The sequence below is a fragment of the Acinetobacter pittii genome, from assembly GCF_034064985.1.
GTDB classification, from domain to species: domain Bacteria; phylum Pseudomonadota; class Gammaproteobacteria; order Pseudomonadales; family Moraxellaceae; genus Acinetobacter; species Acinetobacter pittii_H.
The window spans coordinates 2817023-3047708 of sequence record NZ_CP139249.1 but is presented as its reverse complement, the minus strand read 5'-3'; the positions used below and the strand labels follow the sequence as shown (position 1 = coordinate 3047708).

205 protein-coding genes, 6 tRNA genes, 2 other RNA genes, 1 pseudogene and 1 riboswitch (2 of these 215 cut by a window edge) are annotated in these 230686 nt (G+C 39.3%); of the genes and pseudogenes, 127 read left to right on the top strand and 87 right to left on the bottom strand.

All coding sequences use genetic code 11. The features are described from left to right. From SOI76_RS14605 to SOI76_RS14590, 4 genes are all read left to right on the top strand, one after another. Positions 1-1681: the 3' portion of a hypothetical protein gene (locus SOI76_RS14605; protein ID WP_104080140.1), read on the top strand. The gene continues 356 nt to the left of window position 1, outside the view; 1681 of the gene's 2037 nt are visible here — the last part of the coding sequence; its start codon lies beyond the left edge, outside the window; it ends in the stop codon at positions 1679-1681. A gap of 15 nt (positions 1682-1696) precedes the next feature. Next, positions 1697-2422, top strand: coding sequence for a DUF6160 family protein (locus tag SOI76_RS14600; protein ID WP_104080141.1), 726 nt, complete (start codon positions 1697-1699; stop codon positions 2420-2422). A gap of 32 nt (positions 2423-2454) precedes the next feature. Beyond that, positions 2455-4866, top strand: coding sequence for a DUF6160 family protein (locus SOI76_RS14595; RefSeq protein ID WP_205668450.1), 2412 nt, complete (start codon positions 2455-2457; stop codon positions 4864-4866). Between the two features lie 161 nt (positions 4867-5027). Beyond that, a complete protein-coding gene (locus tag SOI76_RS14590; protein ID WP_104080143.1) occupies positions 5028-5981 on the top strand; it encodes a DUF6160 family protein in 954 nt (317 codons plus the stop codon). Positions 5982-6059: 78 nt separating this feature from the next. Here the strand turns inward: SOI76_RS14590 and dusC are convergent, their stop codons facing one another. Together dusC and SOI76_RS14580 are read right to left on the bottom strand one after the other, a co-directional pair. Then, positions 6060-7004: a tRNA dihydrouridine synthase gene (gene dusC, locus SOI76_RS14585; RefSeq protein ID WP_205668451.1), complete on the bottom strand. Its 945-nt coding sequence runs from the start codon at positions 7002-7004 to the stop codon at positions 6060-6062. An 84-nt stretch (positions 7005-7088) separates the two neighbouring features. After that, positions 7089-7898, bottom strand: a complete 810-nt coding sequence (locus SOI76_RS14580; protein ID WP_016142065.1) for an inner membrane protein YpjD — start codon at positions 7896-7898, stop codon at positions 7089-7091. Positions 7899-8038: 140 nt separating this feature from the next. Here SOI76_RS14580 and ffh point away from each other — a divergent pair, with 140 nt between their 5' ends. Next, positions 8039-9451 carry a signal recognition particle protein gene (gene ffh, locus SOI76_RS14575; RefSeq protein ID WP_002120334.1) on the top strand — a complete coding sequence of 471 codons (1413 nt, stop codon included), beginning with the start codon at positions 8039-8041 and terminating at the stop codon, positions 9449-9451. 49 nt (positions 9452-9500) lie between these two features. On the opposite strand, the gene coaX is transcribed toward ffh, so the two are convergent. Both coaX and birA read right to left on the bottom strand, forming a co-directional pair. After that, positions 9501-10235, bottom strand: coding sequence for a pantothenate kinase (coaX, locus tag SOI76_RS14570; protein ID WP_104080145.1), 735 nt, complete (start codon positions 10233-10235; stop codon positions 9501-9503). Between the two features lie 15 nt (positions 10236-10250). Next, the gene (gene birA, locus SOI76_RS14565) at positions 10251-11003 is read right to left on the bottom strand and encodes a biotin--[acetyl-CoA-carboxylase] ligase (RefSeq protein ID WP_104080146.1); all 753 of its coding nucleotides are present in this window, start codon (positions 11001-11003) and stop codon (positions 10251-10253) included. A gap of 30 nt (positions 11004-11033) precedes the next feature. Between birA and SOI76_RS14560 the strand changes: the two genes are divergently transcribed. The 7 genes from SOI76_RS14560 (at position 11034) to SOI76_RS14530 (ending at position 21629) form a co-directional block, all read left to right on the top strand. After that, complete coding sequence (locus tag SOI76_RS14560; RefSeq protein ID WP_104080147.1) at positions 11034-11837, top strand: sulfite exporter TauE/SafE family protein; 804 nt, start codon at positions 11034-11036, stop codon at positions 11835-11837. A 254-nt stretch (positions 11838-12091) separates the two neighbouring features. Next, entirely contained in the window at positions 12092-12787 is a 696-nt protein-coding gene (locus SOI76_RS14555) for a GntR family transcriptional regulator (RefSeq protein ID WP_016142060.1), read from the top strand. A 10-nt stretch (positions 12788-12797) separates the two neighbouring features. Further along, on the top strand, positions 12798-16247 hold the full coding sequence (gene smc / locus SOI76_RS14550) for a chromosome segregation protein SMC (RefSeq protein WP_104080148.1): 3450 nt from the start codon (positions 12798-12800) through the stop codon (positions 16245-16247). 1 nt (position 16248) lies between these two features. Then, entirely contained in the window at positions 16249-17295 is a 1047-nt protein-coding gene (zipA, locus tag SOI76_RS14545) for a cell division protein ZipA C-terminal FtsZ-binding domain-containing protein (protein WP_104080149.1), read from the top strand. A 94-nt stretch (positions 17296-17389) separates the two neighbouring features. Continuing rightward, positions 17390-19429 carry an NAD-dependent DNA ligase LigA gene (gene ligA, locus SOI76_RS14540; protein ID WP_104080150.1) on the top strand — a complete coding sequence of 680 codons (2040 nt, stop codon included), beginning with the start codon at positions 17390-17392 and terminating at the stop codon, positions 19427-19429. Positions 19430-19681: 252 nt separating this feature from the next. Then, on the top strand, positions 19682-20146 hold the full coding sequence (gene ftn / locus SOI76_RS14535) for a heteropolymeric bacterioferritin subunit Ftn (RefSeq protein ID WP_001214863.1): 465 nt from the start codon (positions 19682-19684) through the stop codon (positions 20144-20146). 289 nt (positions 20147-20435) lie between these two features. After that, positions 20436-21629 (top strand): MFS transporter, encoded by a 1194-nt coding sequence (locus tag SOI76_RS14530; protein ID WP_081039148.1) that lies wholly within the window; start codon positions 20436-20438, stop codon positions 21627-21629. A gap of 68 nt (positions 21630-21697) precedes the next feature. Here SOI76_RS14530 and otsA read toward each other — a convergent pair whose 3' ends face one another. Both otsA and otsB read right to left on the bottom strand, forming a co-directional pair. After that, positions 21698-23131 (bottom strand): alpha,alpha-trehalose-phosphate synthase (UDP-forming), encoded by a 1434-nt coding sequence (gene otsA / locus SOI76_RS14525; protein ID WP_205668452.1) that lies wholly within the window; start codon positions 23129-23131, stop codon positions 21698-21700. Beyond that, on the bottom strand, positions 23119-23970 hold the full coding sequence (otsB, locus tag SOI76_RS14520; RefSeq protein WP_104080151.1) for a trehalose-phosphatase: 852 nt from the start codon (positions 23968-23970) through the stop codon (positions 23119-23121). Before otsB ends, otsA begins: the two co-directional genes overlap by 13 nt. A 356-nt stretch (positions 23971-24326) precedes the next feature. On the opposite strand from otsB, the gene SOI76_RS14515 reads away from it, so the two are divergent. The 5 genes from SOI76_RS14515 (at position 24327) to bioD (ending at position 28982) form a co-directional block, all read left to right on the top strand. Further along, positions 24327-25058, top strand: coding sequence for a hydrolase (locus tag SOI76_RS14515; RefSeq protein ID WP_104080152.1), 732 nt, complete (start codon positions 24327-24329; stop codon positions 25056-25058). Between the two features lie 93 nt (positions 25059-25151). Then, positions 25152-26432 (top strand): adenosylmethionine--8-amino-7-oxononanoate transaminase, encoded by a 1281-nt coding sequence (gene bioA, locus SOI76_RS14510; protein WP_104080153.1) that lies wholly within the window; start codon positions 25152-25154, stop codon positions 26430-26432. A gap of 1 nt (position 26433) precedes the next feature. After that, positions 26434-27591 (top strand): 8-amino-7-oxononanoate synthase, encoded by a 1158-nt coding sequence (gene bioF, locus SOI76_RS14505; RefSeq protein WP_104080154.1) that lies wholly within the window; start codon positions 26434-26436, stop codon positions 27589-27591. Then, positions 27588-28337, top strand: a complete 750-nt coding sequence (gene bioC / locus SOI76_RS14500) for a malonyl-ACP O-methyltransferase BioC (protein ID WP_104080155.1) — start codon at positions 27588-27590, stop codon at positions 28335-28337. The genes bioF and bioC overlap by 4 nt, the downstream gene beginning before the upstream one ends. Next, entirely contained in the window at positions 28338-28982 is a 645-nt protein-coding gene (gene bioD, locus SOI76_RS14495) for a dethiobiotin synthase (protein ID WP_032055841.1), read from the top strand. 60 nt (positions 28983-29042) lie between these two features. On the opposite strand, the gene rluB is transcribed toward bioD, so the two are convergent. The 5 genes from rluB to SOI76_RS14470 form a co-directional block, all read right to left on the bottom strand. Continuing rightward, positions 29043-29966: a 23S rRNA pseudouridine(2605) synthase RluB gene (gene rluB / locus SOI76_RS14490; RefSeq protein ID WP_032036759.1), complete on the bottom strand. Its 924-nt coding sequence runs from the start codon at positions 29964-29966 to the stop codon at positions 29043-29045. A 41-nt stretch (positions 29967-30007) separates the two neighbouring features. Continuing rightward, entirely contained in the window at positions 30008-30604 is a 597-nt protein-coding gene (gene scpB, locus SOI76_RS14485) for an SMC-Scp complex subunit ScpB (protein WP_016142047.1), read from the bottom strand. Further along, a complete protein-coding gene (locus tag SOI76_RS14480) occupies positions 30601-31392 on the bottom strand; it encodes a segregation and condensation protein A (protein WP_031945544.1) in 792 nt (263 codons plus the stop codon). Before SOI76_RS14480 ends, scpB begins: the two co-directional genes overlap by 4 nt. Before the next feature lie 224 nt (positions 31393-31616). After that, on the bottom strand, positions 31617-32234 hold the full coding sequence (locus tag SOI76_RS14475; RefSeq protein WP_002120255.1) for an L-threonylcarbamoyladenylate synthase: 618 nt from the start codon (positions 32232-32234) through the stop codon (positions 31617-31619). A gap of 90 nt (positions 32235-32324) precedes the next feature. After that, complete coding sequence (locus SOI76_RS14470; protein ID WP_032055846.1) at positions 32325-32987, bottom strand: elongation factor P hydroxylase; 663 nt, start codon at positions 32985-32987, stop codon at positions 32325-32327. Positions 32988-33083: 96 nt separating this feature from the next. On the opposite strand from SOI76_RS14470, the gene SOI76_RS14465 reads away from it, so the two are divergent. From SOI76_RS14465 to lysM, 6 genes are all read left to right on the top strand, one after another. Beyond that, complete coding sequence (locus SOI76_RS14465; RefSeq protein WP_104080156.1) at positions 33084-33644, top strand: YceD family protein; 561 nt, start codon at positions 33084-33086, stop codon at positions 33642-33644. A gap of 74 nt (positions 33645-33718) precedes the next feature. Further along, complete coding sequence (rpmF, locus tag SOI76_RS14460; RefSeq protein ID WP_000290730.1) at positions 33719-33904, top strand: 50S ribosomal protein L32; 186 nt, start codon at positions 33719-33721, stop codon at positions 33902-33904. 151 nt (positions 33905-34055) lie between these two features. Then, positions 34056-35042: an ACP S-malonyltransferase gene (gene fabD / locus SOI76_RS14455; protein ID WP_104080157.1), complete on the top strand. Its 987-nt coding sequence runs from the start codon at positions 34056-34058 to the stop codon at positions 35040-35042. Beyond that, a complete protein-coding gene (fabG, locus tag SOI76_RS14450) occupies positions 35039-35773 on the top strand; it encodes a 3-oxoacyl-ACP reductase FabG (protein WP_002120395.1) in 735 nt (244 codons plus the stop codon). The genes fabD and fabG overlap by 4 nt, the downstream gene beginning before the upstream one ends. Positions 35774-35857: 84 nt before the next feature. Further along, on the top strand, positions 35858-36094 hold the full coding sequence (gene acpP / locus SOI76_RS14445) for an acyl carrier protein (protein ID WP_001279871.1): 237 nt from the start codon (positions 35858-35860) through the stop codon (positions 36092-36094). A 186-nt stretch (positions 36095-36280) separates the two neighbouring features. Next, positions 36281-36754, top strand: coding sequence for a peptidoglycan-binding protein LysM (gene lysM, locus SOI76_RS14440; protein ID WP_016142041.1), 474 nt, complete (start codon positions 36281-36283; stop codon positions 36752-36754). A 46-nt stretch (positions 36755-36800) separates the two neighbouring features. Here the strand turns inward: lysM and thiED are convergent, their stop codons facing one another. Then, positions 36801-37568 (bottom strand): hydroxymethylpyrimidine/phosphomethylpyrimidine kinase, encoded by a 768-nt coding sequence (gene thiED / locus SOI76_RS14435; protein ID WP_104080158.1) that lies wholly within the window; start codon positions 37566-37568, stop codon positions 36801-36803. A 97-nt stretch (positions 37569-37665) separates the two neighbouring features. Here thiED and SOI76_RS14430 point away from each other — a divergent pair, with 97 nt between their 5' ends. Next, the gene (locus SOI76_RS14430) at positions 37666-38340 is read left to right on the top strand and encodes an HAD-IA family hydrolase (RefSeq protein WP_104080159.1); all 675 of its coding nucleotides are present in this window, start codon (positions 37666-37668) and stop codon (positions 38338-38340) included. A 58-nt stretch (positions 38341-38398) separates the two neighbouring features. On the opposite strand, the gene ribB is transcribed toward SOI76_RS14430, so the two are convergent. Beyond that, positions 38399-39058, bottom strand: coding sequence for a 3,4-dihydroxy-2-butanone-4-phosphate synthase (gene ribB, locus SOI76_RS14425; RefSeq protein WP_075383844.1), 660 nt, complete (start codon positions 39056-39058; stop codon positions 38399-38401). Positions 39059-39148: 90 nt separating this feature from the next. Then, positions 39149-39299: riboswitch (FMN riboswitch) on the bottom strand. 176 nt (positions 39300-39475) lie between these two features. Between ribB and SOI76_RS14420 the strand changes: the two are divergent. Together SOI76_RS14420 and SOI76_RS14415 are read left to right on the top strand one after the other, a co-directional pair. Further along, positions 39476-41261: pseudogene (locus SOI76_RS14420) on the top strand (DUF2157 domain-containing protein). Further along, positions 41258-41818 (top strand): GDYXXLXY domain-containing protein, encoded by a 561-nt coding sequence (locus tag SOI76_RS14415; protein WP_104080160.1) that lies wholly within the window; start codon positions 41258-41260, stop codon positions 41816-41818. The pseudogene SOI76_RS14420 and the gene SOI76_RS14415 overlap by 4 nt, the downstream one beginning before the upstream one ends. A gap of 45 nt (positions 41819-41863) precedes the next feature. On the opposite strand, the gene panD is transcribed toward SOI76_RS14415, so the two are convergent. The 11 genes from panD to SOI76_RS14360 all read right to left on the bottom strand — a co-directional run bounded on the left by panD (position 41864) and on the right by SOI76_RS14360 (position 47937). After that, positions 41864-42244, bottom strand: coding sequence for an aspartate 1-decarboxylase (panD, locus tag SOI76_RS14410; protein ID WP_002120296.1), 381 nt, complete (start codon positions 42242-42244; stop codon positions 41864-41866). Positions 42245-42375: 131 nt separating this feature from the next. Next, positions 42376-42957: an aminoacyl-tRNA hydrolase gene (pth, locus tag SOI76_RS14405; protein WP_016142034.1), complete on the bottom strand. Its 582-nt coding sequence runs from the start codon at positions 42955-42957 to the stop codon at positions 42376-42378. A gap of 20 nt (positions 42958-42977) precedes the next feature. Then, complete coding sequence (rplY, locus tag SOI76_RS14400; RefSeq protein ID WP_002120443.1) at positions 42978-43274, bottom strand: 50S ribosomal protein L25; 297 nt, start codon at positions 43272-43274, stop codon at positions 42978-42980. Between the two features lie 96 nt (positions 43275-43370). Then, complete coding sequence (gene prs, locus SOI76_RS14395) at positions 43371-44321, bottom strand: ribose-phosphate pyrophosphokinase (RefSeq protein ID WP_002120445.1); 951 nt, start codon at positions 44319-44321, stop codon at positions 43371-43373. 36 nt (positions 44322-44357) lie between these two features. Further along, a tRNA-Gln gene (locus SOI76_RS14390) sits at positions 44358-44432 on the bottom strand. Positions 44433-44523: 91 nt separating this feature from the next. Further along, positions 44524-44598: transfer RNA gene (locus SOI76_RS14385), tRNA-Gln, on the bottom strand. 20 nt (positions 44599-44618) lie between these two features. Continuing rightward, positions 44619-44693: transfer RNA gene (locus SOI76_RS14380), tRNA-Gln, on the bottom strand. A gap of 26 nt (positions 44694-44719) precedes the next feature. Then, positions 44720-44794 (bottom strand) — tRNA-Gln (locus SOI76_RS14375). Further along, positions 44793-45626: a 4-(cytidine 5'-diphospho)-2-C-methyl-D-erythritol kinase gene (gene ispE / locus SOI76_RS14370; RefSeq protein ID WP_104080161.1), complete on the bottom strand. Its 834-nt coding sequence runs from the start codon at positions 45624-45626 to the stop codon at positions 44793-44795. The genes SOI76_RS14375 and ispE overlap by 2 nt, the downstream gene beginning before the upstream one ends. Positions 45627-45644: 18 nt before the next feature. Then, a complete protein-coding gene (gene lolB / locus SOI76_RS14365) occupies positions 45645-46223 on the bottom strand; it encodes a lipoprotein insertase outer membrane protein LolB (RefSeq protein ID WP_104080162.1) in 579 nt (192 codons plus the stop codon). Positions 46224-46227: 4 nt separating this feature from the next. Further along, positions 46228-47937, bottom strand: coding sequence for a tetratricopeptide repeat protein (locus SOI76_RS14360; protein WP_199937171.1), 1710 nt, complete (start codon positions 47935-47937; stop codon positions 46228-46230). An 88-nt stretch (positions 47938-48025) separates the two neighbouring features. On the opposite strand from SOI76_RS14360, the gene hemA reads away from it, so the two are divergent. Beyond that, positions 48026-49309: a glutamyl-tRNA reductase gene (hemA, locus tag SOI76_RS14355; protein WP_104080163.1), complete on the top strand. Its 1284-nt coding sequence runs from the start codon at positions 48026-48028 to the stop codon at positions 49307-49309. Here the strand turns inward: hemA and dnaG are convergent. Together dnaG and comL are read right to left on the bottom strand one after the other, a co-directional pair. Beyond that, complete coding sequence (dnaG, locus tag SOI76_RS14350; RefSeq protein ID WP_104080164.1) at positions 49306-51174, bottom strand: DNA primase; 1869 nt, start codon at positions 51172-51174, stop codon at positions 49306-49308. The two genes, hemA and dnaG, sit on opposite strands and share 4 nt — an antisense overlap. A gap of 157 nt (positions 51175-51331) precedes the next feature. Continuing rightward, positions 51332-52495 (bottom strand): outer membrane protein assembly factor BamD, encoded by a 1164-nt coding sequence (gene comL / locus SOI76_RS14345; protein ID WP_104080165.1) that lies wholly within the window; start codon positions 52493-52495, stop codon positions 51332-51334. Between the two features lie 71 nt (positions 52496-52566). Between comL and rluD the strand changes: the two genes are divergently transcribed. The 3 genes from rluD (at position 52567) to SOI76_RS14330 (ending at position 55108) form a co-directional block, all read left to right on the top strand. Further along, positions 52567-53619: a 23S rRNA pseudouridine(1911/1915/1917) synthase RluD gene (gene rluD, locus SOI76_RS14340; protein ID WP_016142026.1), complete on the top strand. Its 1053-nt coding sequence runs from the start codon at positions 52567-52569 to the stop codon at positions 53617-53619. Between the two features lie 10 nt (positions 53620-53629). After that, complete coding sequence (gene pgeF, locus SOI76_RS14335) at positions 53630-54367, top strand: peptidoglycan editing factor PgeF (RefSeq protein WP_104080166.1); 738 nt, start codon at positions 53630-53632, stop codon at positions 54365-54367. A gap of 189 nt (positions 54368-54556) precedes the next feature. Next, complete coding sequence (locus SOI76_RS14330; protein ID WP_057074928.1) at positions 54557-55108, top strand: flavodoxin family protein; 552 nt, start codon at positions 54557-54559, stop codon at positions 55106-55108. A 48-nt stretch (positions 55109-55156) separates the two neighbouring features. Here SOI76_RS14330 and smpB read toward each other — a convergent pair whose 3' ends face one another. After that, complete coding sequence (gene smpB, locus SOI76_RS14325; RefSeq protein WP_002120348.1) at positions 55157-55633, bottom strand: SsrA-binding protein SmpB; 477 nt, start codon at positions 55631-55633, stop codon at positions 55157-55159. A 134-nt stretch (positions 55634-55767) separates the two neighbouring features. Between smpB and coaD the strand changes: the two genes are divergently transcribed. From coaD to SOI76_RS14300, 5 genes are all read left to right on the top strand, one after another. Beyond that, complete coding sequence (coaD, locus tag SOI76_RS14320; protein WP_005070938.1) at positions 55768-56259, top strand: pantetheine-phosphate adenylyltransferase; 492 nt, start codon at positions 55768-55770, stop codon at positions 56257-56259. A 1-nt stretch (position 56260) separates the two neighbouring features. Further along, complete coding sequence (locus SOI76_RS14315) at positions 56261-56524, top strand: YfhL family 4Fe-4S dicluster ferredoxin (RefSeq protein ID WP_034679161.1); 264 nt, start codon at positions 56261-56263, stop codon at positions 56522-56524. Between the two features lie 27 nt (positions 56525-56551). Next, positions 56552-56907, top strand: an RNA gene (rnpB, locus tag SOI76_RS14310) — RNase P RNA component class A. Positions 56908-56971: 64 nt separating this feature from the next. Further along, positions 56972-57048, top strand: a tRNA-Met gene (locus SOI76_RS14305). Between the two features lie 149 nt (positions 57049-57197). Further along, the gene (locus SOI76_RS14300; protein ID WP_104080167.1) at positions 57198-58382 is read left to right on the top strand and encodes a porin; all 1185 of its coding nucleotides are present in this window, start codon (positions 57198-57200) and stop codon (positions 58380-58382) included. A 54-nt stretch (positions 58383-58436) separates the two neighbouring features. On the opposite strand, the gene yeaT is transcribed toward SOI76_RS14300, so the two are convergent. Beyond that, positions 58437-59417, bottom strand: coding sequence for a LysR family transcriptional regulator (yeaT, locus tag SOI76_RS14295; RefSeq protein ID WP_104080168.1), 981 nt, complete (start codon positions 59415-59417; stop codon positions 58437-58439). A gap of 103 nt (positions 59418-59520) precedes the next feature. Between yeaT and yeaU the strand changes: the two genes are divergently transcribed. The 7 genes from yeaU to SOI76_RS14260 all read left to right on the top strand — a co-directional run bounded on the left by yeaU (position 59521) and on the right by SOI76_RS14260 (position 67203). Continuing rightward, positions 59521-60633 (top strand): tartrate dehydrogenase, encoded by a 1113-nt coding sequence (gene yeaU / locus SOI76_RS14290; RefSeq protein ID WP_016142021.1) that lies wholly within the window; start codon positions 59521-59523, stop codon positions 60631-60633. 26 nt (positions 60634-60659) lie between these two features. Beyond that, entirely contained in the window at positions 60660-62306 is a 1647-nt protein-coding gene (gene yeaV / locus SOI76_RS14285) for a BCCT family carnitine transporter (protein WP_104080169.1), read from the top strand. An 11-nt stretch (positions 62307-62317) separates the two neighbouring features. Then, entirely contained in the window at positions 62318-63292 is a 975-nt protein-coding gene (locus SOI76_RS14280; protein WP_104080170.1) for an alpha/beta hydrolase, read from the top strand. A 42-nt stretch (positions 63293-63334) separates the two neighbouring features. Continuing rightward, positions 63335-64450: a carnitine monooxygenase subunit alpha gene (gene cntA, locus SOI76_RS14275; protein ID WP_002120432.1), complete on the top strand. Its 1116-nt coding sequence runs from the start codon at positions 63335-63337 to the stop codon at positions 64448-64450. A gap of 63 nt (positions 64451-64513) precedes the next feature. Further along, positions 64514-65965 carry an NAD-dependent succinate-semialdehyde dehydrogenase gene (locus SOI76_RS14270; RefSeq protein ID WP_104080171.1) on the top strand — a complete coding sequence of 484 codons (1452 nt, stop codon included), beginning with the start codon at positions 64514-64516 and terminating at the stop codon, positions 65963-65965. A 47-nt stretch (positions 65966-66012) separates the two neighbouring features. Beyond that, positions 66013-66969, top strand: coding sequence for a carnitine monooxygenase, reductase subunit CntB (cntB, locus tag SOI76_RS14265; RefSeq protein ID WP_069141591.1), 957 nt, complete (start codon positions 66013-66015; stop codon positions 66967-66969). A gap of 157 nt (positions 66970-67126) precedes the next feature. Beyond that, positions 67127-67203: transfer RNA gene (locus SOI76_RS14260), tRNA-Met, on the top strand. A 43-nt stretch (positions 67204-67246) separates the two neighbouring features. Here SOI76_RS14260 and SOI76_RS14255 read toward each other — a convergent pair. The 5 genes from SOI76_RS14255 to fabB form a co-directional block, all read right to left on the bottom strand. After that, positions 67247-68275: a hypothetical protein gene (locus SOI76_RS14255; protein WP_002120422.1), complete on the bottom strand. Its 1029-nt coding sequence runs from the start codon at positions 68273-68275 to the stop codon at positions 67247-67249. Further along, positions 68268-69893, bottom strand: coding sequence for an NAD+ synthase (locus SOI76_RS14250; protein ID WP_104080172.1), 1626 nt, complete (start codon positions 69891-69893; stop codon positions 68268-68270). The genes SOI76_RS14255 and SOI76_RS14250 overlap by 8 nt, the downstream gene beginning before the upstream one ends. A 385-nt stretch (positions 69894-70278) precedes the next feature. Further along, a complete protein-coding gene (locus SOI76_RS14245; protein ID WP_104080173.1) occupies positions 70279-70839 on the bottom strand; it encodes a hypothetical protein in 561 nt (186 codons plus the stop codon). A gap of 161 nt (positions 70840-71000) precedes the next feature. After that, positions 71001-71453 carry a protoporphyrinogen oxidase HemJ gene (gene hemJ, locus SOI76_RS14240; RefSeq protein ID WP_016142013.1) on the bottom strand — a complete coding sequence of 151 codons (453 nt, stop codon included), beginning with the start codon at positions 71451-71453 and terminating at the stop codon, positions 71001-71003. A gap of 18 nt (positions 71454-71471) precedes the next feature. After that, positions 71472-72701 (bottom strand): beta-ketoacyl synthase N-terminal-like domain-containing protein, encoded by a 1230-nt coding sequence (gene fabB / locus SOI76_RS14235; RefSeq protein WP_032054245.1) that lies wholly within the window; start codon positions 72699-72701, stop codon positions 71472-71474. A 299-nt stretch (positions 72702-73000) separates the two neighbouring features. Between fabB and SOI76_RS14230 the strand changes: the two genes are divergently transcribed. From SOI76_RS14230 to rimI, 8 genes are all read left to right on the top strand, one after another. Continuing rightward, a complete protein-coding gene (locus tag SOI76_RS14230; protein ID WP_205668453.1) occupies positions 73001-74320 on the top strand; it encodes an EcsC family protein in 1320 nt (439 codons plus the stop codon). Between the two features lie 201 nt (positions 74321-74521). Further along, the gene (gene rpsL, locus SOI76_RS14225; protein ID WP_002050319.1) at positions 74522-74896 is read left to right on the top strand and encodes a 30S ribosomal protein S12; all 375 of its coding nucleotides are present in this window, start codon (positions 74522-74524) and stop codon (positions 74894-74896) included. A 160-nt stretch (positions 74897-75056) separates the two neighbouring features. After that, the gene (rpsG, locus tag SOI76_RS14220; RefSeq protein ID WP_001138055.1) at positions 75057-75527 is read left to right on the top strand and encodes a 30S ribosomal protein S7; all 471 of its coding nucleotides are present in this window, start codon (positions 75057-75059) and stop codon (positions 75525-75527) included. Between the two features lie 177 nt (positions 75528-75704). Beyond that, positions 75705-77843 (top strand): elongation factor G, encoded by a 2139-nt coding sequence (fusA, locus tag SOI76_RS14215; RefSeq protein ID WP_016142010.1) that lies wholly within the window; start codon positions 75705-75707, stop codon positions 77841-77843. 95 nt (positions 77844-77938) lie between these two features. After that, positions 77939-79129 (top strand): elongation factor Tu, encoded by a 1191-nt coding sequence (gene tuf, locus SOI76_RS14210; protein ID WP_016142009.1) that lies wholly within the window; start codon positions 77939-77941, stop codon positions 79127-79129. 204 nt (positions 79130-79333) lie between these two features. Continuing rightward, entirely contained in the window at positions 79334-80215 is an 882-nt protein-coding gene (locus tag SOI76_RS14205) for a metal-dependent hydrolase (protein WP_104079267.1), read from the top strand. 234 nt (positions 80216-80449) lie between these two features. Next, the gene (locus tag SOI76_RS14200; protein ID WP_104079268.1) at positions 80450-81325 is read left to right on the top strand and encodes a metal-dependent hydrolase; all 876 of its coding nucleotides are present in this window, start codon (positions 80450-80452) and stop codon (positions 81323-81325) included. A 108-nt stretch (positions 81326-81433) separates the two neighbouring features. Next, a complete protein-coding gene (rimI, locus tag SOI76_RS14195; RefSeq protein ID WP_104079269.1) occupies positions 81434-81895 on the top strand; it encodes a ribosomal protein S18-alanine N-acetyltransferase in 462 nt (153 codons plus the stop codon). Here rimI and SOI76_RS14190 read toward each other — a convergent pair. The 3 genes from SOI76_RS14190 to trxB all read right to left on the bottom strand — a co-directional run bounded on the left by SOI76_RS14190 (position 81881) and on the right by trxB (position 84517). Continuing rightward, a complete protein-coding gene (locus tag SOI76_RS14190; protein WP_004703325.1) occupies positions 81881-82696 on the bottom strand; it encodes an arginyltransferase in 816 nt (271 codons plus the stop codon). The two genes, rimI and SOI76_RS14190, sit on opposite strands and share 15 nt — an antisense overlap. Before the next feature lie 18 nt (positions 82697-82714). Continuing rightward, positions 82715-83446 carry a leucyl/phenylalanyl-tRNA--protein transferase gene (gene aat, locus SOI76_RS14185; RefSeq protein WP_104079270.1) on the bottom strand — a complete coding sequence of 244 codons (732 nt, stop codon included), beginning with the start codon at positions 83444-83446 and terminating at the stop codon, positions 82715-82717. A gap of 123 nt (positions 83447-83569) precedes the next feature. Next, the gene (gene trxB / locus SOI76_RS14180) at positions 83570-84517 is read right to left on the bottom strand and encodes a thioredoxin-disulfide reductase (protein WP_104079271.1); all 948 of its coding nucleotides are present in this window, start codon (positions 84515-84517) and stop codon (positions 83570-83572) included. A 269-nt stretch (positions 84518-84786) separates the two neighbouring features. Between trxB and ftsK the strand changes: the two genes are divergently transcribed. Together ftsK and rhtC are read left to right on the top strand one after the other, a co-directional pair. Then, complete coding sequence (gene ftsK, locus SOI76_RS14175; RefSeq protein ID WP_104079272.1) at positions 84787-87831, top strand: DNA translocase FtsK; 3045 nt, start codon at positions 84787-84789, stop codon at positions 87829-87831. Between the two features lie 149 nt (positions 87832-87980). After that, positions 87981-88601 carry a threonine export protein RhtC gene (rhtC, locus tag SOI76_RS14170; protein ID WP_104079273.1) on the top strand — a complete coding sequence of 207 codons (621 nt, stop codon included), beginning with the start codon at positions 87981-87983 and terminating at the stop codon, positions 88599-88601. A 41-nt stretch (positions 88602-88642) separates the two neighbouring features. Here the strand turns inward: rhtC and SOI76_RS14165 are convergent, their stop codons facing one another. The 6 genes from SOI76_RS14165 to yihG form a co-directional block, all read right to left on the bottom strand. After that, positions 88643-88930, bottom strand: coding sequence for a PA4642 family protein (locus SOI76_RS14165; RefSeq protein WP_104079274.1), 288 nt, complete (start codon positions 88928-88930; stop codon positions 88643-88645). 83 nt (positions 88931-89013) lie between these two features. Next, a complete protein-coding gene (minE, locus tag SOI76_RS14160; RefSeq protein WP_000896934.1) occupies positions 89014-89286 on the bottom strand; it encodes a cell division topological specificity factor MinE in 273 nt (90 codons plus the stop codon). A 2-nt stretch (positions 89287-89288) separates the two neighbouring features. Beyond that, positions 89289-90101, bottom strand: a complete 813-nt coding sequence (minD, locus tag SOI76_RS14155) for a septum site-determining protein MinD (protein ID WP_016142001.1) — start codon at positions 90099-90101, stop codon at positions 89289-89291. A gap of 66 nt (positions 90102-90167) precedes the next feature. Continuing rightward, positions 90168-90896, bottom strand: coding sequence for a septum site-determining protein MinC (gene minC, locus SOI76_RS14150; protein ID WP_005075304.1), 729 nt, complete (start codon positions 90894-90896; stop codon positions 90168-90170). Between the two features lie 120 nt (positions 90897-91016). Beyond that, a complete protein-coding gene (locus SOI76_RS14145) occupies positions 91017-92063 on the bottom strand; it encodes a hypothetical protein (RefSeq protein WP_104079275.1) in 1047 nt (348 codons plus the stop codon). Between the two features lie 16 nt (positions 92064-92079). Next, positions 92080-93006 (bottom strand): acyltransferase, encoded by a 927-nt coding sequence (gene yihG / locus SOI76_RS14140; RefSeq protein ID WP_104079276.1) that lies wholly within the window; start codon positions 93004-93006, stop codon positions 92080-92082. A gap of 246 nt (positions 93007-93252) precedes the next feature. On the opposite strand from yihG, the gene yiaD reads away from it, so the two are divergent. The 10 genes from yiaD to SOI76_RS14090 all read left to right on the top strand — a co-directional run bounded on the left by yiaD (position 93253) and on the right by SOI76_RS14090 (position 103257). After that, positions 93253-93906: an OmpA family lipoprotein gene (gene yiaD / locus SOI76_RS14135; protein ID WP_005070886.1), complete on the top strand. Its 654-nt coding sequence runs from the start codon at positions 93253-93255 to the stop codon at positions 93904-93906. Positions 93907-94099: 193 nt separating this feature from the next. Further along, positions 94100-96139 (top strand): UvrD-helicase domain-containing protein, encoded by a 2040-nt coding sequence (rep, locus tag SOI76_RS14130; protein ID WP_005070868.1) that lies wholly within the window; start codon positions 94100-94102, stop codon positions 96137-96139. Positions 96140-96162: 23 nt separating this feature from the next. After that, entirely contained in the window at positions 96163-96615 is a 453-nt protein-coding gene (dut, locus tag SOI76_RS14125) for a dUTP diphosphatase (RefSeq protein ID WP_002121799.1), read from the top strand. Between the two features lie 199 nt (positions 96616-96814). Further along, on the top strand, positions 96815-98233 hold the full coding sequence (gene algC / locus SOI76_RS14120; protein ID WP_104079277.1) for a phosphomannomutase/phosphoglucomutase: 1419 nt from the start codon (positions 96815-96817) through the stop codon (positions 98231-98233). A 15-nt stretch (positions 98234-98248) separates the two neighbouring features. Further along, the gene (argB, locus tag SOI76_RS14115; RefSeq protein ID WP_032055153.1) at positions 98249-99154 is read left to right on the top strand and encodes an acetylglutamate kinase; all 906 of its coding nucleotides are present in this window, start codon (positions 98249-98251) and stop codon (positions 99152-99154) included. Between the two features lie 122 nt (positions 99155-99276). Further along, entirely contained in the window at positions 99277-100059 is a 783-nt protein-coding gene (locus tag SOI76_RS14110) for a GNAT family N-acetyltransferase (protein ID WP_016144532.1), read from the top strand. 107 nt (positions 100060-100166) lie between these two features. Next, on the top strand, positions 100167-101015 hold the full coding sequence (locus tag SOI76_RS14105) for a class II glutamine amidotransferase (protein ID WP_104079278.1): 849 nt from the start codon (positions 100167-100169) through the stop codon (positions 101013-101015). 251 nt (positions 101016-101266) lie between these two features. Then, on the top strand, positions 101267-101722 hold the full coding sequence (locus SOI76_RS14100; protein ID WP_002121698.1) for a bacteriohemerythrin: 456 nt from the start codon (positions 101267-101269) through the stop codon (positions 101720-101722). Positions 101723-101875: 153 nt separating this feature from the next. Next, on the top strand, positions 101876-102943 hold the full coding sequence (locus SOI76_RS14095) for a hypothetical protein (RefSeq protein ID WP_104079279.1): 1068 nt from the start codon (positions 101876-101878) through the stop codon (positions 102941-102943). Beyond that, complete coding sequence (locus SOI76_RS14090) at positions 102943-103257, top strand: RnfH family protein (protein ID WP_017481335.1); 315 nt, start codon at positions 102943-102945, stop codon at positions 103255-103257. The genes SOI76_RS14095 and SOI76_RS14090 overlap by 1 nt, the downstream gene beginning before the upstream one ends. A gap of 64 nt (positions 103258-103321) precedes the next feature. Here SOI76_RS14090 and omlA read toward each other — a convergent pair whose 3' ends face one another. Next, positions 103322-103720: an outer membrane protein assembly factor BamE gene (gene omlA, locus SOI76_RS14085; RefSeq protein ID WP_002121740.1), complete on the bottom strand. Its 399-nt coding sequence runs from the start codon at positions 103718-103720 to the stop codon at positions 103322-103324. Positions 103721-103831: 111 nt separating this feature from the next. On the opposite strand from omlA, the gene fur reads away from it, so the two are divergent. After that, a complete protein-coding gene (gene fur, locus SOI76_RS14080) occupies positions 103832-104269 on the top strand; it encodes a ferric iron uptake transcriptional regulator (RefSeq protein WP_002121758.1) in 438 nt (145 codons plus the stop codon). 69 nt (positions 104270-104338) lie between these two features. Here fur and pilU read toward each other — a convergent pair whose 3' ends face one another. Together pilU and pilT are read right to left on the bottom strand one after the other, a co-directional pair. After that, positions 104339-105457, bottom strand: a complete 1119-nt coding sequence (pilU, locus tag SOI76_RS14075) for a PilT/PilU family type 4a pilus ATPase (RefSeq protein ID WP_005070855.1) — start codon at positions 105455-105457, stop codon at positions 104339-104341. 19 nt (positions 105458-105476) lie between these two features. Next, entirely contained in the window at positions 105477-106514 is a 1038-nt protein-coding gene (gene pilT / locus SOI76_RS14070) for a type IV pilus twitching motility protein PilT (protein WP_002121749.1), read from the bottom strand. A gap of 126 nt (positions 106515-106640) precedes the next feature. Between pilT and yggS the strand changes: the two genes are divergently transcribed. Next, positions 106641-107333 (top strand): YggS family pyridoxal phosphate-dependent enzyme, encoded by a 693-nt coding sequence (yggS, locus tag SOI76_RS14065; RefSeq protein WP_104079280.1) that lies wholly within the window; start codon positions 106641-106643, stop codon positions 107331-107333. Between the two features lie 200 nt (positions 107334-107533). On the opposite strand, the gene sbcC is transcribed toward yggS, so the two are convergent. Beyond that, on the bottom strand, positions 107534-111130 hold the full coding sequence (sbcC, locus tag SOI76_RS14060) for an SbcC/MukB-like Walker B domain-containing protein (RefSeq protein WP_104079281.1): 3597 nt from the start codon (positions 111128-111130) through the stop codon (positions 107534-107536). A 9-nt stretch (positions 111131-111139) separates the two neighbouring features. Next, on the bottom strand, positions 111140-112408 hold the full coding sequence (gene sbcD / locus SOI76_RS14055; protein WP_104079282.1) for an exonuclease SbcCD subunit D: 1269 nt from the start codon (positions 112406-112408) through the stop codon (positions 111140-111142). Between the two features lie 163 nt (positions 112409-112571). On the opposite strand from sbcD, the gene SOI76_RS14050 reads away from it, so the two are divergent. Next, positions 112572-113045, top strand: a complete 474-nt coding sequence (locus SOI76_RS14050; RefSeq protein WP_057074047.1) for an OsmC family protein — start codon at positions 112572-112574, stop codon at positions 113043-113045. Positions 113046-113112: 67 nt separating this feature from the next. Here SOI76_RS14050 and SOI76_RS14045 read toward each other — a convergent pair whose 3' ends face one another. Then, complete coding sequence (locus SOI76_RS14045; RefSeq protein WP_104079283.1) at positions 113113-113490, bottom strand: VOC family protein; 378 nt, start codon at positions 113488-113490, stop codon at positions 113113-113115. Positions 113491-113870: 380 nt separating this feature from the next. Here SOI76_RS14045 and SOI76_RS14040 point away from each other — a divergent pair, with 380 nt between their 5' ends. Continuing rightward, the gene (locus SOI76_RS14040; protein WP_104079284.1) at positions 113871-114323 is read left to right on the top strand and encodes an ABZJ_00895 family protein; all 453 of its coding nucleotides are present in this window, start codon (positions 113871-113873) and stop codon (positions 114321-114323) included. 83 nt (positions 114324-114406) lie between these two features. Then, positions 114407-115312, top strand: a complete 906-nt coding sequence (yfcH, locus tag SOI76_RS14035; RefSeq protein WP_104079285.1) for a TIGR01777 family oxidoreductase — start codon at positions 114407-114409, stop codon at positions 115310-115312. Here yfcH and SOI76_RS14030 read toward each other — a convergent pair. Together SOI76_RS14030 and hemB are read right to left on the bottom strand one after the other, a co-directional pair. After that, the gene (locus SOI76_RS14030; RefSeq protein WP_104079286.1) at positions 115304-116419 is read right to left on the bottom strand and encodes an NAD(P)/FAD-dependent oxidoreductase; all 1116 of its coding nucleotides are present in this window, start codon (positions 116417-116419) and stop codon (positions 115304-115306) included. The two genes, yfcH and SOI76_RS14030, sit on opposite strands and share 9 nt — an antisense overlap. Positions 116420-116444: 25 nt before the next feature. Then, a complete protein-coding gene (hemB, locus tag SOI76_RS14025; RefSeq protein ID WP_104079465.1) occupies positions 116445-117458 on the bottom strand; it encodes a porphobilinogen synthase in 1014 nt (337 codons plus the stop codon). Positions 117459-117600: 142 nt separating this feature from the next. On the opposite strand from hemB, the gene SOI76_RS14020 reads away from it, so the two are divergent. From SOI76_RS14020 to ssb, 15 genes are all read left to right on the top strand, one after another. Next, positions 117601-118098: a thioesterase family protein gene (locus SOI76_RS14020; RefSeq protein ID WP_002121786.1), complete on the top strand. Its 498-nt coding sequence runs from the start codon at positions 117601-117603 to the stop codon at positions 118096-118098. A 267-nt stretch (positions 118099-118365) separates the two neighbouring features. Next, entirely contained in the window at positions 118366-119517 is a 1152-nt protein-coding gene (locus SOI76_RS14015) for an EmrA/EmrK family multidrug efflux transporter periplasmic adaptor subunit (RefSeq protein ID WP_002121732.1), read from the top strand. Positions 119518-119523: 6 nt separating this feature from the next. Further along, complete coding sequence (locus SOI76_RS14010) at positions 119524-121047, top strand: DHA2 family efflux MFS transporter permease subunit (RefSeq protein ID WP_104079287.1); 1524 nt, start codon at positions 119524-119526, stop codon at positions 121045-121047. Between the two features lie 303 nt (positions 121048-121350). Further along, a complete protein-coding gene (ggt, locus tag SOI76_RS14005; RefSeq protein ID WP_104079288.1) occupies positions 121351-123336 on the top strand; it encodes a gamma-glutamyltransferase family protein in 1986 nt (661 codons plus the stop codon). 160 nt (positions 123337-123496) lie between these two features. Then, positions 123497-123856: a transfer-messenger RNA gene (ssrA, locus tag SOI76_RS14000) on the top strand. 179 nt (positions 123857-124035) lie between these two features. Next, positions 124036-125265 carry a tyrosine-type recombinase/integrase gene (locus tag SOI76_RS13995; protein ID WP_031999186.1) on the top strand — a complete coding sequence of 410 codons (1230 nt, stop codon included), beginning with the start codon at positions 124036-124038 and terminating at the stop codon, positions 125263-125265. A gap of 147 nt (positions 125266-125412) precedes the next feature. Next, positions 125413-126180, top strand: a complete 768-nt coding sequence (locus SOI76_RS13990; RefSeq protein WP_000578618.1) for a hypothetical protein — start codon at positions 125413-125415, stop codon at positions 126178-126180. A gap of 209 nt (positions 126181-126389) precedes the next feature. Continuing rightward, entirely contained in the window at positions 126390-126605 is a 216-nt protein-coding gene (locus tag SOI76_RS13985) for a hypothetical protein (RefSeq protein WP_000153154.1), read from the top strand. A 2-nt stretch (positions 126606-126607) separates the two neighbouring features. Then, positions 126608-126817 (top strand): helix-turn-helix domain-containing protein, encoded by a 210-nt coding sequence (locus SOI76_RS13980; RefSeq protein WP_001016479.1) that lies wholly within the window; start codon positions 126608-126610, stop codon positions 126815-126817. Next, on the top strand, positions 126814-127368 hold the full coding sequence (locus SOI76_RS13975; protein ID WP_001988245.1) for a Bro-N domain-containing protein: 555 nt from the start codon (positions 126814-126816) through the stop codon (positions 127366-127368). The genes SOI76_RS13980 and SOI76_RS13975 overlap by 4 nt, the downstream gene beginning before the upstream one ends. Then, positions 127361-127729: a hypothetical protein gene (locus tag SOI76_RS13970; RefSeq protein ID WP_001046481.1), complete on the top strand. Its 369-nt coding sequence runs from the start codon at positions 127361-127363 to the stop codon at positions 127727-127729. The genes SOI76_RS13975 and SOI76_RS13970 overlap by 8 nt, the downstream gene beginning before the upstream one ends. A gap of 9 nt (positions 127730-127738) precedes the next feature. Then, a complete protein-coding gene (locus SOI76_RS13965; RefSeq protein ID WP_000787149.1) occupies positions 127739-128044 on the top strand; it encodes a hypothetical protein in 306 nt (101 codons plus the stop codon). 124 nt (positions 128045-128168) lie between these two features. Next, complete coding sequence (locus tag SOI76_RS13960) at positions 128169-128447, top strand: hypothetical protein (protein ID WP_001064707.1); 279 nt, start codon at positions 128169-128171, stop codon at positions 128445-128447. A 12-nt stretch (positions 128448-128459) separates the two neighbouring features. Continuing rightward, complete coding sequence (locus tag SOI76_RS13955; RefSeq protein ID WP_086377480.1) at positions 128460-130925, top strand: DUF927 domain-containing protein; 2466 nt, start codon at positions 128460-128462, stop codon at positions 130923-130925. A 332-nt stretch (positions 130926-131257) separates the two neighbouring features. Continuing rightward, entirely contained in the window at positions 131258-131584 is a 327-nt protein-coding gene (ssb, locus tag SOI76_RS13950; RefSeq protein WP_058222113.1) for a single-stranded DNA-binding protein, read from the top strand. Between the two features lie 78 nt (positions 131585-131662). On the opposite strand, the gene SOI76_RS13945 is transcribed toward ssb, so the two are convergent. From SOI76_RS13945 to SOI76_RS13935, 3 genes are read right to left on the bottom strand one after another with little or no spacing between them, the layout of a single operon-like run. Next, positions 131663-132325 carry a hypothetical protein gene (locus SOI76_RS13945; protein ID WP_223154297.1) on the bottom strand — a complete coding sequence of 221 codons (663 nt, stop codon included), beginning with the start codon at positions 132323-132325 and terminating at the stop codon, positions 131663-131665. A gap of 34 nt (positions 132326-132359) precedes the next feature. Next, a complete protein-coding gene (locus tag SOI76_RS13940; protein ID WP_032023364.1) occupies positions 132360-132809 on the bottom strand; it encodes a hypothetical protein in 450 nt (149 codons plus the stop codon). Between the two features lie 7 nt (positions 132810-132816). Next, the gene (locus SOI76_RS13935; RefSeq protein WP_032023363.1) at positions 132817-133923 is read right to left on the bottom strand and encodes a hypothetical protein; all 1107 of its coding nucleotides are present in this window, start codon (positions 133921-133923) and stop codon (positions 132817-132819) included. A 646-nt stretch (positions 133924-134569) separates the two neighbouring features. Between SOI76_RS13935 and SOI76_RS13930 the strand changes: the two genes are divergently transcribed. From SOI76_RS13930 to SOI76_RS13920, 3 genes are all read left to right on the top strand, one after another. Then, on the top strand, positions 134570-135259 hold the full coding sequence (locus SOI76_RS13930) for a hypothetical protein (protein ID WP_068523863.1): 690 nt from the start codon (positions 134570-134572) through the stop codon (positions 135257-135259). A 1860-nt stretch (positions 135260-137119) separates the two neighbouring features. Next, positions 137120-139252 (top strand): McrB family protein, encoded by a 2133-nt coding sequence (locus SOI76_RS13925; protein ID WP_205668387.1) that lies wholly within the window; start codon positions 137120-137122, stop codon positions 139250-139252. A gap of 5 nt (positions 139253-139257) precedes the next feature. Beyond that, entirely contained in the window at positions 139258-140337 is a 1080-nt protein-coding gene (locus SOI76_RS13920; RefSeq protein WP_104079289.1) for a 5-methylcytosine restriction system specificity protein McrC, read from the top strand. Positions 140338-140346: 9 nt separating this feature from the next. Here SOI76_RS13920 and SOI76_RS13915 read toward each other — a convergent pair whose 3' ends face one another. The 5 genes from SOI76_RS13915 to SOI76_RS13895 are packed head-to-tail and all read right to left on the bottom strand — an operon-like array spanning position 140347 to position 149023. Then, positions 140347-141804: a type I restriction-modification system subunit M gene (locus tag SOI76_RS13915; protein WP_104079290.1), complete on the bottom strand. Its 1458-nt coding sequence runs from the start codon at positions 141802-141804 to the stop codon at positions 140347-140349. Between the two features lie 58 nt (positions 141805-141862). Next, complete coding sequence (locus tag SOI76_RS13910; protein WP_104079291.1) at positions 141863-142741, bottom strand: hypothetical protein; 879 nt, start codon at positions 142739-142741, stop codon at positions 141863-141865. After that, positions 142738-144441: an AAA family ATPase gene (locus SOI76_RS13905; RefSeq protein ID WP_104079292.1), complete on the bottom strand. Its 1704-nt coding sequence runs from the start codon at positions 144439-144441 to the stop codon at positions 142738-142740. Before SOI76_RS13905 ends, SOI76_RS13910 begins: the two co-directional genes overlap by 4 nt. Then, positions 144431-146221, bottom strand: a complete 1791-nt coding sequence (locus SOI76_RS13900; RefSeq protein WP_104079293.1) for a restriction endonuclease subunit S — start codon at positions 146219-146221, stop codon at positions 144431-144433. Before SOI76_RS13900 ends, SOI76_RS13905 begins: the two co-directional genes overlap by 11 nt. A gap of 15 nt (positions 146222-146236) precedes the next feature. Continuing rightward, positions 146237-149023, bottom strand: coding sequence for a DEAD/DEAH box helicase family protein (locus tag SOI76_RS13895; protein WP_104079294.1), 2787 nt, complete (start codon positions 149021-149023; stop codon positions 146237-146239). Between the two features lie 513 nt (positions 149024-149536). Here SOI76_RS13895 and SOI76_RS13890 point away from each other — a divergent pair. Then, positions 149537-150487, top strand: coding sequence for a hypothetical protein (locus tag SOI76_RS13890; protein ID WP_104079295.1), 951 nt, complete (start codon positions 149537-149539; stop codon positions 150485-150487). A gap of 5 nt (positions 150488-150492) precedes the next feature. On the opposite strand, the gene SOI76_RS13885 is transcribed toward SOI76_RS13890, so the two are convergent. The 5 genes from SOI76_RS13885 to SOI76_RS13865 all read right to left on the bottom strand — a co-directional run bounded on the left by SOI76_RS13885 (position 150493) and on the right by SOI76_RS13865 (position 155923). Next, positions 150493-150795 (bottom strand): hypothetical protein, encoded by a 303-nt coding sequence (locus SOI76_RS13885; RefSeq protein ID WP_032050869.1) that lies wholly within the window; start codon positions 150793-150795, stop codon positions 150493-150495. Positions 150796-151074: 279 nt separating this feature from the next. After that, positions 151075-151359, bottom strand: coding sequence for a hypothetical protein (locus SOI76_RS13880; protein WP_004842151.1), 285 nt, complete (start codon positions 151357-151359; stop codon positions 151075-151077). 637 nt (positions 151360-151996) lie between these two features. Further along, positions 151997-153343 (bottom strand): OprD family outer membrane porin, encoded by a 1347-nt coding sequence (locus SOI76_RS13875; protein WP_104079296.1) that lies wholly within the window; start codon positions 153341-153343, stop codon positions 151997-151999. Positions 153344-153420: 77 nt separating this feature from the next. Then, a complete protein-coding gene (locus tag SOI76_RS13870; RefSeq protein ID WP_032015169.1) occupies positions 153421-154806 on the bottom strand; it encodes an MFS transporter in 1386 nt (461 codons plus the stop codon). A 172-nt stretch (positions 154807-154978) separates the two neighbouring features. After that, positions 154979-155923, bottom strand: coding sequence for a dihydrodipicolinate synthase family protein (locus SOI76_RS13865; protein WP_000050876.1), 945 nt, complete (start codon positions 155921-155923; stop codon positions 154979-154981). Positions 155924-156110: 187 nt separating this feature from the next. Here SOI76_RS13865 and cynR point away from each other — a divergent pair, with 187 nt between their 5' ends. Then, on the top strand, positions 156111-157001 hold the full coding sequence (gene cynR, locus SOI76_RS13860; protein WP_104079297.1) for a LysR family transcriptional regulator: 891 nt from the start codon (positions 156111-156113) through the stop codon (positions 156999-157001). Positions 157002-157014: 13 nt separating this feature from the next. On the opposite strand, the gene SOI76_RS13855 is transcribed toward cynR, so the two are convergent. Next, entirely contained in the window at positions 157015-157290 is a 276-nt protein-coding gene (locus SOI76_RS13855; RefSeq protein ID WP_104079298.1) for a hypothetical protein, read from the bottom strand. Positions 157291-157611: 321 nt separating this feature from the next. Here SOI76_RS13855 and SOI76_RS13850 point away from each other — a divergent pair, with 321 nt between their 5' ends. Together SOI76_RS13850 and SOI76_RS13845 are read left to right on the top strand one after the other, a co-directional pair. Next, the gene (locus SOI76_RS13850) at positions 157612-158319 is read left to right on the top strand and encodes a YoaK family protein (RefSeq protein ID WP_104079299.1); all 708 of its coding nucleotides are present in this window, start codon (positions 157612-157614) and stop codon (positions 158317-158319) included. Positions 158320-158467: 148 nt separating this feature from the next. Beyond that, on the top strand, positions 158468-160381 hold the full coding sequence (locus SOI76_RS13845; protein ID WP_205668388.1) for an esterase/lipase family protein: 1914 nt from the start codon (positions 158468-158470) through the stop codon (positions 160379-160381). Between the two features lie 55 nt (positions 160382-160436). Here SOI76_RS13845 and arcD read toward each other — a convergent pair whose 3' ends face one another. From arcD to betI, 7 genes are all read right to left on the bottom strand, one after another. Then, a complete protein-coding gene (arcD, locus tag SOI76_RS13840; protein WP_104079300.1) occupies positions 160437-161771 on the bottom strand; it encodes a basic amino acid/polyamine antiporter in 1335 nt (444 codons plus the stop codon). Between the two features lie 5 nt (positions 161772-161776). Then, positions 161777-162655 carry a homocysteine S-methyltransferase family protein gene (locus SOI76_RS13835; protein WP_104079301.1) on the bottom strand — a complete coding sequence of 293 codons (879 nt, stop codon included), beginning with the start codon at positions 162653-162655 and terminating at the stop codon, positions 161777-161779. A gap of 216 nt (positions 162656-162871) precedes the next feature. Continuing rightward, positions 162872-163342, bottom strand: coding sequence for a hypothetical protein (locus tag SOI76_RS13830; RefSeq protein WP_104079302.1), 471 nt, complete (start codon positions 163340-163342; stop codon positions 162872-162874). 91 nt (positions 163343-163433) lie between these two features. Further along, a complete protein-coding gene (mqo, locus tag SOI76_RS13825) occupies positions 163434-165074 on the bottom strand; it encodes a malate dehydrogenase (quinone) (RefSeq protein WP_104079303.1) in 1641 nt (546 codons plus the stop codon). A 510-nt stretch (positions 165075-165584) separates the two neighbouring features. After that, positions 165585-167243, bottom strand: coding sequence for a choline dehydrogenase (gene betA / locus SOI76_RS13820; protein WP_104079304.1), 1659 nt, complete (start codon positions 167241-167243; stop codon positions 165585-165587). 95 nt (positions 167244-167338) lie between these two features. Then, on the bottom strand, positions 167339-168811 hold the full coding sequence (betB, locus tag SOI76_RS13815; protein WP_104079305.1) for a betaine-aldehyde dehydrogenase: 1473 nt from the start codon (positions 168809-168811) through the stop codon (positions 167339-167341). Next, a complete protein-coding gene (gene betI / locus SOI76_RS13810) occupies positions 168804-169427 on the bottom strand; it encodes a transcriptional regulator BetI (protein WP_005070763.1) in 624 nt (207 codons plus the stop codon). The genes betB and betI overlap by 8 nt, the downstream gene beginning before the upstream one ends. A gap of 264 nt (positions 169428-169691) precedes the next feature. Here betI and SOI76_RS13805 point away from each other — a divergent pair, with 264 nt between their 5' ends. The 4 genes from SOI76_RS13805 to vdlD all read left to right on the top strand — a co-directional run bounded on the left by SOI76_RS13805 (position 169692) and on the right by vdlD (position 174896). Beyond that, positions 169692-171314, top strand: coding sequence for a BCCT family transporter (locus tag SOI76_RS13805; protein ID WP_104079306.1), 1623 nt, complete (start codon positions 169692-169694; stop codon positions 171312-171314). 120 nt (positions 171315-171434) lie between these two features. Continuing rightward, positions 171435-173501: a choline transporter gene (locus SOI76_RS13800; RefSeq protein ID WP_104079307.1), complete on the top strand. Its 2067-nt coding sequence runs from the start codon at positions 171435-171437 to the stop codon at positions 173499-173501. Between the two features lie 11 nt (positions 173502-173512). Beyond that, positions 173513-174127 (top strand): MarC family protein, encoded by a 615-nt coding sequence (locus tag SOI76_RS13795; RefSeq protein ID WP_032055111.1) that lies wholly within the window; start codon positions 173513-173515, stop codon positions 174125-174127. A 253-nt stretch (positions 174128-174380) separates the two neighbouring features. After that, positions 174381-174896: an acyl-CoA thioesterase gene (gene vdlD, locus SOI76_RS13790; RefSeq protein ID WP_016141949.1), complete on the top strand. Its 516-nt coding sequence runs from the start codon at positions 174381-174383 to the stop codon at positions 174894-174896. Between the two features lie 130 nt (positions 174897-175026). On the opposite strand, the gene SOI76_RS13785 is transcribed toward vdlD, so the two are convergent. Continuing rightward, complete coding sequence (locus SOI76_RS13785; RefSeq protein ID WP_000761577.1) at positions 175027-175227, bottom strand: hypothetical protein; 201 nt, start codon at positions 175225-175227, stop codon at positions 175027-175029. A gap of 500 nt (positions 175228-175727) precedes the next feature. On the opposite strand from SOI76_RS13785, the gene SOI76_RS13780 reads away from it, so the two are divergent. Then, the gene (locus SOI76_RS13780) at positions 175728-176726 is read left to right on the top strand and encodes a CobW family GTP-binding protein (protein ID WP_104079308.1); all 999 of its coding nucleotides are present in this window, start codon (positions 175728-175730) and stop codon (positions 176724-176726) included. 45 nt (positions 176727-176771) lie between these two features. Here SOI76_RS13780 and dctA read toward each other — a convergent pair whose 3' ends face one another. Further along, positions 176772-178034 (bottom strand): C4-dicarboxylate transporter DctA, encoded by a 1263-nt coding sequence (dctA, locus tag SOI76_RS13775; RefSeq protein ID WP_104079309.1) that lies wholly within the window; start codon positions 178032-178034, stop codon positions 176772-176774. Positions 178035-178223: 189 nt separating this feature from the next. Between dctA and yaeQ the strand changes: the two genes are divergently transcribed. The 5 genes from yaeQ (at position 178224) to pgaD (ending at position 183194) form a co-directional block, all read left to right on the top strand. Next, on the top strand, positions 178224-178754 hold the full coding sequence (yaeQ, locus tag SOI76_RS13770; RefSeq protein WP_002117684.1) for a YaeQ family protein: 531 nt from the start codon (positions 178224-178226) through the stop codon (positions 178752-178754). 87 nt (positions 178755-178841) lie between these two features. After that, positions 178842-179180: an FKBP-type peptidyl-prolyl cis-trans isomerase gene (fbp, locus tag SOI76_RS13765; RefSeq protein ID WP_002117532.1), complete on the top strand. Its 339-nt coding sequence runs from the start codon at positions 178842-178844 to the stop codon at positions 179178-179180. Positions 179181-179423: 243 nt separating this feature from the next. Further along, complete coding sequence (gene pgaB, locus SOI76_RS13760) at positions 179424-181418, top strand: poly-beta-1,6-N-acetyl-D-glucosamine N-deacetylase PgaB (RefSeq protein WP_104079310.1); 1995 nt, start codon at positions 179424-179426, stop codon at positions 181416-181418. 13 nt (positions 181419-181431) lie between these two features. Beyond that, the gene (gene pgaC, locus SOI76_RS13755; protein ID WP_104079311.1) at positions 181432-182691 is read left to right on the top strand and encodes a poly-beta-1,6-N-acetyl-D-glucosamine synthase; all 1260 of its coding nucleotides are present in this window, start codon (positions 181432-181434) and stop codon (positions 182689-182691) included. A gap of 83 nt (positions 182692-182774) precedes the next feature. After that, entirely contained in the window at positions 182775-183194 is a 420-nt protein-coding gene (gene pgaD / locus SOI76_RS13750; RefSeq protein WP_044100554.1) for a poly-beta-1,6-N-acetyl-D-glucosamine biosynthesis protein PgaD, read from the top strand. 100 nt (positions 183195-183294) lie between these two features. Here the strand turns inward: pgaD and SOI76_RS13745 are convergent, their stop codons facing one another. Next, positions 183295-184083 (bottom strand): crotonase/enoyl-CoA hydratase family protein, encoded by a 789-nt coding sequence (locus SOI76_RS13745; RefSeq protein ID WP_104079312.1) that lies wholly within the window; start codon positions 184081-184083, stop codon positions 183295-183297. Positions 184084-184328: 245 nt separating this feature from the next. Here SOI76_RS13745 and pnuC point away from each other — a divergent pair, with 245 nt between their 5' ends. Next, positions 184329-184910, top strand: a complete 582-nt coding sequence (gene pnuC / locus SOI76_RS13740) for a nicotinamide riboside transporter PnuC (RefSeq protein WP_005075405.1) — start codon at positions 184329-184331, stop codon at positions 184908-184910. 14 nt (positions 184911-184924) lie between these two features. Further along, positions 184925-185224 carry a hypothetical protein gene (locus SOI76_RS13735; RefSeq protein ID WP_104079313.1) on the top strand — a complete coding sequence of 100 codons (300 nt, stop codon included), beginning with the start codon at positions 184925-184927 and terminating at the stop codon, positions 185222-185224. Between the two features lie 45 nt (positions 185225-185269). On the opposite strand, the gene SOI76_RS13730 is transcribed toward SOI76_RS13735, so the two are convergent. Beyond that, on the bottom strand, positions 185270-186082 hold the full coding sequence (locus tag SOI76_RS13730; RefSeq protein ID WP_032055101.1) for an IclR family transcriptional regulator: 813 nt from the start codon (positions 186080-186082) through the stop codon (positions 185270-185272). Positions 186083-186355: 273 nt separating this feature from the next. Between SOI76_RS13730 and ndoA the strand changes: the two genes are divergently transcribed. The 14 genes from ndoA (at position 186356) to SOI76_RS13660 (ending at position 199808) form a co-directional block, all read left to right on the top strand. After that, a complete protein-coding gene (gene ndoA, locus SOI76_RS13725; RefSeq protein WP_002117586.1) occupies positions 186356-186661 on the top strand; it encodes a non-heme iron oxygenase ferredoxin subunit in 306 nt (101 codons plus the stop codon). A gap of 27 nt (positions 186662-186688) precedes the next feature. Beyond that, positions 186689-186988, top strand: a complete 300-nt coding sequence (locus tag SOI76_RS13720; RefSeq protein ID WP_016141937.1) for a recombinase-like helix-turn-helix domain-containing protein — start codon at positions 186689-186691, stop codon at positions 186986-186988. A gap of 16 nt (positions 186989-187004) precedes the next feature. Continuing rightward, positions 187005-188072 (top strand): aromatic ring-hydroxylating oxygenase subunit alpha, encoded by a 1068-nt coding sequence (locus SOI76_RS13715; protein ID WP_104079314.1) that lies wholly within the window; start codon positions 187005-187007, stop codon positions 188070-188072. After that, the gene (locus SOI76_RS13710; RefSeq protein ID WP_104079315.1) at positions 188065-188829 is read left to right on the top strand and encodes an SDR family oxidoreductase; all 765 of its coding nucleotides are present in this window, start codon (positions 188065-188067) and stop codon (positions 188827-188829) included. Before SOI76_RS13715 ends, SOI76_RS13710 begins: the two co-directional genes overlap by 8 nt. An 11-nt stretch (positions 188830-188840) precedes the next feature. Beyond that, positions 188841-189770: a VOC family protein gene (mcpII, locus tag SOI76_RS13705; protein ID WP_104079316.1), complete on the top strand. Its 930-nt coding sequence runs from the start codon at positions 188841-188843 to the stop codon at positions 189768-189770. A gap of 28 nt (positions 189771-189798) precedes the next feature. Beyond that, positions 189799-191010, top strand: coding sequence for an NAD(P)/FAD-dependent oxidoreductase (gene thcD, locus SOI76_RS13700; protein ID WP_104079317.1), 1212 nt, complete (start codon positions 189799-189801; stop codon positions 191008-191010). 42 nt (positions 191011-191052) lie between these two features. After that, complete coding sequence (locus SOI76_RS13695; protein WP_104079318.1) at positions 191053-192276, top strand: MFS transporter; 1224 nt, start codon at positions 191053-191055, stop codon at positions 192274-192276. A 22-nt stretch (positions 192277-192298) separates the two neighbouring features. Next, on the top strand, positions 192299-192820 hold the full coding sequence (locus SOI76_RS13690; protein ID WP_104079319.1) for a cupin domain-containing protein: 522 nt from the start codon (positions 192299-192301) through the stop codon (positions 192818-192820). A 36-nt stretch (positions 192821-192856) separates the two neighbouring features. Next, the gene (locus tag SOI76_RS13685; protein WP_104079320.1) at positions 192857-193681 is read left to right on the top strand and encodes an alpha/beta fold hydrolase; all 825 of its coding nucleotides are present in this window, start codon (positions 192857-192859) and stop codon (positions 193679-193681) included. Between the two features lie 15 nt (positions 193682-193696). Then, positions 193697-194491: an SDR family oxidoreductase gene (locus tag SOI76_RS13680; protein WP_002132569.1), complete on the top strand. Its 795-nt coding sequence runs from the start codon at positions 193697-193699 to the stop codon at positions 194489-194491. 15 nt (positions 194492-194506) lie between these two features. After that, positions 194507-195298 carry an aspartate dehydrogenase gene (gene nadX, locus SOI76_RS13675; RefSeq protein WP_045900867.1) on the top strand — a complete coding sequence of 264 codons (792 nt, stop codon included), beginning with the start codon at positions 194507-194509 and terminating at the stop codon, positions 195296-195298. 13 nt (positions 195299-195311) lie between these two features. Continuing rightward, complete coding sequence (locus SOI76_RS13670) at positions 195312-196778, top strand: aldehyde dehydrogenase (protein ID WP_104079321.1); 1467 nt, start codon at positions 195312-195314, stop codon at positions 196776-196778. A gap of 38 nt (positions 196779-196816) precedes the next feature. Further along, positions 196817-198457, top strand: coding sequence for a thiamine pyrophosphate-binding protein (locus SOI76_RS13665; protein ID WP_068551199.1), 1641 nt, complete (start codon positions 196817-196819; stop codon positions 198455-198457). 154 nt (positions 198458-198611) lie between these two features. Then, positions 198612-199808, top strand: coding sequence for a hypothetical protein (locus SOI76_RS13660; protein ID WP_057074089.1), 1197 nt, complete (start codon positions 198612-198614; stop codon positions 199806-199808). Between the two features lie 61 nt (positions 199809-199869). On the opposite strand, the gene proP is transcribed toward SOI76_RS13660, so the two are convergent. Then, positions 199870-201168, bottom strand: coding sequence for an MFS transporter (gene proP / locus SOI76_RS13655; RefSeq protein ID WP_104079322.1), 1299 nt, complete (start codon positions 201166-201168; stop codon positions 199870-199872). A 234-nt stretch (positions 201169-201402) separates the two neighbouring features. Here proP and def point away from each other — a divergent pair, with 234 nt between their 5' ends. After that, complete coding sequence (gene def, locus SOI76_RS13650; RefSeq protein ID WP_104079323.1) at positions 201403-201885, top strand: peptide deformylase; 483 nt, start codon at positions 201403-201405, stop codon at positions 201883-201885. 178 nt (positions 201886-202063) lie between these two features. Beyond that, entirely contained in the window at positions 202064-203386 is a 1323-nt protein-coding gene (gene glsA, locus SOI76_RS13645; RefSeq protein ID WP_057074092.1) for a glutaminase, read from the top strand. Here the strand turns inward: glsA and SOI76_RS13640 are convergent. Continuing rightward, on the bottom strand, positions 203353-204141 hold the full coding sequence (locus tag SOI76_RS13640) for an AraC family transcriptional regulator (RefSeq protein ID WP_057074093.1): 789 nt from the start codon (positions 204139-204141) through the stop codon (positions 203353-203355). The two genes, glsA and SOI76_RS13640, sit on opposite strands and share 34 nt — an antisense overlap. A 106-nt stretch (positions 204142-204247) precedes the next feature. Between SOI76_RS13640 and fsr the strand changes: the two genes are divergently transcribed. Next, a complete protein-coding gene (fsr, locus tag SOI76_RS13635; protein WP_104079324.1) occupies positions 204248-205468 on the top strand; it encodes an MFS transporter in 1221 nt (406 codons plus the stop codon). Positions 205469-205535: 67 nt separating this feature from the next. Here the strand turns inward: fsr and mro are convergent, their stop codons facing one another. Further along, complete coding sequence (gene mro, locus SOI76_RS13630; protein ID WP_104079325.1) at positions 205536-206681, bottom strand: aldose epimerase family protein; 1146 nt, start codon at positions 206679-206681, stop codon at positions 205536-205538. Positions 206682-206873: 192 nt separating this feature from the next. Between mro and SOI76_RS13625 the strand changes: the two genes are divergently transcribed. After that, entirely contained in the window at positions 206874-207320 is a 447-nt protein-coding gene (locus SOI76_RS13625) for a hypothetical protein (RefSeq protein ID WP_104079326.1), read from the top strand. Positions 207321-207331: 11 nt separating this feature from the next. Here the strand turns inward: SOI76_RS13625 and SOI76_RS13620 are convergent, their stop codons facing one another. Continuing rightward, complete coding sequence (locus SOI76_RS13620) at positions 207332-208207, bottom strand: LysR substrate-binding domain-containing protein (RefSeq protein ID WP_104079468.1); 876 nt, start codon at positions 208205-208207, stop codon at positions 207332-207334. 184 nt (positions 208208-208391) lie between these two features. On the opposite strand from SOI76_RS13620, the gene SOI76_RS13615 reads away from it, so the two are divergent. From SOI76_RS13615 to SOI76_RS13600, 4 genes are all read left to right on the top strand, one after another. Then, on the top strand, positions 208392-209141 hold the full coding sequence (locus SOI76_RS13615; protein ID WP_104079327.1) for an SDR family NAD(P)-dependent oxidoreductase: 750 nt from the start codon (positions 208392-208394) through the stop codon (positions 209139-209141). Positions 209142-209216: 75 nt separating this feature from the next. After that, a complete protein-coding gene (ttuB, locus tag SOI76_RS13610; protein WP_205668389.1) occupies positions 209217-210518 on the top strand; it encodes an MFS transporter in 1302 nt (433 codons plus the stop codon). A gap of 19 nt (positions 210519-210537) precedes the next feature. Continuing rightward, positions 210538-211383 carry a transketolase gene (locus tag SOI76_RS13605; RefSeq protein WP_081035343.1) on the top strand — a complete coding sequence of 282 codons (846 nt, stop codon included), beginning with the start codon at positions 210538-210540 and terminating at the stop codon, positions 211381-211383. Between the two features lie 10 nt (positions 211384-211393). Continuing rightward, positions 211394-212398, top strand: a complete 1005-nt coding sequence (locus SOI76_RS13600) for a transketolase family protein (RefSeq protein WP_104079329.1) — start codon at positions 211394-211396, stop codon at positions 212396-212398. A gap of 79 nt (positions 212399-212477) precedes the next feature. On the opposite strand, the gene metH is transcribed toward SOI76_RS13600, so the two are convergent. Further along, positions 212478-216164, bottom strand: a complete 3687-nt coding sequence (metH, locus tag SOI76_RS13595) for a methionine synthase (RefSeq protein ID WP_104079330.1) — start codon at positions 216162-216164, stop codon at positions 212478-212480. Positions 216165-216626: 462 nt separating this feature from the next. On the opposite strand from metH, the gene pitA reads away from it, so the two are divergent. Next, complete coding sequence (gene pitA / locus SOI76_RS13590; protein ID WP_016141919.1) at positions 216627-218258, top strand: inorganic phosphate transporter; 1632 nt, start codon at positions 216627-216629, stop codon at positions 218256-218258. Between the two features lie 165 nt (positions 218259-218423). Continuing rightward, positions 218424-219758, top strand: a complete 1335-nt coding sequence (gene dsdA / locus SOI76_RS13585) for a D-serine ammonia-lyase (protein WP_104079331.1) — start codon at positions 218424-218426, stop codon at positions 219756-219758. A gap of 47 nt (positions 219759-219805) precedes the next feature. Here dsdA and SOI76_RS13580 read toward each other — a convergent pair whose 3' ends face one another. From SOI76_RS13580 to SOI76_RS13560, 5 genes are all read right to left on the bottom strand, one after another. Further along, positions 219806-221353 carry a hypothetical protein gene (locus tag SOI76_RS13580; protein ID WP_104079332.1) on the bottom strand — a complete coding sequence of 516 codons (1548 nt, stop codon included), beginning with the start codon at positions 221351-221353 and terminating at the stop codon, positions 219806-219808. 550 nt (positions 221354-221903) lie between these two features. Continuing rightward, entirely contained in the window at positions 221904-222068 is a 165-nt protein-coding gene (locus tag SOI76_RS13575) for a hypothetical protein (RefSeq protein ID WP_000854552.1), read from the bottom strand. A gap of 109 nt (positions 222069-222177) precedes the next feature. Further along, complete coding sequence (locus SOI76_RS13570; RefSeq protein ID WP_205668390.1) at positions 222178-223182, bottom strand: SUMF1/EgtB/PvdO family nonheme iron enzyme; 1005 nt, start codon at positions 223180-223182, stop codon at positions 222178-222180. After that, a complete protein-coding gene (locus tag SOI76_RS13565) occupies positions 223179-224855 on the bottom strand; it encodes an arylsulfatase (RefSeq protein ID WP_104079333.1) in 1677 nt (558 codons plus the stop codon). Before SOI76_RS13565 ends, SOI76_RS13570 begins: the two co-directional genes overlap by 4 nt. Positions 224856-225026: 171 nt before the next feature. After that, positions 225027-225644, bottom strand: coding sequence for a rhomboid family intramembrane serine protease (locus SOI76_RS13560; RefSeq protein ID WP_002117778.1), 618 nt, complete (start codon positions 225642-225644; stop codon positions 225027-225029). Between the two features lie 158 nt (positions 225645-225802). On the opposite strand from SOI76_RS13560, the gene nfuA reads away from it, so the two are divergent. Beyond that, the gene (gene nfuA / locus SOI76_RS13555; protein WP_002117617.1) at positions 225803-226441 is read left to right on the top strand and encodes a Fe-S biogenesis protein NfuA; all 639 of its coding nucleotides are present in this window, start codon (positions 225803-225805) and stop codon (positions 226439-226441) included. A 165-nt stretch (positions 226442-226606) separates the two neighbouring features. Then, positions 226607-228646, top strand: a complete 2040-nt coding sequence (locus SOI76_RS13550; RefSeq protein ID WP_104079334.1) for a ligand-gated channel protein — start codon at positions 226607-226609, stop codon at positions 228644-228646. Positions 228647-228668: 22 nt separating this feature from the next. Here the strand turns inward: SOI76_RS13550 and SOI76_RS13545 are convergent, their stop codons facing one another. Together SOI76_RS13545 and SOI76_RS13540 are read right to left on the bottom strand one after the other, a co-directional pair. Then, on the bottom strand, positions 228669-229676 hold the full coding sequence (locus SOI76_RS13545; RefSeq protein WP_104079335.1) for a hypothetical protein: 1008 nt from the start codon (positions 229674-229676) through the stop codon (positions 228669-228671). 26 nt (positions 229677-229702) lie between these two features. Then, a protein-coding gene (locus tag SOI76_RS13540; protein WP_104079336.1) for an alpha/beta fold hydrolase crosses the window boundary here: on the bottom strand, positions 229703-230686 show its 3' portion. 42 nt of this gene lie beyond the right edge of the window; 984 of the gene's 1026 nt are visible here — the last part of the coding sequence; its start codon lies beyond the right edge, outside the window; its stop codon occupies positions 229703-229705.

Genomic DNA, 230686 nt, shown 5'->3' with positions numbered 1-230686 from the left:
GCTTTCTAAATCTGATAATGATACTAATACAAGAATAGCTACTACTGATTCTGCCGCCACGATTTCAAGTTGGGGAACTGCTGTTAACCCATGGATTTTTAAAGTTGCTACAGAAAACTTAGTACCGAATTTTAGTGCGACAAATTGTAGTGGTACGGCTGATCCGACTTGCCAAGTGACTAATTTAGCTTTAGAAGCACCTTTGTATGAGGTAGGAACAAAAGACGCTGCTGGTATAGATGCATATAAGCTAAAACTAGGCTTATGGACAGATATTTTTGTCCGAAATCCAAATAAAATAAATGGTGCGGCAGATCAATTTAATTATGGTGATTCAAATGGTTTAATTGGAACAAGTACAGATGCAAGTCGTGCAAATCGTCTTCGTTTACAAGGGGTTTGGAATAACTTTAGTTTAAATGGTAGCCGTTTGCAGCTTTTCCAGACCCTAGGTGGTGCGACATCTGCAAATGGGCTAAGTCCATTTTATAATAATACTTTAGGCTTTGCTGGAGTGATACGTTTAAACAGTGGCGATGCCTCTAATTTAAGAGCAACAATTACTGCAAATACTCCTACCTCAACAGTTGGACCATGGGTAAACCGCTATAGTACTCAATATACTGGCGCACCAAGTAATAACTCTCCAAGTTCAGACTGGTTATATCGTATTCGTAGTCAGACTACTACTGTTACATCAACTGGTTCATGGACTGCACCAACTGATAGTACTATGAATAATGTATTACGTTTAAGCACACGTGAATCAGGTACTGGGCAGGGTAATCTAGTAACACCTGCAATTAATGGTGGGCTTGCTCCAACTTTTGATGCGAATGAAGGTTTGTATATTTATAATCCAAATATTAACCTTGTTTTGGGCTCTTTGTATCAACCATTGGTTCTAAGCTCGGATGGCAAGAACTTTAGTTTAGAACTTGCACGTATTCCAAATAAACCTGAAATTTATAAGAAAATCTATACTGACTATACTGGAACTGATAGTAGTTATCTCGGCTCTACTTGTAATATTTATCAATGTGGCACTAATTTAACGTTGGGTGGTAAAAGTTATCAAGGTTCTAGCGCAACGCATAGTAGTATTTCAATAGGATCGACTGTTTATAATGCGGCGAATAATACCTTAGAGGCATTTAAAGGGAATAGTACTCAAGATGCAGTCGGCATTTCATTTGGAAAATTGCCAACAGGTACAGTTGCCGCTACTACACAAACTAAAAACTTTTATCAACTACAAAATCAAGAACGTCGAGCGGGTAGTTATACATGTAGTTTAATTTTTACTTGTTATGATACTTGGCAATATCGTACAGCAACAGGCTGGACTGGAAATGCGGGTTCAGGATTAAAATTTGATTCTCAAGGAGCGAATTGGGCTAATATTGATAGTACTTCTTATTATAACCCGACAGTAAATAATACAGGTTATACCACCACAGATGCGGGTAATGGTACACAATATGTTGTACCAAATGGTACGCCTTTACCTGATGCACTTTATAACAATGGACGTTGGTCTACAACCACGCCTAATGCTGACTTGAATACATATAAATTATCCAGTTCACAAATTAGTTCTTCGATTAGTAATAACATGGGTTCTGCTGTCATTGACGGTGTTTTAATCCAGCACCTGAAACTAACAACTAAAGGCCTATAAGAGGAAGAAAGTGATATGAAAAAAATAAGTACTTTAATCCTCGCTCTTTGTGCAACCGTTAGTCATGCAGAGCTACAAACTTTAGATAATGACGCATTAGAGGCCATAAATGGACAAGCAGGTGCTGATTTATCTTTAATGCTTAATTTAAACCAGACGGCTAATGGTGCATTTGACAACGGTAGTGGTGGTGTTTGTGAGAACGTTGAGTTCTGTCATATAGGTTTAGCGATTAACAAACGTTTTGTACAGGTAGATCCGTCGAAACCAAGTGGTTGGGCTGAAAATAGTGATAGTGGTAATAAACTTTGGCTTGTATTTAAAGGTGTACAAGGCACTTTAAATATTCAAAAAATGGGTTTGGATGGCGCTGATTTAAAGTATTTGGATAAAAACAATACTGAAATGATTAAGCCTGCTATTCAACTGAGTTTTAGTGCAGCACAGCCAATTTTAATTCGTAACTTTGGTTTTAATGCCTTATCAATTGAGCAAGATAACTTTACCAGCTCAACAACAGCGCAAGGGTCCAGTGCAAATATGTATGATTATGCATATTTTAAAAAGCCAACTTATGCAGCGACTGCTAACAGTGCGAACCAGCAAGTAGCTACTGCCACACCATCAGCGTATGACCATGGACGTGAAACTGGTTTTATGGGCTTGATGATGAACGGAAACTTGGCTATTCAAGGGAAAGTCATGGTCTTTAGTTGTGATGGTAGCCATCCTCGTTGTTAAGGGGTAATGTAGATTTCAAAGGAACTGAAGTGATGAAAAAAAATAAAGAAAATCACAGCTCAAAGTTTATTTTAAACGCATTAACAACCAGCATGTTGTTAGTGAGCGGACATGCTTTTGCTTTAGAAGCTTTAACAGATGCTGACTTGAGTGCTGTTAATGGGCAAGATGGGATTTCGATTCAAACGACGTTTAATGAAATCAATATTGATAATGCTTACTGGGATGATCATGCAGGTACACCTAGCAGTGCTGATCAGGTCTTAAGAGCACAAGCAGGCGGGATAAAAGTTCAAAAAAGTAATGCATCTAGTCAGCCTTTAAGTACAAATTATCGGTTAGATGTAGGGAGCAATCCAACTACGGGTAAAACTGGACTCGACTTTTCTATGCAAAGCAGTCCATCACTCATTACTGTAAATAGTTTTAAAGTATGTAATAACTCTGCTACTTGCTCACCGACAATGGGGCAGTTGGCTATTCAAACAACTTCTCCACTAAATTTGGCACTTACCACACAAGACGGTCTATTTAATGCAAATAGTCAGTCAAGCATGACGCTCGGTATTAATAATGCCAATATTTATCTAGGGCAAGTGGATGCGCGCAGCCAGTTAAATCAATTAATTTTAAGAAATTTTAACTTTAATTTTGTTGGGAAAGGGGCAATGTTGATTGACCCAACTCGTGGCGTAGTTTTACAGACAAATACTGGAACTAATGTCGCTGGTGTAGGGCAAACACCGAATAGTACCTATGGCTATGTTGATTTTAACCGCGTAGCAGATTCAGCTTCTGGTTTAACCGCAGGTACATATGTAGATAGCAGTGGGAAAGTAACTAATTCAGGCCTGAATATTGAGGTCATGCTAAGTTCCAATATCGATAAAACAAATCCTTATGCTTTAGATGCAACCAATAGTCCACAAAATGCAAAAGGTTTGATTCGTTTAGGTGCTAGCGGACGTATGGTAAATAGTTATTTACAAGTCCGTGGTATGGATGGTACTTCAAATACAACAATATTAGGTACGGCAAATACCGCTTCGGGTACCAGTTCAAGTAATAGTATTTTAGGTAATTCTGGAATTGCCTTTCGCATGAAAGGTGAATTCACTAAAGATAATGACTCAATGCTAGGTTCTGATGGTAAAGCAACTACTTTAGAAATTGGTGGAGCAGGTCTGAATGCTTATGGTTTCGAATTTGGTAATTTAACAGGCCTTAACTCAGCTACTCGCGGTTATTTCGACAGCGGAAATATTTATTTAAATCTTGCTGATACAAAAACATTATTAATGCCAAACAACGCGACTTTAAATGCAATTCGTTTAGGGGCGGGTACTTTAACAACAGCTGCTGATTATCAACATAACATTCACCGTGATACGGTGACTAATCCATTTAGTTTAATTCTTGCGATGCGTGGAGCAGAGTTTCAGTCATTTTCAAGACGCGGTCGTTTTACGACAAGTGCAAATGTTGCTGCTGCCAATCAGTTTGCAGACAATGGTGCAAATAACCAGTGGGGCTTAGCCTTACCTTTTTATAATTTAAATGCTAATGCTGCTGTATATGGTTTAGATGCACCAGCAAATAGTGCTTATTACTATACCAAAGATGCAAATGGTAAGCCTGTTCGAAATGTTGTGGCGACCTCTGGAACGACTTCTCGTTTAGGTTTTGGTATTGCTGCTGGAACTACGGGACGTGATGCGACTGGAACCAAAACAACCTCAATTTTATTAATTGATGGTTCTCCAAATGCTAATAATGGCGGTAGTCCTACTGATTATTATATGGGATTACGTAATATCGATATGTTCGTTAAAGGCAATGGTAGTATCGGTTTGGAAAATGGCAGTCTCAATATTAGTTTAAAAGAGATGCTACTTGCTTTATCAACAGAAATTGCAGCAGGTTATTTACCGGGAGCTAAATATAAAACTTGTCCAGCGACAGGTTCCTGTACTTCACCTATTGATAATTTTGCCAAAAATAATGATGTCTTATTTGGTTTAAAACTACGTTTAGGTGGTGATCTTAACTTATCAATTGTGCCAAATAGTTCAATTGCAGATGGTAGTGCTTTAACTGTACTGGGTGATTTTACAATGCCTGCGACCGCAACTGGAAATACGGTTCAAATTAGTGATCCGATTGATGGTTCTGCAATTGGCTTTGATAATATTACTGGAAAGCTAGCGTTTAATACTGCTTTGGTTGTGGGTAAAGACACAGCTAGTGGTTTAGGTAAGGTTGGCGTAAATACGGCGGTTTATTTTAACCCTGATAAGAGTATTGACGGCGCGTTACGTGTTAAAGATATTAATTTCTATCCACCCTCAACAGGAGCAGGAGCGCGTTTAGGTGAGCTTGCAATTACGGGTGGACGTTTAAATAGTAGCTTTAGTATTGTGCCTAGAAATGGCACCTTTAACTAATTAAAGTAAGCAGCGTTAATCGCTGCTTTTTTATATAAATTTTATTTTAATGTGATTGGATTTACATTCGTCGGGTTATAGGGATAATTGCTTTGTAGTTGAATATTATTCTGATAGTCTGAACAAATAATAAGCGTTTGTCTCTTAAGGATTAGAGCGACATGAAGAATAAAAATATAGAGTTCTGGCTGCTACTTGCCAGTAGTTCAGGTGTTTTTGCAATGCAGCCTTTGGATGATCAAAGCCTTGCTGCAGCGACGGGCCAAAATGGTTTAACCTTAGGTATTCAGGCCGATAGTGTTAAATTTAATCAAGTCGCGCTCATTGATACTAATGGTATTGCTTCAACGTCTTATAACAGTAAGGCTGGTTTTGTCATTGCCGGAAACTCTACTAATCCGGTTCCTGGTATAGAGTTTATTAAAGCTGCCGTATCTGGTAATCCTTCTTTTAATATTGCAATGGATGCCGACGCGGGTGGTGGAAATCCGTTTTTAAATTTAGCTATATCGATGGGGAATGATGTAAACGGTATTCGACTTTTACCTTTCTCAGTTTATTTAGCTCCAAGTGCATCTTTATCTAGTCCATCCGATTACGCACTAACGAGCTATGCACCCAAATCAATTTTTAGTTCGGGAACGACAGTAAATACGGGTGTAAAAGAAGTTATTCGTTCTAGTGGAAATCTTGATATTAACTTTGTATCAACCAATAAACCCCGCTTAAATATTCAACTTGGCCATGCTGCGCAGTCCGTCATGATTAAATTTGGTGGGGCAATTCAATCTATTTGTTCTGCTACTGCGGGTTGTCCAATTACTTTAGTGTCCGATAATACAGGTGCAACATTTGGATTTAAATTTGCAGGAACAAATACCTCAACCGGTTTTTTGTTAGATGGCTTTTATGCAGGTGTTGATTCAACTGGATTAACTTTTGGAAATACAGGCGCATCTAGTAAATTTGATGCTTCACTTAACAATGTCACTTTAGGAAATATAGGGAGCCAAAATACAACAACATTTAATAATTTACCTAATGGCTCAATGGGGAGTTTTGGTGTCACTGGCGTTTCTGTAACTGACTTTAAAATGAAAGTAAGCGGCTTTTAAAAAAGAATAATAGCTTAACCTGAAATACGAGAGGGCGACTATGAAAATAATCGCCCTCTTTTTTATGGCTATACCGAGTTAAATATTGTCTGATCTGGTGTGTTCTAATTGTTGAACAATTTCATCTAAAGCTTTAATACGTTTCACCTGGTCCCATAATTCTTTTGCTTGTGGATAGGCTTTAGTCATCATGCCTAACCATTGCTTATAACGACCCACCATTCCAATTTCTGTTTTTGCTTGACCGTTTAAAAAACGAATTTGTAAGTCAACGAGTTGTTCCCAACTAAATAATGCTTCATCCATATTTTGGCGAATACATTGGGTTAAATCTGGAGTAGTCACCGCACCACGGCCAATCATGAGGTCTTCACAGCCAGATTGTTGTTGACAGGCTCTAGCATCAGCATTGGTCCAGATTTCACCGTTAGCAATGACATTAATTTTTAAAGCTTCTTTAATAGGTAGAATTTTTTCCCAATAAGCTGGTGGTGTATAGCCATCTGCTTTAGTTCGAGCGTGTACAGTTAACCAGCTTGCACCTGCATCTTCGACAGCGTGGGCATTTTCCATTGTATGGTTTTCATCGAGATAACCCAAACGCATTTTTGCTGAAACAGGAATATGAGCAGGTACAGCATCTCTCACTGCTTTAATCAGCAGATGTACCACGTCTGGTTCATCAAGAAGGACTGAACCACCACGATGTCGATTAACGGTTTTTGCAGGGCAACCAAAATTAAGGTCGATTGCAGGTGCACCCAATTCAACAACTTTTGCTGCATTTGCTGCCAGCATATCTGGGTTATTACCTAGGAATTGAACGTGAACAGGTGTACCGGCTGCCGTTTTACCGTCATTTTTTAATTCTGGGCAAAAACTATAGTAAATATGGTCTGGCAAAATACTGTCTGTAACGCGAATAAATTCGGTCACACACCAGTCGAAATCACCAACAGATGTGAGTGTATCCCGCATGATCGGGTCAGTTAAACCTTCCATTGGAGCGAGTATGAGTTTCACAGTCTGGGTCACCTGAGTAAAACGAAAACAGCGTTATACGGGATATGTATAACGCTGTCTAGTATCGATTAAATTTTAATTTATCTAGCGACCTAAGATCATCTCAAGCACGAATTTACTACCGATAAATCCAATCGCCAAAAGCACGAAACCGATTAAAGTAAAGCGAATCGCTTTTTGACCTCGCCATCCTAGTTTGTAATGGCCGATCAATAATGAGCCATAGATAAACCAAGAAATAATACTAAATACTGTTTTATGAGCGAGATGCTGGGCAAAGAAGCTATCAATTGTTAAAAAACCAAATGCAAGCGCAATCGTTAATAAAATGAAACCAGTAATAATCAGATCAAATAATAAAGATTCCATCGCCTGAATCGGCGGGAGTAAATTAACCCAGAAACGTTTTTTTTGTTTCTTTTTGAGTTCACGATTTTGGAACCATATTAAGATCGCATGTATGGTTGCCATCAGTAAAACTGCATAGGCCGAAAGTGAAAGAATAATATGAGTATCAAGACCTAGCGAATGTTGCTCAATAAATTGATCTGGTCGGCTAAAGGCAAAACCTAAAATAAGACCAATGGCCGCTACAGGAATGCCTAATAAATTTAACGGTACAATCGGACGAAAAGTACTAAAAATTAAACTTAACAACAACATAAGCCATGATGTAAATGATACTAAATTAAAAACATCATAGTTAATTCCGGCTGGAGTCAGCATGCCATGGCATAAAACCGTGCCGTGCAGTAGCAGTGCTAATGTTACAACAAATGCAAATAACCATGGGTTTGGTTCACGTTTTGACATTAAACGAATAAACAGATACCAGAAAGAAGTGGTATATGCGATCAGTGCCAAAATTGTGTAAACCAAGGGGAGGCTAATCATGTCAAACCTTTTTCAGGATTAATTCATCTATATAAGATATAAATTCGCTGCGAACTAAAGTATCCTATAGCATTCTATGCATAAATTTTCTATTTCGAGAAAGATTTTTTTGCAACTAGCCATTTTAAGCGGATTTTGCAATGTTTGATACCTTAACAGAACGACTCACACAGAGTTTAAGAAATGTTACTGGCTCAGGGCAGCTGACCGAAGACAATATTAAAGATACCTTACGTGAAGTACGTATGGCACTTCTTGAAGCCGATGTCGCGTTACCTGTAACTCGTGAATTTATCGCGAAAGTTAAGGAAGAGGCATTGGGCCAAGAAGTGATGACTCAGTTATCACCAGGCCAGGCATTTGTAAAAATTGTTTATGACGAACTCACCAAGATGATGGGTGAGGCGAATGAAACACTTGATTTAAGTGCGAAACCTCCTGTTGTAGTATTACTTGCTGGTTTACAAGGTGCAGGTAAAACAACAACTGCTGCCAAGTTGGCACGTTTCTTAAAAGAACGTCAAAAGAAAAAAGTAATGACTGTTTCTGCCGACGTTTACCGTCCGGCAGCAATTAAACAGTTAGAAACTGTTTCAAATGAAGTTGGCGCAGGCTTTATTCCTTCAGATCCTTCTGAAAAGCCAATCGATATCGTTAATCGTGCAATTGAACAAGCAAAAATCCAGTTTGCTGATGTGTTGATTGTCGATACGGCAGGACGTCTACATGTCGATGCAGACATGATGGACGAAATTAAAGAATTACACGCAGCAGTTAAGCCGACTGAAACCTTGTTTGTGGTTGATGCCATGACAGGTCAGGATGCTGCAAATACAGCAAAAGCATTCAATGATGCTTTGGCACTTACAGGTGTAATTCTTACTAAAACTGATGGTGATGCACGTGGTGGTGCTGCACTTTCTGTGCGTGCTATTACAGGTAAGCCAATCAAGTTCTTAGGTATGGGCGAGAAGCTTGATGCTTTAGAACCATTCCATCCGGACCGTGTTGCTCAACGTATTTTAGGTATGGGTGACGTACTTTCTTTAGTCGAAGAAGTTGAACGCAAAATCGACAAAGAAAAAGCCGAAAAAATGGCGAAAAAATTGCAAAAAGGCGGTAGCTTCAACTTTGAAGATATGCTGATGCAATTTGAGCAAATGAAAAAAATGGGCGGCATGATGGGCTTCTTAGATAAGTTGCCTGGCATGAGCGGTGCAGGAATTCAGCAAGCGATTGAGCAAGCGAACCCTGAAAAACAAGTCAAGAAGATGGAAGCTATTATCCAGTCAATGACTGTTAAAGAGCGCCGTAATCCGGACTTAATGAACCCAAGTCGTAAAAAACGTATTGCGGCAGGTTGCGGTATGGATGTTGCTGAAGTGAACAAACTTATTAAACAACAAGCGCAAATGGCCAAAATGATGAAGAAATTTGCGAATCCATCTGGTATGAGCAAAATGATGCGTTCTTTAGGCAATATGCAAAAGCAATTTGGCGGCGGCGGTGGCGGAATGGGACCACTCTTTGGTAACAATGACCAAAAGAAATAAATCCATAAAATAAAAGGCGCATATAGCGCCTTTTATTTTGTTCTGTATTTTAGTCTTTAGGATAATGAGCAATATATTGCTGTAATCCTTTGAGCAAAAGATCGGTTTCTACAACAGGATCATATTTTTGTAAAAACTTGGCAAATAGTTTTGCATCACCACCAGTCAGCAGCAGCTTTTTAGGAGATTGTTGCATAATATTTTCAATGGTACTAATCAGGCCTAATAAAATACCGTGATGTACTGCATCTACAGTGTTATTGCCGGGATTTAGATTGTCAAAAGCTGAGTCTGGAATTTTAATGCCTTTGGTATTTTGAATAAGAGCATCTCGTTGCAAATATAAATTAGGGAGGATGTAGCCACCTAAATGCTGTTTGCCTTGCGTTAGGTCAATTGTGAGCGCTGTACCACAACCAATAATGCAATAGTTTTCATCTGCTTGAGCTACAGCTAAAACTTGTAACCAGCGGTCAATACCGAGCTGACTCGGTACTTCATAACCGCACTGTAAGCCTGCATATTCTGAATGAACTTTGGCAAAGACCACAGGAATTTCAAGCCATTTTAAAATCTGCTGAATACGTTGGTTGTTTTCAGTATCGAGTACCGATGAAATTCCAATTCGATGTAGACCTTGATGTTTAAAGTGTTGGATTAATCCCAGTAATAAATCGGCAGGAGACTGTAAATGTAGCTCGGCTGCATGCTCAATAGTTTGCTGATTTTCAGTAATCCAGTATTTTAAACGAGTGTTTCCTATATCAAGCCATAAACTTTTCATGGAGAAAACACCTATTTACTGAGTGGTCTGTGGTCTTAAACGACCTTGATAAAACTGCTGTGGTTCTGGAGTTTCAAGAATTACCGCACCTTCATTGGAAATCCCAACGAAACGACCATGCACCAGTCCTTGGCTATGCTCAAACTGAACTAACTGGTTGATCCATGCAGCATGATGGTTAAAACGTCCTGCCAAATTGTAGCAGCCATGATCAAACCAGCGAGCAGCATTTTGAATTGCAACATAAAGTTCTGAAATTAACTCAAGGCGACTCATTTGCTCTAGGCCTAAATCTTCTAGAGAGGTAATCGGTTGATCGCTATCTGTCACTGGTGGTGTTTTTAAATTAATACCCACACCCACAATAGCCTGATGCTGAGAAAGAGGTTCAACCAAAATTCCACCCCATTTCCCTTGAGTACTATATAAATCGTTTGGCCATTTCACTTGCAGGTTCAAAGATTGTAACTGCGGTATTTGTAGAATATTTAGAGCAACTTCAAGTGCTAAGCGACCATCTAAGGGTGTTCGAGTTTGCACCAATGTGCTTAAATAAATGTTTCCTTCAGGTGAAATCCATTGCCGTTGATGTTGGCCTCGCCCTTGAGTTTGTTGAGCACTGCAAACCAAGCCTGTTGTAATGCCTTTTTGGGCAATTTCACGAATATCATCATTGGTCGAAGTTGTGGTTGCTTTTAATAAAACCACTTCTGGAAGCTGGTTTTTTGCGCTTAAAAGTTGTTGTAGTTGGCGAGTCTCTAAATCCATGTTGAATATGAGCAGAGTGGTAAAACATTTATGGAGTTAATCATATATTTACTCATTGGCGCAATTGCTGGTTTTACTGCCGGATTGTTTGGGGTGGGCGGTGGACTAATTATTGTACCAATCCTCTATGTGGTTTTTACCCAGCTAAACTATGACCCAGCGGTAATCATGCATATTGCAGTTGGAACATCGCTTGCAACTATTATCGTGACGTCTTTTAGTTCTGTTTCGGCTCATCATAAAAAGGGTGCGGTACTTTGGCCTGTTTTTCGTAATTTAGCGCCTGGATTAGTGATTGGCTCATTTTTAGGGGCAGGCATTGCCGACTTGATGTCTGGTCAGCATTTGCAACTTCTTATTGGCGTTTTTGCAGTTTTTATGGCTTATCGGATGTTTAAAGGAGCACATGTCGTTGTTGACCCAACACGTCGGCTTCCTTCAACACCTATGCAATTTATGGCGGGTGGAGGTATTGGCATTGCCTCTGCAATTTTTGGTATTGGGGGTGGAAGCTTAACCGTCCCATATTTAAATCGTCATGGCGTGGTAATGCAAAAAGCAGTTGCGACTTCTGCTGCTTGCGGTTTACCAATCGCAGTTGCAGGAGCGATTGGATTTATGTGGTTTGGTGCGAAAGAACAAATTTCAGTGCCTAACACGATTGGTTATGTGCACATCTATGCGTTTATTGGCATTAGTATCATGAGTTTTGTCACAGCGAAGCTTGGAGCAAAGGTTGCTCATGCACTATCACCGCAAATGTTAAAAAAAAGCTTTGCTTGTTTGTTAGTCGTGGTCGGCAGTTATTTTATTTATAAAGGCATTATGCACTAGAGACTAAAATCTTAAATTTATAAGACTATGGTTAAAAGCTTGAATTTTTAGGAATTCGAGCTTTTTTATTCATAAAATATAAGAACATTCGGGGCTTTTATTCATCCGATTTTGGTGTTGTTTTTAAATGGGTTGGCTTAAAATGCAATGAAATTGTCAGACAATGACATAGTTTTTAATCGATGGGATCAGTTAAAAACAAGGATGCGAAAGAAAAGCATGGATTAATGCATATAAAAAGTAGCGGGTGATTTATGAATCTCGAAGAGACAGAAAGTCTTTCTGAGCAAATTGTCAAATATATTAGTGAACAGATTATTAGTGGCGAACTGGTTGAAGGCGAACGTATTCAAGAGCTTCGTATTGCCAAAGAACTTGACGTTAGCCGAGGGTCAGTTCGTGAAGCATTGTTATTATTAGAGCGTACTCATTTAATTGAGATATTCCCACGCCGCGGGGCAATTGTCTCAGAAATGTCTGCACAACAAGTTAAAGCACTGTTTGATACAAATATGATGATATTGGGACATATTGTACAACGTATGAGTGAAACATGGCGTGCGCATGAAGCTGATCAATTGCAGCTATTGTTAGAACAACTTCTTGAACATGTTAAAGCAGGTGATATCGAAAAATTTTATGATGGAGTCTTCCAATATTTAGCTGAACAGCAAGATATGGTCGGTAATCCTTATCTAATGAAGTTTTATAAAGAGCTATTGCCTTCATTACGTCGTAGTTATTTTTTGACCTTAAATACCTCTAAGCGGGAACTGCAAGAAGCATTTGCATTATTTAAACTCGTGACTGATGCAATTTTAATCCGAAAATCACAACAAGCCGCTTTATTTATGGAAGATTTTTGTCGACACTTACGTAACCTTGTGTTGGAATCGCTGACACGAATGAAACAGATTGAATTGGCCTGGGCAAGACGCTCACGCCGCTAGTTAGGGCATTATGCGTTTAAGCAGTTTAAAACTTTCCGGCTTTAAATCTTTTGCAGATAGTACAACTTTAAATTTTAAGGCGAACCGCACAGCAGTGGTTGGCCCAAACGGTTGTGGCAAATCCAATGTAATCGATGCGATCCGCTGGGTGATGGGTGAATCAAATGCCCGTCAGCTACGTGGTGGTAGCATGCAAGATGTTATTTTTACAGGAACATCCAAGCGCAAGCCCGTTGGTGTGGCCAGTGTTGAGCTACGCTTTGATAATACCTATGGCAAATTGGGCGGGGCTTATAATGCTTATAATGAATTAGCCGTTCGCCGTCAGGTCACTCGTGAAGGGAAGTCCGAATATTTCTTAAATGGTACTCGTTGCCGCCGTCGTGATATTACCGATATTTTTTTGGGAACAGGCCTAGGGCCGCGTTCTTATGCAGTGATTGAACAAGGCATGATTAACCGTTTGGTTGATGCCAAGCCAGAAGAAATGCGTGTGTTTATTGAAGAGGCGGCAGGTGTTTCACGCTATCAAGCGCGTCGACGCGAAACATTGCAACATCTTGAACATACCGAGCAAAACCTTTCACGTTTAGAAGATATTGCGCTTGAGTTAAAATCGCAGCTTAAAACGCTTAAACGCCAGTCAGAAGCAGCAGTTCAATATAAAACGTTAGAAAGCCAGATTCGTACCCTAAAAATTGAAATTTTGTCCTTTCAGGCAGATAAAAGCGTACGTCTTCAAGAAGAATATACCGTTCAAATGAATGAACTGGGTGAAACTTTTAAATTGGTTCGCTCAGAATTAAGTACAATTGAGCATGATTTAGAAGCGACCAGTGCTTTATTTCAGAGACTTATTCAGCAATCTTCACCACTACAACAAGAATGGCAACAAGCTGAAAAAAAACTGTCTGAACTGAAAATGACTCTAGAGCAAAAACAGAGTTTATTTCAGCAAAACAGTACCACTCTCGTTCAGTTAGAGCAGCAAAAAGCCCAAACTAAAGAACGTTTACAACTTTCTGAATTGCAACTCGAAACACTGAATAATCAACTAGAAGAGCAAACCGAAGCTTTAACTGGAATTGAGCATACTGCAACGGAAGCTGAACAAAGCTTTGCTGATTTACAATCTCAGCAAAAACAAGCACAGCAGCAGTTTGAACAAATAAAAGCTCAGGTTGAAAAACAACAGCAGCAAAAAATGCAGATGGCAGCTCAAATTGAACAGTTGGGTAAAAATGTTCAGCGCATTGAGCAGCAAAAAGAAACGCTGCAACATCAAGCAAACCAAATTCAATCGCATGTGCATGAAGATGAGCAGGGTGAGCTTGAGCAACTGCAACAACAGCTGCGTAGTGAAATTTCGATGTTTGAAACTGAAATTGAGCAACAGTTGCTACATTTAGAGCAATCTCAACAGCAACACCAGTCAAGTAAAAATCAGCAGCAAACGCTGAAAACAGAAATCCAAGTTTTACTATCAGAGCAGAAAAACCTAAGCCAGCTTGTTGCTAAACAAAGTTTAAAGCAAAACCAAGATACGCTACGTTTAATGCAGGCCCTACAGTTAACCGAGCTAGGTAAGTCGCATGCGCAGATTGTTGAGAAGTTTTTAGCAAAATGGTTACAGGCGCATATTGTTGAAACTGAACAAATCTTTCAAGAAGGAATTGCTCGTCAGTTAAAACCTTCTGAGCAAATAAGCAAATTTAAGGGGAACCTGACTTGCTTGAATGAGTGGATTGCATCGCCACAGCTATCAATATTCTCGAATGTAGCGATTGCACAAGATTTGACTCAAGCTTTAAATGAGCAAAAACAGCTGGAACATGGTCAGTCTATTTTGACCTTAGATGGCTATCATGTCGGGCAGGATTGGGTGATTGCGCTTATGTATGATGATGAGAGTCAAAGTGCACAAGGTATGCTGAGCCATCGCATTCGTCTAGATGAAATCGAACAAACTCTTGAAAAGCAACAACCTGAATTACAAGCATTAGATCAAATTGTAATGCAGCAAAAGGATGAGTTAGGGCAGTTACAGGCTGATGTGCAGCACAAACAGCAAGTTGTGAAACAAAAGCAAAAAGACTTGCAACAGCTGGATGTACAAATTGCTAAACAGCAAACCGCAGCACAAGCATTTTTACTGCAAAAACAACAATTGAAAGATCAGTTAGCTCAACTAGACATGCAGCTTGAAGAAGATGCAATGCAAAAAGACGATCTTGAAATTGATTTGCATGCATTAGCAATCAAGCTCGAAACCATTTTACCTGACTATAAAACTTTGCAATTTCGGGTAGAAGAGTTAACAGAGCAGTTAGAAGAACAGCAACAAGCTCTACAACATCAGCAACAAGAACGTGAAATTTTACGCCGTAATAGTACGCAGATTACTCAACAGATTGAGTTGCTTGAAAAAGATATCTCGTTCTTGCAGAGCCAATATCAGCAAATTGCAGCTCAAATGGAACAAGCGAAAAAGTTTGTTGACCCTATTCAATTAGAGTTACCAAATCTTGAGTCGGAATTTCAGCAACAATTTGCTCAAACTGAAAAGTTGCAAAAGAACTGGAATGAATGGCAGCTTGAACTCAATAGTGTGCAAGAAAAGCAACAAACACTGACAGATCAGCGTCATCAATATCAACAAAAAGATGAACAGCTTAGAGAACAACTTGAACAGAAACGGTTAGCTTGGCAAGCAGCTAAGTCAGACCGTGAGCATTATCAAGAACAGCTTAAAGAACTAAATGCCGAGATTCAAAAAGGCTTACAAATAGATTTAACCGAGCATCAGCAAAAACTGGAAAAAGTACAGAAACAGTTTGAAAAAATCGGTGCGGTTAACCTTGCCGCTTCACAAGAGTTTGAGGAAGTTTCTCAACGTTTTGATGAGCTGAGTCACCAGATTCAAGATTTGGAAAATACGGTAACTCAACTAAAAGATGCAATGAAAAGCATTGACCAAGAAACCCGTAAGTTATTTATGACAACTTTTGATCAAATTAATCAAGAGTTGCAAAATCTGTTTCCAAAGGTCTTTAATGGTGGAGAGGCGAGTTTAAGTCTTGAAGATGACTGGCAATCTGGTGTTAAACTGATGGCAAGACCGCCGGGTAAAAAAAATAGTTCTCTAGCATTACTTTCCGGTGGAGAAAAGGCTTTAACAGCGTTAGCATTGGTATTTGCAATTTTTAGATTAAATCCGGCACCGTTTTGTGTATTAGATGAAGTGGACGCACCACTCGACGATGCGAATGTTCAGAGATATTGTAATTTGGTAAAAGAGCTTTCTGAACATGTACAATTCATTTACATTACACATAATAAGCTGGCGATGACCATGGCAACTGATTTGTTGGGTGTGACCATGCCTGAACCGGGTACATCAAAATTAGTCACTGTCGATTTAGAACAGGCAAAAGAATACGGGTTAGTTTCGGAGTCATAGAATGGAAATCAATACGATTATTGGCATCGTTGTTGCCATTATAATTATGCTAATTGGCTTAAAAATGATTTTAAAAAAGCCAAACCATGCTGAACCCTCATTAGACAGTGATTTACATATTAATCCTGATAGCAATCAACCAGTTATACCTAGACATGTGAGAGACCAGCTTGAAAAAACTGAAGCTGAATCTGTAGCGGTGACTAGTGCTGAGCGAGTAGAACCAACTTTAAGCGAAGCTGCGCCATCACAAGTTCCTGAAACAAAACAGTCAGAAATTGATAGGGTAGAACCCGCTAAAACAATTCAAACTGAACAAACCCCACCAGTTGTTGAAAATGTTTCTGTAGAAGAAATTAAAGCTGAAGAAGAAGTAACAAGCTCTGCTATTACCACAAATGGTTCAGTTGAGTTGGTCGATGCAGTTTCTGTGAAACCGGAAGCTGAAGCTTTAGCAAAAGAGAATCTGGAAGCTGAAAGCGAAAAAACTGAGCCTGAGTTGAGTTTAAACCCGAATATTGAAACTGCCAAAATTGCTGAATTTGAAGGCGAGAGCAATATTCTGGATGTGCATTTACATGAACAGCAACGCTATGATGATGAAAGTGCATTAGCGATGGCTGAGCAGATTATTGCGCTAAATGTTTATCCAAACCCTCGTCGTGCATTGTCTGGCGATAAAGCACTTAAAGTGCTGTTAAAATATGGTTTACGTTACGGCGAAATGTCATGTTTCCATCGTTATGAAAATACTGATGAGCCGAGTGTACTCATGTTCTCTGTATTGCGTATGACAGACAATGGACCAGCTGGATTTGACCTTGAAACTTTATCTACCGAACAAGTTCAAGGGTTGGCATTTTTCCTTGCGCTTCCAAACAGTAAAGCCGTGACTGGTTTTGATATGATGGCGAGTATTGCAGGTCTAATTGCTCGCGAAATTGATGGCAAAGTTTACGATGAGAATAATCTTGAATTTACGCCACAGTTAAAAGAGCACTGGCGTCATCATGTGATTGATTATCGTCCGGCACAGGCGACTGCCTAGTTTTAATTTTTTACGTTCGTTGCGATAATTGCAACATATCTAGTCGCAGCTCAGGGTGGAGAAATTTCCACCCTTTTTTATGGTGAATAACATAATGGCAACAACTTCCGTGATCGAACAGATGCGTCAGCTTATTCAACTGATTGCAAAGCATAACCATGCCTACTATGTCATGGATCAGCCGACAATCTCGGATAGTGAATATGATCATTTATTTCACCAGTTAAAAGCTTTGGAAGAGCAATATCCTGACCTTGTTCAATCGGATTCACCAACAACCAAAGTAGGCGGACAAGCACTCTCTAAATTTCAAAGTGTGACTCATGTCGTTCCGATGCTTTCTTTGGGGAACGTTTTTAATCAGGAAGACTTATTCGCATTTGCTCGCCGTGTTGAAGAGCGTTTGCCTAATCAAAAAGTACAATATGAAGTTGAATTAAAACTTGATGGTCTTGCGATTTCACTCTGGTATGAAAATGGTGTCTTAGTACGTGGCGTTACACGTGGTGATGGCGAAACTGGAGAAGACATTACCCAGAATGTTAAAACGATTCGTAATTTGCCTAAAGTGTTGCATTCAGATCATTTTGAAATTCCACGTTTATTAGAAGTACGCGGCGAAGTACTTATGCCAAAGTCTGGCTTTGAAAAACTCAATGCCGACCAAGAAGCAAAAGGTGATAAAACATTTGCGAACCCGCGTAACGCAGCAGCGGGTAGTTTAAGACAACTCGATCCTAATATTGCTGCTGGTAGACCTTTAGCATTTTATGCTTACGGTATCGCTCAATGTGAACCTAATCATGGCTTAACTACCATGCACGATAGCCTACAATGGCTCACAAAACTTGGATTTGAAATTGCGGAACGTCAATATCTGTGTGATTCAATTCAAGAAGTACAGCAGCGTTACGAACAAATTCAGCAAGAACGTCCAGATCTACAAGTTGAAATTGATGGGATGGTCGTAAAGGTTGATGACTTAAGACAGCAGCAACAACTTGGTTTTTTAAGTCGTGAGCCACGTTGGGCAACAGCCTATAAATTTCCTGCACAAGCTGCATTAACTACGGTTGATCAGATTGATTGGCAAGTCGGGCGTACAGGTACTTTGACCCCTGTAGCGCGTTTAAACCCTGTATTTGTGGGTGGTGTTACGGTTTCTAATGTAACCTTACATAACATTGGTGAAATCCATCGCCTTGATGTACGTGTTGGCGATACAGTCAGTGTTTACCGCACAGGCGATGTTATTCCTAAAGTAGAAAAAGTTTGGCCAGAGTTTCGTTCACCTGACGCTGAAATTGTACATTTACCAGAAAGCTGTCCTGTTTGTGCTTCACCAGTTGTGATGCCTGAAGGAGAAGCTTTAGCACGTTGTTCTGGTGGGCTATATTGTGCTGCACAGCGTATTGAAGCGATTCGCCATTTCGTATCACGTAAGGCGATGGATATTGAAGGTTTAGGTGATCGTTGGGTAGAGTCCTTATTACATCTCGATTTACTTAAAGATGTGGCCGATATCTATCATTTGCATGAACACCGAGAAACTTTACTTGGTATTGAAAAAATGGGCGAGAAATCGGTACAAAATCTGATTGATGCCATAGAAGCCAGTAAAAAGACAACGCTTTCGCGTTTTATTTATGCTCTGGGAATTCGTGGGGTAGGTGAAACAACAGCTCGGATGTTAGCCAATACTTTCCAAACTTTGGAAGCGCTTAAAGCTGCTGATGTTGAAGCTTTAAAGAAAACACCAGATGTTGGTGATATTACTGCCGAGTGGATTGCTGACTTTTTCTTGGCACCGCACAACATTGAAGTGCTTGATCGCTTAATTGCAGCAGGAATTCATTGGGATGCACCGACTGCACCGACACGTCAACCGTTAAATGGCGAAAGTTGGGTATTAACAGGCACATTAGAGCAAATGACCCGTGATCAGGCAACTCAAATGCTGCAAGCATTAGGTGCACGTGTAAGCGGTAGTGTATCAAGTAAAACTAAATGTGTTGTTGCAGGGGAGAAGGCAGGTTCTAAATTAGAAAAAGCAGCAAAACTTGGTATTGCAGTTATGAATGAGACTGATTTCTTATCACTTATGGCAAGCTATGGGCAGACTTTAAGCGAATAGATCTACCGAAATAAGAACCATTGATTTTAGTTACAAATTTATAAATTGATGGTTTGTGCCTTATTTTAACGCTTGTCTGAGCTAATAAATCGGACAAGCGTTTCTTTTTGCAGAGAAAATTTAAATAACTTAAACTGCAAATGCGTATGTTTCTCATTTTAATTTTATAAAAATCATAAACTTAACTATTTTTTGTTTTGCAATCACTTTTAAGATTGCCCATAATAGTTCTCATACGATAGGAGATTTATTATGCGTGGCAATCCAGAAGTCATAGACTATTTAAATATGCTCATTGGCGGAGAATTGGCTGCCCGTGATCAATATCTAATCCATTCACGTATGTATGAAGATTGGGGTTTAAATAAAATTTATGAACGTATTGATCATGAGATGCAAGAAGAAGCTTCTCATGCTGATGCGATCATTCGCCGTGTATTATTTTTAGGTGCTAAACCAAACATGCACCGCGAAGATATCAATGTTGGTACAGACGTTGTATCTTGTTTAAAAGCGGATTTGGCCCTTGAATATCACGTTCGTGAAAAGTTAGCGACAGGTATCAAACTTTGTGAAGAGAAGGGCGATTACATTAGCCGTGATATGTTGCGTCAACAATTATCAGATACTGAAGAAGATCATACATACTGGTTAGAAAAGCAATTACGTTTAATTGAGTTGATTGGCTTACAAAATTATATTCAATCTCAAATTTAATAAAAGAACCCAGCTTAGGCTGGGTTTTTTATTGGCTTATTTTAATAAAATTAACTCATCACTTAAATGTTAATTATGTCAAATTTAACATATTCAAAGCTTTACTACATAAGGCTTTGGTAGTTACAAAAAAGTCAGAAAATTTGTATCACACCCCCTGTTTTTTTTATGAAATTGGATATAATTTCGCCAACAAAACCCTTGCCTAGAAATTTAATGAGGCAAGGGTTTTTCTATGGAAAATCGGTTGGTATGGATCGCCAATGATTTTATGGTGAGTTCGCGAAATATGTTATTTACCAAACCTACTGTTTTAGATACAGCTACTCTCCTAAGCACACAGCGTCTTGCAACACGACTAAGCTTTTTTAGCTTAGGTTTTGCAACCGCAGCTTGGGCACCTCTTATTCCTTTTGCACAGCAACGTTTAAACCTAAATCATGCCGATTTTGGTTTGCTTTTGCTTTGTATGGGTATTGGTTCAATGATTGCTATGCCTGCCACTGGTGCTTTAGTCAAGCGCTGGGGATGTCGTCCATTAATTGGTTTGGCATTGATGCTTTTAATGGTTTTATTGCCTAGCCTTACGATGTGGAGCAGCATTGTGACGATGGCTGTAGCATTGTTTATTTTTGGATCGGCAGCAGGATGTCTTGGAGTAGCTATCAATTTACAAGCAGTGGTTGTAGAAAAGCATAGCTTGCGAGCTCTTATGTCTAGCTTCCATGGAATGTGTAGTTTGGGTGGCTTAACAGGCGCTATGCTTGTGACTGCATTATTGGCAGTGGGTCTTTCTCCATTAATGAGTACGTTATCAGTCGTTATGATTTTACTTGTTATTGGTGGTGTTGCGATTCCATCTTGTTTAACGTCTTTTGAACAGGATGAAAAGCCACATGAAGATACAACTCAAGCACCGAAAAAATTTTATCGTCCCGATGGTATTATTTTGCTTATTGGTATGATGTGTTTTATCGCCTTCTTATCAGAAGGTGCGGCAATGGACTGGGGTGGTATTTATTTAACAAGTAAATATCAGCTTAACCCTGCTTTTGCTGGCTTAGCTTATACTTTCTTTGCGCTTAGCATGACTACTGGACGTTTCGCAGGTCATGTCTTGCTTAAGCAATGGGGCGAAAAGAATATTGTAACTTATAGTGCAATTGTGGCTGCGATTGGTATGGCTATTATTGTGACTGCGCCAGTCTGGCAAGTGGTTATATTAGGTTATGCACTGTTAGGACTAGGCTGTTCTAATATTGTGCCCGTAATGTTTTCTCGGGTTGGTCGACAAAACAATATGCCAAAAGCAGCTGCACTTTCTTTAGTATCAACGATTGCCTATACGGGTTCTTTAAGCGGCCCAGCTTTAATTGGTTTAATTGGTGAATGGACAGGCTTAAGTACGGTTTTAACAGGCGTAGCTGTATTGCTATTTATTATTGCTTTACTTAACCGTTTTACATTAATAAAGACAAATTAATTTATAAATAATAGAGATCCTCAAAGAACATCGAGAAATTTAATTTCTCGATGTTCTTTTATTTAGATTTATAAAACCTGATAGATCGATTGATAACTATTTTGTAATAATCGCTGAGGCTTCATCAGTAAAGTTGGTGTCTTTTCTAGATCATCCAAGAAATTATTTCGCCAATGGGTAAGATCAGATGATGTTAATCCTTCTATCAATTGCTGGTAACGATTAATACGCTCAGTTTTAGACATTTCTAAAGCCATTTTTAAAGCATCCATCATCGCCGCTCTATCTTGTGGATCAACAATCAAGGCTTGAGTCATCTGCTCAGCAGCACCAGCATATTTAGATAAAATGAGTACGCCCGGATTTTCTGGGTCTTGGGCTGCAATATATTCTTTAGCGACCAAGTTCATACCATCGCGTAGCGAACTGATCCAGCAAATATCTGAATGGCGGTAAATGTGCATAAGATTATGGTGTTGAACCGTGTCATAGCAGCAATCTACAGGTCGCCAGTCTTCATGTGCAAACTCTTCGTTAATTAACTCGAGCTTGGTTTTAAAACGTTGGTATAAGCGTTGATAAGCTGGAATATCAGTACGAGAAGGTATTGCAACTTGAAGATGACGAACTAAACCATGATATTCAGGACTGGTTTCCAAAAAGGTTGCAAATGCATTAAATCTTTCGAGCAAACCTTTTGAATAATCAATACGATCAACCCCAATAATTGTTTTTTGACGTGGTATTTCCTCAAAATTAAACACAGAAGAGGTCGCCAAATCTTGTTGGGCTTGCTTTTGTATAATTTCAGGCTGAACACCAATTGGGTATGACTTAATTAATATTTGACGTTTCTTGTAGCTAATACTGTTACTTTGTATTTTCTGAGCTTCGAGTAAATTTAGACAAGTCTGCATACATGCATTTTGATCGATTTGGGTTTGTAAACCAATAACATCATATTGACTCAAGTCTTGAATTAATTCTCGGCCCACTGGAATTTTGCGCCAGATATTGAGGCTAGCAAATGGTATATGTAAAAAGAAACCAATTTTATTTTGCATGCCTAATTCACGGCAGTAACGCGCTACACTAAAAAAGTGATAATCGTGTATCCAAATAAGATCTTCAGGTTGAGCAAGCTGTTTTAACTTTTCAGCAAACAAACGGTTGACCTTTTGGTAGGTGCTATATTCTTGCCCATCATATTCAATTAGATCTTCGCGACTATGCATGGCTGGCCAAAGAACCTTATTTGCAAAACCACAGTAATATTGCGCATATTGTTGATGAGTAAGAGGGCAGGTAATGTAATCAATCCCTTGAGAAGAGGCTTGTTCAAACTCTGGCGCTTCGCTATCGGTAATTTGCTGACCATTCCAGCCTAACCAAATACCATTACTATCATTCAAAGCGTCTTGTACAGCCACGGCGAGGCCACCAGCTGAAGCTTTACCTGATGGCATACTTATCCGGTTCGATAATACGATTAATTTAGACATATTTTTTCTCCATTCTGATTTTGGCTATTTTTGACATATAAGCTTTTTATTTTGTTTTGAAATAAAAAAAGAAAATTCGCGACATTATCAATATCTTTTAATCTATATTTAGCTTGTGTTTCACCGGAACCCACTTTAATCGTGAGGCCAGATTGCTGATTAATAAATACAAAACCTGATTCATCTGTTAAATCATCGCCTATAAAAATAGGTAATACGGAAGGTAAATTAAGATGATTTAATATGGTTTTAATTGCTTTACCTTTATCAGCTTGATTTGGAATTAACTCAATAACAAATTTTCCTTTATTTAATTTTAATTGAGGATAATTAGAACTAATCTGTTGCATAATATTAATAGCATGATTTTCTAAGTCAGGATTTTTACGATAATGTAAAGCAATAGAATACTTCTTATCCTCAATTAATAACTCAGGGTATTTCTCGCAAGATTTTTGAATATCTTGTTTTAATTTTTCAAAATTAATTTGACTTAAATCTGGCCTAATATAATTGTCTGAATCAAGACAAATATCTAAACCATGTAAGCCCGCAATAGGAATTTCAAGAGGATATAAGAGTTTACCAGCTGTATTGATATCACGACCTGTTACAGCAATAACAGGTATATTTAATTCAATAATTTTTTTTATAACTTCTAATGTAGTGTTTGGAATAAAACTGTGCTCAGGATTAATTTGAAAAGGTGCTAATGTCCCATCAATATCCAAAAATAAACAATAATTTTTATCTAAGGATAAGGTGCTTATAATATGATTGGGTGTAACAAAATATGTACTTTTTTCTCTCCCATCAGATATTGTATTTTGACTGTTCATATTAGCCTTCCCAATATTTTTTGATCAATAATTACTCTTCTAACATTAAAATGAATTGATGAGTCATTTCTTTTAATAAAAAAACATAAGTATTAACATTAATTACATTGCATAATGGATTTATAGGCGAAGTGTGGAGTATGTTGTTTTTTGATTAGCTTCAATGTTTAGATAATTAAAGTTTTGTATATTTAATATGAATAATGCAGGTCTTATTTATCAATATATTTCAGAATATTAACGTATTATAAATGCTTGATTTTATGATTTGAAATCTGTTTTTAATATTGATTTTAAAAGATATTTTAAATCAATATTATTATATAATCTTTATAAAATCGGTTTTGGATAGGCATATGAAGTTACAAAATAAAATTTTATTAATTACAGGTTGGGGAGTAGGAGTGGAACCTTTGCAGCCTCTCAAATTGCACTTGGAAAAAGTAGGGTTTGAGACACAACTTATTAATATTTTTAATGTTTTAGAAAGTAATTTCCAAGCACAGCTGGACTTGGTGGCTTGGGCTGATGTAGTCATAGGCTGGTCTTTAGGGGGACAGTTAGCAACTCAACTGGTTGATATTTTTTATAAGCAAACAGGGCAGACTAAAACATTAATTACACTAGCTTCAAATCCTTGTTTCGTTGCCAATGATAATTGGCAACCTGCAATGCCTACTGATGTATTCACTCAATTTAAATCTTCTTTTTTTCAAAACCCGCAAGCCACTTTAAAGCGTTTTTATTATTTAATTACACTCGGTTCCATTCAAGCGAAACAAGATTGGATGAGTGTACAAAATATAGCAAATCCTCCGTCAAATGAACTTTTAATAGAAGGTTTGCAAATGCTTGAACAACTAAATTTGGTAAATAACTTAAAAAACTATGCTGGCCGACAACTTCACCTGTTTGCTGAGCAAGATAATGTCATTCCTTGCAAAATTATCGAAAAATTTGAGGAGATCGTGACAGAAAACATGAATTATAAAGTGCTAAAAAGCGCTACTCATGCTTTTCCATACCTAGAAGTAGATCGAGCAATTGAAGAAATCTGCCAATTTTTAACAATTCATCAGCAAAGTTAATAAGCTTTGATTGATCTCGCAATTTTCTTTCATTCTTAACAGGTTTAACATGTGCTAAATGAGAGATTTAATTGTTGTAAAAGGGTAAATAGGATGACCGATAATTTTGATTTAGAACATATTTGGCATCCTTATACTTCAATGACCCAACCGTTGCCAACCTTTAAAGTTAAACGTGCCTATGGGGCAACGATTGAACTCGACGATGGTAAGACTTTAATTGATGGTATGTCATCTTGGTGGTGTGCAATTCACGGTTATAACCACCCTGAACTCAATCAGGCAGTGACAGATCAATTACAAAATATGTCACATATTATGTTTGGTGGGTTAACCCACGACCCTGCCATTGAGTTGGGTAAAATCCTTTTAAAAATTACACCGCCAAGCCTCGACAAAATTTTTTATGCAGATTCGGGGTCGGTTGCCGTTGAAGTTGGTTTGAAAATGGCTGTGCAATTCTGGACAGCACAAGGCCAACCTCAAAAAACAAATTTTATTACTACACGTTCTGGTTATCACGGTGATACATGGAATGCGATGTCTGTTTGTGATCCAGTAACAGGCATGCATCAGATTTTTGGTACAAGTTTACCAAACCGCCTTTTTGTAGCAGCACCGCAAACCAAATTTCATGATGAGTGGAACCAAGAAGATATTGCTGAGCTAGAAAAATCTATTCAGCAAAATCATGAAAATCTTGCTGCACTGATTATTGAGCCAATTGTACAAGGTGCAGGGGGTATGCGCTTTTATCACCCAGAATATTTGCGTCAGGCTAAAGCACTTTGTGAAAAATATAACCTGCTTTTAATTTTCGATGAAATCGCCACTGGTTTTGGTCGTACTGGCAAGCTCTTTGCGTGGGAGCATGCCCAAGTTGAGCCAGATATTATGTGTATAGGTAAGGGCTTAACAGGCGGCTATATGACCTTATCTGCTACCTTAACCACAAAGCATGTTGCAGAAATTATTAGTCGCGGTGAGGCTGGGGTGTTTATGCATGGCCCAACTTTTATGGCCAATCCACTTGCCTGTGCCGTTGCCTTGAAAAGTACGCAATTGTTAATTGAGCAAGATTGGCAGGCCAATATTGAGCGAATTGAGCAACAGCTTAGCCAGTATTTAACGCCTTTAAGTCAGCTTGATTATGTTGCCGATGTGCGAGTGCTCGGTGCAATTGGTGTAGTAGAACTCACCTTTAATGTTGATATGAAAACTTTACAGCAGCAATTTGTGGACCGCGGAATCTGGATCCGTCCTTTTGGAAAATTGGTTTATGTGATGCCACCCTATGTCATCACGCATCAAGAGTTAAACGATTTGCTCGAACAATTGGTTGAAGTTGTTCAAACGATGCAGGGAGCGAATTAAGATGTCATTGCTCAATCATTTTGCTGCCGAGTTAGATGAGTTAAAACAACAAGGTAACTTCAGACACTTTACTCAAAATGTGCAGCATGACCGTTTTATTACGATTCAAAATAAAACGATGCTTAACTTGGCTTCAAATGACTATCTTGGGTTGGCAGCTGATATTAATCTTCGCCAAGAGTTTCTAGATAGCTATCCATTAGAAAGAAGCTATTTTAGTTCTTCATCTTCACGCTTATTAACGGGCAATTTTGAAGAATATGAACAATTAGAAAATAGCCTAAGTAAAGCATTTGGTGATCAAGCAGCCCTATTATTTAATAGTGGCTACCATATGAATCTTGGTATTTTGCCTGCGGTTGCTGATAGTAAAACTTTAATTTTGGCAGATAAGTTAGTCCATGCAAGTATGATTGATGGTATACGTTTGTCTGGTGCCCAATATGTACGTTATCGACATAATGATTTACAGCATTTAGAGCAACTTCTACAAAAGTATCATGATGATGACCAGATTGAACGAATTATTGTGGTCACGGAAAGTATTTTTAGTATGGATGGCGATGAAACAGATTTAACCGCTTTAGTCCAGCTTAAAAAACGCTTTGCTAAAACCATGTTATATGTCGATGAAGCGCATTCAATTGGCGTACGTGGGCAGCAAGGTTTAGGGTGTGCCGAACAATATAATGTGATTCATGAAATTGATTTTCTGGTCGGTACATTAGGCAAAGCATTAGCAGCAGCCGGTGGTTACATTATTTGCGATCCAATTATTAAAGATTATCTCATTAATAAAATGCGGCCACTTATTTTTAGTACGGCACAGCCCCCGATTGTGATGGCATGGGGAAACTTTATTTTTCAAAAAGTATTAGTCGCTCAATCTCAGCGTGAACATTTAAAAAGTATTAGCCAATATCTTCAAAAAGCTGTTGTGCAAAAGGGTTATGTAAGCCCATCGACCAGCCATATTATTCCTGTCATTGTTGGAGAGAGTCAGGCTGCTATCGATAAAGCTAAACAGGTTCAAGAGAGTGGTTTTTATGCCATGCCTGTGCGTCCACCAACAGTACCTAAAAACAGTTCGCGTTTGCGTATTTCTTTAACGTCAATGGTGCAGCAACATGAACTTGAAGAATTGGTGAGTTTTCTGTGAGTTTGAATAAAAACTTGGTTGCCCAGCGTTTTGCTAAAGCAGGGCAGAGCTATTCAGAACATGCAATTGTTCAAAAACAAATTTGCCAAAATTTAACGAATTTACTAAAGCAATTTTGCCCGAGGACGATGCTACGTGTTTTTGAAATTGGTTGTGGTTCTGGCAATTTAACTCGTCTTATTACTGCATCTTTTCAAATCGAAGAGTTAATTTTGAATGATCTATATGCAGATGTGCAGCAGCACTTTAGTCATCAAGAAAGTTTGAAATGGTTGATTGGAGACGTTGAGGCGTTAGATTTTCCTCAGCAGCTCGATATGATTGTTTCAGGTTCGGCTCTACAGTGGATGCAAGATTTACCGCGCTTGCTCGAACGTTGTAATGAGGCTTTAGTCGATCAAGGTTGGTTATGCTTTTCAACATTTGGCTCTAAAAACTTATTAGAGATTAAAGAATTAACAGGACAAGGTTTAAGTTATTGGTCAATTGAAAATTGGAATAGTGCCTTAATTCAGGCTGGTTTTGAGATTTTTCATTTGTCAGAATCAGAAACTCAACTCTATTTCGATTCACCTAAAGACGTGTTACAGCATTTAAAAGCAACAGGTGTAACAGCAACGGCTCAGCATTGTTGGACTAAGCAAACTTTACAACAGTTTTATCAAGATTATGATCGGTTTAAACATACCGATGGGTATTCCCTAACATATCATCCGATTTATTGCATTGCCCGGAGAGTGAAGTAAATGAGTGGCCAGATCTATTTTGTAAGCGGGATTGATACTGAAATTGGTAAAACTTACGCAACAGGATTTTTAGCAAAATTATGGACTGAGCAGGGTAAAAAAGTGATTACCCAAAAACTCATTCAGACAGGTAATGCTGATATTTCTGAAGATATCGAAAAGCACCGTGAAATTATGGGGCAGGGCTGGTTTCAAGAAGATCATGACAAGCTTACTATGCCTGAAATCTTCAGTTACCCAGCTTCACCTCATTTAGCAACTCGTCTTGATAACCGAGAAATTGATTTTCAAAAAATTGAAAATGCGACCCAAACATTGGCAGAACGTTTTGAAATTGTATTGTTAGAAGGTGCAGGAGGCTTAATGGTGCCACTAACCACCAGTCTGCTGACCATTGATTATGTCGCTCAGCACCAGTTTCCGGTTATTTTAGTAACCTCGGGACGTTTGGGAAGTATTAACCATACTTTACTTAGTCTTGAAGCACTTAAGTCTCGTGGGTTGAAGTTGCATGCCTTGGTTTATAACCTAAAAGATGAATCAAAAGATCCATTAATTTCTCAAGATACTTCAAATTTTTTGAAAGATTATTTAGCTATTCATTTTCCTGAAGCTGAATGGATCGAATTGGCGAAAATGAATTAAGTTAAACAGGCTATAAAAAACCGCTCAAATTTGAGCGGTTTTTTTACATCTTATGAATGTTTAGAATTTCTTTGAACCACGGTTAAAACCAGTCGCTTTACGTTGGTTGCCCGTGTTAGTTGGCGCTTCTTTTTCATCATCACGACGTTGTTGACGTAAGTAACCGCCACGACGTGCTGCCATTGGTTTTTCAGTCATACGATCAGTACGGCGTTTTGCCATACCAAATAAACCTGTACCTTGACGTGGTTTTAACTCAACTGATTTTGCTAAGTTGTCGATGTCAGTTTTATCGAGTTCCATCCAACGGCCAGTACGTAATTCGCGTGGTAAAATAACGGTACCGTAGCGTGTACGTAATAAACGACTTACTTTAAGATCTTGCGATTCGAAAATACGACGTACTTCGCGGTTACGGCCTTCTTTCACTACCACTTGATACCAACGGTTAATACCTTCACCACCAATTTCAGAGAATGATTCGAATTTGGCTGGACCATCTTCAAGCTCTACTCCGTTAACCATGTTTTGGCGTAGTTTTGGTGTTACTTCACCCATTACTCGAACTGCGTATTCACGTTCAATTTCATTAGATGGGTGCATTAAGCGGTTAGCAAGTTCACCATCATTCGTGAAAAGTAATAAACCAGTACTGTTAATATCTAGACGACCTACCATTACCCAACGGTCATTCGCGATTTGTGGTAAATGATCAAATACGGTTGGGCGTTTTTCAGGGTCATTACGTGAACAGATTTCACCCTCAGGCTTATAATAAATCAGTACGCGACGACGAATTTCGTCTTCAATCTGAAACTGAACTTTACGGCCATCAATGCGTAATTCATCGCCTGGTTCAATGCGCTCACCCACTTGGGCAACACGACCGTTTACACTCACGCGTCCTGCGGCAATAACCTCTTCCATATATCGGCGGGAACCTAATCCGATTCGCGCTAATACCTTTTGCAATTTTTCACTCATGACAGCACAACCTTAGACATAATGATCAACAGTCCACCTCTTTATGATTTCGGTGCATTTGCATCGAGAGCCATAAAGGCTTCCTTGGCGTTCTGTAGGGGAGGCAATTGGCCTAGAGAAGCTAGACCAAAAGCATTCAGAAACTGAGGCGTTGTAATTAGCAACGCAGGTCTTCCGGGTAAATCTCTAAAACCGGCTTCTTTAATCCAGTTCCAGTCAAATAGTGTTCTAAGAATCTGACTATTATTAGACACACCACGAATTTGTTCAATATCAGCTCGGGTAACCGGTTGATGATAAGCAATGACAGCCAGCGTTTCTAGTAATGAAGGCGACAGTTTTGTTGGTCGCTCTGGCCAAATTTGCGCAATAATACTACGATATTTAGATCTTACCTGAAAGCGAAACCCTTGCGCTGTTTCAATCAGCTCAATAGAGCGGCCATGCTGTAATAACGCGAGCTGTTGTAAAAGCTGACGAAGCTGTTGTTTATTATACTGATTATTAAATGCTTCTTTTAAGCGGGCAATTGAAACAGGCGCGTCACTGGCAAAAATAATTGCTTCAAGTTGTAATAAAACTTCGTGATGAATGTCAGCTAATGACAAATCATTATTATTTTGTTCAAAACTACTCATAGTGAAGACCCTTGAATTGCTAAGGGAGCTTCAATACCAGTGGCAATAATTTTAATTTTCTGTTGGCGGGTTAATTCTAAAACCGCCATAAATGTAACAACCATTCCCATACGACCTTGCTGGGGATTGAGTAATTCTTTAAAACTTAACACGTCGCCAGACTCTAATTTCTCTTCAATATATGCAATACGTTCTTCTAGTAAAACAGGTTCTTGAGCAATGACATGCGTAACAGGTTCCGGGCGATTAAAGACACAGAACAAAGCATCATGTAGCGCTGAAATATCATAGCCTTCATAAATAGGAGCAATATGACCTAAGCTTACATTGGCATTAAATGTATCACGCTCGAGAATTGGCATTTGTCCCAAACGCTCAGCTGCTTGCTTAATACGTAGATAAGTTTCAAGACGATCAATAAGTTCCTGCTTAGGATCTTTTTCAATGCTTATAATTGTAGGTTTCGGTAAAAGCAGGCGAGATTTTAGATCAGCTAATAGAGCAGCCATCACCATATAATCTGCCGTTAATTCGATATTTAAAGACTTCATACTATCCATATAGGCTAAATATTGAGTCGCAATAGGTGCAATATCGAGTTGGATTAAATCGAAACCATTTTTTTGAATCAGATAGATTAAAAAATCTAGTGGACCTTCAAAGTGCTCGAGCAAAATCTCAAATGCAGCTGGAGGTATATAGAGATCTTCTGGAATCTTGTCATGCCACTCATCTAAAACACGGATGTGTGGAGCGTCTTCCATGGATTGATGAAGTGATTGATTCATTACGATTATAAGCCACGCGAATTTTCAAAAGCATGAGACTTGTTATTCAAGTCAAAGACAGCTGTAAGTAGAAGAACAGCAGATAGTGAAAATCATTCTAAATGAATTGTGTCTTTTAATAAATTACTTAACGACTAAAGTGTAAAAAAAATCCAAAATAAATAAAGAGTATTTTTTTGAGTGATAATACATTTTTTTAAACTATTGGTAAAAAAAGTAAGTGCTTATTCAAAAGCACTTACATCGCCAACACCACGACGGATAATCTCAGGATGTTCACCCGATAAATCGACAATACTTGTACTTGTTAACGTACCAAAACCACCGTCAATAAATACATCAATTCGTTTATCTAACTGATTTTCAATATCGTAAGGATCATCTAGAGGGTCTTCTTGGCCAGGTAAAATTAATGTACTAGTGAGTAGCGGCTCACCAAGTTCTTGTAATAAAGCCTGACAAATCGGGTTACTTGGAATACGTAAACCAATCGTTTTCTTTTTAGGATGCATCAATCTACGAGGAACTTCACTTGTTGCAGGTAAAATGAACGTAGTAATCGCTGGTGTATTCGCTTTCAATAAACGGTATGTTGCATTATCAACTTTTGCATAAGTTGCAATATCAGATAAGTCACAGCACATAATGGCATATTGATGTTTAGGCCCTAAGCCACGAATCTGTGCAATACGTTCCATGGCATTTTTATTACCGATTTGACAGCCAATCGCATAGGCTGCATCGGTAGGGTAGACCACAACATCTCCCGCTCGGATACGTTCAACCGCTTGGGCAATGAGGCGTTGCTGTGGATTTTCAGGATGTACATGTAAATGCATCATATTTTAGAGACTCCATCACGCCAGTGTTAAAAATAATTATTAGGCTTTTTAAATAACCTAGGCAAGCAATTAACGTAGTTTTTTTGTCAATTAATCAAGGAGTTCACGTTTAAATTCATTTAATTGTAAAGGTGTACCTGAACGTGTGCATTGGCAAATAAAACCAATAAATGCTGCTGCGTCACGGGGTAGCTTAGCTTCACCCGAAAAGTAACGTTGCACTTGAGCATAAACATTATCTTTAAATAGTTTGCCATCTCCGCTATCACCTGTAAGGTTATCGAGAGATACTCTAAATTTTCTGCCAAAAGATTGTGCAAATAACCATTCAATGGCTTGAGGCTTAATTTCTACTTGTTCAAATAAACTTTGCTGTTCTTGGGTACGACCATCAGGGGCATACCAATATCCTAAATCTGGTAATAGACGTCTTTTTTCACCTGCAATAGACCAATGACTAATTTCATGCAAAGCACTATTAAAGAAACCATGAGCAAATTGGATCTTGGCGGGTTCCTTATTTGTTGCAGGGAAATATTCTGGTTCAAAATCTCCACGAACTAATGTCACATTATGGTGGGAAAACCAGTGATTAAAGTGTAAAATAAGCCAATCAACTTGCTCAGACTCCGATTTTGAGCTTGACCATGGTGAGAGTTGCACTGGGTCAGGTACAAGAGTGTTCTGATGCGTTGAATGGGTGCAAACGAGTAATGAAGTGTTAACTTCAGGTTGCGGCTGCAACAGGTGCATTGCTTAATTTACCCCGAGTTCTGTCTAAAGAAGTGCAAAATTGTATCTTAATCTTTGACAGAGTACCGATGAATTTGTAGAATTGCCGCCTTAATTATGTCAGCAAATACCTTTCCGGCACAGATTGAGCCGTTTAAATGGGCTGAACAAGGCTTTACATGGTCAGGTCAACTGCCCTTGTCTCGCTTTGCTCGTATCGCTCGTGAAGCTGTTGGATCAATTGATAATCAATTGATCAACATAGACTGTAAGCTATCAATGGATGCATATCATCGCATTGTGTGGATGGACGGTCACATGGACACGAAAGTTCCAATGGAGTGCCAACGTTGTTTGGAACCTGTTGAAATGCCTCTTGTCTTAGACTTCCATATTGCATTAGTGGATGATGAGTCACTGATAGAGCGCTTGGATGAGGATGCTGATTTCATCGTTTTAGGTGAAAGTGAGTCTTCGACGAAAGGCAATTATGATACGCCTGCCTCGATTAACTTACTCGCATTACTAGAAGATGAACTGTTATTGTTGATGCCTTTATCTCCCAAGCATGATGCTTGTGAACATAAACATCAACCTACCATTCAGAATATTGTCGAAGAAAAACGGGATAATCCGTTTGATGTTTTGGCAGGTTTGAAGGGTAAACTTAACTCATAATTTGTGTTATAATTGTGAGATAAGACAACTGAATTTGTTCTGATCCATTTTTTCGATCTTTGTAAGGAGCCATCATGGCCGTTCAGCAAAACCGTAAAAGTCGCTCTCGCCGTGACATGCGCCGTTCACATGACGCTTTAACCGAGAATGCATTAACAGTAGACCAAGCAACTGGTGAAACTCATCGTCGTCACCACGTGACTAAAGACGGTTTCTACCGTGGTCGTCAATTATTCGCTAAAGCAGCTGATGCTGAATAATTGCATGATATGCATTAAGCGTGATGCTTAAGTATAGAAAAAATGGGAGCGAAAGCTCCCTTTTTTTGTTGTTTTTCGCAATTATAAATATATAAATAACATGTTAAATTTCCGCTCCAGAAATGAGTGAAAACCCAAAAAAGGATTTCTTATGTCTGCTAAACGTCTTGAACAAGTAGCTTTAGCCACAAAAACTGCATTTGTGTTTCCTGGTCAAGGTTCACAAAAAGTCGGTATGCTTGCTGAACTAGCAGAACAGTTTAGTGGGGTCGGGCAAACTTTTGCAGAAGCTTCAGATGCTCTTGGATTTGATCTTTGGCATATTGCGCAAAGTGGCGAAGGGCTCGACCAAACAGAAAATACCCAACCTGTGTTATTAACTGCCAGTATCGCTTTATGGCGTGTATGGCTCGATTTAGGTGGTCTGGCACCTAAGTACCTTGCAGGACATTCACTAGGTGAATACAGTGCATTGGTTGCTGCAGGCTCTATGAGCTTGGCGGATGCAGTTAAATTAGTTAACTTGCGTGGCAAGCTCATGCAAAGTGCCGTTCCTCAAGGGGAAGGGGCTATGGCTGCAATCCTTGGCTTGGCTGATGAGAAAGTGGTTGAACTTTGTCAAACCGTGAGTGCATCAGGTGAAGGTTCTGTAGAAGCTGCAAACTATAATTCACAAGGTCAAGTTGTGATTGCGGGTAGTACTGCATCTGTACAACAAGTTATGGCGTTAGCAAAAGAACAATCTGCTAAAGCAATTGCTTTACCTGTGTCGGTTCCTTCGCATTGTTCTTTAATGAAACCTGCTGCAGAAAAATTTGCAGAAGCTTTGGAACAAACTGCCATTGAGCTACCTACCATTCCTGTAATACAAAATGTCAACGCGGGAATAGCTACCGATGTTGCTCAATTGCGTCAGGCATTAACTGCACAATTGTACCAATCAGTACAATGGACACGTACCATGCAGTCTCTACAAGACCAAGGTATTCAATACATTGTTGAGTGTGGTCCAGGTACAGTATTGAGTAACCTCGCAAAGCGTTTACCAAATATTGAAAAAGCTTTTTCTATTGATAGTAAGAGCAAAATGGAAGATGCCCTAAATGCTGTTTTAGTGGCAGAAGGAAAAATTGCATGACACAAGAACGCAAAGTTGCATTAGTAACGGGCGCGAGTCGGGGTATTGGCGCTGCCATTGCCCAGCAACTTATTCAAGACGGTTATTTTGTTGTAGGTACTGCGACTTCTGAATCTGGTGCACAAAAGTTAAGTGATAGCTTTGGTGAACAAGGTGCAGGTTTGGCGCTCGACGTGCGTAATCTCGACGAGATTGAAGCAGTCGTTTCTCATATTGAACAGAACTATGGTCCTGTACTTGTTCTAGTTAACAATGCAGGTATTACGAAAGACAATTTGTTGCTTCGTATGTCTGAAGATGATTGGGATGACATTCTCAACATTCACCTTAAAGCAGTTTATCGTTTATCTAAACGTGTGCTTAAGGGTATGACGAAGGCACGTTTTGGTCGAATTATTAATATCAGTTCTGTTGTAGCTCACTTTGCAAACCCAGGCCAAGCGAACTATTCTGCTGCTAAAGCAGGTATTGAAGCATTCAGCCGTAGCCTTGCAAAAGAGATGGGTAGCCGCCAAATTACTGTAAACAGTGTGGCGCCAGGCTTTATTGCAACAGAAATGACAGATGCACTTAGTGAAGACATTCGCAAAAAAATGAGTGATCAAGTGGCTTTAAATCGCTTAGGTGAGCCACAAGATATCGCAAATGCGGTGAGTTTCCTTGCAAGTGATAAAGCAGGTTACATTACCGGTACGGTATTACATGTAAATGGTGGTTTATACATGGCCTAACGCCGATGTATAAACTTTTAAAAATTTTTATATTCAATTAAACTAGTGGCAAATTAAACGCCACAAGCAATGAGGAGAATTCCTGTGAGCGATATCGAACAACGCGTTAAACAAGCGGTTGCAGAACAACTTGGTCTTAAAGCTGAAGAGATTAAAAACGAAGCATCTTTTATGGATGACTTAGGTGCTGACTCTTTAGATTTAGTTGAACTTGTTATGTCTTTCGAAAACGACTTCGACATCACTATCCCTGATGAAGATTCTAACGAAATCACTACAGTTCAATCTGCAATTGACTATGTAACTAAAAAACTTGGTTAATTCGCATATTGCTGAATAAAAAGAAGGCCACCGTAAGGTGGCTTTTTTTTATGAGAGAAAAAATTAAGAGATACATATTTTTACAAGATCAACCTCAATTGATAGCAGAGGCATGACTTTTTTGAAGTATAACAATAAAGGTCAGTTTAATGACTTTACTATAAACAATAATATGAGGACTAAAAGATGGGTCTTTTTGATTTTGTAAAAGGTATTGGTAAGAAAAATACCGCTCCAGCAGAACCACAACCAGCTCCAGCAACACCAGCAGAACCTTCTGCACAAGAAGTTGCAAATAAATTATTAGGTTTAATTAAAAGTTTAGGCTTAGGGGTAGAGGGCTTATCTGTAACCTATAACGGTACTACTGATACCGCGACTATTAAAGGACAGGTAAAAAGCCAAGCAGATAAAGAGAAAATTATTCTTATTGTTGGAAACATTGATCATGTGGCTCAAGTAGATGACCAGATGACAGTGGCAACACCTGAACCAGAAAGTAAATTTTATACAGTGAAATCTGGTGACAACCTTTCAAAAATTGCGAAAGAAGTTTACGGTGATGCAAATCAATATCCAAAAATCTTTGAAGCAAATAAACCAATGTTAAAAGATCCTGATGAGATTTTCCCAGGACAAGTTTTACGTATTCCTCAATAATTGAGGTTAATAAAAAAAAGGCGCTTTAAGCGCCTTTTTTGTGCTTTTAAAAACGCTTTGGAATCTTTTGCCCGTTTGGTACAGGGGTATCTGCATTTTTTAAAACACCGAATAACCATGTTTCAGCATGTTGTACCGCAATTTTTAAAGAATCACCTAAAGCTAAACGCCCTGCGATAAAGCTAGCTAAAGAACAACCTGAGCCGTGATATTCACCTTCAAGGCGAGGACAGCTACTAGTCGCTGCAAGTTCACCGTTAATGTATAAACTATTTTTAATATGATCTGGTGTATCTTCATGTCCACCTTTCACTAGAACAGCTTCAGCACCCATTTCAAAAAGCTTTTGAGTGGCTTGATTTAAATCAGTAATACCTGTTAGAGCACGTAATTCAACTGTATTTGGAGTAATAATTGTGGCTAGGGGGATAAGTTCAACGAAAGCTTTAACGAGAGTTGCCTGATCACCTAAAGAACCGCCACTGTTTGCAATTAAAACAGGATCAAGTACATATTGGTAGTCAGGATGTGCACGAAGAAATTCAGCGAGAGCAGCAATATTATCTGTCGTGCCAAGCATGCCAGATTTAACGCATTTAATGGGTAAGTCACCTACCACTGCATTTGCTTGTGCTAATAAAAGTTCTTTTGAGGTTGCTTCGAAGCCAAATACTTGTTGTGAGTTTTGAATGGTGAGGGCAGTACATGCAATTGCTGCATGGGCACCACTTTGTCCAATTGCTTCGATATCGGCTTGTAAACCTGCACCACCTGAAGGGTCTAAACCCGAGAAACAAAGTACGGTTGGACGCACGGTTATTTCCTTTTCAATTTAAATTTACGTTAGTATAAGAGAGTTTGATTAAACTCTCGACCAATTGAATTAAATACTTTACTGGGTTAATGATTGAATGGCTATAAAACATATTTTGATTGATTTAGATGGAACCTTAACAGACCCAAAAGTTGGAATCCATACTTCAATTCGCTATGCAATGGAGAAATTAGGCTATCCATTGGCTGCTGATTTAGATATTGATTGGACAATTGGCCCACCATTAAAGCCATCACTCGCAAAATTATTAGCTACTCAAGATGATGCTTTAGCTGAACAAGCTTTACTTGCTTATCGCGAGCGTTTTTCGGTGGTTGGCCTGTTTGAAAATGAAGTATATCCATCTGTTGCAAAAACACTTAGTACATTAAAAGAAGAGGGATATCGCTTATTTGTTGCAACTGCTAAACCAACGATTTATGCAAAGCGTATCTTGGACCATTTTGAATTAAGCCAATACTTTGTACATATCTATGGGAGCGAGTTAACGGGTGAGAGGACTAATAAAGCTGACCTTATCCATTATATTCTTGAGCATGAGCAATTAAACCCAGAAGAGTGTTTAATGGTCGGTGACCGTCAATATGACGTTTTGGGTGCTCGTCATAACGGTATTGAGGCGGTAGCAGTAACTTATGGTTATGGAACACCTGAAGAGCTCGCTCAAGCACAGCCTAAAGCAATGATTAAGCAATTCTCTGAACTTTTGGACTATGTTGAAGAACTTGCAGCACAAAAGAAAGTTTCTTAAATATTATTAAATTTTAATTTGAAGGTTTGGCTTTGATCTAAAGCCAAACCTTTTTTATTTAAACACTGTGTTGTTGGCGGTATTGAACAAGTTCTTCAATCGTAATCACCGTTAAGTGATGAGTTTGAGCATATGCTAAAACTTGAATGCCCGATGCCATCGTGCCATCCGGATTGGTTAATTCACATAATACGCCAGCGGGTTTAAGCCCAGCTAGTCTTGCTAGGTCAATTGTTCCCTCAGTATGACCTCGACGAGTAAGGACTCCACCATTACGTGCACGTAATGGGAAAACGTGACCCGGACGGTTTAAGTCACTTGCAACAGCACCATCTTTAATAGCAGTTTGAATAGTTGTTACACGGTCTTTAGCAGAAACACCAGTGGTAACGCCTTGAGCAGCTTCAATGGTCACTGTAAATGCAGTATGAAACTGACTTGAGTTTTGAGAAACCATTGGTGGAAGTTCAAGATGATCAGCTAACTCTTCAGTAAGGCATAAACATACAATACCTGAGCCATCACGAATCATACGTGCCATGGTTTCAACAGTTAGGGTTTCCGCTGCAACAATTAAATCTGCTTCATTTTCACGGTCGAAGTCATCCATCACCAAGACAGGTTTGCCTTGACGGATATCTTCTAATGCTTGTTGAATGCGCTGCTCAGCAGGAGAGAGAGCTGAGAAAAAAAGTTCTGGTTGAATTAAGCTAGACATAATGAAACGCTCTCGTAAAAATACGGTTGAACATTTCAGGACTGATGTAAAAACAGGCTGGTACTGAAATAAAACGGATTTATCCCAGTTCGTCGTCTTCTTTCATCCGGACTATACCGTCGGCTTTGGAGTTTCACCAAATCTGCTCAAATTACACAATTTAAGCTCGTGGGCTTGTTAATCTATTTATAAAAATTAACTTTACCACCGGTGGGGAATTGCACCCCGCCCTGAAGCGATGGGTTTTATTATAGCGCGCTTGATAGAATTGGCTAGATGCTTTTATAGAATGCTAAGTTTCTTTATGAATAAGCATTTTCATAAATCGAAATAGGCTTTTTAACAAGAGCTTACTTGTTGATATGAAAATGGAATGCTATGTTTTTTATAGAAAATTATAAATAAAATAGGTGTTTCATGCATATAAGAGACTATTATCCTCTAACCAATAGCTCATTTATTCAGCATCTCCATATTTTCAGTTATGTATTTATGGCAGTAAGTATCCTTTATTTAATTGCTGCCAACTGGTTGATGCTTCCAAACAGTATTCAACTCGCGATCCCGCCCGTTATATTACTTGTGTCAGCATGGTTCAGCACAAAAGATACTTTAAGTGATGGGGTTAGGCAGACCTTACATAACGTTTGTGGTTTGATGATAGGTTTAAGCTTGGCCGTTATTGGACAGGTTTATCAAACAGGTGCAGACAGTTATTTGCTTTTTTTAATTTGGACATTGCTTTTACTGCCGTGGTTATATCGACCAAATATTGGAATCTTTGCTTTAATTTGTATTACCAGCCAACTTACACTTTTTTTATTTTTTAAACAGACTTTCTGGTCAGAAAAATTTCCTTATGTATATCTATTTGCTCTGAATTTATTAAGCCTTATTGAATTTTGGGTGTGTATAAAGAAATATCGTGCTTTACGATTTGTCTTTATCGCTTGGTTCGCCGTTATTTCGATTATTGGAATGATTCAATATTTATCGAATGAGAATATTCCTTATCTAATTTCTGCTTTCTTTTCGGGAATAATCGCTTTTTATTATTTCTTCAAAAAAGATAATCAGCTATGTGCCAGTTTGATGGCTGCTGTTCTAGGCGTGACGGCAACCATATGGCTTGTAGATGGGATTAATAACTTATTTAAAGACTCTAATGAGTTCATTTTTTTATTGATTGCAGGGATTATTTTTATTTGGTTTGCGCTGATTAGCTATATTTTAATAAAAATTTTTCGTCAAAGCCGCTTTTATGTCATTCCATTAGCAATTGGTGCTTGGCTTGCTGGTTTAGCACTTGCAGCTTTTACTCTCGTATTTTGGGAGGCTATTTCTTTAGTTATTGGAGTTGTTTTTGTTGGATTGGCGTTTATTCTTTTAAAGAAATCACAAAGCTATTTCTTTCGGCAATTTGTCTATTGTTTGTTTATCAGTGGGCAGACCGCTTTCTTGTTTCATCTTGGTTCAGAAACAGATCAAATTCTATGGGTTTTAATTGCTCAGATTTTTATTCTATGTATTAGTTATTTTCTTAAACCATATTGGTTCTTCATTTTAATTCAAATGCTTGCTACGTATGGCATAGCTTTTATCTATTTGCTACAACTGGACCATTCATTGTGGTCAATACATTCTACTCAGACTTATTTAAATTTAACTTTGCTCAGTTACTTGGTTTTTAGTTTGGTGCTCTTACCTAAGAGGGAATCAATAGCCCTATATGAGCGTAGTATTTTTTTATGCGTGCTGGTCGTAATTCTTGTAGCTTCTTTTTTTCAATACTTTTATGGGGTTGGTACCAGAAAATTCGATAGATCAGCAGTTATGGGTTTTATATTTGCTACCTGCTATCTGGTTACTTTGCTTTAGTATTTTTCATTTATATCGACAACTTAATACACTCACTTTTTTCGCCTTTTTAATATTTGGTGTGTTCCTTATTGTGTTGGGATATTTTGAAATTTTCATCCTGCTTATTATTTTAACGTGGGCATTAAAAAAGAAAGATTATATTGTGTATGGAGTGAGCTTAACAGTATTCGTTTTTGTGTTCTGGCAGCTCTATTACAACCTACAAATAACTTTTCTAGCTAAGAGTGCATCTATTTTTATTTCGGGCATTGTTTTGTTAGCTCTGTCTTGGTTACTTCAACGTGAAAATAAAAATGATCTTGTTAAAGGAGAGAAAGAATGAAAAAGTATTTTTCTCTTATTCTTGCCTTTATTACGCTATTATTTTTTGCAGGTTTAGTGGCGAAAAACGAATGGCATTTGCACCATAGTAAAAGTATTTTCATTGAGCTTAAGCCAGTTGATCCTCGTTCAATTTTACAAGGTGACTATATGGCACTGGCTTATGAATTACATTTACAATCTCTTAAAGCTTTTGCAGGAAGTGAAGGTGAGGCTCTGGAACAGGTGATTTTTAATCGCTCTTCCGTTCCCGCAAAAGTTATTTTGGATTCACAAAATCGCGTAGTTCGTACCATTTTAGATATTAATAATTCATTTGCTGGGCAGAGGTTAATTTTAAAAAATCCTGAAAATCGTTTGCAGGCTTTATATCCTGCCTCTCGCAGTTTCTTGTTTGCAGAAGGCTTGGCTCAATGTTATGAAAAAGCCAAATATGCTGAATTTAAGGTAAATCCTGAAGGAGAGGCGATATTGTTCGAATTACGAGGAGAGCAGCTTCAACCATTAAATTGTGAAAAACAAAAGAACTGGTGGGAAGGAACTATTAAGGATTTATAAAATAATAAAAGCCCGTCAATGCGGGCTTTTTATTCTTAAAATAAATTAGGCAACTTGAACAGGAATGCAATTCGCTGTGTGGTTGACTGTATTATTTGGATTAGCATATACCAAACGTGGTTTATGAATATTTGCTTCAGCTTCAGTAAAATCACCAAATGTAGCAATAATTACTAAATCGCCAACGTCTGCTTGATGTGCAGCACCGCCGTTTACTGAAATAATTCCAGAGTTATCTTCACCACGAATCGCATAAGTTGTGAAGCGTTTGCCATTGGTTACATTCCAAACATGAATTTCTTCATATTCACGAATACCAGCTAAGTCCATCAATACGCCATCAATTGCACAAGAACCTTCATAGTGAAGTTCAGCATGGGTTACAACTGCACGGTGAATTTTGCATTTTAATAAACGAGATAGCATGGCTAGCGTCTCCTGAGTAGACCTAAGATGTAGATCTTATGGTGAAATCTTTAGCTTTTGCGGTTGGCAAAGTGGCTGATGCGCATTTTGCTCCTAAAAAAGCAAGATAGCAAGCATGATTGTTCAACAATTTAAGTGGGTTTATATGCATTAATTTGATTCATGGCCTGTGGAACTTGTCCTTGAACAAGTAGCTTCACTTTAGAAAGGGCATGATCAATTGCTGCATCCATTAGACTTTGTTCACTACTTGGAGCTTTTCCAAGTACGTGACCTGAAACTCTCTCTTTCGAGCCAGGATGTCCGATCCCAATACGTAAACGGTGAAAATTTGGACCAATATGAGGGACAATGTCACGTAAACCGTTATGACCACCGTGACCACCGCCTGTTTTAAGACGAATCACACCAGGGTTCATATCAAGTTCATCATGAGCAATCAAAATTGCTTCAGGAGCAATTTGATAAAATTTTGCAAATGGAACCACACTTTGTCCAGAACGGTTCATAAATGTAGTGGGTAGAAGTAGACGGACATCGTGTCCTTCTATATTACCACGTCCACTGATTCCGTGAAATTTCGGATCATTTTTTAATGTAATGCCATATTTGTCTGCAAGCTGTTCAATGAACCAAAAACCTGCATTATGGCGGGTTTGGGCATATTCTGAACCAGGATTGCCCAAACCAACAATTAGCGAAATATTTGACACTAATCTACGCCTTTAAACACTTATGCGCGTTTGAAGTCAGCGTGCATAGGAGTGTTTTTAGATGGGTGACGTTGTAACGCTTGGATTTTAACGTTTTCAACTTTGTCGCCCACTTTGATTTCTACAACTTCTTCAAAGAAAGCATTGCTTTCTAAAGCTTTTACAAGCTCACGAAGTTCTAAAGTAACAGTTACAGGCTCAGCGTTGCCACCATAAATGATAGCTGGAATTAAAGCTTCGCGACGAAGGCGGCGGCTCGCACCTTTCCCTTGTTTGTCTTCAGCACGCGCTTGAGCGTTTAATACGAAGTTTGCCATGAGTAAATCCTCATTAAAGTTTAAAAGACTAAACTTGCGACCAGTTTAGTGATAGAAAACCCCAGCCAAGGCTAGGGTTTATAGAAAGCTGCAATATTATAAACTATCGAACATTGCACTGATAGACTCTTCGTTATTAATACGACGAATCGTTTCAGCAACCATGCTAGCAACAGAAACCTGACGGATCTTGCCTAAGGTCAATGCTTCTTCAGAAAGAGGAATGGTGTCAGTCACAACCAGTTCATCAATAACTGAATTACGTAAGTTTTCAATAGCCTTACCCGATAGTACAGGGTGAGTTGCATACGCAACTACACGACGTGCACCAAATTGCTTAAGCGCATCAGCTGCTTTACACAATGTACCAGCAGTATCAACCATATCGTCTACGATAACGCAATCACGATCTTTTACGTCACCAATTAAGTGCATAACTTGCGACTCATTGGCTTTTTGACGACGTTTATCAATAATTGCTAAATCGATGTCACCCATCTGTTTGGCAACAGCACGCGCACGTACTACACCACCAACGTCAGGAGAAACCACCATAAGGTTGTCATGTTGTTGTTGACGTAAGTCAGCAAGCAAAGCAGGAGTACCGTAGATGTTGTCGACTGGAATATCGAAGAAACCTTGAATTTGGTCAGCATGTAAGTCGATCATCACGACACGGTCAATACCAACAGTGGTAAGCATGTCTGCGACAACTTTAGCTGTAATCGGCACACGTGCAGAACGTGGACGACGGTCTTGGCGAGCATAACCAAAATAAGGGATAACAGCGGTAATACGACCAGCACTTGCACGACGCAATGCATCTGCCATAACCAAGATTTCCATAAGGTTATCATTGGTAGGAGCACAAGTAGGCTGAACGATAAATACGTCTTTACCACGAACATTTTCAGTAATTTCTACTGAAATTTCTCCATCAGAAAAGTGACCGACTGATGCAGCACCTAGAGGGATATGTAAGTGACTTACGACTTTTTGAGCGAACTGTGGATGAGCATTTCCACTAAAAACGACAAGATTGGGCATGAAGCACCCTTGGCGGTTGGTATGTAATGAAATAGATGGCAGGGGCGGCTGGATTCGAACCAACGGATGCCGAGATCAAAACCCGGTGCCTTACCACTTGGCGACGCCCCTAATGCGGCAGAACTTTAATATTTTTGCAATGCAATGTCAAGATTAATCAACAAAAAGCATAGCAATTAAGTCTGTCTTTAAAATAAGAGAATGGCAGGGGCGGCTGGATTCGAACCAACGGATGCCGAGATCAAAACCCGGTGCCTTACCACTTGGCGACGCCCCTAAATTCGATGATATATATGATGGCAGGGGCGGCTGGATTCGAACCAACGGATGCCGAGATCAAAACCCGGTGCCTTACCACTTGGCGACGCCCCTAATATAATCATCATTACAGGTGAGGTTGGCAGGGGCGGCTGGATTCGAACCAACGGATGCCGAGATCAAAACCCGGTGCCTTACCACTTGGCGACGCCCCTAACGTGTAACCTTAAAATGATTAAGAGGAGATTCTTTTAAACTATTTACCAAGTAAGATTTACATGGTGAATGCTTAAGAATTTCATCAATATTCATTTCATTTGTTACTTCAGTAAAAACACAAGCACCTGTACCTGTAAGCTTTGCTTGACCAAACTGATCTAAATATTGCATTGCTTCTTCTACTTCAGGGTATAACTGCCGAGCCAGTGGCTCAAAGTTATTTCCAAAATTAGAAGGCTCTAACTGATAGGCGCAAAATTTAGTGGTCTTAGAGTCTCTTGTCAATGTTTTTTGTGAAAAAAGCAATTGAGTGCTGATAAAACAATCAGGTTTTAAAATAATGAACTGTTTTTGATCTAAGTCTATGAATGATAAATGTTCGCCGATGCCTTCAGCCCATGCATTTTTACCATAAACAAAAATAGGGACATCAGCACCGAGCTTTACACCGTAGTCCGCAAGTTGTTCTTGTTCCAGACCACATTCCCATAATTGATTTAACACAATAAGCGTGGTGGCTGCATTGGATGAACCACCGCCTAAACCCGCACCCATTGGAATATTTTTTTCAATTTTGATGTGCAAACCACAAAACTTTTTTGCATGTGGCTTTAGTATTTGAGCTGCCCGATATATCAAATTTTCTTCAGGTCGAACTTCACTTAACCCATCAATTTCGATTTCTTCATTTGAAGTAGGCGTAAATGTCATCCAGTCATATAAATCAATAAGTTGGAAAATGGTTTGTAGCTCATGATAACCATTTTCGCGTCGGCCTGTAATATGTAAAAACAGGTTGAGCTTAGCAGGGGAAGGAACTCGAATCATAGATTTATATAATTAGACTTAGCGGTTTTGGATGACCATTGTAATACGGTTTTCTTTATCTTCAGCAAGAGCTTGCTTTAAAACCAGTTTGTTTGGCAAAGTTTGTTCACCATCGTAACTGAAATTCACGGTCCAGCCATCTTCAATGAGTTGACTCACTCGATTTGCAGCATCTTTGGTAACTTGCGCATTTAATGTTGCGGGTTTTGCCAAAATCCAGCTCGTTAAGTGCGTAATTGGTGCTTGCCAACCCGTTGCACGTTCTAACAGCTCTTCTGGAGAGGTAGCGGTAATAAGTCCTGTTTTAGAACTGTTTAAAGTTACTTCGCCTGGTTTACCCTGAATTTGAGTTTTTCCAACGCCTAAAATACCGCTTAATTCGATATCAAAATTATCTTGCTGTTGAAGCCAAGTAAAAAAAGCACTACCAGTTTGCTGTGGTGTACGGACTCCAATTTTACCTTGTAAATTAAAGTGTTTTTCGTCTTGAACTTGTTGGGTAACCGCAGGTTTTGGTTGAGTAAAATGCTGACAACCGGTTAGAAATAATACACTTGATCCACAGATCGCTGTGCACAGTTGGGCAAATTTGCTCATATATTTAACTCTTTTTTGCAGATGTAGGTAAAATTAACGCATCAAGCTGTTGTAATTGTGGATCATTGGCATGTTTTTGTTTCAGTTGTTGTAACACTGCGCTAAATTGAGTGAGTGACCCTTGCATATACAAAGCTTTAGCATAACGAATGCCAATATTTATATTATGGCTAAGTTCATAAGCTTTGCTTAAGGCTTCTGCAGCAGCTTCATAATCATTCTGTAAAAATGCAATATAGCCTAGCGTATCAAGGATTGATGCTTGTTCAGGGGCATATTCCAAAGCTTGTTCAGCATATTGACGTGCTTCTTTTAACCTGCGATTTTGCAGTGCCAGTGTATAAGCATATGCATTTAGATACGTTGGGCTATTGGGCTCAAGCTGTAATAATTGCTTTAATGTTTTGTCGAGTTTGTCGCGGTCCGTATATGGATCAAGTAATAAAACTTCCGCATAAATCAGTTCCGGATCATCCGGTAAGTTTTTTATCGCTTCATCTAATAAATTTAATGCAGCTTTTTTATTGCCCATTTTCTTTAAGATTTCAGCTTGGGCTTGATATAAGAAACTTGCATGTTGGGGATAATTTACTCGTTCTTGAGTAAGAAACCGTAAAGCATCGTGTAAATTTTCTTGTTTATCATATATTGCGATCAGATTGCGTCTTGATACCACGTATAAGCTGCCATCAACTAAACGATAGTAAGCTTTTGCAGTTTCATAATGCTGTTTACGTTCTGCATTAATCGCTAAGTAGTAATATGCTTCATTTTGGTATTTAGCCGAGTTGCGTAAGTCAACAAGATATTGTTCTGCTTTGTCGTATTGCTTTAAATCAATACTTGTTAAGCCTGCAATAAATAAGGCTTCTTCAGCTTGAGGGTTAGTTTCTATAATTTTTTCAAGTTTTTCTAACGCAAGCTCAGATTGGTTAATTTGTATGAGATAGCGGATTTCAGCTAAACGAATATCTAAATTTTTCTTATTTTTACGACTCGATTTTGCATACCATTTAAGTGCACCTTCTTGATCGCTGAGAGCAATAAGTAAGTTTGCTTTCATTAAAATAAAGCTCGTTACTTTAGGACGTCGGCGTAAGGCTTTGTTAATGTTGGTTAGCGCGGTTTGTAATTGACCATTTTGTGCTTCTAAATTGGCGATGAGCGCTAAGATAGAAGGATTGGCTTTTTCTGCACTAGAGCGTAAAGCTGTTAATAAGACCTCTCGATCTTGTGCATTTTCTGGGGCAATACTGGCTAAAATCTGTTCTAGATCAGCAGTGGGATCTATCTTTAAAATTTTATCTAATGTTTCAGCAGCAAGCTGATATTCGTGTGTTTTTAAAGCGATATGTGATAAATAGAATAAAGCGGGTACATCTTTGGGTTCTTGAGCGACCCAATGTGTAGCAATGTTTAACGCAGCTTGTAAATCATTGTATTCAAGTGCAACGTCTAAAGCTCGCTGCTTAATTGAGGTAGAGTTGCTTTTAATTGCGAGCACTGTGTAATTGTGCAAAGCGTTTGGAATATCGTCATAAGCTAGCGCAAATTCAGCAACCATGGATTGCTCTAATGCCTGATCAAACGAATGCACGGCATAGGTCTCTTGCACAGGACGTGCATAGACATATGAGGACATGCTACCTAACAATAAGAATGTGGTAGAATACTGTCTTATCGAAGCACCGTTAAAATTAATACGGCTATTCATTTGACGCAATTTTTATTGATCCAAAGTAATGCTTTTTATGACACCGATGTTGCACAATAGCATAAATTTAGCGAAATGATGATCTGATATGTCTTTCTTTGCATTGGGTGTCAACCATCAAACAGCTTCTGTAGAACTCCGCGAACAAATTGCTTTCAATGCAGAGCGATTAAGTCGTTTGCTTGCCGAACAACGCCATCACCAAAGCCTAAAGGATTTGGTGGTCGTCTCGACCTGTAACCGTACAGAAGTTTATGCTATGGCTGAAAACGCCGAAAGCCTTCTAAAATGGTTAGCCGATGCCAATAATATTGATGTAAAGCAGTTAATTCATCATGTTTATCGTTACGAGAACACGCAGGCAATTACACATTTAATGCGAGTAGCGAGTGGTCTAGACTCTCTTATGCTAGGTGAGCCGCAAATTTTAGGGCAAGTTAAAAGTGCTTTAGCATTGTCTAAAGAAGCTCAAACGGTCTCTCCTGAATTAAATAGTGTTTTTGAATATGCTTTTTATGCTGCCAAACGTGTACGTTCCGAAACTGCGGTAGGTAGTCATGCTGTTTCAATGGGTTATGCGGTTGCACAACTGGCCTTACAGGTTTTTAGTAAGCCTGAAAAACTTACCGTAATGGTGGTTGCTGCGGGTGAAATGAATAGCTTGGTGGCTAAACATTTGGCTGAAATAGGTGTCGCGAAGATTATTATTTGTAATCGTAGCCGTGAGCGCGCTGATCAGTTGGCTCAGGAAATTGCACATCAGGTTGAAGTTGAAATTATTGAGTTTTCAGCATTAGCAGAGAATTTATATCGTGCTGATGTTGTGTCGAGTTGTACCGGTAGTCTATACCAAGTTATTGCTTATTCTGATGTTAAGGCTGCATTGAAAAAACGTCGCTATCAACAAATGTTGATGGTTGATTTAGCAGTGCCACGTGATATAGATTCTAAAGTTGAAGCACTTGATGGTGTCTATTTGTATGGTGTCGATGATTTACAAAGTGTGATTGATGAGAACCTCGCTCAACGTCGTCAGGCGGCAGTTGAAGCGGAAGTAATGGTGAATCAATTAGCGACTCAGCTTATTACTCATCAAAAGGTTAAAGAGGCTGGTAGCACCATTCATGCTTACCGCCAACACAGTGAAGAGATTAGTCAACAAGAGCTTACGCATGCATTAGAAGCTTTGCATCATGGTGAGAATGCCGAGCAGGTATTACAGCAATTTGCCCATCGTTTAACGCAAAAACTTATGCATCCTACATCGATATTACTACGTGAAGCGGCTAAAGCAGAAAATCCTGATTATTTTGAATGGTTACAGCAGCATTTACAGGATGTATTTGATCATGAGCGTAAGCCAAAACATTAAGATAACAGTTTCAAGCTAATTTGTTTTGTTAATTCATTCAATTGTTGTCTTAGATTTCTTGATTCAATTAAAGAAATCGGTGATTTCAGCTTCTGACGTAAATATCTTTCTTGCAGACTTAGCGAATATTCCTTAGCTAACTTGTCAGCTACCTCAGGTGCCTGTGTTAATGCCTGAATATTGGTTCTTTGCATAATATCGGCGATTTCATGACAGTAACTACTACAAGCACCAAGCACATAATAAGTTGCCAGCTCTTGGTCATCCGGTAAATCATCAAAAATACGATTTAAGATTGCCAGTACTTTGGCTAATAATTCATCTTGGTGAATATAAGCCCGTAATCCTTCGAAATGAATATAAAGAAAAGGATGATGCATTAAAATTGCAACCGCAAAATCTTCATCTTTTGTATGAATATTAAACGAGAGTGAAGCATCGTGACTGATTTGTGGGGTAAAACGTTTACCAAGTCCGAGTTTTTCACGGAAAGATTGAGTAAGTAAGTAGCGGAAAGAACCTTGTTTTGGTAATAACTCGGTGAGTTCCCTGAGTTCTCCCATAACCAAACTTTTCCCTTCAGGTGTACTGATATCGTGTTGACCTGTTAAGTGCGCAAACACGAAATCGGACAAAAGAGGGGCCTGTTGTAATAATTTTTGGAAATTTTCCAGCCCTTCTCGACGGATCAGAGAGTCGGGGTCATGATCATTCGGTAGAACGAAAAATTTAAGTTCACGACCATCATTGAGAAGGGGTAAAGCAATTTCTAAAGTTCTGCGTGCTGCTTTTTGACCTGCTGCATCACCATCAAAAGCAATGGTAATACGACTATTTTGTTTAAATAAAATATTAAGATGTTCAGTATTACTTGCGGTACCTAACGTTGCTACAGCTCCAGTAATGCCATACTGCTGAAGCGCAATGACATCCATATAGCCTTCAACCATTAACCAATCACTAGATTTAAGCTTTCTACCTTCATAAAGTCCGTAAAGTAGCTGATTTTTATGAAAGACTTCTGAATCTGGTGAGTTAATATATTTGGGCTTGATTTCATCATTTAATGCACGCCCACCAAAACCAACGACTCGACCTTTAGGGTCGCGAATTGGGAAAATAACGCGGTCACGTAATAGGTCAAAATCACGGCCATTATCGCTCGAGCGGATAAGCCCAAGTTGTTTTAAGCCGTCAATGTCATAGGGAAAGGCTTTCTCTAGGTGTTGCCAGTCTTCTGGGGCATAGCCTAAGCGCCAAAATTGAATCGTCTGATTGGTTAGTCCACGCTGTTTAAAGTAATTTTTTGCCTTTTGGCTATGAGGTAATTGTTGTTCATAGAACTGAGCAATATTTTCCAGTAAGTCATATAAATTACCTTCTTGAACTGGTTCATCAAAGCTAAACGGCTGTTCGAACTGAGCAAAAGGGTCATCAAAAAATACGGGTTCAAGTGTGTTGTAGCTTTCATCCGATGGCTGCTGTGGAGTTACAGGCTCAGCCGTATTTGTTTTAGTAAGAGGTGGCTTTGTAATCTGACGGGTATAAGACAGTTTTTTATTTTCAGTATTATCTTTGGGTAATTCAATTCCAGTACTACTCGATAATTCTTTCATTACCTCAATAAAGTTTCGGTTATCGATATCCATGAGAAAACGGATTGCATTTCCGTTAGCCTGACAGCCAAAGCAGTGATAATACTGCTTGTCACGGTAAACATGAAATGATGGCGTTTTTTCTTGATGAAAAGGGCAACAGCCGGAATAGGTACGTCCGGTCTTTTTCAGTTTCACACGTTGACCAATCAGATCGACAATATCTGTGCGATCTAGAATTTGATCAATCGTATGTTGTGGAATTGCCATAATTCAGATAACCGTATTAAAACTTGATGAGACAGTAAGTCAGAATATTCTGACATGATGAATCGAGATATGCCCAATAAATATTTTAATATTTTATAAAAACAAACAGGCAAGTGATATCACTTGCCTGTTTGTTGATGTTTTTTAAAGCTTAAACTTATTGAGCAGCGTCATCCGCACCTTGAGTTGCTTCATCTGATTGCACATCAGTTGAAGATTCAGTAGATGTGACAGCTGGTGCAACAGTTGTATTTTCTGCTGCTTGTGGTTCAGGTTTGTCTAATAAACCGAAGCTTAAACGGTTTGTCCAACTACGTTCAGACTTAGAAGCTTCAACAGGTGTTTGTTCTGGTGCTTCAGTTTCTTCTTTATCTGAATTACCAATTAAACCAAAACTAACACGGTTGAGGAAACCACGTTTTGGAGCTTCTGCTTCAGTTGTGCTCTCTGGCGTTGCAGCAGTCGATTCACGACCGAAAATACCTAAAGTTGCACGGTTGATCCAGTTACCTTCTTTACGAGCAGCACGCATGTTAACTGTGCCGTCTTTTTTCACAAGGCTTGGATAATTAAGCTTTAAAACTTCAATATATTGTTGCGAAGTAGCTTTATCACCTAATTTATCATAGCTATATGCCAAAGTGGCTAAAGCTTCTGGAACTTGAGGTGTTTGTGGATAGTGTTCAATCACCCATTGCGAACGTTCTGCAGCGGCGATCCAAGCTTTACGTTTAACGTTGAAGCGGGCAGCAGTCATTTCATTTTCAGCAAGTTCTTGTCCAATGAATTTCATACGCTGAGCAGCATCGACAGAATATTGGCTACTTGGGAAACGACGAATTAAATCAACAAAGTTTTGATACGCAACTTTTAAATAACTCACATCACGATGTGACTGTTGCAAAGAGGTATAACGCATCAAACTGTCGTAGTTTTGCTCCATATTGGCAACAGCACGAACATAATAAGCATAATCTACATTTGGATGTTGAGGATTTAAACGAATAAAACGTTCTGCTAAGGCAATCGCGCCTTCATAATCTTTTTGTTTAAATTTCGAATATAGAAGTTCAAGTTGTGCTTGTTGTGCGTATTGTCCAGTCGGATAATAGGTATCGATTGCCTCTAAAGACTTGGTCGCATCAAGATATTGACCACGGTCAAGCGACTTTTGGGCTTTTTCGAAGTAAGCTTGTTCACTAGATTGAGGGCCAGTATCGACCACTTCTTTTTTACTTGGATTGCTGCTACAGCCCACAAATGCAGACGCTACACCTAAAGATAAGGCAAGCATCGTAATTTTATAACGTGGTAGCGACATAAAAACTCCTCTGTTATGTTGGGCAATGAGCTACAATTGCGCTATTAAACCACTTTTATCTCAATGATCAAATGACTTCAGCACAATCTTCAAACACAAACTTCTCTGAAACCGACTTCAATTTACTTGAAGATTCTGAGGATGCAGATAACCATACTTCTGATACAACTGCAACACGTTTATCGTTGCAAGTTCAGCTAGATGAAACCTATCTGGGACAACGTATCGACCAAGTAGCAGCCTTGGTGTGGAGCGAGTTTTCACGTGAAAAGCTCAAGCAATGGTTGAAGGATGGCCATCTGTTGGTGAATGGTAACATTGTCAAGCCTAAGCACCGTTGTGAAGGAACTGAGTTGCTTACGCTCGAAGTAGAGCTTGAAGCTCAGACAACGAGTCAACCTGAAAATATTCCACTTAATATTGTCTATGAAGATGATGATATTTTAGTCATTAATAAACCAGTAGGCATGGTGGTACATCCAGGAGCAGGCAATAGTTCTGGAACTTTAGTGAATGCTTTGCTTTACCATGCTCCAAAATTGGCAGAACTTTCGCGTGCTGGTTTGGTACATCGTATTGATAAAGATACCAGTGGCTTACTGGTTGTTGCTAAAACATTAGAAGCTCAATTTTCTTTAAGTAAACAATTGGCGAATAAATCGGTTTACCGTGTATATGACTTGGTTGTTTATGGAAATATTATTGCTGGCGGTACGATTGATGAACCAATCAAACGTCACCCAGTTGACCGTGTGAAAATGGCAATTTTACCGGGTGGGCGAGATGCGGTAACTCACTACAATGTAAAAGAACGTTTTAAAGATTTTACCCGTGTACAAGCCCGCCTTGAAACAGGACGAACACATCAGATTCGTGTGCATTTTAGTTACATTGGTTATGGCTTGATTGGCGATCAGGTTTATATGAACCGTGTGCGTGTGCCAGCTGGTGCGTCTGAGCTGCTCATTGAAACTTTACGTGGTTTTAAACGTCAGGCATTGCACGCAGCTAAATTGGGCTTAAAACACCCTCGTACTGGTGAAGAAATGCTATTTGAAGCGCCGTGGCCTGAAGATTTCACACATTTAGTGAATGTGTTACGTTCAGAAAACGCTGCATATTAAGGACGTGCATATGGAATTTGTTCAAGGTTTACCTCAAGGCGTATTTGTAGGGCAGACACGTGTTCAGCATCCTTTGGCATTGCCAACAGGTCAGGTTGAGTTATCTGGCTTTAATCTGGCTTTACATGTCAAAGATGAGGCACAACGTGTTCAACAGCATCGAATGATATTGTTATATGAGTTTGCGAAATTTGGTGTTAAAAAAATGACATGGATGACTCAAACGCATAGTACGATTTGCCATACTGTAAATGAACAAATTCCTTTTAAAGCTTTAATCGGCGATGGTTTGGTCACCCAAACAAAAGGTCATGCTTTAATGATGATGACGGCTGATTGTTTACCTGTCGTGTTGGGAAATGCCGAAGGAACCGAAGTCGCTAATTTGCATGCCGGTTGGCGTGGTTTAGCAGGTGGCATTATTGAAAATACAGTTACGGCTATGCAAAATCCTCCAACTTGGGCATGGTTAGGGGCTGCAATTAGTCAACCTTGTTTTGAAATTGGGGCTGAAGTAAAAGCTGCCTTTTGTGATAAATATCCAAAGTTGGAAACAGCTTTTGTTGAGGGAGCAGCTCCAAATAAATTTCATGCAGACTTATATGCCATTGCACGCTTTATTTTGCAAAGTCTAGGTGTGCAACAAGTCTTGGGCGGAGATCGATGCTCTTATCAACAGGTTGAAGAGTATTTTTCTTATCGTCGTGATGCGAAGACAGGGCGTATGGCTACGTTTGTTTTTATGTAAGTTTTGATCATCGCCTTAAAAAACTCTCTTATTTTATAACCGCTAAAAATAAGAGAGTTTTTTATTTAATTTAAAAATATTTCTATAGTGTGGGGTAGTGAAAGGCTTGTATTTCATATTTATAGATGAAGGTTTAGCAAGCGTTAATAAAATGATAAAATAGAAAAAATCGCTCAAAATTTTAATCTTATGTCTTTGCCTGAAAAACACCTCTCTATTGTTTACCACAGTCCATATGGTCATACCGCGAAAGTAGCTTTCGCTATTGCTGCTGGGGCAGAGGTGATGGGTGTAAAAGTACATTTAATGAATATTGAACATATTGATTGGGATGCGCTTGATGCATCGCACGGTATTATTTTTGGTTCACCTACTTATATGGGAAGTATGACCGCTGACTTTAAAAAGTTTATGGACAGTACTTCTAAACGTTGGAAAGAGCGTTTGTGGCAAGGGAAGCTTGCAGCTGGATTTGCAAATTCAGGTGGGTTGAGTGGCGATAAACTGGCTGTATTACAACAATTAAATATTTTTGCGATGCAACATGGCATGCTTTGGTCAGGTTTACCTTTAATGACGACAGGTCATAGTGAAAAAGATTTAAACCGATTATCGAGTTGTTTAGGTTTAATGACACAGTCAGATAATGCGCCTGTTGAAATTACTCCTCCACAAGGCGATTTAGATACTGCAAAATGGTTTGGTGAATATCTTGCTGGACTCTTATATAGATTAAATTAATAAATTCCGCGATATAAAAAAGCCTCTAAAAAGAGGCTTTTTATTTAATTACTTATGAAATATACGAGCTTTATCACGCTGCCAATCGCGATCTTTTTCAGTCGCACGTTTGTCGTGAAGCTGTTTACCTTTCACAAGCGCGATTTCAAGCTTAACCAAGTGACCTTTCCAGTAACATGCTAAAGGAACACATGAGTAACCTTTTTGGTTAACTGAACCTGTTAGCTTTTCTAGTTCTCGGCGTGATAATAATAATTTACGTGTACGTGTAGCTTCAGGTACTACATGAGTAGATGCCGAAAGGAGCGGTTGAATTTGTGCACCAAATAAAAACGCTTCACCATTCTTAAAAATGACATAACTTTCTGTCAAACTCATGCGACCAGCACGTAAAGACTTTACTTCCCAGCCGAGTAAAGACATACCAGCTTCAAATTTTTCTTCGATAAAATAATCATGGCGGGCACGTTTGTTTTGTGCGATGGTTCCGCCATTATGTTTTTTCACTACTGTCGCTTTCGCCATAATTCAAACTTCCACAATTATGCCTATTGTGCCGTAAACTGATGCCAAGGTGAAGTTTTTCCTGCACGTCAATATTTCGCCTGATGTATAACTTTTGCTAAAATAGGTTCACAATACAATTAGAGTACTAGCGGATGTCTAAAACGCGTGTAATTTATCCTGGAACATTTGACCCCATCACGAATGGACACGTTGATTTAGTTACTAGAGCATCAAGAATGTTTGATGAGGTTGTAGTAGCAATTGCAATTGGACATCATAAAAACCCTTTGTTCAGTCTAGAAGAGAGAGTTGAACTGGCCCAAACATCACTCAGCCATTTATCAAATGTTGAATTTGTAGGCTTTGATGGTTTGCTCGTTAATTTTTTCAAAGAACAAAAGGCAACAGCAGTACTTCGTGGTTTAAGAGCAGTTTCTGATTTTGAATATGAATTTCAACTTGCCAATATGAACCGTCAACTTGACCCACATTTTGAAGCAGTATTTTTAACACCATCTGAGCAGTATTCATTTATTTCTTCGACATTGATTCGGGAAATTGCTCGTTTAAAAGGGGATGTAACCAAGTTTGTTCCGCAAGCTGTGGTTGAGGCTTTTGAACGTAAACATCAACAAGGTTGGTAAAGTGTCGTTATATATCACCGATGAATGCATAAACTGTGATGTTTGTGAACCAGTTTGCCCAAATGAAGCTATTTTCATGGGTGAAGTAATTTATGAAATTCATCCAGATTTATGCACTGAGTGCGTTGGTCATCATGACCAACCGCAATGTCAGTTATTTTGTCCTGTAGATTGTATTCCTAAAGATCCACAGCATGAAGAAACGGAAGAGCAGCTCTTGGACAAATATAAAAAATTAATTGCTCAAAAAAGCACGAGCAATTAGTCAATAAATTTGTTAATATGCGCCCCTGAAGTGAGCTGGATGGTCGCTGCTGTGGAGGTCTTCGTGACTGAAGCAGGGGAGGAAAGTCCGGGCTTCATAGGGCAGGGTGCCAGGTAACGCCTGGGCGGTGAAAGCCGACGGAAAGTGCAGCAGAGAGTAGACCGCCTCATTCGTGAGGTAAGGGTGAAAGGGTGCGGTAAGAGCGCACCGCGTGTCTGGTAACAGTTCACGGCATGGTAAACCCCACCAGAAGCAAGACCAAATAGGAATCCTGAGGTACGGCCCGTACTGGATTCGGGTAGGTCGCTTGAGCGTATGAGTGATTGTGCGCCTAGAGGAATGACCATCCTCGACAGAACCCGGCTTATAGGCTCACTTCACCTCATTTTATTTAAAATTTTTCTTGACGTGCGTTAAAGAAGTTAAGATAATGCGCGCACAGTTTTCGGCTATGTAGCTCAGTTGGTTAGAGCACCGCACTCATAATGCGGGGGTCACAAGTTCAAGTCTCGTCATAGCCACCATTTTATAGACCACGCTCCTGCGTGGTCTTTTTTTATGCTCATTTTTTTGATTAAACACAGTTTGTAAAGACCGACTTCATAGTTCTGGCATTGTTTGTCTAAGCCAATTTCTTCATGTTCTTATAACACTTAACAAGGATGTTGAAGACATGAAAAGGTCATTATTATTTTTAGGAATTCTAAGTTTAACTGCGGGAGTAGAAGTCTCTGCAGCTGATTTGAGTTGGGGTGATCCAACTTTAGATTCGGGGCAATTTAAAGTGTCTGGTGCAGTACGTTCTCGCTATTTACATAAAGATTATGTGGTCGGGGCGAATGAAGGTTCCCAAAATGATGACTGGCGATTAACTGATATTAAATTAGTGCTAGGTTATGAGAATCCAGATTGGATTGCAGGTGCGGATGCCCGTTGTTATCAATATGATCGCTTATGTGATGCGATTTTCCTAAAAAAAGCATGGGTGGGTTATAAGTTATCTGACCAGCAGAGAATCACGGCAGGTTTGCAACCAGTTGATTTTGGCTTTGGTGAATTTTGGGGAAGTAGTTATTACGAAACGCTTTTAAATACCGTTGGTTTAGAAGATATTGATAATCTGGGGATTAAATATAAATTTGCAGATAATAAATATAATTTAACTTTAGGTTTCTATCCAACTGATGGAGGAAATTATAAGGGGACATCAAAAGACTCAAGCCGATATAGTAGTAATTTCGTTGAAGCTGATGATTTAACTACAGGAACCAATATTGAAGAAAAAAATATGTGGATTGCACGGGCCTCTAGAAAATTTGAGCTTGATAAAGCTCAAAAATTTTCGACCGAGTTAGGTGGTTCAGTTTGGTATTCTGATTTAGAAAATAAAAGAACAGACGAAGATGGACACCGCAAATCATGGAATGTATTTGCTCAAACGCAATATCAAGCATGGCAATGGATGTTCTTAGCAGGTAAGCAAGATGTCACCAATGGTGATAATTTATTGCCAAATAGCTCAACCATTGGAGCATTTGATTACCCGTATCAAGTCGCTAACAAAGGCAAATATCTAGTCAATGAAATTAACTATACCTTTGCTCAGCCATTCCATAAACTTGAAAATATTAAACCTTATATCTCTCATAGCCGCTTTTTCAAAGATGAGGAGGGATATAAAGACTCTGAACGCTTAATTGCAGGGGTTTATTTTAATTACAAAGCCATTGGTATTCAGGGTGAATACATTATGAGTAAAAATGATCCAATGGTTGGCGGTGGGGCTGATGGCCTTGCACAAGGTAGCAGTAATGACTGGGATAAACTGTTTTATCTTTCAATTGGATATTATTTCTAAAATTTAAAAGTAAACGATTGCCCTAAGTGAATAGGCCTCACTTAGGGCTTTTTTTCACAGAAAGACTTTTTCAGGCGGTGGTTCTCGTTTAACTGCCGGAGAAATGAGTTGTCCTCGGTTTAGATTTTGAACATGCTGTAAACGATTGAGCAATTCGTTTTGAATAAACAAAATACAGGTTTGTAATTTAGATGAGCTTTTAAGCCGTGATGGATAAACCGCCCAAATATCTGCATCTTGCCAGTACTCAGGCAAAATATGCTGAAGTTGTCCTGTAATTAATTCATCTGCAACATCCCAAATTGACCGGAAAATAATACCGTGACCTTCTATGGCAAGCTGATGAATAATCTCGCCGTTATTTGAAACAAATCGGGGTTTGATATGTACGGAGACATCTTCAGAAGTATGCCTAAATTTCCATAACACCGATGATTGATCGCGTTCACTAATGGTCAGACAATCATGTGTTTGCAAATCTTCAATGCTGTCTGGTACGCCGTGTTTAAGTAAATAACTCGGCGCCGCACACAAAATTCGAAAATTGGAAGCCAGCTTCTTTGCAATCATATTCGGCGCAATTTCGTTACCAATTCTAATGTCCAAATCAATACTGTGTTGAATCAGGTCTTTGGTATTGTCGATGGTGTCAAAATGAATTTGGAGCTTTGGATAAAGCATCATTAATTTAGACAGAATTGGTGCAATATGCTTTCTGCCAAAACCAAAGCTACTAATAATATCCATACGACCTGTAGGCGTACTAAGCGGGTTATTGACCAGCTCACAAACTTCATCAAATTCTTCAAGAATATTTGAAACTCTCTCAAGGATGAGTTTGCCATCTTCCGTTAGGCTGACATGACGCGTGCTGCGATGAAAGAGTTTGCAGCTTAACGTGTTTTCTAAAATATTAATTCGCTTGCTAATAAAAGCTGGCGATGTCCCAAGTTCCTCAGCAGATTCGACAAAACTTTTTAGTTTGGCGACTGTGCAAAAAACCTTTAAATCCGATAGGTTAGGTAGATTATTCACGATCCGTGTCCATTGGAGTGATAGTTCTGTTGTTGATCATTTTTGCTTAAAACATCATGTTTAAGCCATACAAGGATATTAGTCGAAGGTGTGAAGGAAGCTTATGGCAAAAAGATATAAAGTTGCCACGATTGCAGGCGATGGCATTGGTTTAGAAGTTCTACCAGAAGGCATTAAGGTTGTAAAGGCAGCAGCAGAGAAGTACGGCATTGAGCTTCAGTTAGATGCATTCGATTGGGCAAGCTGCGATTACTACCTTGAGCACGGCAAAATGATGCCAGATGACTGGTTTGAAACTTTGCAGGGCTACGATGCAATTTATTTTGGCGCTGTAGGCTGGCCAGATAAAGTGCCTGACCATATTTCACTTTGGGGTTCGCTGCTCCAGTTCCGCCGCGGTTTTGACCAATATGTGAATTTACGTCCAGTGCGCTTAATGCCGGGTGTGAAATGTCCATTAGTAGGTAAAAAACCGGGCGATATCGACTTCTACGTGGTTCGTGAAAACAGTGAAGGGGAATACTCAGCCATTGGCGGTAAAGCTTTTGAAGGGACAGACCGAGAGTTTGTGCTTCAAGAAGCAGTATTTACACGTCATGGCGTAGACCGAATTTTGCGTTATGCATTTGAGTTTGCAAATCAGCGTGATGCAAAAAAAATTACCGCAGCGACCAAGTCAAATGGTATTGCAGTGAGCATGCCGTACTGGGATGAGCGCGTTGATGCGATGGCAAAACAGTATCCACAAATTCAAGCTGATAAACAGCATGTTGATATTTTAGCGGCTCGTTTTGTTTTACAACCTGAACGTTTTGATGTGGTTGTGGCATCCAACTTATTTGGTGACATTCTTTCCGATTTAGGTCCTGCATGTACAGGAACCATTGGTTTGGCTGCTTCTGCAAATTTAAACCCGGAAAGAAAATTTCCATCATTGTTTGAACCTGTACATGGTTCAGCACCAGATATTTACGGTAAACAAATTGCCAACCCAATCGCTGCGATTTGGTCGGGTGCCATGATGTTCGAATTCTTTGGCGAAGATGATGAACGCTGCATTCAAGCAGGTCAGGACATTATGCAGGCGATTGAGAATGTATTAATTAATGGACCAAAAACAGCCGATATCGGTGGTCAGGCAAAAACTTATGAGGTAGGAGATGCAATTGCATCGTGTGTAGCTCAAACTAAAATGGACGTGTTCGCTATGGAATAACGCCATCCAAAAATGGATGTAGGGATATGGATAATCAAAACACAAAAATTTATACGGATAAAGTTCTTGCCGTAACCAGCTTACTGTTTGTATTTATTTCAGTTGCTGGTTTGGCTATTTATTCGCAAGAGTCGATCAAGATTGCTGCAACATGGATGCAGTGGACGACCTCAGTATTTACAACCCCAGTATTACTGTTTGCTTTTTTAGCCATTATTTTTACTTTTGGTCTAGCTTTTAGTAAATACGGCAAAATCAAACTAGGTGAAGGAAAGCCTCAATACACCACGATGTCATGGATTTTTATGTTCATCTTGTCAGGGATTGGGTCTTCTACGCTGTACTGGGGTTTTTTGGACTGGGCCTATTATTATCAAACTCCAGGTTTGAGCTTACCGCCTGAGTCAGCAGAAGCATTGAAATATAGCGTGGCTTACTCGTTTTTTCACTCAGGTTTAAGTGCATGGGCAATTTATGCTTTGGCATCAATTTCTTTGTGCTACAGCTATCATGTGAGAAAAAATAAAGGCTTAAGTTTGGCATCTGTGATTGAAGCTGTGACAGGCTTTAAATCAACCGGCGTGGTTGGACGTTTAGTTGACCTTATGTTCTTGCTTTGCATGTTTGGTGCATTGACGATTTCATTAGTACTCACCGCCGTGACATTTACCAATATTTTGTCTCAACTCACAGGTATCCCAAATACCTTTATGACTAAAGTCATCATTATTTTGGCAGTTTCGGTTCTGTTTGCACTCAGTTCATATGTAGGTATGGACAAGGGCATGCAGCGTTTAAGTCACATGGTGTGCTTGGGTGTAGTGCTATTTGCAATTTATGTACTTTGCTTTGGTCCGACTCAATTCATTTTGAATAATTCATTAATGAGTTTTGGGTTAATGGCAACCAACTTTGTTGATATGAGTTTGTTTACCGACCCAATGGGTGATGGCAAGTTTACCCGTGAATGGACTGTATTCTACTGGTTATGGTGGATTTCATATGCACCGGGTGTGGCACTGTTCGTAACGCGTGTTTCTAAAGGTCGTACCATTAAAGAAGTGATCTTTGCCATGGTGATTGGTGGCAGTGTCGGTCTTTGGTTCATCTTTGGTGTGTTTGAAAACTACAGTGTTTATAGCTTTATTCATGGGGCTGTAAATGTACCGCAAATCTTAAGCCAACAAGGTGGTGAGGTTGCGATTGGTCAATTGCTTAGCCTGTTACCTGCTGGAAAGCTGATGATGTGGATTTTCCTCGGCATTATGGTGGTGTTCTTGGCTGCACACATGGATGCGGTCGGGTATGCGGTTTCAGCAACATGTACACGTGGTTTAAGTGAAGGACAAGATCCATCACCAAATGCCCGCCTGTTCTGGTGTGTCATGCTAACTTTGGTTCCGATTGCCATGATCTTTAGTAAGGCACCTTTAGACACCATGAAAACGGCAACCATTGTGACGGCTTTACCATTCATCGTGATTATTCTGATTCAAACCTATGGCTTAGTGAAATGGCTGATTCAGGATTATGCCAAAGTCCCATCGCATTTAATTGAGCAACAAGGTTATGATGATGCGGAAATTGGTTTAAACCAGTCTCAAGATGAATATGCAAAACGGATGCAGCTTGAGCTTGCAAGCTCAATCAAACTGGATAGAAAAACCAGCTAGAGGGAATGGTAATGACTACATGTGAACAGACCACGTATGTCTTAAGTGAGGAAATGCAAAGCCTAGTGTACTGGAGCGGCATTTATTCACCAGCAGATGCGGATATTGACTCAATTCGTGCAGCATATGACGCAATGTGCCGACACTACACTTTGCCTCGTGATGGCAAGATCGAAGTAGAAGACCGAGTTGTTGCAAATGCAGAGCATCCTGTACCTGTTCGCATCTATTCACCAAAAACTAAACGACCTGAAGCTGGTTGGCCGTGTGTGTTGTATTTGCATGGCGGTGGTTGGATGGTCGGTGGACTCGATTCACATGAGTTTATTACCAGTTATTTATGTCAGGACTTAAATGCAGTTGTCATTGGTGTGGATTACCGCATGGCACCAGAGCATCGCTTTCCGGCAGCTTTTGAAGATTGTTTAGCAGTTTATCAATGGCTTAAAGAGCATGGTTCTGACTGGCAGATTGATAGTGAAAATATCGTTCTAGCAGGCGATAGCGCAGGCGGTAACTTAGCAGCAGCCCTTGCAGTGCATCTACAGCATAGTGGTATGCAAGCTCAAGGTCTGGCTTTGGTTTATCCGTGTTTAACTACAGCACTCGATACACTAGCCGCACAAAAGCATGCCCATGCGCCGTTGTTAACAACAGAAGATATGTATTTTTATTTAAAGGAATATGCACCTAACTCTCAAGATTGGCAGGATTTACGTCTAGCGCCTTTATTGGCAACGGACTTTTCAGATATGCCTGCCAGTTTTGTCGCAGTTGCTGAGTATGACCCTTTAAGTGATGACGGTTATCTCTTTACCCAAAAATTGGAACAAGCAGGAATTTCGAGTGAGTTCCATTTAGGCAAAGGTTTATTACATGGCAGTTTACGTCTCATGCGTGATTGCCCTGAAGTTCAACAGTTATATCAAAACATGCTGAGTGCGATACGTCGCATGTTTGGCAGTGTCGAAAAGACATCAATTTAATATCGAGTCATTTGGACGAAAAGAATTTAATGGAGTAATAACATGAGTGCAGTTGAAAAATTACCTGAAGATTTTTGTGCAAACCCAGATGTTGCATGGACTTTTCCTAAAGTTTTCTATACTTCATCGCAAGTTTTTGAGCATGAGAAAGAAGCAATCTTTGCTAAAAGCTGGATTTGTGTTGCACATGGCAGTGAATTGGCACAACCGAATGACTATATTACCCGTAAAGTAATTGGTGAAAATATTGTCATCATTCGTGGTAAAGATAGTGTTTTACGGGCGTTTTATAATGTATGTCCGCACCGTGGTCACGAACTTTTAAGTGGCAGTGGTAAAGCAAAAAATGTAATTACCTGCCCATATCATGCTTGGACTTTTAAGCTAGACGGTAGCTTAGCTTTGGCGCGTAACTGTGACCATGTCGAATCTTTTGATAAAGAAAATTCAAGCATGGTGCCTTTAAAAGTTGAGGAATATGCAGGCTTTGTTTTCATTAATATGGATGAAAATGCGACTTGTGTAGAAGATCAACTTCCAGAATTTGCTGAGCGTTTAAATCAAGCATGTAGCGTAATTAAAGATTTGAAACTGGCAGCACGTTTTGTGACAGAAACGCCAGCAAACTGGAAAGTGATTGTCGATAACTATCTAGAGTGCTATCACTGTGGACCAGCGCATCCTGGCTTTGCTGACTCGGTACAAGTTGATAAATATTGGCATACCACACATCAAAACTGGACTTTACAGTATGGTTTTGCGCGTTCATCTGAGAAGTCGTTCAAGCTTGATCCATCGGTCACTGATCCTGAATTTCACGGTTTCTGGACTTGGCCTTGCACGATGTTCAACGTACCACCGGGCAGTAATTTCATGACTGTAATCTATGAGTTCCCAGTCGATGCAGAAACGACTTTGCAGCATTACGATATTTACTTCACCAACGAAGAACTCACTCAAGATCAGAAAGATTTGATTGAGTGGTATCGTAATGTATTCCGTCCTGAAGATTTGAACTTGGTCGAAAGCGTACAACGTGGTTTGAAATCACGTGGTTATCGTGGTCAAGGCCGTATTATGACTGACAAGCAACGCTCTGGTATCAGTGAACATGGTATTGCTTACTTCCAACATCTTGTAGCGCAGCATCACAAATAAAACAAATGGATTTATTCAGGTGTAAAGATGATTTACACCTGACTCTTCAATTAGGAAGATGATATGTCGAGTTTACAAAGTTCTGAATTATTTCAGCAACAAGCCTATATTAACGGGCAATGGTTAGCTGCACAGTCGAATGCGACGGTTCCGGTAACTAACCCTGCAACAGGCGAAGAAATTGGCACAATTCCAAATATGGGAGCGGCTGAGGCTACACAGGCGGTTGAAGCGGCCTATACAGCATTGCAAAGTTGGAAAGCTTTAACGGCTCAAAACCGTGCAGATATTTTATTGGCTTGGTACAAACTGGTTCTCGATCATACCGATGAACTTGCTTTAATCATGACTATTGAGCAGGGAAAACCTTTGGCAGAAGCGAAAGGTGAGGTGCGTTATGCTGCATCATTTATTCAATGGTTTGCCGAAGAAGGCAAGCGTATTTATGGTGATGTGATTCCAACCGTCAATAATCAACAGCGATTTATTATTAGTAAAGAACCTGTGGGGGTTGTGACTGCAATCACGCCGTGGAATTTCCCAATTGCCATGATTACCCGTAAAGCAGCACCAGCTTTAGCAGCTGGATGTACGATAGTGATTAAGCCAGCAAATGAAACACCTTACTGTGCTTTAGCAATTGCGAAGCTTGCAGAAAAAGCAGGTATTCCAGCTGGTGTAATTAATGTTGTTACCGGTAAATCTCAAGAAATTGGTTCTGTATTTACTTCGCATGAAAAAGTGAAGAAATTGACCTTTACTGGCTCAACTCCAGTGGGTCGTTTACTGATGCAGCAGTGTTCAAGCACTATTAAAAAGTTAGCGTTTGAGTTGGGCGGAAATGCACCTCTGATTGTATTTGATGACGCCGATTTGGATAAAGCTGTACAAGGCGCGATTTTTGCAAAGTTCCGTAATGCGGGCCAGACCTGTGTTTGTGCTAATCGCATTTATGTCCACGACAATATTTATCAAGCTTTTGCCGAGAAGTTTGTACAAGAAGTACAAAAGTTTAAAGTCGGTAATGGACTTGAAGATGGTGTACAAATTGGCCCATTAATTAATGAAAAAGCAGTTTTGAAAGCACAGCAGTTAATTGATGATGCAGTGAGCAAAGGCGCTAAGATTGCCTGTGGTGGTAAGCAGCATATTTTAGGGCAAACCTTTTATGAACCATCAGTTTTAACTAACGTTGACCGTACAATGGAAATTGTCCAAGAAGAAATTTTTGGTCCAGTTGCGCCGCTTATTCGCTTTACAGATGAAGCTGATGTTGTTGCTCAGGCCAATGACACGATCTTCGGTTTGGCTGCTTATGTATATAGCGAAAATATTTCACGTTTATGGCGAGTGTCAGAACAACTTGAATATGGAATGGTCGGCATGAATGCCACAGCAATTTCAAATGAAGTTGTACCATTTGGTGGTGTGAAGCAATCAGGTGTTGGGCGTGAAGGCTCAAAGTATGGTCTTGAAGAGTTCATGACTATTAAATACATGTGTTTAGGGCTTTAAGGATAAGCCCTAACAACAAGAATATGCGGTAAAAGAAGGATTCTAATATGGCTAGTCATTATGAAATGTTCCCGGCGGTTGTTACTCATGTGGAGCAGCTAACCCCTTTAATCAAACGGTTTACGTTCAAACGTCAAGATGGGCAGAACTTTCCTCGATTTAGTGGGGGAAGCCATATTATTGTCAAAATGAATGAACAGCTTTCAAATGCATATTCATTGATGAGTTGTACACAAGACCTATCGACTTACCAAGTCTGCGTTCGTAAAGATGTGGAAGGTAAGGGGGGGTCAGTGTTTATGCATGATCAGTGTAATGAAGGCTGTGAAATTCAGATTTCAGAACCAAAAAATTTATTTCCATTAGCCGAAACAGGCAATAAACATATTTTAATTGCAGGTGGAATTGGCATTACACCATTCTTACCTCAAATGGATGAGCTTGCAGCACGCGGTGTTGAATACGAACTACATTATGCTTATCGTTCGCCTGAACATGCGGCTTTGTTAGATGAGTTAAAGCAGAAACATGCCGAGCATGTATTTAGCTATGTTGACTCAGAAGGTTGCTCATTGAAGCTGGATGAACTGATTTCATCACAACCTAAAGGCACACACGTGTATGTCTGTGGGCCGAAACCCATGATTGATGCTGTGATTGATTGCTGTAATAAGCATCGTTATCGCGATGAGTACATTCACTGGGAACAATTCGCTTCAACAGTTCCTGAAGATGGGGAAGCATTTACGGTTGTACTAGCCAAGTCTAATCAGGAAATTGAAGTACAAAGTAATCAGACGATTTTACAAGCTATTGAAACATTAAATATTGATGTGGAATGCTTATGTCGCGAAGGCGTATGCGGTACATGTGAAACTGCTATTTTAGAAGGCGAAGCAGATCACTTTGATCAATACTTAAGTGATGCAGAAAAGGCTTCACAGAAGAGCATGATGATTTGTGTATCGAGAGCTAAAGGTAAAAAACTAGTATTAGATCTTTAATATATTTCTGTGGCTGATCAATTGTTTAAAGCAGAAAAATGCTAAAAAAAGAACAAATAATGATGATCTGAATCTTATTTGTTCAATTGATGGGCATTAAGGGTTTTTACCTATTGACCTGCTATACAGAACTATAGATAATGCGCACACAGTTTACGGCTATGTAGCTCAGTTGGTTAGAGCACCGCACTCATAATGCGGGGGTCACAAGTTCAAGTCTCGTCATAGCCACCATTTTAAAAACCACGCTCCTGCGTGGTTTCTTTTTATCTATTTTTTACTCATTAAAATGTTTTTCAATCATATCGAGTGTTTTTGAGCTTTGATAAAAGGGAGCTAAAAGCGCTTGAAGTAAAGGTTCTAAAATACCGTGCTCATTAAAGGCATCCATAACCTTCGGATAAAAACGTAAAGCTTCAGTTTGTAAGTCGCTTTCAGTTAATCCAATCTCACTTAATACTTCAAATAAACTTTGATCTTTATAAAAGTCATAAAAAACTTCCACGCCATACAAAATCAGGTCTTGCATAAATTGCGATTGGCGTAATTCTTTCCAGTATTCATAGATTAAAACAAAGAACTCTTCTACATCGAGAGGAGTGAGCTGTTTCATAAATTCATACATTTTTTTATGTCTAATATCTTCCCAAACATGACGTACTAGACTTTCTAAATCTTCACTCGATAAAAGACTTAATTCTGTAAGTTGCTCATGAATAAAACTGGCAATCCAAGTTTCAAGTTTATGCTCAAGGCGTTGCTGCTGTAAAAAAGAGAATTTTTTGAGCTTATGTTGCCATTCAAAATGGTAGTCATCGACTCTAGATGCTGTTAGAAGTTTTGGTAATTTTTGTTCTAAAGTTGAGGTTGCAATGTATTGGCAAAGTTGTTGTACAGAAGGACTAGTTCTTAAAAACTGATTAAGATAATGAGGAATATGCTCCATTTCCAAAAATTTAGAAAGCCACATTTCAAACTGGTGATCAGAGACCAAATCTTGTAGCTGAATTGGAGACTTCATCGCAGATAAATAAATACGTTGCGCGATTTCCCCAATAAACTCAAGTAAACCAGCACCTAGCTGCATTTCAAAAGCATAGCGTTTCACAACGGCTTGTAGTTGTTCTAAATCAACAACCTCATGGAGCTTGATTTCATCAGCATGTTGCATAAACAGTTGAATGAACTGCTGGAAATAAATAGGTGAGTTTTCTATAGATAATTGTTTTTTGAAAAATTCCACTTGCTCAAGCAAAAGTGCTTGAGCAAGTGCTGTAGTTTTTGATGAGTTTTTCTGCTCAGTCATTCGCTGTCCAACCGTTGACAATCGGATAACGTCGTTCGCGACTAAATGCGCGAGAAGTAATTCTCGGGCCAATCGCACCTTGACGACGTTTGTACTCATTACGATCAACTAAACGGATGACTTTTTCAACAACTTCTTTATCAAAACCTTTGGCAATAATGTCGGCCTGACCTAAATCTTCTTCAATGTATGCGTACAGGATGGCATCCAATACATCATAAGCTGGTAAAGAGTCTTGGTCTTTTTGATCCGGGCGAAGTTCTGCTGAAGGTGGGCGGGTAATCACACGCTCAGGAATAACCGGAGTTTCACTTAAGCTATTACGGTATTTTGCTAATTCAAACACGATTGTTTTATAAACATCTTTTAGAACCGCAAAGCCACCAACCATATCGCCATAAAGCGTACAGTAGCCAACTGAAAGTTCAGATTTATTTCCTGTGGCAAGGACTAAATTACCGAACTTGTTTGATAAGCCCATAAGCAATGTGCCACGAGCACGCGCTTGTAAATTTTCTTCAGTTGCGTCAGCTGGTGAATTACCAAAGAAAGGATACAGGGTTTGCATGAAGCTATTTACGATTGAGTGAATTTCAGCAATACCGAAAGTTACACCCATACGGCGAGCTTGTTCAGCCGCATCTTCTACACTAATTTGAGATGTGTAAGTATATGGCATCATTACAGCTTGGACTCTTTCAGCACCGATTGCATCAACAGCAATCGCAAGTGTAAGGGCAGAGTCGATACCACCAGAAAGACCCAAAATCACACCAGGGAAGCCTGAGCGTTCTACATAGTCACGAGTTGCCATGACTAAACCTTGATAGATCTCAGCAAACGTTTCTAATGCAGGAGCAGATTCAGTGACTTTATATAACTTTGTATCACGGTCAAATTCAGCAATATAAATGTCTTCTTTAAAGCTCGGTGCTTGTAAAGCAATTTCACCATTTTGATTGCTGACAAAACTTGTACCATCAAAAATTAAATCGTCTTGTCCGCCTACTTGGTTAACATAAACAATATTTAGATGAAGTTGTTTTGCAAGTTCACTCAAGGTTTGTGTACGGTGCTGTGGCTTGCCGACTTCATATGGTGATGAGTTGAGTACAAGGACTGTATCAACATTTAATTGGCTCAACTGTTTGACAGTATTAATTGACCAGATGTCTTCACAGATTAATACACCAAACTTATGCCCAAGATATTCAAACACCAAATGCTGATGTCCTTTTTGGAAATAACGTTTTTCGTCAAAGACGCCATAGTTTGGTAAATTGTGTTTGTTAAAAACACCCAAAACCTGACCGTCTTTCATGACAGCAGCAGAATTATAACGTTGACCATCTTCTGTCTGGTTCACAAATCCGAAAACCATGACAATATCTTTAATTTCGGCAAGTTGTGCAAAAGCCTTTTGCATACGTTTATTTAAATTTGGACGTAACAATAGATCTTCAGCTGGATAACCAATAACAGAAAGCTCGGGAAAAATAATCAGGTCAGCGTCTTGTTTTTTCGCCTGATTTACTTGCTCAATCATCTTTTGGGTGTTTGAGTCAATATTGCCAATATGCGGAGAAAACTGAGCAAGGGCAACTTTAAAACTTTTCATTCAAACCTAATCCTAGATCATAACGAATATAGATACACACAGTGTTGATTTTTATGGATATAATTTTTCAACGATGTGTATGATACGATAGTAAACAATTAAAATAGTAAACAAAAATGTCAAGATCAATAATATATACCAATCCCATATTTTCTGCGTAAAAATAACGAGATTTTCTGTATAGAATAGAAACAGGCTTCATTATTTTTATCGTTTGTATACTGCCTTATCACAAGCTAATTTGGAATAAGCCTGTTCTATTTTTTTCAATAATTTGAATTGAATAAGCGCACTTTTATAGTTTAGATAAGTATTTCTGTTTTATAAGAATTCTCATTTACATTACGCACGAAATGTTACGTTCAAAGCGAGATTGATTATTTAGTTACAAATGAAGTTGAGGTGAACAGATAATATTCGGGATTTTTCCAGAGCAAATGTCGCGCGCAATTTCGCCTTGCTGTTCAATATTATACGTACTAAATGCTTTATCAGGGTGGTAGGTATATTTGTAGGGATTGTAACTTTTAAAGCTCAGGTAATAAGCTGATTGTAATAAAGCACCTTTAAGTAGTACATGAATACCTTTTTGATATTGCATGACGTGTGTGAGTTCGTGAATAAAAATACCCTGCATAAACTTGGATTCTAGAGCGTAATTTTCGCTGTAATCAGCAGGATTGACATAAATATTCCCATTTGGGGCCATGAAAATACCGCAACTCTGCCAAGGGAGGTAGCGCGTAGCAATAATTTTAGGCCGTTCGCAATCAAGCATGTCGCCGAAAACCATTTGTGCCAATAATTTTTCTTGACTAGTCAAATGTCTAATCGGATAGTTTTTTAAGTGACGGAAAATAAAAAGTGTAATAAGAATAAATGGTGTATGGATTAAGCGTTTAAAGGCATTAAAAATTAGCATAGCTTTGCCATTAAATGAGTTCATCTATTTCTTTAGCATAGTATAGATTAGGTATTGCTAAATAAAGAGGTAGGGTATTGATTAATTTTATAGTTCTGTTTTGAAAAATATAATTGTTTGAATAGATTGTGCATTTTATTAAGATGAATAAAAGAATTCTTGGATAAGAAAAGCAAAAGCCCCAGTTAAAACTGAGGCTTTACAACAACTAAAATCACAACAGCAAATAAAATTAAGGTTGGCATTTCATTAAAGAATCGCCAGAACTTATGTGATTTATAGTGAGCATTTCCGATGAGCTTTTTACGATAATAGCCACATACCAAATGGTAAATCACTAATAAAGCCACTAATCCAACTTTGAGGTAAAACCATGTGGCTTGATGATAATGTCGAGTTGCATCACCCCAATCTACTAGGAAATGCGCGGTTATTAATGTAGCAATCATCGAAGGCCACATAATTCCACGGTACAACTTACGTTCCATTACCTCAAAGCGTTGATGACTTGCAGCATCTTCACTCATAGCATGATAAACATATAGACGTGGTAAGTAGAACAAAGCAGCGAACCAACAAACCACGGCAATAATATGTAATGCTTTTACCCACAAAAAAGCATCAGAAGGTGCATCCATCGATAATCCTAGGTGGGATTATGCATCCCACTTCTTGAAAATAAGGCAAGCGTTAACACCGCCAAAGCCAAAACTGTTACTCATTACAGTATTCAATTTTGCATCACGTTTTTCAAGTACGATATCAAAAGGTTTTGCGCCTTCATCAAGTTCAGTCACGTTGATGTTTGGTGCAATAAAGTCATTTTGCATCATTAGTACAGAGTAAATAGCTTCTTGTACACCGGCTGCACCCAAGCTATGGCCTGTCATCGATTTGGTCGAGCTAAGAGGAGGTACCTTACCTTCACCAAATGCACGTTCCATTGCTTTAAGTTCGGTAATGTCACCCGCTGGAGTAGAAGTACCATGTGTATTTACATAGTCAATTTTTTCTACGCCATGTTGCTTAGCTTCTTCAAGTGCCATTAATACACAACGTGTAGCACCTTCGCCGCTTGGAGCAACCATGTCTGCACCATCACTGTTAGCAGCATAACCAACAACTTCAGCTAAAATGTTCGCACCACGTGCTTGTGCATGCTCAAGTGATTCAAGTACTACGAAACCACCACCGCCAGCAATAACGAAGCCGTCACGGTCTGCTGAATATGGGCGAGATGCTGTTTCTGGAGAGTCGTTATATTTTGAGCAAAGTGCGCCCATTGCATCAAACAATAAACTTTGAGACCAGTGATCTTCTTCGCCGCCACCAGCAAGCATAAGATCTTGTTTGCCAAGTTGAATCAAGTTGTACGCATAACCAATTGCATCTGCAGAAGTTGCGCAAGCACTTGTAATAGTATGTGAAATACCTTGTAGTTTAAATGCAACACCGACGTTTGCAGTAATGGTGTTTGACATGTTACGCGGTACGAAGAATGGGCCTACTTTACGTGCACCTTTAGTTTCTAATAATTCTGTCATTTCAACAACAGAAGCAGTTGAACCACCACCTGAACCACCTGCAATACCATAACGTGGATTACCGCTAAGTTGCTCAGGAGTAAGTCCTGCATGTTCAACTGCAGCTACAGCAGCGTTGTAAGCATACATCGCACATACGCCCATAAAGCGTTTTAATTTACGATCGATATTATCAAAATCTTGGTCTGCAGCAGCGCTAACATGACTTTTAAAATTGAGTTCAGCATAAGTTGGGTTAAAACGTGTCCCGGAGATTCCATTTTGAAGTGAGTGAGTAACTGCTTCTAAAGAGTTACCGATACATGAGTTAATACCCATACCAGTGATTACAACACGTTTCATCTACAGGTCCCTTTATGGTGATATTAAGAGTCTATCGTGTTCAACAGCTATGAAAATGAATAGGAGAATATAGCTGTAAGAAAACGAGACTCATGTTTTTCGTTGTTAACATGATAGCAGAAAGGTTTTTTATTTCTTATGGCAAATCTTTATGACAATTTTACATTTAAAAAAAATAACCAAATACATAGTATGTTGCATTTAGGGTTAACTAAAATACACACATTCAAGTTGAGATAAATCCACATTCCACCTAGTATTTATCTCTAATTAGATAAATTAAAAAATCGAGGTACTTGATGACAAAATTTAATAATAATCAATCTGACAATTTGTTTTCTCAGGTCTTCGGAGTGGCTAAAAAGCTCAGTTCTACAGGATTGAGTATCTTGCAACAGAACCAATCAGGTGACGTCAGTAAGGTAATTGAACCCATCCCAACTGGAAAAACTGTTGAAGGTAGATCGAGAACAAAAAGCCCATTTGAAGTTGAGCAATATGAAAGTCCTCAACAAATGCTAAGAGAACATTTACCAAAAGTCACACGTCAGGTATTTGGTCGACATTTTAAAAAAGTAAATGGCGTTGCCACTTTTCTTTCACCGGATTGGGATGAAAAAATCTCAGGCTATTTATTTGATTGGCTAAATGACTTTAGTTCAAAAAGTACCTTAACTGAAAAAATCCTAGAAGAAGCGGGAGCTAAAGATTTATTTGAATTAACTAAAGATACAGGCCGTTCTCAACGTTTAAGTCAGGCACTTATTGAACAAAACAAGCTTATTGCGACTGTACAGGGTGCAATTACAGGTATCTCTGGTGTTGTGGGTGCAGCTGTAGATATTCCAGTTTCATTGGTTTTGGTTTTAAGAACTATTTATCAAACAGGAAGATCACATGGCTTCGATCTTTTAGAAGCTACTGATCAAGATGTTGTAGAGTTTATTTTTAAAGAAGTTGATATTAGTCTCATCGCCGAAAAGCAAACTCTTTTATTGGCTTTGAAAACCTTACGAAACATGTTGGAAACCCAAGATATTCATCAATTTCAGCAAGTGTTGGGTTCAACCACAGATATAGACACTTTAAAAAATTGGCTGGTAAATGAAGACGGCGAGTTTAAATGGGATTGGTTAAACCGTATTCCTAAATTGTCTGCTTTTAGTAAATTTACCCCCGTTGCTGGTGCTGTTTTAAGCGCAGTGTATAGCTGGAAATTACAAGAAGATGTAGGTCATAAAGCTCAAGCAATTTTCGGAGCTGCAAGACACTATTTAAATGAACATCCAAGTGAGCATTTATCTCCGCTACAGGCTTATTATGCTGCCGTTACACTCATCCAAAAAGCGAGCCCAAGACTTTTAAATGTAGGCGAAGATGGCAATATTCATGCTGCTCATCATCATAAAGTAGAAAATCATAATGTGATTTCAAAAGTTTCTATTGTGTTAAAGCCTACCGAAAGCGAAAAGAGTGAAGAGAAAATTCAGGAAAATGTTCATCAGGGCCTCGAAAAACTTGCTGACAAGCATGTAGCAGAACATGAGCATACGGAGCAAAAGCCTGCTCTAACTCCTGAAGATGATGACGAGATAGTGGAAGATAAAAAATACTCTTAACAATGCCCTTACAAAGAGGAGGTTTAAAAAGTGAAACTAACCTCCATTTAAATTTGTAAATCGTCCTGTCAAACATTGATATGGTCAACATTTGGTAATGTATTGCCGTGTTGACCATTTTTGCATCTTGGCTTACAATTATGTGCCCTTAAAAAGAGGTATTTTCTTTTTAAGGTTTTTTAATAACGGGAGAATTGCCATATGGCAACAACGAATCAGTTGATCCGTAAGGGTCGTACGACTTTGGTTGAAAAATCCAAAGTTCCTGCGTTGAAGGCTTGTCCACAACGTCGTGGTGTTTGTACACGTGTTTATACAACTACACCTAAAAAACCTAACTCAGCTATGCGTAAGGTTTGCCGTGTTCGCTTAACTTCAGGTTTTGAAGTATCTAGCTATATCGGTGGTGAAGGCCATAACTTACAAGAGCACAGTGTTGTTCTTATCCGTGGTGGTCGTGTTAAAGACTTACCGGGTGTACGTTACCATACCGTTCGTGGCTCATTAGACTGTGCTGGTGTTAAAGATCGTAATCAATCACGTTCTAAATACGGTACTAAGCGTCCTAAGAAGTAATTCTAGGAAACTAGTCGAATAAGCCCTTTAGCGTTTCGCTTGTTTGAATTCTTCATAGATTTGTAATTCAAGCGACGTATAGTAAGGCCAGCGTCGTGTACATGACACTTGTACAAACTGCTGGATCATCCTGAAGTGTCATATTATTAGGTGTATTAAAATGCCAAGACGTCGCGTAGTCGCTGCTCGTGAGATCCTTCCAGATCCAAAATTTAGCAGCCAAACAATCGCTAAATTCATGAACCACGTAATGCAAGATGGTAAAAAATCGATTGCAGAAAGTATCGTTTACGGTGCTTTAGAACGCGTTCAAGAAAAAAACAAAGTAGACCCAGTTGAATTTTTCGAGACTACTCTTGAAAAAGTTCGTCCTATGGTTGAAGTAAAAGCACGCCGTGTTGGTGGTGCTACTTATCAAGTACCTATGGAAGTACGCCCATCCCGTCGTACTGCCTTAGCTATGCGTTGGTTAGTAGATGCTGCTGCTAAGCGTTCTGAAAAAACGATGGCTTTACGTCTTGCTGGTGAGTTGCTTGATGCAGCTGAAGGTAAAGGTGCAGCAATCAAAAAACGTGAAGATGTGCACCGTATGGCTGAAGCTAACAAAGCCTTCTCTCACTACCGTTTCTAAGCGGATAAAACAGGCCTTATTCAGGAGAATATTCATGCGTACAGCAGCTCGATTCAACATTGCTCTCTATCAAAGTGGGGGCTTTGCAGGTATTTAAGTTGCCTGTTTGGATATTCGCGCGCATCAATTTAATTGGTGCGTCCTGTTTTAAATATAACATTTAGGAATGTAGACATCATGGCTCGCCAAACCCCAATTACTCGTTACCGTAACATCGGTATTTCTGCGCACATTGACGCAGGTAAAACAACTACAACAGAACGTATTTTGTTCTACACAGGTGTATCTCACAAGATTGGTGAAGTACACGACGGTGCAGCAACAATGGACTGGATGGAACAAGAGCAAGAGCGTGGTATTACAATTACCTCTGCTGCTACAACTTGTTTCTGGTCTGGTATGGGTAACCAATTCGAACAACACCGTATCAACGTAATTGACACCCCGGGACACGTAGACTTCACAATCGAAGTTGAACGTTCTATGCGTGTTCTTGACGGTGCATGCATGGTTTACTGTGCTGTAGGTGGTGTACAACCTCAGTCTGAAACTGTATGGCGTCAAGCGAACAAATATAAAGTGCCTCGTTTAGCATTCGTGAACAAGATGGACCGTACTGGTGCAAACTTCTTCCGTGCTGTTGAGCAAGTTAAAACTCGTTTAGGTGGTAATCCTGTACCTATCGTTGTGCCAATTGGTGCTGAAGATACATTCCAGGGTGTTGTTGACCTTATCGAAATGAAAGCGATTATCTGGGATGAAGCATCTCAAGGTATGAAGTTTGAATATGCTGATATCCCAGCTGACCTAGTTGATACTGCTCAAGAATGGCGTACAAAAATGGTTGAAGCTGCGGCTGAAGCTTCTGAAGAGTTAATGGACAAGTACCTTGAAGAAGGTGATCTTTCTAAAGAAGAGATCATTGCAGGTCTACGTGCTCGTACATTAGCTTCTGAAATTCAAGTAATGCTTTGTGGTTCTGCATTCAAGAACAAAGGTGTTCAACGTATGTTGGATGCTGTAATTGAATTCTTACCATCACCTACAGAAGTTAAAGCGATCGAAGGTATCCTTGACGACAAAGACGAAACTAAAGCGTCTCGTGAAGCATCTGACGAAGCTCCGTTCTCTGCGCTTGCGTTCAAAATCATGAACGACAAATTCGTAGGTAACTTAACATTCGTACGTGTTTACTCTGGTGTTCTTAAACAAGGTGATCCAGTTTATAACCCAGTTAAAGCTAAGCGTGAACGTATCGGTCGTATCGTGCAAATGCATGCGAACGAACGTCAAGATCTTGATGAAATCCGTGCAGGTGATATCGCAGCGTGTGTAGGTCTTAAAGACGTTACAACTGGTGATACATTATGTGATGAGAAAAACATCATTACTCTTGAGCGTATGGAATTCCCAGAGCCAGTAATTTCATTGGCTGTTGAACCAAAAACTAAAGCAGACCAAGAAAAAATGTCTATCGCTTTAGGTCGTTTGGCTAAAGAAGATCCATCGTTCCGTGTTCGTACAGATGAAGAATCTGGTCAAACAATTATTGCTGGTATGGGTGAGCTTCACCTTGATATCATTGTTGACCGTATGAAGCGTGAATTCGGTGTTGAAGCTAACATTGGTAAACCAATGGTTGCTTACCGTGAAACGATCAAAAAGTCTGTTGAACAAGAAGGTAAGTTCGTACGTCAAACTGGTGGTAAAGGTAAGTTTGGTCACGTATATGTACGTCTTGAGCCGCTTGATGTTGAAGAAGCTGGTAAAGAATACCAATTCGTTGAAGAAGTTGTTGGTGGTGTAGTACCTAAAGAATTCTTTGGCGCGGTTGACAAAGGTATTCAAGAACGTATGAAGAATGGTGTATTGGCTGGTTACCCTGTTGTTGGTATTAAAGCGACATTATTCGATGGTTCTTACCATGACGTCGACTCTGACGAATTATCGTTCAAAATGGCAGGTTCTTATGCCTTCCGTGATGGTTTCATGAAAGCGGATCCTATCCTTCTTGAACCTATCATGAAAGTTGAAGTAGAAACTCCAGAAGACTACATGGGCGATATCATGGGTGACTTAAACCGTCGTCGTGGTATGGTTCAAGGTATGGACGATCTTCCTGGTGGAACAAAAGCAATTAAAGCAGAAGTTCCTCTTGCTGAGATGTTTGGTTACGCGACTCAAATGCGTTCTATGTCTCAAGGTCGTGCGACTTACTCTATGGAATTTGCTAAATACGCTGAAACTCCACGTAACGTGGCTGAAGGCATTATCGCTAAATTCCAATCTGGCGGTAAAAAAGGTGACGACGAGTAATCTTTCGATTACTATAAGCCCAAACTAATTTCTTAGTTAAAAACCAAGTGCTCATGGGGTGACCCTCCATGAGTAGTTTATAAAGGAAGATCATCATGGCTAAAGCCAAGTTTGAACGTAATAAGCCACACGTAAACGTGGGCACAATCGGTCACGTTGACCATGGTAAAACAACTTTAACTGCTGCGATTGCAACTATTTGTGCAAAAACTTACGGCGGTGAAGCGAAAGATTACTCACAAATCGACTCAGCACCTGAAGAAAAAGCACGTGGTATTACAATTAATACTTCACACGTAGAATACGATTCTCCAATTCGTCACTACGCGCACGTTGACTGCCCGGGCCACGCCGATTACGTTAAAAACATGATTACTGGTGCTGCTCAGATGGACGGCGCGATCCTTGTGTGTGCTGCGACTGACGGTCCAATGCCACAAACTCGTGAACACATCCTTCTTTCTCGTCAGGTTGGTGTACCTTACATCATCGTATTCTTGAACAAGTGTGACCTTGTTGATGATGAAGAATTACTTGAATTAGTAGAAATGGAAGTTCGTGAACTTCTTTCTACTTATGACTTCCCAGGTGATGACACTCCAGTTATCCGTGGTTCTGCGCTTAAAGCGTTGGAAGGCGATGCTGGTCAATATGGCGAGCCTTCAGTTCTTGCTCTTGTTGAGGCGCTTGACTCTTACATCCCAGAACCAGAACGTGCTATCGACAAAGCATTCTTAATGCCAATCGAAGACGTATTCTCAATTTCTGGTCGTGGTACTGTAGTAACAGGCCGTGTAGAAGCTGGTATCGTTAAAGTTGGTGAAGAAGTAGAGATCGTTGGTATTAAAGATACAGTTAAAACAACTGTAACTGGCGTAGAAATGTTCCGTAAACTTCTTGACGAAGGCCGTGCAGGTGAGAACTGTGGTATCTTACTTCGTGGTACTAAGCGTGAAGACGTACAACGTGGTCAAGTACTTGCTAAACCAGGTACAATCAAGCCGCACACTAAATTCGACGCAGAAGTATACGTACTTTCTAAAGAAGAAGGTGGTCGTCACACTCCATTCTTAAATGGTTACCGTCCACAGTTCTACTTCCGTACAACTGACGTAACTGGTGCAATCCAATTACAAGACGGCGTTGAAATGGTAATGCCAGGCGACAACGTTGAAATGTCAGTAGAATTGATCCACCCAATCGCAATGGACCCAGGTCTACGTTTTGCGATCCGTGAAGGTGGTCGTACTGTAGGTGCTGGTGTTGTTGCGAAAGTAACTGCATAATCACTTTCAGTGAAAAAAAGCGCTCTTTTTAGAGCGCTTTTTTTATACTTAATTGTCTAACAATCCCTATAAAAGCTGGCCTTAACTGATATTTCAATGTCCTTATTTCCCCTTAATCCTTTTTATTAACTTTGTATGATAAGAATCAAGAAAACGAACAATAAAGTTTGGGTAACTAAGGTTACTTATTAAGGAGCTTTGGGTATGAATGCTAAAGTGAATATTACGAATCGTGCAGGCGCAAGCTTTCCAGTACGTCGTATGAATTTTGACTTTAATGATGTACCAGAATATTGGATGAATGGTTCTGCTGGACTTACACATTTTATGACTGCATTGTCAGCATTGTTTCCAGCTGGTGAGAAATTCTTTATAGATAGTGTACGAGCAGTACGTTACCACCCAGCTATTAAAGATGATGAAGCACTCCAAAAAGAGATTAGTGCTTTCATTGGGCAAGAAGCAATGCATACTCAAGAGCATGTGAACTTTAATGCCTCTGCTCAAAAGTTTGGTCACGATGTAGAAACGTTAGAGAAATTTACCGATACGGCGATTCAAACAGCAATTAAAGCTTTCGTAAAAATTGTTAAACCTTTCGGTATGACAAAAGAAATGGTTGACCTGACTGCTACGACGGCCCTTGAACATTTTACCGCTACTATTGCTTCTCAATTATTGGTTAATAAGCACATTCAAGAGCTTATGACAGATGAGACAATGTCAACAATGTGGTATTGGCATGCTATTGAAGAAAATGAGCATAAAGCCGTAGCTTTTGATGTATACGAAGGTGTATTTGGTAAGGGTGTAAAAGCTTATGCTTTACGAACCAGCTCTTTAGTGTTTGCTATGACTTTAATCTTTTTGATCCAGTCATCTTTTGTGCTTCGTTTATTAAAGCAAGACAATAAATTAACTTTATCTGAAATATCAGTAATTTATAAATACGGATATAGCCCATCTAAAGGTATTATTAGTGGTATGGCTAAGGAAATGTTAGCTTACTTTAAACCTGGTTTTCATCCAAATGATCTAGATACCGTGGGCCTATTGAAAAACTGGAAGGCAAAATTAGGTTTATAATTTCAATTCATGATTTATAAAGGACCACTATTGGTCCTTTTCTTATTTTCTATATCTAGTCCAACGAGAGAGGTCCTAGGTTTTGCACCTTTATGTGTCTATGAATGACCTCATCTGATATTTCTCTGTCCTCATCTGCACTTAATTGGTACGTTGAAAGACGTATGATTATAAATATTAAGAAAATAAATAAAGTTATATGTGAATTAGCTATTCACTTAAAAGGAGTCTGAGATGAATGCTAAGGTAAATATTTCCAATCGTGCTGGTGCTAGTTTTCCTGTGCGTCGTATGGACTTTGAATTTGCTCAGGTCCCACGCTATTGGGCGAATTATGATGCAGCATTAACACATTTTATGACAGCATTATCAGCCCTTTTTCCTGAGGGCGAACAGTTCTTTGTAAATAGTACGCGTGCTGTTCGAAATGATCCAAAGCTTGCTGATCCAGATCTTCAAAAAGAAATTAGTGCTTTTATTGGTCAAGAAGCGATGCATTCGAAAGAGCATTTAGCATTTAATGCTTCAGCACAGGCTTATGGTTATGATGTGCGCCATATGGAAAAGCAAACTGGAAAAGTCATTAAGATGGGTACAGCTGTTGTAACCAAATTAATGAAACCTTTTGGCTATACCAAAGAAATAATTGATTTGACTGGAACATGTGCACTAGAACATTTTACATCGACCATTGCAGCTGAACTTTTACAAAATCCTGAAATTCAGGCTATGTTCCAAGATGACACTATGTATCATCTGTGGATGTGGCATGCAGTTGAAGAAAATGAACATAAAGCTGTGGCATTTGATGTGTATACAAGCATGTATGGGCAAGGTCCGAAAGCTTACTTTATGCGTTCAACAGCTTTGATTATTGCAATGGCATTAATCTTCGCAACTCAATCTTATTTTACTGCGAAGTTACTTAAGACTGATGATAAATTAACTTGGAAGGATACGAAGTACATGCTTAAGTTCATGTATGGCCGTAAAGGTTTTATGACTCGTCAAATTCCAGAACTACTTGATTTTTTAAGACCAAAATTTCATCCAAATGATTCGGATACCGCAGCATTGTTGGCAACGTGGCGTGAAAAATTAGGTCTTTAAAATTACTTTAAAAAAGGACAATTCAATTGTCCTTTTTTTTTTGCTCGTTTTTTCTTGGGAAGTTTTTATAATACGCACTACTTTAGAATCTTCATTGCGTTGAGACTCATGATTCGCATTATGCAAAACACTGATGTTGATATTGTTGTTCAAATTGAAAAATCAGTTCAAACCCATCCCTGGTCAAAACAGCAATTTATTGAATCTTTGAATTCTTATCAATGCACAGTGATTGAGTCACAAAACAGAGTGGTTGGGTTTTGTATTTTACAGCCCGTTTTAGATGAGGCGAATTTATTGCTCATGGCAATTGATCCTAAAATGCAAGGGCAGGGTTTAGGGTATGAGTTATTAAATGCATCGATTGAAAAATTAGAAAATCAGCCAGTGCAAATTTTTTTAGAAGTACGTGAAAGTAATAAAGCCGCTATCGGCTTATATGAAAAAACAGGCTTTCACCAAATTGACCTGCGTCGCAATTATTATCCTACCCAAGATGGTGGGCGGGAACATGCGGTCATTATGGTAAAAACCTGTACAGATGATTTCGCATCTTTATTTAATGATTAAATTATTCCATTCAGAAGGTAACGTTGTCATAAGAGATGTACCTAGCTGTTGAATTTCTTCTGGTGACAATGATCGGTTTAAACGACGCCATTGTCCATCAAGTAGAAGTTCTAAAGGGGTATATTGAGATTTATAGTTCATTTTGGCTGAATGCGGTACCCAATAGCCTAAATAAAGGTACTCTAAACCGAGCGATTTAACATATTCAATTTGGTTAAGAATAGAATACACACCAAGTGATCTGCGATGCTCATCGGGATCAAAGAATGTATAGACAGCCGATAGTCCATCATCCATTAAATCACAAGTAGAAACACTAATAAGCCGATTGTCTTTCCAAAGCTCAAGAAAAAAACTATCTGTGCAGCTATGTACTAAAAACTTTTCAAACTGATCTAAGCTCGGAGGAAACATATCACCATCTGCATGGCGTTCATTAATGTAGCGTTCGTATAAATCATAATGAATTTGTGCTGCTTGTCGCGTAGGCAGAACAGTCATGGTGAGATCTTGATTACGTTTCCATGCTTTTTTTTGCATGCTATTCATTTGAAAATCGGCAACTGGAACACGACAAGACAAACATTGTCTACATAAGTGACATTCAGGGCGATAAACAAAGTCGCCACTACGGCGAAACCCTAAACGAGAAAGTTCTGAAAGAGTGACCACATCAATTCGATGGATGGGGTCTAAAAATACCATGCGTGCAGATTTATTTTCTAAATAGCTGCAATCATGAGGCGGAGTAATATAATACTGCAGATCATTTAAAAGGGACTTCGGGTGATATGATTTCATGATTGGTCCCTCCTGTTATCATTCCATTAATTTTGCATCTAATGCTATTGTTTTACTTGAAAATACACGTTCTTGATACTTTTTCCAATTGATAGAGGGGTGAATAATTACATCTTGTAACGATTTTAAGTAGTCTTGACGAGAAAGTGTACTGGCTCCCAGACTAATTAAGTGACTGTTTACGAGTTGGCAGTCTATCCATGGTAGCTGATTTTCTTGTCCAATGAGCATTAATGTATAAAAAGCCATTTTTGAAACATCGGTTTCGTTGCTAAACATTGACTCACCAAAACATCCTTTGCCAATCGTAACACCGTATAAACCTCCTACAAGATCCTCTTCTTGCCATACTTCAATACTGTAACCATAACCAGCATTAAACATCTCACAGTAGCCTTGAATAATATCTTCACTAATCCATGTTTCGTCTGCATAACTTCTTGGCAAAGAGCAAGAGCGAATAACTTGTTCAAAGGCATGATTAATCGTGATTGCATAGTCATATTTTTTCATATTTCTCAGTAATGACTTGCTAGGCTTGTAGTTTTGAGGGTATATCACGCAACGAGGCTCAGGACTCCACCAACAAATAGGTTCATCTTCATTAAACCAAGGAAAAAGACCATGTGTATAAGCTTCATATAGGGTAGAAGGGGAGAGGTCCGCTCCGATACAAATTAAACCATGCCCATCTGGATCGGCTTCAATGGGATCAGGAAAAATGAATTGGGAAAGTGGAAGTGTATTCATAAAAACAAAATAAGATGAGCTTTAAGGTTATGCTATAAAAATTAATATATGTCAGCTAGTCATTATTATAAAAAAACAGCCGTTATAAGAACGGCTGTTTTAAAAACTCTAGAAATCTATGATTTAAAGATTATCTAGATATTTTTCTGCATCTAGAGCAGCCATACAGCCTGACCCAGCAGAAGTAATTGCTTGACGGTAAATACTATCCGCGACATCACCAGCAGCAAAAACACCAGCTACAGAAGTTGCTGTTGCATTACCAGAAGTACCGCTTTGTACTTGGATATAGCCATCACGTAAGTTTAATTGACCATCAAACATTCCAGTATTCGGTTTGTGGCCAATTGCAACGAATAGACCATGAACCTCTACGTCTTGCTTAGAATCATCTTGAGTTGATTTTAGGCGAACACTGGTTACGCCAGTATTGTCACCCAATACTTCTTCAACTTCGTGGTTCCAGATAATGCTGATTTTGCCTTCTTTTTCTTTGGCAAATAAATGATCTTGCAAAATCTTTTCAGAACGTAAAGTATCACGGCGATGTACTAACGTTACATGTGAAGCAATATTTGATAAATAAAGTGCTTCTTCAACAGCAGTGTTACCACCACCAACAACCATTACTTTTTGGTTTTTGTAGAAGAAACCATCACATGTTGCACATGCGCTTACACCTTGACCCATAAAGTTTTGTTCAGACTCTAGACCAAGATATTGAGCTGTAGCACCAGTTGCAATAATCAAAGCGTCACATGTGTATTCTTCCATGTCACCTTTTAAAACAAAAGGACGTACATTTAAATCCACTTCGTTAATATGGTCATAGACGAGTTCTGTACCAAAGCGTTCAGCATGTGCTTGCATACGATCCATTAATGCAGGACCTGTTAAACCTTCAGGATCGCCCGGCCAGTTGTCAACTTCGGTTGTTGTTGTAAGTTGCCCACCTAGTTGTAAACCTGCAATTAAAGTAGGTTTAAGGTTTGCACGTGCTGCATATACAGCTGCACTATAGCCCGCAGGGCCAGAACCGAGAATAATTAACCGAGAATGACGAACACTCATTGAGGGTATCCTTATTTATTTCGAGAATTTTGAAAATTATACGTGAATTTGCCGACCAATAGCGTGAAATCGATGTGGATAATATTGATCAGGTCAATCGAATTAAGTTATATAACAATATAGAAGTGCCTTATGTTAACAACAACTGTAAAGAATCATGCACCTTTTTTGTAAGAACAAGTGCATAATATAAAGTTCATTCGTTGAAGATCTAAAATGTAGTTCTTCACATCTCTAAACCAATAATTAAATGGGTTACAGGACAGTATATGACTGCGGTGTCAAGTGTTTATGCACAGCGCTTATTGATGACATTATTCTTGGTTTCTTTTGGTATTTATATGTTCCTGGCAACAGTAACATATACACCATTTGATCCGGGCTGGATGCATATTTCCAGTGATACTCAGCAAGTATCCAATGCAAGCGGTATTGCTGGCGCATGGATTGCAGATTTGCTGTTTGGTTTTTTAGGATGGGCAAGTTTGCTTATTCCAATTTTCCTTTTCATTGAAGCAATTCAGGTTTGGTGGCCACGTAGTTTCCTAAACCGCCCATTTCGTTATGCTGCCCAATTCTTCTTAATTCTAGTTGTGTCTAGCCTGCTTTATTTACACTGGAATGTGCCGGCAGATACTTTAGATAATGCAGCTGGAGGAATTATTGGTTATGAGCTAGGTCAAAGCCTATCTCAATTGTTAACAATTTATGGTGCGACCTTATTTTTACTGGTTTTCGGGGTAGTCTTGTTTACACTTGCATTTGGGGTGCAATGGAGTAAAACATGGGTTACGCTCAAAGCCACACCAAGTTATTTACAAGATTTATTTTATAAGAATGTATCTCCGAGTGAGTCGGATTATGACTTAACAACTCAACCTGCCAACAAAGCAGCAGCTGTTAAAGTTGCACAAAATGCAGAGACAAATGCGAATGCTTCAGATGAGAAAGAGATATCAGCTCCATCTGAAACAGCTCAACCTCAAGCAACAACACGACATGATGCTGTTGCTGAGCGTTTATTTGCAGATGTGTTAGCGAAAGAGCAGAGCCGTCCTGAACCTGTAGCAGAGGCGCCAGTTGTTAATACTCAAAACTTTGAGCATACGCTTGAGCAAGCCCATAAACTTGAAAAAGATAGTCAACGTTTAGTTGCGACTGGCGAAGTATGGCGTGCTTTACAGCGTGATGATGCAAGTCATAAGCAAGAAATTGATGCGCTTTTAAGAGCAGCTGACGACTCAATAGAACAAGTTCCTGCTCATGAGCAATTCCAGCAAACCATTTCCCAAGTGAATCAGAATCAGCCTACACCTAAACAAGACTTACATGGTCTTGATTGGAATGATGATGAGATTTTTGATGAGTTGCTTGCTGCGGTTCCAAACAGTAAAACTGCAACAGATGTGCATACACCATTTGTTCAAGACCAACATATAGAAGCAGAAACAACTTCGCACTCTGTGAGTATTGCGAATGAAACATCTTTACCTTTATCGAATGTAAATCAATCACCTAAAAATTTAGCAAACGAACAAGTCTTTGAAGATTTTGATGATTTATTAATAGATGAAGACATTGCTCCAGCCGAACCTGTAAGAGCAAGTAGTTATGCGCAATCTTCAGCATTTGTAAAAGCTCCTATTCAAACGACTATTCAGGCCGACAAACTTTCAAAAGAAGAGTTTATTGAAGCTTGGCAGGAGACTGCTGGAAAACCCCAGGAAAATTCTGATTTTGATGAAGACGATTTCGATTTTGATGCGCCGTTAACAGATGCATCAGGCCGCCCAATGTCTCGTGCAATGCAAGTTGCCAAAAAACGTTTGGATTTGCCAACGTTGCCTGGACTTGATCTACTCGATAAGGTCGATCCAAATAAGAAAGTCAATTTTACTGAAGAGCAACTTTCACGTTTGTCTGAGTTACTTGAAATTAAATTGCAAGAATTTAACGTTAAAGCTCAGGTGGTAGAGGCTCAACCAGGACCAGTTGTTACTCGTTTTGAGTTAGATTTAGCACCGGGTGTGAAAGCTTCTAAGGTAACGAATATCTCACGTGACTTGGCGCGTTCAATGTCGATGGCATCTGTCCGTGTGGTCGAAGTCATTCCTGGTAAACCATATATTGGTATTGAAGTACCAAACAGTGCCCGTGAAATGGTACGTTTGATTGAGTTATTGGAAACACCGACATATCGAGACCCAAGTGCATTAATTAGTATGGCGATGGGTAAAGATATTTCAGGTAATCCTGTACTCACTGATTTGGCGAAAGCACCGCATATGTTGGTTGCTGGTACGACAGGTTCTGGTAAGTCAGTTGCAGTAAACTCGATGATTTTATCGATGTTACTTAAATATACGCCTGACCAATTACGTTTAATTTTAATCGATCCAAAACAGCTCGAACTTGCAAACTATAATGATATTCCACATTTATTAACTCCAGTCGTTACTGACATGAAAGATGCGGTAAGTGCGTTAAACTGGTGTGTGAATGAAATGGAACGCCGTTATAAGCTTATGTCGTTCCTAAAAATTCGTAAATTAAGTGACTATAACCGTAAAGTTGAAGAAGCGATTGCGAATGGTGAAGACTTAATTGATCCGACTTGGAAGCCAAGTGATTCTGCGACACAAGAACGTGCACCTCGTTTAACGCCATTACCATCTATTGTGATTGTTGCGGACGAGTTCGCCGACATGATTATGCAGGTGGGTAAAAAAGCAGAAGAAATGATTACTCGTTTGGCGCAAAAATCTCGTGCTGCTGGTATTCATCTATTGCTTGCGACTCAACGTCCCTCTGTTGATGTTATTACCGGTTTGATTAAAGCCAATATTCCAACGCGTGTAGCACTACGTGTAAACAGTAAAATTGACTCGCGTACTATTTTGGATGCAGGTGGTGCTGAAGACTTGTTAGGTCACGGTGATATGCTGTTTTTAGGACCAGGTAAAATTGAGCCAGAACGTGTACATGGTGCTTTCATTAGTGATGATGAAGTAAACCGTATTTGTGATGCTTGGCGTGAGCGTGGCGAGCCTGATTATATTGATGAAATCTTGACTCCATTTGATGAAGAGCCTGCATCACGTGGCTTTGAAGAGGGTGAGGGTGGTTCTGACCGAGATGCACTCTATGATCAATGTGTGTCATTCGTATTAGAAACTCGAAAAGCGTCTACATCTTCGCTACAGCGTAAATTTAGCCTTGGTTATAACCGTGCCGCTCGTATCATTGATCAAATGGAAGAGAACGGCATTGTGAGCTCAATGGGCCCTAATGGTAAGCGGGATATTCTAGTTTAATACGTATAATTTAAGCCTCTTCGGAGGCTTTTTTATAACTTAAATAAAGTGAACCTATTTATAAATGACTTAAAGATTTTATCGTCTAGTAAAAAATGCTAATGTATTTTCCCTAAATAAATAACAATGAATTAAATCAGGAGAAAGACATGCTATTAGCTCTGATTACTTTAGCCTTTATTCACTTTTGCGCACTTATTACTCCTGGGCCTGATTTTTTCCTTGTATCTCAAACTGCCATTAGCCGGTCTCGTAAAGACGCTATGCTGGTCGTTGCTGGTATAACGGCGGGTGTTATGTTTTGGGCGTGCTTAGCACTGATGGGATTAAATCTTATATTTGAGAAAATGGCTTGGTTAAAGCAAGGATTGCTCATTGCTGGTGGCTTATATCTATGTTGGTTAGGCTATCAGATGCTACGTTCGGCTTTTTCAAAAAATCAGCAAGAGGGCAATGTTGCTGTTGAGCTCCCAAAAGCACCTTACTTATTTTTTATTAAAGGCTTGATAACCAATCTATCAAATCCGAAAGCTGTTATTTATTTTGGTAGTGTTTTCTCTTTATTTTTAGCCAATCCTCAACTTGATCAGGTTCACTGGCTACTCTTTATTATTGTTACAGTCGAGACAATTTTATGGTTCTGCTTTGTGACTTTTATTTTTTCATTACCGAGTTTTAGAGCAGCTTATCGTAATTTTTCAAAATGGATTGACGGTATTTCAGCAGGTATTTTTACTGTGTTTGGTATTTTCCTAATTGGTAATCGATAAATTCAAATAAGAAAAAAGCCTCTTTAAGAGGCTTTTTATTTTTAAGCAAACTTTGCTAGAACTTCTAAAAATAGTGCTGATTGACGCGGAAACTTAGCAATTACGTCGTGGATGCGTTGGCCTTCAGGGTCTTTGGCATTAATATCACGTCCGTCTGCAATAAATTGCTTTAATAGACGCTCATAGTCTGTTGGGCGCATATGTTTGAAAGCATGGTAGAGCACATGAAAATCTGCATTCACACCACTTGGAGGAAGTTGGTTGAGGTAGGCAAAAACACGCTCATCGGACCATTCTTCATTGAAAGTTGCTGGCTGTGATAATGCCATGACAATCTCCTCATTTTAAAAAAGGCAAAATAACTTGCGTTATTTTGCCTTGATTCTGATTTATTGAATAGTCAGAAATAGAATTATCGTTCTTCAGGTAAATTGATATTCATTTCTAACATTTCGATATTAGCTTCAGAGCGAACTTGCATTTGGATATGCTGTTCACCTACACCGCTAACATAACGACTAACCACTTGCATGATTTCTTTTTTCATCTGATCAATTTTGTCTTGGCTTAAACGGCGGCCTAAACCTTGTTCAGAAGCAACAATAACTTTCAAACGATCTTTGGCAGTTTGAGCACTTGATGGTTTTTCTTCGCTGCTAAATAATTTACTCCAGAATCCTGCCATATCTACGCTCCAAATAGTCGTGCTAACCAGCCTTTAGGTTGAGCTGTGATGTGTCGATAAGGACGGTCTTCGCCAAGGAAGCGTGCAACCAAATCATCATACCCCTGACCAGCTTTAGTTTCTGAATACAGAATAACTGGCTTACCTTCGTTTGATGCTTGTAATACACTTGGACATTCTGGAATAACACCTAATGTCGGTACGCGTAAAATATCTTTAGAAATATCATCAATTGTCAGCATTTCCTGACGGTCAGCACGTTCCGGGTTAAAACGTGTAATACATAAATGTTTACGTATACGTCCTTCGTTGTGTTCAACTTTCTTGGTTTTACTATCTAACATACCAATAATACGGTCAGAGTCACGTACTGAAGAGATTTCAGGGTTTGTTACAATGATTGCTTCATCTGCATGATACATGGCTAAAATTGCACCACGTTCGATCCCCGCAGGTGAATCACAAATAATGTAATCAAATTCTTGAGATAGCTCATCAATAACACGAGCAACACCATCGTCGCTCAACGCATCTTTATCACGTGTTTGTGAAGCCGGTAAAATATAAAGGTTTTCGATATCTTTATCGCGAATAAGGGCTTGCTGCAAACGTGCTTCGTTATTAATAACATTAACAAAATCATAAACAACACGACGCTCACAACCCATAATCAAATCAAGGTTACGTAAGCCTACATCAAAATCAATCACAACAGTTTTATGACCACGAAGGGCTAAACCTGTTGCAAAAGATGCGCTCGTTGTAGTTTTACCTACACCACCTTTGCCTGATGTTACGACAACAATTTTGGCCACCGAATCCACTCCTATTATGGTCATACACCCTTAAAAGGGCTGTTTTTTGGTGATTTGCTTAATAAATTAAAGTTCTAGAGCTTCAAATTCAAGCTCTTGCTTTTCATTTAAATAAATATGTACTGGTTTTTTTACCACATGTTTAGGGATATCATCTGCGACGCAATACGTTCCGGCAATGGAAACGAGCTCAGCCTCTAAAGATTGGCAAAAAATGCGTGCAGCTGCGTGCCCGCCCGCACCAGCAATGACTCTACCACGAACTGTGCCATAAATATGTATATTTCCTGAAGCGATCACCTCGGAACCACTATTCATGCCAGCCTTTAAAATAATATCGCCGTTATCTTGTACAAGGGATTGGCCTGTACGCAAAATTTCATCATGATAAGAGGTAATATGAGCGACCGCTATCTTGTTTAGTGGTTTTTTTGTTTCTGCTGAAGACGAGGCAGGAGCTGTAGCAGGTTTTTCCACAATAGCCACTTGTTCAGCTGTCGCTTTAATGCGTTGTAATGGTTGATCTGCCGGTAAAACAGGGAATTGAATAGCGCGAGCCTCATCTCCTAAAATACCGTCGATTACCGCCATTGGTTGTAAACCCAAGCTCACCAGAAGTTGAATCAATGCAATTAACTCTTGCTCAACTGTACTGTCAATAATCACTAAAGTTCCTTGATAGGAACCTTCATTTAAAATATTTGATAATTGCTGGCGGATCACATCATGATCATTGGTATCGAAGGTTATCCTGCTAAAGTTAACCATTCTGCCGGTAATCCGTATATCAGCCATAAGTCTTCCTTCAAGGCGTTAAACGAGCTGTAATATCGTTAAGTTTATTGTAAATAGGGCAAATGCTAGAACAATTCGTGCCAATTCTCTAGCGTGATTCATAAAAAATTAAATAAATGCTTATTCTTTGATTCGATCATACTCCGCAAGGGTTTGTTGCCATTGTTTGACCTTGACTTGTTTACGTACAGACTCCAGTGTCTCGAACACGACAGATTCAACCAATTGCTCAAGCTGACGATTATTAATATTGATTTCACTTACTCTTTGAGAAATTAATTGATAAGTGGGATTTGGAGTATCTTGAGATCCCTCAATTAAAGGTTCAATTAAACCTGCACTAATATTTTCACCTAATCTTTGACCAATGCTTTGAATTTGCTGTTCAATGCGGCCCCCGACTAAAGGAATTAATCGTAATAATTGAGTTAGCTCAGGCGTATCAATAATGGCTTGATCTACAATTTTGCCCACACCTTTTGTAATGGCAGGCTTTTGTTCTTTTAAAGCGGTGGCTAAAGATTCTTGTAATAATGCAGTTAGAGTAACAGTAAATTGCTCACGATGATGATTAACTAAGTCGTGAATAATCTGTTTATGGCTAGAACTGGTTTCAAGTTCATATCTAATGCCATCAATCACGGTAATTACAACGCGGTCAGATAATTCTTCCATTACGACGCGATAATAAAATAGCCCAGTTTTTCGCCAGCTTTCAGGAACAACTGGATAGCCCAACTCATGTAAACGGTAAGCAATAATCCCAGCGCGGAATAAACGTAAAAAACGGAGCTGAGGAATAATAGCTAAAATTTCATACCAGTGAATAAACGGGAAAAAGAACCAACGCTTATGGTGCTTATTGATGATCGCAATGGCCCAGCGGACAAGTAGCTCAACAATTAAAAAACCAATAAACCAAGCTTCTGATGTAATCACCCACGGATGTAGTGAAGTACGATAAAAGCTGAGTACTTGGGGCAACTGAATATGTTCAAAGAACCATGCCCCAATACTGCTCATTAAAAAGAAATTAGTCGCAAGACAGAACAAGTTAAAAATGATAATAAACACCATAAAGATGTCGTAGACCAAAAACAGCTTAAATGAAAGGCTGTTTGGGTCTACATGATGGTATTTCGTTTTTTTCCCAGAACTGTTTTGCATAATAACGGGTGCTTTCTTAAATATTTGCAGTGGTATATTGAGACTTCATTTGCTCAATAAGTTGATCTTTTTCGGTCCAAATGTCATGAACCCATTGCTGAAAACGTTCACGATAAGCCGCGTCATCTTCATAGTTGCCGCCAAGTACCCATTCTGGAATTTCAATTTTACGTAAGTTAACCGCAATTTTAGAAACATCCCCAAGCCAGAAATCGCTATATCCCGGTACGCCATCAGGATAGACGATGGTCATATCAACTAGGGCATCGATTTTGTCACCCAAGATATTTAATGCAAGCGCCAAGCCACCTGCTTTGGGTTTTAGTAAATGCTTATAAGGGGATTTTTGCTGGTTATGTTTTTCTTGAGTAAAACGAGTCCCTTCCAAATAATTTAATAGTGTGAAGGGTTGACTTAAAAGCTGCTCACAAGCTTTACGTGCTTCCATCATGTCACGGTCTTTAAGCTCAGGATTTTTTGCAATCTGTTCTTTAGTGTGACGCTTCATCATTGGGAAGCCTAAAATTTTAAATGCTTGCCCAACAAAAGGAATAAAGATGAGTTCCCATTTAGTAAAGAAACGGGTAAGGGGCATACGGGTTAAACCAAAATATTGATTTACAGTTGTGTCAACCCAACTTTGATGATTACAAGTCATTAAATAACGACCTTGCATATTCAGATCAAGTCCTTCATCAATAGTAATGTCCCATTTTAGATTGGGTAGAACATGGTCAATTAACCAGTTATTTACCCCTAACCAGCTATTTGTAATTTGAATATTAGTTTCATCTATTTTTGATGATTTTTTTAAAAGCTTGGTCAGACCTAATGCAAGAACAGGAGGACCATGAAAAAAAGTACTTCCTGTAATGACTGTACCTACAGTGAGTCCACGTGTAATTTTTTTTAGCGCAGATTGTTTATTGGGTGCAGTTGACATATAAAAGACCCCGAATGTCTCAAATCCATAGAAAAGTTGTTCAACTATAACTGTCATAATATGAAATACAACGTTATCTTAGACAACAATGAAGAAATTGTGATGAGCTAGCATCTTAAAGTGCATCAAAATATTACAAAAACATAACTAAACTGTTTATTATTAACAAAATATCAATGTTTTATACTTCCTTTTTGTTTCATTATTCATTCAGACAACAAAACACACAAAGTGAGGAGGCATGCAATGCGTGCATTAGTTATTTCAACAGTGGTAGGGGCAGCAGTAGTTCTTTCTGGTTGTCAAACAACTGGTAATAATCTTGGTGGCGTTGAATACGATAAAGCCGCATTAGGTACTTTAATTGGTGCAGCAGCTGGTTATGGTATTTCTAAATCAAATGCAAACTCTAGCCGTCAAAACAACCGTGCTGCGGCAATTGGTGCAGTTCTTGGTGCTGCTGGTGGTGTATATCTTGACCAGAAAGAGAAAAAACTTCGTCAACAAATGGCGGGTACTGGTGTAGACGTTGGCCGTAACCCAGATGGTTCTGTTCAATTGATCATGCCTGGTAGCATTACTTTTGATACAAACAAATCAAACATCAAGCCAAACTTCTACGCAACTTTGAACAAAGTGGCTCAAACTTTGGCTGAAGATAACAAGAGTGCAATTCTTGTAACAGGTTATACTGATAACACTGGTAATGACTCTATCAACATTCCATTATCACAAGCACGCGCTCAATCAGTACGTAGTTATTTAGCTAGCCAAGGCGTATCTGCTAGCCGTATCGACGCGCAAGGTTATGGTTCATCTAACCCAATCGCAGATAACTCAACTGCATCTGGCCGTGAACAAAACCGCCGTGTAGAAATCAGCATTTATGCTAAACAATAAGATCTAGTTTATTGTTTCAAAAACCACCTTCGGGTGGTTTTTTTATGGGTGCAGTACAAGAAATAATCACGACATTCTGCGGCGCATAAATTGCATTATTAGACATCATTTATACATATCCGTAGATTTACTATTGGGATTCTAAAAAAGAGATGACTATAATCATGCTCGAAAAATTAAGAGGTAATACACGATGTCATCTGCCAGTCAATTGAACAACAAGCAAGAAGAAGCCATGAAATATACTCAGGGCCCTTTATTGGTGCTTGCTGGCGCTGGTTCAGGTAAAACATCGGTAATTACGCGTAAAATTGCCTATTTGGTGCAACATTGCCGTATTCCTGCGCATCGTATAACCGCGATGACCTTCACAAACAAAGCTGCACGTGAAATGAAAGAACGTGTGACTAAGCTTTTGTCGCGTGAAGAAGCAAAAGGTTTATCTGTTTCTACCTTCCATACTTTTGGTTTAAATCTTTTACGTTTAGAACTTAAAAATTTACCTTTAAAAGCTAATTTTTCGATTTTGGATGCAGACGACTGTAAACGTATTTTGATGGATTTGATGCATCGTGACAATTTGTCAGGTGCAGAGAGTAAAGAATTAATTGCCAAGGCAATGAAGAAAATTTCAGATTGGAAAAACGATCTGATTTTGCCAGAACAAGCACATTCGACTTGTGAAACACCGGAAGATGTCCAGTTTGCACATCTCTATCAACTTTATGAACGTAATTTACGTGCCTACAATGCCGTCGATTTTGATGACTTGATTGTTATGCCAACACGCTTATTGCAAGAAAATGCAGAAGTACGTGACAAGTGGCAAAACCGTGTCCGTTACTTATTGGTCGATGAATATCAAGATACCAATACGGCCCAATATATTTTGGTCAAACTGTTAGTCGGGGTAATGGGGCAGTTCACCGCGGTAGGTGATGATGACCAGTCGATTTACGCATGGCGTGGTGCTAAGCCTGAAAATATGGCATTGCTTAAACAAGATTTCCCAAATCTACATATTATTAAACTTGAACAAAATTATCGTTCGACCAGCCGTATTTTAAAAGCTGCCAACTGTGTGATTCAAAACAACCCACATATTTTTGACAAGAAATTGTGGAGTGATAAAGGGCATGGGGAAGTCATCCGAATCATTACATGTCGTAATGATGACGATGAAGCAGAACGCGTGGTAAAAGACTTACTGACTCATAAGCTGATGAACGGTAAGAACTGGAAAGATTATGCTGTGTTGTATCGCGGAAACTTTCAGGCACGTGTGTTAGAAACCCAGCTTCGTCAAATGCAAATTCCGTATAAACTCTCTGGCGGTACATCGTTCTTCGCCCGTGCAGAAATTAAAGACGTGATGAGTTACTTACGTCTTATTATTAATCCAGAAGATGACAGTGCTTTCTTACGAATTATTAATACGCCTAAACGTGCGATTGGCCCTGTTACTCTAGAGAAGCTCGGTTTATTCTCACAAGAAAATAATTTGTCTTTACTCGGTGCTTCTGCTGACCAGCGTTTAAGCATGGTGCTTCCTAAAAAGGCGGAAACACAGCTTCATGAGTTTGCCGACTTTATTGCGACATTTACGCGTGAATTGTTAGAAGATGATGAGCCTGTGCCTAAAGTTCGTCAAATGATGAATGAAGCGGGTTATATGGATTACGTTCGCGAACAGTCAGCAACACCTGCACAAGAGAAAAGTAAACTCGATAATATCGAGAACTTATTTACCAGTATTCAAAATCTGATTAATCGTGCAGAAGATGTTGATGAAAAGAATATTGAAAGTGTCATCCGAAAACTCGTTTTGCTCGATCTGTTAGAACAGCAGCAGGAAGAAGAAGATACAGACAAAGTTAACCTTCTTACTTTGCATGCAGCAAAAGGTCTGGAATTCCCATATGTGTACATTATGGGACTTGAAGAAGAACTATTGCCTCACAAGAACTCGATTGCAGCAGAAACCATTGAGGAAGAGCGCCGTCTCATGTACGTGGGAATTACACGTGCACGCCAAGGTTTAACGTTAACTCTAGCGGAACAGCGTAAAAATGGTGGACAGATGAAACAAATGACACCTAGCCGTTTCCTTGATGAGCTTCCGCAAGATGAGCTTGAGTGGTTAGGGCGTAAAAAGAAAATTGCGGCTAATGTTGACCCTAAAGAACAGGCTCAACAATATCTGGCAAATTTAAAAGCTTTATTAAAGCGTTAATTTTTTAATTTTTAGGAAATCCCATGAAAGTTCAAGTGAAATTGCTCGATCCGCGTTTAGGTAAAGAATGGCCTTTACCTTCATATGCAACAGCAGGTTCAGCGGGTTTAGATTTACGTGCCTGTTTAGATGAAGCAATTGATATTGAACCAGGACAAACTGTTTTAGTTAAAACAGGTATGGCAATTTATATTCATGATGTAAATTTTGCTGGTTTAATTTTACCGCGTTCCGGTTTAGGTCATAAACACGGTATCGTGCTTGGCAACTTAGTTGGTTTGATTGATTCGGATTATCAAGGTGAATTAATGGTTTCTGTTTGGAACCGTGGTCAAACCACATTCCGTTTAGAACCAGGTGAGCGTTTGGCACAATATGTTTTAGTACCAGTCGTACAAGCCGAATTTGAGCAAGTAGAAGAGTTTGAAGAAACTTTACGTGGTGCTGGTGGCTTTGGTCACACAGGTAAACAATAAGTTTTTTGAGAATATTAACGAAAATCAAACGCCTGCTGATCAGGCGTTTCTTTTTACATCTTGAATGTTACAATAGATTATATTACAACACGCTTTACTAATATTCTTTTAACTTTTTTAGCAAACAAACCTTTCAAAAATTTTGAATAATCTATGTTTTTGCGATAGATCGAATTGATCTTTAAATAGAAGATACGCTATGAATGTAAGACACTCATTTCCTAAAAGTATTTTTCGTGCTTACGATATTAGAGGCAAACTTTCTTACTTAACCACGGACGTTGTCCGTTCAATTGCCTACGGATTGGCACAGCAATACAAACAAGCAAAACAAACTCAATTAGTGATTGGCTATGATGCCCGTCTCACTAGCCCAGCTTATGCGCACTTAATTGAAGAAATTTTAATAGAACAAGGCTTAAACGTTACCAATATTGGCTGCTGCTCATCCCCGATGATGTATTACATTGCTAGAGATTTTGGTGGCAACGGTATTATGGTGACCGCAAGCCATAATCCAAAATCGGATAATGGTATTAAGTGGATTTTAAAAGGTGAACCGCCGTCTCCAGAAATGATTCAGCAGGTGGGTGAAGAAGCCCAAACTTATGTACCCAACCATTCAATTTCTGTACTTGAGCTAACCTTACCTCAATTTAAAGCTGAATTTTGCCAAAAATACCAACAAGCTATTTTCAAAGATATTCATTTAAAGCACCCTTTAAAAGTTGTTTTAGATGGTTTACATGGTTCAGCTGGGCATTGTTCAAAGCTAATCTTGGAAAAAATGGGTTGTGAAGTCATTGCTTTACGTACCGATCCAAATGGAGAGTTTCCAGATCACGCACCAGACCCTTCAAATGCAGCTCATTTAACTAGCTTGCGAAAAGCAGTGGTCGAGCAGCAGGCTGATATTGGTATTGCTTTGGATGGTGATGGAGACCGCGTTGTTTTAGTCGATGAAAAAGCACAGATATTGACAGCAGACCGCTTATTGTCGCTTTTTGCGCAAATGTGCCTTGAGCAGCATCCAGAGCACGAGATTGTTTTTGATGTGAAATGTTCACGTATGGTTCAAGAGACTGTCGAAAAACTCGGTGGAAAAGCAAAAATGATCCGCACGGGAAGTAGCTTCCTACGGGCTTATTTGTCTCAGTCGGGTGGGCGTGCCATTTTCGGTGGAGAATATGCAGGTCATTATGTATTTAATGATGGCCGTGGTTTTGGCTACGACGATGGTTTGTATGCTGCATTACGGGTAATGGAGTATTTTACTCAATCGAGTGCTACAACTATTTCTGAATTATTTGCCTCATATCCAGAAAGATGTTGCACAGAAGATACCTATATTGGTACTTATCAGTCAGATCCAAAATATGTATTACAAGATATTGAGATTTTAAGTCATCGCTTAGGGGCACGTATTAGTAAAATCGATGGCGTACGTCTTGATTTTGATGATGGTTTTGGCATTATTCGAGCATCAAATACTGGTGAATATTTTACAGTAAGATTTGATGCGGATAATCCTTTACGATTAAAGGAAATCCAGCAAAAATTTGTAGATATGTTACAAGAACACTATCCGCAAATTGCACAAGAACTTTCAGAGGCCTAAGTAAGGAGAGGCGTAATGCCACAACATCAGCATATCGGTGTCGACAAAGCAAAAATCTTGATTGAAGCTTTGCCGTATATTCAACGCTTTACTGGTAAAACGCTGGTGGTGAAATACGGTGGCAACGCAATGACTGATCCAGAGCTTGAAAGTTCATTTGCCCGAGACATCGTTTTACTTAAAACTGTAGGATTAAATCCGATTGTTGTTCACGGTGGTGGACCACAAGTGGACTCATTCTTAAAGCAGTTAGGCCGTGAATCTGACCGCATTGACGGTATGCGCGTAACTGATGCTGCAACCATGGAAGTGGTTGAAATGGTATTGGGCGGTAGCGTAAATAAATCGATCGTTAATCTGATTAATAAACACGGTGGACGTGCGATTGGTTTAACGGGTAAAGACGGTAATTTACTTCGTGCCCGTAAATTGCTTATGGAAAAGCAAGAAGAAGACGGTTCTATCAAACATATCGATTTGGGTATGGTGGGTGAAGTTACTGGTGTTAAAACAGATGTATTGGAAATGTTCACTCAAAGTGACTTTATTCCAGTTATTGCACCACTAGGTGTAGATGAAGAAGGCAATACTTATAATATTAATGCTGATTTAGTTGCAGGTAAGGTTGCAGAAGCATTAGGCGCTGAAAAATTAATTTTGCTCACCAATATTAGTGGTGTGCTTGATGAAAATAAAAATCTGTTAACTGGCCTTACGACGCAAGAAGTTGATCGCCTCATTGAAACAGGTGTGATCTATGGCGGCATGATTCCTAAAGTAGGCTGTGCGCTTGACGCTGTTAAAGGTGGTGTTGTGAGCGCGCATATTGTTGATGGTCGTGTGCCACATGCATCCTTACTTGAAATCTTCACTGATCATGGCGTGGGAACACTGATTTCTAACCGCACTAAAACAGCTTAAGAAATCCATTATTCTCAATAAAAAGATCACTCTAGGTGGTCTTTTTTTATGCCATTTTAATTTGGTCATTTTTTTGTCATGAGCTTTGACTAGTGTAGGGGATGTCACTAGGAGCGTTCATTATGCTGGAAAAATTTAATCAATATCGCCAAACCTGGACTTTACCTTTAAATCGTCATAAAGCAATAAATCAGACGCAATTTCGTTTTGAATGGGTTGATAATTTAAAAGAATTACAAGATGTACAACGGTTTCGTGCACAACAATTTAGCCAACAATTCGGAATCAAGTTTGAAGATAATTTAGACCAAGATATTTACGATTTTGGTTGTGAACACGCAGTCTTGCGTGAAAAATGGACTGGAGAAATTGTAGCGTATACTCGTTTAAAACTATTTCAAGGCCACGAAATAGCACAAAGCTACAGTGCTCATGAGTTCGATATTGTTCCTCAATTATCCCATCTTCCAAATGTGTTAGAAATAGGCCGTACTTGTGTACATCCTCGCTTTCGTAATGGTAAAGCATTATCAATGTTATGGTTAAACCTTGCACCGAAAGTACTCTGGTCAATGCGCGCTAAATATTTAATGGGCTGTGTCAGTATTCATTTGCAAGATAATTTAGCTAGAGCGTATTACACACATCGCCAGATTCAACAGTTATCTGAAAGCAAAACGATTGATATTCGTTCTAAAAAAATCTATGAACCTGAATATCCTGAGTTTAGCTTCCCACAAGATGAACGTATGCCAAAGCTATTCCAAATGTATCTGAGCATGCAGTCAAAACTATCGAAACAGGCATTTTTTGATGAAGAATTTAACTGTCTAGATTATTTTGTATTTCTTGAGGTGAATAAAGTCGCGACCTCATTTGTCATGAATAAAATGGTGCAGCGTTAATCATATTTCCTATTTTGTAATAGCCAGCACATATTGAGATTTGCAAGCCATTTTACTCTCATGCACAATAGAGCAGATGGGGTAATTAGAAGTAGTTTAAAAGCGATATGTGCCAGCTATTAGGAATGAATTGTGCAACACCAACGGATATTACTTTTTCCTTCCGTGGTTTTTCACAACGGGCAGGAATTACCTCAGATCATAGTGATGGATTTGGCATCGCATTTTTCGAAGATAAGGCATGCCGTTTATTCGTTGATAACCAGTCGGCAGTTGAATCTCCAATTGCCGATCTTATTCGTAATTATCCTATTAAATCACGCAATGTGATTGCACACATTCGAAAAGCTACTCAAGGCAAAATCACTTTAGAAAATTCACATCCCTTTATTCGTGAGTTGTGGGGGCGACACTGGATTTTTGCTCATAATGGCGATTTACATGACTTTAATCCGCCGTTAAGTGGACGTTTCACACCAGTAGGTAATACCGATAGTGAGCGGGCATTTTGTTATTTGCTCGATCAACTCGTTGAAGTATTTGGTTATGAAGAGCCAAGTCTTGAACAAATCTTTGAAGTATTAGAAAAGATTTCTCCACAAATTGCGGAATACGGCACATTTAATTATTGTCTATCTAATGGCAAAGCATTATTTAGTTATGCCATTACTAAATTACATTGGCTCGTTCGTGAATATCCATTTAATCATGCTCATTTAATTGATTTAGATGTCGAAGTCGATTTTAGCCAGGTAACAACACCTGACGATCGTGTGGCAGTAATAACCACTGAACCTTTAACACATAATGAAAATTGGACAGCCTACCAACCTGGTGAAATGATTTTATTTCAAAATGGTAAACCGATTAAAAAGGCTATTACCTTTGTAGAAAGATTAAAGCGTGAACAGGAAAATCCTGAACTTAAACGTATTACGCGTGCAGATCAGTATTAATATAAAATACATTTAAAATATATGAATAAGGATATTTATATATTTTTATCATTTAACAATTAAATAGTTTGTTTAAAAAATACTTTATTATTTTAGTTGGTTAATTTTAATTAAATATTTTAAAAACAAAAACTTGAGTTGAATATAATTTTTATATGCTAAAGCCGACAAAATAGGTTTGTTTTTATTTATATTCTTTAAATATATCATGGAGTTTATGCAACGATCATTAATCATCATTGGGGAGATGTATGAAAATGAAATGGGCTTCAGAATATAATACGGGTATTGATGTTATTGATGAGCAACATAAACGAATACTTGATTATATTAATGAGATTGATGATGTAAAAGATGAAGAGGATAGACGTCGTATTAAAGATGTTCTAGACAATATTATCGATTACACGCAATCACATTTTACTTTCGAAGAAAGTTTGCAAGAGGAAGCTGATTATAAATATCGTGTACCTCATAAACGTGTACATGATTTATTTATTAAAAAAATAGAGTTATATCGTGAACGTTTTGAAATGGGGCACACGATTGAAGCAGAATTACAAGAAATTTTGGCTAAATGGTTAATTAACCATATTCAACATGATGATGCCGATTATGTAGGAGCAGTAAAAGAAAATATGATGGGAATTATTAGAGAAAAAGAAAAGAAAAAAGGGAAAAACTGGTTTGCTCGGTTTTTCTCATAACCTGAAATAAAAATAACTCATAATTTCAGTTAGCGCGGCAAACTATCGATTCGGTAGTTTGCTTTTTTTATTGAGCAAACTTTGATTTTCAAGCATGACACGGGCAAAATATCTCTAGTCTTTTTCAAGGAATGCATAATGCAGGACATACCTATGTCACGATGGTTATCGCCCCTGATGGCGTTTTGCTTATCTTTCATCATTATGGCGACATTGGCACCCACAATGGGAATCCAGATTGATCGTCAACTCGATTTCTGGTTATTGTGGTTAGGCACAATGTTGTTATTGGCACTACCAGTTTGTTATTTGGAAATTGCTTTAGCAAAACGGTCGAAGACTACAGCCTTAAATGCTTTATCAAGTTTAACTCGTGAAGCAGATAGTTCCCCAAAATGGCGTTTGGTTGGCTGGCTTGCGGTTATTTTTATTCCATTTTTAGCTGGTAATGTATTAAGTACAGCTGGCAATTTACTGACTACACAACTTAATAATAGTGTTTCAGTGCAACTTGTTTTTGCTGGTCTTGCTGTTGTGGCCCTCATTTTATCCTTTATTCCACGTCAGATTTTAATCTTACTGATGACGATTGGTGTAATCGCTTCTCTTGTTTTAGCTAACACGATGGGAACGACTTTAAAGCCTTGGCATTGGACCAATGTTGAGTTTAAAGAATGGGGTAATGCGACTGTACTTGCACTTGTTGCAAGTGGATTAGGCTTAGGGCTTTACTGGCAAAATAGTGTAGGTGCTGTTCAGTCGCAAGAAGGTGCAACGAAAACAGTTCTTCCAATTTGGTTAGCTCAGTTAATTGCTGTGATTGCCTTTGGTTTCTTTTCTTTACAAGCACAGCTTCCTGTTTTTACTTGGATCTTTACCGCAGTAATGACAACAGCGTTATTTGTGCAATTGGCTAGAGAGCAGCTTGCTCAGCGTCAGCTTATGCCTATTTTACAGTGGGTGATTATTGTTATAGCGATTGCTGTTTGGGCTGTGCCTGAGCTTCATAACATCTTTACGCTGATTTTGATGCTTTGGGGATTACTCATTTGCTTGATCTATGCCATTTTTGCTGGCTGGATTATGAAAATTAGCCATTTGCGTAAATCTATGAATTTTAGCAATGAGTTGTTTTATAACTTATGGCGCATTGCGGTACGTATTGTATTGCCGCTTTCAATTGTGATTGCCATGATTGCGGTGATTGGACAAATTATCTGATGGAAAAAGCTCAGCAAGTGTGGGTTGCTTATGCAGCCCCAGAGCAACAGTTTTTAGTTGCTATTCCATTTGAAGCTGGTATGACTGCATTACAAGCAGTTGAGGCGAGTGGCTTGCAGACACAGGTCAGTTTGCCTGAGCCATTACAACTTGGCATCTTTGGCGCAAAAGTTGAAGCACATGCGATTTTGCAAGCTGGTGATCGAGTTGAGATTTATCGACCTTTAACGATTAACCCCAAAGATATACGTCGTAAACGCGCCGAGAAAAACCCTGTGGGGCGATATATTAAAAGTAATCGCTTTAAGCAATAAGCCCCATAAACAAAACCCCTCAAAGTATTTCACTTGAGGGGTTTATTTTTATTAGAAAAAACGATTATAGTGGTGGTGCAGTTAAAATCGCTTCTTTAGAAGCAGGTAAACCTGGTTGCGATTCTGGAATAGTTTCTAAACCTTCAATTTTAGTTACTGTGCCAGTGCCATCAAAGTAAATTTTTAAATGCTGACCATGTGCTGCGGGGATTTTTGCTTTTTTAGCATAAGTTCCCGGGATATAGTTGTAAATGTAGTCCCAACGTAGAGGATTGAGGGGATCAGTCACAGTTGGACTACCAAGCAAAAAACGCACTTGCTGGAAATTCATGCCGACTTGTACTTGAGAGGCTTGAGCTTTGGTCAATGGAGTCCCTTGAGGAATATCAACCTTATATACACCAAAGATTGAACAACCAGCAAGGAGTGAAGTGACTAATAACGTCAGCACGAGTTTTTGCATTTTGCTACACTATCCCAATAAATTATGATGCATTTGATCAAAGGATAGATCATACTTCATCTAAATTCTATTGCCTATTCCAACTTGAGATTTGTTGAGAGACCTTTTTTCATGCCTATTTCCAATCAAGATTTGCGCAAAGCTGGACTTAAAGTTACCCTTCCTCGAATTAAGATTTTGGAATTATTAGAAAATTCAAAACAACATCATCTTAGCGCTGAAGATATTTACAAGACTTTGTTAGAACAAGGGGAAGATGTCGGTCTTGCGACAGTTTACCGTGTGTTAACACAATTTGAAGCTGCAGGTATCATTCAGCGCCACCATTTCGAAAATAATCATTCTGTTTTCGAAATTATGCAAGAAGATCACCACGATCATTTGGTTTGCCATAATTGCAACAAAGTTATTGAATTTACTAATGATGTTATCGAGAAAGAACAGCATGCTGTAGCTGAGCAACATGGGTTTACCTTAACGGGTCACTCATTAAACCTCTACGGTTACTGTAACGAACCTGAATGTCAGGAAGTACTGCGCAAGAAATAATCGTTTTCACACAAAGAAAACAAATAAAAAAGGAAGGTTACGTTTAACCTTCCTTTTTTTATGAAGAAATTACTGTCGGTCGAAGGTTAAATGCTGATTTGTGCCTGCAATTTGCTCAGGACCTTCTTCGGCAAGCTTAATTGTTAAACGTAAATCGTTTGGTGAGTCGGCATGTTTTAATGCATCTTTGTAGGTAATTTGGCCTGACTTATAAAGATCAAACAGTGCTTGGTCAAAAGTTTGCATACCGAGTTCACGTGAGCGTTTCATTAAATCTTTAATTTCATGAATTTCGCCTTTGCGAATATAGTCTGAAATTAGTGGTGAGTTAATGAGAATCTCAATCGCTGCACGGCGCGAATTACCATCTGGAGTCGGAATAAGTTGTTGTGCAATCATGGCCTTTAAATTAAGCGATAAATCCATGTAGAGCTGGCTATGACGGTCACTTTCAAAGAAGTGAATAATACGGTCAAGTGCTTGGTTGGCGTTGTTCGCATGCATCGTGGCTAAGACCAAGTGACCCGTTTCGGCAAAACCAATCGCATAGTCCATGACTTCACGAGAGCGAATCTCACCAATTAAGATCACATCGGGTGCTTGTCGCAACGTATTCTTTAAGGCAATTTCGAATGAGTCTGTATCGATCCCGACTTCACGTTGGGTAATGATGCAGCCAGCATGTTCATGAATAAACTCAATCGGGTCTTCAATGGTAATGATATGACCTTTAGAGTTATGGTTACGATAGCTAATCATTGAAGCCAATGAAGTAGATTTACCTGTACCTGTCGCGCCTACGAAAATAATAATGCCGCGTTTGGTCATCGATAAATCTTTAAGCACTGGCGGTAATTGTAAGTCATCAATTGAAGGAATTTTGGTTTCAATTCGCCGTAATACCATGCCTGGCATGTCGCGTTGCTGAAAAGCACTCACACGAAAGCGGGCAGTTTTATCACGGTTCATAATGGCAAAATTACATTCGCGAGTCTCAGCAAATTCTTTGCGTTGTTTTTCACTCATGATGGAATGTAAGAGTTGCCCGATAATTTCGCCTGAAAGACTATTTTTTGAAATGGGGACAATTTGCCCGTTAATCTTCATCGATGGTGCAACGCCATCTGTAATAAAGAGGTCGGATGATTTTTTTTCAACCATCAGGTTGAGCAGGTCATTAAAATCCATATTTATTCTCTAATTATTTTTATAGAAATGATTCAGGCTGTTTAGCAGCAGTACGAGCCGTTTGTGGGCTGATCACACCGCGAGACACCAAATTTTTTAAGCTTTGGTCGAGGGTGGTCATGCCATGATTTGCGCCAGTCTGAATAGCTGAGTACATTTGCGCAACTTTATTTTCACGAATTAAGTTACGAATGGCAGGAATACCAATCATAATTTCATGAGCTGCGACACGACCGCCACCATTCTTTTTAAGCAGGGTTTGTGAAATTACAGCCTGTAATGATTCAGACAGCATGGCACGGACCATATCTTTTTCTTCGGCAGGGAATACGTCAATCACACGGTCAATAGTTTTTGCAGCAGAAGTGGTATGCAGCGTGCCAAACACCAAATGACCTGTTTCGGCAGCGGTAAGCGCTAAACGAATAGTCTCAAGGTCACGCATCTCACCGACCAAAATAATATCAGGGTCTTCACGCAGTGCTGAACGTAGTGCCTCATTAAAGCCGTGTGTATCACGATGCACTTCACGTTGGTTAATCAGGCATTTCTTTGACTGATGTACAAATTCGATAGGGTCTTCAACCGTTAGAATGTGGTCATAACGGTTTTCGTTGATGTAGTCCATCATCGCTGCAAGTGTCGTCGATTTACCAGAACCTGTTGGGCCTGTCACCAGTACAATACCGCGTGGATAATCACAAATGTCTTTAAAGATTTGACCTAGGCCTAAATCTTCCATGGTGAGTACTTTAGAGGGAATGGTACGAAAAACTGCACCCGCACCACGGTTTTGGTTAAATGCGTTTACACGGAAACGAGCAACGTTGGGTACTTCAAAAGAAAAGTCGGTTTCAAGCTTTTCTTCGTAGTCACGACGCTGTTTATCATTCATGATGTCGTAGACCAGACGATGAACATCTTTATGATCTAGAGCAGGTAAGTTAATGCGACGGACTTCACCATCCACGCGAATCATTGGTGGCATGCCAGCAGACAAGTGTAAATCGGACGCGCCATTTTTCACAGAGAAGGCGAGTAGCTCTGTAATATCCATAATTTCCCCAAGTAAATCAAAATATGTCATTATTTTGTAGAATAATATACGGCTTTCACCGAGGCTTACCAACACCTCGCTTTAGGTGAAAAGCAAAAAAGTTTTTTGAAAATGAGAACCTTGTCAATGAATTACCTGCAAGATGCGCGGCAGCACGTATTACAGCAAATCCAAAGTGCTTGTGAACATGCTCAACGTGCGCCTGAAACCGTACAACTTTTAGGCGTATCGAAAACACATCCAAGTGAAAGTTTGCGTGAAATGTATGCAGCAGGGCAAAGAGCATTTGGCGAAAACTATTTGCAAGAAGCTTTAGATAAAGTCGAAGCTTTACAGGATTTAGACATTGAATGGCATTTCATTGGTCATGTTCAACGCAACAAGACGAAGCATTTGGCCGAGAAATTTGATTGGGTACATGGTGTAGATCGTTTAATTATTGCCGAGCGCCTATCTAACCAGCGTGGTGATGATCAATCTGCGCTTAATATTTGTTTGCAAGTGAATATTGATGGGCAAGACAGTAAAGATGGCTGTGTACCAGATGAAGTTGCCGAGTTAGTTGGTCAAATGAGTCAACTACCGAAAATCAGGTTACGTGGCTTAATGGTCATTCCAGCGCCTGACAATACTGCCGCTTTTGCAGATGCTAAAGCCTTGTTTGATGCTGTGAAAGACCAACATGCCCACCCAGAAGATTGGGACACTTTAAGTATGGGAATGTCGAGTGATTTAGAAGCTGCAATTGCGGCTGGTTCAACCATGGTTCGTGTAGGAACAGCCTTATTTGGTGCTAGAGACTATTCGCAAAAAAGGTGATGTAAGCTTTATCTTACAGAAACTGCGGCCTTTTGCGGCTATGGCAGACAATGCTTTTTTCGTATTATGAACTCATCAGGAAACAGGATGTTTCTAAGAATAACAATAAACAGTGATGAATGGATGCATACAGGTACGACAGGAGTTATACCAACGCAGAATCTAAAAAAGCCCCGACAGGATGTCGGGGCTTTTTAGTTTTAACCTACTACTTCTATGGTACTTGCACCTGCGCCGAGTGGTTTTACCTGAATTTGTACAGGAATACGCTCATGCATTTCTTGAATGTGTGAGATGAGAATGACCTGACGCCCCTGATTTTGCAATTGGTCTAAAGCATTCATCACCATGTGCAAAGATGAGGCGTCTAAAGTACCAAAGCCTTCATCAATAAACAGCGATTCAATTTTCATTGAGCCCGAGGCCATATTGGCAATCGCTAAAGACAAGGCAAGGGCAGTTAAGAACGACTCACCGCCAGACAAAGATGCAACAGAACGGGTTTCTCCATCCATGTCATGGTCAATAATCGCAAGACTTAGAGACTGATCTAGGCGTTTTAACGTATAACGTTGAGACAGCATTGCCAGTTGCTGGTTAGCATGTTCCACTAAAATATCTAGGTGATATTGCTGGGCATAGTCGCGGAACTCTTTACCTTTTGCATCACCAATCAAGCCTGAAATTTTGCTCCAGCGATGTTCTTCTTGCTGAATATTTTGAATTTGCTCAGCGTATTGTTGCTGTTTAGCCAGATTTTGCTGATGGACTTCAAGCTTAAGCTTAAGCCGATCACGTACTTCAAGCTGGGCTTTAAGCTCTGCAATATTGTCTTGAATAAGGCTAACAAGCTTTTCATATTCAATATCTGGCTGAGTTTGTAAGTGCTCGCTCAATTGCTCTTGCATGGTTTTAAGGGCAGAAGAGGCTTCACTTAATAAACGCTCGGCATGATTAAGACGGTTACGAATATCTTGCTCTTGAGCTGAATTAATTTGCATGAGCGCCGTAAGATCAGTTGCCTGAAAATCAGTGTGGGCTTTTAACCAGTTTTGAATTTGCTCATCAATCTGCTGCTGGTGCCCCGCAGTGTGTTGATGTTGATGCTTAAGCTGATCGAGTGCTTGTTTTTGCTGCTCAAAGTGCTGTCTGGTTTGTTCAAAACATTGTTTAGCCTCGTGATACGCCGTTTGTTGTTGCTGACGTTTAACGTCATGCTCAATTAGCCATTCATGCGGTTTAAGATCCGAGCGGCCCGTCATTTGCTGAATGAGCGACACCGCTTTTTCATTATTTTGTTGGCCTTTAAGCGTAATCTCTTGGAGATTTTGATCGATCTCATCAATTTGCTTGGTCATTTGCTCAAGATTGGCAGCTAACATTTTAAGTTCCTGTTGCTGCTGTTCAAAACGCTGTGAAAGCTGTTCTTGTTGCTCAAGTTGCTTAGCACGTGCGTCTAAAATCGACCAAGTCTGTTTAGCCGTTTGGCTACTCGACTGCTGCCATGCGTGCTTTTCAGCTTCCGATAAACACTCGACAATATGTTGAACTTGTTGTTGCCATTGCTGTGCCGCATTAAGCAAACTTTCATTACGTTGAATTGATTGAACCAGTTGATTGTGCTGTTTAATCGCTTGGGTTAAACGCAAGTTTTCTGAGTCAAATGAACTTATGGCAGTTTGTGCCGCTTGTCTGAGTTCGTTCAGAGTTAGCAAGATCTGCTCAGGAGCTTGATTAAGCTCAATATGTAAGTGATTGAGGCTAAATTGCTGATCAAGTTCTTGCTGCAAGCTTGATTGTTTTGTTTGAAGTTGAGCTAGATATTTCTGAACTTGCTCAAGCTCGGCACGACACTGGGTAAGTGCATGTTGCTGGGTTTGCCATGCATTAAATTTAGTTTGCTCGAGTGCAACAGCTTGCTGCTCTTGTTGTTGCTGCAAATCGAATAAAGCTTTGGAAACTGCACTATCATCAATACGGTAAGGGTGGTGGGTACTTCCACAGACTAAACACGCTTCACCTTCTTTAAGATTGGCCCGTAATTGTTCAATATTTTCTGTGTGTAATAAACGCTGCTGTTGCAGGATGTGCTGTAACTTTTCACGCTCAGTTTTTGCTGTTTGGTAGTCTTGTTCAGCTAACTGGCAAACGGTTTTAAGTTGCTGCTCTTGGGCTGAGGTTTGCGTTTGTTTTTCAGAGAATTGCTGAAGCTCAGCATATAGCTCATGATAAATTTTTATTTTTTGCTGAATCAGATCTAACTGTGTGACTTGAGCAAGTTTCTGATCTTTATCTTTACGCTGCTGTTCAAGTTTTAACTCAATTTGTTCAACTGTGCCGAGTGAAGCTGTGAGTTGTTCAACTTCACTTTTAGCTTCCGATAGCTTTTGGCGAGCAAGGGTAGGGTTTCCGAGCTGTTGTTCGATTGCTTGGTAATTTTGAATAAATTGCCCAAGTTGATGTAGATGTGCTGAAAGGCCTTTATCCAACACAGCATATTGCTGAGTATGGATAAGCTGTTGTTGCAGATGAATTTGGTTCTGCTCAAGCTGTGCAATGTGCTGTTGCACAGTGTTTTGCTGCTGGTGCAGTGGACTGAGTTTTTGCTCAAGTACGTTTCTTTTTTCTTTGCACTTTTTATATTCATCGGCAATAAAAGCACGTTCCTGAATGGACTGTCGAACTTGGTTTAAAGCATGTTGATGCTTTTGCTCAAAATCGAGCGTCTGTTTGAGTTCTTGTTCTGCAAGTTGATATTGTTTTTGTCCCGTTTCAAAAATTTGCACCAACTCATTAAACTTGGTCTGAGCTTGCTGAATTTGCGGCTCAAGTTGTTGTAGGGTTTGTAAATTTTGAGCTTGCTGAAAAACTTGTGGGCGTATTTCAGAGAAAACTTCGAGTCTTTTTAATTGCTCACGCTCACCAGCCAATTGTTGATGATGGTTTTGCTGGGTTTGAAACTGTTGTTGTTTAGCTTGAACTTCTTGCTCAAGTTTCGCTTTACGTTCAAACCATTGTTGTTGTTTGTCTAAGATATTTTTTTGTTGTTCTAACTGTTGATGATTTTGTTCGGCTTGCTGGTATTGTTCGGTAAATGCAGCAATATCTTCATCAGACAAAATTTCAATATATCCTAAAAACTCTTCAAGCTGTTTACGCTGTTTCGCAATATCTGCGGTTTTACGAAAAGCCAGCTCACCAATTTTGGCGAAAATGCTGGAGTTGGTCAGGTACTCGAGTAACTCTCCACGTTCGCTGTCTCGTGCTTTTAAAAACGCGGTCACTTCTGACTGAGCAAGTAGTACAGCACGAGTAAACTGTTCAAAAGAAAGCTGGGTAATTTGTTTAACTTTTTCATCAACCGCTTTGGCTTTGTCTGCAAGTACCACGCCATCGGTCAGGCATTTTAAATGGCGTTGTACGCTTTGTAATTTACCATTTGGGTTTTCACGTGCCCGCTTAATTTCCCAGCGTGTCGAATAGCGCTTTTGATCTTGCGCAATAAAGCAAAGCTCAGCAAAACCATGTCCTGTACCACGGCGTAAGACAGTTAAAGGTGAGTTAGTGAGTAACTCAGAACCATCAACATCTTTTAATTTACCGTCACTGTCTTTCAGGCGTGGAACCCGATTAAACAAAGCTAGGCACATGGCATCTAAAATGGTTGACTTACCTGCGCCTGTTTTTCCCACGATCGCAATGAGACCTGCATGGGCGAGGGGCGCACTTTCAAAATCAATAAAATGCTCATCAGAAAGAGATGCCAGATTTTTTATTCGAATGGATAAAATTTTCATGACATATCCTTAAGGTGTTGCATCATTTTCAAGATTTTTTTGTGCTTCTTGTACCAGACTCAAAAAATCTTTTAAGACCGTATCATCGGCGCTGTAACCTTGTTTTTCCCAAATATTTTGAAAGAGTTTTTCTGGTGTCGGCGGTTCAAGAGCGATTTGCTGAGTGGCATTTGAATCGGTGGTGTCTTTATTCACATATTGACGTGAAATACGCACTAAACGGTAGCGGTCAGGCGGTAGAGCCGCTTCAAACTGCTGACGTAAATTGGGCTGTGGCGGCGTTAAACTATAATATTCAATATCCACATATTCACGGTGGTCAATATTTTCAATCACGCCATGAGGCAAGGCTTTGAGTTGTTGCAGCACTTCGTTTAATTCACCACGAATGCGGTGCAATTGTATGCAACGCGGAATTTCGACAGCTTCAAATTGCAAACGACAGTCTGCCTCCTGACTCGGGTCGATTTTGACCTCAACCACTTGGTGCTTATAGTTAATTTCGCTAAAAGAAAGTGGAATGGGTGAACCGCTATAACGAATGTGCGGCTGGCCTACTTTTTGTGGTTTATGTAGATGTCCTAAAGCAACATAGTCGACCGCATCTTCAAATAAAGTCGTCGAAAGTGCCTCTTCGTTACCAATAATAATTGGGCGCTCAGAGTCAGATGTTTCCCCACCTTGCATATGCGCATGCGACATCAAAATAAGCGCTTGGTCTGGTGTCTTGCGACGTTTGGCTTCAGCAATGAGTTGCTGGTGCAAATAGGTAATCGCATTTTTGCTGTTAGTGGTATGTTCATTAAAGCCCGTAATTTCGGCCGAGCGTAAAAAAGGTAGGGCAAGGCACCATGCTACTATCTCTTGATTTTGATTATAAATAGGTAAAAGTAGTCGATCGAGATCTAGGGTTTTATCTTCATTCCAGCGAACCACGCCCACGGTTTTTGCGTTGTATTTTTCTAAGAGTGGTTCGACCTGTTCAATACGGTAGCCTGAGTCATGGTTACCCGCAATCATGAGCGTTTGCATGTGCGGTGCAATACGATGGGCATCTGCTAAAAATTGGTAGAGCTGTTTTTGTGCTTGAGAACCTGGGTTAATAACATCAAAAATATCACCCGCAATAAGCAGGGCATGCGGTTGTTTTTCTTGAATTTGAGTGAGCAACCAGCTTAAAAATTGTTGGTGTTCGTAGTGTCGTGAGTGATTATAAAAAAACTGCCCCAAATGCCAGTCAGAAGTATGTAGAAAATGTACGGACATAGAAACAGACATCAAGCCAAAATAAACACAGATACGTTAGCATAAATTGGCAGGAGATTTTATCAAGACATTTTAAAGTGCTCGTTATTTAAGCCAGCAATGAAATCTGAATTATTTTGTCTCCTTAAGCTCTGCTTTGTTACTATCAGGTCAAACCATGAACTTTGAGAATAAAATGGCTATTCATAAATATGAAGTAAAAATACAGTGGGAAGGCAATACGGGTACAGGTACTTCATCTTATCGTTCTTATAAACGCGATTTTAGTATTCAACATCCTCAAAAGACCACCATTCAAGGTTCATCAGACCCTGCCTATTTAGGCGATGTGACCAGGTGGAACCCTGAAGATTTATTGGTTGCATCAGCTTCAGCTTGTCATAAGCTTTGGTATTTGCACCTATGTGCAGTCAATCATATTCATGTGTTGAGTTATGTCGACAAAGCACTTGGCTTTATGGAAGATGCAGATCCAGTTAAACGTGGTCACTTCACCCAAATTATTTTAAGACCAGAGATTGTTTTGGAAAAAGGTGCCGATCAAGAACTTGCTGCAAAACTGCACGAAGAAGCACATCACGAATGTATGATTGCCAATTCGGTGAATTTTCCAATTACATGTGAAGCCAGCTTTAGCTTTGCTGAATAATTCATATGAAATAGCCACCGATAAAAGCGGTGGCTATAAATTAAAATAAATAGGCTAAATAAAATCTTTAAGCTGCATTTTCATCGACTTGGAAAATACCAAAAACGTTGTGGTCTAAATCGACAAAGTAACCATGCCAAGCACGGCCCGGAATAGCGAATTTATCCATCGCGACAATACCACCTTGCGCTAAAATTTTTGCAGCCACTTCATCAAAGTTTTCCACCTGAACCGAACAGGTAAATGCATTGGTGCCATATTCCATCGGAGGCGTTTGGGCTGGGCGTTTTAATAGTCCCCCCATAGTTGAAGGTGTCTCTATGCGATAATATTCAATCGGTAAGTTTTCATCGAGTTTAAATTGCCAGCCAAACACAGTTTGATAAAACTGCGCATCACGGGCAGGGTTTGAAGACTGGATTTCAAAATAGGCAATGTTGTTCATATTATTTAAATCATATTTTTATGGTGTAAAAAGTATACGCATAGCCTTTATAGGCACGAAAGCACTATTGTGTATGGGGAGCGTAAAATAAATGAAAGTGCTAGAAAATAAAAACCGACGATTCGAGTGATGAGAGAATCGTCGGTCAAAAACTTCATCAAGGGTTTCGGCTGCTAACAAAACCTAATCCGAAGGAAGGAAAGAGTCGTAATGAAAGGTCACCGAAACAATTTTGCGGATGCCGTGCAAAGGAAGTATTCGGTTGCTGCGACCTTGTTACCCTATATAACGTCAAGAGATCAGGATTGGTTGACAGAAAAATGAAAAAAAATCGAAAAAAATTTATAATTATTTTTTGAACTCATAAATTAGGCAAAAATATGACCAAATTACGTTCTTACTTTCTCTGGTTTTTTGGTTTATGCATTGTGCTCACCTTAATTGTAGGTGTTGTTGCAGCACTATTACCAGCGAGTGTAGGTGGTATTTTAACAGCCGTTCCATATTTAGGCGCAATGATTTTTGTCTTATTTAAATTTTTAAAGAAAGAACGCCGTGCCCCGACTGTACCAGAAAAAAAGAAATTTACTTTGGGTTTTACCCTAATTTTTTGGGGCTATAACTTGTGTGGTGTTTTATTTGGTCTGTTTTTATTTTCAAGAAAAGACCCTGAGATTTTGCAAAACTTTATGCTTTACCTCAAACAACCTCAGTTCTTAAGTATTATGGTGATCATGCTTTTAATGTTAGCTATTCCACTTTATTTAATTACCTATTGGTTTTATGGCAAACAAGCACAGCGAATGGCTGACAAAATGTTTAATGTGCAATAGATCACTATGAAAACTCATACGTTTAAATATAAATGAGTCTTATACAATTAAATAAAACTTGAATCCTCAGCTTAGGAGGAAATATGAATAAGAATGTATTAATTACGGGTGCCAGTGGCTTTATTGGAACGCATTTAATTAGGTTCCTGCTGCAAAAAAATTATAACGTGATTGCGGCGACACGGCAGGCTGGAAAGACATCTGACCATCCTGCCTTGCAGTGGATACAAAAGTTTGAAGATATTTCGACACGGCAAATTGATTATGTGGTGAATTTGGCGGGTGCAAATATTGGCGAGAAACGCTGGACCGAGTCACATAAAAAACAGCTCATTGAAAGCCGTGTAAATACGACCCGAAAACTGTATGCATGGCTCAAGCAGTCTGAAATTTTTCCGGAAGTAATTGTGTCTGGTTCTGCAATTGGTTATTACGGAATAGATGATCAAGAAAAGTGGGCAGAAGTGTGTACTGAACAAAGCCCGCCACAGCCTATTTTTATGTCCGAGCTTTGCCAAGAGTGGGAGCGAGCAGCTTTAGCAGACGCTCAGCAAAATACTAAAATTATTCGCTTAGGCGTTGTGTTTGGGCAGGGCGGTGGCATCTTGCCTAAAATGTTACTTCCGATTCGACTCAATTTAGTTGGTCAAATTGGTCATGGTCGTCAGCCTGTGGTTTGGGTACATATTGAAGACGTATTAAACGCAATTGAGTTTATATTTAAACATCCTCAATCTGCTCAAATTCACAATGTGGTAGCGCCAGAAAATGTGACTCAAAAAGCTTTTGTTGAACAAGCAGCAGAGGTTTTGAATAAGAAACCATTGTTGTCAGCACCAAGCACTGTTTTTCGCTGTTTGTTGGGCGAACAGTCTCAATTGATCTTAAATGGTCAGTACGTCAAACCCGCAGCCTTACAAACTGAAGGATTTGAGTTTGCTTATCCTCAGTTAAAAATGGCTTTAGAGAATATACTCGCCTCAGGCTAAGATTTTATTTTGCAAACGCTCTGGCGAATATGCTTTGGCATCAACTAATGTTGGTTGACCGAGCATAAGCTGACGGAGCAATTGTGCAGAACCTGCGCCCATACACAAACCATTTCTAAAATGACCAAAGTTTGCCCAGAGGTTGTCCATTTCGGGCATTTTGCCAATGTAGGGAACGCCATTTGGTGAACTTGGTCTGAGTCCTGCCCAGCGCTGTACAATCGGGAAATTGGCCAGTTCAGGCACCATTTCTAAACACGCTTCTAAAATATTGTGCTGAGTGGTTTCATCGGTAGAGGTGTCAAAACCACGATGTGCCATGCTTGACCCGCACACGATATGACCGTCCATACGAGGAATCAAATACATGACTCGATTCATACACATGGTCGGTAGCCAGTGAGCAGGGGTTTTAAATAACAGCATTTGACCTTGAACAGGTTCGACTGGAATTTTGAGTTGTAATTGTGAGTTCCAGTAATGGCTCCAAGCGCCCGAAGTTATTACAAAATGGTCTGCTGTATGTTTGCGACCATCTTCGGTTTGTAGAGCTTGTATGGCATCACCTTGTTGAATCAGTTTTTTAACAGGAGTGTGTTCAAAAAATTCAACATTTGGATGTTGTTTTAAATAGCGAATCAGGGACTGTAATACGCGCGGATTACGAATATTAGATAGTTCAGGGAAATAAATGGCTTCTTGAAACTGATCGGAAATATGTGGATTAACTTGTTCTAGCGCATCTCTTTGTAAATATTCACAGCGCTGCATCGGTTCTTGATGCTGTTCTGCGTAGGACAAACCAACGTCAAAATCTTCTTCATCAAAAATCAGCATGCCTGTGTCATGAATTTCAAAATCAATCCCTGTAACAGGGTAAAGCTTTTGGTTCCATGCTTGATAAGAGGTTTTGCCAAATTGAGCGAGTTGGTTCACTGCATGCACATAGCGCCACGGGTACATCGGAGAGAGAATACCTCCGCCAGCCCAAGAGGCTGCTTGTCCCGCTTGTTGTTGATCAAAAATGCTGACTTTACAGCCTTGTTCAACCAACTCCAGCGCAGACATTAATCCACTTATGCCCGCGCCAATGATTGCAATATGCATGCAGTGTTATCCTTTCTCTGCGAACTTAGTTCATTTCCTTGAGTTTTTCAGCAGCGGTTTCTGCAAAGTAAGTCCAGATCCCGTCTGCACCAGCGCGGCGGCAGCACATGAGTGATTCTAAAATTACTGAGTCTGATAACCAGCCATTTTGAATTGCGCCAGCTAACATTGCGTATTCGCCACTCACTTGGTAAATGAATGTCGGAATACCAAAGGTATCTTTCACCTCACGTACTACATCCAGATATGGCATGCCCGGTTTTACAATCACCATGTCGGCGCCTTCTTGAATATCAAGCGCGATTTCATGTAATGCTTCGGCACGGTTGGCAAAGTCCATCTGGTAGTTATATTTATTACCACCTTTTAGGTTGGATGCAGAGCCAACAGCATCACGGAACGGACCATAGAAGCTAGATGCATATTTTGCAGAGTAGGCCATGATGTTGGTGTAGATGTGACCATTGGCTTCTAAAGCTTGACGAATTGCGCCAATACGGCCATCCATCATGTCACTTGGAGCAATCACTTCGGCACCTGCTTCTGCGTGACTTAACGCTTGTTTAATTAAGCATTCTACAGTCTCATCGTTTAGCACATAGCCAGTTTCATCAATAATGCCGTCTTGACCATGTGTGGTGTAAGGGTCGAGTGCACCATCGGTAATTAACACCATTTCTGGTAATTCTTTTTTAAGCAGACGACATGTGCTTTGTACTAAACCATCTTCACGCCATGCAGCTTCTGCGGTGAGGCTTTTATCTTCTTGCGGGGTAACTGGAAAAAGAGCCAGTTTTGATACACCCAATTCCAGAAGTCTTTCAGCTTTTTTCAGTAACAAATCTGCCGACAAACGCTGAATGTTTGGCATACTTGGAATATCTTGGGTTTGATTTTGTCCTGGTAATACAAATACTGGATAAATCAAGTGATTGGTAGTGAGCTGTGTTTCGCTGACCATCGCACGCAATTGCTCATTTTTACGGATACGGCGCATGCGAGTGGCTGGAAATGCAGGACGATTGAACGTATAAGTCATAACAATCTCGATGTTCGGTATTACACTAGGATAGGTTGGCGGATATTCCATTACTGTCAACCGACTGCTGTATTGTAGCCCCATAATGCTGGATTTGTACAAAATTATGGGCGTTTATCATGCTTTTAAATTTAGGCAATGTATGAGTGAAGAAAAGAAAAATTGGACTGGGAACATCCATTTAGGTGCAAAAACTGACTTAACTGTGGTTCTCAACCAATTATGTAAGGCGTTTAATAGCTCTCCTTTTTTTAAGCATAGTGGAATGATTATGCGTGTGGTGGACGGGCACATTGAAGGCTATATCGAGATGCAACCCAACCTGATTGGCAATTTGGCATTTCAGATTTTGCATGGCGGCGTTGCTGCAACTTTGCTCGATAGTATTGGTGGAATTGTGGCAATGGAACACCTATACCGCCGTTCAACTCCCGAAACTTTAACTGAAACCATTAAACAAGTATCGCGTTTGGCAACCGTCGACATGCGTGTAGATTATTTAGCACCGGGGCGTGGTAAATATTTTATTGCCCGTGCCGAAGTACTACGTTTAGGTCGTAAGGGCTGCACCATGCGTATGACCATGGTCAATGATGAAGATAAAGCCATTGCTGCGGGTATTGCTTCATATGCCTATTAAGCAATGAATTGAATCATTTAAAAGCGCCGAGTGCGCTTTTTTTAGTGTTTGAAAAGCTAAAATTTTCATAAAAACTTTGAGATAAACATTAATTTAATTAGAACGAACGCATGAGTTATAAAATTTTATTCTCATATTATGAGGTTTTAGCGTTAAAATTAGCTCCTTTGACAATGCGGTATGTCTTGTTCATAGAAAAATAAAAACTCTATAACAAGGTGTAGTGCGAGATTGATGGCAAAGCCAACTCATCTTTAGGAACATACCATGACTGATGCACAAAGCAATGTACAAGAAACAGTGCCAACAACATCTGCCTCGGATGAAAACAATCAAAACAAGCGCAAAAAATTTCTTGGTTTTTTTGCGCTGATTTTATTGATCGCCGCTATTTTGTATGCAATCTGGGCATTATTTTTAAATAATTCCGTGAGTACGGATAATGCCTATGTCGGTGCAGAAACCGCGCAAATTACTTCAATGGTGAGCGGACAGGTCGCTCAGGTTGTCGTAAAAGATACCCAAACTGTACATCGTGGTGACGTGCTGGTTCGTATTGATGACCGTGATGCCAAAATTGCATTAGCTCAAGCTGAGGCAGAACTTGCCAAAGCAAAACGCCAATACAAACAAACTGCGGCAAACAGTAGTTCTTTAAACTCTCAAGTGGTGGTGCGTGCTGACGAAATTAACAGTGCCAAAGCACAGGTTGCTCAAGCACAGGCAGATTATGACAAAGCTGCTTTAGAGTTAAACCGCCGTGCACAGCTTGCTGCCTCTGGTGCAGTGTCTAAAGAAGAGCTCACTAAAGCACAAAGTGCAGTTGAAACAGCTAAAGCAGGGCTAGAGCTTGCCAAAGCTGGTTTAGCGCAAGCCTCTTCAAGCCGTAAAGCTGCTGAAAGTACCTTAGCTGCAAACGAAGCGTTAATTCAGGGTGTAAGCGAAACATCAACACCTGATGTACAAGTTGCGCAGGCGCATGTTGAACAAGCTCAGCTTGATTTAGAGCGTACCGTGATTCGTGCGCCAGTCGATGGTGTGGTTACGCGTCGTAATATTCAAGTGGGGCAACGTGTTGCACCAGGCACCAGCATGATGATGATTGTGCCGCTTAATGATTTATATGTAGATGCTAACTTTAAAGAAAGTCAGTTGAAAAAAGTCCGTCCGGGTCAGGCAGTCACGCTGACTTCAGATTTATATGGCGATGACGTTGAATATCACGGCAAAGTGATGGGCTTCTCTGGTGGTACAGGCTCTGCCTTTGCCTTAATTCCGGCTCAAAATGCAACGGGTAACTGGATTAAAGTGGTTCAACGCTTACCGGTTCGTATTGCACTTGACCCGAAAGAACTTGCTGAACACCCACTGCGTGTTGGCTTGTCGATGGAAGCAAAAGTCGACTTATCTGCGAAGTAAACGCTTATGAAAACGCAAACACCTTTTGCCGAACTAAGCGGTGGCCGTTTAATACTGGCAGCGTTTGTTATTGCCTTGTCGAACTTTATGGTCGTGCTCGATACGACCATTGCTAACGTATCTGTACCGCATATTACCGGTAACCTTGCCGTTTCAAGTACACAAGGAACATGGGTTGTTACGTCGTATGCTGTTGCAGAAGCGATTTGTGTACCTTTAACAGGTTGGCTTGCAGGGCGCTTTGGAACCGTTCGGGTTTTTATTTTTGGTCTGATTGGTTTTACCATTTTTTCTTTCTTGTGCGGCCTAGCAAACTCATTAGGGATGCTGGTGTTTTTCCGTATTGGCCAAGGTCTATGCGGTGGCCCGCTTATGCCACTCAGTCAAACTTTGCTCATGCGCATTTTCCCTCAAGAAAAGCATGCACAGGCGATGGGTCTATGGGCCATGACTACCGTCGTTGGACCAATTTTAGGACCAATTTTGGGTGGTCTGATTAGTGATAACCTGTCTTGGCACTGGATTTTCTTTATTAACATACCAGTCGGCATTGTTTGTGTTTTAGCGGCAATCCGTTTGCTTAAACCTGCCGAAACAGAAACGATTTCTTTAAGAATCGATACCGTCGGTTTAGGTCTGTTAATTTTGTGGATTGGTGCGCTACAGCTCATGCTCGATTTGGGGCACGAACGCGACTGGTTTAATAGCACCAGCATTGTGGTGTTAGGCTTGACTGCCGCTATAGGCTTTGTGGTATTCCTCATATGGGAGCTGACCGATAAGCATCCCGTCGTGGATGTCAAAGTCTTTAGGCATAGGGGCTTTGCTATTTCGGTACTGGCCTTGTCGCTTGGCTTTGGCGCGTTCTTTGGCAGTATTGTACTGATTCCGCAGTGGCTGCAAATGAACCTTTCCTACACCGCGACGTGGGCCGGGTATTTAACTGCAACCATGGGCTTTGGTAGTTTGACCATGTCACCGATTGTGGCAAAGCTTTCGACCAAACATGACCCACGGGCACTGGCGAGTTTCGGTTTGATTTTGCTGGGTGGTGTGACCTTAATGCGGGCATTCTGGACCACAGACGCCGACTTTATGGCACTGGCTTGGCCACAAATTCTGCAAGGTTTTGCTGTACCGTTCTTCTTTATTCCACTGTCGAATATTGCACTCGGTTCAGTACTCCAGCAAGAGATTGCATCTGCTGCGGGTCTCATGAACTTCTTAAGAACTATGGCAGGGGCGATTGGTGCGTCAATTGCGGTGACCGTGTGGGATGACCACGCCAAAGTTGCACGTAGTGAAATGGTATCAAACCTTCATACGACTGAAGTACAAAACACACTTTTGCAAAATGGGTTTACGGCTGACTCGACCTTAGGAATTATTTCAAACCTTGTCGATAAAGAAGCGATTACCATGTCGGCAAACCATGTATTTTTGCTATTTGCGATGGTGTTTGTCTTTGCGGGGCTGGTGATTTGGCTGTGCCCAAAACCCAAACAGGTTAGCGGCATGCCTTCTCACTAAACATCAAAAAAGCATCTCTTCGGAGGTGCTTTTTTTAGGCCTACTACAAAATGAGCGAGTTTATAAATAGGAAATTTTGCCTGTGTTTAAAGAAATAAAGCATGCCAGAATTGGGCAAATCAGTTATAAAAGAGTGTGATAATAAGCAAGGAGACATCACACAGAGCACAAAATAAATACCCTCAATCATTTAATATTATTAAAACTTTATTTTTATCAAAGATTAAAAACTGAAGACCTGAAAACAAAGAAGCTTGCATGGCAATTGCATGGATAGGCAGGCGTATATATTGGAGTTATCACGTGAATAAAAGATATTCATTTTTGTTCAGTAGTTTATTAGCAGTCGGTTTATTACAAGGATGTGGAGATGACTCCTCGTCAGATCAGCCCAAGGATGATTCAAATACAACCCCGCCCAATTTAATTGTAGATAACGACCCCACCAGTTGTAGCAAACTGGCCCAAGACGGTTCAAGCGTGGTGGTCGGTTCAAACCAAAATGGTGACCCAGCAGCGCCTGAAGGTGCTTCGGGTTATAGACTCGGTAACACGGTTAAATACGCAGATAAATATATGGTGGTGGCCAACACGCCACTTGCAGTAAAAGCAGGCTGTGATGTTTTAAAAGCCGGCGGTAGTGCAGTTGATGCAGCCGTAGCAGTACAAGCCGTGCTTGGTTTGGTCGAGCCACAGTCGAGTACCATTGCCGGTAGTGGTTTTATGATGTATTACGATGCCAAAACCAAACAGGTCACGGCTTATGATGGTCGTGAAACCGCACCCGCCGCAGCTAACCCATATTATTTAATTCGCCAAAATATGGATGACCCAAATTCACCAGCACCTGTACCAAGTGCGCGCCGTAGTGGTCGCTCGATTGGTGTGCCGGGTGTGATGCGTTTACTTGAACAAGCGCAAAAAGAACACGGCAAACTCAAATGGAACCAGTTGTTTGATGAAGCCATTGGTTTAGCTGACAACGGTTTCCGTATTCCGGGGCGTTTGGCAGATGCCATTGCAAGTAATGCAAATAGCTTGGCGCTCGATGCAAATGCAATGGCGACCTATTTCTACCCAGATGGTTTACCACGAAAAGTGGGTGAAATCATGACCAATAAAGAATATGCAAAAACGCTTGAAGCACTTGCTGTACAAGGGGCAAATGCATTGCACACTGGGCCAATTGCTCAAGCGATTGTGGCAAAAGCAGGCCAAACGGTAGGGGATGACCCAGCAAGAACTCCAATTACGCCAAGTTTGATGACCTTACAGGATTTATCAAACTATGAAGTGAAAAAGCGTACTCCAATTTGTACCACTTACCGTGATAGTTTCTATGTATGTACCATGCCACCTCCATCTTCGGGAGGGATTGCGGTTGCGCAAACGCTGGGTATTTTAGAAAACTTTGATATGTCGCTTTACCCACCTAAAAACCCTGAAAATGAAGGTGGTGTGCCAGATGTGATGGGTGTGCATTTAGTGTCTGAAGCAGAACGTTTGGCCTACGCCGACCGCGATAAATATGTGGCAGACACTGACTTTGTCGCTTTACCAGCACAGGGTATTGCAAGCTTTATTGATAAAAATTACTTAAAACAACGTGCAGCACTAATTAACCCGAACCAAAGTATGGGCGTTGCTCCAGCGGGTAATTTCAATACAGCAGCGGGTGTCGACACGACTGTTGAACATGGTACGACTCAGTTCACGATTGTAGATGCCTATGGCAATGTGGTTTCAATGACATCGACTGTTGAATCGAGCATGGGTTCATTCCACATGGTGGATGGTTTCTTGCTGTCAAACCAGTTAACTGACTTTAGTGCGAACCCTTATGATAGCACTGGGGCACCAGTTGCCAACCGTGTAGAAGGGGGCAAACGCCCACGTAGTACTATGGCGCCAACTTTAGTGTTTAAAGGCACCACGCCAGATGAGTTTTATATGGCAACAGGTTCACCAGGTGGCGGTACCATCATTCAATATGTGGTTAAAACTTTGGTAGGTGCATTAGACTGGAATTTAAATGCACAGCAGGCCACTTCACTTGTTAACTTTGGTGCGACCAATAGTAAAAACACCAATGTAGATAGCTCGAATGTGCAGCTTTCTTTAGTTGACCTGATTGAAGGTTTAAAAGCAAAAGGGCATGGCATCTCTAACACTGCGCAAACCAGTGGTATTTCAACGATTATGAAAGTAAATATAAATAATCAAAGTAAATACACAGGTGGGGTAGACCCACGCCGTGAAGGGATCGTGTTAGGCAATGGTGCTTTATAGACCACACTTTAAAAAAAGCTGTCATTTTTGGCAGCTTTTTTATGTGGCCCTTGAAAAAAACAAAAGGCTCTCCATTATGTAAATATGTTCATCAGTAGCAGACTGTTGATAAATTGCACAGCATTTTATTTTAGTTATGCTATGATGTTCAGACATTCATGGGGATGTTATTGGCTTCGACGCCGGTGATGAAACTCATAGATGCATGCCGAGAGCGCATTTTCTCTCGTAAATAAAATTTGCATTTTAATAGTCGCAAACGACGAAACTTACGCTCTAGCTGCCTAAGGGCAGTTTGTCCGCTTCCTAGAATACTTGTGGTTTAGGAACCCGACCGTAGCGCACGCACACAAGTCCGTATAGAGTCAAGCTTCGGGGCTTTATACCAAACTTAGAGGATCGCACTTTGTACCCTGTTCGTCGGGTCACTTGGTGTTAAAACAATAGACGATATCTAAGCATGTAGTATTCTCGAGTGTAGTGCTGGCGGACGCGGGTTCAACTCCCGCCATCTCCACCAAATACCTAACAAAACATGGCAAAATATGCCAAGTTTTAAAACGAAAAGGCTTGATTCTAAAGGGATTGGGCCTTTTTTCTTGCCTGAACATAACTAAATATAACTAGCCATAGTGTACATGCACCGTGTACACTGCCTTGTACATTGCACATTTTGTTGAACTCGCTGGTGTACAAGCCATGAAAAGAACAGAAATCAAACGTAGACCGTTATCAGATACCGTACTAGCTAACCTTGAACCGGAATCAAAAGAATATCGGGAGCTGGACGGCGAAGGCTTATATTTCCGTGTAAAGCCTGATGGTAAAAAAGCATGGCTATTCAGATATAAAAAAGCAGATGGTAAATGGTCATGGCTGGGTATCGGTACTTATCCTGAATTATCAGGAGCAGGCGCAAGGAAGAAGGCTAGAGAGATAATCAAGGATATATCACAAGGTGATAATCCAATCATTACCAAGCAAGAACGTAAACGCCAAGAGCTTGAGCAAAATAATGCCACCTTTGAAGTATTGGCCCGTGAATGGCTGGATACCAAAGCAAATACTTGGGTAAAGGACACCATGACCCGAAACAAGGGTGCATTGGAAAAACATATATTTCCCATTTTTGGTAAACGCTTGTACACCAGCATTAAGCCGATTGAATGGATGAATCATTTAAAAGGTATTCAGCAACATCAAGGAATATATGAACAGGTAAACCGAGTTCGGGCCATGTGTCGTGATATATACGATTTTGCAAAGGTGACAGGCCGTATTGATTACAACCCATTAGAGGGGCTGCAAAAGTTCCTACAGCAGGGCGTAAAACAAAATATGTCACATGTGAGTGAACAGGAGTTACCAGCACTATTGAGGGCCATTAATAGCTACCCAACTATGGACGTTCGGATGGGCTTGCAGCTTTTGGCCATGTTGTTCTGTCGACCTACCGAGCTAAGGGAAGCCAAGTGGCAGGAGTTCGACTTGAATCAAGGGATATGGAATATACCAGCCGAGCGCATGAAGAAACGCCGTGAGCATGTAGTGCCTTTACCTAGGCAAGCTATTACCATACTAAATGAGTTAAAAACTTACGAAACCAATTCTGAGTATTTATTTCCGAGCAGATCAGACAAGAGCAAGCCAAAGTCGGACACAGTTTTCATTATGGCCTTGCGCCGTATGGGGTATGAAGGTAGACAAACACCGCACGGATTTAGGCACATTGCCAGCACCTTGTTAAACAATCGTGGTTTTGATGAACGTCATATTGAAGCAGCACTGGCACACGTAAAGGATGGCGTGGCAGGCGTATATAACAAGGCTCAATATTTAGATGATAGAAAAATCATGCTGCAATGGTATGCGAATCATTTAGAAGAAATTGCAGATCAAAGGATTATTCAGTTTAAAAAGGCTAAATGACAATATATGGCGAACTATTAGCCAATAAATGCACAAATATAGGTAAATATCGTTTATATTTAGATTACTAGGTATAGGCAGGCCAGCCGACAAGCAAGTCCCCAACTTGTTTACCTAGCTACTTTGGGGGATGCTTGGGAGGCGGTTTTGATTGGTGCTAATGAAGATTTGGATAATATTCCAAAGCAATTTATTTCAGTTAATGAGTTGCTAGAGATTTTTGCCGACCTTGAAAAAACTACCTTAGAAAAGTCCGCGCAATGGCTTATAAACAATAAACAAATTTTGAATGCAGCCAAAAAGCTAGTCCTTAAAAATGAATATACACTTGTCGAATACGAACATAGCGATAATGATTTTTATAACTGCCCAATTGAAGCGTTGTCGCTTATTGCTAGTGGCGAAGATTGCGACCCTTATAGTGATTACGTAGGCTTTTCTAGGTATGTAATATTAATGAGCTTGAAGGAGCTTGGCTTAGATATTGGCGATGCCTTGATTAATAATAGTCGTGCTTATATTGCCAAAAACTGCCATGAATATGATGATAATTTTTATAAAAAGCAATGCGCCTATTTAATAAGTATGATTGGTCAAAGTCCTGCACTAGAGCTACCTATCCAGCAAGAAAAGGATATTAATAATACCTATCTCTTAAATCCAAGTAATCCGAACTATATCCCAGCATACGCCTTGCTTCTAAGAATACATCATGATTTAAATACAGTTGGCAGATTTGAGGGTACAAAACAGAAAAGAGTTGCCGATTGCCTTGAGGAATATGGACAGCACTACGGTGTACAAAATACACCGACCAACGCTATACACTTTTCAAATCTGATAAAAGTTAGAACTACGGCCAAAGATGAGGCCAGCACAGCTATGAAAAAAATACTTTCTCAAGAACAAAAATAATATTTTCTTTTATCAAAGTAATAATTACATCTTATTAAAATAATACTTTTTTAGCTATAGTGATAATTTGCGAAGAAAAATAATATTTTTGTCCGACTAATTAATATTTTAGTTTTTTAAATTCATACATTTAGGTGATTAATTTATATTTTTTAATAACAAAATAAAACCCATACTAAACCCATATTCTTTTGTATATGGGCTTTTTTATGACTATTAAACCTATCCGCGTTCAATTCAAAACCGCTTGTGAACTATTGGACATAAGCCGTGAATCATTGCGTCACATTCAGCGTACAGATGAAACTTTCCCGAAAGCAATAAAAATAGGTACTACCAAACAGGCTCCAGTCTATTTCGACTATGCCGAGCTTGTAGAGTGGCATAACAACCAAAAACAAAGCCTTGCAGCTATGGAGGCATAACCATGAACCATCAAACTGTCATCCTAGATTATCTCAAACAAGGCAAGACCCTAAGCCAAGCTGAAGCCATAGAGTTATGCGATTGTTACCGCCTAAGTGCTGTTATTCAGCGTTTACGCCTATTAGGTCATAACATTGTGACCCACCAAGAGCCAAACCTAAACAGCAAAGGCACTCATGCCCGATACGAATTAAAAGAGGTGACAGCATGAACGCCGTAACCCATTTCGATTTTAAATCCAGATCCGTTCGTATTGTCCTAGATGATAATCAAGAACCGTGGTTTTGTTTAACCGATGTATGTAAGGCTTTGGACATTTCAAGATCATCTGATTTATTACAGATTCAAAGGGGGGATGTTAAAAACGAAACCCCTAAGCGAAATGGTGCATTAGATTCAAAGGGTGTGGCGGATTACCACACCCCTACCAATGGCGGTATTCAAAAACTCAAATTTATTAATGAGCCGAATTTATATCGCATCATCTTTCGATCTAATAAAACCGAAGCGTTGAATTTCCAAAACTGGGTATTTGCTGAGGTATTGCCGTCAATTAGAAAAACCGGTTCATATTCTGCTAGACAGTCAGCTTATGAAGAATTGAACCGTTTATGTATGCAAGAGAAAGTATCTAAGGATAAAGGTACATTTCATAGTTTAGGTATGCACCGCCGTAAATATGAAAAGCATTTAAACGCCAAGCGTATCCAAACATGCAAAGCAAATTTACAGATTGCTTTTGATGGGTTACACCATGAATAAGTATGTAAACCCTGAATTTTTCAAAGCCTTTGACCATTACAAAGCAATGCTGGCCCAGTATGGGGAACATCACCCCATCACTGAGCAGGCCCTCATTTTGACAATGCACTACACGCCTGAGCATATCAAAGCGGAAATGCACCAAAAGGCGAAGGAATTAAACCTGTTGCCACCACCAAGCGGTTATACGGATGACGGCGAACCCATGTACCAGTTAGAGGACATTGCAAAGCATTTCGGCATTAGCTTTGAAGAAGCAGAACAGTGTTTATTGCAGATGATGGATAACCGCCAGCAAGTCGGATTATCAAATGACGGCGTTTTGATTGATTCAAATATTCATATCAACCGTGTGCAGTAAGGGCCAATAATGAAAAATGAATTATTCGATATTGCCAACATGCCCAAGTATGGTTATATTAATCGGGCTTTGAGCAAAATCTCAAAGTTAGCTTTGGTCGGCTATAAATGTAACAAAGGCGCACAGTCCGCTTATCGGGCTTTTTTTGTGCGTAATATCTCTATGCGTTCGCATATCTCTATGGCGAAGCTGGAGAGGGACACCTTCGGGTGTGCAGGTTTCCTTTGTTCCCTGTCGACCAACCCTTTTCAGCTTTGCCACCCTCATTTGGTCGTGAATGGCAAAGCTCTTTTAAAAAACGAAGGAGCGCATTAATCATGCCTAAAAATATCCATCAAATTACACGCCAGCGTATCCAGTCTACTGACTTTGCACAAAAGCAAGGATTGGTTAAACGCATTTCCTCAATGCTTAAAAAAGTATGGGGAGTGTAATTACTATGAATAACCAAAACGCTAAAAACACGCCTAAAACTTATGATGCAGGCGATTTATGGGACATTCAATCATTAGCTGAATTTGATATGAACTGGATGGAAGTAGCAATTTCAGATATTAAAAATCGTTTAAAAGAAATAAAAGCCGAACTTGGTGGTAAGGATGTTTTGGGCTTTTATGCTTTGGAAAATGTCATTGATATGTACCAGTATATTGCCGAAAAACGTCACAGCTATCATGCAGAGCAGGCAGAGAAATATAAAAAAGAATGGCATGGGTAAGGAGGGGGGACAATGAACATTAAACCCGCTTGGGATACCAAGCCTGATATGTTTGAGGGCAGCATTTCAAATATTACCCCGCAAACACAACAAAGCCCACTGGAGGAAGTGGGCAATGGTGCAAGTCATTCAATAATTGAAGCACTTGAAGAACATACAGTCCCATTATTTAACAATAATCCACTACACGGTGCAATGGCTGAAATGGTGGGTGGTTGTCCTGTAGAAATCCGCCGTTCAGTGATTGAGAAAGCCACCCAATATGGAGAAGCTGATGATAATGCCCTATATGGTTTAGCCGTATTTGATCTATACAACGAGCATTTACAGCCTACAGGTGCAGTATTCACTAACCCAACTATTAAAGGTTTTAAGGATATTGTTTTCGGCCATGGCGGTTTGTATTTCAACCGGTCAAAGTTGAATGAATTACCTTTGATTGTGACGGATGACATTCATCTTGCATTTAAAACAGCGTATCCAATCTATGCACCGTATCAATCAGATAAGATTAATGCTTATACCCTCAAGACATTGATGCAAGCACATGCTGATCTATGTGTGATAGCCCCAGTCCATCAGCAAGATGCTATACAACGGCGTTACAGTGGTATGGATGTCAAAATGGCATTTATTCCTGAACCTCCAAACATTGCTATGCTTCAAGATGAGCTAGACAGCATGATTAAGGTGGCGATAGATCAAGCCAAGAGCCTGGCAAAAGGACACTTAGCTAAACCATTTAAGATCAAGGAAGGCGAATATTTAAATATCCTTATGGATGGCTTATATCTAGTGAAGGAACATGATGATGGAGAAGGCGGTATTAAACGTACTAGAACCAGAATATCTGATTCAGCAATTATATTAGGTGAAGCCAGAAGCTTGAATAATAATAACTGGAAGCGTGTAATTCAGTTTAATGATAAAGACAATGTTCAGCATACGTTACTCATTCCCTATGAGCATTTCATGGGTGAAGCACAAGAAGCATTAAAGATCATTGCCAATCATGGATTAATGCCACCACGACAACCAAATAAGAAGAATGTATTTATTAACTACATTCAGGACTATCCAATAGAAAAGCGTTTTCGATGTGTTGACCGTACCGGATGGCATGGTCATTCATACGTTACGCCAAGCAAAACATATGGCGATTCTAGCGGAGAAGAACTTTTATTTAATAGTGAAATGAAAAACCCCTACGCCGTGCATGGCAGCCTTGCAGGATGGCAAGAACTAAGCCGCTTGATAGAGCCTCATGCACTGGGTGTACTGGCGTTTTCTTGTGCATTTTCGGGACAATTGGTTGCGCCATTAAACTTAGAGAGTGGTGGCTTTCATATCTATGGCTCATCTACCGATGGAAAAAGTACCATTACAAAAGCAGCGTGTAGCGTGTGGGGCAATCCTAGAGAAGTATCGAAACAATGGCGCACCACAGACAATGCCCTGGAGAACGAAGCCGAATTAAGAAACGATAGCTTTCTAAATCTTGATGAATTGCGACAGGCGCCCCCTAAGGCCGTGTCGGATATTGTTTATATGCTTACTGGTGGGCAAGGTAAATCACGAAGCAGCAAGACAGGCAAAAATAGGGATTCTAAGCAATTCAACTTGATGTATACGTCCACTGGCGAAGTCACCCTCGAGGAACATTTACGGCGTGGCGGTATCGAGCTAGATGCAGGTTTATTGCTTAGGTTCGCCCATATCCCTAGTGATGCAGGCAAAGGATACGGCGTATTTGAATGTGTCAACTATGGCAGCAATTCAAGCGATTTGGGCAACCGCATTAATGAGCTTGCTGCGAAGCATTACGGACATGCTGGCATCAAATGGCTTGAGTATCTGACCAGTGATAAAGATGTAGTAATGCAGCAGGCCCAGAAATTACTAGACAGCTTTATTGAGCAGCACACCCAAGCAAAGAACGGACAAGCTAACCGCGTTTTACGCCGTTTTGCATTGGTGGCGGTGGCTGGAGAGCTGGCAACACTGGCAGGCATTACAAGCTGGCAGCAAGGACGCGCATTTGAAGCCGTAGCGCAATGTTTTAATACTTGGCTAAATAGTCTAGGCGGTGGCGAGAATATGGAAGAAACAAAGATTCTTGAACATATCAAAGCCTTTTTTGAATCCAACGGAACGAGCCGTTTTGAAGACTTAACCGTAATCAGACAGGCAGACGGCGAAGTAATCCGTCCGCGCACTCATAACCGCGTTGGGTATTACGATCCTGATGATAAAGTCTATCTTGTATCGCCGACCATGTTTAAAAAGGAAATGTGCATAGGCATGAACGAGGCGAATGTTAAAAAAGTCTTAATCAAACATGGCTGGATTAAAGAGTTTATCGAGGGAGGCAAGAAACTATATGTGAAAAAGTCTAGCGTCAATCTACCTGACGGCACACGGCCGAGAATGATGCACTTTAGCACTGAGGCCATGCAGAACTCAGATAGTGAAATCTGAAAATAGATTTTATAGGGTGGACGATGTGGACATAGTGGACATAAAGAAAATATTTATAGTTAATGTATTGCTATATATAGATATTATTATGTCCACTTTATATAAATATACATATTTTAATAGGTGGACATAAGGTGGACATGATTCAAGGTAAATATATCTTGTCCACCTACTATGATTTTAATGTCCACTTTTTTTATATGTTGTTTTTCCTATGGGTGGACAGATTTAATTATTTAAAATCATGTATATAGAAGTGAATGTCCACTTTGTCCACCATGTCCACCTAAAATTACACATATACAAGTACAAGCATATTAAGAGATTGAACAATGCCAAACGTAAAGAAAGTTACTGTCATGGGTGTGTTAGGTCTTAACCCTGAAACTAAACAATTTTCCAACGGTGGCAGCGTTACGACATTCAGCGTTGCAACTACTGAGTTTTGGAAAGACAAGACCACAGGTGAGCGTAAAGAAGCTACAGAGTGGCATAGAATCACCACCAGCAACCGTTTAGCCGAGATTGCCAGTAAGTACCTCAAGAAAGGCGGAAAGGTGTATATCGAAGGCTCATTGCGTACAAGGAAGTGGAAGGACAGCAAAGGGGCGGAAAAGGAAATAACCGAGATTCGAGCAGATGAGATGCAATTGCTTTGATCGAAAGCTCCCTAAATATGGAGAGCTTTTATTAGTGATTTATAAATTTTATTTTAATTAAGGAGGCTTAAGATATTTCTACTTTTTAGTTTTTTTTGGTTTTTTGATCTTATCTGCTGGCTTTCGAATAGACTTTAGGTTTAACACACAGTGCCTTACCTTATATCCACTTAAACCAGAATGTGGGTGTACTTGAGTACTATAGAAAAGATTAATGTCATCATGTGGCCAAGTTAGTTCAAGTCCCTCCAAATTTGTATTACGGGCTGGATCATTTCCTGCAGCCTCTAACTCGTTATACCATGCTCTTAAAATTTTATTTGTCGATTGGGTCGTATTAACAACATAAATTAATACACCACCACATTTTTCATTTTTTTCTCCAGTGGAGTAGTCTTCTAATAGTTGCTTGAATCCGCCATCAATTTTTGTGACACCATTCCATATTTTAGACTCACCAAACCATTTATATGGATAACCAGATAATTCCACATGAATATCTACATGACCATTATCAAATTTATCATGAGCAGCGTCATAATTTAAGATCTTTAAGTCTCTAACTATTTGAGTATTAATATCATCTTCAAATACTTTTAGCGCCTCTTTATTCGCATCACTTATAGGATATTTTTGGGCTATTATTTTTCGACTCGCCTGTATCTCTCTTAAAATTTCATCTAAATCAGTATAAAGACAATCTATGAAGGCCTGATAGGATGTTGGTTGTAGTCGAGTCATAAATTTAATAACCCGAGGATCTAATAAGCCTGGGTTAGTGAGCATTCAAATTACTCACAAATAATATTGATGGGGAAAAGAAAGTTAGCACTTGTTGATTAAACTCTTCAGCTGTTAAGACCTCCCCATTCAAAGGATGGATGTATTCGCCAGTGGTAATAGAATCTAATATCCCACTTACATCATCAGCATCATCAACTATTTCAAATCGACTAACTAAGGAATTATAAGCTTCAAATTTTTGCGACAGAACATCAATGTTGTCTTTTGTTAGAAAAAATACAGCACTATAGAAAATATCTTCTGAAGTGGATGAATCTACGCGCTTGTAAAGGTCTGCAAAAGTTAGATGGTTTTTCTTGGATGGGGCAATCGAAATGTAATCAATCATTTTAAGACACGCACTCAACATTTCAGCTGAGACATCTTTCAACTGAAACTCTAAATTTTGCTTTAGCTCTAACAAATATTGAGAGCGTGTCATTGTCAAATTACCTTAATGTTAAAAGCTTATTGAGAACAAACTCAATATCCTCATAAGATCGGCTACCAATTACAAATGCGTTGTAAAGATGGCTACCATTAATATTACTTAAAGCGTTATAGCTACTATTTAATGAAATTTCTATATCCCTATTATAGTATTTTTTACTTATCCGATACGGTGTAATAGTTTCATCAAGTTTCACACCGTCAACTTCTGTATTTTTTAAACCATTAACACCAGATTCATGATACACAACTTGTCTGATATCAACGCTAGCTCCACGTAATTTTTCGTGATGAGCTGTACCTTCAGTAGTTGTGAAATAGATCTCTGTTACACCACTGATATTATCGACAGTCTCATCATAAAATTTTTGAATACATGGAAATAAATCTAATGGGGCAGCTAGAAAATCATATTTTTGCATGATTTCTAAACCTAATTCTTTTTTAATGAAATGAGAAAAATTGCTATGAATTACGTTAAGTTCATTCCTTGGCATAACTCTAGCTAGATCTACTAAAATAATTAATAGACTCCGCTCCTCATCTAGTATCACTGAATCAAAGCATCTTAACTCTGTAGTTTTAAAGCCAAAAACAGAGCTATACAATTCACTAATACTATCTTTTAGATCATCCGTATCGATTTCTTGTCTAACTGTTAATTCTCGTACTTGGGAAAATTGATATGAAATAATTAGATCTTCTCGGATGTCATATCTTTGAAATGGATAAAAAGTTCTTTTGTTTACTTGTGACTCTACTTCAAGATCTGGCTGATGGCTTTCAAAAGTTGAATCTAATTTTTGTTTAATTTCAGCAATATTTTTCACATTTTGATAAACAGTAATAAATTTGTCATCAAATAAGATATGTCTATTAACAGTATCTGATATTTTTTCTTGTAACTTTTCTAATTTTTCCAAATCATAAATAGCTGATAATTTTTGCTGTAAATCAGAAAATTTGCGACCACTTAAGTTCCTACCCACAGTCTTAAAGATTCGCTGAAACTCTTTTAAAGACATAGCTCTTTCTTCAGCTATGTCCAATGTGGATGCTATTATTTCACGTACATCATCAGTGTCATGTTTTTGATCATCAGTCATTTTGATTTCGATATCTTAAGTTATTGAAAGGTAACTTAATAATTAAACCATATCTCTAATAAGATTTATTTATATAATTTAACGCTTAGTATTAGTATAAAAATAGCGTTGAGGTCAGCTATTACAATTATTTTTTGGCCTACTCATGTAGTGATATCAATACACAGTATGTTTACATAGCAAATTCAAAGAATTGAAATTTAATATTAAAAAAGTATAAGCAAAGGGACGGCTTACTATTATTCAATAGTTAATTGATGGCCTTAATACATGTTAAAAATTATGTGACCATATCTCATTAGATAGCTGAATGGTCATTATCACCATGCAGGTTCAACTATCATGGAAATCGTGATAACTGAATAAGCAGCTTTAGATCGGTGCAGTCTAATTAGACAAAACGCACTTTTGCGTTTACCTGTAAAAACAACACATTATATTCACCTGGCATGGATGCTCAATTTTGAGCTTTGTTTTGATAACAATAAGTTGAATACATCCCTATCAGATTTAAAATCCGAAAGGGTTACATTTGATATGCCATGGGGCTCTTACCGGAAGCCAGTACCGCCAAAAGATACCGGTACTATGAAATGGGGGTATCCTTTTGCATGGGACTGGTATCTTGAAATACGAAGGGGAATTTATGAAAAAGAAAACTTTAGAAAAACAGATAAGGCAAGTCGGATTTTGGACTGTTATAGGGATATTCTCGTACATGGTGATGGCATTCTTTCTGAAAAGCAATTACCCAATTTATGAGTATGACTTTAATCGATCTGTTGCATATGACGTTATAAAAGATGCTCTTACTTTAGGTGCTGCCTTCCTTGCGCCGGTAGCTGCATTTGTTCTTTTTAGTGATTGGCGGAGTGAACACAAAATAAAAAGTACACTTCAGCTTTTAGATGATTTAAATGACTTATCATTCCATATTAAAAATGGGTTTGGTTTTTATCATGCTAAAATTATCATGGAAAAAGAGATAACTACGAACGAATTTAGAAATAGAGAGGATCGTCAAAGATTATTATGGGAACTTATAGAATTAAGAAGAATGAATGGTAAATTTTTAATAAAAAATGAAAAAATAAATGTTTATCAAGAATTGATAGTTACCTTTGATAACTTAGCTAGTAAAATTTTAGATGACTTACATATATTAGAGTATTTTTCTTTCAGAATAGCTCGAGATAAAAATTCAATTGAAAGTGAGTATAACCAAAAAAATCGTTTAGAAAATTTTCAAAAATATGATGAAAAATTTAAAAAATTAGAAGCTCTTTTGAAAGAAATTACTAATCAAGCAGTTGATGTAAAAGAATCTATTCTGTGAAGCTGAATAGAAATTGAATATTAAGAGATGTTCAATTACACAGTATAAAAAAGTCCTCTATTTTGGATTGTAGTTTATTCATACCCCCTGTTTTGTCGTTCTACGTCGTACAAGAAAGGGAAAATTTAGATATACGACACACCTTTGATTTACCTTGACAGCAACCGACTACAAAGCACTATAAAAACCATGCTAAAGCCTTTATATGTAGGCGTTACAGCCATTTTATTAAAACTGTATTTCGTCAAGGTATGTCAAGGTAAATCCGTATAACTACGTATAACAAATTTAGGTTGTTGAATCGGAAATTCACCCTTATAGATTTGAAATCTAATAGGGAGATTTCTATATCTCTTAATCTATAGCATTACGTATCACAAAATAGCCTTAAATCTTGTTGGACAAGGCAAACTAAAAAGCCCTTAAAAAACCAACTCAAATCTAAGCTATATAGGGAGTATAGCGATTCAACTAGAACCTTGTTTTGTCCAACTACGTCCAACAAGTAAAGCGGATTTGTCGTTCTAGGGGCATGCAATATTCCCCAGTAATCAATTAAAAAACATGCCTAAAAACATGGATAGTTTTCTATTCCATCAACGTGAATGGCTTATTTCATCTAATTAATTTTTGCTTTACGGCGTATTTATGAAAAATGCCATCTATGCCAGTCATAGCAAGGCATACAGGAATTTAATGAAATTGATTTCGTAAAACTACGTAAAACAAAACGGCCTTAAATTATTCTTTACAACGTTTATTCAGCTATCCTTGATAGGACACCAGTAGAAAGACCATTAAAATGACCTTGAAGCTATATACAACAAGGTTTATCGCTATTTTAAGGAATCTCATTTCATCAAGGTACATCAAGGGAAACATGTCTATTAAGCTTCATCACTGGCGAAAGTTAAAAAACAATTCCACGTTTTAAATACAGTGCCTTACTACGAGAAATTCGTAGTAGCTACCTAGATAAAAGATTACGTTTTATTAAGAGCAAATGATAAGAATTGATAAGGTTTTATCGGGTTTTAGGTGCGTCCAATGCCGGATTAACATTTGAAACCAAAGGTGAGCGCAAAATTGCGTTGGCTAAATCCATGTTTTAAAAGCAAAGCTCAAAATTGAGCAACGGTATTCAACAAAGCGCAAAATCGCGTTTTGCAACAAACACGCGCGCGCGAGAGGGATGCTTCAAATATGGTTTTAAGGCTTAAAATCCCAATAGAGCTACAGTGCGATTATTCGGGCGGTTTACTTCTGCAAATAACCTGAACATAGGGATACCCCCCACCATCTAAATCCTCAACTTCGGCAATGTACACGCGACTGGATGCACGTATCTGCAATCGAAAGTATTTCGTGATTTTTATAACTTGCTCACACTTAAAACGCGACCAAGCTTCTTAATCAGCCACTTGAACGGCTAAGTTAATTCAAGATTTAAAATCCAATCACCAAATATGGTTTTGCGCTCAATAAATTTATTAAAGCCAAATAACGAGCCTCATAATCCGATCCACTAAAAGGAGTGTTTTTAACTCCTGAGTTCGTCACCCAGCATGACAACTAAACTCAGAGAAATGCCCTAGTAACAAATAATTTGTACACTATTGTGTACACTGTTATTTTTTGAATTGAAATTAACTTTAAAAAACAATTATTTGTTTTATCAGTTCAATTGACGCCATCCCACCAAAATTCGTGAAAAACCCTGAAACGTAAGTTTCGGGGTTTTTTATTGGCTTTAAATTAATATTTTATTAAAAAATAATAAGTTTGCTTTTATTCAAAATTATGAGTTTAAAGTTAAAAGAATATATAATTTATTAATTTGCATTAAATTAGTAAGAAAAAATGGCTTTAAATAATATTGAAAACCAACTGTATAAATCAACTGTAACTTATTGGTTCGTGGGAGCAACCTTTGGTCGCAATGAAGATCAATTTGAGCGCTTTATTAGTCAAAGGATTTGGGAAAATGGATACGAAAATGAGTTAACAGATAAAGTCCAGTCAATGAAAGTAGGGGATAAAATAGCTATCAAGTCCAGTTATGTTCGTAAAAATGGACTGCCATTTGATAGTAGAGGTAATTTCGTTTCAGTAATGGCTATTAAAGCTATTGGGACTATAACAGCAAACCGTAATGATGGTCACTTCGTAGATGTAGATTGGGAAGTATTTAAGCAACCTAAAGAGTGGTATTTTTATACGAATAGAACAACTTTATGGGAAGTTAAGTATGAATCTGACTATGCTAAAAAATTAATTGATTTTACTTTTGGAAATAGAACTCAAGATTTAGATTTCTTCCGAAATGAGCCATATTGGAAGAATCGTTTTGGAGATATTATTAAGAAAGAAATTACTTGGGCGCCATTTTTGGTTGATTTATCTAATAAACTATTAATATATAAACAGAATAGAACTACTTTAGTCGAGAAAATTAAGCTTATTGCTGAAAAACATAATTTATCTTATTTATTGAATAAAAAATTGAATGATATTTGTCCATTTACTGTGGTGGGTATGATTAATAGGCAAATGACTATTGCTAATAGAAAAGCAATTGCCGCTGATTTAGCACAAGTTTTGTCTATAGAGTCAGAGTTGCCTACTGATTTTGATGGGGTTCCAGTTTTAAATAACATGAAATCTTGGTTCTTCTCTTATGAACAATTTCAGCAGCCCAACGATGTACAAAATTTATGGAATTTCTTTGAATCATCAATTTTGTTTGCAGATGGAGAAGATACTGTTCAAGCAACACAGATATTTATAGATTCTTATAACAACCTTTTAAAGCAAAAGGGTATTGGTTGGAATATTACGATGGCATTGTTTTGGATACGGCCATGGGATTATTTAAGTCTAGATGGTAGTTCCCGTAAGTTTATTGAAGAAGAATTAAAAGTTAAAATTCCATATAGTGGTATTAAGAAAACTATAGATGGTAAGAATTATTTAGGATTGATTAGTAGTCTCAAAACAATGTTTGAAAATGATAATTCCATTGTAAAAAGTTTTCCTGAGTTAAGTATTAAAGCTTATGACCCTGATATCTTAGAACAAGATGAAATTGCTGATGAATCATTAATCATTGAAGAGTTTGAGATATCTTTAACTGATATTGTTGCTAATCAATGTTTTATTGAGGAAGAAAGACTCAGCCAGATTGTTCGTAGAATTAAGTCAAAAAAGAATGTTATTTTCCAAGGGGCAACAGGTACTGGCAAAACTTGGATTGCAAAACAGTTAGCGGAATATATTGTTGGGCATAATAAAGAAAATTTTATTCATGTTCAGTTCCATCCGACCACCTCGTACGAGGATTTTGTTAGAGGTTGGAGGCCTAATTCTGACGGAAAATTACAACTTGTTGATGGTCCTTTTCTTGAATTGATAAATCGAGCACGTCATAACCCTTCACAAAACTTTGTTATTTTAATAGAGGAAGTTAACAGAGGAAATCCTTCGCAGATATTTGGTGAAATGTTGACGCTAATAGAAAACTCAAAACGAACTCATCAATATTCATTAGAGTTAATTTATAAAAAAGATAAAAATGAAAAAATTTATGTACCTGAGAATGTTTATGTATTAGGCACAATGAATATTGCTGATCGTTCATTGGCCAAACTAGATTTAGCATTTCGAAGACGTTTTGCTTTTGAAGAGTTGGAACCAACTTTTAATGAAGTTTGGATGAAAGTTGTTAAGGAAAATGTTGTTCAAGTAACTTCAGAACAACTCCAAAAGTTACGTTTTAATATTGAGGAATTAAATAATGTAATTAAAAAAGATCCTCGCTTAGGTAAACCATTCTGCATAGGTCATAGTTTCTTTACATCAGTTCAAACCTTTTCAAGTATACAAGAGTGGCTTGATGATATTGTAGAGTCAGAAATCAAGCCATTGTTGTTAGATTATTGGCCAGACAATGAGTCTCAAGTTTCAAATTTTTGTAATGAATTAAAGGATATCTAAGTAGCATGTTAGATATCCACTACCATTACATCACTAAATATGGCATACCTATAAAAAATGTTTGGTTATTAATTCTTTATGCATCAGAAGTCTACAAAACTTCTGAAGATAAATTTTTTAACATTGAGGAAAATCTTGAAGACTTATATACCGTTATATTAGAGTTATTATGCAATCAATTTGATAAGAATATTTCTAAAGGATTTTCAAGTAATTATATTACTAGAAGTGAAAATTTAACTCGTGTACGAGGCAGTATTAACTTTTTAATAACTGAAAGTAAGATGTTGATGCAAAGAGGACAGGTCAATTGTTCTTATGATGAGCTTACTCTAAATATCCCACGATACCAATATGTACTTATAACTTTAAAAAATGCACTTTTCTTAAAAGGCATAGAGGGGGTTAAAGAGAGGCTTTTACAAAATATTAATATTCTTGAAGGACTAGGAGTAACTTGTCCACTAATTCAAAACTATGACCTTAGATCAGATCGATTCGGACATTTTGACTATTCTGAACAGGCCCTTCTCCAAACATGTCAGCTGCTAAATGAACTAAAAATTCCTACAATGCAAAAAGGAAATCATTTAATTCCGAATTTAGAGGAAATGAGTGAGGAGTGGCTAAGAAAACTATTTGAGAAAGCAGTTTATGGATTTTATTCTAAAAATTTACCTGCTAATGTTTGGGATGTAAGTCATAACAAAAAATTGCAGTGGAAGCTAGACACTGATTCATTGATTACAGATGTGTTGCCTCAGATGGAGGCTGATATCATTATAAGAAATAGACAAACGGGACAAGCGACTATCATTGATACTAAATTTAATAAAATTTTAGTAAGCAATCGTTTTGGACGAGAAAAGTTCAGGAGTGGTTATATCTATCAAATATATACGTATCTAAGGTCACAAGAAGAAGAGGGATGTCCAGTATTTCAAAGAGGAGTGTTACTTCATCCAAGTGTTGGAGAAAAAATATTCGATAAAGTGAAAATTCAGGGCTATTTGTTAGAGTTTCAAACAATCGATTTAACAGAAATGGCAAAAGAGATTAAAGCTAGACTAATCGAATTAGCCTAGCTTTTTATTTTAGTTTTTTAAACTTATAGCAACGGATTTAAAAGCATCTAACGCAGCTTCTAAATGCTCAATAATTTCTTGCTGAAGAACTTCTGGTGAGGGTAAATCATCAAGATTGTCTAAACTGTTGTCCTTCAACCAGAAGATATCTAGACTGGTTTTGTCACGAGCAATGATTTCATCATAGCTGAAATATTTAAATCGTTCAGTCTCCTGACGTTCAAAGCGATTTTCAGGGTTATAACACTGAATAAAATCACTCAAATCAGATTGACGTAATTGACGAGTTTTGAGCGTAAATCGTTGATTGGTCCTAAGATCATAGAACCAGATTCCTTTCGTTTGAATCTTTTCAGATTTAGGTTTGTTATCGAAGAAAATAACGTTTGCTTTTACACCATTTGCATAAAAGATACCTGTTGGTAATCGCAAAATGGTATGTACATCGCATCCAGCAAGTAATTTTTTACGTACACGTTCACCAACACCACCTTCGAACAATACATTATCTGGTAATACTACAGCTGCTTTTCCATCTTTTTTTAGCATACTCACAATATGCTGGAGAAAATTAAGTTGCTTATTTGATGTAGTTACCCAAAAGTCTGAACGTTCATAGGTGAGAGATTCTTTATCTTCTTCACCTTCCTCGTTGGTAACCGTCATACTGCTCTTCTTACCAAAAGGAGGGTTCGCTAAAACATAGTCTGCTTTTTTTGTTGGCTCACTTATTAAAGCATCTGCACGAACAATAGATGGTTCATCGGTAAGGTGACCAACATTATGTAAGTACAGATTCATGAGACATAGACGTCTTGTACTTGGAACGATCTCATTACCAAAGAATGTATTTTCTTGAAGAAATTTAGCTTGTTTGTTATCTAATTTTTGAGCCAACAGGTATTTATGTGCACCAAGAAAAAAGCCACCTGTACCACACGCTGGATCAGCAATGGTTTTCAACGGTTGAGGACGAATACATTCTACGATTGCATCGATGACAGGACGAGGAGTGAAGTACTGTCCAGCACCACTTTTTGTGTCTTCTGCATTTTTCTGTAAAAGACCTTCATACATATCACCTTTTACGTCAGCCCCAATACCACTCCATGTATCTTCATTGATAAGCTGTACTAAACGATGTAATTTAGCTGGATCTTGTATTTTATTCTGTGCTTTAAAGAAAATAGCACCTAACATACCTGACATTGTACCAAGTTTATTAAGTACTTTAAGGTAGTGGTCTTCTAACTCAGCGCCTTTTAAGTTAATGAGACTGTTCCAGTCAAAACCGTTAGGAATGCCGATATCAACTGACTCAAATGGGTTGTCTATTTTTTGTTCATGAGCCATTTTTAAGAAAAGTAAGAATGTCAGTTGTTCTAGATAATCACCATAACCAACGCCATCATCACGTAAAGTATGACAAAAGTTCCAAATTTTGGAGATTAAAGTAGTTGCATTCATTACAATATAATCAATTCTAAAAAGCTCGGTCAAGAATACATCAATATCTAAGGAAGACCTATAAGCCCATTGATGATAGTTTGTTTTCTAACCACGGTATTTCATCTCGATATTGAAGAATGATACCTTTGGTAAAAGTATAATATTCAGTATTGGGATTGAGTTTATTTGATATCGCTTGGTCTACTTTAGCAGAGACATTAACTTTCCCTAAAATAAGCTCCAACATAGCCTCTAACGTATGTCTGATTTCTAGTTTGATATCTTTTACACCATGAGCATTTAAGCCTAGTAGGTTAATTGTGAAATCTGCTCTTCTATTTTCAATGGTTGTCACATCGGTAATAGCTGGAACTATTTCTCCGCTTATAGGATGTAATAAAAGCTCAGTATCAGACTGAACACAAGGATCTAATAGTAAAGGTTGTTCTGTATTAAGATTAGCAGAGTAATCCCAACAACGTGAGTTTTCATCAATCAAAGGAAACTCATTTCCTTTGCCATATTTAATTTTTGTTACTGAATCTTTTTCTTCTCTATTACATCTTTGGCAAGACAATCTAAAATTTTGCCAACTATAGCTGAGCCACCAATATCCCTCAAAATCTTGATTAGCATTGGGGTGACTCGGTGGATATTTGAGAATATTACCATGAACGTGTACTTTATTTTTTGGTCTGAAATGCTCGACATCAGAAGGAGAACGTACTTGTTTTGCTTCACAGAACCAACATTTTCCAGCACTCTTATTTGCTAGCCATGGCTTTAAATCTTTCCAGTGTCCACTATCAATTAACTGGTCTCTAGGAGATTTCCCTCCATTGGTACTTGGTACACTTGAAGCATTGATGACTTTATAAGCATAAGTAGTGGTTTCATCAGCACCATTGTGAAATTTAGTGTTACTTGGTGATGTGGTATTATTTATAAAATTCATGATTGATTATCTAATAAACTATCTAATAAGATTTCTAAAGCTTTTTGTTTATTTTCGTTTGTGACAATAGGCTCATCTGCATATTTAGTTCCATGCATTAAGTCGAAACGAGCTCGCATAAACTCCTGTTTAATTCGATCTTTAGAATCAAAATTAAAATCTAAGTTTTCTAGATATTCTCTTAATTCCTTTTGTCGCTGTTTATCTTCTTCAGTTTTATCTGGTTTTGGTTTGATTACTAATTTTTGATATTCAATTAATAAATTATTTGTTTCTTTATCTAAGGAACTACCAAGCCCAAACATATCACTCGTGATAATTCCAGCGTAGCCCATACCTTTAGGATCTTGATCAGGTTGATCAGCATAAATTTTCTGATCATCCTTGCGATGTAAAATCTGAATTTGTTGCTTTTCAAGCTCTGCGATAGCAATTGGATTATGTGTTGTTAACACAATATGGCTGGTTTGATCTTCATCAGATTGATCATTACTGATGAACATTTTTAAGTACTTAATATAGTCTACCGACCATTTAGGATTTAGGTGGGTATCAGGTTCGTCTAGCAAAAATAAGCTTTCTTCACCAGCGGTGAATTTTAATAGGCCTAAGACTGTCAATAATTGCTGTTCACCTTCACTTAATTCTTGAAAAACAACATTGTTTGAATTGTTTTTGAGTCTGACCCTGACTCTAATTTCTTTAATTAATAGAGAAATAAAAACACTTTCAATTGCATTGAAGAGGGCTCGGGGAGTCGTGTATCCAAGCTGCTTGATATCATTAGGATCTTTTAGATATAAATACTTATATTCAAAGCTCTTTTTTTTATTTGACCAAATATATTGATGCTCAGATTGTTTTAATGTGATGGGGGCTAAACTTATATCATAGAGCTTTGAAAGAAAAGTTTGTGCATCACCGACTGTTCCCCATACACGTTTATCTCCAGTTGCTTGACCATTCCAAGGTGGCTGTCTAAGTATAAATAATACTGAATGAAGTGCGTTTTCAGGATCAATTCCAAAATGTTCTTCTAAAAATTTTAACCCTATTGAGGAGTCATCTAATTGAGAAAGAAAAGATAGAAGTACAAATTGACTATGTTCTGGTAATGCATAAAATTTTTTACGAATAAAGTTTTCATCAGAAAGTTCAAACTTCATTAACTTTTCATAATGATCTTTCAACGCTGGTTCAAAAATCTTGAACATACGTTCTGAGTGACCAGAATAATAACTAAAAATATATTTAGGAAGATAGTTGCTATCTTCAACTAAGAAATCATTTAATTTAAGCTCAGAATAGCTATCTGATGAATTTAAATCTGAAGATTCTTCAAATAGTTTAGTTTGAATTAAGTCAGCTGAAATCAAATTTTGAGTTTTTATGTATATTTTTAGCTGTTCTTTTGGATCAAGATCTGGATCAGCGATAATCTTAATAGTATTTTGATTTGAGGCTTTACCAATTTTATAAATGATTTCATAAGAAAATAGAGGTTTCTTTTTAAGATCTAGTAGATCGCCAAATATTACAGCTAAAGCTTCTAATACATTTGACTTACCAGTACCATTCCAGCCAATAACAACGGTGATCCATTCTTTCTCATCAAAGTCGATAGAGACATCTTTTAGATTTTTGAATTGATGGGTATGGCTATCCTTAGCGCTCCCGATCTTTAAGTAATCAAGACGCATCTGTATTATCCTTGAGTTTGATCAGATCTTGTTCTTTACTATTTTCACAGTCTGGTTTTATTGAAATTTCGTTATTTAAACTGAGTGTACGTAGTTCTTCGTAAAATTTTTCAATATCTTCAATTTCACTATTGTTACTTAAACCGAAAGCAGATGCTAAGTCTTGTCCCGAAATCCAATTTGTCTGCTGTTTTAGAATATCGAGGATAGTTTTAGACATACTAACTTCCTTTTTTAATTTTGGGGTTGAACGTTTTTTGGGAGTCGCTTTTTTTGTTAAAGCTTCAGTTTCTCGTTGCTGTTGAATACGTTCTAATAATACTAGAGCGGACTCATCATTCGTATCTTGGGTGACAAGCTTTCCATTAAAAGCTTGCTTTAAAATATTTAGTTTTTGTTTGGTAATAGACTCAATAGAGTTTTTAATAGTGTCATGTTGACGTTGTAACTTTTCTAATTGATTGTCTAATACTTCAACAAGATATACTTGTTCTTTGAAAGGAGGTAATGGAAGTACAACTTTTGACAAAATGTCTAAATTAATATTTTTTTGTGCAGTTGCTGGGGCTTCATCTTCTAATTTTTGCTGAATAGTGCGCATAAAAAATTCAATGTATCTCACTGATACATCATTAGATGTTGTTAAAAAACCTACGAGACTGTCGGGAAAACATCCTTCAAAACTCATAATAGCCGTATGACCAATATTTGCCGCAATAGTAATGCACATTGTACCTATTGGCCATAATCTACTCTGTGCTAAACCTGCTTCACTGTAGGTTTTTTCATAGTTTTCAAGAAATGTATCAGCATACCGAATATCACTAGTTTGAATAAATGGATAATCGCCACCATAAAGGTGAGGGGCATTACGTGGTCTATACTGCGATTTTCCGCGGTCTAACCAACCAACTTGAGATAAAGTAGCCCATACCCAACCTTCTGGTAATTTAGGTAAATTTGCTGTATCAGCTTGAACAGGCTCAGGATATTTTTTCTCCCAATCTTTTGGTGGATTTTTACCTTTCTCCGCAAATTCTTTGAGTTTCTCTTGTTCCCAATGTTCACGGCGTTCTTTTAAAATACGTGCTAATAGATGTTTACCAGTCTCAGTAACTTCAGTTTGAGTTTCACGCCATTCTTTACTGAGCTGACCTTCAACGGCCGATTTTAATAATGACTGACGATAAAGCTCTAATTTCTTCTGAGCTGTTTCAAGCTCTTCAATGCCATTATCTAGTTCGCTAAATAACTCATCGATTTTATCAGCGATACGTTTTTGCTCATTTAATGGTGGAAGCGGTAATAATAGTGTATTGAGAGTTTGAGATGATAGATGCTTTACAGTAATGGAAGAAGTGGCATTATTGATAGCCTTTAAATATGGTGGGAGAAGATAAATTAAAAACTGCTTATCGTAGGTATTATCATTTTTAAGTGATATTTTACACACTCGCTGATTGAGTAAGCTAGGCAAACTTTTCCATAAACCTAAATTAAAATCTCCATCCATCCCTACTAAAATTTCATTTTTATAAACCAGATAAAGATCATCATAATTACCACTATAATAGGTTGTTGTATGGCCTTCAATTACATCACGAATTCTGATTAAAGGTAAACCTATACCTTTATTGTTAAAGTAAGAAGACGGAAATGCAAACCCATTCAAGATAGTAGCTACATCACATAATTCAATACGTAGCCATGATGGATGTTTAGAAAGAAGACCCGTAGTATCTTCTTTAATAATATCTGAGATCTTTTTAGTTAAAGCCATTTTGATACCATCATGTTATGCAACGAGTTCTTCGTTTAATTCTTTCATTAATGGCATAAGTTTTTCTCGACCAAAAACTTCTGCCGCTTTAAATGCCCCCCCATGACTCGCCAACGAACCTAACTTAAAATCATTCGGTGTTAGCTGACAACTATTTACAATATGATCTTTCATTAAACGTAACCAATTCATTTGCTCTTCAGTAAAAGCCGTTGCATTCTGTGCATTATGTCTAAAGACCCACTTTTTAAAGCGCTTATCGACTTCCTCACTAAAAGGAGAAAGCTCTTGATCTAAGCCAGAAGCAAAACGAATTAAGGATAATAAATCAGTTAATTTACGCTGAGTATTTACCCCTTTGACTTGACTGCCTTTTACTCTTTCATAAGCAGTCCAAAGACGTTCAGTTGTGAGTAATAGCGGAGGATGGCTGAGTTTATCATGAAGCTCTTGAATCATGCTTAACGTCAGTTCACGCCGTTGATAGGGTTGATCATAAAAGAAACTTAAGGCTTCAATTTCTTCTCGGTGCTCTTTTAAATATGCTTCGAACTTTTCGATATCTTCCTGAGCTTTCTGTTCTACATTTGCAGAGAAGCCTCGGTTAATTACCTTATCCAAATTCACCGTATCAATAACCTGTTCTGCATCCTTTTTATCAGTCAGGAGATAACGAAATTCAGGATCATCAAAAACTCTATAAGCTTGTTCTAAGAGTTCAGCCATTTTTTCTAAATACTGTTGTTCTGAGATGGAATCTTCATCCAGAACATTACCTTTTAAAGCTTCATCTAAGATGAGAGCTTGATTAATTGTATCGGGATCAACGGCATTAAGAATGGTTTCTGTAATCTGCTTTAAGCTTTTACCCTTGGTCAATTCAGTAATTTCAGATTGAGTCTCTGCATCTAAGTTTTTATTTAGTCGAATTAAGCGATTTGCCAGACTTAAAGCAGTATCTTCATCAACATCACCGAGAATGATACCATCCATAAGTTGTTTTAACGTCGTTGAGGGTTTCCGTTCCAGTTGACGACTTTCTGTTTTTTGAGACTTCTCAACACCTACAGCATCAATGATGACGAAACGAGTTTTTGCACCTGTGGCACTCTGAGAGACTTTTTGTAGTCCATCTTTATCTAAGCTACGAACTCCACGACCTTTCATTTGCTCATAATAACTTTTAGAACGTACATCTCGCATGAAGAGCAACACTTCTAAAGGTTTTACATCTGTACCAGTCGCAATCATATCGACTGTTACCGCGATACGAGGGTTATATTCGTTTCGAAAATCACTCAAAACACCATCAGGATCTTTTGCGCTATAGGTGATTTTTTCACAAAATTCATTACCCTTACCATACTCTTCACGAACAATATTAATTATGTCATCTGCATGACTATCTGATTTTGCAAATATTAATGTTTTTGGAACTTCTTCCCGATTAGGAAAAATTTCTTGGCTTATTGCGCGTTTCATTTCCCGAATGATATTGCGAATTTGACTTGGATTAACAACCTCCCTGTCTAAATCCTTATGGGTATAGACAATATCTTCTGCTGCTTCAACTAATCGTTTAGCACGAGTTTGGCGGTTACGACGGTCAATCCACTGCTTAGCACGAATCTTTTTACCCTTCTTTGTAATCTCAGTTTCAATCTCATAGATATCATACCCAACATTAACACCATCAACCACTGACTGTTCATAACTATATTCTGCGACAATATTTTCATTAAAAAAGCCATAAGTTCTGTTATCAGGAGTCGCTGTTAAACCAATAAGAAATGCATCAAAGTAGTCGAGTACTTGTTTCCATAAGTTATAGATGCTGCGATGGCATTCATCAATAATAATAAAATCAAAAGATTCAATTGGCACATTAGGGTTATATTGAATATGTCTTTTAGATAGTCGTGTACTTTCTTCTAAAGTAGTAACTTCATTTAGATTAATATCTTCATCTTGCTCATCTAATTTCTCGCCAGATAAAATGGAATACATTCGTTGAATGGTAGAAATACATACATCGGCTTTAGTATCCAACGTGGATGACATTAATCTTTGAACATTATAGAGTTCAGTGAATTTACGTTTGTCATCGGATGGAGTAAATGCCATAAATTCTTGATGAGCTTGTTTACCTAAGTTCCGTGTATCAACTAAAAACAAAATCCGTTTTGCTTTAGCGAATTTCAATAGACGATATACAGATGAAATGGCAGTAAATGTTTTTCCTGCGCCAGTTGCCATATGAACTAGAGATCGCGGTTTTTGGAGTGCTAAAGATTTTTCTAATCCAGTAATAGCATCAATCTGACAGTCACGAAGATTAACAGTAGCTAATGGTGGCATGTCTAGTAAGTTTTGTCTTAAGTTTTTATTTCTTGTATACAGCTCATGTAAATATTCAGGCTTATAAAAATGAAATAGTTCACGAGATCGAGCTTCAGGATCTCGTTTGTCAGTGAATCGAATAATTTTCGATGTAGCTTGAAATAGAAATGGAAGGGTATCGTATGTCTGTTTGGCTTTAAAGCCAGAAGTAGCGTATCGATCAGTTTGGCGCTCGTGAGCAGTAATATTTTCCCCTTCTTCATCACGTTTAGCTTCAAGTACACCGATAGGTATACGGTTCACGAAAAGAATATAGTCTGCAGGTCCGGTCTTTGTTTGAAATTCACGAACAGCGATACCAAATCCTGCGCTAGGATTATAATTTTTCTTATCGACAACAACCCATCCAGCATCTTCTAGTTTTTTATCAATAACTATACGTGCTTTATCTTCAGGCTTCATGATACTGTTATTTCTAAACTTCTATATTTAGGAAAAGTATACTCATAATTATTAAATTGTTAAACTTGTAATTTAGAATTACTAAATATTACCTTTGATTTAAGTTTATAAATTTTATTAATTAATAAAAACTCTCCATATTGTTAAATTAATCTTTATCCGACTTTAACATAGCTCTTACCTCATCTATTGAAAATGCAGGTTTATGTTGATGGATGATAAAATGGCAATTAGGACAGACAGGAGCCATATCTTTTATTGGGTCAACAATATATTTTTTACCAATAAAGCTAACCAAAGTTTAATTTTTTATGGGGTTAAAATAGAAATTATTGCAACACAAGTTAAAGTAGAAATTCCAAGCACTCATAAGTTTTGGAGTGTTATTGAAAGTATGTGAAAACATACTCTGAAATTTGGGGAAATTTCAAAAGATGATTACTCCGCTGGGGAGCGGTTCAAGAAAAAGGTAATCATTGATTTTTTATAATTTATAAGATTTGGTTAGATCAAATGAACAACTTAATAACGAGATTTTTAGTTAATCTGAGGCAGTGGCATGAAGTTGCGCTGACAATGACTAAAGCGATAGTTGCAATAGGGGTGTTGTGCTTAGTTGTGTATCTTTTAACAATTGGCTATATCCCGTCGGAAATTAGCTTTGGTGATACACTTATTTTTTTACTGATTTTTGCCGCGTTCTCTATTGCTTACACTGTATTAGGGCTTATGCTATTTTTCTTTGGCACATCCTTAGCTCCAGTCACATATCTTGTCTTAAATTGGGTTGATAAGTATTTACCACCACATATTAGAATTGGGAAAAAACTTCCTTTTCCAAAAATTAATATTATTACGTTAAGTGGTTCTCTTTATCTTTTATATGTTATTCACGGCATATTTTTATTACATTGGAAAGTCAATCTGTACATAGGCATTACCGTATTTTTTATTGCCTTTGCGTATTATCCTTTTTACATGAATCGGCAGAAGATTAAAGAATTTAATATAAAATTTGAAAATCTAGCAGATATTGTTGATGATCCTGATGCAAGTGATCATCTTAAAGCATTTGCAATAAAAAAATTAAAGAGGTTAGAAACGCATATTAAAGATAGCTTAGAAATAGCTTTTTTTATTAGCTTAACTCCGCTTGTACCCCTGATTCTTATTGGTGATGTTGGTAAAATATTTCTTAATACTACAATGCAAAATACTGGGGTACGAATAGAAAAGGCAACCTTATATATTAAAGAGCCTTATGCAAATTTAATTGAATTACCAAAAACGACTACTAAAGAACTGAGTCAGTATAAAACCTTTATTTTTAAAGATGTTAAAGTGTTGTTTCAAGGCATTGGTAAAAGCACTTTAGTTTCTTATAAGGTAAAGAATATGGAAAAGCAGTTAGTAATTCCTAATGAATATATTACTGTAGAGCGAAGCAAGAAAATTGAAGAGTAATTAAATTATAAAAAATAAGAAATAGTTAGAATTATGAAAGCAAGGATGTAAACAATTGCAATTGTTGTTCTAGCCATAGCGTTTGCATCACTACTTTTTTCCGTAAGTGGGGGAAAAAGTGGTAATGCTGCATTTTTTAAAATAAAGAATATTAAGGCGTACCCTGCAATAAGTGAAAATACATATTCAAATCCCAACTTTCCCTTAAAGTAAGCAATTAAAGCCATTATTAACATGAATAGGGCTAAGCTTATTAAAAGATATCTCTTAGAGGGAGAGTCTTTTATAAAGAAATCTTCTATTGACATAGGAATGGCTCGCTTTGAAATATTAAATTTTAGATGAACAATTTTTTTCAAATCAACGAATTAATTTTTTTTGAGCATTCTTTCTATGTAAAAATAATAGACTAAATTTTTTGATTAACATAGATACTTCAAGACAAATGGTAGGAACTAATCCTTAGAAAAGGACGTAATGAAATCATTCCCCCAAGGCCCCCGTGCCACAACAGAACTTTAATTTTTTGCGCTGATTTAAAGTAATCCACTATTGCGACACAGAGATAAGGGAGCTAAGCCAAACGCTTAGCCCATGTCGTTTTTATCGCACCGTCGCATCACACTAAAAAAAGTAGGGGCAAAGTCCTGTGGGAGAGCAGGACTTTGCAAACTGACATGTTCTAGACGTTGCATGAGCTTAGGCGAATACACTTGTTCAAGCCGTTGGTAAATACAGTCGCAACTGGCTTGGGTGTGCCCACCCGACAGGCAAATTTTTTCAAATTCCTGCTGCGTGCGGAGGTCACAACCCGAAACGCTGTAATCGCCGACAACAAGGCCTAAAACCAAAATAGTTTTATAAAATTTCATATTATTCTCGTGATGATTTGGGGATATCTCAATGAGAAAAAATAAACCGCTATATTTTAAGTTTTAAAATCATTTTTAAAGGCAATAGTTAACCCGCCTATAAAAGCAATAAAATAAAATGACTTAAATTTTAAAATAAAAATAATTTATAAATTTGAAAATTTAGATAATAGAAAACCCAAATTTTAAATAAATAAAAAGTTTATAAGGGAGAGGGGATTAATCTATAAAAGGTCATGGTCAACTCCTTAAAATGTATGGAGCTCTACCACCAAAAATCACCGTCAATTGATTAGGGTGGTAGAACGAAAGGGGGTTAGCAGACTGGGATCCAAGGAACCAGCACGCGCGAGCGCGTCCCCCTCCCGTCCTACCGCAAAGAAAAGGGACGCAAGGGTCTAACGACTTATAGTGGAACTATAACCCGCCATGGATCTACGGTCTGCTAAAACCGACTGGCAATGTAGGCCAGCGGGACCATAATAATCATAAGTTTTTAACAGGTCAATTCAATTTAAATAAAATATTATAAAAATTTTAAATATAAATTTATATTTTAATTAAACTCAAAAGTTAATATCTCTAAAGCTATAAATTAATAAAAATAATAAAGCTAAACTAAACGTTTAGCCTGTGCTTAAAATGTATAACGATAATTAATAAATACACGGTGTTGGTCCCAGTCTTTACGAGACATACCATTTATTTTTTCACCTAGGTTTGCATTTTCAAACTTTGACTCATAATGCAAAAATGAATAACGCACATCTAAGTTTTTCACCCACGGCAAGGCATAACTCACCGTAAAGTCAAAGTAACGCTCTTTACCTTCAATATCACTGCTGATGTTACTTTGGTGAGCACCAAAGCCATAAATATACTTCGCCTCGGTTTTTAAGCCTTTCACATAGTCTTTCCAGTTATATTTCAGGCGAAGGGCAACGGCGGTTTCATCATTATTGGTAAAGTCGGGGCCAATGGTTGCAGAGGTCGGAAACGGGTTAGTGCCGTGGTCTTGCGTCAAAACCGAGTTGCGTTCGGAGTGCACGGCAAAGTTATCTTCAATCCAAAAACCATCAAACTTTGAAACAGCAATGCCACCTTCAATATTATTCTTAGCCACATTTACATCTATAAAATAGCCATTGCCACGGTTGTTAACGTCTTGACCTTTGACACAGTCCAGCTCGGTTTCGGCACCACATTTAAACAGCTTACCATCATCACGCGAGAAAAAAGCACCTGTATTGAATGTCCACATAAGGCCATGCAAGGGCAATTTATATTGAGCAATCGCCCCATACTTTTTTAGATAATCTTTGCTGTTTAAATACTCGGCATTTACGCTCCAGTTTTTGTACTGATATTTGGCACCAAGTAAGCCGATATAATCAATTCGTTCGTCATTTTCAGTCACTAGTTTTTCAAAACTATCCATGCTGCGCGGTTTCCAGCGGTCATAGTAGGCTATGTAAGTCTGTAGCTGATCATTCAGTTGAAACTGCCCACTCGCACCCGAAAAAGTGTCGGGCACCGCGCGGTTATTGGTGCTTTTAAGTAACAATGAATCTTGCAACTGACGGCCTAATTTAATTTCACCTTTGTCGCCGAGTTTTGCTTTGATGTAGAGCTGCCCTAAAGTCGCAAAGTCTTGGTCGAGCTTGCCGTTATTTTCGACCTCTAAAAGCTGAGCACTAGGCTTGCCAGAGTCAAATAACTTGGTGACTGCATAGAGTGAACCATCTACTCCAAGCCAGTCCCACAAGTAAGGTGACTGATAATTTAACTCAAGTCCTAAAGCACTTTGTTCATATTCACTCGACGAAGGCGAAGGGTTGGCAAGCGTGGGGTGAGCAGTGCCTTCATCGTTCCAGTAACGAGTGTTGAGTTTTAATTCTAACTTGCCAAATTGTTGAGGAAGCTCTGCATAAGCATTGCTCACGCTGCCTAAACCAATACAGCCCCATAGCAAATATTTATTCATTTTAAATTCCTTTTTTAAGCATGAATAAGCCCTTTGCCTAACGCTGGGTTAGGCAAGCTTTTTATGAAATGGATGAATTAAGGAGAGAGTTTTTCGAGCACTTGGCCTTTGGTTTCAATGGCAAACAAGAAGGTCACAAGCCCACCAATGAGCGCCACAACCGCAAGTACACTAAACACATATTGAATGCCGTAGCCACCAACAACCAGACCCACCATAACAGGCCCAATTGCAGAGCCGGCACGTAACCAAGCGGTACTAAAACCAATGCCCATCGCACGTAGGCGAGTTGGGTAAAGTTCGGCAGCGTAAAGGTATAAAGAGAATGAAATAGTTTGCAAAATGGCATAGCTCAGCGTTGCCAAAATCACAACTTCCATCGCCGATTTTGCACCTAAAACAGAGAGGCTCATGAGTGGAATGATTGCCAAGAAAAACGCTGCACTGTACCAAGGGCGGCGGCCGACTTTATCGATCATTAACGCACAGATAATAGAGGCAATCACACCCACGCCCGACGTAATCCAGCCATAACCTAAACTGGTTTGAAGCGACAGGCCAAAGTGTTGTTTGTAGAGAGATGGCAGCCAAGTCACCATGGCGTTGTTCACCATGTACACGCAGAACCACATGCCCCATAGGGTAAAGGTCCGTTTACGGTAAATGCCACGGAACAGCTCGCGCCAATCGGTTTTTGCCATGCCTTGCGGGTTAATTTCTTTAACCACAGGTTCAGGCAAAGGTTTACCGCTTTTAATGGCACCGTCTTCAAAGCTTTTAACCACTTGATCGGCTTCTTTAAAACGGCCTTTTGAAGCCAACCAGCGTGGTGACTCAGGCAAGAAAAACCGTAAAGGAATGACCAGTAAAGATGGAATTAAGCCCACAATAAACATGACTTTCCAGCCGTAAATTGGCATCAGGAAAAATGCTGCCATGCCTGCAAACATAAGACCGAGAGGGAATAAAACTTCGTAGAGCAAGAAAAACTTACCGCGCTTTTCTGCACCAATAAACTCATTAATATAGGCACTCGCAACAGGTACTTCGCCACCTGTGCCAACGCCTTGTAAGAAACGGAAAATTAACAGTGACATTCCGCTCCACGCAAACAGACAAGAAATGTCCATTGCCACAAACAGTAAAATGGTAAAAGACAGCACTTTTAAACGACCGACTTTTTCGGCAAGAGAACCAAAGAAAATCGCACCGACCAGTTGTCCAACATAACCCGCGGCAATGATCGCGCCGACATAGGCAGGCGTCAGGTGCCATTCGGTAATGAGTTGGGGTAAAGCAAAGGCAATCGCAAGAACAGTATAAGCGTCAAAAAAGGTCGCTATACCAATGGTAATACGCATAAATTGCAATCGACCAGTGACGGGTAGCCGTTCAAGTCTTGCAATAATTTCCGCATTTTTTTGATGATGACTAATTTGTTCTACATCCGCTAGATTTGTCATCTTCTATCTCCTTATTACTACATTCCTCGTAGTTTTTTTGTTCTATTTCGCACTACCTGTTCACCACAGTTTGCATGCTTTTTATTATTGTTTTTAAGAGACATGCCCGATGTTTGGCCTCAGGCAGCGTACAGGAAAAAAAGGCTAGCGTACATGCTAGCCCGAATAGAATTTAAGCAACGGCTTGGGTTAAATCGACCTTGCCAATTCCGGCTTGACGCATTGCATCATGAATTTCTTGCTCAGCACCATCTGCCAGTGGAAGCAGAGGCGAACGCACAGTGGCATGGTCCAAAATTCCGCGAGCAACCAATGCATGTTTAAGCGCAACTGTGCCTTCCATGTGTGAGCCGCGGTGATAAACGTTGCGAGTCACTGGTAATAGTTGATCGTGAATCGCACGTGCTTTAGCATAATCTTTGGCTTTGCCTGCTTTAATCATTTCAATCAACAGTTCAGGGGCAATGTTGCCATAGCCAACCAATGCACCGTCTACATCAAACATGGTGTGAAGCAAATATTCATCGTGGCACGTCAATACCTGTAAGTCTGGACGTTCACGGCGAATAATTGGAATTTCGACATCCCAGCGGCGCATGTTACGCACACCATTTTTCATGGCAAATACACCTGGCTGTGCAGAAATATCGAGTAGGGTGTCTAGGTCGTAAGTGGCCTTCGTTGCATCTGGATATTGGAATAAAATAGATGGCAAACCACTTTCTTCATAAATCGCTTTATAGCGGTCTTGTGGTGCGCCTTTTTGATAGCCAAAACGCAACCAGCCATGTGAAGGGTAAATCAAACCTGCCGAAGCACCCGCACTCACTGCACGTTTTGCTTCTTCTGCTGCAACCGAAGTACCTTCGAGTGTAATCCCTGCAATAACCGGAATTTTGTCATCTACCGATTTAACAAAGCTTTCGATGACCTGCATTTGTTCTTTTTGCGACAAGAATGTTCCTTCACCTGCATGCCCAAGAACAACCAAGCCTTTCACACCATCAATACTGCCTAACCATGAACCTAAACGTTGAATTGCATTATGGTCTACTTGTCCGTCACGGGTAAAAGGAGTCACAGGTGCTGGGGTTAATCCACGTAAATCTAAACTCATAATCGTACTTCCTATACAGTGTAATTAAATATTCTCTGGTTCTTAATCTGACTTAAATCGTGTTGTAGAGAACATGATTGGAGTATAGAAATAGGTGAGCTATGTAGGAATTACCAATTCTTGAATTTCAGTTATACTGAAAATGTATGGCTCAAAATGCTGCCTATTTACGATTTAGGAAGAATCGATGAATTATGAATTATGGAAAATATTTTTAGACGCGGTGGAACTCGGTAGCTTAAGCAAAGTCGCCATGCTGCATAACACCAACCAACCGCAAATCAGTCGGCAAATGAACGAGCTTGAAGCACAGTGTGGCGGACGTTTATTTAACCGAACTGGACGTGGCGTAGAACTCACCGATTTAGGCCAGCATTTACTTCCTAAAATTCGTTCATGGCTGAACGTGACCGACCAACTTAATAATGAAATTTTGCACTCGACCGATACACCGATTGGTACGGTTCGCATTGCTAGTTTGCCGTCTACTTCACATCCGTTGTTATCGACCCTCTATAAAGTGCTTCAACAAAAATATCCCTTAATTAAACTCTCGGTGCGTGAAGGGCAAGGGGTGCATTTAGAAAAATGGCTTGAAGATGGCAGCGTCGATTTAGCCATACTTTATAGGTTTAACCCGACACCTAAACAGGGTGATGTTTACCTTACCGAAGCTGATACTTATTTGGTCGGTTGTGAAGGCGATGCACTCACTCAGGCCAATGAAGTCGACTTTAAAGAAGTAAGTCAGTTACCGCTGGTCACGTTTTGCAGGCCAAGTAACTGGCGCAATTTTTTAGACCACATGGCTTATGAAAATGGGGTAGAGCTGAACATTGTGTTTGAGGCTGACTCGATTAGTTTACAAACCCATTTGGTTGCCGAATCTCGCATGTATACCATGCTGGGGCCGCAAGCGTTAAAGAAGGCCAGCCAATACACCTCAATTCAAGCCGCAAAAATTATTAACCCCGCGCTAAAGCGCTATATTTCTTTATCTATTTCTAAGCATGGCTATTTAACGCCTGCGTGTAAGGCGGTGATGGAAGAAATTAGAAATCTTGCTGATTTGCTTTAATGTACTGGTAAAGTTAAGAACGGCACTGTTGCATGGTACGACGCATGGTTTTTACAAAGTCACGCGGTACCTCAGGACTTTGTAAACTTAAATTTCCAAGTTTATTCATAAATTTAGGTGAGTATTGACGTTCTAAACGATGATAAATGCATGTACAGCTTGCACGGCTGTGACCAGCAGCAATACATTTCAGATAGAAATCACGATGAGGACTGTTTTTTTGACCTGCAAAAGCAATAGATACAAATAATAATCCCCCTAAAAAAACTAAATAATTATGAAGTGACATATTCCTTCTCGTCGTTGTTGTTTTTCATTATCCATATCTTGGCATAACTTTTTCATATTCAAAATCAGTTGATAACAACTTGCGGCTTCATCATAGTTAGAACAGTTTTAGAGGTCAAATTGATTTAAGGATGAGAACAGTTTAGTGTTTTAAAAATAGACAATTTTGATTGTTGCCATTTTAAAGACAGTGTTACGACATTACGCACCCTATTTTTTTACATAGTTTTTTGCTTTCATAAACGCTTTAGTATTATTCATTTTTAAATCATTTATATACAACTTAATTGCTTTAAAGTTTTAATTTAACAGGATATTTTATATGACAGATACCCCAATTAAAAAAGACACAGAAAGTACCTGGGCAATATGTCGAGATCCTGTTTTACTCACCATGGTGGGTGGGGCAATTGATACTATTGGCTTTATTGCATTGTTTGGCTTTTTCACCGCGCATGTGACGGGAAACTTAGTGTTGGCAGGGGCAGCATGGGTTAAAGGTGGCTCTGGTTTATGGATCAAGCTCGCAGCAATTCCACTATTTATTTTGACCGTTGTTATTACCAAACTATTAATTGACCGCAGTCAGGTCAAACACAAAACGCTGTCTTATTTATTTTTATTTGAAGCTATTTTTCTATGTGCCTTTATGGTGGCAGGGCTTTATTTCGAACCATTTAAAAATCCAGATGCACTAACAGTTGCAGTAACGGGTGGGCTAGGTTTAATTGCTTTGGCTATTCGTAATACTTCAAGCAAAACCCTTATTAAAAATATTAGCCCAAGCACCATGATGACAGGCAACACTACCCAGCTTGGGATTGATATTGCCAACTTACTTAAAAACAATAATGCAGCTAATCGGGCAAGTTTTCTAAAAAGTGCCAGTATTGTAATTGGCTTTGTAATTGGCGCTTTCTTAGGAGCGATCCTCTATGTCTATTTTGATTTCTGGAGTGTAGCGCCGTTTATCTTACCAATTTTGTATTTCTCTTATTTAGCTTCACAGCAAAAGTTTAACCAAGCTTGATTTGAAAAATAACAAATTAGCCTGAATTAAAATGAGTTCAGGCTTTTTTTCGTAATAAAGGAAGACGAAAGCAGAGTCGAAATTGTTCGTTCACTGCTTTACAGGCATAATGACCAGATGGGGAATACATTCGATTAAGGAAGGCAGAATGACAAAGTCTTACCATTATTCAATCATAACAATAATGGCTTTGCTCAGTGGTTGTCAGGTCATTCATTTAAAAGAAAGTAATTTAAGCAATGCTTTAAAAAGTAAGAATGAAAGTATTCTGACCGACGGCACCTTAAGTCATCAAACCCAAAACTTACTGTATTTGGTCAAAGAAGATGAAAAAACTTGCCTACAAAATTTTGATGATTGTTTAAATAAGGTTCAGAGCCTGTCCGAAAATAGCAGCCGAGAAGAACGCTATGCTGCGCTGAGTGAAATTTACTTGGCAAAAGCTTTAGATATCGGGCGTAGTAGCCAGTGTAATGTCATTAATAAAAGTAACAGTTGCGTTGAGCAAGAGTTAGCGCTGTTCGATAAAAGCTTGCGCTATAGTTATGTCTATTTATTTGACTCTGAAGAGTCGCCTTTCGATCGGGTGTTTGACCATCGCCAAAATCAGGTACGTATTTTTTATAACGTCGCCTTGTCGAAGCTCATGACCACGTATTTTAATCATTTAAATACGCATCGCTTTCCGCCATTGCTGAAAGCAGATGGGCATGAGTACCATGTCAATTTTGACCACGCGTTAGATGTACAAAAAATTGAAGTCGATACTTTTCGCTCCAGCTATAACATGAACTTTTCTGGTTTTAATACCGTTAACCGTAAGGATGGTTTGGGGGCAGAGTTTATTGTTGGGCGTAAAGAAAATGATGTGAATCACGGCTTCATTTTAGACCCCGATAATTTTTATGCTCATCAAGCCAATCCTAATATTCATTTACCACGCTTCTTTCCAGCCACTGCCATTGCATACCCAAAACAAAAAGCCACAGCCGATCAGGTCATTGCTGGGGCAGAGTTAGAAATTGCGATGTTCGATCCATATCGACAAGACCGTGTAAAAATTGAAGGAGTGGATTATCCACTGACTGCAAACTATTCGGCACCTTATGGGCTGTGGTTATCGAAATATAATTTAGGTGCAGCAGGTTATTGGTCTTTAATTAATAAAGAAGCCAATTTAATCATGCCGCATTTATATATGCTGGAACCCTTTAACCCGAATAAGAAAATTATTGTGTTTGTTCATGGTTTAGCAAGTAGCCCTGAGGCGTGGGTGAGCCTAACCAATGACATTATGGGCGATGCCGAATTAAGGAAAAGCTATCAGGTTTGGCAGGTGTTTTATTCAACTAATATGCCGATTTTTGAAAGTCGTTTTCAGATTTATTCATTGTTGAATCAGGCTTTTCAAAACGTTGCCAAAGACAGCTATGCTGCACATGATGCAGTGCTAGTCGGACATAGTATGGGCGGCGTAATTAGCCGTTTACTGGTGAGTAATGCCGATATTTCAGAGCAAGCCATGCAAAAAATGAATGAAGCGCAGTTAAACCGTTTAAAAGAAAATCCTGTTATTCGTGAGCGTTTTCAGTTCAAGGCTTTGCCATATTTTAATCGAGTTGTTTTTGTTTCGGCACCGCATCATGGCACAGACTACGCTGACCGATGGTTTACTCAAATTGCCCGCCGTATCATTCGTTTGCCCGCTGATTTTTTTATTGCGGTCGAAATGAGAGATGAGAAAAATACCAAACTCAGAAAAGGCTTAATTGAAAATGGGGCAAGTAATTTAAGCCGTTCTTCCAACTTTATGCAGTTGACTCAAGCTATTCAACCATCGCCACAAGTGGTTTATCACTCGATTATGGGCAATATTAATGGGACAACTAATAAGTTAAAAAGCAGTGATGGAATTGTGCCTTATCAAAGTTCGCATTTGGGTGGGGAGCAGTCGGAGTTGATCATTAAAGGTGGGCATTCGATTCAAACTAGCCCAGAGGCAATTTTAGAATTACGCCGTATTTTACGATTGCATTTAAAGCAGTCACAGCCTTCAAAATAGAGAGTTTTATTCTTAGAAAACCACTGCTGAACTAAGTCAACAGTGGTTGAAATGATTAATTAAGCTGATTTTGTTTGAGCGATTTTTTATGCTCAAAGTAGCTGATTGAAAAAATGACCAAGCCGACCAAATACAAAACACCAGACAAAAGCAGTAAGTCTAAACCTGCCGCATAGAGTAACCAAAGCGCATAGATTGAAGCGACACTTGCAATCGCAATATGCGGTGTGCGTTTATGGCGAATAGATTCTTTAAGATAAAAAGCCGACACCAGAAAATAAGGTAGCAAAATCATGACCGATGAAATCAATAAAAGCTGAGTGTAATTTTTATTGAAAAAATACACGGCAATGAGTGAGCCCTGCACCACAAGCGTTGTCAGCCAAAGGGATGAAATCGGCACATTATTTTGATTATTTTTTAAAAATAATTTCGGGAAAGCACCATTTTTTGCAGCCAGAAATGGAATTTCAGTGGCAAATAAAGTCCAACTTAAATAAGAGGATGCAACCGAAATAATCAGTCCAATGGTAATAATGATGGTACCCGGCAAACCGATCAGTTGCTGTAAAATGGTCGCCATAGATGGGTTATGCATGCCTGCAAGCGCTTCACGACTCACCACGCCATAAGCCAATACTGTCACCATGATGTAAAAAATTAACGCTAGTAACACGCCCAAAATAGTTGCTTTACCAATATCATGACGTTTTTTCGCACGCGATGATAAAACCACAGCACCTTCAATACCGGTAAATACCCACAGGGTAATGAGCATCAGGTCTTTCACTTGCTGCCAAAGTGGAACTTTTAAAGAGAAGTCATTTAAGTTGAGTTTGAACAAATCAAACTTAAAGGCAATAAATGTAAAGAAGATGAAAACCACCATTGGAATGATTTTGGCAATGGTTGCCAGTAAATTCACAATCGCCGCTTCTTTAATGCCTCGACTTACTAACCAGTGTACCAGCCATACAAAAATGCTTGAGCCAATCAGCGAGTAAAGCGTATTACCTTCACCAAAAATAATATGGTCTTTGCTGTCGGTAAACATGCCGACGCCTGAAAAGGCAATCACCACATAACCCACAATACCAATGGTAGTACACAACCAATAACCCCACGCCGAGCAAAACCCGATGAGGTCTCCAAAGCCTTCGCGTGCATAGTTATAAATACCGCCATCTAGATCTGGTCGTTGACGGGTTAAATGCAACAATGAAAGAGCCAAGAAAATAATGCCGACCCCAGTAATGAGCCATGCAACTAGAAGAGCAGAACCATTGGCAACCTGAGCCATATTTTGGGGGAGGCTAAAGACACCTGACCCCACCATAGAACTAAAGACCAGCGCTGTAAGAGACAATAATCCGATTTTGGCAGCAGACATGGTATTTATTCTTTAAAAAATTGAGAAAGTTCAGCAATGTGTTCTGGCCCGATACCACAGCAACCGCCCACTAAACTTGCACCTGCTTGCTGCCATTGTTTAGCAAAACCAAGATAAGCTGGAGCATCTAAGTCTTTACGAATTTCATCGAGACCATCGTTGGCGGTAGCGCTTTCATCTTGCGGTGGGAAAGCATTGGCATAAGCACCAATTTGTACCGACTCAGGAATAAGTCCTTTAATTTCATTAATTGCTTGCAAGATCACTTCAGGTTGGCAACAGTTAAACAACACTGCTTTGGCATTGGATTGTTTGACGAAAGCAGCCACTTGTTGCATATTTTCGCCTGAACGGAGTAGCGCTTGTTCTTGTTTAATCTCATCTTGCAGCGTAAATGACACCCAATAGTCTTTACCATCTTGTGGTAATAACGCATGTACTGTTTCAACTTCTTTTAAGCAAGATTGGGTTTCAGCGAGCCAAAAATCTACTTCCGGTGCCAATGTGTTAATGATGGGCTCAGCTAGGTTTTTAGCCTGTTCAGGTTGGAACAGGTCTGCACGGTAAGAACCAAATAACGGGGGTAAGCAGCCTGCAATTTTGATATTTTTGCCGCTTTCTTTAACCGCATTTTTTGCCTGTTCAATTGCAACTTTAATTAAACGCACGCCGTCAGTTTCAAAGCGTTCTTGACCAATATGAAACGGCACAACAGCGTAGTTATTAGTCGTAATGACTTCTGAACCAGCGTTAATAAAATCGAGATGTACCTCTTTTACTGTTTCTGGTGCTTCAATGAGTGCAAGTGCAGACCACTCTGGTTGACGAAACGGAGCGCCACGACGGGCCAATTCACGGCCTAAACCGCCATCTAAAATTTTCATAAATTACAACATAAAGGGAGAAAAATAATTCAGCTAATCTAGCGTGTAGATGAATCGTGTTCAATCGCGAATATGCTCGATATATTTCTAAATAAATTAGATTGTTATGAATAATTTTTCTTAGGAGGAATTCTGTAGACGATGTTCAGTTTTACTGATGAATTTCACGTGAAAAAGATGAGGTATTTATTTGAACATATTGAATAAAAAATGATCTTATAACGCGCCAAATTGCTGCCAACTTTCACCTGTGTGCTGAGTTTGATAATAGGCTTGAAGTTGTTCAAGCTGGGTAAAGTGTATGCCTGACCAAATCAATAAACTGATGAATAATAAAAGCTTACATAACCTCCGAGTCTTTTTCTGAGAAATAAAAGCAAGCACAGCAAAAAACAGCGCAGGTAAAAATATAAAGAACTGAACAGGGGAGAAAAATAAATGAGCAGTGCTGAAATATAACGCGACTGCACTGATGGGCAGATTTAAAACTGAACATAGTTTTTGATATTTGCCGAGCTTAAAAGAGTAGGCAGTTATGGCAAGTAACAAGGCTGAGCTGACATAAATAGCTGTACCGCCAATCATCCACACATAAAACCCGCTTAACAAAAGATAAGCCAGCAGTAAAACAAGCACGAGCTTAAAACCAAATGACAAGAGGCGAGATGATGAGTTTAAAGGCGTCATAGCGAATCTAAATATCTCAAGTGAAGGCTTAAAAAACAAAAGGACGAATCGAAATTCATCCTTTTGGTATTTTACTTATACATCGTCAAACTTAGTTTGCTTTTGCAACTGGGGCAGCAGCAGTTTCATCGTTTGCAGCTTTGAACGGAGATGTATAGTTCAAGCCAAGCGTAGAACTTGTGTACTGACGAACTTTGTCGAGTAACACAGGATCTTTGCTCAAGTCTTGCTTATAAGACACTACAATTTCATGAAGCTTTTGATTCCACTTACCTTCAGTTTGCTGAGGGAAAGCTTTTTCAAGCAAGTTAAGCATGATGTATGGAGAAGTCGAAGCACCAGGCGACGCACCTAACAATGCAGTTACAGCACCATCTTTAGACGCAAAGATTTCTGTACCGAATTGAAGTGTTGCTGGTTTACCCGGTTCTTTTTTGATGATCTGAACACGTTGACCACCTTGGCTTAAACGCCAGTCTTCAGCTTTCGCATCTGGGTAGTATTTACGAAGTTCATTGAGACGGTCTTCATCTGACATCATCACTTGGCTCACCAAGTATTTAACAAGATCAAGGTTTTCCAAGCCAACAGTGGTCATTGGTAAAACGTTGCTTTTGTTTGTTGATGCAAGCAAGTCAAGCTGAGAACCATTTTTCAGGAACTTGTTTGAATACGTTGCAAATGGTCCAAACAATACATATTTTTTACCGTCGATATAACGTGTATCAATATGTGGTACAGACATTGGAGGCGCACCAAGTTCAGCACGGCCATACACTTTCGCTGTATGTTCTGCAGTAATTTTTGGATTGTCAGTAATTAAGAACTCACCACCAACAGGGAAGCCAGCATATTGTTTCGCTTCTGGTAAACCAGTAAGTTGCAATAATTTAACTGCTGCACCACCTGCACCGATAAATACAAAACGTGTTTTAACGTGATCTACTTTACCAGTTTTCAAATTTTTGAAAGCCACCGTCCAAGTTTTGTCATCATTTTGGCTGATGCCAGTCACTTCAGTTGAAGTCTGTAATTTGAAATTAGGATTTTGATTTAAATGACTCACTAATTGTTTAGTGATTGAACCATAGTTCACGTCAGAGCCAACATCCATACGAGTTGCTGCAACTTTTTGACTAGGGTCACGGTCATTCATGACTAAAGGTGCCCATTGTTTAATTACAGCTGGGTCTTCAGTAAATTTCATGCCTTTGAACAGCGGACTTTGGATCATGGCAGCATAACGTTTTTCTAAGAATTGAACGTTATCGCCCCAAACGAAAGCAATGTGCGGAACTGGGTTAATGAATGTTTTTGGTTCAGCTAAAACACCTTGTTTTACCTGATGTGACCAGAACTGTTTAGCAACTTCAAATTGAGAAGCAACTTTTTCAGCTTTGGCAATTTCCATCTTACCGTTTTTCTCTTCGGTATAGTTCATTTCCATAAAGCCAGAGTGGCCTGTTCCGGCATTGTTAAAGCCGTTTGAACTTTCTTGAGCAACTTGATCAAGACGCTCAAACATACGAATTTGCCAGTTTGGTTCAAGCTCAGTGAAATAAGTACCGAGAGTGGCACTCATGATGCCGCCGCCAACAAGAACAGCATCAACAACTGGCTCATCTTTTGCAGTTTCTACTTGTTTTGACGCAGTTGGTCTAAACAAGAAAACAATACCTGCAATTAAAATAAGAATGATTAATACCAGAAGGTATTTCAAAAACTTTTTCATGTAAGGGGGACCTTAAAATAAGTTATTTGAGTCACTTAAGGTGTGAGGAAACCTAGACAGCGTATCCAGACAAAATGGATATAAATGCGAAAGTGAATTCTCAAAATTCGAGAACTTCGAAAAAAATAAAAATGACTGGGCATTATCGCAAACACACCATATTTTAGACTAATTTTGCATTGACAAGACAATTTTTATAATAAATGTGGTTCATCAAAATCATAAATATGATTTATATTTAACCAAATTGAGTTTTAATAAGATAATTTTAAGTTAGATGTTTTTATTTAAGCATTTGAAAGTAAAACAATAATTATAATTTGATTAAAGTTAAATCACTTGAGGGAAATTTGCCTATAAAAATAGATTAATTTTTATTACATGCCATATTTATGTAAACAAGCTGCTCATAAATGCTTATTTTCTGTCATACATCGTTCTTATTAATATTGGCTCTATAGATTTAAATTAAGGGCATATTTCTGTATAAGAAATATGCCCTGAATGGTTTTATGATGCTACATAGAACGGTGCAGTTGAACGTGGTAACGCTTCACGTCCACGAATCTGGTCTGCAATTTTCTCGGCAATCATAATGGTGGTTGCGTTTAAGTTACCGGTAATAATGAGCGGCATGATAGAGGCATCGACAACACGTAAACCATGCATACCGTGTACGCGACCTTGACCATCTACAACAGCCATTTCATCTTCGCCCATCTTACAGCTACAAGACGGATGGTAAGCGGTTTCTGCATGGTTACGAACAAAGTCGTCAAGCTCTGCGTCAGATTGTAGATGTTTACCTGGGCTAATTTCTTCACCACGATAAGGGTCAAGTGCAGGTTGCTGCATGATTTCACGAGTGATACGAATTGCATCACGGAACTCACGCCAGTCTTGCTCAGTCGACATGTAGTTAAACAAGATACTTGGATGCTCAAATGGATCTTTTGATTTAAGTTTGATACGACCGCGTGAAGGCGAACGCATTGAACCAACGTGAGCTTGGAAGCCATGTTCTTTTACTGCATTACTACCGTTGTAGTTAATGGCAACCGGCAAGAAATGGTACTGGATATTTGGCCATTTGAACTCATCCGAACTACGGATAAATCCGCCTGCTTCAAACTGGTTGCTTGCGCCAATACCCGTACCGTTAAACAACCACTCAGCACCAATTGCAGGTTGGTTATACCATTTCAAGGCAGGGTATAAAGAAACGGGTTGCTTACATTTATACTGTAAATACATTTCCAAGTGGTCTTGCAGGTTTTCACCTACACCTGGCAAATCATGAACCACATCAATGTCCATTGATTTTAAGAAGGTACTTTGACCCACACCTGAACGCTGTAAAATTTGTGGTGACGCAATTGCGCCTGCGCATAACAAGACTTCGCGTTTAACCAATGCACGTTGCAAGTTGTTTTGGTCAGCACCAATAATGTATTCAACACCAATGGCTTGCTTTTGATTAAACAAGATTTTATTGGTTGTGGCGTGAGTCAGAATGGTCAGGTTTGGACGACCTTTTGCCATATCCAAATAACCACGTGCAGTGCTTGAGCGACGACCTTTAGGTGTAACCGTGCGGTCCATTGGACCAAAGCCTTCTTGTTGGTAACCGTTTAAGTCATCAGTACGTGGGTAACCTGCTTGTACACCAGCTTCAACCATGGCATGGAACAACACATTGTTGCCATTTTTAGGAGTAGCAACGGACACAGGACCATTGCCGCCATGGTAGTCATTTTCACCAATATCACGAGTTTCGGCTTTTTTGTAGTAAGGCAAACAGTCGGCATAAGACCAGTTTTCAAGGCCTTTATGGGTTGCCCATTGTTCTAAATCCATTGCGTTACCGCGGATATAGCACATACCATTAATTAAAGATGAGCCACCTAAGCCTTTACCACGACCACATTCCATACGACGGTTGTTCATGTGTGGCTCTGGGTCAGTTAAATAAGCCCAGTTATAGCGACGACCTTGAAGAGGGTAGGCCAAAGCTGCCGGCATTTGTGTACGGAAATCCAAGCGATAATCTGGTCCACCCGCTTCTAATAATAAAACGGTGGTATCTTTGTCTTCAGTAAGACGCGCAGCGAGTACATTTCCGGCAGATCCTGCGCCAATAATAATGTAATCATATTCTTTAATATTCATAACTATCCTTTTTTTACTAACAGTTTGCCTGAGCAATCTATAAAGACTGCTCGGCATATGTGATTTAGGTTGAAGTGTTTAGAGCAATTGAGGCATTAAAAAATGCTTTGATAATCGCCAAGTTCAACTTGAATAGATTTGATACGGGTATAGTGCCCAAGCGTGGTTAAGCCATTTTCGCGGCCTACACCAGATTGTTTATAGCCACCAACTGGCATCTCGGCAGGCGATTCACCCCAAGTGTTAATCCAGCAAATACCGGCTTCAATTTGGTGAATAATGCGATGAGCACGGCTGATGTCTTGAGTAACAACGCCGGCAGCTAGACCAAAGGTCGTGTCGTTAGCACGACGGATGACTTCTTCTTCAGTTTCATAGCTTAAGATGCTCATGACAGGTCCAAAAATTTCTTCTTGAACAATAGCCATCTGGTCAGTGCAGTCGCTAAATACTGTCGGTAGTACATAAGCGCCTTTGGCAAGTTCGCCTTCGGTCGCACGACCACCACCAATTAACACTTTAGCGCCTTGTTGTTTGCCTGACTCAATGAAGGACAACACTTTTTCCATATGAGGGAAGCTAGTGAGCGGACCGAAGTTTGTGTCTTCAGTCATTGGATCGCCAATGTGAATACGTTTTACACGCTCTACAACAGCTTTTTCAAAGTCAGCTAAAAGTGATTTTGGAACAAATACGCGTGTACCGTTAGTACATACCTGACCTGAGCTAAAGAAGTTCGCCATGACTGCAATATCTGCTGCACGGTTCAGGTCGGCATCTTCACAAATAATCAGTGGAGATTTACCACCGAGTTCCATGGTCACTTCTTTTAGCGTAGAGCCAGCAGCACTTGCCATGACTTTTTTGCCAGTTTCCACACCACCAGTGAATGAGATTTTTTCAATCACGGGATGTTCAGTGAGCCATTGGCCAATTTCACGGCCAGCACCTTGCACCACGTTAAATACGCCGTCTGGTAGGCCAGCTTCTGTATAGATTTCTGCAAGTTTAAATGCAGTAAGTGGAGTGGTTTCGCTTGGTTTGAAAATCATGGCATTACCCGCAGCAAGGGCAGGGGCAGATTTCCATAAAGCGATTTGAATTGGATAGTTCCAAGCACCAATACCAGCAACTACGCCTAAAGGTTCACGGCGTGTATAAAAGAAACTTGATTCGCGAAGTGGAACTTGTTCACCTTGAATAGCTGTTGCAAGTCCTGCGTAGTATTCGAGTACATCTGCGCCAGTCACAATATCGACTGTAGATGTTTCGCTAAAAGCTTTACCTGTGTCGAGTGTTTCAAGACGGGCAAGCTCATCATTACGTTCACGAAGAATGTCGACAGCACGACGTAAAATACGTGAACGTTCCATGGCAGTCATGGCAGCCCAGATTTTTTGTCCTTGTTGGGCACTTTGTACAGCAGCTTCAATATCTTGTTCAGAAGCTTGCTGAAGAATCGCGATTGTCTCGCCGTTGGCGGGGTTAATACTATTAAATGTTTTACCACTGGTTGCTTTAACGTAGCGTCCATGGATATACAATTGATGAACTTGTACATCACTCATTTTGTCTCTCCTGCAAAGGCTTGTTCGCAAATTGCAATTGCGTTTGTACATAATCGTAAGCAATGGAACGAGCAAGGTTGCTGTCAAATTCGTTATGACGGCTTAAACTGCCTCGTAACCATAATCCATCAATCAATGCTGCCAAACCTCTAGCGGCAACACTGGCCTGTTGTTCATCCATTAACTTAAGAAAATAAAATTTCAAGTTGGAGTACAGGCGTTGATCATTAATCTTTTGTAAGCGGCTTAAGTCTGGTACATGCATACTTGCTGACCAAAAGTCCAACCAGACCCGCATTGCTTTTTCATTGACCTGACTAATGTCAAAGTTAGAGTCGATAATGGCCTTAATCTGGCTCTCTGGATGCGAATCTGCTTCTGCTCTGTACTGTTCGGTTTTACGACGCAGAACATTTAACATTTCTTGCATGCAGGTATTTATCAACCCTTGTTTGTCGCCAAAATAATGGCTAACAATGCCGGTCGACAGCTCGGCTTTTTTTGCAATTTGTGCAATGGTGGTATTGGATAACCCCACTTCATAAATTACGTCGAGTGCAGCGTTCATGATTTCTTCACGTCGCACATGTTCTGGTTTTACTCTGCGTTTTGTCATGGTTGTCCACATCAGCACTTTTAGTGGTGCTTAAAATTCAACATGTTAACTTGCAGAGCATCATAGCACTTTTTTATCATACTTGTTATTGATTGAACGTTCAATCAATAACAAGTATGATATGTAAAAATCAATGAATTTTTGAACAAGCTTCTAAAAATAAAGAGGTGAAATCAAAGGTTCTTAAGGATAGGATGATGCGCATAAGTACATTACTTATCACGTTATTTTGAGAAAAATACACCGATTGCAAGGAGCAATAAGATGGTGTTGAAAAGTGATGGATATTCTTCAGACCATATTCGGTTAAATCGTTTCGTATTTTGGAGTTCAGCCATCAGTATTGGCATTTTTGGCCTACTTTTTGTGCTGTTTCCAGAAAAAAGTCAGTTTTGGTTGACCTATGTACAAGAGCAAGTAAATCACTTTTTCGGGTGGTATTACATGCTAGTTATTGTGCTCTGTCTGGGCTTTGTCGCTTGGCTCGCTTTTTCAAAAGTAGGGCAGATTCCTTTAGGTAAAGATGACGATAAGCCTGAGTTCACTTATCTGGCTTGGACTTCAATGTTGTTCTCAGCAGGGATTGGCATTGCACTACTTTATTATGGTGTGGCCGAACCTGTTGACCATTTTTTAAGACCGCCAGAAGGCGAGGCAGGAACGATTCAGGCAGCCCGTAATGCGATGACTTATAGCTTTTTGCATTGGGGTATTCATGGCTGGGTACTTTATGCATTGCTTGGAGTCACTTTAGGTTACTTTGCTTTTAGACAAAACTTGCCATTAGCACTGCGTTCAGCGCTTTATCCAATTTTTGGAGAGCGAGTGCATGGCTTGGTAGGTGATTTTGTCGATGGCTTTGGAATTTTAGCGACGGTCATTTCTTTGGTGACCAACTTAGGTATTGGTGCTTTGGTATTGGTTTCAGGCATTTGTTATTTACTGCCGCAAATTCCAGATAACTCTGCAACCTTAATTACTGCCGTGCTCATCATGATGTTCGTTGCCACGATTACGACAGTGGTGGGTATTGAAAAAGGCTTGGCATGGTTGTCGCGTATTAATTTACGTTTGCTGTATGCATTACTTTTATTTGTATTTTTAACAGGTCCGACCAATCATTTATTAAATGGTCTTGTACAAAATACGGGCGATTATCTCAATAATTTTATTGGTAAAAGTTTTGATATGTATTTGTACAATCAAAAAGCCAGTGGCTGGTTGGGTTCGTGGACTGTATTTTATTGGGCATGGTGGATTGCTTGGGCGCCTTTTGTCGGCATGTTTATTGCCCGCATTTCAAAAGGACGTACCATTCGTGAAGTAGTATTAGGTGTATGCTTGATTCCACTAGGCTTTACACTGGCTTGGATTTCAGTTTTTGGAAACACTGCAATTTATTTAATCTTGCAGCAAAAACAGAAAGTATTAGGTGATATGGTCTTAACTGATCCAGCATTATCTTTATTTAAATTACTCGAATATCTGCCGTTTAATCCGTACGTTGCGGGTATTGTTGTTGTAATTTGTTTCGTTTTATTTTTGACACCAGTTGGCTCTGGTACACTAATGATCGCTAATTTGTCCTCAAAAGGGGGCACCAATGATAGTGATTCACCGATCTGGTTACGCGTCTTTTGGTCTGTGGTAATTACCATTGTAAGTATTGGCTTACTTTTAGCCGGTAGTTTTAACTCCATGCAAAGTGCTGTGGTGTTATGTGGTTTACCATTTTCAGTCATTATTTTGCTTTATATGTTTGGTTTAGCTAAAGCATTAAAGCAAGATGATTTTGACCCTCAATTAGTGAAAAAACAGTTAGCTGTTTCAAAAGACATTTCAGTCCCATCGAATTGTGACCAGAATAAAGTGACCGAGGTTTTATAACCTCAATCGATCACATCTATATATTATTTTTTGCGTTTAAAGTCGTCTTTTCATTGTTTTAAATAAGAGTGAAAAGACGAAATTAAATATTTTATTTTTATTTTATTCCTTGAGGATTGTATGGCAACAGATAATCCAAGAGCAGTTGATGATTTAACATTATCTAAATCTAAAAAAGACCCGCTCAACCGTGTGGTTTTTTATTTTTCAGCTGTACTTATTTTAATTTTTTCTCTCGTCACATTTTTGTTCAACGATTTTGCAAATCGAGTCATGAATGCTGTGCTTCAGTGGGTAACTTCAACTTTTGGTTGGTATTATCTGCTGGCTGCAACACTATATATGGCCTTCGTGATTTTTATTGCCTGCTCAAGATATGGCAGTATCAAATTAGGCCCTAAGCATTCAAAGCCTGAGTTTAGTTTACTCAGTTGGTCTGCCATGCTGTTCTCGGCGGGTATTGGTATCGACCTCATGTTCTTCTCGGTCGCTGAACCACTATCTCATTACATGCAACCTCCAGTCGGAGCAGGGCAAACCTATGAAGCAGCACGCCAAAGTATGGTTTGGACCTTATTCCACTATGGTTTAACTGGCTGGTGTATGTATGCCTTGATTGGTATGTCATTGGGATACTTTAGCTATCGTTATAATTTGCCACTTACCATTCGTTCTGCACTTTACCCAATTTTCGGGAACAGAATTAATGGGGCAATTGGGCATAGTGTTGATACGGCTGCTGTCATCGGGACAATTTTTGGTATTGCGACGACCTGCGGGATTGGAGTAGTACAGCTGAATTATGGCCTACATGTGTTATTGGGGTTACCAGAAAATATCTGGATGCAATTTATCCTGATTGCTGTTGCAGTGGGTATTAGCGTTATTTCGGTGACATCTGGGGTCAATAAAGGCCTGCGGATTTTATCTGAAATCAATATTTATGTTTCAGTCGGGTTATTGCTGTTTATTTTATTCTTGGGAAATACCGAGTTTTTACTCAACGCCCTTGTCCAAAATATTGGTGACTATTTAACCCGTTTCCCTGCTTTAGCATTACAAAGTTTTGCTTTTGAACAGCCTAAAGAATGGATGAGTAGTTGGACTTTCTTCTTCTGGGCGTGGTGGATTGCTTGGTCTCCATTTGTAGGACTCTTTTTAGCACGTATCTCAAGAGGGCGTACCATTCGTGAGTTTGTATGCGGTACCTTAATTATTCCTCTTCTATTTACACTCACGTGGTTATCTATTTTTGGTAATAGTGCACTGCACAGCGTTATTTTTGAAGGCAACCAAACCTTAGCAGCGACTGTGTTGGCAAATCCGGCTCATGGTTTTTATGACCTGTTAGCACAATATCCGGGCTTTACCTTTATCGCTTCAATTGCCACCGTAACAGGGCTTTTGTTCTACGTGACTTCTGCCGATTCGGGAGCGCTAGTTTTAGGTAACTTCACCACTAAACTCACTAATATTGATAATGATGCTCCACGTTGGTTAAGCGTGTTTTGGGCAATAGCAATTGGTTTGCTCACGCTCGCCATGCTCATGACCAACGGCATTACTGCCTTGCAAAACGCAACTATTATTATGGGATTGCCGTTTAGTTTTGTGATGTTCCTTGTGATGGCAGGGCTTTATAAGTCGCTCAGACTTGAAGATTACAGGCATGCTAGTCTCAGTATGAATGCAGCGCCAGTGGTAGGGAATGTGGATATTCTGAACTGGAAACAGCGTTTAACTCGAGTCATGCATCATCCGGGAACCACTGAAACACAGCGCATGCTAGATACAGTGTGTTTGCCGGCTGTTCAAGCTGTTGCTGATGAGTTGATTAAGCAGGGTATGAATGTGGACGTGCAGCAAACCCCGCTTGAAGATGAAGATACGCTTTACCATCTAGATCTGACTATCCATTTGGAAGAAGAGCAAAACTTTGTTTATCAGATCTGGCCTGTACGCTATAGCGCGCCGAACTTCAGTCAGCGTGTAAAACGTGGCAAACAGTTCTATTTCCGACTTGAAACCTATCTTTATGATGGCTCTCAAGATAACGATCTGGTTGGCTACAGTAAAGAACAGGTGATTAATGATATTTTAGATAAATATGAAAGACATATGACATTCTTACATATTAATCGTATTAGCCCGGGTAACCGTCCATTGTTCCCAGATCCACAAGCTTAAGAGGAAAATGCATGGCTTCTCCTTATCTACATTCTTTTGCTTTATTTTTCTCATTGCTCAATCCATTCTTAATGAGCATTTATATGATTGGCCTGATTCGCCATTCAGAAGCAAAGGTGTTTAATAAAGCACTGATTCAGGGAAGTGTAATTGCTTTTGTCGTGTTTATGCTATTTGCATGGGGCGGCGAAACAATTTTTAGTAAATATCTGAATGTACGTTTTGAAGCCTTTCAGATTTTTGGAGGCCTTATCTTTTTGGTGATTGGCTACCGCTATGTGTTTCAGGGGGCCGATACCATTGGAGAAATGCGTGGTGCTCCAGAACATCTGGCTGGCACCATTGCCATGCCGTTTATGATCGGTCCAGGGACTATTAGCGCTGCGGTAGTCACAGGGATTGAAATGTCAATCGGTGAGGCAGCCCTAGTGATTGCCTTCACTTTATTTTTAACTTGCAGTATTTTGATTTTGATGAAATTTTCACATGATCATTTACGCTATAAACATGCCAAGCATATCGACCGCTATTTTGATATTGTTGGGCGTTTATCTGCTTTATTAATCGGTACGATCGCCATTGATATGATTATTAATGGTGTGACAGGCGTCATCAATAAAGTATAGCAAGTCACTCATAAGAACCTGCTATGTCATTGAACATGGAATAAAATGGCATAGCATCTTCTAAAAAACTCCAGGATAAATAAAACAGCTTTAAAAAAATAACTTTAAAAATAATGTCTTAAAAAATTAAATTTTAAAAAACAATCGAAGATATTAAAAAATACAATGCTATGTTGTGGATTTAAGCATGTTTTTTTTGTGAATTATCAACCATAATGTTAACTGAGCTTGTTTTAAGACCCAGAGTTTAGCTATGCCTACATTAGATGAAATAACCCCAGCAACTGATGACCAGTCTGAATTGACGATGTCAGTTTTGATGACGCCTGATATGGCAAATTTTTCAGGTAATGTTCATGGTGGTACGATTCTAAAACTACTCGACCAAGTCGCTTACGCTTGCGCAAGTCGTTATTCGGGTGGCTATGTGGTGACTTTATCTGTAGATAAGGTAAATTTTAAAGAACCGATTTATGTGGGTGAGCTGGTAACCTTCTTGGCAAGTGTGAATCATGTAGGCCGTACTTCAATGGAAGTAGGCATCCGTGTTGAAGCCCAAAATATTCAGAAGCGTACAGTACGCCATACCAATAGCTGTTATTTCACGATGGTTGCTGTTGATGAACAGGGCAAGCCATGTGAAGTACCTCAATTAAATCTAAATACAGAATGGAAACGTTGTCGCTTTGAAGCAGCTGAGCACCGTAAGGTTTTACGTCTGCAAGAAAACCATAATCCATCTTGTAGCATGTATAAGAAAACTTCTTAAAAAATAGATCGAATTAAAAAAGGACCGAACCGCAGCATGGTTCGATCCTTTCTCTTCTTTACTAAAATTCAGCGTCCATATTTCCTTTCAGTAAAATTATCTCTGAGCTTGGAGGAGAGTGCTGAGAGAATTAACGAGTTGCAGGAGCAGCTTCAGAAGCAGAACCTACAGCATCAGATGCAGCATTTGCAGTGTTTGCTTGTTCTTGAGTTGAAACAACAACTTTTTCTTCACCAGCAGTGTTATGTGCTTGGTCGTGCTTAGAAGCAGCGAAAGTTGAAGCAGCAGTTAAAGCAAGTGTAGTAGCGAGTAAAGTTTTAGCTAATTTCATTTTATGGCATCCTTAAATTTCATTTAAAAATAAATTAAACCTAATCGTTCGTACCTACATGAAACCTGTATGGCTGAATGACTAAGCTAGGACACATGCTAAGCCGAGGTTCAGATTACATCAATTAACTTAACAATCTATTACGCCTATCTTAACAATATGAAATATACGGGTCGTTTATGTGAGTAATCTGTAAAATAAAGGGGCTTAAATACGCCTTAAAATGTGAAAAAATATTTCTTTTTGAGTGAAAAAAAACCAAATTGTTTACGTAAACCTAACACTTTGGCATGAATTGTGAATATACTTAAATAGGATATTTCGTTTGAATTATAAATATCAAAAGTTAATTTAGATAATTGATGAGATGTCTGTCACATATTTGGGGCTTTAGCCCAATAATTGAAAAGTATATCTTCAAAGTGAAAAACCATTTTCATGCTACTTAAACAGTGATATACCTTTCTTAGTTTTTTAAACCTTGTTGATTTGAGCCGCTTGTGAAACTGATTGCCCAAAAAACTGTTCCTACCCATATTATCTCTGGTTTTTTAGGGGCAGGAAAAACCACATTATTACAGCATTTACTAAGCCAAAAGCCTAAAGATGAGGTTTGGGCGGTATTAATGAATGAGTTTGGGCAAATTGGAGTAGACCAACAACTCTTACCTCAAGATGAAGGATATGCAGTCAAAGAACTATTAGGTGGTTGTCTATGTTGCAGTAGTCAATTGCCTATGCATATTGCTTTAGCTCGACTGTTAAGTGAACAAAAACCAGATCGGCTCTTTATTGAACCGACTGGACTTGGGCATCCTTCTCAGTTATTTGACCAACTGACTGAACCTCATTGGCAAAGTAGTTTAGCCATGCGAGCGTTGATTACGGTGGTCGATGGTAGTCGTTTGCATGATACCAATTGGGTTAAACAAAACCTTTATGAAGATCAGTTAAAAGCTGCCCAGATTGTGGTGGTGTCACATACCGATGTGATGACTTTTGAAGATGATCAGGCGCTTGAGCTATTAAAAGGCGAATACCAGCCTTATCACCAAGAGTGGATTAAAACTGAACATAGTCAGTTAGCCTTAAATAAAATTGATGTGGCTGCTCGTTTAACCGAGCGATCTATACAACCTTTACTTAAACTTCAAAAGCAAATGACTGAAACCGAAGTCACAAAGGAAATTCAGCAATTACCTTATCATTATGTCGAGTCGGCACAAGGTTATATTGTGGCAGGTTGGAAATTACCTAAACGCTGGAAATTCGATTTTTATGCTTTGCTAGACCTATTATGTGCGCAGCAGGATTGGCTAAGAATCAAGGGAATTTTTAATACAGATCAAGGTTGGAAAGTTTTTAACTTTAATCCTGATCAGTTTAATTATAAGTCGGGCGAAGAGGGTATTGATAACCGTATTGAAATCATTAGCCAACATAACCATGATTGGTTGGCTTTTGAAACAGCATTACTTGCCTGTCAGCTTGAAGAATAGAGAACATTAAACCAAAAGTAATTCAATGTTCTCTGAAGAGTGGGATTAAAGTTTGCTATCTAACACAGCTTTAGCTTGGGCATGGTCAATATCTTTTTCCCAGTGAGCAATCACTACGGTCGCGACACAGTTACCGATTAAGTTGGTACAGGCACGAATAATTCCAATAAACCAATCGACTGAAAGTAGCAGCACTAAGCCAATTGCAGGGAGACTTGGTATCACTGAAAGTGTGGCTGCAAGAATAACTAAGGCCGAGCCGGGTATGCCGTGTGCGCCTTTCGATGTAATAAGCGAAACCAATAAAATAGCCAGTAAGTCGTGCATAGACAAATTAATATTGCAGGCTTGCGCTATAAAAATCACACCTAACGTTAAATAAATTGAAAACCCATCCAAATTAAATAAATAACCCGTTGGAATAACCAAACCCACAGTTGAATCTTTAATTCCCAAATTTTTGAGCTTTTTCATAATTTGAGGAAGAACAGAGTCAGAAGAAGCTGTACCTAAAACAATTGCGAGTTCATCTTTAAAATAGCCTACAAATTTGAAAATATTGAAACCGGCAAGTTTTAAAATCGAACCTAAAACAATAACGACAAATAAAATGCAGGTTGCATAAAACAGTAAAACTAAATAACCCAATTGTAAGAGCGAATCTAAACCAAATTTAGCAGTGGTATAGGCCACTGAACCAAATACACCAATTGGGGCTAAACGAATAATGAGCCCCATAATTTTAAAGAAGACTTCCGAAAAAGCTTCAAGTGCTTGACGTACCAGCTCTGCTAAATGTTTAGGAATTAAAAGTAGGGAAACACCAAATAAAATAGCGATTAATAAAACTTGTAAAATATCGCCGTTTGCAAAAGCGGCAGTGAAGGTTTTGGGAATAATATTGAGTAGAAATTCCGAACCTGTATGCATTTCATGGGCACGTTCGGTATAGGTACTTAAATCTTTTGCATCTAAATGGCTAATATCGATATTCATACCGACGCCCGGTTTAAATACATAGGCCACAATAATGCCTAAAATTAAGGCAATACTGGTCACCACTTCAAAATAGAGAATAGTTTTTGCACCGACTTTGCCCATTTTTTTAATGTCGTTTGCACCATAGATTCCCAGTACAACCACACAAAACACAATTGGTGCAATCAGCATCTTAATTAAAGAAATAAAACCATCACCTAATGGCTTTAAAGATAGGGAGAAATCATGAAAGCCGATTCCAACTGCAACCCCAAGAAACAGAGCACAAAGAACCTGTAAAAATAAACTACGCTTGAGCTTTAGCCACATAAGTCATCAATTTTAGCAAGAGGAGAATATTTCTCTTTCAAGCAAAAAGTCGGCCAACTATAAAATAAGCTGAGCGTTTTGGAAGAATATGCAAATTTCACGTGACGAGGCTTTGCATTGTTCAGTTTTTTTATAATTTTTTACCCAAAATCGAGTATCCTTAGCGCCAAATTTTTGGACATATTAATCATGGCGCTTAAAGCAACAATTTATAAGGCAGACTTGAATATTGCCAATATGGATGACCATATTTATGGTGATTATCAACTGACGCTTGCCTTGCATCCTTCGGAAACTTTAGAACGCTTAATGGTTCGTTTGATGGCTTTTGCCCGTTTCGCAAGTGATGAGCTTGAGTTTACTAAAGACCTTTTTGAAACTGATGAGCCAGCGTTATGGCAAAAAGATTTAACGGGTCAGTTAGAAACATGGATTGAAGTTGGATTACCATCCGAAGATAAAGTCAAAAAAGCCAGTGCGCGCTGTAAAACAGTTGCACTTGTTGTGTATGGCACACAAGTCGAAGAATGGTGGAAACGAAACAGTAAAATTAAAACGTTAAGTAACGTTCAGGTGTGGCAAATTGCCCCTCAAAGTACAGCAGAGCTTGAACAACTTTGTGAACGTACAATGCAGCTTCAATTAAATGTCATGGACAACGAGTGGACGCTTTTAGGTGAAAAGGGTCAGGCAAGTGTTGTGTGGACACAGTTACAGTAACATAGAAAAGCGCAACAAATTCTACAGATTCAGTTGGTACACTAAGTACCAATTGCGATTTTAAAGATTCAGATTAAGGGGTAAACCATGTCAAATGAATTAGAAATTATCGATTTAAAAGTAGGCGAAGGCAAAGAAGCGGTTAAAGGTGCTTTGATTACAACTCACTACACAGGTTGGTTAGAAGACGGCACAAAATTTGATTCTTCAATTGACCGCGGTAATTATTTTGAATGCGTAATTGGCACAGGCCGTGTAATTAAAGGTTGGGACCAAGGCATTATGGGAATGAAAGTTGGCGGCAAGCGTAAACTCATCGTGCCTGCTCATTTAGCTTATGGTGAGCGTAAAATGGGTAAGATTATTCCTGCTAATTCTAATTTAATTTTTGAAATTGAATTATTTGATGTCAAAACTCGTGACTAGTGAAAATTTAAAGCCCTTTAGGGGGCTTTCTTGTTTATATGAGCTTTAAATATAAATACATTATTAATTTATATTTTAGCTTTTTGAATATTTAAGATTATTTTCAGATTATTTGATTATAAATGCTGACTGAAAAACTGTTCATTTATAGGCAGTGTGATATTAAGACCAAATTTCAAAAAGTTTGTGGCTTAACATCAAATTTCACATAAATAATCTATATTGATATTGAGACGCTATTTCATGACTATCCGCTTTGCATCTCCTTTGTTGAACATATCACTTGGCTTGGCCTTGGCAGGTTTGTCAGGCATGGCATTAGCTAAACCACCTAAACTGGACGCTTCAACACTTACGGTGATTGGTTATCATGAAATTACCGATACTAAAAATGCCTTAATTCCTCAATATGCAGTGACCACTCAACAATTTACACAGCACGTTGAATGGCTACAAAAAAACGGATTCCATTTTATTACGGTTGATCAGTTGATCCGTGCTCATCAGGGTAAGGCTCAACTGCCTACAAAACCAGTTTTATTAACTGTAGATGATGGTTATCAATCTTTTTATCAAAATGCTTATCCAGTCATTAAAGCTAAAAAAATTCCGGTTGTTCTAGCTGTTGTAGGTTCATGGTTAGAACCAAAAGCAGGGCAGAAAGTTGATTTTTCAGGGGAAGAAATCCCACGTGATAAAATCTTAAGCTGGGGTGAGCTGAAAGAGATGCAGGATAGTGGTTTTGTAGAAATTGCAAGCCATAGCTATCATTTACACCGCGGTATTACAGGCAACCCGCAAGGTAACTCTGAACCAGCTGCAACAACTCGTTTTTATGATGTTAAAACTCAAACCTACGAGAACGATGAACAATATCAATCACGTATCTATAACGACTTAAAGAAAAATAACGAGCTACTCAAAGCACATGGCTTACGTTCACCACGTATTATGGTGTGGCCATATGGTCGCTATAATATGCAAACTGTCCAAATTGCGAAAAAATTGGGTATGCCAGTGACTATTACACTGGATGATGGGGCTGATCACGCAAAACAATCTCTACAAAATATGAGCCGTATTTTGGTAGAAGGCGATATGACGACTGATGATTTGGCTCAAGAAATTAAAAATCGTGAATTGAATTTAACGGATAACAACCGTCCGCAAAAAATTATGCATGTCGATCTGGACTATATTTATGACCCGGACCCGAAACAGCAAGAGCGTAATTTAGGTCACTTGTTAGACCGAATTAATGCGATGGGTGTAAATACCGTTTATTTACAGGCTTTTTCAGACCCAGATGCGAATGGTTCTGCCGATATGGTTTATTTCCCGAACCGACATATTCCAATGCGTGCTGACTTGTTTAACCGTGTAGCATGGCAAATTCAAACCCGTACGCCTGTAAGTCGTATTTATGCATGGATGCCTTTATTGGCATGGGAACTACCAAAAACTGATCCTGTTTCTAAGGAGTTGGTGGTGACAGAGCAAGCAAAAGCTGGTGAACACCTCAACATGGGGTATATCCGTTTAAGTCCGTTCTCAGCAGACGCACGCCAAACTATTCGTGAGATTTATCAAGATTTGGCTAAGTCATCTTCATTTAACGGAATTTTATTCCATGACGATGTCACCTTATCTGACTATGAAGATGCAAGCCCAGATGCCTTAAAAGCTTATGCGAAACAAGGTTTACCAACCGATTTGGCAAAAATTCGTGATAACGATCAAGATTTGCAAAAATGGACGGCATATAAGACAAAATATCTAGATGATTTTGCAATGCAACTTGTTGATGACGTGCGACAATATGAACCATTCTTGATGACTGCACGTAATTTGTATGCGCAAGTTGCTTTAAAACCATATGCAGAAAACTGGTATTCACAATCGCTTGAAGAGTCGTTAAAACGCTATGACTTTACGGCTATTATGGCAATGCCTTATATGGAACAGGTAGATAATGCTGATCAGTTCTATAAAGATATGGTTGATCGCGTGAAACAATATCCAAATGGCATTAAGAAAACCGTTTTTGAATTACAGGCAACTGACTGGCGTAAAAACGAAAAGGTACCTTCAACTGAAATGGCCGCAACAATTCATTCTCTTTATCAGCAAGGTGTCATGCATGTTGGATATTACCCAGATGACCCAATTAAAGATCATCCGGATGTGAACACAATGCATAAAGCATTTGCTGAAAAATCATCTCGTCTTGTGCCGTAGTTGAGGCTAAAACATGACAATCTTTGCTGCAATATGGTCGCATGCCTTAAAATTCGTTTTCTATTATCCATTATTCATGTCGTATTTATGGATGATTGGCGCGATCATTTTCTATTGGAAAGAACGTCAGGCCCCGCCTTACGATCAACCAGCTCCATTAGAGAGTTATCCAAAAGTCGCTGTGTTAATTCCTTGTTTTAATGAAGGGGATAATGCAGAAGAAACCATTAGCCATGCATTAAAACTGGACTATCCTCATTTTGAAGTGATTGCGATTAATGATGGTAGCTCGGACAATACAGGCGAGGTACTCGACCGTTTAGCAGCACAACATGAAAAACTACGTGTTGTTCATTTGGCTCAAAACCAAGGTAAAGCTATGGGGTTGCAAGCCGGAAGCTTAATGACCGATGCCGAGTTTTTAATTGGTATTGATGGCGATGCTTTACTTGATCCTCATGCAGCAAAGTGGATGATTCGTCATTTTCAGGAAAATCCAACAGTTGCAGCGGTTACAGGTAACCCGCGTATTCGTACTCGCTCAACTTTGCTAGGGCGTATTCAGGTCGGTGAGTTTTCTTCGATTGTTGGCATGATTAAACGTGCACAACGTACCTTTGGGCGCTTATTTACCGTATCGGGTGTGATTACCGCTTTTCGTAAGAGCGCTGTTCACCAAGTGGATTATTGGTCTCCAAATATGTTGACTGAAGATATCGATATTACTTGGAAATTGCAGCGAGCAGGTTGGGACATTCGTTTTGAACCGAATGCCTTGGTCTGGATTTTAATGCCTGAAACTTTAAACGGTTTGTGGAAACAACGTTTACGTTGGGCTATGGGTGGGGCACAGGTATTAATTAAAAATATTGATGTGTTCACCAAACCAAAATTAAATTTTTTATGGCCTTTAATGTTTGAGCTTTGCTTAACCTTAGTTTGGTCATATTTAATGCTCGCGATGGCTTTATTATGGTTGGTACATTTTATTTTACCGGTCCCTGCTTTAGCCGTTGTGAGCTCTCCATTTTTACCGTATGGTAGCGGTATTTTATTGGGGGCAACCTGTCTCATTCAGTTTGCTTTAAGCAAATGGATGGATAGTCGTTATGAACCAAATCTAGGAAAAAACTATTTCTGGATGATCTGGTATCCATTGGTCTTTTGGCTAATCACCATCTCGGCAACTATTGTGGCATTTCCAAAAGTTTTAAAACGTGGAGATGAGAAACGTGCGCGTTGGGTGAGCCCGGATCGGGGCATTCGTGGATGAAATGCAAGAGTCATGAGATTTTAAAGATCGTGCTGTATTGATGTCTGGGGAAAACCACAGCACTTCGTTAGGTAAAGAGAGAAATGAAGACAAATTCGTTGATTATTGATTTACGCCGTCAATTACCATGGCATAAGCGCTATGCTTCTACAACAAGCACAGCCATGATGTGGGCGGTTTGGTTGTTGCTGTGGCGTCCATTTGTACTGATCTGGGTTTTGGCTGAGCTCCAAAAAACACATTTGGTTCACCGTTTGTTTAGTGCCTTTGGTTTAGGCATTGAACATGGTATTACTGCGTTAATTGCTTGTGCAATTTGTTTATTGTTGTGGAGTCATGTGCTGCCTGAGCATCGTGTTGGTGGTAATGCGCTTAAAGCAAAACAGACTGATGATTATGCGCGCTATTTTGATTTACCTGAACATGAAATTGAGCAGGGACGTAGTCAGAAAATTACAGTCGTTCACCATGATGAACTAGGTAAAATCATTAGAGTTGAATAAAGCCAATTAATAAAAAAGCCCGCATCATGTGGGCTTTTTTTACGCTAATTTCGGAATACCCATAAGTTTTAAACTGTAGAGCGCAGTGCTTGAGCAGGTATTATTTACCTTTAAAAACAGGAGGTCTTTTTTGCAACATGGCAAACACACCTTCTTGAACATCTTCTGTTGTGAGCAATGGTTGAAGATGGTTTTGCAATTGCTTAAAGGCAACCTCGTAACCTTCATTAATAGCTTCACGAGCAGAGGCGAGGGTCGCTTTTACAGCAAGAGGAGCAGCTTGCGCAACATGTTCAGCAAGTTCTATTGCACGATTGAGCTGAGAACCTTCTGGACATATTTCGGTAATCAGGTTCATATCAAATGCTGCTTTTGCATCGAAAGAGTCACCAGTGAGTAAATAACGCATGGCTTTGGCCCAACCCGCGGCTTGGGTAAAACGCGCAGTAGCTCCGCCAAAAGGTAAGATGCCACGTTGAACTTCCATCTGAGCAAATTGTGTATTTTCACTCGCAATCGTAATATCTGCGTTGAGGAATAATTCTATACCAGCTGTATAACAATAACCTTGTACTGCCACAATCAAAGGCTTACTGAGCTTTCGGCCTATTGTGCCCCAAGGGTTAATCTCATTTTCACTAAAATCAAAAACACCTGTAGCGAGCTTGGGTTGTAACTCAACTAAATCTAATCCGGCCGTAAAATGATCACCATGAGCAAAGATAACAGCACAGCGCAGGGCATCATTATTTTCATATTCGGTGAGCGCTAGTGATAAGTTTTTGATCATGTGACTATCAAAAGCATTACGTTTTGCTGCCCGATCTAAACCAATTAAAAAAATATGTCCGCGAGTTTCACGGCTGACCTTTCCTTCTTGATTTGACATATTGTCATGCTCTTTATTTGTCTTTAATCATGTTTTAAACAATCGTTTAAAAACTAGCAAATATAATTTGTTCGCGACTTGATCAGTATTTTTTGTTTATCTACTGAAATAAATCGACAGCATTAGAAAAGAATAAAACTTCAGACAATGCCAATTTGCATCATTTATTTAAATTAGCAGTTTGCTTCGCTTTATATTTTTCTCATAATACTTCGTCAAATTGATCTCAATAAGCAGCTGTTTTTATGTCACCTCTAGAAATCTTTGCAGTCTTGATTAGCCTGATTGGAGTCGGATTAACGGTAATCCGTAATATGTGGTGTTGGCTGTTTAATTTTTTTGCCTTTGTTTTATATGCCTATTTGTTTTACGAATTTAAGCTATATGGCGAAACGATTTTGCAGTTCTTTTTTATGGTCGTAAATTTTTATGGCTTTTACTACTGGCTCAAAGGAAAGCAGCAAGATCATGACATTCGTATAGAGCCAATAGCTCCTAAAGTTGCAATTTTTCAAATGATCATTGCCGCGGTAGGTGGCTTGCTTTTTGGCTTAATTCTTAAAAACTTTACTGATGCAGCAGTTCCTATGCTCGACTCACAACTTGCCGCATTTAGTTTACTTGCAACGTATTGGACCAGCCGAAAACATATTGCGACTTGGATACTTTGGGTATTTGTCGATATTATTTATGTCGGTATGTTCATCTATAAAGATTTATTTTTAACAGCCGCTTTGTATGCAGCATTTGTTTTGATGGCAGCTTATGGTTGGTATCAATGGGAAAAGGTTAAAAAGAAACAGCTTTTAGCCTCAAACCAGCTTTAATTTGGAGTGTGATCATGTTGTTGAGCTTAGAGGCCTATAAACAACAACAGTTTGATCAAATTGCTGCAAAAATAATGGCAGAGCCAAAACAGTATTGTGAATTTAATTCTGTATCAGATTTTTATAACGCTGCATGGCTCAACGGTTTTCCACATGGTAGCCAGATTTCTGCTACCGGTTTAGATGATGGTGCCGAAGAGTTTTATGCAATTATTCAGTTTAAAGAGCAGTATTTAAAATTTGATATTAAAGAAAATGATTCGACAATTATCTTTAAAGATATGAATGAGAACGTTTTAAAAAGTAATTTTTAATTTATGAAATAAAATCTAAAAAAAAGCGACTTCACGTCGCTTTTTTTAATAAATAAATTTGGAAATTTTATTCGCTGTTTCAACAACTAAACTTGCGATATCTTCTTTAAATGTTCTTTCATCATAAGTCGTAATTGGACAACTTACAGAGATAACAGCAACCATTTTACCATTTGACTGTTTAAAAATAGGCGCCGCGCAGGCTGCCATATCATGGTTGTAATGACCCCAGCTCACCATGGTTTTTTGAGTTTTTACGTAAGAGAGTCTTTGCAATAAAGCTTTTAAATTGGTTGGAGTCAGATCAGAAAAACTGTCCCAATCACTAAAATTGCGGTAACGCTGACGTACTTCCGTTTCAGGTAAATCTGATAAAAGCATTTGACCGATGACGGTTGCATGGGCAGGCCAGCGAGTTCCTAGACTAATGTTGCTCGTGAAGGTTCCCATCGACTGGATATTATTCACAAAGACAATATGAGTGCCTTCTAAAATTGAAAGATGTACAGCGAGTTTAGTTTGGTCACGTAGTTCTTTCATTAAAGGTGTCGATAAATCAAGTAATGAAAGTTTAGATAAACTGTTAAAACCAAGTTCCATAACTTTTGAATCGAGAGCGTAAGTTTTTTGAGATGCTTTTCTTAAATAGCCACAAGATTCGAGTGTATAGATCAGACGAAATGCACTAGAACGGTTCACTTCTAAAATTTCAGCAATTTCTGTAATGGTCATTTCTTGCGCTTGTTGATTAAATGCTTGCAAGATAGCTAAACCCCGTACAAGTCCGGGTACTAAATATCGATCATCATTTTTTGTTGTTTCCGATTCTTGCGAATCTTCATCAATTGCTATGCTCATTCGTGTCATTTTCCTATAAATAAAACATGATTCAATTTGGGGCATGCTGCTTTATTTTATAACTATTGTAATTGTTAAAAATGCATAAAACAATTTTTATATTTAAAACTTTGTTTCCTTCTTGAAACGTAACAAAATATTTAAAAATTAATAAATCAATGAATTTTATATTTATTTTTACTTTGACAAAAAATGATCAAGAGGATTATGCTTAGCTTGTGTTTTGAAAATCAAATTATGTTTTGTATATAAAACAAAATGAGGACGCAAGGTATGAGTTGGATCTCAGTTTGTCAGCAGGGTGACGTTAGCGAAGATGAGCCGAAAGCCATCGAAATTGAAGGGAAAAAAATAGGCGTATTTTTTGTCGATGAAAATTACTTTGCTATCGAAAATGTTTGCCCTCATGCGTATGCCTTATTAACCGAAGGATTTATCGAAGATCAGACTGTTGAATGTCCATTGCACGAAGCAATTTTTGACATTCAGACAGGTGAGCTAAAAAGTGGACCAGGGTGTAGAAACCTATGTACGTACCCAGTTCGTGTTGAAGGACAGGATATTCAAATTCAACTCTAGTCCTCACATGTACAAGGAAGCAGAACAATGAAGACATTTAATGAAAAGTTGGCAAGCTGGATTCATGCAACGCCGGCAACCGAAGCAGGTATCAACAATATTCAAGTTCCAGGTCAATCTGAATTATTGGTTTGGCAGACACGTTATAAAGAGCCAACTCTCTATGAACAAGATTTTGTAAAGAACTTGATTCAGGCATTTTCTGCGGGCGCAACTGAGTTAGATGATGTTGTTTCTGCACTTAATCAACAGGGCTTCCGTTGTGAATCTGGTGATGAATGGACTTCTGCAAGCTTTACAGAAGAAATGCAACGTTTAGGTTATTGATTCAGGGAAGAATAAAATGAACGCAATCGTATCAACTTCACAAAGCGCTGAAGAATATTTAGAACTTGGTTTACGTGACCAATGGCACCCGGTTTTAGCAAGTTGGGAAGTCGCTGCTAATCCAGTCGGAATTACCCGTTTAGGCGAAAATATTGTGGTTTGGCGTGATGCCGAAGGTCAGGTTCACGCGCTTGAAGATCGCTGTCCACATCGCGGTGCTCGTCTTTCACTGGGTTGGAATTTGGGTGACCGAGTTGCTTGCTGGTATCACGGTGTTGAAGTTCGTGCTGACGGTGTTGTTGCTGATGTGCCAGCCGTTCATGAATGTCCAATGACTGGTACTAAATGTTTAAAGAACTATCCTGTCATTGAGCAACATGGCGCAATCTTTATCTGGTTTGGTATTGATGCAAATGAACAACCAGCGTCGCTTGAGTTTCCAGAGCAACTTGCAAGCGAAGAGTGGAGTTCATTCCTTTGCCAAGCGGACTGGAAAGTAAACCATCAATACGCAATTGATAACGTGATGGACCCAATGCACGGGACCTATTTGCACTGTACTTCACACTCTATGGCTGATGGTGAACGTACTGCAGAGATGAAGCATCGTACAACCGACAAAGGCTTTGTTTTTGAAAAAGAAGGCCAAACAGGTGTGAACTTCGACTGGGTTGAATATGGTTCAACTGGTGCAAGCTGGTTACGTCTTTCAATTCCTTACCGTAAACAATTTGGTCCGGGTGGCGAATTCTGGATTGTGGGTTATGCAACGCCGATTGATGCCAATAATACTCGTGTATTTTTCTGGCGCTGCCGTAAGGTAAGTGGTTGGCAACGTAATGTATGGCGCTTCTTATATCGCAATCATTTAGAACAGTTGCATTGGGATGTATTGGAACAAGACCGCATTATTTTAGAAAACCTTGCGCCAAATGCGCGTGCACGAGAATTCTTATATCAACACGATGTAGGGCTTGCACGTTTACGCCGTTTAATGAAGAAAGAAGCTGAAAAGCAATTAAAGAAAATTGCTGCGCTAAATGCATCAAACCGTATCGAGATGCAGGAAGAAGCTCATGGCTAATGTAGCGTTGTTGCAAGGCAAAAAAGTTTTAGTGACTGGTGCTGCGCGTGGTTTAGGCCGAGATTTCGCTCAAGCCATTGCCGAGGCTGGTGCTGAAGTTGTGATGGCAGATATTTTGTCTGACTTGGTGCAACAAGAAGCGCAAGCGTTACAGCAACAAGGGCTAAACGTTCATGCAGTAACAGTTGACCTTGCCAATGCAGACTCTATTGAAAATGCGGTTGCAAAAAGCGTGGAAGTATTACAAGGACTAGACGGACTTGTGAACTGTGCGGCACTGGCAACCAATGTCGGTGGAAAAAATATGATTGATTATGATCCTGAACTTTGGGATCGGGTCATGAATATTAATGTGAAAGGCACATGGCTCATCAGTAAGGCATGCGTTCCCCATCTAAAGCAATCGGCTACTGGCAAAATTATTAATGTTGCTTCCGATACAGCACTTTGGGGCGCACCGAACTTGATGGCTTATGTGGCAAGTAAAGGTGCAATTCTTGCCATGACACGTTCAATGGCAAGAGAGTTGGGACAGTTCAATATCTGTGTCAACACCTTGTCACCGGGCCTTACTCTGGTTGAAGCAACCGAGTATGTGCCACAGGAACGTCACGATTTATATGTCAACGGAAGAGCGATTCAACGTCAGCAACTTCCACAAGATTTAAATGGAACAGCATTGTATCTACTGTCGGATTTGTCCTCTTTTGTGACAGGTCAAAATATTCCGGTCAATGGCGGTTTTGTCTTTAACTAAGGAGTAGTCAAATGATTACAGGGATCGAAATTTTAAAGTTTGGAGTTGAAGATAGAGCCGCTTCAAACAAGTTTTTGGCAGATTTTGGTTTAAGCCAAAGTAGTTCGGATATTGAAGGCACAGATCTTTACCAAACCCAAAATGGCAGCAAAATTTATTTATTTAATTGTGATGATGAGCGGTTACCGACTGCTATTGAACAAGGTTCAACTTTACGTGAAGTGACTTGGGGCGTTGATAGTGCTCAAGACCTTGATGACTTGGCAGCTCGTTTGGCCGATGTAGAAGGTTTTAAACGTACTGAAAATACAGTTCAGTGTCTTGACCCAAATGGGATGACCATTCGTTTTGAACAAAGCTTTGTTAAAGAAGTACCTGAACTTAAAACGGAAGGTATTAACCAGTACGGCAACATTCAACGTGTGAATGCCGCAAGTCCTGTCTATGAAAAGGGTCAACCTGTTGCGATTGGACACGTGGTGTTTTTCACACCGGATTTGGCAACAACTGAAAATTTCTATATCGAGAAAGTAGGCTTTCATTTATCGGATGCCTATAAAAATCGTGGCGCATTCTTACGTTGCCGCGGTGAAGGTTATCACCACGATTTATTCTTGCTTAGTGTTCCAAATAAACCTGCTGGCTTAAATCACGTAGCGTTTGTCGTTCGTGATATCCATGAAGTGATTGGGGGCGGTTTAAATATGAATCGTTCGGAATGGTCAACTTTCATTGGACCGGGACGTCATCCAATTTCTTCTGCTTATTTCTGGTATGTCAACTCACCATTAGGTGGTGCATTTGAATATTACACCAACGATGATTATTTGACAGAAGAATGGCAGCCACGTGTAGAAGAACATCGTCTAGAGCTTTTCACCGAATGGGCGATTGAAGGTGGTCTTGATGACACAACCCGCCGTCAGGTGAAGCCTGTTTAACAGGGATTGCTTTACAAGGAAGATGGCTATGGAAAAGATCGTAATTGTAGGTGCCGGACAGGCAGCGGGTTGGGCAGTAAGTACCTTACGTCAAAATGGGTATGTGGGTGAAATTCATGTGGTTTCAAATGAAGATCAAGTGTTTTATGAGCGTCCGCCACTATCTAAGCAAGTACTTTCAAAAGAAGCAACTTATGAAAGTTTGAATCTGTTCTCTCCTGAACAGGTTCAAGAGTTCAACGTTCAATGGCATAAACCGGAAATTGCAACAAAAGTCGATCGTGAACAAAAACAGGTTCATTTAGAAAGTGGCCAGATTTTGCCATATGACAAATTGCTGATTGCAACCGGAAGCCGTGCACGTGTACCGGTCAATACATGGCAGTTTATTCCAAATGTTGTGACCTTACGCAATGTGCATGACTGTGAACGTTTGGCTGAAATTTTAAAGAATGCAAAAAATATTGCTGTGATCGGCGGTGGCTGGATTGGTTTAGAAATTGCTGCAACTGCACGTAAGCAAGGTAAAGATGTTCATATTTTTGAATATGGCGACCGTTTATGTGCAAGAAGTGTGAGTCCGGAAGTTTCTGCATTTTTAAAAAATATGCATGAGGCCCAAGGCACAAAAATTCACTTAGACAGCAAGAGCCTTCATTTGGTTGAAGCACCTAATCAAAAAGTTGAAGTGGTGAACCATCCTGAAAATAGTCAGTTGTTTGACTGTGTTGTAGTAGGTGCCGGCGCTGAGATCGCGAAAGAGTTAGGGGTACACGCTGGTCTCGATGTGAAAGATGGCATTGTGGTGAATTGTTTTGGACAAACCTCAGATCAAAACATTTATGCCGCAGGCGATGTCGCAATTCATCCGGGCTTGGGTTATTGCATTCAGTCTTGGGCAAATGCACAAAATCAGGCGATTGCAGCAGCAAAGTCGATGCTCGGAATTGAAACTGAATATAGCGATATTCCATGGCTTTGGTCTGATCAATACCACTTCAATATTCAAATTTTAGGAACGTATCAGCCTGAAAAAACCAAAGAATTGGTGATTCGCCAAGGCGGTGAAGATCAGGTGAGCTATTTATATCTGGACCATGAAAATCGTTTGCTCAACATGATTGCTATTAATGATTCTAAACTGGTCAAACTGGCAAAACGTTGGATGCAAGCCAACACCGTTTTAGATCCAAAACTGTTAGCAGATTCTGAATTTAATGTCATGAAGTTAAAACCGTAAACATTAAATCTGGTTCTCATTACCAAATCGAAGGAATGACACATGAGTAATGAAGAGAAAAGTGGATTGAAGCATTGGGTACCTGCTTTTGTCCTTATGGTGTGTGTGGTACTGGCGTTTTTCGACAAGATTAGTATTGCGGTTTTATTTTCAGATCCTCATTTTCAAAGTGCAATGGGAATTGCTGAAGATAAGGCCAAGCTCGGATGGCTCATGACAAGTTTCTTACTTGCTTATGGTTTTTCATCAGTCTTTCTAAGCTTTTTGGGTGACATTTTTAACCCAAAGAAAATGCTGTTCTGGAGCGTAACGTCGTGGGGCGTACTCATGTTCTGTATGGGGTTCACCACCAGTTATTCAGGCATGTTGATTTTACGTGTACTGCTTGGTTTAGCAGAAGGCCCGTTATTTGCCTTGGCTTATACCATTGTTAAGCAGACTTATACGGACCGTCAGCAGGCACGTGCTTCTACCATGTTCTTACTTGGAACGCCAATAGGTGCATTCCTTGGGTTCCCGATCACTGCAAATGTTTTAGCACACCATGACTGGCATACCACTTTTTTTGTGATGGCTGGGTTAACACTAATCGCAATTTTCAGCATTGTTTTTGGTCTGCGTAACTTACAACTCAAGAAAACTGTTGAAATTGAGGGTGAAAGTAAACGTACTAATTTCAAAGGTCACATTGCCAATACTAAATTGCTGCTCAGCAACAGCGCGTTCTGGTTGGTTTGTCTCTTTAACATTGCGTTGATGACTTATTTATGGGGCTTAAATAGCTGGGTTCCTTCTTACCTTATGCAAGACAAAGGATTCAATCTCAAAGAGTTTGGGATGTATTCAAGCTTTCCATTCATTGCCATGTTAATTGGCGAAATTATCGGTGCATTTTTATCTGACAAGTTAGGCCGCCGCGCGATTCAAGTATTTAGCGGTTTATTACTCGCGGGCATCTTCATGTACGTAATGGTCATTATGACTGAGCCTCTATTGATTATTGCTGCCATGTCTTTAAGCGCGATGGCGTGGGGTTTTGGAGTAGCAGCTGTATTTGCTCTGCTTGCAAGAGTAACGACCTCAAATGTAGGGGCGACTGCGGGTGGAATATTTAACGGTTTAGGTAATTTTGCAAGTGCAATTGCACCTGTTCTTATCGGTTACATCGTGATGCAAACACATAGTTTTAATTTAGGAATTACCTTCTTGGCTGCCGTCGCTGTCATTGGGTCGTTGTTCTTGGTTCCTCTTTTAAAACGTTATTAATTCACTGTATAGGAGTTTAAAAATGACTACACAACAATTCGAATCATGGGCACAACCAGAAGGTACTTCTTTAGAAGATTGGTTAAACACGCGTATTGCTCGCTTTGAGACACGTAAATATGACTTCGATGCTTTGAAGTTCCAAGCAGATTACGACCCGAAATATCGCCGTGCACAAATGCGTTACATGGGTACGGGTGCAACAGGCGTTGCAAATGACGGTAACACCGTGCCAGCAGAAAACTTCACATTTTCAACCATGGTTCTGCCACCACAGTGTGAAGGTCCTTTGCACATTCACCACGATGTTGAAGAAGTATTCTTTATGCTTCGCGGCGAAATTGATTTGTTCATTGAGCACAACGGCGAAAAATTTGAAACCCGTTTAAAAGAGCGTGACCTGATTTCAATTCCACCGGGAATCTACCGAGGTCTATTTAACCCAGGTCAAGAAGATGCCTTGATGTGTGTGATGTTGGGAACAGGTAAACCAACCATTCCGAACTATCCACCAGAGCATCCATTGGCTCAAATCAAACGTTAATTGTTTGATGAAGTGAATGAAAGGAAAGAATTAAAAATGATGACACTCATTGAAAAGTTAGCAGAATTTCCGGTGAAAACCGTCACTGTTCAAGGCCAGCAACAAGCCTATCGGGAAGCCGGTCAGGGCGAGTACCTTGTGCTGTTGCATGGCATTAGTTCAGGTTCTGCTTCATGGGTGAACCAACTTGAAGTGTTGTCTCATCATTTTCATGTCATTGCCTGGGACGCACCGGGCTATGGCAAATCAGCTGAACTTTTAACGGATCAGCCCAATGCTACCGACTACGCAAAGCGTTTGGCAGCGTTATTCGATGTTTTAAAAATTGAAAAAGCGATTGTGGTCGGACACTCATTAGGCGCCTTACAGGCGAGTGCATTTGCTGCACTTTATCCAGAGCGAGTGAAACACTTGGTTGTCGCTAACTTGGCGCAAGGCTACCAACGCCACGATGAACAAACACAAATTCAGGTTTTTGAAAAAAGACCAAAAATGTTGAAAGAACTCGGTGCTAAAGGAATGGCCCAAAGCCGTGGACCTCATTTGATTTATAAACAAGAGCCACAAGCCTTAGCCTTAGTTTCAGAGGTAATGCAGCAGTTGACCTTACAAGGTTTCACACATGCATCGTACTTACTTGCATATGACGAAATACGTAATTACTTAACCGATTTAAAAGTCCCATGCACAGTCATTGCAGGGCAGCAAGATCAAATCACTCCTGCGTTAGGTATACAAGAGCTTGCTCAGGAATTGCAGTTGGAAAAGCGCTTCGTCATAGAAGATGCAGGACATTTAAGTTATGTCGACCAACCGCAAGCATTTAACCAAATTATGTTGACGATTCAGGAACAATCGTAAGAGAGATTAAGGATTATGAGCTTCCAAGTTGAAGGAAAAGTTGCAGTTGTTACCGGTGGCTCATCTGGGATTGGGCTGGCTGCTGTTGAAATACTGGTTGCAGAGGGTGCAAAAGTTGCGTGGTGTGGTCGCGATGAAGAACGTTTAAATGCTTCTAAGCGCTATATTTTAGAAAAATTTCCACATGCCAATATTTTTACCAAAGCATGTAATGTGTTGAAAAAAGAAGAAGTTCAGCAATTTGCCAAAGAGGTCAAACTCAATTTGGGCAATGTGGACATGCTCATTAACAATGCTGGGCAAGGCCGTGTTTCAAATTTTGAAAACACACAAGATGAAGACTGGATGAAAGAAATCGAGCTGAAATATTTCAGTGTTTTACATCCGGTAAGAGCTTTTCTTGACGACTTAAAACAGTCGGCAAATGCCTCAATTACCAATGTGAACTCGTTACTGGCATTGCAACCGGAACCGCACATGATTGCGACTTCATCTGCACGCGCTGCACTGTTGAATTTAACCCATTCGTTGGCGCATGAGTTTACTCAATATGGCGTTCGTGTGAACTCGATTTTACTCGGAATGGTGGAATCTGCACAGTGGAAACGCCGTTATGAAACCCGTTCAGATTTAAATCTGTCATGGGAGGAGTGGACAGGCAATATCGCAAAAAACCGCGGTATTCCAATGCAGCGTTTAGGCCGTCCAGAAGAGCCTGCACGTGCTTTAGTTTTCTTGGCATCACCATTGGCATCTTACACCACAGGTTCGGCAATAGATGTCTCAGGTGGTTTTAATAAACATTTATAAATATCAGGTGCTGTCATGAAAAAGTTGATGATGATTGGTTTTGGCGCAATGGCAGCAGAAGTGTATGCCCACTTGCCTCAAGATCTGCAACTGAAATGGATTGTCGTGCCATCTCGCAGCATTGAAAAAGTGCAGTCACAAGTCTCTTCCGAGATTCAGGTGATTTCCGATATTGAGCAATGTGATGGTACGCCAGACTATGTCATTGAGGTAGCAGGTCAAGCAGCAGTGAAAGAGCATGCTCAAAAAGTTTTAGCGAAAGGCTGGACCATTGGTCTGATTTCGGTGGGTACTTTGGCTGATAACGAGTTTCTGATTCAGCTTAAGCAAACTGCTGAAAAAAATGATGCACATCTGCATTTACTTGCAGGGGCTATCGCAGGCATTGACGGTATTTCTGCTGCTAAAGAAGGTGGTTTGCAAAAGGTCACTTATAAAGGCTGTAAAAGTCCAAAAAGTTGGAAGGGCAGTTATGCAGAGCAATTAGTCGATTTAGACCATGTTTCAGAACCTACGGTCTTTTTCACAGGAACTGCGCGTGAAGCTGCGACCAAATTTCCAGCCAATGCCAACGTTGCAGCAACCATTGCGCTTGCAGGGCTTGGAATGGATGAAACCATGGTTGAGTTAACTGTTGATCCAACCATCAACAAAAACAAACACACGATTGTGGCAGAAGGTGGTTTTGGACAAATGACCATTGAACTGGTGGGTGTGCCGTTACCAAGTAACCCGAAAACATCAACTTTGGCTGCGCTTAGCGTGATTCGTGCTTGTCGCAACAGTGTAGAAGCAATACAGATTTAAGAAGGATTTGATCATGGCAAAGGAAATTTATATTGCAGGTGAATGGCGATTAGGCCGTGGTGCAGTCATTCAAAGCCTGTTTCCGGCAGATCAGTCGGTAAACGCTGAGCTTTCAACGGCAACACTTGAAGATGTAAATGAGGCAATTGAAAAAGCAGATCAGGCTTGGCGTGAACCGAGCTGGAGAAACAGCTTGCCGCATGAGCGCGCACGTATTCTCTATAAAGTTGCAGACATTATTGAAGCGCGTGTAGACGAATTAGCGAAACTACAAACCCGCGATAATGGGAAGCCTTTAACCGAAACTCGTGGTTTAGTGATGAGCGCTGCCGCGACTGCACGTTATGTTGCAGCAGCATGTGAAACGCTAAATGATGAGCTCACCACTCAACGTGCTCCAGACTTTATGACCATGAGTGTGCATGAACCTGTAGGCATTGTGGCAGCCATTACCCCTTGGAACTCTCCAATTGCGAGTGAGGTTCAAAAGCTTGCTCCAGCTTTGGCAGCAGGAAATGCCGTAGTGTTAAAACCAGCAGAAGCAACTTCACTCATTGCTTTAGAGCTTGCCAAAATTTTTGAAGAGGCTGGTTTACCAAAAGGCTTACTTAGTGTGTTAGTGGGGCGTGGTTCTATCATTGGTGACGCAATTGCTCAGCACCCATTGGTTCGTAAAATTTCTTTTACAGGTGGAACAACCACGGGTCGTCATTTAGCACATATTGCCGCTGACAAACTGATTACCACTTCACTTGAGTTAGGTGGTAAATCACCAACCATCGTTTTGCCAGATGCAGATGTCGAACTGGCTGCCAAAGGTGTCGCGTACGGTATTTTTAGCTCGGCAGGCCAAGCGTGTATCGCAGGTTCTCGCTTGTTTATTCATAGCAGTCTTTACGATCAGTTTTTAACGCGTTTGGTTGAAATTACCAAAGGCTTACGTGTGGGCCATCCAGAACAGGCTGGTGTGCATTTAGGACCACTGGTCAATGACAAACATTTGCAGTCCGTTGACCGCTATGTACAGCTTGCCAAAAGTGAAGGTGGTCAGGTTCTGATTGGTGGTGAGGCACTTACGACTGGTGACTATGCCAAAGGAAGCTATTACTTACCGACCATTATCACGGGCTTAAATAACAGTGCTAAAACTTGTCAGGAAGAAATTTTTGGCCCTGTTTTAGTCGTTATGAAATATGACAACGAGCAAGATTTAATTGCCCAAGCCAATGATAGTTGTTTTGGCCTTGCCGCAGGCATCTGGACTGAAAGCTATCGCAAAGCTTGGCGTATTGCACGTGCATTAGAAGTGGGAACGGTATGGATTAATACCTACAAAAAATTCTCGATTAGTGCGCCGTTTGGTGGCTTTAAAGACAGTGGGATTGGACGCGAAAAAGGCCGTTTGGGCATTTTATCGTACATGCAACAAAAGAGTATTTATATGGGGCTGAATGAACAGCCTAACCCTTGGTGCGATTAATAAATTCAAGGACTGAAAACAAATTTTGAGGAACAGACATGACTGAACGTGTAAATGTAGGCGAAGCAATCGCAAGAGTTTTAGAAGCGCACCAAGTTGATAGTATTTATGGTGTTATTTCCATCCACAATTTACCTATTGCCGATGCGGTAGGGCGCCGTGAAAAAATGCGCTTTGTTGCAGCACGTGGTGAAGCTGGCGCAGTCACCATGGCAGATGCACACTCACGCTTTAAAGGTCTAGGTGTAGCGTTGACCAGTACAGGTGCTGGGGCAGGTAATGCAGTAGGTTCACTCATTGAAGCAATGAATGCGGGTAGCCCTGTATTGCATTTAACGGGTCAAGTTGAGCGTGAGTATCTCGACCGTGATGCGAGTTTCATTCATGAAACCAAAGACCAACTTACATTCTTGCGTGCATCAAGCAAAGCGGCGTTCCGTATTACCAGTCCAGACAATGCTGTTGGTGTAATACGTGAAGCCATCCGTGTAGCAACCACAGTTCCAATGGGACCAGTTAGTGTTGAGTTACCAATTGATGTACAAGCAGCAGAAATTGATTTGCCACTTAACTTAGGGCCAGTGAAAGCACTTGAGTTGCCACAGGCAGAGCAAGCTGAAATTGATCTTCTTGTAAGCGAAATCAAAAAAGCAAAACGCCCGATTTTCTGGATTGGTGGTGGAACTTTAAATAGCGTTGCTGAAGTGAAAGCAATTGCAGATTTAGGTATTCCGGTTGTTTCATCGACTCATGCTCGTGGGGTGTTGGCAGATGACCATCCACGTAGCTTAGGTGCTTTCCATAACTCGGCAGGTGTTGAGCAGTTATTAAAAGATGCCGACCTGATGGTGGTAGTGGGTTCTCGTTTACGTAGTAATGAAACCAAAACTTATTCGGTTGAATTTCCTGAAAACATTATTCAGGTAGATGCAAACCCAGTGGCTCAGCAACGTAATTACAAAATTCGCAACTTCATTTGTGGCGATGCCAAAGATGTCTTAACACGTGTGTTAGAGCAACTTCAAGGGACTTCAAAAATCGATGCCGATTACGATGCTGCTGTAGTGGCTGCTAAACAGGCTGCAATTGATGCACTTCGTAAACAAATCGATCAGTACGCTTTAATTTGTGATCACTTACGTGCAGCTTTACCTCAAGACGGCATTTTTGTACGTGACATCACTATGTCGGGTAGTACATGGGGTAGTCGTTTATTCCCGGTACAAGCGCCAAACCAAAACATCCACTCACTTGCGGGTGCAATTGGTTTAGGCCTTGCAACAGCAATTGGTGCTTCGGTTGCTAACCCTGACAAAAAAGTGATTGGTCTAGTCGGCGATGGCGGCTTAATGCTTGGTATTGGTGAGATTGCAACTATGGTGCAAGAAAACACTAATATGGTCTTAATGATTATGAATGATGGTGGTTATGGTGTAATGCGTGGCATTCAAAATAACTACTTCGGTGGTCGTCAGTATTTCAATGAATTGCATACACCAGACTACAAACTCCTTGGCGAATCAATGGGTGTGAAAAGCTGGAAAGTCGGTAGTGCAGATGAGTTTAAAACGGTTATTCAAGAGGCTGTCGCTTTTGAAGGACCAACTGTAATCGAGCTCGATATGAACTCGATTGGACCATTAAACTTCGCGGGTCCACCGCAAAAGAAACTGTATTAACCAGTTTGGATGGTTTAGTACATATGCGATGGGAGCTGCTAAGCCATCCTTTTTTAGATAAATTTTTTTGTCTAAAAAACAATAAAAACTAAGTTTTACAGGTAAAACAAATAAAGTTCCAGCAGGACGCTGGAACTCAATCAAGGATGTAGAGATGAAAAAGACTTCATTGATCATGGCATTCATTGCACCGCTTACGCTGGGGGTAAGCGTCAATGCATTTGCAAAAGACTCATTGCTTGAATGGAAAAGTGATGATGGCACGGATTCATTAAAGTTAGGTGGGGTGGTTCGGTTAAATCAACGTTATGAAGATTGGGAAGGGCCAAACCGTGGTTTTGGTAAGCTACATTTTGATATTTTCAGGGTAGATCTCAAAGGTAAATTTGATGATGCCTATATCAATGCCAGTTATATGGTTCAAGACCAACAGAAAACGTCCATTGAAAAAGCATATGTCGGCTATAACTTAGATGCCAATAACAGCATTGAAGCAGGTTTAGTTTATAAGCCTTTTACGATTTATCCTTATCCGCAAAATGGCTGGACCTATCACATCCCATTCTTTTTAGGTTATGGCAACAATATTGCGCCGGGGATTAACTGGAATTATCACAACAAAGATTGGGATGTAAAACTCGGTTATTACCCGCAAATGTTAGAGACTAACTTGCGTTATTCCCCTGAGAGTGCAACTTATGATGACTTAGCAGGAAATGCATTTCCATCTCAAAAAGCCTATCAAAATGAAAAGCGCAATCAGGTGAATACCCGCATTGTTCGTAAGTTAGAAACTGATTTCGGTAAACAAGAGTTTGGTGTATCGGGTGCAATTGCCCAGCTACATAATGATATTACCGATAAAGACGGCAAATATTATGCAGTTGGTTTGCATACCGAAAACAACTATAAGCGCTTTAACTTACAAAGTTCGGTCATTCATTATCAGTACGATGCTAAAAATCCGGATGGCGTAAATAGTGATATGACTTTAATGGGGGCGAATGGTCTTACGCCAGCTTATTTCATTGCTTCAGAAGGGACGATTGCCAGTTTAAACCTTGCCTATACGTTGCCTGTGACCAATATGGGCAAGCTAAAAGCCATTAAGTTTTATAATGACTATAGTTATCTCGATAAAAAACGTGATGATTGGTCAGATTCGCAAATGAACACCACAGGGATGATGTTTATTGCTTCACCATTTATGGTTTGGGCGGATTATACGTGGGGTAAAAACTCCAACATTATTGGTGGCTCGACTAACTCAACGGGTTATACCTCTGCAACCTCGCCAAACAGTGATAAATGGCTATACCGTATTAACTTTAATATTGGCTTTACTTTCTAAAGTAAGCAGCAATAAAAAACCACGCGATCGGCGTGGTTTTTTATTTAATAAGTGAAAATTTTTAATACCTGTTTTTTTCAAACTTATTCCAAAATACAAAGGCAGTCACAAAGGCTAAAATGGTTAGCGCGAAAATATAATACATCGCACCAATATCACTATATTGACTGAGCCAATGCACTAAAGGCAGAGTCATACCGCCAACAATCGCATAAGACAAATTATAAGAAAATGAAATACCCGAGAAACGCACAGGCGCGGGGAACATTTTGACCATACTGCTCGACACCATGCCGACAGTACCAGAGCATAGACCCAACAACATATATAAACCAAAAATAGTTGAATGTGCGGCATGACCCAAACTGTTGTAAAAAACTGCTGCTGTAAGTGCCACAGCAAGCGCACCGACCATCATGACTTTGCCACAGCCAAAACGGTCAGCAAAATAGCCTGCCAAAATACAGCCGACCATTTGCATGATAATAGCTGCACTTTGCATTTCAAAAGTCTGTGCGCGCTCAAAGCCAAACGTACCAGTTAATAAATTTGGCATGGCTAAAATCACCACCACCACACAGCCTGTTAAAAACCATGTAAATAACATGCCAATCGCAACGGCTGTTTTATGCGTTTTTAACACTTGCTTTACAGGCATTTCTTTTGAAATTTCTTTACGGGCCTGCATGGCTTTAAAGACAGGGGTTTCCTTTAAATAAGTCCGTAAATAAAGTGCAACCAGACCAAAAATACCACCTGCAATGAAAGGAATACGCCATGCCCAGTCATGGATTTGCCCTTCACTAAAATTCAGCGAAATCCATAAAGACATGAGCGCGCCTAGTAAAATTCCTAAAGACAGACCAGCGGTGAGTAAACCATTTGCCAGTCCAATTTTTCTTTCAGGTACATGTTCAGACACAAATGTCCACGCGGCTGGAATTTCCCCCCCGATTGCAATCCCTTGCACCACACGCATAAGCAATAAAAGTAGTGGTGCCAAATATCCGATATTTTCAAAGGTAGGCAAAATCCCGATAAACAGGGTAGGCAGTGCCATCAGTAAAATAGAAAGTGAAAATAACTTTTTGCGCCCGACCAAGTCACCAAAATGGGCCATGACGACCCCGCCTAAGGGCCTAAAAAAATAACCTGCCGCAAAAATACCGTAAGTATTAAGCATGGCCCAAAACGGACTAAGTGTGCTGGGGAAAAAGAGGTCGGAAATGATTTTGGCGTAAAACACATAAATCACAAAATCATAAAACTCTAAAGCTCCACCCAATGAAGAAAGGGCGAGGGTTCGTTTATCTTCTTTATTAAGATAGTTCGCATCCTGCAAAGTTAATTCCTGATCCATTTTTTACTTAATTTTTGTAATTGAAGTTTGGATATTAATGGAAAAGTGAAGTAAAAGTAAATGGAGGAAATTTGTTCTATAGGGCAACGCCGATTGGACTTACTCAGATCAAAAAGCTTTCAAACAAAAAACGCTTTAGATAAAACAAAAACAGATGTAGGAATGACTTTTCTTTTGGCTTGTTCAGCGACACAATAAAACTTGTCATAGCCAGTTTAATGAGAGAGTCAAAGTATGAGTGTAGTTTTACCTGTCGCGAAGCGTGGTGAAGATATTTTGAAACTGACTGCGGCCCCTGTTTCGGTAAATGAGTTAAACAGTAATTGGCTTTATCAGCTTGCTGACGCTATGCATGCAACAATGCTTGAGCGTAATGGAGTAGGGATTGCTGCACCGCAAGTTTATATCTCTAAACGCGTCATTATTGTGGCGTCTCGACCAAATCCACGCTATCCGGATGCACCTGAAATGGAAGCGGTGGTCATGGTGAATCCTGAAATTTTAGAGTTCTCAAACGAAGTGTGTTTAGGTGAAGAAGGCTGTTTAAGTGTGCCGGATGAGCGTGGACAAGTTGAACGTGCAGAAATGGTGAAGGTTAAATATTTAACACTACAGGGTGAAATGGTTGAGACAGTTTTTCATGGTTTTCCTGCTCGTATTGTTCAACATGAAGTCGATCATTTAAATGGGATCTTGTTTGTAGAAAGAATAAGCTAATCTTCAGTTTAAAGTTTTGAAAAACCTATAATGAGCTTGAAATAAATAAGACAACGGAATTACAATATTTATAGCGTGATATTTAAATCATTACAAAAGATATAATTTTAATATTATCAGCAGGTTGTGCTGAAATTTTGCGCGATGTTGTAAATCTCCTCATTTAAGGTTCCTAACCATGAAAACCCCTCTCCCAGAATATTTGGCAAATGTTATTGAAGCCTGTGACATCGATAACAGCGGTCATCTCGCCGATTATATTCCTGAGTTGGCAAATGCAAACCCAGATCGATTAGCTTTAGCAATGTCTACAGTAGATGGTGAAATTTATTCGGTTGGCGATGATGATGTTGAATTCACCATACAATCGATTTCTAAACCATTCGTATATGCTTATGTTTTACAACAGCTTGGTATTGATGCAGTACTTGCGAAAGTAGGAGTGGAGCCTTCAGGGGAAGCCTTCAATGAAATTTCACTGGGTAAAGATGGTCGTCCAAAAAACCCGATGATCAACTCTGGCGCAATTACGACACATTCATTAATTCAGGTCAAACATGGTTTACATAGCGCAGAAATTCTACGCCGCTTTATGAGCGAGCTTGCGGGTCGCGAATTAAGTTTTGATGAGTCTGTCTATGATTCGGAAGTCAAAACTGCTTACCGTAATCTTTCGATCGGTTATATGTTACGGACTGTCGGAATTTTAGAAACCGATCCAGTCGATATTGTGAATGGGTACATTCGTCAATGTGCGATTTTGGTTACGGTTAAAGATCTGGTACGTATGGGCAGTGTACTTGCCAATGGTGGGGTTGACCCTAAAACTGGAAAACGCCTATTGAACCGATCTGTAGTTAGACAAGTCCTCAGTGTCATGATGAGCTGTGGTATGTATGATGCAGCAGGTGACTGGCTTTCAACAGTAGGCATTCCTGCTAAAAGTGGAGTAGCAGGTGGTATTTTGGGGGTGCTACCGGGACAGGTCAGTATTGCTGCTTTTTCGCCTCGATTAGATGAGCATGGTCACAGTGTTCGAGGTATCGATATTTTAGAGCGATTATCTCGTGACATGGGGCTACATCTCATGGAAGGTACGCCTTCTGCACAAACGATTGTACAAAGTCATTACCGTACTGGGAAAGACGCATCATTGAGTGTGTATGTGCTTCGAGGTGTATTGAAATTTACCGAAGCTGAAATGTTGTTGCGTATTTTGCAAGACGAGACAACTGACCAAAGCACAATCGTGATTGATTTAACCCAGATTTCACTTATCCACGATGTGGGTAAACGTATGTTTTTAGAAGGGGTAGATCGTCTCATTGATGATGGTCATACCCTTGTTTTGGTTGATCCTGAACAGCGCCTAGATCATGCGAGAACCGCTAAAGATCGAGAACTTCATGTTTATCATGATTTCGATGATTTATTAGAAAAGCATGAGATCCGCTCTAAAAAAAAGACTTATAGCGACATCGCGGCACTTCTAAATTGTTGAGGTGTTTTTCCTAGATGTCGCTTAAACATTGCACTGAACGCGCTGGGGTTTGTATATCCCAGTGACTCTGAAATTTGGGCAATAGATTCGCCATTCGCGATTTTACTCAAGGCAAGTGCAATATGCATTTGCTGTACCCATGCCCGATAAGACAGCCCCGTTTCTTTTTGGAACATGCGCATTAAAGTTCTAGAACTCGCACCAATATCATCAGCCCAATCTGTTAAATCTTTTGAACTGTCAGGCGTATGTAATAACTCTTGGCAAATTTTTAATAATCGTTTGTCTTTCGGCCACGGTATCTGAATAGGCAACAAATTGGCCCGATGTATTTCTTCAAAGATCAAAATTTGTAAAGAACGGGAAAGCTCTTGGGACGTTGCCGTATTTGGAGTGTCTTCTCGTTCAATTTCATTTAAACGAATTAAAAGTTCATGTAACAGGTTACTAACTCGAATAATAAAGCAATGTTGTCCCATTAGAGCGGCTGCATTTACTTCAACTAACGCTGTATTTAACTTAACGTGACTCAGTGAAATCACACTGTGTTCAACATGAGCAGGAATCCATAACGCGCACATGGGCGGTACAATCCACACATGATTAGGTGTAAAAACTTGAATGTTTCCGGTAGATGCATATAAAAACTGTGCACGTGTATGTGTGTGGGTAGGCGTAATTTCTCGGTAAGAATGTTCAGAAGAGAGTCCAATCACAAGTTCAGACAAATCAGACTGAATAAGAGAATCGGACATAAAATATCCTAAAAATTGTCACTTATACGATGATTATTGGAAGATAACTTTATAAGCGACAACTTACAATAAGCATCTCATTTAAAAATATTGGAGTTTTTCAGGTATGACGTCTTCAATACAATTGAAAGATGGTATTGCCAATACCGTTGCAAATGATCAGCCGCAGGGAATGATTATTAAAATTGTAGGCGCCGTGGCGGTTGCACATTTACTGAACGATTTAATTCAGGCAGTGCTACCAGCCATCTATCCAATGCTAAAAGCAAACTTTTCGCTGAGTTTTGCGGAGGTTGGCCTGATTTCGTTTGTATATCAAATTACAGGTTCGCTGCTACAACCTTGGATTGGACTTTATACCGATAAACATCCAAAACCATATCTTCTTCCACTTGGAATGGTTGTCACATTCTGCGGCATTATCTTGTTAGCATTTTCACCAAGTTTTGCTGTGTTGTTATGTGCATCTGCGCTTATTGGGGTGGGGTCTGCAACATTTCATCCAGAAGCTTCACGTGTGGCACGAATGGCATCGGGCGGGCGCTTCGGTACAGCTCAGTCGACTTTCCAAGTGGGCGGAAATACAGGTACTGCCATTGGTCCATTATTAGCAGCGTTACTGATTGTTCCATTTGGGCAGCATGCAGTTGCGTGCTTGGTGATATTTGCACTTTTAGCGATTTGGGTTTTATTTGGTGTAAGTCGTTGGACTGTGAGTCATGCAAAAAGTCAGGTGGTTGCACGTGCTACCCAAGCACATACTAAATTGCATGGTCGTAAGCTCATTATTGCTTTGAGCACAATTAGTGTATTGATGTTTGCCAAATTTACCTACATTGCCAGCATTAGTAACTACTTTACTTTTTACTTAATTCAAAAGTTCCATATCAGTATTCAAACAGCTCAATTGCATTTGTTTGCCTTTTTGGCAGCCGTTGCTTTAGGTACATTTGCAGGTGGCCCAATTGGTGACAAAATTGGCCGTAAAGCGGTTATCTGGGTTTCATTTGTTGGTATGGCGCCGTTTGCATTAATGATGCCGTTTGCAAACCTATTTTGGACAACGGTTTTCTCAATTATTGCAGGTTTAGTGTTGTCATCGGCTTTTGCAGCAATGGTGGTTTACGCACAAGAAGCTGTTCCGGGCCGTGTAGGCATGATTGCAGGTTTAATGTTCGGTCTGATGTTCGGGGTAAGCGGTATTGCCGCAGCTGGCTTAGGGCATTTAGCGGATATTAACGGCATTGAATGGGTATTTGGTTTATGTTCATTGTTGCCATTACTTGGTTTTGCAACCGCATTTTTACCCAACACAAAGGTAAAATAAATGAAAAGACTCTCAGCCATACTTAGCTGAGAGTCTTTTTAATATGAACATAGCCTCATTGAAAAGACTATTTTTGAACACCAAACTTAAATACGGTAACACTGTTATAAGTTTGATTCGGGTTTAAACGTGTAGAAGGGAAGGATGGTTGATTAGGGCTGTCTGGAAAATGCTGTGTTTCTAATGCTAGCGCGTCTGCTTGTCGATAGAGCACACCATTTGCGCCAACAATATTTCCTAATAAATGATTGGCTGTATACATTTGAACGCTTGGTTCAGTAGTTAAAACCTGCATGGTCCGTTTAGATTTTGGATCAACCACACTAGCTGCAAGATTGAGTTTCCCTTGAGACTTTTGATTAATTACCCAAGTTTGGTCATAGCCATATCCATAGGCCAATTGCTGATTATTCGCTCGAATATCTTTCACAATTGCTTTAGGTGTCCGAAAATCAAAAGGTGTACCTGCAACCGAAGCTATTTCACCTGTGGGTAAAGAGTTTTGATCGGTTATCAATATACGGTCTGCATTGAGTTGTACCACATGATCTAGTACGCCATAAGGATTATTGCCAGCGCCTGATAAGTTGAAATAACTGTGGTTGGTAAGGTTGACGACTGTCGGTTGATCAGTTTTGGCTTTATATTCAATCTGGAATTCATTTTGATCTGAAAGACTGTAGATCACTTCTACATCTAATTTTCCGGGAAATCCTTGATCACCATTTGGACTGGTTAACTTCAGAGACGCTTTAACGGTTTCACCTTTAGAAACCAGAGGCTTAACTTGCCATACACGTTTATCAAAACCAGGATTGCCGCTATGTAATGAGTTCGGGCCATTATTTTTTTCGAGGTTATACGTTTTTCCATCTAAGCTAAATTTAGCATTGCCAATACGGTTCGCATAACGACCAATTAATCCGCCAAAATGAATGCCTTCCTTGGTATCAGTAACTTCATAGCCTTTTAGATCATCGAAGCCCAAAACAATATTATTTTGTTTACCTTGGGCATCGGGAGTCAAGATTTGTGTAATTACACCACCGAAACTAATAAAAGATACGGAGACACCATTATTGTTGCTCATGGTGTATAGATCAACTTTTTGACCATTTTGAGTTGTGCCATAGGGTTTTACATTTAACGTTGCTGCATTTGCAAGTTGTGCAAAGCTATAAATCGTGACACCTAAAATTACTAATTTTTTCATGCTTATACTCTATATTGTAATAGTTGGACTGGATGAATATAAGATTGATTTTTCATCTTTTTAAAGAGGTTTTTATTATATGTAGTGTTAATAATAATGGAGTAGTTAATATTAAATATTGGAAAAACTGGTTCAATTTACGCTTATAAAGAAATTAATCTTATTAGCAAAATTCGACGATAGGCTATTTTTATGAATCATCCCGACTCGGTTTTAAAATTTTCACTTGGTCTAAATAGTCTCTCGTTTGATGTAGACAGCCAACACATTCACTTTGAGCAAGGCTTAGGTTTAATTAATTCAAAAAGTATCAGCAATGGTGTTATTGATGAGCTTGCGGTTGAAAAGATGATTTATTTCATTGAAGAAATCATCGAGTCACAACCCCTCAGAAATCTAAATATAAGTAGTGTAGCTGTTACATCTGATGCAGCCATGACACAGCTCAGTGAGTTATTTTTTAATGCTAAAAAGTACATCAGCCGTACTGAGTTTGAGCATGGTTTTAATGATTTTATTGAGCGTTTAAGCTACTACACAAACCAAGTGGCTCCAGATGAGCTTTATATTTTTACCTACTTTGTATTTATTCGAGAGATGATGCATCACTTAAGAATTGAGCAAATTCAAATCATTTAACAATTACTTTATCAATCCGCCAACTCATCATAAATCCAGTTTAAAAACAGTTCAATTTTAGGAATAAATTGGTGGGTTCTTGGATACACCAAATGATGAGCCGAGATAGGAATCGATAGTTCATCTGCAAAAACTCTCACTAATTTTCCAGATTCTAAGTAATTTTGAGTGAGTAAATTACTTTCCAAAACAAAACCTAGCCCGTGTGTGGCCGCCTCAAGTGACATATAAGAGCGGTCAAAACTCAAAGTGTAAGGAAACTCAGGAATACTTAAACCCTGATGGGCAAACCATTGGGGCCATGTCACTAAGGTTGAACGCGATAAAATCAGATCCTTCTTTAATAAATCTTGAGGTTTATAAACCGGACTACGTTCCAGCAGCTTAGGGGACGCAAGCACTTCAAGCTTTTCATTACGAATCGTTCTGATTTCTACCCCTGTCCAGTTGGGCAAACCATGACGAATATCAATGTCGATCTTGTCGCGAGTAAAGTGCAAATTTTCATAGGAACATGACAAGTTAACCTGAATCATTGGGAACTTTTCTTTAAATGACTCGAGGCGAGGGAGCAACCAAAGCAAACCAAAACTTGGGGATGAATGAATATATAAACTGTCTTTAGGGCTTTTATCGGCAGCTTTTTCCGTGGCTAACATTAGGTTATGCAAAATGGTGGTGACATCTTGAAAATAGCGTTCACCAGAAGGGGTCAGTGTCACACCACGGGCACCACGAATAAATAAACTCTGCCCAATCATTTCTTCAAGCTTAGCAATTTGATGACTCACTGCTGAAGGCGTGAGATTCAAATGCTCGGCTGCCTTGGCAACATTGCCGAAACGGGCGGTTTGTTCAAAAGCTTGTAATGTTTTAATTGAGGGCATTTGGTTGAAATTGTTTTCACTGCTATCCATGAAATGATCCGTTTTTATCCCTAAAACTTATTTGAAAATAGCATAGGCATGAATTTTTTTCATGTCTTGTTGAATTTGAGCTGATTGCTGGGCTTTGTGAAAAAAGAGATTCTAAGTCAGAACTCAGGAAATAAAGCATAAAAGAGGATTCAACATGTTACTAAAAGGAAAAGTGGCATTAATTACCGGTGCAGCATCAGAACGTGGAATTGGGCGAGCAACCGCAGAAATCTTTGCACAACAGGGTGCCAAAGTCATTATTGTTGATTTAGATATTGCTCAAAGCCAAAACGCTGCAAAGGCGCTTGGTGAAGGACATTTAGGCCTTGCTGCAAACGTTGCAAATGAAGAACAGGTCAAAGCAGCTGTTGAACAAGCACTACAGCACTATGGCAAGATTGATATTTTAATTAACAATGCGGGCATTACTCAGCCAGTTAAAACCCTCGATATTCAACGCAGTGACTATGACCGTATTTTAGATGTCAGCCTGCGCGGAACACTGATTATGTCGCAAGCGGTTATTCCATCTATGAAAGCAAACGGTGGTGGAAGTATTGTCTGTCTATCTTCAGTTTCAGCACAACGTGGTGGCGGTATCTTTGGCGGACCGCATTATAGCGCTGCAAAGGCAGGCGTGTTAGGCCTGGCAAAAGCGATGGCTCGTGAGTTTGGTGGTGACCAGATTCGTGTAAATTCTCTTACTCCAGGTCTAATCCAGACTGATATTACTGGCGGTTTAATGAATGATGACCGTCGTCACGACATTCTGGCTGGTATTCCGCTTGGCCGTTTAGGTAAAGCACAAGATGTTGCAAATGCAGCACTATTTTTGGCAAGTGACCTGTCAGCTTATTTGACTGGTGTCACACTCGATGTAAATGGTGGCATGCTGATTCATTAATCGCTCACCATTTAAATAAAAATAGAATGATGGTCACAAGAGGATACTGTGGCCAAATGTAAAGGGATTCGCATGATGGATACAGTATTTTCATCTGAAGTAGATACGGCGGTTCGTAAATCGGCCTATCGAAAAATTGCATTTCGGCTCATGCCATTTTTGATGCTTTGTTATTTTTGTGCCTATTTAGATCGAGTAAATGTGGGTTTTGCCAAACTCCAAATGATGAGCGATTTACAGTTTAGTGAAGCTGTATATGGGCTAGGCGCAGGGATTTTCTTTATTGGTTATTTTCTTTGTGAAGTACCAAGTAACATTGTACTTCACAAGGTAGGCGCAAGACGTTGGATTGCCCGAATCATGATTACATGGGGCATTTTGTCAGGCTGTTTTGCTTTTGTTCAAACCGAATGGCAATTTTACACCTTACGTTTTTTATTGGGTGTCGCCGAAGCTGGACTAGCTCCAGGTTTGTTGCTCTATCTCACTTATTGGTTTCCATCTTACCGCCGTGCACGCATGACCGTACTTTGGTTTATCGCGATTCCAATTTCGGGAATGATTGGTGGACCACTTTCAGGCTTAATCATGGACCGAATGAGCGGCGTACATGGCTGGTTTGGATGGCAGTGGATGTTTGTAATTGAAGCCATTCCTACTGTACTTGTTGGCCTGCTTGTACTTGCTGTTTTAAAAGATTCAGTTCAAGACGCCAACTGGTTATCCCAAGACGAAAAGAACTTGGTGAAGCAAGAACTTGCTCAGGATAACCAGCACAAAGAAGGTCATGCTAGTGTTAAAGAGTTCATCGCAGATAAGCGCTTATGGCTATTGGCAGGTATCTATTTTTGTGTAGTGATGGGCCAATACGCCATTACCTTTTGGTTGCCAACTCTTATTCGCAACTCAGGCATTAGTGATAACTGGCATATTGGGCTACTTACGAGTCTTCCTTATATGTGCGCTATTGTGGTTATGCTTTTGGCAGGGCGTAGTGGTGACCATTTCCAAGAACGCCGTTGGCACTTAATTATCCCGATGTGTGCAGGCGCTATAGCACTCACACTTGCGACTTTATTCGCTTCAAATCTAACGCTCTCTTTAATTTGCCTTTGCATCGCAGCCTCAGGTGTGCTGACGGCATCCTCTTTATTCTGGATGTTACCAACCAACTTTTTGGGTGGTGTTTCCGCAGCGGCAGGTATTGCCGCAGTGAATAGCTTCGCCAATCTTGCAGGATTTTGCTCACCTTATTTAATCGGTTGGGTCACCACCAACACAGGTTCAAATGCAATCGGCATGTTCTTAATCACAGCAGTATTAATTTTCGGTGCCAGTCTGGTTCTGCGTGTTCCGGCAAAACTGGTCAATCGTTAATAAGGAATAGTAAATGACAATGTTAAATGTTGATAAAGCAGACCAAATTGCCGAGTTGCAACAACGTGCCTACCACATTCGCCAACATGCTTTACGTATGGGACAAGTACAAGGCCAAGGCTATGTTGGACAAGCCTTAGGTGCAGCAGATTTGCTCGCTGTATCTTATTTCCATGCCATGAAATATCAGCCAGAAAACCCTGAGTGGGAAGGTCGTGACCGTTTTTATCTCTCTATTGGGCACTATGCAATTGCACTTTATGCGGCCTTAATTGAAGCAAAAATTATCCCACTTGAAGAACTTGAAACTTACGGTGCAGATGATAGTCGTCTACCGATGTCGGGTATGGCTTCATATACACCGGGCATGGAAATTACAGGTGGCTCATTGGGTCATGGTCTTGGAATTGCAGTCGGCGCATGTTTAGGACTAAAACAGAAAAAGTCGGATGCTTTTGTTTATAACTTACTGTCCGATGGAGAGCTAAATGAAGGCTCAACATGGGAAGCCGTGATGTCTGCTTCGCATTGGAAACTAGATAACTTGATTGCCATTATTGATGTGAATAATCAGCAGGCAGATGGGCACTCCAGCGAAATTTTAGCATTTGAGCCAATTGTTGATCGTTGGCAGTCATTTGGTTGGTACACCCAACGCGTAGATGGCAATAACATGGAAGCTCTGCTTGAGGCATTCGATCAGGCACGAAACCATGAGGGAGCATGCCCAAGAGTCATTATTTGTGACACCAAAATGGGTAAAGGTGTGTCGTTCTTGGAAAGCCGTGAAAAAACACATTTCATTCGTGTTGATGAACATGAATGGGACGATGCTTTAAATATTTTGACCCACTACGGACAGTAAGGAATACACCATGAGCCAGTTAGCCAATCCCCCTAAGAAAAAACTAACCACTTCGGCAATGATTGCTTCTATTGCTGCGGAGGGCCAACCGACCAAACCAGCACCATTTGGACATGCACTCAATGCCTTAGCAAAAGAGCGTGACGATATTGTGGGGTTATCAGCAGATTTATCTAAATACACTGATTTACATATTTTCGCTAAAGAAAACCCAGACAAGTTTTTCCAAATGGGCATGGCAGAACAACTTTTGATGAGTGCAGCAGCAGGACTTGCTCGTGAAGGATTTGTTCCTTTTGCAACAACTTATGCTGTGTTTGCATCACGCCGTGCCTATGACTTTATTTGTATGGCAATTGCGGAAGATAACCTCAATGTCAAAATTGTAGCAGCTCTTCCAGGATTAACCACGGGCTACGGCCCAAGTCATCAGGCAACGGATGATATTGCAATTTTTCGCGCTATGCCGAACTTGATGGTTATCGATCCATGTGATGCCTTGGAAATAGAACAGGCGATTCCTCAGATTGCCGCGCATAATGGTCCGGTATATATGCGTTTATTGCGTGGTCAGGTTCCATTAGTGCTCGATAAATACAACTATCAGTTTAAATTGGGTAAGGCACAGATGATTAAACCGGGTAAAGATTTACTCATTATTTCCACTGGTTTATTGACCATGCGTGCGCTTGAGGCAGCCGAAGAGCTTGAAAAAGAGGGCATTGAGGTTTCAGTGCTACATGTACCGACCATTAAGCCTCTAGATGAACAAACTATTTTGGATGAAGTCGCAAAAGGTGGCCGTCCTGTTTTAACTGCCGAAAATCATTCGGTCATTGGTGGGTTAGGGGAAGCAGTTGGTTCATTACTTCTAAGAAATGGTCAACATCCTCGTTTTGACATGATTGGTTTGCCAGATGCATTTTTAGATGCAGGGGCATTACCCACTTTGCATGATCGATATGGTATTTCAACTGAAGCAGTTAAAGAGAAGATTAAATCACATTTGAAGTAAAAAGATTAAACTTTCAAATTGAAAAGGGCGTGATGGAATTTCCTTCACGCCCTATTTTTAAGCAAGATGATTTAAAAACTTAAGCAATCGAATCATCTAAATTTGGTGCTAACCAACGCTTCGCTTCATCCAGTGTCCAACCTTTACGTTTTGCGTAATCTTCAAGTTGGTCTTGAGAGATTTTACCTACGTTAAAGTATTCACTCTGAGGATGAGAATAATAGAAACCACTCACCGAAGATGGTGGCATCATGGCAAAGTGTTCAGTCAGTTTAGTACCGATTTTGTCGGTAGAACCTAACCAGTCGAACAACACCGCTTTTTCAGAGTGCTCTGGGCAAGCAGGGTAGCCCGGTGCAGGGCGAATACCGACATATTTCTCTTTAATCAGTTCTTCATTGCTGAGCTGTTCATCTGCTTTATAACCCCAGAACTCTTTACGAATGCGTTCATGTAAGTGTTCTGCAAAGGCTTCAGCAAAACGGTCTGCCAATGACTGAACTAAGATTGCAGAGTAGTCATCACCTTTGGCTTTGTACTCATTGGCCAGTTCTTCTGCACCAAAAATAGATACAGTGAATCCGCCTAAGTAGTCTTGTTGCTCACGATCCTTACGAATGTAATCTGCTAAAGACAAGTTTGGTTTACCTGTTACTTTGTCAGATTGCTGACGTAAGTGTTCAAAAGTATGCGTAACATTTTTACCCGCTTCATCAAATACGCTCACTGTGTCAGCGTTAGTGCGTTGAGCAGGGAACATACCAAATACAGCACGGGCATCAAAACGGTTGTTGTCGATAATATCTTTCAACATTGCTTGTGCTTGGTTGTACAAGTCAGTTGCCGCTTCACCCACCACTTCATCTTCTAAAATTTTCGGGAATTTACCTGCCAAGCTCCAAGAAATGAAGAATGGTGTCCAGTCAAAATACTCGACGAGTGTAGCAAGCGGGTAGTTCGTTAAAACTTGTGTTCCCAAAAGGTTTGGTTTTGGTGGTACATAACTTTCGTCAATTTTAAAACCGTTTTCAACTGACTCAGCATAGGTCAATTTTGCAGCTTTTGGCTGTTTATTGGCTAAGCGCTCACGGATCTTGGCATATTCAGCACGGTGCTCTGCAATAAAGTTCCCACGCATTTCTTTCGAAAGTAATGTTGTTGCGACACCCACAGCACGTGAAGCATCTGCAACATAAATCACCGCATCGTTTTGGTACTGAGGGTCAATTTTTACTGCTGTATGTGCTTTGGAAGTTGTTGCACCACCAATCAATAAAGGAATGTTAAAACCTTTACGTTGCATTTCTTTCGCAACGAATACCATCTCATCTAAAGACGGTGTGATCAGACCTGACAAGCCGATGATGTCACATTTTTCATCAATTGCAGTTTGCAGGATTTTCTCGCAAGGTACCATTACGCCAAGGTCAACAATGTCATAACCATTACAGCCGAGTACTACGCCTACGATATTTTTACCAATATCGTGTACGTCGCCTTTAACAGTTGCCATCAGGACTTTACCTTTAGATTGGCTACCTGTTTTTTCAGCTTCAATGTATGGATTGAGCCAAGCCACAGCTTGCTTCATAACACGTGCAGATTTTACAACTTGTGGCAAGAACATTTTGCCTGACCCGAACAAGTCACCAACTACGTTCATACCGTCCATCAAAGCGCCTTCAATCACATCTAAAGGACGTTTGGCTTTGAGGCGAGCTTCTTCGGTATCTTCATCAATATAAGTGGTAATACCTTTAACTAAAGCGTATTCAAGACGTTTTTCGACTGACTCATTACGCCATTCTAGGTTCTCGGCTTCTTTGGTAGCACCACCTTGTCCGCGGTATTTTTCCGCCACTTCAAGTAGTTTCTCGGTTGCAGCCTGACCAGACTCACCTTGGTTTTGGTTTAAGATGACATCTTCAACTGCTTCTTTTAGCTCGGCTGGAATATCATCATAAATTGCCATTTGGCCAGCATTCACAATACCCATGGTCATGCCTTGCTTGATGGCATGGTACAAGAACACAGAGTGAATGGCTTCACGAACAGGCTCGTTACCACGGAACGAGAACGAAACGTTCGATACACCACCAGAAATCATGGCGTGAGGTAAGTTCTGTTTAATCCAACCTGTGGCCTCAATAAAGTCGACGCCATAGTTATTGTGTTCTTCAATCCCTGTTGCAACTGCAAACACGTTCGGGTCAAAAATAATATCTTCAGCAGGGAAGCCAACATCATTAACCAAAATGTCATATGAGCGTTTACAGATTTCACGCTTACGTGCAGCAGTGTCGGCCTGACCTGTTTCGTCAAATGCCATAACAATAATTGCAGCACCATATTGACGGCACAGGCGAGCTTTTTCTACAAACTCGTCATAACCTTCTTTTAAAGAAATCGAGTTAACAACGGGTTTACCTTGTACGCATTTTAAGCCAGCTTCAATGATTTCCCATTTTGATGAGTCGATCATGATTGGTACACGAGAGATATCTGGTTCAGAAGCCACAAGGTTTAAGAAATGCACCATCGCATTTTGCGAATCGAGCATCCCTTCATCCATGTTAATGTCGATAATCTGAGCGCCAGCTTCAACTTGCTGCTGTGCCACTTCTAAAGCTTCGGCAAAGTTTTCTTCACGAATTAAGCGTAAGAATTTTTTCGAACCTGTAACGTTAGTACGTTCACCCACGTTCACAAAAAGTGAGTCATCATAAATATTAAATGGTTCTAAACCACTCAAACGGCATGCAGGTACAGTTTCAGGAACTTGACGAGGCACAATATCTTTTACCGCATTGGCAATCGCACGGATATGGTCAGGTGTTGTACCACAGCAACCACCAGTAATATTGATTAAGCCGCTTTCTGCAAATTCTTTTAATAATGCTGCCGTTTGTTCTGGCGTTTCGTCATATTCACCAAATGCGTTTGGTAAGCCTGCATTTGGGTGCGCTGAAACAAACGTATCTGCTACATCGGAAATGGTTTTTACGTGAGGACGCATTGCATCTGCACCAAGCGCACAGTTAAAGCCAATCGATAGCAAGTCGCCATGACGTACAGAGTTCCAGAAAGCTTCGGCAGTTTGACCTGTTAAGGTACGACCCGATGCATCGGTAATGGTCCCTGAAATCATGATTGGTAATTCGCGACCAATTTGTTTAAAGACTTCTTTAACCGCAAAAATCGCTGCTTTACAGTTTAATGTGTCAAATACGGTTTCAATCAGAATGATATCTGCGCCGCCTTCAATGAGCGCATGCGTCGCTTCAATATAGTTTTCTTTTAACTCATCAAAAGTAATGTTACGAAAGGCAGGGTCATTTACATTCGGTGAAATTGAACAAGTACGTGATGTTGGCCCAAGGACACCTGCGACAAAACGCGGTTTATCTGGAGTTGAGTACTTTTCACAAGCTGCTTTGGCTAAACGTGCTGCTTCTCGGTTAATCTCTGGAACAAGATCTTCCATATGATAGTCAGACATTGAAACACGCGTGCCGTTAAAGCTATTGGTTTCAATAATGTCTGCACCTGCATCAAGATAAGCTTCATGAATACCTTGAATAATTTGAGGCTGTGTCAGAACCAAAAGGTCATTGTTACCTTTTAAGTCATGTGCCCAATCGGCAAAACGCTCACCACGGTAGTCGGCTTCTTCCAATTTATGGCGCTGAATCATCGTGCCCATTGCACCATCAATAATCAAAATACGTTTGGCAAGAAGCGCTTTTAGGGTGGCAAGCGTGGACATATAAAACCCCGATATTGTACAAATTTAAAAATGCGGCGCTATTGTAACAGAATAGTTGCGCAATAGATGACCTATAACGACCCATCATTTACTCTAACTTATTCACCAAACAAGCGCTTTATGACAAAGTAGAGTCTGATTTTTCATCAAATATTCATAAAATGATCATGATATTGAAATATTTCATCTCCAATATTCGGTTTTATGACAATTGTGTTGTTTAAAAAGTGGCCGTTTAGGTAATTTTTTAGATATTTTTGCTTTAAAAATAGTCATAAATTTGATGGATATGGAGTTGTATAAATTATTGTATTTTAATAAAAAAATAAAATAGATAGGGGAAAGGTGCATCAAATGAGGTCAAAATATGAAAAATTGACTTCATCAGGCGCCGCTTTGTCATATAATTGTCATAATTTAATTTAAGAATACAGAGGATTTTCTTATCCTCTTACCGTCTGCATGAATTCTAATCTACCCCCTGTTTCGGATTCAAAACTTGCGGCAAACCTGCAAGTCAAATCGACGAATGTACATGTCCCGACACCTAAGTTTTTTATGCCGGTGTTTCTGACGATTATTGTTGCAACACTTATTTATATCGGATTTCAGGTGAGTGCTGATTTAGCACATGTACCACCTTTAAGCCTTTATTCAGTTATTCTTTTATCTACTGCACTCTTGATTGCTTTAGGCTTTGAGTTTGTAAATGGCTTCCACGATACTGCAAATGCAGTGGCAACAGTAATTTACACCAATGCTTTACCGGCACCGGTTGCAGTCATGTGGGCTGGTTTTTGTAATTTTCTTGGGGTAATGGTTGCAAGCGGCGCAGTCGCTTACGGCATTATTGCATTGTTGCCTGTTGAACTGATTATGAATATGGGCAGTGGTGCGGGTTTCGCAATGGTTTTTGCGCTTCTTATTGCTGCGATTCTATGGAACTTAGGTACATGGTTCTTGGGTATTCCTGCTTCTAGCTCTCATACCTTGATTGGTTCAATCTTGGGTGTGGGCATTATGAACCATCTATTGAGTGCATCGACTGGCGTAACGACCAGTGGTGTTGATATGGATCAGGTGATTAAAGTTGGTAAGGCATTATTATTTTCACCTTTAATTGGTTTCGCTTTTGCAGCGATTGTATTCTTGTTGGTTAAAACTATTTTTAAACGCCAATTAGAATTATTCCAGCCACCTGAAGGTAATAAACCACCACCAGCAATTATTCGTGCAATTTTGATCTTTACCTGTACAGGTGTAAGTTTTGCACATGGTTCTAATGACGGTCAAAAGGGTATGGGACTCATCATGCTGATTTTGGTTGGACTAGTGCCGTTGGCTTATTCATTAAATAAAAACCTCGATACACAACAAGTTCAATCTTTCCATCAGCTGTCTTCTCAAACTGCCGTATTTTTGAATCAAAATCAGCCTGAATTAACCGATGAAAAAGCACGTGTTATTCTGACTAAGTATATTCAAACCAAACAGCAAACTCCTGAAGTTGTGCCTGCATTGGCAAGTATGACTGACCACTTGGGTGAGCGAGTTTCTAGCTATAACAACTTAAAAGATATTCCTGAAGCTGCTATTAGCGAAATTCGTAATGACATGTATTTGAGTACAACCACGTTTAAGCGTTTGGATAAAGCAGATGCTTTACCAAAAATGGATCAATCACAGCAAAAACTCGTGAAAGAATACCGTAGTAGCTTAGATTCATTCTTACAATACATCCCGACTTGGGTAAAAGTGGCGGTAGCTTTAGCACTTGGCCTTGGCACAATGGTGGGTTGGAAACGTATTGTTGTGACTGTGGGTGAGCGTATTGGTAAGCATCACATGACTTATGGTCAAGGGATGTCTGCTGAGCTTGTCGCGATGAGTACAATTGCAGCTGCCGATGGTTTAGGTATGCCAGTTTCAACAACACACGTTTTAAACAGTGCTGTTGCGGGTACGATGGTCGCGAATAAATCAGGCTTAAACTTTAATACCGTGAAGACAATTCTCTCTGCATGGGTATTTACTCTTCCTGCAACAATCTGCTTGTCAGGTGGTTTGTACTGGTTATTCTTACAGTTTGTATAAAAGCATTTAAAAAATTAAAGCCACTGTTCACAGTGGCTTTTTTATTTGTTTTGTTTTTAAAGTCGAGACTATTTTTCATGTACATTCATCTATAAATTAATAAGTTGTTATAGGTCATCAAACAGCTTTATAGGTTGGGCTTAAAATTTTATATCAGGATATATTATGAATGCGGTTCAAATACATCAGCTAAAACAACAATTTCCACTTATTGAAACACTTCAAGCCTATCAAGAAACATTTTGGTTTACACCTCATCGCTATCCTTTAAAAGAAGCTTTAGAAAAAGTTGGACTAACTGCTGAGGACGTAAGTGAAGCAGAAGCAAGACTAGCGCGTTTCGCACCTTATTTGGCAAAAGTATTTCCTGAAACTCAAACACAACAGGGAAAAATTGAATCAGATATCGTCGAAATTGCTCATATGCAACAAGCACTTTCTTCAGCGAAACAATTACAACTTAATGGAAAATTCTGGCTGAAAAAAGATAGTCATCTACCAATTTCAGGCTCCATCAAAGCACGTGGTGGCATTTATGAAGTACTTACACATGCTGAAAAACTTGCCACGCAGGCAGGATTACTCAAACCAGAAGATGATTATAGTAAATTAGATCAAGATTCATTTAGGGCATTCTTTTCTAAGTATCAAATTGCAGTAGGTTCTACAGGCAACCTTGGGCTTTCTATTGGCATTATGAGCGCCAAACTCGGCTTTAGAGTCACTGTTCACATGTCGGCTGATGCTAGACAATGGAAAAAAGACAAACTACGTTCACTGGGTGTGAATGTTGTGGAATATGCCAGTGATTACGGAGTAGCTGTTGAAGAGGGACGTAAAGCCGCAGAGCAAGATCCCCATTGTTTTTTCATTGATGATGAAAACTCAACAACATTATTTTTAGGTTATGCAGTTGCAGGAATACGCTTAAAACAGCAATTTGAGCAAAAACAGATTAAAGTCGATGCTGAACACCCATTATTTGTTTATTTACCGTGTGGCGTCGGTGGTGGGCCTGGTGGGGTGAGTTTTGGTCTAAAACTGGCTTTTGGTGAGCATGTACACTGTATTTTTGCAGAACCAACACATTCGCCATGTATGTTACTTGGTGTCCACACAGGTTTGCATGATCAGATTTCAGTCAATGATATTGGTATTGATAACGTTACTGCGGCAGACGGGCTTGCGGTAGGACGTGCTTCAGGTTTTGTCGGGCGTGCTATGCAACAATTAATCGATGGCTACTACACCATTCACGATGAACGTTTATATGAGCTTATTGCGCTTTTAAATCAAACTGAGAATATTCAGCTTGAGCCTTCTGCGGTAGCAGGCATGATGGGGCCATATTATGTTCAGACGAGTCCTGATTACTTGGCTTTGCATCAATTGTCAGCTGAGCAGTTGCAGCAGGCAAATCATGTAATATGGGCTACCGGGGGGGGTATGGTACCACCTGATGAAATGCAAAAATATCTATCACACTTTCAAGGTAAATAAAGACGCATTAGAAAAAAGCCCAATTCTGGGATTGGGCTTTAATCAAATTATTTTTTAGATGATTTTCTAAAAGGAAGTTTTTCGGTAGCAAAACCATAAATTGCAGCGAAAGGCAGAGCAGTTCGTGCTAAATAAGCGACACGCCATAATCCACCATGATTGGCACCTTCCATCATAAGCTCAAGCGGATGGTCTAATACAGTGTCAGGATTCGCCACAGAAGACTCATTTCTTAAGTCATGAATCCAGAGCGCCGCCATAATGGCATTGGTAGTTTCAGGGCTAAATGCTTCTACATCGAAAAGTTCTGCCCCATTAAAAGCTGCTTTCAATAATGGATTTTTAGTCACTGAATGAGTCGTTGTCGATGGTGCAATATTAATACTGACACGTTGTCCTTGATGACGAGCCAAAATAGCACGCCATTGTTGAATACGTTTTGCCAACGCATAGTTTGGACCTTGTTCAACTACTAAACAGTCGGCAATACCATAGGTTTTTCCATTTTCACATGTAACCAAGTCTTGGTATGGCGCTTGAAAAAAACGATTGAGCGAAAGAGCAGAAACACCTTTTACTGCTAATTTTTGCATTTTTCTGCGGGATTTAAATTTCTCTTGAGCAGCCTCTGCAACTTCTTTTGGTACTGCATAAACATCGGTTGGAGTACACATAAACATAAGGCTTGTATCAGGTTTATGCTCGCTCACAAATTGCATGATGCTATCCATTGCCATGGAAACGCGGACATGCTTTTCACCATCTAAATAGGCGATTGCTGCCAAATCTAACTTTTGTGGAAACTGCACCAGCCACTGCGCTATTTCCGGTAATTGGGTCAGTAAATTTGCACCCAGCTTATCTTTTAACTCAGAAGCTTTTGCTGACGAATCAACTTGTTCAACACATGGTGCAATGAGTGTTGCATTCCCTTGTTGAATCGTATTTAAGATTTTGCCCCAGACTCGTGAGTTTGGTAAATCTACAGCAACAATATTTGCTTTCCATTTGGCTAACCAAGGCAGTGGTCCTGCTTCTGAGGCTGCACCAAACAGCACCATGGTACGGTCAGATAAATCGAACCATTCAGGATGAGCAATAGCTTCACGAAGTGCCTTTGCATGACTTGGTTCAATAATACCAGCTTCTTCCCAGCGTTGAATTTGGTCTAATAAGCTTTGTCCACTCAGCTTTTGTCCTTTATAAGGAACATACCACTCTGGTGCTGCCTCACTTTCACCTTTAAGTTTTACTGTATAAAGAGGAGTAGATGAAGCAATATGAACGGCATCTTTTAAAAGGTAGTGTTTACCATCACGATAATAATCAAAAATATGGTGAGCTTTATGCAATCCTTGCTTCGCAATAGTAATTGGGTTGTTGATATTAGAAATCCCTTGTTTAACAAGAGCTTTAAAATATAAGGGATAGTTTTTTCGCCAGTTTTTTTCATTCAACACTTGTTGTGCGGTTTTATTATCTACAATAGATAAAGCCTCGGATAAAATCTCTTGACCTGTAAGGGATGTACTTTGTTTTTTTGTTGAGGCGTGTACCGGAAATTGTAGACCTTCGACTTGACTTGTGCTGGACATAAAATATCTCGTTAATACGACTGGGTTAATATACAGATGTATACATTATCTATGCCAATGAAAGGAAACGAGTGGCAATAACTGACAAAATAATATTAATTATTTATGTGATGAAACATGAAAGAGAAAGTTATTATGATAAATTCATCTCATTTTGGCCTTAATTTTTTTCACATTTTTAGAACATTTTTATAGACTTACGTTACATAAATGTTTATTTTGTATTAAGCAAATACATCAGTTTTAACCTGAAGGTAAAATGTTCAAAATGTATCAATAATAGAGATACAGTAATGATTAAAAAATAGACTTTTTTCTTAAGTAGTAAGAAAAGTCAAACGGAATAAGAAAGAATTGGGGTGAAACTAGATAGAAGACAACGTAAGATTGTCTTTTAAAAATCTTGGGGATATGGTGATTTTTTTACACCATAATTTTCTAGTTTCATCCCATCTAATTTGGGCTTGGAACCCTCTATTGAGTATTCAATTACTTAATTGAACTCTATTTCTTTAGAGTAACTTAAAAATTACTCTAAAAGAGGGAGTTTCTAACAACGTCCTTTTTTAGCTTGTCCTGGTGGGCAAAAGCCTCCTGGATGTCCGTAATATGGTGAATCTGGGTCAATCACAATACTACCTTCGGGAGTATGGACTGCACAGGCTGATAGTGACATTGTGAAAATTGCTGCGGCACAAAGAAGTAAAGTTTTCATCTTGTTCTCACTTTTTTATCATTCTCACTTGTACTATAAAAATATTTTGATTATTTTTCGATCTAATTTTGGTTAAAAAATATCTTTAATAAGTCTAATTAAGAAGAAATTAAGGAGACCGTAAAATAGTTCGAAATCCAACATGTGTTGCAGCTAAATCAAAATCTTGCGGGTAGCGGCTACTGCTACGATAACGTGAACAATAATTTTGTGCACAAAGAAAAGATCCGCCCTTAATTACATATTGTGTGCTCGCAATTTGTTGTCGTCGTAAATCAGAATAATTTCCCATATGCTGGTCATGAGCACCTTGATACGGAGATGATGTCCATTCCCATACATTTCCAATCATATCAAATAGTTTGAAATTATTTGATGCAAAACATCCAACGGGTGCTACATCTTTAAAGTGGTCTTGATTTAGATTTTGAAAAGGGAATTCACCTTGCCAGTAATTGGCTTGTGGATGTTGATGTTCATCCGTAGGAGCTTTATGTAAAGGCGTATCAGTTTTTGAATTGGCTTTAGCTGCATATTCCCATTCTAGTTCTGTTGGTAAATCACGTCCTAGCCACACTGCATAATGTTCAGCATCATTTTTACTCACATACCTTACAGGCTCATTAGGGTTTGCTACAGCACCCGTACTCCCGTTTGGAGTTTTCCATGTATATCCAGATTTTAGTTGCCACCATTGCTGTGGATGATCAGGATCTGGTGAAAAAACAGCGGCCTGCTTTTGTTTTTCGGCATCTGTAATATAGCCAGTTGCTTTTACAAAACTTGCAAACTGAGCAACGGTAACTTCTGTCTGATCAATCCAGAATCCTTTGACTTCGCGCTGCTTTTTTCCAAAATTAAGTTCATCCGGATAGGCCTTTTCAGAACCAAAGTTAAAATCTCCATCGGCAATTAAAACCATTCCTGCTGTAGGCTGTTTGAGCCAATCCTGAGGCAGACCAGTATAGTTTTGACACTTTTCAATAGACCCTAAATCAGCTAAAGATGTTTGCTGTTGCTTTGAAGGTGTTGATTCAAAAACTTGTGAGGATTGACTACAGCCCGTCATAATAGACAGGCTGATTGTGGTAACTAAAAATGGCTTCAATTTCATTTGGCGTTATATTCCTGCACGCCATTCTTTTCAGTATATTTTTGATAAACCGATAAGAGCTCTTGTACTTTAGCAGGATAAAGCTGAGCAACGTTTTGTCTTTCCCCTCGATCTGTTTTAATGTTGTATAGCTCCCATATTCCTGTGCCCAATTCAGGTCGTCCTTGAAGAGCGATTTTCCATTCACCTTGTTTTGCATATTTGCTGCCATGTAACTCATCGGCAAAACTAAAATTTTCGGGGCGAATCGTGGTTGTTTTATTTTCAAGCAAAGGTTTCCATGAAATCCCGGATGGAGTGTTAATGGTACGACCATTATATTGGCCTTGAGGCAAGGGAATATGAGCATATTCTAGTAAAGTTGGGAAAACATCGAGTACCGATGCAAAGCTATGATTAGTTTGTTCTGCTTTTTTCTGATTCGGTAATTTCACAATGGCAGGGGCCGTAGTTGCTCCTTCGCCCGCTGTATCCTTCCATAAATGAAAAGGTGCCGCGCTGACCTCGGCCCAACGTGGCCCAATATAGTGATATGAAGTAGGTGTGCCAACATTGGCTACCGAGTTATCAAAACCAGATTCACTACCATATCCGCCACGTACAAAACCTTCCGCACCATTGTCTGAAACAAAGAAAATTAAAGTATTGTCATAAAGATTATTTTGTTTGAGATATTGAATAATGCGGCCAACATTGGCATCAAGATTTTCTACCATGCCCGCATAGATTTCCATTTTACGGGCTTCGAGTGCCCTTTGCTCGGCTGTTAACTCATCCCATTTTCCATATTTTTGTGGGGCATTTTGAGTCGCAATTGGTTCTGCTGCATCAAAGTTTGCAGGAATAATTCCAAGCTGTTTTTGTCTAGCAATGCGGGCATTACGAATTGCCTCGTAACCTACATCATAAACTCCGCGATATTTTTCACGATATTCGGCTGGGGCTTGAATTGGCCAGTGAGGCGCTGTGTAGGCAGCATAAGCAAAGAATGGTTTGCCACTATTTTTGCCTGAATCTAAGTAGCTCAGTAATTTATCGGTGAAATAATTTGTCGAGAAAAAGTCATCAGGCAAAGCTGAAACAGGAATAACTTGACCATCTTCTGTATAAGTTGAATTTCGTTTAAACGCACTTGGGGCTTGCTTAAAGTGATGGTCTAAACCTTGTAATAGAGTAAATGAATGATCAAAACCTTTTGCATGTGCATTGGTTTCAGGTGTTAAGCCTAAATGCCATTTACCACTAATGTACGTGCGGTAACCATTGTCTTTAAGTACTTGTGCGATGGATAGCGAACGGTCATTTAAATACCCTTCGTAGCCTGGTTGTCCTTTCAAATGTTCTGGTGTGAGTTCAGCCATTGCACCGATACCAGCTAAATGATGATCAGTACCGGAAATGAGTTGAGAGCGTGTTGGAGAACAAGTCGGGGCAGTATGATAATCCGTTAAAAGGCGACCTTCTTGAGCCAAACTATCAATATTAGGGGTGTGAATTTCGCCACCAAAAGCCCCTAAATCTGAATAACCTAAGTCATCAGCCATAATAAATAAGATATTCGGTTGCTTAGGCGTGCTTACAACATTTTCTTGATTATCGTTGTCATTACATCCAGCCAAAGATAAGCTAAATAAGGCAATAGAAAGGCTAGATAAAATTGCTTTGTACTTCATTGTATCATCTGAATTATTAAAAGAATTGGCATGAGTTTAATCAGATGATTTTTGCAAACAAAACAACGAATTGATCAAAGAAAATCAGAAAAAAGACTGAGAATTTATGCAGATAAATAAATCAGAAAAATAGAAAAGCCCATAACGGGCTTTTTCTTAGATTTATATGCTTCAGAAAGGAAGGCGAGTAAGCTGGTCTAAGAAATGTGGAATAACTTTTGGCTCAAGTAAAATGGTTACGATGATCCCGTAAGCTGCCCCCCATAAATGTGCACTATGGTTAATATGGCTATTACCGCGCTTACCAGCCCAAATACTATACGCCACATATAAAATAGCGAAAATAATAGCGGGTACAGGAATGAAGAATACAAAAATCAGCTTCCATGGCTGGAACAAAATATAAGCAAATAAAACTGCCGAAACAGCCCCTGAGGCACCTAGGCTGGCCCAATTTGCATCATTTTTATGTTGTAAATAGCTTGGCAAAATCGCGAAGATTAAGCCCCCTAAGTAAAACAACACAAAACCCATGTCGTAAAAATATTGGCGATAAAAGCTTTCAATAATACTGCCAAAGAAAAATAGGGTAATCATGTTGAAGAGTAGATGTGTTCCATCAGCATGAATAAAGCCATGAGTAATGAATCGATCAATTTGTCCGCGTTGCATTGCAGGCGGCCAAAAAATCAATCGGTTCATTACATTTTGATTGCTAAAAGCAAGTAAAGAGATAATGACAGTAATAATAATAAGAGTAACTGTATGGTTAAACGGCAAATGCAACATAAGAAATATTTAAAAAATGATCAATACTGAGGTCAATAATGCCATTAAAAACTTAACTTGAAACCCTGTTGTGTATAAATCCGACAAATTTAGTTGATTTTTTTTAAATCTACCTCATCTTCGGTTAATATAAAGGCATCAGCTTGAGGAATATTGTTATGTCGACTGAGAACACCAACACTGCTGTTGCAGAAGAAATTCCAAACCTTTTGATTACACCATCTGCACAAGAGTATTTGCACGATTTATTAACGAAGCAAAATACTCCGGGAATTGGCGTTCGAATTTTTGTTGAGCATCCAGGTACGCCACGTGCCGAATGCTGTATGGCATATAGTGCGCCAGAAGAAGTGATTCCAACAGATTATAAACAGGACTATCCTGATTTTCCTGCGTATATTGATGCGCCATCTATTCCTTATCTTTTAGATGCCGTAATCGATTACAATAAGGACCGTTTTGGTGGTCAACTCACTTTCCGTGCTCCAAATTCTAAAGTTCCACGTGTTGGTCCAGATGCTTCGATTGAAGAGCGTATTACTTACATTCTTCAAGCAGAAATTAACCCAGGTCTTGCAGGGCATGGCGGAAATTGTAGCTTAGTAGAAGTACAAGATGACCCAGAACACGGTTTAACTGCTGTATTAAAATTTGGTGGTGGTTGCCAAGGCTGTTCAGCAATTGACGTTACCTTGAAACAAGGTGTAGAAACTACTTTAAGAGAGAACATTCCTGAACTTCAACGTGTGGTTGACCAAACTGACCATACACAAGCAGAAGGTGCTTATTTCAAATAATCAAATTATTTGAAAAGTGAAATAAAAAAGCCTCGTAATGAGGTTTTTTTATGGCTCTATAATTGAAAATAATTATCAATATTATTTATTTTTTTATTTAAATTTGTTACATTTGTTTAAGTAAAACTTAATATTTATTCATAATTTAATATATTGGAGTAGGGTATGACGAAGAGTGTTTTCCAATCTGTATTATCAATTTCGGTACTTACAGTAATGTTTCCTGTGGCTTATGCTGCTGAAAGTGAAAATATTTTAGTTGATTCTTCCATAAAAAATAAAAAAGAAAATGAAGTGGCACAACTAGAAAAAATTGTCGTAACAGCAAGTGGTTTTGAACAAAATATAAAAAAAGCAGCAGCTTCGATTTCGGTCTTAACTCAAGATGAAATTAATAAAAAAGCATATCGTGATGTAACTGATGCTCTAAAAGATGTCCCTGGTGTAGTTGTTACAGGTGGTGGAAGCTCATCTGACATCAGTATTCGAGGAATGGGAAGTGCATATACCGTTATTATGGTCGATGGTAAGAAAGTAAATACACGTTCTGTGCGACCAAATAGTGATAATTCAGGTATTGAGCAAGGTTGGTTACCGGGAATCGAAAGTATCGAACGTATTGAGGTTATTCGTGGCCCAATGTCTGGTCTATATGGTTCAGATGCGATGGGTGGTGTGATTAATATCATCACTAAAAAAGTTGCAGATGTTTGGAACAGTTCGGTTAAGTTAGACACAACAATTCAAGAAAATAATAAATCTGGAAATCTTTACCAAGCCAATACTTATGTGTCGGGACCTTTAATTAAGAATTTACTTGGTTTAAAAGCCAATGGCACATTTTCACAAAGAGATGAAGATGAAATTATTGGTGGTTATAACAAACAAAAAATTCGTGCGGGAGGAGCGACTTTAAGCTTAACTCCTAATGATCAACATACCATCGAGCTTGAATACCAGCGTTCTATCCAAAATCGTAATGCCACAATAGGTAAAACAGTTTCACCTATTCAAACTGGTCGCAACCCACCAGTAGATTCATTAACAGACTATTATCGTACAGAATATAGTTTAACGCACCGTGGTGACATCGGTCCTGTAAAGACTCATTCTTATATTCAGCGCGAAGAAAATAAGAACCCATCTAGAAATATGGAAGCTGTAAATACTACATTTAACACGCTTAACCAGATCACACTTGCAAATCATGCGCTTAGCGTGGGTGGAAGTTATCTAAAAGAAGAATTAGATGATTTAGGTAACCAGTTAAAAGTGGGTGGCTCACAACCTGTTTCTAATTTAGATCGTTATAGCTGGGCGTTATTTGCAGAAGATGCGTGGAATATTATTGATCCTTTCACTTTAACAATGTCATTACGAATGGATCAAGATGAAAAATTTGGAGATCATTTCAGTCCTAAAGTCTACGGTGTATGGACTTTAAACGATAACTGGATTATTAAAGGCGGTGTATCAACAGGCTATAAAACCCCTGCACTAAGGGCCACAGTAGCAGAATGGGGGCAAGCTACAGGTGGCAGCAGTTCGGCAGGAGTAATTGTTGGCAATCCAAATTTAAAACCTGAAAAAAGTACCAACTATGAGCTATCATTCGCGTGGGATAATTTAGATAACTTGAATGCTGGCTTAACGATTTTTAACAGTGAATTTAAAGATAAAATTACCGAAGTTAGAACGTGCTCAGGAGATGCAGGTGCTCGCGAGTGTAAGTGGTTAGGTCTAGATTTTGATTTTGTGAGTCAACGCACAAATGTGGATAAAGCCAATATGAGAGGTGTTGAAGCGACATTTGGTTGGTTAATTTCACCAGATTTAAAAATGAATGCCAATTATACGTATACCGATACTGAGCAAAAAAGTGGTCAATTTAAAGGTCAGCCTTTAAATGAGATGCCGGAACATATGTTTAATACCACTTTAGATTGGCAAGTTAATGACTTAGTCAATATGTGGAGTCGTTTGAATTTCCGTAGCAAAACTTCAGAATATTTAAGCCGTACCTCAATGGCTGAAGGAAAGCCTGCTTATGGACTGGTTGATGTTGGTATGAACTATAAACCGACTGACAAAATACAAGTTGCGGCAGGGATTTATAACTTATTTGATAAAGACATTGATGTGGCAACTTATAATTATGTTTTAGACGGACGTCGTTATAATTTAGGAATTATTTATAAATTTTAATTAGTTAAATAACAAAGGCGCTTTAAGCGCCTTTGTTATTTAAAATATCTAATGTTTTTTCAGAATAATAAAACTTTTCCAGGTAAATACGGGCACGGCGTCTTAAATGTCCGGTTGTGACTAATTGTTGTAGTACGGGTACAAGCAATGCGGTCAGTTCATGCTTCACTAAACTTTCGTCAATATTGAGGTCACGAAGTAACAAGTGAAAATTACGTTCCTGATTACGGACATACCAAGTATAAATGCCGTCATGTACTTGTTGTTTTAAATAATCGGTTTGACGAATGTAGTCCCAGATTTCATACCCTAAACCCACAGTTTTTGATAAATCCTGAACCTCTACATAATTTTTTAAAACAGAAAGCGGCATGGCTTTAACTTTATGCCAAACATTTGCCTGAAAATGGTAGAGCTTATCATTGTCAAAATGTTGATTTAAAACACGCTCACTCATCTGGCTTAATTTTAAAATATTCTTTTGCAAATAATGATTAATCGTGTCGTCCAGATTTGAGTCAGTTACTGTTTCTAAAACAGATTTACCCATTTTCATGAAACGACCTACACCTGGTACACGCTTTGACATTGATTCATCTAAATAATCATGCATTGTTTGCTGAATTAGTTGCGTTAGCAGGGCTGAAAAGGCAGGGTTATTCACAATCGTTTTAATCAGTTTTTTACGGTGCTCTTCTTTACTTGCAACGTATTGTGCAATTCGGTCAATCGTTAGAACAGGAATAACATCTTCAACAGTTGCCGTGTCATTTGCAGGATGGATCAATGCAAAGCGAATATGCTCAGCAATTTGTTCAATCAGAAAATTAGAAGCAGGCGTGTTTAAAATCTGCTTCTGAATGAGCTTTTGAATTTGTTCAAAAGTCCACAGATGTTGTAATTGCCGACTCCCCAACCAATGATAAAACTGCTCAAACTCTTGTTGAATCACCTGAGTCTGAGCAAATTGCTCATCTAAAAAATCTAGATGAGCTTCAATAAGTTTTTCAATAAGTGGTTGGGTAGACATAAGGTCTCACAAGTTTGAAGTTTTATTTAAGGCGTAGTCGTTTTTAAAGACTGATTTGTTTCTACTTTAAGTAAAAACGGTAGATATTGTTGCATAACCAACTGTTCAGCTTCCAATATTGGCATATGGCCTACATTTTCTAAAATAACAGGAGGCTGAGCATTCTTTAAAAGTCGTTTTAGTTCACTTGCGACTTCGACATTAATAATTTTATCTTGTTTACCCCATAAAATGAGCGTCGGTGCATCAATTGTTTTGGTAAGTACTGCAAATGAATCTGGCGTATAAACCTTATTAAGTGCAATTAGTTGATCAACCAGTTTTTGTGTTTGAGGCGCCTGATCAATCATCAATTTTTCTTGAGCTTGCAAAAACTCTTTAGGAATAAATGGAGGATTAAACATGGTTTGTTTTAATAAATAATTAAAGTCGCCTTTTTTAGATACTAAAAGTTGTTTTAGATAGGTTGGATCTTTGAGATAAATTGTGTTGGCTGAACGAAAAATACCGCCGCTATCTACCAAGAATAGACTTTTTGTTTCAAATGGGTATTGTCCAGCATAGAGTAGGGCAATAGAGCCGCCGAGTGAATGTCCAGCAATATGGATTGGGCCTTTTAAATTTGCAGCTTCCACAAATCGACGTAATTTTTCTGCAAGATTCGGAACCGAATAGTCAAAGTCTTGAGAAACGATAGTTTCACCGCTACCCGGTAAATCCGGAATAATAACATGGTAGTTTGTGGTGAGATAACGAGCCACTCGGTTCCAGTTATCACGACTGCCCGCTAAACCATGAATGAGTAGTAAAGTAGGCTTTGTGCTAGAGCCACCTTCACTATACGACCAAGTGATATCGCCGACCTTTAGACTTTTGCTTTGTAGTCCGGCCCAACTACGCTCTTGCTGTAATATTGTTTGAAAGCTGACATCAATATTATCGGCTGCCTGCACTTGGGAAATGCTCATGACTGACAATACGCTACAAGCCAAAGTCAGGGCGGTAGCAGT

What these genes read in the sequence shown, in the direction of transcription:
- SOI76_RS14300 (WP_104080167.1), top strand. Translation starts at nt 57,198, where the DNA reads ATGAAAAGGTCATTATTATTTTTAGGAATTCTAAGTTTAACTGCGGGA.
- dctA (WP_104079309.1), bottom strand. Translation starts at nt 178,034, where the DNA reads ATGTGGCTAAAGCTCAAGCGTAGTTTATTTTTACAGGTTCTTTGTGCT.
- SOI76_RS13715 (WP_104079314.1), top strand. Translation starts at nt 187,005, where the DNA reads ATGAACGCAATCGTATCAACTTCACAAAGCGCTGAAGAATATTTAGAA.
- SOI76_RS14470 (WP_032055846.1), bottom strand. Translation starts at nt 32,987, where the DNA reads ATGCACCTGTTGCAGCCGCAACCTGAAGTTAACACTTCATTACTCGTT.
- dnaG (WP_104080164.1), bottom strand. Translation starts at nt 51,174, where the DNA reads ATGGCAATTCCACAACATACGATTGATCAAATTCTAGATCGCACAGAT.
- thcD (WP_104079317.1), top strand. Translation starts at nt 189,799, where the DNA reads ATGGAAAAGATCGTAATTGTAGGTGCCGGACAGGCAGCGGGTTGGGCA.
- dut (WP_002121799.1), top strand. Translation starts at nt 96,163, where the DNA reads ATGAAAGTTCAAGTGAAATTGCTCGATCCGCGTTTAGGTAAAGAATGG.
- SOI76_RS13955 (WP_086377480.1), top strand. Translation starts at nt 128,460, where the DNA reads ATGAACATTAAACCCGCTTGGGATACCAAGCCTGATATGTTTGAGGGC.
- SOI76_RS13985 (WP_000153154.1), top strand. Translation starts at nt 126,390, where the DNA reads ATGACTATTAAACCTATCCGCGTTCAATTCAAAACCGCTTGTGAACTA.
- ffh (WP_002120334.1), top strand. Translation starts at nt 8,039, where the DNA reads ATGTTTGATACCTTAACAGAACGACTCACACAGAGTTTAAGAAATGTT.
- SOI76_RS13730 (WP_032055101.1), bottom strand. Translation starts at nt 186,082, where the DNA reads ATGAGCATAGCAATTGATGAAGATTCGCAAGAATCGGAAACAACAAAA.
- SOI76_RS13560 (WP_002117778.1), bottom strand. Translation starts at nt 225,644, where the DNA reads ATGTTGCATTTGCCGTTTAACCATACAGTTACTCTTATTATTATTACT.
- hemA (WP_104080163.1), top strand. Translation starts at nt 48,026, where the DNA reads ATGTCTTTCTTTGCATTGGGTGTCAACCATCAAACAGCTTCTGTAGAA.
- betA (WP_104079304.1), bottom strand. Translation starts at nt 167,243, where the DNA reads ATGAATATTAAAGAATATGATTACATTATTATTGGCGCAGGATCTGCC.
- SOI76_RS13960 (WP_001064707.1), top strand. Translation starts at nt 128,169, where the DNA reads ATGAATAACCAAAACGCTAAAAACACGCCTAAAACTTATGATGCAGGC.
- ttuB (WP_205668389.1), top strand. Translation starts at nt 209,217, where the DNA reads ATGGATACAGTATTTTCATCTGAAGTAGATACGGCGGTTCGTAAATCG.
- birA (WP_104080146.1), bottom strand. Translation starts at nt 11,003, where the DNA reads ATGGATTTAGAGACTCGCCAACTACAACAACTTTTAAGCGCAAAAAAC.
- SOI76_RS13940 (WP_032023364.1), bottom strand. Translation starts at nt 132,809, where the DNA reads ATGACACGCTCTCAATATTTGTTAGAGCTAAAGCAAAATTTAGAGTTT.
- SOI76_RS13865 (WP_000050876.1), bottom strand. Translation starts at nt 155,923, where the DNA reads ATGAGTTTAGATTTACGTGGATTAACCCCAGCACCTGTGACTCCTTTT.
- SOI76_RS13605 (WP_081035343.1), top strand. Translation starts at nt 210,538, where the DNA reads ATGTTAAATGTTGATAAAGCAGACCAAATTGCCGAGTTGCAACAACGT.
- cntB (WP_069141591.1), top strand. Translation starts at nt 66,013, where the DNA reads ATGGCTAGTCATTATGAAATGTTCCCGGCGGTTGTTACTCATGTGGAG.
- rimI (WP_104079269.1), top strand. Translation starts at nt 81,434, where the DNA reads ATGATTCGCATTATGCAAAACACTGATGTTGATATTGTTGTTCAAATT.
- SOI76_RS14110 (WP_016144532.1), top strand. Translation starts at nt 99,277, where the DNA reads ATGCTGGAAAAATTTAATCAATATCGCCAAACCTGGACTTTACCTTTA.
- SOI76_RS14200 (WP_104079268.1), top strand. Translation starts at nt 80,450, where the DNA reads ATGAATGCTAAGGTAAATATTTCCAATCGTGCTGGTGCTAGTTTTCCT.
- pilU (WP_005070855.1), bottom strand. Translation starts at nt 105,457, where the DNA reads ATGGATTTTAATGACCTGCTCAACCTGATGGTTGAAAAAAAATCATCC.
- glsA (WP_057074092.1), top strand. Translation starts at nt 202,064, where the DNA reads ATGAAAACCCCTCTCCCAGAATATTTGGCAAATGTTATTGAAGCCTGT.
- SOI76_RS13980 (WP_001016479.1), top strand. Translation starts at nt 126,608, where the DNA reads ATGAACCATCAAACTGTCATCCTAGATTATCTCAAACAAGGCAAGACC.
- SOI76_RS14165 (WP_104079274.1), bottom strand. Translation starts at nt 88,930, where the DNA reads ATGGCATTATCACAGCCAGCAACTTTCAATGAAGAATGGTCCGATGAG.
- yiaD (WP_005070886.1), top strand. Translation starts at nt 93,253, where the DNA reads ATGCGTGCATTAGTTATTTCAACAGTGGTAGGGGCAGCAGTAGTTCTT.
- ftsK (WP_104079272.1), top strand. Translation starts at nt 84,787, where the DNA reads ATGACTGCGGTGTCAAGTGTTTATGCACAGCGCTTATTGATGACATTA.
- fur (WP_002121758.1), top strand. Translation starts at nt 103,832, where the DNA reads ATGCCTATTTCCAATCAAGATTTGCGCAAAGCTGGACTTAAAGTTACC.
- fabB (WP_032054245.1), bottom strand. Translation starts at nt 72,701, where the DNA reads ATGAAACGTGTTGTAATCACTGGTATGGGTATTAACTCATGTATCGGT.
- SOI76_RS14590 (WP_104080143.1), top strand. Translation starts at nt 5,028, where the DNA reads ATGAAGAATAAAAATATAGAGTTCTGGCTGCTACTTGCCAGTAGTTCA.
- lolB (WP_104080162.1), bottom strand. Translation starts at nt 46,223, where the DNA reads ATGAGCAAATTTGCCCAACTGTGCACAGCGATCTGTGGATCAAGTGTA.
- SOI76_RS14095 (WP_104079279.1), top strand. Translation starts at nt 101,876, where the DNA reads ATGTCACGATGGTTATCGCCCCTGATGGCGTTTTGCTTATCTTTCATC.
- SOI76_RS13720 (WP_016141937.1), top strand. Translation starts at nt 186,689, where the DNA reads ATGAAGACATTTAATGAAAAGTTGGCAAGCTGGATTCATGCAACGCCG.
- ligA (WP_104080150.1), top strand. Translation starts at nt 17,390, where the DNA reads ATGGCAACAACTTCCGTGATCGAACAGATGCGTCAGCTTATTCAACTG.
- SOI76_RS13695 (WP_104079318.1), top strand. Translation starts at nt 191,053, where the DNA reads ATGAGTAATGAAGAGAAAAGTGGATTGAAGCATTGGGTACCTGCTTTT.
- algC (WP_104079277.1), top strand. Translation starts at nt 96,815, where the DNA reads ATGAATGTAAGACACTCATTTCCTAAAAGTATTTTTCGTGCTTACGAT.
- SOI76_RS13580 (WP_104079332.1), bottom strand. Translation starts at nt 221,353, where the DNA reads ATGTCCAGCACAAGTCAAGTCGAAGGTCTACAATTTCCGGTACACGCC.
- argB (WP_032055153.1), top strand. Translation starts at nt 98,249, where the DNA reads ATGCCACAACATCAGCATATCGGTGTCGACAAAGCAAAAATCTTGATT.
- pnuC (WP_005075405.1), top strand. Translation starts at nt 184,329, where the DNA reads ATGTCACCTCTAGAAATCTTTGCAGTCTTGATTAGCCTGATTGGAGTC.
- minE (WP_000896934.1), bottom strand. Translation starts at nt 89,286, where the DNA reads ATGGCAGGATTCTGGAGTAAATTATTTAGCAGCGAAGAAAAACCATCA.
- SOI76_RS13995 (WP_031999186.1), top strand. Translation starts at nt 124,036, where the DNA reads ATGAAAAGAACAGAAATCAAACGTAGACCGTTATCAGATACCGTACTA.
- SOI76_RS13975 (WP_001988245.1), top strand. Translation starts at nt 126,814, where the DNA reads ATGAACGCCGTAACCCATTTCGATTTTAAATCCAGATCCGTTCGTATT.
- yeaV (WP_104080169.1), top strand. Translation starts at nt 60,660, where the DNA reads ATGGATAATCAAAACACAAAAATTTATACGGATAAAGTTCTTGCCGTA.
- SOI76_RS14280 (WP_104080170.1), top strand. Translation starts at nt 62,318, where the DNA reads ATGACTACATGTGAACAGACCACGTATGTCTTAAGTGAGGAAATGCAA.
- hemJ (WP_016142013.1), bottom strand. Translation starts at nt 71,453, where the DNA reads ATGGATGCACCTTCTGATGCTTTTTTGTGGGTAAAAGCATTACATATT.
- SOI76_RS13670 (WP_104079321.1), top strand. Translation starts at nt 195,312, where the DNA reads ATGGCAAAGGAAATTTATATTGCAGGTGAATGGCGATTAGGCCGTGGT.
- SOI76_RS14090 (WP_017481335.1), top strand. Translation starts at nt 102,943, where the DNA reads ATGGAAAAAGCTCAGCAAGTGTGGGTTGCTTATGCAGCCCCAGAGCAA.
- SOI76_RS14475 (WP_002120255.1), bottom strand. Translation starts at nt 32,234, where the DNA reads ATGATGCATTTACATGTACATCCTGAAAATCCACAGCAACGCCTCATT.
- SOI76_RS14530 (WP_081039148.1), top strand. Translation starts at nt 20,436, where the DNA reads ATGTTATTTACCAAACCTACTGTTTTAGATACAGCTACTCTCCTAAGC.
- SOI76_RS14515 (WP_104080152.1), top strand. Translation starts at nt 24,327, where the DNA reads ATGAAGTTACAAAATAAAATTTTATTAATTACAGGTTGGGGAGTAGGA.
- SOI76_RS13800 (WP_104079307.1), top strand. Translation starts at nt 171,435, where the DNA reads ATGGCAACAGATAATCCAAGAGCAGTTGATGATTTAACATTATCTAAA.
- ftn (WP_001214863.1), top strand. Translation starts at nt 19,682, where the DNA reads ATGCGTGGCAATCCAGAAGTCATAGACTATTTAAATATGCTCATTGGC.
- SOI76_RS13745 (WP_104079312.1), bottom strand. Translation starts at nt 184,083, where the DNA reads ATGTCAAATCAAGAAGGAAAGGTCAGCCGTGAAACTCGCGGACATATT.
- smc (WP_104080148.1), top strand. Translation starts at nt 12,798, where the DNA reads ATGCGTTTAAGCAGTTTAAAACTTTCCGGCTTTAAATCTTTTGCAGAT.
- rluB (WP_032036759.1), bottom strand. Translation starts at nt 29,966, where the DNA reads ATGAGTGAAAAATTGCAAAAGGTATTAGCGCGAATCGGATTAGGTTCC.
- SOI76_RS14330 (WP_057074928.1), top strand. Translation starts at nt 54,557, where the DNA reads ATGTCTTTGCCTGAAAAACACCTCTCTATTGTTTACCACAGTCCATAT.
- SOI76_RS14145 (WP_104079275.1), bottom strand. Translation starts at nt 92,063, where the DNA reads ATGCAAAACAGTTCTGGGAAAAAAACGAAATACCATCATGTAGACCCA.
- SOI76_RS14360 (WP_199937171.1), bottom strand. Translation starts at nt 47,937, where the DNA reads ATGAATAGCCGTATTAATTTTAACGGTGCTTCGATAAGACAGTATTCT.
- rplY (WP_002120443.1), bottom strand. Translation starts at nt 43,274, where the DNA reads ATGGCAAACTTCGTATTAAACGCTCAAGCGCGTGCTGAAGACAAACAA.
- omlA (WP_002121740.1), bottom strand. Translation starts at nt 103,720, where the DNA reads ATGCAAAAACTCGTGCTGACGTTATTAGTCACTTCACTCCTTGCTGGT.
- SOI76_RS14100 (WP_002121698.1), top strand. Translation starts at nt 101,267, where the DNA reads ATGAAAATGAAATGGGCTTCAGAATATAATACGGGTATTGATGTTATT.
- rep (WP_005070868.1), top strand. Translation starts at nt 94,100, where the DNA reads ATGTCATCTGCCAGTCAATTGAACAACAAGCAAGAAGAAGCCATGAAA.
- SOI76_RS13620 (WP_104079468.1), bottom strand. Translation starts at nt 208,207, where the DNA reads ATGCCCTCAATTAAAACATTACAAGCTTTTGAACAAACCGCCCGTTTC.
- SOI76_RS13545 (WP_104079335.1), bottom strand. Translation starts at nt 229,676, where the DNA reads ATGTCTACCCAACCACTTATTGAAAAACTTATTGAAGCTCATCTAGAT.
- otsA (WP_205668452.1), bottom strand. Translation starts at nt 23,131, where the DNA reads ATGTCTAAATTAATCGTATTATCGAACCGGATAAGTATGCCATCAGGT.
- zipA (WP_104080149.1), top strand. Translation starts at nt 16,249, where the DNA reads ATGGAAATCAATACGATTATTGGCATCGTTGTTGCCATTATAATTATG.
- rpsL (WP_002050319.1), top strand. Translation starts at nt 74,522, where the DNA reads ATGGCAACAACGAATCAGTTGATCCGTAAGGGTCGTACGACTTTGGTT.
- SOI76_RS13625 (WP_104079326.1), top strand. Translation starts at nt 206,874, where the DNA reads ATGAATCATCCCGACTCGGTTTTAAAATTTTCACTTGGTCTAAATAGT.
- nfuA (WP_002117617.1), top strand. Translation starts at nt 225,803, where the DNA reads ATGTCGACTGAGAACACCAACACTGCTGTTGCAGAAGAAATTCCAAAC.
- otsB (WP_104080151.1), bottom strand. Translation starts at nt 23,970, where the DNA reads ATGAACAGTCAAAATACAATATCTGATGGGAGAGAAAAAAGTACATAT.
- SOI76_RS13890 (WP_104079295.1), top strand. Translation starts at nt 149,537, where the DNA reads ATGAACAACTTAATAACGAGATTTTTAGTTAATCTGAGGCAGTGGCAT.
- SOI76_RS14595 (WP_205668450.1), top strand. Translation starts at nt 2,455, where the DNA reads ATGAAAAAAAATAAAGAAAATCACAGCTCAAAGTTTATTTTAAACGCA.
- SOI76_RS13880 (WP_004842151.1), bottom strand. Translation starts at nt 151,359, where the DNA reads ATGAAATTTTATAAAACTATTTTGGTTTTAGGCCTTGTTGTCGGCGAT.
- SOI76_RS14205 (WP_104079267.1), top strand. Translation starts at nt 79,334, where the DNA reads ATGAATGCTAAAGTGAATATTACGAATCGTGCAGGCGCAAGCTTTCCA.
- trxB (WP_104079271.1), bottom strand. Translation starts at nt 84,517, where the DNA reads ATGAGTGTTCGTCATTCTCGGTTAATTATTCTCGGTTCTGGCCCTGCG.
- sbcC (WP_104079281.1), bottom strand. Translation starts at nt 111,130, where the DNA reads ATGAAAATTTTATCCATTCGAATAAAAAATCTGGCATCTCTTTCTGAT.
- SOI76_RS14105 (WP_104079278.1), top strand. Translation starts at nt 100,167, where the DNA reads ATGTGCCAGCTATTAGGAATGAATTGTGCAACACCAACGGATATTACT.
- SOI76_RS13870 (WP_032015169.1), bottom strand. Translation starts at nt 154,806, where the DNA reads ATGACAAATCTAGCGGATGTAGAACAAATTAGTCATCATCAAAAAAAT.
- SOI76_RS13570 (WP_205668390.1), bottom strand. Translation starts at nt 223,182, where the DNA reads ATGAAATTGAAGCCATTTTTAGTTACCACAATCAGCCTGTCTATTATG.
- coaX (WP_104080145.1), bottom strand. Translation starts at nt 10,235, where the DNA reads ATGAAAAGTTTATGGCTTGATATAGGAAACACTCGTTTAAAATACTGG.
- SOI76_RS13785 (WP_000761577.1), bottom strand. Translation starts at nt 175,227, where the DNA reads ATGAAATTAGCTAAAACTTTACTCGCTACTACACTTGCTTTAACTGCT.
- yggS (WP_104079280.1), top strand. Translation starts at nt 106,641, where the DNA reads ATGAATTACCTGCAAGATGCGCGGCAGCACGTATTACAGCAAATCCAA.
- hemB (WP_104079465.1), bottom strand. Translation starts at nt 117,458, where the DNA reads ATGACTTATACGTTCAATCGTCCTGCATTTCCAGCCACTCGCATGCGC.
- pilT (WP_002121749.1), bottom strand. Translation starts at nt 106,514, where the DNA reads ATGGATATTACAGAGCTACTCGCCTTCTCTGTGAAAAATGGCGCGTCC.
- SOI76_RS14010 (WP_104079287.1), top strand. Translation starts at nt 119,524, where the DNA reads ATGAAAACGCAAACACCTTTTGCCGAACTAAGCGGTGGCCGTTTAATA.
- SOI76_RS13930 (WP_068523863.1), top strand. Translation starts at nt 134,570, where the DNA reads ATGAAAAAGAAAACTTTAGAAAAACAGATAAGGCAAGTCGGATTTTGG.
- SOI76_RS13735 (WP_104079313.1), top strand. Translation starts at nt 184,925, where the DNA reads ATGTTGTTGAGCTTAGAGGCCTATAAACAACAACAGTTTGATCAAATT.
- pgeF (WP_104080166.1), top strand. Translation starts at nt 53,630, where the DNA reads ATGGAATTTGTTCAAGGTTTACCTCAAGGCGTATTTGTAGGGCAGACA.
- SOI76_RS14250 (WP_104080172.1), bottom strand. Translation starts at nt 69,893, where the DNA reads ATGAAAAGTTTTAAAGTTGCCCTTGCTCAGTTTTCTCCGCATATTGGC.
- comL (WP_104080165.1), bottom strand. Translation starts at nt 52,495, where the DNA reads ATGTCGCTACCACGTTATAAAATTACGATGCTTGCCTTATCTTTAGGT.
- lysM (WP_016142041.1), top strand. Translation starts at nt 36,281, where the DNA reads ATGGGTCTTTTTGATTTTGTAAAAGGTATTGGTAAGAAAAATACCGCT.
- SOI76_RS14045 (WP_104079283.1), bottom strand. Translation starts at nt 113,490, where the DNA reads ATGAACAACATTGCCTATTTTGAAATCCAGTCTTCAAACCCTGCCCGT.
- SOI76_RS13845 (WP_205668388.1), top strand. Translation starts at nt 158,468, where the DNA reads ATGACAAAGTCTTACCATTATTCAATCATAACAATAATGGCTTTGCTC.
- rhtC (WP_104079273.1), top strand. Translation starts at nt 87,981, where the DNA reads ATGCTATTAGCTCTGATTACTTTAGCCTTTATTCACTTTTGCGCACTT.
- pgaB (WP_104079310.1), top strand. Translation starts at nt 179,424, where the DNA reads ATGACTATCCGCTTTGCATCTCCTTTGTTGAACATATCACTTGGCTTG.
- SOI76_RS13885 (WP_032050869.1), bottom strand. Translation starts at nt 150,795, where the DNA reads ATGTCAATAGAAGATTTCTTTATAAAAGACTCTCCCTCTAAGAGATAT.
- SOI76_RS13550 (WP_104079334.1), top strand. Translation starts at nt 226,607, where the DNA reads ATGACGAAGAGTGTTTTCCAATCTGTATTATCAATTTCGGTACTTACA.
- vdlD (WP_016141949.1), top strand. Translation starts at nt 174,381, where the DNA reads ATGCCTACATTAGATGAAATAACCCCAGCAACTGATGACCAGTCTGAA.
- betI (WP_005070763.1), bottom strand. Translation starts at nt 169,427, where the DNA reads ATGACAAAACGCAGAGTAAAACCAGAACATGTGCGACGTGAAGAAATC.
- SOI76_RS13850 (WP_104079299.1), top strand. Translation starts at nt 157,612, where the DNA reads ATGACAGATACCCCAATTAAAAAAGACACAGAAAGTACCTGGGCAATA.
- SOI76_RS13895 (WP_104079294.1), bottom strand. Translation starts at nt 149,023, where the DNA reads ATGAAGCCTGAAGATAAAGCACGTATAGTTATTGATAAAAAACTAGAA.
- SOI76_RS13835 (WP_104079301.1), bottom strand. Translation starts at nt 162,655, where the DNA reads ATGAAAATTTTAGATGGCGGTTTAGGCCGTGAATTGGCCCGTCGTGGC.
- rluD (WP_016142026.1), top strand. Translation starts at nt 52,567, where the DNA reads ATGACTTCAGCACAATCTTCAAACACAAACTTCTCTGAAACCGACTTC.
- fabG (WP_002120395.1), top strand. Translation starts at nt 35,039, where the DNA reads ATGACACAAGAACGCAAAGTTGCATTAGTAACGGGCGCGAGTCGGGGT.
- betB (WP_104079305.1), bottom strand. Translation starts at nt 168,811, where the DNA reads ATGAGTGATGTACAAGTTCATCAATTGTATATCCATGGACGCTACGTT.
- pitA (WP_016141919.1), top strand. Translation starts at nt 216,627, where the DNA reads ATGAATTCTAATCTACCCCCTGTTTCGGATTCAAAACTTGCGGCAAAC.
- SOI76_RS13875 (WP_104079296.1), bottom strand. Translation starts at nt 153,343, where the DNA reads ATGAATAAATATTTGCTATGGGGCTGTATTGGTTTAGGCAGCGTGAGC.
- fsr (WP_104079324.1), top strand. Translation starts at nt 204,248, where the DNA reads ATGACGTCTTCAATACAATTGAAAGATGGTATTGCCAATACCGTTGCA.
- bioA (WP_104080153.1), top strand. Translation starts at nt 25,152, where the DNA reads ATGACCGATAATTTTGATTTAGAACATATTTGGCATCCTTATACTTCA.
- SOI76_RS13935 (WP_032023363.1), bottom strand. Translation starts at nt 133,923, where the DNA reads ATGACTGATGATCAAAAACATGACACTGATGATGTACGTGAAATAATA.
- SOI76_RS13660 (WP_057074089.1), top strand. Translation starts at nt 198,612, where the DNA reads ATGAAAAAGACTTCATTGATCATGGCATTCATTGCACCGCTTACGCTG.
- SOI76_RS14255 (WP_002120422.1), bottom strand. Translation starts at nt 68,275, where the DNA reads ATGACTGAGCAGAAAAACTCATCAAAAACTACAGCACTTGCTCAAGCA.
- SOI76_RS13970 (WP_001046481.1), top strand. Translation starts at nt 127,361, where the DNA reads ATGAATAAGTATGTAAACCCTGAATTTTTCAAAGCCTTTGACCATTAC.
- SOI76_RS14560 (WP_104080147.1), top strand. Translation starts at nt 11,034, where the DNA reads ATGGAGTTAATCATATATTTACTCATTGGCGCAATTGCTGGTTTTACT.
- SOI76_RS14020 (WP_002121786.1), top strand. Translation starts at nt 117,601, where the DNA reads ATGAGTGAAGAAAAGAAAAATTGGACTGGGAACATCCATTTAGGTGCA.
- SOI76_RS13685 (WP_104079320.1), top strand. Translation starts at nt 192,857, where the DNA reads ATGATGACACTCATTGAAAAGTTAGCAGAATTTCCGGTGAAAACCGTC.
- SOI76_RS13690 (WP_104079319.1), top strand. Translation starts at nt 192,299, where the DNA reads ATGACTACACAACAATTCGAATCATGGGCACAACCAGAAGGTACTTCT.
- bioF (WP_104080154.1), top strand. Translation starts at nt 26,434, where the DNA reads ATGTCATTGCTCAATCATTTTGCTGCCGAGTTAGATGAGTTAAAACAA.
- SOI76_RS14190 (WP_004703325.1), bottom strand. Translation starts at nt 82,696, where the DNA reads ATGAAATCATATCACCCGAAGTCCCTTTTAAATGATCTGCAGTATTAT.
- SOI76_RS13565 (WP_104079333.1), bottom strand. Translation starts at nt 224,855, where the DNA reads ATGAAGTACAAAGCAATTTTATCTAGCCTTTCTATTGCCTTATTTAGC.
- SOI76_RS14430 (WP_104080159.1), top strand. Translation starts at nt 37,666, where the DNA reads ATGGCTATAAAACATATTTTGATTGATTTAGATGGAACCTTAACAGAC.
- SOI76_RS14040 (WP_104079284.1), top strand. Translation starts at nt 113,871, where the DNA reads ATGACCAAATTACGTTCTTACTTTCTCTGGTTTTTTGGTTTATGCATT.
- SOI76_RS14465 (WP_104080156.1), top strand. Translation starts at nt 33,084, where the DNA reads ATGTCAGCAAATACCTTTCCGGCACAGATTGAGCCGTTTAAATGGGCT.
- metH (WP_104079330.1), bottom strand. Translation starts at nt 216,164, where the DNA reads ATGTCCACGCTTGCCACCCTAAAAGCGCTTCTTGCCAAACGTATTTTG.
- scpB (WP_016142047.1), bottom strand. Translation starts at nt 30,604, where the DNA reads ATGAGTAGTTTTGAACAAAATAATAATGATTTGTCATTAGCTGACATT.
- SOI76_RS13945 (WP_223154297.1), bottom strand. Translation starts at nt 132,325, where the DNA reads ATGACTCGACTACAACCAACATCCTATCAGGCCTTCATAGATTGTCTT.
- SOI76_RS13900 (WP_104079293.1), bottom strand. Translation starts at nt 146,221, where the DNA reads ATGGCTTTAACTAAAAAGATCTCAGATATTATTAAAGAAGATACTACG.
- pgaC (WP_104079311.1), top strand. Translation starts at nt 181,432, where the DNA reads ATGACAATCTTTGCTGCAATATGGTCGCATGCCTTAAAATTCGTTTTC.
- fbp (WP_002117532.1), top strand. Translation starts at nt 178,842, where the DNA reads ATGTCAAATGAATTAGAAATTATCGATTTAAAAGTAGGCGAAGGCAAA.
- SOI76_RS14245 (WP_104080173.1), bottom strand. Translation starts at nt 70,839, where the DNA reads ATGAACTCATTTAATGGCAAAGCTATGCTAATTTTTAATGCCTTTAAA.
- panD (WP_002120296.1), bottom strand. Translation starts at nt 42,244, where the DNA reads ATGCTATCTCGTTTATTAAAATGCAAAATTCACCGTGCAGTTGTAACC.
- SOI76_RS13665 (WP_068551199.1), top strand. Translation starts at nt 196,817, where the DNA reads ATGACTGAACGTGTAAATGTAGGCGAAGCAATCGCAAGAGTTTTAGAA.
- SOI76_RS14050 (WP_057074047.1), top strand. Translation starts at nt 112,572, where the DNA reads ATGGCTATTCATAAATATGAAGTAAAAATACAGTGGGAAGGCAATACG.
- fabD (WP_104080157.1), top strand. Translation starts at nt 34,056, where the DNA reads ATGTCTGCTAAACGTCTTGAACAAGTAGCTTTAGCCACAAAAACTGCA.
- SOI76_RS13615 (WP_104079327.1), top strand. Translation starts at nt 208,392, where the DNA reads ATGTTACTAAAAGGAAAAGTGGCATTAATTACCGGTGCAGCATCAGAA.
- SOI76_RS14480 (WP_031945544.1), bottom strand. Translation starts at nt 31,392, where the DNA reads ATGAATCAATCACTTCATCAATCCATGGAAGACGCTCCACACATCCGT.
- ndoA (WP_002117586.1), top strand. Translation starts at nt 186,356, where the DNA reads ATGAGTTGGATCTCAGTTTGTCAGCAGGGTGACGTTAGCGAAGATGAG.
- SOI76_RS13805 (WP_104079306.1), top strand. Translation starts at nt 169,692, where the DNA reads ATGGTGTTGAAAAGTGATGGATATTCTTCAGACCATATTCGGTTAAAT.
- smpB (WP_002120348.1), bottom strand. Translation starts at nt 55,633, where the DNA reads ATGGCGAAAGCGACAGTAGTGAAAAAACATAATGGCGGAACCATCGCA.
- aat (WP_104079270.1), bottom strand. Translation starts at nt 83,446, where the DNA reads ATGAATACACTTCCACTTTCCCAATTCATTTTTCCTGATCCCATTGAA.
- rpsG (WP_001138055.1), top strand. Translation starts at nt 75,057, where the DNA reads ATGCCAAGACGTCGCGTAGTCGCTGCTCGTGAGATCCTTCCAGATCCA.
- SOI76_RS13855 (WP_104079298.1), bottom strand. Translation starts at nt 157,290, where the DNA reads ATGTCACTTCATAATTATTTAGTTTTTTTAGGGGGATTATTATTTGTA.
- SOI76_RS13910 (WP_104079291.1), bottom strand. Translation starts at nt 142,741, where the DNA reads ATGAATTTTATAAATAATACCACATCACCAAGTAACACTAAATTTCAC.
- SOI76_RS13710 (WP_104079315.1), top strand. Translation starts at nt 188,065, where the DNA reads ATGGCTAATGTAGCGTTGTTGCAAGGCAAAAAAGTTTTAGTGACTGGT.
- fusA (WP_016142010.1), top strand. Translation starts at nt 75,705, where the DNA reads ATGGCTCGCCAAACCCCAATTACTCGTTACCGTAACATCGGTATTTCT.
- tuf (WP_016142009.1), top strand. Translation starts at nt 77,939, where the DNA reads ATGGCTAAAGCCAAGTTTGAACGTAATAAGCCACACGTAAACGTGGGC.
- mro (WP_104079325.1), bottom strand. Translation starts at nt 206,681, where the DNA reads ATGAAAAAATTAGTAATTTTAGGTGTCACGATTTATAGCTTTGCACAA.
- proP (WP_104079322.1), bottom strand. Translation starts at nt 201,168, where the DNA reads ATGGATCAGGAATTAACTTTGCAGGATGCGAACTATCTTAATAAAGAA.
- cntA (WP_002120432.1), top strand. Translation starts at nt 63,335, where the DNA reads ATGAGTGCAGTTGAAAAATTACCTGAAGATTTTTGTGCAAACCCAGAT.
- ssb (WP_058222113.1), top strand. Translation starts at nt 131,258, where the DNA reads ATGCCAAACGTAAAGAAAGTTACTGTCATGGGTGTGTTAGGTCTTAAC.
- yaeQ (WP_002117684.1), top strand. Translation starts at nt 178,224, where the DNA reads ATGGCGCTTAAAGCAACAATTTATAAGGCAGACTTGAATATTGCCAAT.
- rpmF (WP_000290730.1), top strand. Translation starts at nt 33,719, where the DNA reads ATGGCCGTTCAGCAAAACCGTAAAAGTCGCTCTCGCCGTGACATGCGC.
- SOI76_RS13920 (WP_104079289.1), top strand. Translation starts at nt 139,258, where the DNA reads ATGTTAGATATCCACTACCATTACATCACTAAATATGGCATACCTATA.
- SOI76_RS13575 (WP_000854552.1), bottom strand. Translation starts at nt 222,068, where the DNA reads ATGAAAACTTTACTTCTTTGTGCCGCAGCAATTTTCACAATGTCACTA.
- arcD (WP_104079300.1), bottom strand. Translation starts at nt 161,771, where the DNA reads ATGTCTGCTGCCAAAATCGGATTATTGTCTCTTACAGCGCTGGTCTTT.
- prs (WP_002120445.1), bottom strand. Translation starts at nt 44,321, where the DNA reads ATGCCCAATCTTGTCGTTTTTAGTGGAAATGCTCATCCACAGTTCGCT.
- SOI76_RS14415 (WP_104080160.1), top strand. Translation starts at nt 41,258, where the DNA reads ATGAAAAAGTATTTTTCTCTTATTCTTGCCTTTATTACGCTATTATTT.
- yihG (WP_104079276.1), bottom strand. Translation starts at nt 93,006, where the DNA reads ATGTCAACTGCACCCAATAAACAATCTGCGCTAAAAAAAATTACACGT.
- mqo (WP_104079303.1), bottom strand. Translation starts at nt 165,074, where the DNA reads ATGAAAAAGTTTTTGAAATACCTTCTGGTATTAATCATTCTTATTTTA.
- ribB (WP_075383844.1), bottom strand. Translation starts at nt 39,058, where the DNA reads ATGTCTAGCTTAATTCAACCAGAACTTTTTTTCTCAGCTCTCTCTCCT.
- cynR (WP_104079297.1), top strand. Translation starts at nt 156,111, where the DNA reads ATGAATTATGAATTATGGAAAATATTTTTAGACGCGGTGGAACTCGGT.
- SOI76_RS13905 (WP_104079292.1), bottom strand. Translation starts at nt 144,441, where the DNA reads ATGCGTCTTGATTACTTAAAGATCGGGAGCGCTAAGGATAGCCATACC.
- coaD (WP_005070938.1), top strand. Translation starts at nt 55,768, where the DNA reads ATGTCTAAAACGCGTGTAATTTATCCTGGAACATTTGACCCCATCACG.
- minC (WP_005075304.1), bottom strand. Translation starts at nt 90,896, where the DNA reads ATGGCTGATATACGGATTACCGGCAGAATGGTTAACTTTAGCAGGATA.
- SOI76_RS13640 (WP_057074093.1), bottom strand. Translation starts at nt 204,141, where the DNA reads ATGTCCGATTCTCTTATTCAGTCTGATTTGTCTGAACTTGTGATTGGA.
- SOI76_RS14230 (WP_205668453.1), top strand. Translation starts at nt 73,001, where the DNA reads ATGACAAAATTTAATAATAATCAATCTGACAATTTGTTTTCTCAGGTC.
- SOI76_RS14015 (WP_002121732.1), top strand. Translation starts at nt 118,366, where the DNA reads ATGACTGATGCACAAAGCAATGTACAAGAAACAGTGCCAACAACATCT.
- ispE (WP_104080161.1), bottom strand. Translation starts at nt 45,626, where the DNA reads ATGATTCGAGTTCCTTCCCCTGCTAAGCTCAACCTGTTTTTACATATT.
- dsdA (WP_104079331.1), top strand. Translation starts at nt 218,424, where the DNA reads ATGAATGCGGTTCAAATACATCAGCTAAAACAACAATTTCCACTTATT.
- pgaD (WP_044100554.1), top strand. Translation starts at nt 182,775, where the DNA reads ATGAAGACAAATTCGTTGATTATTGATTTACGCCGTCAATTACCATGG.
- yfcH (WP_104079285.1), top strand. Translation starts at nt 114,407, where the DNA reads ATGAATAAGAATGTATTAATTACGGGTGCCAGTGGCTTTATTGGAACG.
- SOI76_RS14580 (WP_016142065.1), bottom strand. Translation starts at nt 7,898, where the DNA reads ATGATTAGCCTCCCCTTGGTTTACACAATTTTGGCACTGATCGCATAT.
- SOI76_RS13915 (WP_104079290.1), bottom strand. Translation starts at nt 141,804, where the DNA reads ATGAATGCAACTACTTTAATCTCCAAAATTTGGAACTTTTGTCATACT.
- mcpII (WP_104079316.1), top strand. Translation starts at nt 188,841, where the DNA reads ATGATTACAGGGATCGAAATTTTAAAGTTTGGAGTTGAAGATAGAGCC.
- SOI76_RS14270 (WP_104080171.1), top strand. Translation starts at nt 64,514, where the DNA reads ATGTCGAGTTTACAAAGTTCTGAATTATTTCAGCAACAAGCCTATATT.
- SOI76_RS13795 (WP_032055111.1), top strand. Translation starts at nt 173,513, where the DNA reads ATGGCTTCTCCTTATCTACATTCTTTTGCTTTATTTTTCTCATTGCTC.
- SOI76_RS13925 (WP_205668387.1), top strand. Translation starts at nt 137,120, where the DNA reads ATGGCTTTAAATAATATTGAAAACCAACTGTATAAATCAACTGTAACT.
- sbcD (WP_104079282.1), bottom strand. Translation starts at nt 112,408, where the DNA reads ATGTCTGTTTCTATGTCCGTACATTTTCTACATACTTCTGACTGGCAT.
- SOI76_RS13965 (WP_000787149.1), top strand. Translation starts at nt 127,739, where the DNA reads ATGAAAAATGAATTATTCGATATTGCCAACATGCCCAAGTATGGTTAT.
- SOI76_RS13830 (WP_104079302.1), bottom strand. Translation starts at nt 163,342, where the DNA reads ATGACGCCTTTAAACTCATCATCTCGCCTCTTGTCATTTGGTTTTAAG.
- SOI76_RS14600 (WP_104080141.1), top strand. Translation starts at nt 1,697, where the DNA reads ATGAAAAAAATAAGTACTTTAATCCTCGCTCTTTGTGCAACCGTTAGT.
- def (WP_104079323.1), top strand. Translation starts at nt 201,403, where the DNA reads ATGAGTGTAGTTTTACCTGTCGCGAAGCGTGGTGAAGATATTTTGAAA.
- bioD (WP_032055841.1), top strand. Translation starts at nt 28,338, where the DNA reads ATGAGTGGCCAGATCTATTTTGTAAGCGGGATTGATACTGAAATTGGT.
- SOI76_RS14030 (WP_104079286.1), bottom strand. Translation starts at nt 116,419, where the DNA reads ATGCATATTGCAATCATTGGCGCGGGCATAAGTGGATTAATGTCTGCG.
- nadX (WP_045900867.1), top strand. Translation starts at nt 194,507, where the DNA reads ATGAAAAAGTTGATGATGATTGGTTTTGGCGCAATGGCAGCAGAAGTG.
- SOI76_RS13680 (WP_002132569.1), top strand. Translation starts at nt 193,697, where the DNA reads ATGAGCTTCCAAGTTGAAGGAAAAGTTGCAGTTGTTACCGGTGGCTCA.
- SOI76_RS14555 (WP_016142060.1), top strand. Translation starts at nt 12,092, where the DNA reads ATGAATCTCGAAGAGACAGAAAGTCTTTCTGAGCAAATTGTCAAATAT.
- yeaU (WP_016142021.1), top strand. Translation starts at nt 59,521, where the DNA reads ATGGCAAAAAGATATAAAGTTGCCACGATTGCAGGCGATGGCATTGGT.
- SOI76_RS13600 (WP_104079329.1), top strand. Translation starts at nt 211,394, where the DNA reads ATGAGCCAGTTAGCCAATCCCCCTAAGAAAAAACTAACCACTTCGGCA.